Source organism: Gloeothece verrucosa PCC 7822 (genome assembly GCF_000147335.1).
GTDB lineage: Bacteria > Cyanobacteriota > Cyanobacteriia > Cyanobacteriales > Microcystaceae > Gloeothece > Gloeothece verrucosa.
Genome location: NC_014502.1, coordinates 57672 through 288357, shown reverse-complemented (window position 1 = coordinate 288357; position 230686 = coordinate 57672). Strand labels below are relative to the sequence as shown.

General features: G+C 38.9%; 218 protein-coding genes and 7 pseudogenes (2 of these 225 only partly in view). 141 read left to right on the top strand and 84 right to left on the bottom strand.

The annotated features are described in order from the left end of the window. From CYAN7822_RS33840 to CYAN7822_RS33825, 4 genes are all read left to right on the top strand, one after another. Nucleotides 1–589: the 3' end of a DEAD/DEAH box helicase family protein gene (locus CYAN7822_RS33840; protein ID WP_013325742.1), read on the top strand. Its footprint begins 1298 nt before the window's first position; 589 of the gene's 1887 nt are visible here — the last part of the coding sequence; its start codon lies off the left edge, out of view; the stop codon is at nt 587–589. Further along, nucleotides 589–996 carry a hypothetical protein gene (locus CYAN7822_RS33835; RefSeq protein ID WP_013325741.1) on the top strand — a complete coding sequence of 136 codons (408 nt, stop codon included), beginning with the start codon at nt 589–591 and terminating at the stop codon, nt 994–996. Before CYAN7822_RS33840 ends, CYAN7822_RS33835 begins: the two co-directional genes overlap by 1 nt. A gap of 282 nt (nt 997–1278) precedes the next feature. After that, nucleotides 1279–1578, top strand: a complete 300-nt coding sequence (locus CYAN7822_RS33830; RefSeq protein ID WP_013325740.1) for a hypothetical protein — start codon at nt 1279–1281, stop codon at nt 1576–1578. A 1722-nt stretch (nt 1579–3300) separates the two neighbouring features. Then, nucleotides 3301–7152 carry a hypothetical protein gene (locus CYAN7822_RS33825; RefSeq protein WP_013325739.1) on the top strand — a complete coding sequence of 1284 codons (3852 nt, stop codon included), beginning with the start codon at nt 3301–3303 and terminating at the stop codon, nt 7150–7152. 108 nt (nt 7153–7260) lie between these two features. On the opposite strand, the gene CYAN7822_RS33820 is transcribed toward CYAN7822_RS33825, so the two are convergent. From CYAN7822_RS33820 to CYAN7822_RS40035, 3 genes are all read right to left on the bottom strand, one after another. Further along, nucleotides 7261–7911, bottom strand: coding sequence for a hypothetical protein (locus CYAN7822_RS33820; RefSeq protein ID WP_013325738.1), 651 nt, complete (start codon nt 7909–7911; stop codon nt 7261–7263). Between the two features lie 358 nt (nt 7912–8269). After that, nucleotides 8270–8764: a single-stranded DNA-binding protein gene (locus CYAN7822_RS33815; RefSeq protein ID WP_013325737.1), complete on the bottom strand. Its 495-nt coding sequence runs from the start codon at nt 8762–8764 to the stop codon at nt 8270–8272. A 359-nt stretch (nt 8765–9123) separates the two neighbouring features. Beyond that, nucleotides 9124–9312, bottom strand: a complete 189-nt coding sequence (locus tag CYAN7822_RS40035) for a hypothetical protein (protein ID WP_245602621.1) — start codon at nt 9310–9312, stop codon at nt 9124–9126. Nucleotides 9313–9392: 80 nt separating this feature from the next. Here CYAN7822_RS40035 and CYAN7822_RS33805 point away from each other — a divergent pair, with 80 nt between their 5' ends. From CYAN7822_RS33805 to CYAN7822_RS33795, 3 genes are all read left to right on the top strand, one after another. Beyond that, nucleotides 9393–10835, top strand: coding sequence for an NF041680 family putative transposase (locus CYAN7822_RS33805; protein ID WP_041933402.1), 1443 nt, complete (start codon nt 9393–9395; stop codon nt 10833–10835). 128 nt (nt 10836–10963) lie between these two features. After that, nucleotides 10964–11113: a DUF2281 domain-containing protein gene (locus CYAN7822_RS36630; RefSeq protein ID WP_280990625.1), complete on the top strand. Its 150-nt coding sequence runs from the start codon at nt 10964–10966 to the stop codon at nt 11111–11113. Further along, on the top strand, nt 11113–11502 hold the full coding sequence (locus CYAN7822_RS33795; protein WP_013325736.1) for a type II toxin-antitoxin system VapC family toxin: 390 nt from the start codon (nt 11113–11115) through the stop codon (nt 11500–11502). Before CYAN7822_RS36630 ends, CYAN7822_RS33795 begins: the two co-directional genes overlap by 1 nt. Nucleotides 11503–11530: 28 nt before the next feature. Here CYAN7822_RS33795 and CYAN7822_RS33790 read toward each other — a convergent pair whose 3' ends face one another. The 13 genes from CYAN7822_RS33790 to CYAN7822_RS33730 form a co-directional block, all read right to left on the bottom strand. Then, nucleotides 11531–13060 (bottom strand): ATP-binding protein, encoded by a 1530-nt coding sequence (locus CYAN7822_RS33790; RefSeq protein ID WP_013325735.1) that lies wholly within the window; start codon nt 13058–13060, stop codon nt 11531–11533. Between the two features lie 82 nt (nt 13061–13142). Then, entirely contained in the window at nt 13143–14537 is a 1395-nt protein-coding gene (locus CYAN7822_RS33785; RefSeq protein ID WP_013325734.1) for a hypothetical protein, read from the bottom strand. 3 nt (nt 14538–14540) lie between these two features. After that, nucleotides 14541–14846, bottom strand: coding sequence for a hypothetical protein (locus CYAN7822_RS33780; RefSeq protein WP_013325733.1), 306 nt, complete (start codon nt 14844–14846; stop codon nt 14541–14543). A gap of 4 nt (nt 14847–14850) precedes the next feature. Continuing rightward, nucleotides 14851–16752: a type IV secretory system conjugative DNA transfer family protein gene (locus tag CYAN7822_RS33775; RefSeq protein ID WP_013325732.1), complete on the bottom strand. Its 1902-nt coding sequence runs from the start codon at nt 16750–16752 to the stop codon at nt 14851–14853. Beyond that, complete coding sequence (locus CYAN7822_RS33770; protein WP_013325731.1) at nt 16753–17835, bottom strand: hypothetical protein; 1083 nt, start codon at nt 17833–17835, stop codon at nt 16753–16755. After that, the gene (locus tag CYAN7822_RS33765) at nt 17835–18527 is read right to left on the bottom strand and encodes a hypothetical protein (protein ID WP_013325730.1); all 693 of its coding nucleotides are present in this window, start codon (nt 18525–18527) and stop codon (nt 17835–17837) included. Before CYAN7822_RS33765 ends, CYAN7822_RS33770 begins: the two co-directional genes overlap by 1 nt. A gap of 3 nt (nt 18528–18530) precedes the next feature. Next, a complete protein-coding gene (locus CYAN7822_RS40030; RefSeq protein WP_013325729.1) occupies nt 18531–20234 on the bottom strand; it encodes a TrbI/VirB10 family protein in 1704 nt (567 codons plus the stop codon). Continuing rightward, on the bottom strand, nt 20234–21019 hold the full coding sequence (locus CYAN7822_RS33755) for a hypothetical protein (RefSeq protein ID WP_013325728.1): 786 nt from the start codon (nt 21017–21019) through the stop codon (nt 20234–20236). The genes CYAN7822_RS40030 and CYAN7822_RS33755 overlap by 1 nt, the downstream gene beginning before the upstream one ends. Before the next feature lie 23 nt (nt 21020–21042). Further along, nucleotides 21043–22248, bottom strand: coding sequence for a hypothetical protein (locus CYAN7822_RS33750; RefSeq protein ID WP_013325727.1), 1206 nt, complete (start codon nt 22246–22248; stop codon nt 21043–21045). A 43-nt stretch (nt 22249–22291) separates the two neighbouring features. Continuing rightward, a complete protein-coding gene (locus CYAN7822_RS33745) occupies nt 22292–23005 on the bottom strand; it encodes a hypothetical protein (RefSeq protein WP_013325726.1) in 714 nt (237 codons plus the stop codon). Between the two features lie 26 nt (nt 23006–23031). Next, the gene (locus CYAN7822_RS33740; RefSeq protein WP_013325725.1) at nt 23032–25752 is read right to left on the bottom strand and encodes a hypothetical protein; all 2721 of its coding nucleotides are present in this window, start codon (nt 25750–25752) and stop codon (nt 23032–23034) included. Beyond that, the gene (locus CYAN7822_RS33735; protein ID WP_013325724.1) at nt 25745–26044 is read right to left on the bottom strand and encodes a hypothetical protein; all 300 of its coding nucleotides are present in this window, start codon (nt 26042–26044) and stop codon (nt 25745–25747) included. The genes CYAN7822_RS33740 and CYAN7822_RS33735 overlap by 8 nt, the downstream gene beginning before the upstream one ends. A 23-nt stretch (nt 26045–26067) precedes the next feature. After that, on the bottom strand, nt 26068–26682 hold the full coding sequence (locus CYAN7822_RS33730) for a hypothetical protein (protein WP_013325723.1): 615 nt from the start codon (nt 26680–26682) through the stop codon (nt 26068–26070). A gap of 329 nt (nt 26683–27011) precedes the next feature. Between CYAN7822_RS33730 and CYAN7822_RS33725 the strand changes: the two genes are divergently transcribed. Both CYAN7822_RS33725 and CYAN7822_RS33720 read left to right on the top strand, forming a co-directional pair. Continuing rightward, nucleotides 27012–27248: a hypothetical protein gene (locus tag CYAN7822_RS33725; RefSeq protein WP_013325722.1), complete on the top strand. Its 237-nt coding sequence runs from the start codon at nt 27012–27014 to the stop codon at nt 27246–27248. A gap of 253 nt (nt 27249–27501) precedes the next feature. Next, nucleotides 27502–28116 carry a response regulator transcription factor gene (locus CYAN7822_RS33720; RefSeq protein ID WP_013325721.1) on the top strand — a complete coding sequence of 205 codons (615 nt, stop codon included), beginning with the start codon at nt 27502–27504 and terminating at the stop codon, nt 28114–28116. 151 nt (nt 28117–28267) lie between these two features. Here the strand turns inward: CYAN7822_RS33720 and CYAN7822_RS33715 are convergent, their stop codons facing one another. The 3 genes from CYAN7822_RS33715 to CYAN7822_RS33705 form a co-directional block, all read right to left on the bottom strand. Then, entirely contained in the window at nt 28268–28672 is a 405-nt protein-coding gene (locus tag CYAN7822_RS33715) for a hypothetical protein (RefSeq protein WP_013325720.1), read from the bottom strand. Nucleotides 28673–28739: 67 nt separating this feature from the next. After that, nucleotides 28740–29618 carry a relaxase/mobilization nuclease domain-containing protein gene (locus CYAN7822_RS33710; RefSeq protein ID WP_013325719.1) on the bottom strand — a complete coding sequence of 293 codons (879 nt, stop codon included), beginning with the start codon at nt 29616–29618 and terminating at the stop codon, nt 28740–28742. Continuing rightward, on the bottom strand, nt 29599–29952 hold the full coding sequence (locus CYAN7822_RS33705; RefSeq protein WP_013325718.1) for a MobC family plasmid mobilization relaxosome protein: 354 nt from the start codon (nt 29950–29952) through the stop codon (nt 29599–29601). The genes CYAN7822_RS33710 and CYAN7822_RS33705 overlap by 20 nt, the downstream gene beginning before the upstream one ends. Before the next feature lie 772 nt (nt 29953–30724). Here CYAN7822_RS33705 and CYAN7822_RS33700 point away from each other — a divergent pair. The 7 genes from CYAN7822_RS33700 to CYAN7822_RS33665 all read left to right on the top strand — a co-directional run bounded on the left by CYAN7822_RS33700 (nt 30725) and on the right by CYAN7822_RS33665 (nt 35917). Next, nucleotides 30725–31843, top strand: a complete 1119-nt coding sequence (locus CYAN7822_RS33700; protein WP_013325717.1) for a ParM/StbA family protein — start codon at nt 30725–30727, stop codon at nt 31841–31843. A 25-nt stretch (nt 31844–31868) separates the two neighbouring features. Continuing rightward, nucleotides 31869–32303, top strand: coding sequence for a hypothetical protein (locus CYAN7822_RS33695; RefSeq protein ID WP_041934405.1), 435 nt, complete (start codon nt 31869–31871; stop codon nt 32301–32303). Further along, the gene (locus CYAN7822_RS33690) at nt 32281–32901 is read left to right on the top strand and encodes a hypothetical protein (protein WP_013325715.1); all 621 of its coding nucleotides are present in this window, start codon (nt 32281–32283) and stop codon (nt 32899–32901) included. Before CYAN7822_RS33695 ends, CYAN7822_RS33690 begins: the two co-directional genes overlap by 23 nt. Before the next feature lie 10 nt (nt 32902–32911). Beyond that, nucleotides 32912–34072 carry a hypothetical protein gene (locus tag CYAN7822_RS33685; protein ID WP_013325714.1) on the top strand — a complete coding sequence of 387 codons (1161 nt, stop codon included), beginning with the start codon at nt 32912–32914 and terminating at the stop codon, nt 34070–34072. Nucleotides 34073–34081: 9 nt separating this feature from the next. Then, on the top strand, nt 34082–34801 hold the full coding sequence (locus CYAN7822_RS33680; protein WP_013325713.1) for a DUF6753 family protein: 720 nt from the start codon (nt 34082–34084) through the stop codon (nt 34799–34801). Nucleotides 34802–35193: 392 nt separating this feature from the next. Beyond that, nucleotides 35194–35580 carry a hypothetical protein gene (locus CYAN7822_RS33670; protein WP_013325711.1) on the top strand — a complete coding sequence of 129 codons (387 nt, stop codon included), beginning with the start codon at nt 35194–35196 and terminating at the stop codon, nt 35578–35580. Between the two features lie 103 nt (nt 35581–35683). After that, nucleotides 35684–35917, top strand: coding sequence for a hypothetical protein (locus tag CYAN7822_RS33665; protein WP_013325710.1), 234 nt, complete (start codon nt 35684–35686; stop codon nt 35915–35917). Nucleotides 35918–36057: 140 nt separating this feature from the next. On the opposite strand, the gene CYAN7822_RS33660 is transcribed toward CYAN7822_RS33665, so the two are convergent. Beyond that, nucleotides 36058–36390: a hypothetical protein gene (locus CYAN7822_RS33660; RefSeq protein WP_013325709.1), complete on the bottom strand. Its 333-nt coding sequence runs from the start codon at nt 36388–36390 to the stop codon at nt 36058–36060. 226 nt (nt 36391–36616) lie between these two features. Between CYAN7822_RS33660 and CYAN7822_RS33655 the strand changes: the two genes are divergently transcribed. Then, on the top strand, nt 36617–37570 hold the full coding sequence (locus tag CYAN7822_RS33655) for a DUF308 domain-containing protein (RefSeq protein WP_013325708.1): 954 nt from the start codon (nt 36617–36619) through the stop codon (nt 37568–37570). A gap of 105 nt (nt 37571–37675) precedes the next feature. On the opposite strand, the gene CYAN7822_RS33650 is transcribed toward CYAN7822_RS33655, so the two are convergent. Beyond that, a complete protein-coding gene (locus tag CYAN7822_RS33650) occupies nt 37676–43918 on the bottom strand; it encodes a hypothetical protein (RefSeq protein WP_013325707.1) in 6243 nt (2080 codons plus the stop codon). Between the two features lie 34 nt (nt 43919–43952). Here CYAN7822_RS33650 and CYAN7822_RS33645 point away from each other — a divergent pair, with 34 nt between their 5' ends. After that, nucleotides 43953–44303 (top strand): hypothetical protein, encoded by a 351-nt coding sequence (locus tag CYAN7822_RS33645; protein WP_013325706.1) that lies wholly within the window; start codon nt 43953–43955, stop codon nt 44301–44303. Between the two features lie 207 nt (nt 44304–44510). Here CYAN7822_RS33645 and CYAN7822_RS33640 read toward each other — a convergent pair whose 3' ends face one another. The 8 genes from CYAN7822_RS33640 to CYAN7822_RS33605 form a co-directional block, all read right to left on the bottom strand. Then, nucleotides 44511–44825, bottom strand: a complete 315-nt coding sequence (locus CYAN7822_RS33640; protein ID WP_013325705.1) for a hypothetical protein — start codon at nt 44823–44825, stop codon at nt 44511–44513. A gap of 132 nt (nt 44826–44957) precedes the next feature. Beyond that, nucleotides 44958–45416, bottom strand: coding sequence for a hypothetical protein (locus tag CYAN7822_RS33635; RefSeq protein WP_013325704.1), 459 nt, complete (start codon nt 45414–45416; stop codon nt 44958–44960). 94 nt (nt 45417–45510) lie between these two features. After that, nucleotides 45511–45924, bottom strand: a complete 414-nt coding sequence (gene ssb / locus CYAN7822_RS33630) for a single-stranded DNA-binding protein (RefSeq protein ID WP_013325703.1) — start codon at nt 45922–45924, stop codon at nt 45511–45513. 110 nt (nt 45925–46034) lie between these two features. After that, on the bottom strand, nt 46035–46511 hold the full coding sequence (locus tag CYAN7822_RS33625; protein WP_013325702.1) for a hypothetical protein: 477 nt from the start codon (nt 46509–46511) through the stop codon (nt 46035–46037). Nucleotides 46512–46668: 157 nt separating this feature from the next. Beyond that, complete coding sequence (locus CYAN7822_RS33620) at nt 46669–46935, bottom strand: hypothetical protein (RefSeq protein ID WP_013325645.1); 267 nt, start codon at nt 46933–46935, stop codon at nt 46669–46671. A gap of 130 nt (nt 46936–47065) precedes the next feature. Further along, nucleotides 47066–47254: a hypothetical protein gene (locus tag CYAN7822_RS33615; protein ID WP_013325701.1), complete on the bottom strand. Its 189-nt coding sequence runs from the start codon at nt 47252–47254 to the stop codon at nt 47066–47068. A 45-nt stretch (nt 47255–47299) separates the two neighbouring features. Next, nucleotides 47300–47794, bottom strand: coding sequence for a hypothetical protein (locus tag CYAN7822_RS33610; RefSeq protein ID WP_013325700.1), 495 nt, complete (start codon nt 47792–47794; stop codon nt 47300–47302). A 97-nt stretch (nt 47795–47891) separates the two neighbouring features. Continuing rightward, complete coding sequence (locus CYAN7822_RS33605) at nt 47892–48353, bottom strand: hypothetical protein (protein WP_013325699.1); 462 nt, start codon at nt 48351–48353, stop codon at nt 47892–47894. 237 nt (nt 48354–48590) lie between these two features. Between CYAN7822_RS33605 and CYAN7822_RS37320 the strand changes: the two genes are divergently transcribed. The 5 genes from CYAN7822_RS37320 to CYAN7822_RS37275 all read left to right on the top strand — a co-directional run bounded on the left by CYAN7822_RS37320 (nt 48591) and on the right by CYAN7822_RS37275 (nt 60709). Continuing rightward, nucleotides 48591–49372 (top strand): IS5 family transposase gene (locus CYAN7822_RS37320; protein WP_173362888.1). Its coding sequence is split into 2 segments (ribosomal slippage): nt 48591–48918 and nt 48918–49372, totalling 783 coding nucleotides; the frame shifts between segments, so codons are not numbered across the junction. Between the two features lie 126 nt (nt 49373–49498). Beyond that, nucleotides 49499–57607 carry a CARDB domain-containing protein gene (locus CYAN7822_RS38360; protein ID WP_245602873.1) on the top strand — a complete coding sequence of 2703 codons (8109 nt, stop codon included), beginning with the start codon at nt 49499–49501 and terminating at the stop codon, nt 57605–57607. A 94-nt stretch (nt 57608–57701) separates the two neighbouring features. After that, on the top strand, nt 57702–58412 hold the full coding sequence (locus CYAN7822_RS33585) for a PEP-CTERM sorting domain-containing protein (RefSeq protein WP_013325698.1): 711 nt from the start codon (nt 57702–57704) through the stop codon (nt 58410–58412). A 658-nt stretch (nt 58413–59070) separates the two neighbouring features. Then, nucleotides 59071–59316 (top strand): hypothetical protein, encoded by a 246-nt coding sequence (locus tag CYAN7822_RS33575; protein WP_041934402.1) that lies wholly within the window; start codon nt 59071–59073, stop codon nt 59314–59316. A gap of 328 nt (nt 59317–59644) precedes the next feature. After that, nucleotides 59645–60709, top strand: coding sequence for an RNB domain-containing ribonuclease (locus CYAN7822_RS37275; protein ID WP_013325697.1), 1065 nt, complete (start codon nt 59645–59647; stop codon nt 60707–60709). Between the two features lie 494 nt (nt 60710–61203). Here the strand turns inward: CYAN7822_RS37275 and CYAN7822_RS33565 are convergent, their stop codons facing one another. Together CYAN7822_RS33565 and CYAN7822_RS33560 are read right to left on the bottom strand one after the other, a co-directional pair. Next, complete coding sequence (locus tag CYAN7822_RS33565; RefSeq protein WP_013325696.1) at nt 61204–61716, bottom strand: carboxysome distribution maintenance protein McdB; 513 nt, start codon at nt 61714–61716, stop codon at nt 61204–61206. 2 nt (nt 61717–61718) lie between these two features. Continuing rightward, nucleotides 61719–62492: a ParA family protein gene (locus CYAN7822_RS33560; protein ID WP_013325695.1), complete on the bottom strand. Its 774-nt coding sequence runs from the start codon at nt 62490–62492 to the stop codon at nt 61719–61721. Between the two features lie 204 nt (nt 62493–62696). Between CYAN7822_RS33560 and CYAN7822_RS33555 the strand changes: the two genes are divergently transcribed. From CYAN7822_RS33555 to CYAN7822_RS33535, 6 genes are all read left to right on the top strand, one after another. Then, complete coding sequence (locus CYAN7822_RS33555) at nt 62697–63605, top strand: bifunctional DNA primase/polymerase (protein WP_013325694.1); 909 nt, start codon at nt 62697–62699, stop codon at nt 63603–63605. Between the two features lie 29 nt (nt 63606–63634). Continuing rightward, entirely contained in the window at nt 63635–63886 is a 252-nt protein-coding gene (locus tag CYAN7822_RS33550; protein WP_157872063.1) for a hypothetical protein, read from the top strand. Nucleotides 63887–64170: 284 nt separating this feature from the next. Next, complete coding sequence (locus tag CYAN7822_RS33545) at nt 64171–65214, top strand: DNA methyltransferase family protein (protein WP_013325692.1); 1044 nt, start codon at nt 64171–64173, stop codon at nt 65212–65214. A 74-nt stretch (nt 65215–65288) separates the two neighbouring features. Then, the gene (locus tag CYAN7822_RS40025; RefSeq protein WP_245602858.1) at nt 65289–65555 is read left to right on the top strand and encodes an ArdC-like ssDNA-binding domain-containing protein; all 267 of its coding nucleotides are present in this window, start codon (nt 65289–65291) and stop codon (nt 65553–65555) included. Beyond that, complete coding sequence (locus CYAN7822_RS40020; RefSeq protein WP_342635728.1) at nt 65556–66182, top strand: zincin-like metallopeptidase domain-containing protein; 627 nt, start codon at nt 65556–65558, stop codon at nt 66180–66182. After that, nucleotides 66169–66357 (top strand): GIY-YIG nuclease family protein, encoded by a 189-nt coding sequence (locus CYAN7822_RS33535; protein WP_013325691.1) that lies wholly within the window; start codon nt 66169–66171, stop codon nt 66355–66357. The genes CYAN7822_RS40020 and CYAN7822_RS33535 overlap by 14 nt, the downstream gene beginning before the upstream one ends. A 706-nt stretch (nt 66358–67063) precedes the next feature. On the opposite strand, the gene CYAN7822_RS33530 is transcribed toward CYAN7822_RS33535, so the two are convergent. Continuing rightward, on the bottom strand, nt 67064–67747 hold the full coding sequence (locus tag CYAN7822_RS33530; RefSeq protein ID WP_013325690.1) for a hypothetical protein: 684 nt from the start codon (nt 67745–67747) through the stop codon (nt 67064–67066). Between the two features lie 129 nt (nt 67748–67876). Between CYAN7822_RS33530 and CYAN7822_RS35210 the strand changes: the two genes are divergently transcribed. From CYAN7822_RS35210 to CYAN7822_RS38355, 7 genes are all read left to right on the top strand, one after another. Beyond that, nucleotides 67877–68341 carry a LexA family protein gene (locus CYAN7822_RS35210; RefSeq protein WP_013325689.1) on the top strand — a complete coding sequence of 155 codons (465 nt, stop codon included), beginning with the start codon at nt 67877–67879 and terminating at the stop codon, nt 68339–68341. Nucleotides 68342–68396: 55 nt separating this feature from the next. After that, complete coding sequence (locus CYAN7822_RS33520) at nt 68397–68606, top strand: hypothetical protein (RefSeq protein WP_013325688.1); 210 nt, start codon at nt 68397–68399, stop codon at nt 68604–68606. A gap of 193 nt (nt 68607–68799) precedes the next feature. Beyond that, nucleotides 68800–69222 carry a hypothetical protein gene (locus tag CYAN7822_RS33515; protein ID WP_013325687.1) on the top strand — a complete coding sequence of 141 codons (423 nt, stop codon included), beginning with the start codon at nt 68800–68802 and terminating at the stop codon, nt 69220–69222. 45 nt (nt 69223–69267) lie between these two features. Beyond that, nucleotides 69268–69492, top strand: a complete 225-nt coding sequence (locus CYAN7822_RS33510; RefSeq protein WP_013325686.1) for a hypothetical protein — start codon at nt 69268–69270, stop codon at nt 69490–69492. Then, entirely contained in the window at nt 69489–69770 is a 282-nt protein-coding gene (locus tag CYAN7822_RS33505) for a type II toxin-antitoxin system RelE/ParE family toxin (RefSeq protein ID WP_013325685.1), read from the top strand. The genes CYAN7822_RS33510 and CYAN7822_RS33505 overlap by 4 nt, the downstream gene beginning before the upstream one ends. Nucleotides 69771–70202: 432 nt before the next feature. After that, entirely contained in the window at nt 70203–70496 is a 294-nt protein-coding gene (locus tag CYAN7822_RS33500; protein WP_013325684.1) for a hypothetical protein, read from the top strand. A 429-nt stretch (nt 70497–70925) separates the two neighbouring features. After that, the gene (locus CYAN7822_RS38355) at nt 70926–71087 is read left to right on the top strand and encodes a hypothetical protein (RefSeq protein WP_013325683.1); all 162 of its coding nucleotides are present in this window, start codon (nt 70926–70928) and stop codon (nt 71085–71087) included. 63 nt (nt 71088–71150) lie between these two features. Here CYAN7822_RS38355 and CYAN7822_RS33495 read toward each other — a convergent pair whose 3' ends face one another. Then, entirely contained in the window at nt 71151–71894 is a 744-nt protein-coding gene (locus tag CYAN7822_RS33495; RefSeq protein WP_013325682.1) for a PEP-CTERM sorting domain-containing protein, read from the bottom strand. Between the two features lie 156 nt (nt 71895–72050). Between CYAN7822_RS33495 and CYAN7822_RS33490 the strand changes: the two genes are divergently transcribed. After that, nucleotides 72051–72779 (top strand): HAD family hydrolase, encoded by a 729-nt coding sequence (locus tag CYAN7822_RS33490; protein WP_013325681.1) that lies wholly within the window; start codon nt 72051–72053, stop codon nt 72777–72779. Here CYAN7822_RS33490 and CYAN7822_RS36625 read toward each other — a convergent pair. Together CYAN7822_RS36625 and CYAN7822_RS36620 are read right to left on the bottom strand one after the other, a co-directional pair. Beyond that, nucleotides 72721–72933, bottom strand: a complete 213-nt coding sequence (locus tag CYAN7822_RS36625) for a transposase (protein WP_425365362.1) — start codon at nt 72931–72933, stop codon at nt 72721–72723. The genes CYAN7822_RS33490 and CYAN7822_RS36625 overlap by 59 nt on opposite strands. A 63-nt stretch (nt 72934–72996) precedes the next feature. Then, nucleotides 72997–74085: an ISAs1 family transposase gene (locus CYAN7822_RS36620; RefSeq protein WP_013325680.1), complete on the bottom strand. Its 1089-nt coding sequence runs from the start codon at nt 74083–74085 to the stop codon at nt 72997–72999. A gap of 79 nt (nt 74086–74164) precedes the next feature. Between CYAN7822_RS36620 and CYAN7822_RS40680 the strand changes: the two are divergent. Further along, nucleotides 74165–79501 (top strand): annotated as a pseudogene (locus CYAN7822_RS40680) (peptidoglycan DD-metalloendopeptidase family protein); the annotation flags it as partial. Between the two features lie 516 nt (nt 79502–80017). After that, nucleotides 80018–83365: a beta strand repeat-containing protein gene (locus tag CYAN7822_RS40675; RefSeq protein WP_425365361.1), complete on the top strand. Its 3348-nt coding sequence runs from the start codon at nt 80018–80020 to the stop codon at nt 83363–83365. Between the two features lie 44 nt (nt 83366–83409). Here CYAN7822_RS40675 and CYAN7822_RS33465 read toward each other — a convergent pair whose 3' ends face one another. Then, nucleotides 83410–83634, bottom strand: a complete 225-nt coding sequence (locus CYAN7822_RS33465) for a hypothetical protein (protein WP_041934399.1) — start codon at nt 83632–83634, stop codon at nt 83410–83412. Nucleotides 83635–84812: 1178 nt separating this feature from the next. Between CYAN7822_RS33465 and CYAN7822_RS33460 the strand changes: the two genes are divergently transcribed. Both CYAN7822_RS33460 and CYAN7822_RS33455 read left to right on the top strand, forming a co-directional pair. Further along, a complete protein-coding gene (locus CYAN7822_RS33460; RefSeq protein WP_013325679.1) occupies nt 84813–85154 on the top strand; it encodes a DUF6883 domain-containing protein in 342 nt (113 codons plus the stop codon). Then, entirely contained in the window at nt 85147–85395 is a 249-nt protein-coding gene (locus CYAN7822_RS33455) for a DUF4926 domain-containing protein (RefSeq protein WP_013325678.1), read from the top strand. Before CYAN7822_RS33460 ends, CYAN7822_RS33455 begins: the two co-directional genes overlap by 8 nt. A gap of 164 nt (nt 85396–85559) precedes the next feature. On the opposite strand, the gene CYAN7822_RS35200 is transcribed toward CYAN7822_RS33455, so the two are convergent. Together CYAN7822_RS35200 and CYAN7822_RS37265 are read right to left on the bottom strand one after the other, a co-directional pair. Next, nucleotides 85560–87797: an AAA family ATPase gene (locus tag CYAN7822_RS35200; protein WP_013325677.1), complete on the bottom strand. Its 2238-nt coding sequence runs from the start codon at nt 87795–87797 to the stop codon at nt 85560–85562. Between the two features lie 158 nt (nt 87798–87955). Continuing rightward, a complete protein-coding gene (locus CYAN7822_RS37265; protein WP_013325676.1) occupies nt 87956–88732 on the bottom strand; it encodes a hypothetical protein in 777 nt (258 codons plus the stop codon). Between the two features lie 100 nt (nt 88733–88832). Here CYAN7822_RS37265 and CYAN7822_RS38350 point away from each other — a divergent pair, with 100 nt between their 5' ends. Then, the gene (locus CYAN7822_RS38350; RefSeq protein WP_157872062.1) at nt 88833–88970 is read left to right on the top strand and encodes a hypothetical protein; all 138 of its coding nucleotides are present in this window, start codon (nt 88833–88835) and stop codon (nt 88968–88970) included. 111 nt (nt 88971–89081) lie between these two features. On the opposite strand, the gene CYAN7822_RS35405 is transcribed toward CYAN7822_RS38350, so the two are convergent. Beyond that, nucleotides 89082–89450, bottom strand: coding sequence for a helix-turn-helix domain-containing protein (locus tag CYAN7822_RS35405; RefSeq protein ID WP_013325675.1), 369 nt, complete (start codon nt 89448–89450; stop codon nt 89082–89084). A 269-nt stretch (nt 89451–89719) separates the two neighbouring features. Between CYAN7822_RS35405 and CYAN7822_RS33435 the strand changes: the two genes are divergently transcribed. From CYAN7822_RS33435 to CYAN7822_RS33330, 25 genes are all read left to right on the top strand, one after another. Further along, complete coding sequence (locus CYAN7822_RS33435) at nt 89720–90214, top strand: hypothetical protein (RefSeq protein ID WP_013325674.1); 495 nt, start codon at nt 89720–89722, stop codon at nt 90212–90214. Nucleotides 90215–90265: 51 nt separating this feature from the next. Next, entirely contained in the window at nt 90266–90547 is a 282-nt protein-coding gene (locus tag CYAN7822_RS33430; RefSeq protein ID WP_041934398.1) for a hypothetical protein, read from the top strand. Next, complete coding sequence (locus tag CYAN7822_RS33425) at nt 90544–90894, top strand: hypothetical protein (RefSeq protein WP_013325672.1); 351 nt, start codon at nt 90544–90546, stop codon at nt 90892–90894. Before CYAN7822_RS33430 ends, CYAN7822_RS33425 begins: the two co-directional genes overlap by 4 nt. Before the next feature lie 4 nt (nt 90895–90898). Beyond that, a complete protein-coding gene (locus tag CYAN7822_RS33420; protein ID WP_013325671.1) occupies nt 90899–91624 on the top strand; it encodes a hypothetical protein in 726 nt (241 codons plus the stop codon). A 63-nt stretch (nt 91625–91687) separates the two neighbouring features. Continuing rightward, nucleotides 91688–92299, top strand: coding sequence for a hypothetical protein (locus tag CYAN7822_RS35195; protein WP_013325670.1), 612 nt, complete (start codon nt 91688–91690; stop codon nt 92297–92299). 56 nt (nt 92300–92355) lie between these two features. Beyond that, nucleotides 92356–92658, top strand: a complete 303-nt coding sequence (locus CYAN7822_RS33410) for a hypothetical protein (RefSeq protein WP_013325669.1) — start codon at nt 92356–92358, stop codon at nt 92656–92658. Between the two features lie 27 nt (nt 92659–92685). Continuing rightward, the gene (locus CYAN7822_RS33405) at nt 92686–93564 is read left to right on the top strand and encodes a 3'-5' exonuclease (protein WP_013325668.1); all 879 of its coding nucleotides are present in this window, start codon (nt 92686–92688) and stop codon (nt 93562–93564) included. A gap of 12 nt (nt 93565–93576) precedes the next feature. After that, complete coding sequence (locus tag CYAN7822_RS38345) at nt 93577–93723, top strand: hypothetical protein (protein WP_013325667.1); 147 nt, start codon at nt 93577–93579, stop codon at nt 93721–93723. 169 nt (nt 93724–93892) lie between these two features. Further along, nucleotides 93893–94528, top strand: coding sequence for a hypothetical protein (locus CYAN7822_RS33400; RefSeq protein ID WP_013325539.1), 636 nt, complete (start codon nt 93893–93895; stop codon nt 94526–94528). A gap of 74 nt (nt 94529–94602) precedes the next feature. Next, nucleotides 94603–94800: a hypothetical protein gene (locus CYAN7822_RS33395; RefSeq protein WP_013325666.1), complete on the top strand. Its 198-nt coding sequence runs from the start codon at nt 94603–94605 to the stop codon at nt 94798–94800. An 81-nt stretch (nt 94801–94881) separates the two neighbouring features. Further along, nucleotides 94882–95571, top strand: coding sequence for a hypothetical protein (locus CYAN7822_RS33390; RefSeq protein WP_013325665.1), 690 nt, complete (start codon nt 94882–94884; stop codon nt 95569–95571). Between the two features lie 32 nt (nt 95572–95603). Then, complete coding sequence (locus CYAN7822_RS33385) at nt 95604–96035, top strand: hypothetical protein (RefSeq protein ID WP_013325664.1); 432 nt, start codon at nt 95604–95606, stop codon at nt 96033–96035. 111 nt (nt 96036–96146) lie between these two features. Further along, nucleotides 96147–97094 carry a hypothetical protein gene (locus tag CYAN7822_RS39275; protein WP_013325663.1) on the top strand — a complete coding sequence of 316 codons (948 nt, stop codon included), beginning with the start codon at nt 96147–96149 and terminating at the stop codon, nt 97092–97094. Further along, nucleotides 97060–97140: a hypothetical protein gene (locus CYAN7822_RS40700; RefSeq protein ID WP_483466314.1), complete on the top strand. Its 81-nt coding sequence runs from the start codon at nt 97060–97062 to the stop codon at nt 97138–97140. The genes CYAN7822_RS39275 and CYAN7822_RS40700 overlap by 35 nt, the downstream gene beginning before the upstream one ends. A gap of 150 nt (nt 97141–97290) precedes the next feature. After that, nucleotides 97291–97548, top strand: coding sequence for a hypothetical protein (locus tag CYAN7822_RS33375; protein ID WP_013325662.1), 258 nt, complete (start codon nt 97291–97293; stop codon nt 97546–97548). 123 nt (nt 97549–97671) lie between these two features. Continuing rightward, nucleotides 97672–100419, top strand: a complete 2748-nt coding sequence (locus tag CYAN7822_RS33370) for a DEAD/DEAH box helicase (RefSeq protein ID WP_013325661.1) — start codon at nt 97672–97674, stop codon at nt 100417–100419. Nucleotides 100420–100533: 114 nt separating this feature from the next. Further along, complete coding sequence (locus CYAN7822_RS33365; RefSeq protein ID WP_013325660.1) at nt 100534–100848, top strand: hypothetical protein; 315 nt, start codon at nt 100534–100536, stop codon at nt 100846–100848. Next, nucleotides 100845–101207 (top strand): hypothetical protein, encoded by a 363-nt coding sequence (locus CYAN7822_RS33360; RefSeq protein WP_013325659.1) that lies wholly within the window; start codon nt 100845–100847, stop codon nt 101205–101207. Before CYAN7822_RS33365 ends, CYAN7822_RS33360 begins: the two co-directional genes overlap by 4 nt. Before the next feature lie 8 nt (nt 101208–101215). Continuing rightward, nucleotides 101216–102055 (top strand): Rpn family recombination-promoting nuclease/putative transposase, encoded by an 840-nt coding sequence (locus tag CYAN7822_RS33355; protein WP_013325658.1) that lies wholly within the window; start codon nt 101216–101218, stop codon nt 102053–102055. Between the two features lie 117 nt (nt 102056–102172). Beyond that, entirely contained in the window at nt 102173–102925 is a 753-nt protein-coding gene (locus CYAN7822_RS33350) for a hypothetical protein (protein ID WP_013325657.1), read from the top strand. A gap of 165 nt (nt 102926–103090) precedes the next feature. Continuing rightward, nucleotides 103091–103279, top strand: a complete 189-nt coding sequence (locus CYAN7822_RS33345) for a hypothetical protein (RefSeq protein WP_013325656.1) — start codon at nt 103091–103093, stop codon at nt 103277–103279. Nucleotides 103280–103398: 119 nt separating this feature from the next. Beyond that, a complete protein-coding gene (locus tag CYAN7822_RS38335; protein WP_157872061.1) occupies nt 103399–103542 on the top strand; it encodes a hypothetical protein in 144 nt (47 codons plus the stop codon). 332 nt (nt 103543–103874) lie between these two features. Beyond that, nucleotides 103875–104300 carry a hypothetical protein gene (locus CYAN7822_RS33340; RefSeq protein WP_013325655.1) on the top strand — a complete coding sequence of 142 codons (426 nt, stop codon included), beginning with the start codon at nt 103875–103877 and terminating at the stop codon, nt 104298–104300. A 99-nt stretch (nt 104301–104399) separates the two neighbouring features. Next, nucleotides 104400–104582, top strand: coding sequence for a hypothetical protein (locus tag CYAN7822_RS33335; RefSeq protein WP_013325654.1), 183 nt, complete (start codon nt 104400–104402; stop codon nt 104580–104582). Between the two features lie 140 nt (nt 104583–104722). Next, complete coding sequence (locus tag CYAN7822_RS33330; protein WP_013325653.1) at nt 104723–104926, top strand: hypothetical protein; 204 nt, start codon at nt 104723–104725, stop codon at nt 104924–104926. 371 nt (nt 104927–105297) lie between these two features. On the opposite strand, the gene CYAN7822_RS33325 is transcribed toward CYAN7822_RS33330, so the two are convergent. Next, on the bottom strand, nt 105298–105615 hold the full coding sequence (locus CYAN7822_RS33325) for a ribbon-helix-helix domain-containing protein (protein ID WP_013325652.1): 318 nt from the start codon (nt 105613–105615) through the stop codon (nt 105298–105300). Nucleotides 105616–105735: 120 nt separating this feature from the next. On the opposite strand from CYAN7822_RS33325, the gene CYAN7822_RS33320 reads away from it, so the two are divergent. After that, a complete protein-coding gene (locus tag CYAN7822_RS33320) occupies nt 105736–107058 on the top strand; it encodes a coiled-coil domain-containing protein (RefSeq protein ID WP_013325651.1) in 1323 nt (440 codons plus the stop codon). A 110-nt stretch (nt 107059–107168) separates the two neighbouring features. Here CYAN7822_RS33320 and CYAN7822_RS33315 read toward each other — a convergent pair whose 3' ends face one another. Genes CYAN7822_RS33315 through CYAN7822_RS33305 form a run of 3 tightly spaced genes read right to left on the bottom strand, consistent with a single transcriptional unit; the run spans nt 107169 to nt 108322 of the window. Continuing rightward, nucleotides 107169–107399: a type II toxin-antitoxin system HicB family antitoxin gene (locus tag CYAN7822_RS33315; RefSeq protein ID WP_013325650.1), complete on the bottom strand. Its 231-nt coding sequence runs from the start codon at nt 107397–107399 to the stop codon at nt 107169–107171. Then, nucleotides 107396–107644 carry a type II toxin-antitoxin system HicA family toxin gene (locus tag CYAN7822_RS33310; RefSeq protein ID WP_013325649.1) on the bottom strand — a complete coding sequence of 83 codons (249 nt, stop codon included), beginning with the start codon at nt 107642–107644 and terminating at the stop codon, nt 107396–107398. Before CYAN7822_RS33310 ends, CYAN7822_RS33315 begins: the two co-directional genes overlap by 4 nt. Nucleotides 107645–107668: 24 nt before the next feature. Beyond that, on the bottom strand, nt 107669–108322 hold the full coding sequence (locus CYAN7822_RS33305; protein WP_013325648.1) for a hypothetical protein: 654 nt from the start codon (nt 108320–108322) through the stop codon (nt 107669–107671). 129 nt (nt 108323–108451) lie between these two features. Between CYAN7822_RS33305 and CYAN7822_RS39985 the strand changes: the two genes are divergently transcribed. From CYAN7822_RS39985 to CYAN7822_RS33265, 10 genes are all read left to right on the top strand, one after another. Then, on the top strand, nt 108452–108619 hold the full coding sequence (locus CYAN7822_RS39985) for a hypothetical protein (protein WP_245602857.1): 168 nt from the start codon (nt 108452–108454) through the stop codon (nt 108617–108619). A 38-nt stretch (nt 108620–108657) separates the two neighbouring features. Continuing rightward, entirely contained in the window at nt 108658–108975 is a 318-nt protein-coding gene (locus tag CYAN7822_RS39980; RefSeq protein ID WP_041934395.1) for a hypothetical protein, read from the top strand. A gap of 95 nt (nt 108976–109070) precedes the next feature. Next, nucleotides 109071–109565, top strand: a complete 495-nt coding sequence (locus tag CYAN7822_RS33295; protein ID WP_013325647.1) for an SH2 domain-containing protein — start codon at nt 109071–109073, stop codon at nt 109563–109565. Nucleotides 109566–109624: 59 nt separating this feature from the next. Continuing rightward, nucleotides 109625–109801, top strand: a complete 177-nt coding sequence (locus tag CYAN7822_RS38825) for a hypothetical protein (RefSeq protein ID WP_013325646.1) — start codon at nt 109625–109627, stop codon at nt 109799–109801. A 130-nt stretch (nt 109802–109931) separates the two neighbouring features. Beyond that, nucleotides 109932–110198, top strand: a complete 267-nt coding sequence (locus tag CYAN7822_RS33290; RefSeq protein WP_013325645.1) for a hypothetical protein — start codon at nt 109932–109934, stop codon at nt 110196–110198. Between the two features lie 157 nt (nt 110199–110355). Next, a complete protein-coding gene (locus tag CYAN7822_RS33285) occupies nt 110356–110832 on the top strand; it encodes a hypothetical protein (RefSeq protein ID WP_013325644.1) in 477 nt (158 codons plus the stop codon). Nucleotides 110833–110942: 110 nt separating this feature from the next. Next, complete coding sequence (gene ssb / locus CYAN7822_RS33280) at nt 110943–111356, top strand: single-stranded DNA-binding protein (RefSeq protein ID WP_013325643.1); 414 nt, start codon at nt 110943–110945, stop codon at nt 111354–111356. A 94-nt stretch (nt 111357–111450) separates the two neighbouring features. Beyond that, nucleotides 111451–111909 (top strand): hypothetical protein, encoded by a 459-nt coding sequence (locus CYAN7822_RS33275; protein ID WP_013325642.1) that lies wholly within the window; start codon nt 111451–111453, stop codon nt 111907–111909. Between the two features lie 109 nt (nt 111910–112018). Next, on the top strand, nt 112019–112342 hold the full coding sequence (locus CYAN7822_RS33270; protein WP_013325641.1) for a hypothetical protein: 324 nt from the start codon (nt 112019–112021) through the stop codon (nt 112340–112342). Nucleotides 112343–112539: 197 nt separating this feature from the next. Next, nucleotides 112540–112806, top strand: a complete 267-nt coding sequence (locus CYAN7822_RS33265; RefSeq protein WP_013325640.1) for a hypothetical protein — start codon at nt 112540–112542, stop codon at nt 112804–112806. A 228-nt stretch (nt 112807–113034) separates the two neighbouring features. Here the strand turns inward: CYAN7822_RS33265 and CYAN7822_RS33260 are convergent, their stop codons facing one another. Continuing rightward, nucleotides 113035–113388, bottom strand: a complete 354-nt coding sequence (locus CYAN7822_RS33260; protein WP_013325639.1) for a hypothetical protein — start codon at nt 113386–113388, stop codon at nt 113035–113037. Between the two features lie 40 nt (nt 113389–113428). On the opposite strand from CYAN7822_RS33260, the gene CYAN7822_RS33255 reads away from it, so the two are divergent. Together CYAN7822_RS33255 and CYAN7822_RS33245 are read left to right on the top strand one after the other, a co-directional pair. Beyond that, the gene (locus CYAN7822_RS33255) at nt 113429–120775 is read left to right on the top strand and encodes a ribonuclease H family protein (RefSeq protein WP_013325638.1); all 7347 of its coding nucleotides are present in this window, start codon (nt 113429–113431) and stop codon (nt 120773–120775) included. 21 nt (nt 120776–120796) lie between these two features. Then, on the top strand, nt 120797–121219 hold the full coding sequence (locus CYAN7822_RS33245; protein WP_013325637.1) for a hypothetical protein: 423 nt from the start codon (nt 120797–120799) through the stop codon (nt 121217–121219). A gap of 92 nt (nt 121220–121311) precedes the next feature. On the opposite strand, the gene CYAN7822_RS33240 is transcribed toward CYAN7822_RS33245, so the two are convergent. The 10 genes from CYAN7822_RS33240 to CYAN7822_RS33195 form a co-directional block, all read right to left on the bottom strand. Continuing rightward, nucleotides 121312–121740 carry an Imm30 family immunity protein gene (locus CYAN7822_RS33240; RefSeq protein ID WP_013325636.1) on the bottom strand — a complete coding sequence of 143 codons (429 nt, stop codon included), beginning with the start codon at nt 121738–121740 and terminating at the stop codon, nt 121312–121314. A 14-nt stretch (nt 121741–121754) separates the two neighbouring features. After that, nucleotides 121755–122027, bottom strand: coding sequence for a hypothetical protein (locus tag CYAN7822_RS33235; RefSeq protein ID WP_041934394.1), 273 nt, complete (start codon nt 122025–122027; stop codon nt 121755–121757). 344 nt (nt 122028–122371) lie between these two features. After that, nucleotides 122372–123376, bottom strand: coding sequence for a hypothetical protein (locus tag CYAN7822_RS33230; RefSeq protein ID WP_013325635.1), 1005 nt, complete (start codon nt 123374–123376; stop codon nt 122372–122374). Nucleotides 123377–123437: 61 nt separating this feature from the next. Then, nucleotides 123438–123668: a hypothetical protein gene (locus CYAN7822_RS33225; protein ID WP_013325634.1), complete on the bottom strand. Its 231-nt coding sequence runs from the start codon at nt 123666–123668 to the stop codon at nt 123438–123440. A 284-nt stretch (nt 123669–123952) separates the two neighbouring features. Next, the gene (locus CYAN7822_RS37255; RefSeq protein WP_013325632.1) at nt 123953–124153 is read right to left on the bottom strand and encodes a hypothetical protein; all 201 of its coding nucleotides are present in this window, start codon (nt 124151–124153) and stop codon (nt 123953–123955) included. A 133-nt stretch (nt 124154–124286) separates the two neighbouring features. Continuing rightward, a complete protein-coding gene (locus CYAN7822_RS33215) occupies nt 124287–124523 on the bottom strand; it encodes a hypothetical protein (RefSeq protein WP_013325631.1) in 237 nt (78 codons plus the stop codon). Nucleotides 124524–124559: 36 nt separating this feature from the next. After that, nucleotides 124560–125270 carry a DUF6753 family protein gene (locus CYAN7822_RS33210; RefSeq protein WP_013325630.1) on the bottom strand — a complete coding sequence of 237 codons (711 nt, stop codon included), beginning with the start codon at nt 125268–125270 and terminating at the stop codon, nt 124560–124562. Nucleotides 125271–125279: 9 nt separating this feature from the next. Further along, nucleotides 125280–126401 carry a P-loop NTPase family protein gene (locus tag CYAN7822_RS33205; RefSeq protein WP_013325629.1) on the bottom strand — a complete coding sequence of 374 codons (1122 nt, stop codon included), beginning with the start codon at nt 126399–126401 and terminating at the stop codon, nt 125280–125282. Nucleotides 126402–126453: 52 nt separating this feature from the next. Next, a complete protein-coding gene (locus CYAN7822_RS33200) occupies nt 126454–126891 on the bottom strand; it encodes a hypothetical protein (protein WP_157872060.1) in 438 nt (145 codons plus the stop codon). Nucleotides 126892–126924: 33 nt separating this feature from the next. Further along, nucleotides 126925–127923 (bottom strand): ParM/StbA family protein, encoded by a 999-nt coding sequence (locus CYAN7822_RS33195; RefSeq protein ID WP_245602855.1) that lies wholly within the window; start codon nt 127921–127923, stop codon nt 126925–126927. 715 nt (nt 127924–128638) lie between these two features. On the opposite strand from CYAN7822_RS33195, the gene CYAN7822_RS33190 reads away from it, so the two are divergent. The 6 genes from CYAN7822_RS33190 (at nt 128639) to CYAN7822_RS33165 (ending at nt 132873) form a co-directional block, all read left to right on the top strand. After that, complete coding sequence (locus CYAN7822_RS33190) at nt 128639–129016, top strand: GUN4 domain-containing protein (protein WP_083786964.1); 378 nt, start codon at nt 128639–128641, stop codon at nt 129014–129016. A gap of 314 nt (nt 129017–129330) precedes the next feature. After that, nucleotides 129331–129684, top strand: a complete 354-nt coding sequence (locus tag CYAN7822_RS33185) for a MobC family plasmid mobilization relaxosome protein (protein ID WP_013325626.1) — start codon at nt 129331–129333, stop codon at nt 129682–129684. Then, nucleotides 129665–130588 carry a relaxase/mobilization nuclease domain-containing protein gene (locus CYAN7822_RS33180; protein WP_013325625.1) on the top strand — a complete coding sequence of 308 codons (924 nt, stop codon included), beginning with the start codon at nt 129665–129667 and terminating at the stop codon, nt 130586–130588. Before CYAN7822_RS33185 ends, CYAN7822_RS33180 begins: the two co-directional genes overlap by 20 nt. Before the next feature lie 80 nt (nt 130589–130668). Further along, nucleotides 130669–131043 (top strand): hypothetical protein, encoded by a 375-nt coding sequence (locus tag CYAN7822_RS33175; protein WP_013325624.1) that lies wholly within the window; start codon nt 130669–130671, stop codon nt 131041–131043. A gap of 345 nt (nt 131044–131388) precedes the next feature. Beyond that, on the top strand, nt 131389–132228 hold the full coding sequence (locus CYAN7822_RS33170; RefSeq protein WP_157872059.1) for a hypothetical protein: 840 nt from the start codon (nt 131389–131391) through the stop codon (nt 132226–132228). A gap of 90 nt (nt 132229–132318) precedes the next feature. After that, nucleotides 132319–132873: a hypothetical protein gene (locus tag CYAN7822_RS33165; protein WP_157872058.1), complete on the top strand. Its 555-nt coding sequence runs from the start codon at nt 132319–132321 to the stop codon at nt 132871–132873. 59 nt (nt 132874–132932) lie between these two features. Here CYAN7822_RS33165 and CYAN7822_RS39270 read toward each other — a convergent pair whose 3' ends face one another. Both CYAN7822_RS39270 and CYAN7822_RS33155 read right to left on the bottom strand, forming a co-directional pair. Continuing rightward, entirely contained in the window at nt 132933–133145 is a 213-nt protein-coding gene (locus CYAN7822_RS39270; RefSeq protein ID WP_041934390.1) for a hypothetical protein, read from the bottom strand. Nucleotides 133146–133438: 293 nt separating this feature from the next. Then, nucleotides 133439–133855 (bottom strand): hypothetical protein, encoded by a 417-nt coding sequence (locus CYAN7822_RS33155; protein ID WP_041934389.1) that lies wholly within the window; start codon nt 133853–133855, stop codon nt 133439–133441. Nucleotides 133856–134198: 343 nt separating this feature from the next. On the opposite strand from CYAN7822_RS33155, the gene CYAN7822_RS38330 reads away from it, so the two are divergent. The 7 genes from CYAN7822_RS38330 (at nt 134199) to CYAN7822_RS33120 (ending at nt 145917) form a co-directional block, all read left to right on the top strand. After that, nucleotides 134199–134354 (top strand): hypothetical protein, encoded by a 156-nt coding sequence (locus tag CYAN7822_RS38330; RefSeq protein ID WP_013325623.1) that lies wholly within the window; start codon nt 134199–134201, stop codon nt 134352–134354. 103 nt (nt 134355–134457) lie between these two features. Continuing rightward, nucleotides 134458–135297 carry a response regulator gene (locus CYAN7822_RS33150; RefSeq protein ID WP_013325622.1) on the top strand — a complete coding sequence of 280 codons (840 nt, stop codon included), beginning with the start codon at nt 134458–134460 and terminating at the stop codon, nt 135295–135297. 106 nt (nt 135298–135403) lie between these two features. Beyond that, entirely contained in the window at nt 135404–137269 is a 1866-nt protein-coding gene (locus CYAN7822_RS33145) for an OmpH family outer membrane protein (RefSeq protein WP_013325621.1), read from the top strand. 65 nt (nt 137270–137334) lie between these two features. Then, a complete protein-coding gene (locus tag CYAN7822_RS33140) occupies nt 137335–138300 on the top strand; it encodes a tyrosine-type recombinase/integrase (RefSeq protein WP_013325620.1) in 966 nt (321 codons plus the stop codon). Next, nucleotides 138300–139475 (top strand): crossover junction endodeoxyribonuclease RuvC, encoded by a 1176-nt coding sequence (locus CYAN7822_RS37245; protein WP_013325619.1) that lies wholly within the window; start codon nt 138300–138302, stop codon nt 139473–139475. Before CYAN7822_RS33140 ends, CYAN7822_RS37245 begins: the two co-directional genes overlap by 1 nt. A gap of 575 nt (nt 139476–140050) precedes the next feature. Continuing rightward, entirely contained in the window at nt 140051–140377 is a 327-nt protein-coding gene (locus CYAN7822_RS33125) for a hypothetical protein (RefSeq protein WP_013325617.1), read from the top strand. 1673 nt (nt 140378–142050) lie between these two features. After that, entirely contained in the window at nt 142051–145917 is a 3867-nt protein-coding gene (locus CYAN7822_RS33120) for a hypothetical protein (protein WP_013325615.1), read from the top strand. Between the two features lie 223 nt (nt 145918–146140). On the opposite strand, the gene CYAN7822_RS33115 is transcribed toward CYAN7822_RS33120, so the two are convergent. The 4 genes and pseudogenes from CYAN7822_RS33115 to CYAN7822_RS33105 form a co-directional block, all read right to left on the bottom strand. Next, nucleotides 146141–147037 carry a 3'-5' exonuclease gene (locus CYAN7822_RS33115; RefSeq protein WP_013325614.1) on the bottom strand — a complete coding sequence of 299 codons (897 nt, stop codon included), beginning with the start codon at nt 147035–147037 and terminating at the stop codon, nt 146141–146143. 36 nt (nt 147038–147073) lie between these two features. Further along, nucleotides 147074–147223, bottom strand: a pseudogene (locus tag CYAN7822_RS40670) (UvrD-helicase domain-containing protein); the annotation flags it as partial. Nucleotides 147224–147247: 24 nt separating this feature from the next. Then, the gene (locus tag CYAN7822_RS33110) at nt 147248–148045 is read right to left on the bottom strand and encodes a DEAD/DEAH box-containing ATP-dependent helicase (protein ID WP_013325613.1); all 798 of its coding nucleotides are present in this window, start codon (nt 148043–148045) and stop codon (nt 147248–147250) included. 200 nt (nt 148046–148245) lie between these two features. Next, complete coding sequence (locus tag CYAN7822_RS33105; RefSeq protein WP_245602868.1) at nt 148246–148662, bottom strand: single-stranded DNA-binding protein; 417 nt, start codon at nt 148660–148662, stop codon at nt 148246–148248. Nucleotides 148663–148801: 139 nt separating this feature from the next. Here CYAN7822_RS33105 and CYAN7822_RS38480 point away from each other — a divergent pair, with 139 nt between their 5' ends. Beyond that, nucleotides 148802–148966 (top strand): hypothetical protein, encoded by a 165-nt coding sequence (locus CYAN7822_RS38480; protein ID WP_162052194.1) that lies wholly within the window; start codon nt 148802–148804, stop codon nt 148964–148966. A gap of 105 nt (nt 148967–149071) precedes the next feature. Here the strand turns inward: CYAN7822_RS38480 and CYAN7822_RS35190 are convergent, their stop codons facing one another. Beyond that, complete coding sequence (locus CYAN7822_RS35190; RefSeq protein WP_013325610.1) at nt 149072–151009, bottom strand: DNA cytosine methyltransferase; 1938 nt, start codon at nt 151007–151009, stop codon at nt 149072–149074. A gap of 120 nt (nt 151010–151129) precedes the next feature. Here CYAN7822_RS35190 and CYAN7822_RS33095 point away from each other — a divergent pair, with 120 nt between their 5' ends. Continuing rightward, the gene (locus tag CYAN7822_RS33095) at nt 151130–151354 is read left to right on the top strand and encodes a hypothetical protein (protein WP_013325609.1); all 225 of its coding nucleotides are present in this window, start codon (nt 151130–151132) and stop codon (nt 151352–151354) included. A gap of 45 nt (nt 151355–151399) precedes the next feature. Beyond that, nucleotides 151400–151957: a DUF2839 family protein gene (locus CYAN7822_RS33090; RefSeq protein ID WP_013325608.1), complete on the top strand. Its 558-nt coding sequence runs from the start codon at nt 151400–151402 to the stop codon at nt 151955–151957. Nucleotides 151958–151967: 10 nt separating this feature from the next. Here CYAN7822_RS33090 and CYAN7822_RS33085 read toward each other — a convergent pair whose 3' ends face one another. Then, on the bottom strand, nt 151968–152399 hold the full coding sequence (locus CYAN7822_RS33085; RefSeq protein ID WP_013325607.1) for a hypothetical protein: 432 nt from the start codon (nt 152397–152399) through the stop codon (nt 151968–151970). Between the two features lie 253 nt (nt 152400–152652). On the opposite strand from CYAN7822_RS33085, the gene CYAN7822_RS33080 reads away from it, so the two are divergent. From CYAN7822_RS33080 to CYAN7822_RS33070, 3 genes are all read left to right on the top strand, one after another. Next, the gene (locus CYAN7822_RS33080) at nt 152653–153609 is read left to right on the top strand and encodes a tetratricopeptide repeat protein (protein WP_013325606.1); all 957 of its coding nucleotides are present in this window, start codon (nt 152653–152655) and stop codon (nt 153607–153609) included. A gap of 331 nt (nt 153610–153940) precedes the next feature. Beyond that, a complete protein-coding gene (locus tag CYAN7822_RS33075) occupies nt 153941–154168 on the top strand; it encodes a type II toxin-antitoxin system Phd/YefM family antitoxin (RefSeq protein WP_013325605.1) in 228 nt (75 codons plus the stop codon). Further along, the gene (locus CYAN7822_RS33070) at nt 154168–154557 is read left to right on the top strand and encodes a type II toxin-antitoxin system VapC family toxin (protein ID WP_013325604.1); all 390 of its coding nucleotides are present in this window, start codon (nt 154168–154170) and stop codon (nt 154555–154557) included. The genes CYAN7822_RS33075 and CYAN7822_RS33070 overlap by 1 nt, the downstream gene beginning before the upstream one ends. A 43-nt stretch (nt 154558–154600) precedes the next feature. Here CYAN7822_RS33070 and CYAN7822_RS33065 read toward each other — a convergent pair whose 3' ends face one another. From CYAN7822_RS33065 to CYAN7822_RS40665, 3 genes are read right to left on the bottom strand one after another with little or no spacing between them, the layout of a single operon-like run. Then, nucleotides 154601–155254 carry a cupin domain-containing protein gene (locus tag CYAN7822_RS33065; protein WP_013325603.1) on the bottom strand — a complete coding sequence of 218 codons (654 nt, stop codon included), beginning with the start codon at nt 155252–155254 and terminating at the stop codon, nt 154601–154603. A 46-nt stretch (nt 155255–155300) separates the two neighbouring features. Beyond that, nucleotides 155301–155876, bottom strand: a complete 576-nt coding sequence (locus CYAN7822_RS40315) for a tetratricopeptide repeat protein (protein ID WP_041934426.1) — start codon at nt 155874–155876, stop codon at nt 155301–155303. A gap of 6 nt (nt 155877–155882) precedes the next feature. Beyond that, a complete protein-coding gene (locus tag CYAN7822_RS40665) occupies nt 155883–156704 on the bottom strand; it encodes a tetratricopeptide repeat protein (protein ID WP_049802849.1) in 822 nt (273 codons plus the stop codon). Between the two features lie 171 nt (nt 156705–156875). Here CYAN7822_RS40665 and CYAN7822_RS33050 point away from each other — a divergent pair, with 171 nt between their 5' ends. Then, on the top strand, nt 156876–157709 hold the full coding sequence (locus tag CYAN7822_RS33050; protein ID WP_013325602.1) for a hypothetical protein: 834 nt from the start codon (nt 156876–156878) through the stop codon (nt 157707–157709). Between the two features lie 130 nt (nt 157710–157839). Then, a protein-coding gene (locus tag CYAN7822_RS37225) for an IS630 family transposase (protein ID WP_157872057.1) occupies nt 157840–158713 on the top strand; the annotation gives its coding sequence in 2 pieces (ribosomal slippage) (nt 157840–158172 and nt 158174–158713; 873 coding nt in all). Nucleotides 158714–158813: 100 nt separating this feature from the next. Here CYAN7822_RS37225 and CYAN7822_RS33035 read toward each other — a convergent pair. Both CYAN7822_RS33035 and CYAN7822_RS33030 read right to left on the bottom strand, forming a co-directional pair. Further along, entirely contained in the window at nt 158814–159431 is a 618-nt protein-coding gene (locus CYAN7822_RS33035; RefSeq protein ID WP_013325601.1) for a response regulator transcription factor, read from the bottom strand. Between the two features lie 232 nt (nt 159432–159663). Then, entirely contained in the window at nt 159664–159897 is a 234-nt protein-coding gene (locus CYAN7822_RS33030; protein WP_013325600.1) for a hypothetical protein, read from the bottom strand. Between the two features lie 550 nt (nt 159898–160447). On the opposite strand from CYAN7822_RS33030, the gene CYAN7822_RS33025 reads away from it, so the two are divergent. The 15 genes and pseudogenes from CYAN7822_RS33025 to CYAN7822_RS32960 all read left to right on the top strand — a co-directional run bounded on the left by CYAN7822_RS33025 (nt 160448) and on the right by CYAN7822_RS32960 (nt 177708). Beyond that, a complete protein-coding gene (locus CYAN7822_RS33025) occupies nt 160448–161041 on the top strand; it encodes a hypothetical protein (protein WP_013325599.1) in 594 nt (197 codons plus the stop codon). A gap of 73 nt (nt 161042–161114) precedes the next feature. Then, entirely contained in the window at nt 161115–161327 is a 213-nt protein-coding gene (locus CYAN7822_RS37220; RefSeq protein WP_013325598.1) for a hypothetical protein, read from the top strand. Between the two features lie 284 nt (nt 161328–161611). After that, a complete protein-coding gene (locus tag CYAN7822_RS33015) occupies nt 161612–164332 on the top strand; it encodes a DEAD/DEAH box helicase family protein (RefSeq protein ID WP_013325596.1) in 2721 nt (906 codons plus the stop codon). 19 nt (nt 164333–164351) lie between these two features. Next, a complete protein-coding gene (locus tag CYAN7822_RS33010) occupies nt 164352–165065 on the top strand; it encodes a hypothetical protein (protein WP_013325595.1) in 714 nt (237 codons plus the stop codon). Beyond that, the gene (locus CYAN7822_RS33005; RefSeq protein WP_245602867.1) at nt 165025–166326 is read left to right on the top strand and encodes a hypothetical protein; all 1302 of its coding nucleotides are present in this window, start codon (nt 165025–165027) and stop codon (nt 166324–166326) included. The genes CYAN7822_RS33010 and CYAN7822_RS33005 overlap by 41 nt, the downstream gene beginning before the upstream one ends. 24 nt (nt 166327–166350) lie before the next feature. After that, on the top strand, nt 166351–167139 hold the full coding sequence (locus CYAN7822_RS33000) for a hypothetical protein (protein WP_013325593.1): 789 nt from the start codon (nt 166351–166353) through the stop codon (nt 167137–167139). A 10-nt stretch (nt 167140–167149) separates the two neighbouring features. Next, complete coding sequence (locus tag CYAN7822_RS39970) at nt 167150–168646, top strand: TrbI/VirB10 family protein (RefSeq protein ID WP_041934386.1); 1497 nt, start codon at nt 167150–167152, stop codon at nt 168644–168646. Nucleotides 168647–168780: 134 nt separating this feature from the next. Continuing rightward, nucleotides 168781–170305: pseudogene (locus CYAN7822_RS32990) on the top strand (IS5 family transposase). A 50-nt stretch (nt 170306–170355) separates the two neighbouring features. Next, nucleotides 170356–170514 carry a TrbI/VirB10 family protein gene (locus CYAN7822_RS38320; protein WP_245602866.1) on the top strand — a complete coding sequence of 53 codons (159 nt, stop codon included), beginning with the start codon at nt 170356–170358 and terminating at the stop codon, nt 170512–170514. A 3-nt stretch (nt 170515–170517) separates the two neighbouring features. Then, the gene (locus CYAN7822_RS32985) at nt 170518–171201 is read left to right on the top strand and encodes a hypothetical protein (protein WP_013325591.1); all 684 of its coding nucleotides are present in this window, start codon (nt 170518–170520) and stop codon (nt 171199–171201) included. Next, nucleotides 171201–172271 carry a hypothetical protein gene (locus CYAN7822_RS32980; protein WP_013325590.1) on the top strand — a complete coding sequence of 357 codons (1071 nt, stop codon included), beginning with the start codon at nt 171201–171203 and terminating at the stop codon, nt 172269–172271. The genes CYAN7822_RS32985 and CYAN7822_RS32980 overlap by 1 nt, the downstream gene beginning before the upstream one ends. A gap of 4 nt (nt 172272–172275) precedes the next feature. Further along, the gene (locus CYAN7822_RS32975; protein ID WP_013325589.1) at nt 172276–174198 is read left to right on the top strand and encodes a type IV secretory system conjugative DNA transfer family protein; all 1923 of its coding nucleotides are present in this window, start codon (nt 172276–172278) and stop codon (nt 174196–174198) included. Between the two features lie 18 nt (nt 174199–174216). After that, a complete protein-coding gene (locus tag CYAN7822_RS32970) occupies nt 174217–174519 on the top strand; it encodes a hypothetical protein (RefSeq protein ID WP_013325588.1) in 303 nt (100 codons plus the stop codon). 42 nt (nt 174520–174561) lie between these two features. Next, nucleotides 174562–176022, top strand: coding sequence for a hypothetical protein (locus tag CYAN7822_RS32965; protein WP_245602865.1), 1461 nt, complete (start codon nt 174562–174564; stop codon nt 176020–176022). A 156-nt stretch (nt 176023–176178) separates the two neighbouring features. Continuing rightward, on the top strand, nt 176179–177708 hold the full coding sequence (locus CYAN7822_RS32960) for an ATP-binding protein (RefSeq protein ID WP_013325586.1): 1530 nt from the start codon (nt 176179–176181) through the stop codon (nt 177706–177708). Here the strand turns inward: CYAN7822_RS32960 and CYAN7822_RS32955 are convergent. The 4 genes from CYAN7822_RS32955 to CYAN7822_RS32940 form a co-directional block, all read right to left on the bottom strand. Beyond that, a complete protein-coding gene (locus CYAN7822_RS32955) occupies nt 177705–177920 on the bottom strand; it encodes a hypothetical protein (protein WP_013325585.1) in 216 nt (71 codons plus the stop codon). The genes CYAN7822_RS32960 and CYAN7822_RS32955 overlap by 4 nt on opposite strands. 147 nt (nt 177921–178067) lie before the next feature. Further along, on the bottom strand, nt 178068–178370 hold the full coding sequence (locus tag CYAN7822_RS32950) for a type II toxin-antitoxin system RelE family toxin (protein ID WP_013325584.1): 303 nt from the start codon (nt 178368–178370) through the stop codon (nt 178068–178070). After that, nucleotides 178354–179040, bottom strand: a complete 687-nt coding sequence (locus CYAN7822_RS32945; protein ID WP_013325583.1) for a hypothetical protein — start codon at nt 179038–179040, stop codon at nt 178354–178356. Before CYAN7822_RS32945 ends, CYAN7822_RS32950 begins: the two co-directional genes overlap by 17 nt. A gap of 502 nt (nt 179041–179542) precedes the next feature. After that, the gene (locus tag CYAN7822_RS32940; RefSeq protein WP_013325582.1) at nt 179543–179932 is read right to left on the bottom strand and encodes a CU044_2847 family protein; all 390 of its coding nucleotides are present in this window, start codon (nt 179930–179932) and stop codon (nt 179543–179545) included. Between the two features lie 67 nt (nt 179933–179999). Here CYAN7822_RS32940 and CYAN7822_RS32935 point away from each other — a divergent pair, with 67 nt between their 5' ends. From CYAN7822_RS32935 to CYAN7822_RS32925, 3 genes are all read left to right on the top strand, one after another. After that, a complete protein-coding gene (locus CYAN7822_RS32935; protein ID WP_049802848.1) occupies nt 180000–182582 on the top strand; it encodes an nSTAND1 domain-containing NTPase in 2583 nt (860 codons plus the stop codon). Further along, a complete protein-coding gene (locus tag CYAN7822_RS32930) occupies nt 182567–183589 on the top strand; it encodes an ABC transporter substrate-binding protein (RefSeq protein WP_083786963.1) in 1023 nt (340 codons plus the stop codon). The genes CYAN7822_RS32935 and CYAN7822_RS32930 overlap by 16 nt, the downstream gene beginning before the upstream one ends. A 203-nt stretch (nt 183590–183792) precedes the next feature. Beyond that, nucleotides 183793–184008 (top strand): hypothetical protein, encoded by a 216-nt coding sequence (locus CYAN7822_RS32925; RefSeq protein WP_041934384.1) that lies wholly within the window; start codon nt 183793–183795, stop codon nt 184006–184008. Here CYAN7822_RS32925 and CYAN7822_RS40660 read toward each other — a convergent pair. From CYAN7822_RS40660 to CYAN7822_RS40650, 3 genes are read right to left on the bottom strand one after another with little or no spacing between them, the layout of a single operon-like run. Next, nucleotides 183980–184327: a hypothetical protein gene (locus CYAN7822_RS40660; protein ID WP_425365360.1), complete on the bottom strand. Its 348-nt coding sequence runs from the start codon at nt 184325–184327 to the stop codon at nt 183980–183982. The genes CYAN7822_RS32925 and CYAN7822_RS40660 overlap by 29 nt on opposite strands. Continuing rightward, nucleotides 184328–184936, bottom strand: coding sequence for a hypothetical protein (locus CYAN7822_RS40655; RefSeq protein ID WP_425365359.1), 609 nt, complete (start codon nt 184934–184936; stop codon nt 184328–184330). Continuing rightward, complete coding sequence (locus CYAN7822_RS40650) at nt 184923–185222, bottom strand: transposase (protein WP_425365358.1); 300 nt, start codon at nt 185220–185222, stop codon at nt 184923–184925. Before CYAN7822_RS40650 ends, CYAN7822_RS40655 begins: the two co-directional genes overlap by 14 nt. Before the next feature lie 93 nt (nt 185223–185315). On the opposite strand from CYAN7822_RS40650, the gene CYAN7822_RS32915 reads away from it, so the two are divergent. The 5 genes and pseudogenes from CYAN7822_RS32915 to CYAN7822_RS32890 all read left to right on the top strand — a co-directional run bounded on the left by CYAN7822_RS32915 (nt 185316) and on the right by CYAN7822_RS32890 (nt 210070). Further along, complete coding sequence (locus CYAN7822_RS32915; RefSeq protein ID WP_173362940.1) at nt 185316–186533, top strand: ISL3 family transposase; 1218 nt, start codon at nt 185316–185318, stop codon at nt 186531–186533. Between the two features lie 454 nt (nt 186534–186987). Further along, nucleotides 186988–204816 (top strand): CARDB domain-containing protein, encoded by a 17829-nt coding sequence (locus tag CYAN7822_RS32910; RefSeq protein ID WP_162052193.1) that lies wholly within the window; start codon nt 186988–186990, stop codon nt 204814–204816. Nucleotides 204817–204910: 94 nt separating this feature from the next. Further along, entirely contained in the window at nt 204911–205621 is a 711-nt protein-coding gene (locus CYAN7822_RS32905) for a PEP-CTERM sorting domain-containing protein (RefSeq protein ID WP_013325579.1), read from the top strand. Nucleotides 205622–206432: 811 nt separating this feature from the next. Next, nucleotides 206433–207051, top strand: a pseudogene (locus CYAN7822_RS32895) (tyrosine-type recombinase/integrase). A 51-nt stretch (nt 207052–207102) separates the two neighbouring features. Further along, nucleotides 207103–210070: pseudogene (locus tag CYAN7822_RS32890) on the top strand (Tn3 family transposase). Nucleotides 210071–210074: 4 nt separating this feature from the next. Here CYAN7822_RS32890 and CYAN7822_RS32885 read toward each other — a convergent pair. Further along, on the bottom strand, nt 210075–210290 hold the full coding sequence (locus CYAN7822_RS32885) for a hypothetical protein (RefSeq protein ID WP_013325578.1): 216 nt from the start codon (nt 210288–210290) through the stop codon (nt 210075–210077). A 129-nt stretch (nt 210291–210419) separates the two neighbouring features. Further along, nucleotides 210420–210818, bottom strand: a complete 399-nt coding sequence (locus CYAN7822_RS40645; RefSeq protein WP_013325577.1) for an IS5/IS1182 family transposase — start codon at nt 210816–210818, stop codon at nt 210420–210422. 43 nt (nt 210819–210861) lie between these two features. On the opposite strand from CYAN7822_RS40645, the gene CYAN7822_RS40310 reads away from it, so the two are divergent. Then, complete coding sequence (locus tag CYAN7822_RS40310; protein ID WP_280990657.1) at nt 210862–210987, top strand: hypothetical protein; 126 nt, start codon at nt 210862–210864, stop codon at nt 210985–210987. 81 nt (nt 210988–211068) lie between these two features. Here the strand turns inward: CYAN7822_RS40310 and CYAN7822_RS37210 are convergent, their stop codons facing one another. From CYAN7822_RS37210 to CYAN7822_RS32865, 3 genes are all read right to left on the bottom strand, one after another. Continuing rightward, nucleotides 211069–211251: a hypothetical protein gene (locus CYAN7822_RS37210; RefSeq protein ID WP_049802847.1), complete on the bottom strand. Its 183-nt coding sequence runs from the start codon at nt 211249–211251 to the stop codon at nt 211069–211071. Nucleotides 211252–211394: 143 nt separating this feature from the next. Beyond that, nucleotides 211395–211907, bottom strand: coding sequence for a carboxysome distribution maintenance protein McdB (locus CYAN7822_RS32870; protein ID WP_013325576.1), 513 nt, complete (start codon nt 211905–211907; stop codon nt 211395–211397). A 2-nt stretch (nt 211908–211909) separates the two neighbouring features. Then, nucleotides 211910–212683 (bottom strand): ParA family protein, encoded by a 774-nt coding sequence (locus CYAN7822_RS32865; RefSeq protein ID WP_013325575.1) that lies wholly within the window; start codon nt 212681–212683, stop codon nt 211910–211912. Between the two features lie 204 nt (nt 212684–212887). Here CYAN7822_RS32865 and CYAN7822_RS32860 point away from each other — a divergent pair, with 204 nt between their 5' ends. The 10 genes and pseudogenes from CYAN7822_RS32860 to CYAN7822_RS32815 all read left to right on the top strand — a co-directional run bounded on the left by CYAN7822_RS32860 (nt 212888) and on the right by CYAN7822_RS32815 (nt 221527). Next, entirely contained in the window at nt 212888–213796 is a 909-nt protein-coding gene (locus CYAN7822_RS32860; RefSeq protein ID WP_013325574.1) for a bifunctional DNA primase/polymerase, read from the top strand. A 564-nt stretch (nt 213797–214360) separates the two neighbouring features. Further along, nucleotides 214361–215404 (top strand): DNA methyltransferase family protein, encoded by a 1044-nt coding sequence (locus CYAN7822_RS32855; protein WP_013325573.1) that lies wholly within the window; start codon nt 214361–214363, stop codon nt 215402–215404. Nucleotides 215405–215478: 74 nt separating this feature from the next. Then, a complete protein-coding gene (locus tag CYAN7822_RS32850; RefSeq protein WP_013325572.1) occupies nt 215479–216372 on the top strand; it encodes an ArdC family protein in 894 nt (297 codons plus the stop codon). A 21-nt stretch (nt 216373–216393) separates the two neighbouring features. Then, nucleotides 216394–217191, top strand: a complete 798-nt coding sequence (locus CYAN7822_RS35180; protein ID WP_013325571.1) for a hypothetical protein — start codon at nt 216394–216396, stop codon at nt 217189–217191. An 82-nt stretch (nt 217192–217273) separates the two neighbouring features. Further along, the gene (locus tag CYAN7822_RS35175) at nt 217274–217732 is read left to right on the top strand and encodes a LexA family protein (protein WP_013325570.1); all 459 of its coding nucleotides are present in this window, start codon (nt 217274–217276) and stop codon (nt 217730–217732) included. A gap of 143 nt (nt 217733–217875) precedes the next feature. Continuing rightward, nucleotides 217876–218037 (top strand): hypothetical protein, encoded by a 162-nt coding sequence (locus CYAN7822_RS40425; protein ID WP_342635722.1) that lies wholly within the window; start codon nt 217876–217878, stop codon nt 218035–218037. Nucleotides 218038–218053: 16 nt separating this feature from the next. Then, complete coding sequence (locus CYAN7822_RS32835) at nt 218054–218545, top strand: class I SAM-dependent methyltransferase (RefSeq protein WP_342635727.1); 492 nt, start codon at nt 218054–218056, stop codon at nt 218543–218545. A gap of 118 nt (nt 218546–218663) precedes the next feature. Beyond that, nucleotides 218664–219444, top strand: a pseudogene (locus CYAN7822_RS37200) (IS5 family transposase); the annotation flags it as partial. Nucleotides 219445–219457: 13 nt separating this feature from the next. Then, the gene (locus CYAN7822_RS40305; RefSeq protein ID WP_083786962.1) at nt 219458–219658 is read left to right on the top strand and encodes an HNH endonuclease; all 201 of its coding nucleotides are present in this window, start codon (nt 219458–219460) and stop codon (nt 219656–219658) included. A 396-nt stretch (nt 219659–220054) separates the two neighbouring features. Beyond that, complete coding sequence (locus CYAN7822_RS32815; RefSeq protein ID WP_013325569.1) at nt 220055–221527, top strand: NAD(P)/FAD-dependent oxidoreductase; 1473 nt, start codon at nt 220055–220057, stop codon at nt 221525–221527. A 323-nt stretch (nt 221528–221850) separates the two neighbouring features. On the opposite strand, the gene CYAN7822_RS39965 is transcribed toward CYAN7822_RS32815, so the two are convergent. Then, a complete protein-coding gene (locus tag CYAN7822_RS39965) occupies nt 221851–222153 on the bottom strand; it encodes a hypothetical protein (protein WP_245602864.1) in 303 nt (100 codons plus the stop codon). A 125-nt stretch (nt 222154–222278) separates the two neighbouring features. Continuing rightward, nucleotides 222279–222674 carry a hypothetical protein gene (locus CYAN7822_RS39960; protein WP_245602863.1) on the bottom strand — a complete coding sequence of 132 codons (396 nt, stop codon included), beginning with the start codon at nt 222672–222674 and terminating at the stop codon, nt 222279–222281. 106 nt (nt 222675–222780) lie between these two features. Between CYAN7822_RS39960 and CYAN7822_RS38310 the strand changes: the two are divergent. From CYAN7822_RS38310 to CYAN7822_RS32785, 6 genes and pseudogenes are all read left to right on the top strand, one after another. Beyond that, nucleotides 222781–222960, top strand: a pseudogene (locus tag CYAN7822_RS38310) (hypothetical protein); the annotation flags it as partial. Beyond that, nucleotides 222960–223877: a glycosyltransferase family 2 protein gene (locus tag CYAN7822_RS32805; RefSeq protein WP_013325568.1), complete on the top strand. Its 918-nt coding sequence runs from the start codon at nt 222960–222962 to the stop codon at nt 223875–223877. The pseudogene CYAN7822_RS38310 and the gene CYAN7822_RS32805, both read left to right, overlap by 1 nt. A gap of 328 nt (nt 223878–224205) precedes the next feature. Further along, entirely contained in the window at nt 224206–225132 is a 927-nt protein-coding gene (locus CYAN7822_RS32800; protein WP_013325567.1) for a glycosyltransferase family 2 protein, read from the top strand. Nucleotides 225133–225140: 8 nt separating this feature from the next. Continuing rightward, a complete protein-coding gene (locus tag CYAN7822_RS32795) occupies nt 225141–226970 on the top strand; it encodes an aminotransferase class I/II-fold pyridoxal phosphate-dependent enzyme (RefSeq protein ID WP_013325566.1) in 1830 nt (609 codons plus the stop codon). A gap of 71 nt (nt 226971–227041) precedes the next feature. Further along, nucleotides 227042–227737: a class I SAM-dependent methyltransferase gene (locus CYAN7822_RS32790; RefSeq protein ID WP_013325565.1), complete on the top strand. Its 696-nt coding sequence runs from the start codon at nt 227042–227044 to the stop codon at nt 227735–227737. Between the two features lie 23 nt (nt 227738–227760). Continuing rightward, nucleotides 227761–228603, top strand: coding sequence for a LicD family protein (locus CYAN7822_RS32785; protein ID WP_013325564.1), 843 nt, complete (start codon nt 227761–227763; stop codon nt 228601–228603). 13 nt (nt 228604–228616) lie between these two features. On the opposite strand, the gene CYAN7822_RS32780 is transcribed toward CYAN7822_RS32785, so the two are convergent. The 3 genes from CYAN7822_RS32780 to CYAN7822_RS32770 form a co-directional block, all read right to left on the bottom strand. Further along, nucleotides 228617–229411 (bottom strand): sulfotransferase family protein, encoded by a 795-nt coding sequence (locus CYAN7822_RS32780; RefSeq protein WP_013325563.1) that lies wholly within the window; start codon nt 229409–229411, stop codon nt 228617–228619. Nucleotides 229412–229509: 98 nt separating this feature from the next. Then, nucleotides 229510–230340 carry a glycosyltransferase family 2 protein gene (locus CYAN7822_RS32775; RefSeq protein WP_013325562.1) on the bottom strand — a complete coding sequence of 277 codons (831 nt, stop codon included), beginning with the start codon at nt 230338–230340 and terminating at the stop codon, nt 229510–229512. 112 nt (nt 230341–230452) lie between these two features. Then, a protein-coding gene (locus CYAN7822_RS32770) for a glycosyltransferase family 2 protein (protein ID WP_013325561.1) crosses the window boundary here: on the bottom strand, nt 230453–230686 show its 3' portion. It continues 699 nt past the right edge of the window; only the last 234 of its 933 coding nucleotides appear in the window; its start codon lies off the right edge, out of view — the gene reads right to left on this strand; the stop codon is at nt 230453–230455.

The following is a 230686-nucleotide window of genomic DNA, read 5'->3' as shown; positions in this document are numbered from 1 at the left end:
CTTTGAGTTTCCTTCTATCAACGGGTCACAAGCGATTATAGATGAGGAGGAATGGGATGAACCCGTTTTTGGAGAATTGCTCAGTGAAGAGGAAGAAACCCATTTGCGCTACATTCGTCAACAAATGAAAACCAAATATAGAAAACAACAAAATCCAGGACGAGTTATCAAGCTTTTTTATGATAAATTCGGTTATTTAGCACCGGATGAATGGTTTGTTGGGGCAATTTTTGGAATGATTGATGTTGAAGCCCATACCAAAATTTATCTAAATTTTTTACATCGCATACGTCCTGATGCCTCGTTTTCCTGGTTCAAGTATATGATGGAGTTGGAGTTTGGAAAAGCTGGCTCCAAATATCGTACCCGAAAAGGCAACAGCTATACGGTTCCTACTTTTAATATGCAACCAACAAGTTGTTGGGAAGCATTAGGTATAGAAGAAGATGCCTCAGCAGAAACTATTAAAAGTGCTTATCAAAAATTATTGGGTCAGCATGATACAGATATTGGCGGTGAAGAAGCGGAGGGGATGATACGTTGGTTTAATTACTCATTTATTCAAGCTCAAAACAAGAACAAAGAATAATGGAAGAATTATTAAAACAGGCTTTAAAAAGTCGCGAGGCTGAACTATTTTTTCAGTTAATGGAACGGTTTCCCCACTCACTGCTCGAGGCTGAAGTTGATTTACTCTCTTTAAAAGAAAAGGCACGATATGAAGAATTAATAGCCTTATGGCATAAGCGTGAAAATTTTGATTTTTGGGACAAAATAAATTTATTACCCACAGGAGTAATGAGTTTAGATCCTTCGATTCCTCAATTAGCGCTAATACCATATTCTGAGTTTTCTGTGGGAGACGTGGTAACGATGAAAGCCAATGGAAAAAAAGCGACAGTGGTACAAGTCAACGGGCGAGGCGTAAAAGTGCGTTTTTCGGAAACCGAACAGCTAGAATGGTATTTTGCCGTTCAGTTTTTGTCAGGTAATTAGCTTTTTTGGAAAAATCTTTTTTAACTTTTATATTTTTAAATAACCTAAAATTTAGGGGGGGGGGGGGTAAAGGTTTGAGTAATGGATTAAAAGCCTATATTTTTGCCATTTGATGCCTTAATTATCTCTGACGGTTAAATTTATTGGCTTGAAAAATTTTTGAGAATTAATTAATTATCCATAGTCCAATAGATCGGTGATTATAATTGTTTTTAGAACTCGATTTCATTCGACAAAAAATTTTTTGTCGAATGAAAGCTTAACACTACCGTCACATTTTACATGATTGGAATATCATTGTCTTCTTGTATCAACGATATTTTATTTGGCGAGGTTTTAGAAGAAGATGTAGATTACATTATCACTTCCTCGGTTTTTAACAATGAACAGGAATTAGAAGACTTAATTACCAAAAATATAGAGGACGGAATCTGGAAAAAGGAATTTCGTGAACCTATTCGTGCTTTGCTATCCCGATTAGAAATTCGGCAACCCCGTCGAGACAAGGGAAATTCTTATTTTCCTTTGTTGATTAGAAGTTGTTGGGTTTCATCAGAAGACGAAATTATCTGGAATGATTAACGTCCTTAGCTACAAGAATTTAATTTATGGAAGAAAAAAGTTAATAATTTTTAGCTATATGTAAGGGGGTGTAATAAAACTTAATAATTCCGTACAGTGAGATTTTGTCGCTCTTAAAAAATATCTACCCAAGGGGTAATTTATTTTCTTTATATAGAGTTAATTTAATATTAATAATAGCCGTTTTACCCAGACGGGAATCGACGCAAAAAAATTAGAATCCCCGACAAATTATTGAGACTTAAAAGTTAAATGGGCAAATTTAAAAAAAATCTTGTGGATAGGAGGAGGCGAATTTTTAAATTATTGATTGCACAAGCAGCTTTCGGAGCGGTTCTTAAACAATAAAAACCGGACTCTGTGCCGCAAGTATTACTTGATAACAATTTCCCTGACCGATAAATAATTATTCGGTTTACTTTACCCATTGCTAATCTTATGATTTATAAAATTTTTGTTCGACAAATTAACGACATTGGACAGTGGCTTTTTTTGTCCCCCCTGTGGTACGATAGTTCTAAAAAGATCAACGCGCCCCGCAACAGGTATCTCAGACCTGAAGCAGGACGACTACCCACTTACTGTAAAGGCAGCAAGGAGGCAATCATTAATTATGACAGTCTTGTTTCTATTAATTACATATAAAATAGAGAAACCGCCGCCCGATGCGCGACAGCTTCGCGCCACTGCGCTCTGCGCCACTACGTGAGCGTGACCACGCAGTGCAGCTTCGCTGTCGCCGGCTTCGTCGAAACATTTTAGGCAAGATTTTAAAACCTTTGAAATTAACAGAGTCAACTTATTCTTTGCCAGCCAACCCGAAAGAATAATGATTTGACGTGACTGTATGCAACAATTCTTAATCCCTATTCCCCTACGTGGAAATAAGGAGTAAGATAGATCCAAAACGTGCATAATTCGAGGTCGTACTTTATGCCAATACTGAGAACCCCTGAACTGAACCCCCAAACGCTAAACAACCGTCCCTCTGGTTGGCTTCCGGAAACGGACGGCTTTAGCTCCTATTTGGACGGGTTTCTACCTCAAGTTCTCTTCTTCAAACCCTTATCACTGGAGGCAGGACAATGAAAGAGTAATTTTTAAATTTTTCATATAACGATATTCTAACAGCTATCCCGTGACTTGTACAGATAGCTGACAGGGAATCTTTGTAAAAATTTTTGAAAATACCTCTTTCGACTCCTATTAATACCCCTTCATTGGTATAACCAACAAATAACTAGGAGAAATAAGCAAAGTCTAACGTTTACCAGTTCTATCTCAATTTATCGATGATTAATGATTGTTCTTTTTAATAAAGAGCGATCTCACTCAGGGAAAAGACAAGACTCATCAAAAAACTGATGCGAGGTCAACGGTTACTCATTGATGAGTGCAGTTGACGAGCAGTCAATTTACGGTTATCAATCAAAGCATTGTTAACCGACAGAGTAACACGGGTCAAATCTCGGATATATCCAATTGGAAACCGAAAAAATGCTGGAGATTCCCCAAAAAAGACAGTGAAGTTAGTACAAATAAGCGATCGCTATAAATAGTGCCGTCTTCGGTATATGTATAGTGATCGCCTCCCCTCCTCTATCTTTAAAGAGGCATCACCAGCCTCTAATTACATAACAATTCGATCATAATCACGCTTGCAGCTAACTTCACCGGCGAATCTCCACCAACTTGTCACTAAATGTTGTTGGAGTAAATATAATGTCGCATCAAACAATCAAACTCAACGCTTTAAACAAAACACTCAACGGGCGCGAAGCCTTCGACTGGTGTATAAGCCGCGTCTATTCACACAATCAAACCATCTGGCTTAAGTTCAGCCACAATCAATTTTTAGTCGGTAAAAAAGATGATGTAAATTTATGTCCGGATTTTTGGTTAACGTCAGGCAGTGGAACTAACCGCAAGCGAACCGGGAAAATAGCCAACATCTACGAGTATTTAAGAGAGCGATCCCAAACACTCGAGGGCGGAGTATTTTACTTACCCGGAAAACCGGGCGATTACCCCCTTAAAGAGTTTTGCCAGGCTTCTTCCGACATTGGTGCAGAATTAGACTGGGGAACTCATGATGAGCAATGGGAACAGATCAATCGCTTTGTGAGTTTGAGCGGCTTATATCCTGACAGTGCCATCAACTCAGGCGGCAAATCAGTCCATCCCCATTGGCGCGGCAACTCTGACTTTCCCATGAACCAGTGGATCTATCTGCGGCGACTATTAGCGATCATCGTGCTAGGAGATCCTGCCGTTTGTAACCCACATCAACCCATGCGGTTGGCCGGATTCCTGCGGAAGGAAAAGAATAAGGAACAGGTTCTAGAGTATTGGGGCGACCATCAATACAGTTACGATGAATTTATCGATGGGTTCAAACGAGCCTATAATAAGCTCGATTTAACCTTCCCTGTGACGATAACCGATGACTGGTGGAGAACAACCCTAAGACCTATCTTAACTAGCACTTTAAATGCACCTGAAAAATACTCCCGGCTGCGTCATGTACTTGTAGATGGATTGGACGGTTATGAAAAACAACTTCTTGAGGAACACCGGCAACAACAACAAAGACTGCAACTTAAACAATTATCCAAAAAACATTACGACACGACTAATAATCTAATCGAACTGGTAAAGGAAGCTGAAGCCAGGTTAGGAAGCGATGGGTTCAACTGGAGTGGTCATCGCTGGAAATGGTCTGGGATAACTCGCGCTAGGGGTTGCTGTCCCTGGCATGAATCGAAGTCGGGGACGGCCGGCTGGATAGCGCCCCGTCGCGGTGAGGGGGGTTGGGGTTACGCTTGTCCCTCTTGCACCGATAACCGTCAAATAGGAGCATTCGCTTATTGGTGGTATCTTCAACATGGTCTTAATGCCGCTTATCCTTCAGGGAGGAAATGGGTAGAAGCGGCTACTGAATTTTGTAGTTATGCTGGTATTACTGTCCCAGAAACCCAATGGGGGATTAATGAGCAGGGATTGCCGGAACCGGTCACAGACAGTGGAGCGGCGGCACTGTTTCGTGCCCAAAAGAATGTTGCTCAAAGGCAGAAACAGTCATTCTTTGAGCATATAGCCCAAAAAGTCCTAAAAGTTTCCCGACACTGGCGCAAAGGATTCGGCGCATCAGTTGTCGAGCAAAAAGCTGCCGCCATTAAAGATCAACCGCCCTCAATTATCAAGTACACGGACAATATGCCTCTGCCTACCCCCAACGACTACCAAGGGAAAGCCGCCCCGCGTATCCTGTTTGAAACTTGTTACAAGAATAAAATTACCCCAGTTTATCTAGAACTAAAAAGATTGGGTTGGAGAGGTGCTTGGGATAGAAGTTATACTGGCAGTGGCAAATCCTATCGCATTACTGAAATTGCCCAAGATGTGATTTACCTCGATGTGAATTATAAGAATCCATCGATCGATAAAATTAAGGACCAGTTTGTCATCATGCCCACCCGTCACGATGGTATGTTATTAACTCTTGAGGGACGGTTAGTGAGAGCAAAAACTGAAGAGGAAAAAACAAGCGCTGCACTCAAGAGTAACTGTATCAATGCCGATTTGCTCAATACCATTCATCAACTCGGTTACGATATCGAGGGAAGTGGTGGGGAAGGACATCCCCCCAATCCGATCTGTGCTATGTGTCCTTTTTGGAATCAGCGAGTTAAAGTAGGTGACAAATATATTCCCCTGTGTCGTACCGAGAGGGGAGACGGTTACGGTTTCTTGTATGAACGCATGGAAGCTATGGCATCAAGTGCCGCAGGAACTAATGCTGCGGCTTATCCCGATCAGTTGCCCGTTCCCCAGGAGCCATCCTTTGATGAGGAGGGCAATGAAATCCCACTTGATGGTCTTGATTTGAGAAAGAAAATCTTAGCTTGGGAGGAAGCTTCCTTACTGGTTACCGGAGTCAGAGAAATTAGTGCCAAGCTTACTGATTATGACCGAGCTATTGCTACAATCGTCTCCCTAATTCCTGAACTCTCACACCTGGCTCATCAATTAAATCCTATTCGAGAATTGATCGAAGGGGGATACAAATTAGGTGTTGAGATGGCGCAAAAATTGGACGAAAAAAACTATGTTCCTGGGCAAAAAAAATCTAATAAATATTACGGCTTGAGTCAAGGGGATCTTTTAGAATTGATTGGCCAATGTCCCCAAGAAATTTTGGGTACCGACTTCATAGAAAAAATAGAATCTGCCCTCTCATTTCATAATATTCTTGTTAAGCCGGATTCCGTTAGAGCGCTTGAGAACGGCGGTAAATGGTCATCTCATGCAGAAAAGTTATGGGCGGCGGCGGCCCGAACCGCGATGCAAAGAGAAGCTAACGCACTTTCCTATCAGAATGTCAAAAATTTACCTTCTAACTGGTTGTTACATTTTCTTTTGATTTGGGCAAAACTTGAGCCGGGCATTTTTAAGTTAGAAAAGAACGGTCATTTAACGATTTCTATCCCCGACGCTCGTCACCAAAAGTTAGCGAATGCCGCAGGATTTAACCTGTTTCTTGATGCCACCGGTGACAAAAAACAAACTTGCCTGACTTTGGGGCTAGATCCCAATACAATTATAGAGGTCGAAGAAATTGCCCCAATGTTCGATAATTTGACCGTTTACAATATTAACCTGCCCGGCATGAAATCTAACAACTGGTCTAATACTTGCACTGAAGAATTACAGGAATTCCTAAAGCAGACAATTAATCAATACGGCGAAGATAATGTAGGCATTATTGGGCAAAAATGTCATGCTGACTCTTTAGGGTATAAGCATTGGTTCGGAAAGGATGAACGCGGCACTAACCATTTTAAAGGCTTGAAAGTTTTAATCTGCTTGGGAACTCCTTGGGACAACTGGGGATCAGTACGAGATCGATATTGGTTGCTTAATGGTCATTTGGATGGACTGCAAGAATATTATCAAGCCCAAGTTAAAGAGAAGTTCAGGCAGACTGCCGGGCGGCAACGGGTTCACCTGCAACCGGATAGAGAATTCATCATCATCTTTGTCGGTACAGAACAAGACTTAAGTTATTTAGGAGATACGGGCGCTCTTGTTATCAATCAAGATATGCTGGAATTTTGCCCGACTGCCGCACCACTACGCCAACAACAGAAATTTAAGTTGCTGACATTTGCGAAACAATTAATGATCACTGGACAGAAAATTACCCAAGAGCTTTTAGCGGCTGGTTTGGGGGTTACTCAAAGTTGTGTCAGCAAGCTTTTTAAAGGTGAAACACTATCTTGGAAAGACTTTCAGAAATTATTCCAAGACGTATTCAATGATCCTGTAGGAACTGGAATAATTTCTCTCAACCAAATTACCGATTCTTTTTTGCGTACCTGGCTTGGGTTAGCCGAGACCTACCCCATAGAAATGGGGCGGGAGTTTGTTGCTGCCATAAAAGTTTTGGGGATTAATAACTTTTTGAGAGAACTAAAGCAGGAAGATGCCGCCACACAGGCGGGCATATTAAGTCTAATTACTCCCTTGGTTGAGGGGGGATGGGAAATGGCACAACAATTTTTAGAGGCTTAATTTTCGGTTTTTCGCTTAAAATCCCAGGCTACCTCGTTATGTATAGGTTTTAAATTTGTTCTAGCTTAAATTTTAATTTAATAAAGCTAGAACTATAATTAATAATACCTACTCTAGGCATTCTCTCAAAAGCCTCGCCACTTCTTGAAGCTTAGTTTTAGTTTTTAAAAGCTTATTCCGTCGCTGTATGCCTTCACGCGCGAGTAGGTTTCGGGGATCATCATCGCCACTTAAATGAATAACTTTGACTTTAAAGGAGCGATCGGCAGGTTCAAAAATATTTTGTTTGGCGGTTAGTTTATTATAGCCGTAAGTGCCCCAAGGTCTTCTAACACTATATACATGAACCTCGCATTCAGGGGGAGCTATGTATTCATCTTGGTAAGAATTAAAATGCTCACTCAAATCGATGGTTAGATCCATTATTTCATTATAAAGTGATAGCAACCCTAAACTTTCTACAGTCTGAGGACAGCCACGCTGCATCAACATTGCGAGTGCTAAACGCCTTCTAGTAGTTCTGATAATTTCTCGCTCGGAGTTCCAACGGGCTGCTGCTCGTTCTGCCCATTCCTGCCACTGTTGTTGTTCTTCGGGGGTTCTGCCTATCCTGCGGATCAACTCGAACTCGTCATCGGGCCCCAACCCTCTCGCCGCGCGGCAGGTTAGATAATTGTCACAATCGGCGGGGTCAATTCCCACCACCTGCATCATGCCGGCGCAGTCAAAGCCTAGGGCACATTCCTTCTGTTTAACCATTAAGTAATCTCCTGTTGAGCGTGTATGAGTGTTTAAGGTTTTGTTCTAGCTATTTTATAATTTTTATAAAGCTAGAACGATGAGAATAATAAAGATAAGATAAAGATGCCTCAGAAGTAGCGACGATGCCTGTCATTTGGGGGAAAAAATAAAACTTAAAATAAGGATAACTGTACGATTGTAGTTTTAGATTGCGCTGAAGGTAGCGATTCGGAACGCCATTTGATCGAGTTAGACATGATTATTTTAGCGTCACTTTATTTAAGTATATATGAAATTCTCAAAAGTCAACATAGAAAAATAATCAGAGTTTGGAGGAACTCTACAGGAGATCTATTTAAGTAATTTAGATAATAAATTAGTCTAATTGCTCCTTAATCTCTCCATGTAAGGGTCTAATTCCCGACTTTTCCCTAAAAGTTATCAGCTTTAAATATTTAACTTTCCCGTCTGTCGCTTTCGTAGCACAGGAAAACCAAATAGCCGCACCTTTCACATCGTCAACCGAGGAACGGCGGCGCTCAAAGACTTTTGAACGGTACTGTACAACCGTGACCCCTTCGCCATCGGAAGATATGACCTTTGCTCCGATGCTGTCCCAAGCGAAATGCTTATACTCGCTTAAGGTAGCTTTGAAATTCGGCTCGAACTCTTCATAATTACTGGTAGCTTCTTTTTGGAGAAGCTGTCTTAGTAGCTGATTATTTTCTTGTAGGAGTTCATTCTGCTGACTGAGCAAGTTTTTTACATCTCTTAACAAAACCCACAAATTCTGTGTTCCTTTGTCCTTTGAAACAACGGGATTGAGCAATGTTTCAATAGCTGAATTTTTAGTATCAGTCTCAGTAGTCATAATCATTTTAAAATTAATCTCAATATTTTTGGACTTTGGACAAAGGAGAAAATTAATTAGCGTAAAAAATACGCTAATTAAAAAGTTTTTTTTGAGAAGCGGCAAAAAAATCAATCATCTTTTAATTCTTCTGTACAATAGGAAGAGTCGGTTTCTACTTCTCCTCCAAAATAAATATCCAAGTAGCTTTCACAGAAGAGAATTAATAACCCTTTCTAACTCATCAATAAGATCTCTTCTTGTTAATTTCTCTATTGCATCAATATGAGCTTCACTGCCAGCTTTACCTAAATATACATCTAAGCGTTTTTTTTTGGCTGTCAGTGGCTCGTGTAAAGATAGGTTCGGCGGCTTGTAGTTTATAATACCAATAGATTTTTTGATGAAAGGGTAACTTGGTAACGAATAATATGACAATTAGGGGGAGCGACTTCTCCTTCGTTTTGAATCTTCTGAATTTTTTGCTTAAATTTGCGGATTAGGTTTTTAATTTGTCTAGCTCTTCGGGTCGGGTCTTGATTGGTTTTCAGACAATTTTGGGAATCCATTTGACATCTTGAGAAACTATTGACCTCCCTTTATATTAGCGTATATATTACGCTAATATTTGAAAAAGTTAGTAATGACCATGAAAAATCAAGAAACTGAAAAGGCAATTAAAGAGTTTCGTCGTTGGAGGGAAAATCTTTTTAATGGGCTTAAAGCCAGAAAAGAGTCTCTCATAGAGTTGATAGATGCACTCTCCAGTAATCAACAAGCAACATCAGTAGTGGAATTATCTCTTAATCCCTTGTTTAGACGAAATTATAACAGTTTATATAAAGGAATTCAAGAATTTTTTCCTTATCAAACTGAGGATACTGAGGATGAATACTTAAAACAAATTAAAGATTTACTCAAGGCAGTTTCTCTTACTATACCATTATCTCAATCCCGACATTTTAACTTATTTGCAATAGATACAACTCCTTATCAACGACCGTATTCACCGGTATTAGCTGATAAAAAATTTATCCATTATCCTAATCCTATTAAAGGAAATAAACCCATAAATATTGGACATACTTACTCAGTTATCTGCGCTTTACCTGACCCAACAATAACAGGTAATAAGCCTTGGGCAGTTCCTTTATCAGGAGAAAGAGTACCGAGTAACGATAAAGCAGCGAATGTGGGCAATAAACAACTTAAAGAAATTTTTGAAAGCTCTTCGTTTTCAAGACAAGAGTTATCAGTTTTAGTCGCTGATAATTTTTATAGTCAACGAGATTTTATCGGCGAACAAGTCAATTATAAAAACTTAGTTACTATTACGCGAGTCAGAAGTAATCGGGTTTTTTATAGACAATTTATTGAGAAAATAACTACTCAAAAAAAGTCGGGACATCCCCGTTGGTACGGGGATAAATTTGACCTAAAAGATGAGAACACTTGGACTCAACCCAATGAAGTTACTCAATGCGTCTTTACTACTAAAACAGGTCGTCAACTGACCACTACAATTTCCGCATGGAAACAGATGTTAATGAGAGGAAATAAAAATTATAAAATGAACAGTTATCCTTTTACTTTACTACAAATTCTCATCACTGATGAAGTTAATAATGCTGTTTGGCAGCCTATGTGGCTTATAGTCATCGGTTCTCGCCGTGAAGAGTTAAGTCTGATTGATTGCTATCAATCTTACCGACAACGTTATGATATTGAACATTTTTTCAGATTTAGTAAACAGAAATTATTAATGACAGCCTATTCTACTCCCGATGTAAGGCACGAAGAAAACTGGTTCAAATTAACACTATTGGCTTATGTAAATTTATGGGCGGCTAGAAAATTAGCTGTTGTTTTGCCCCGCCCTTGGGAACAGTATTTAAAAACCAATGAATTAATTAAAATTTCTCCTAGTTTAGTTCAAAGAGATTTTGAGCGAATAATTTCAACATTGGGCACATTTGCCTCTTCTCCCAAACGTCGGGGTTATTCCTCTGGACGTATTAAAGGTTATAAACAAGTCCCACGAACTCGCCATCAAGTTATCAAAAAAAGACAAAAAAATAAACTGAACAAGTAAAAGCGGACTTTCAAATCGCCAAGTAAGCTGTTCTTTTTCCGATTACTCAGCAATTTTTACCGGCTGAGGTAGAGGGAATATTGTCAATTTTATATTAGCGTAATATTTACGCTAATTATTTTTTTCTTTTGTCCAAAGTCCAAAATCAACCTATGGCCAAGTTAGTCTCCCTCGTATCCGTTGCTGAACGTTCTCCTCTTTTCGGTAGCGACAAGGGTTTAATTTTTTTATCCGACGATTTTGATGAACCATTAGATGATTTCAAGGATTATACCTAATGAGATTATTGATAGACACTCATGCTTTCCTGTGGTTCTTTAGCGGCGACCCTAAATTAAGTAACACCGCTCGAATTTTAATGGAGGATATTAAATGTCAAAAGTTAATAAGCATAGCTACTGTCTGGGAAATTGCCATTAAACAGAGCAAAAATAAATTAACTTTAGCTTTACCTATAGAAGATTATATACAACAAAAGGTAAAACTCGAAGATTTTGAACTCTGGCCAATCAGCTTAAGTCATCTGTTTGTTATTTCCACTCTGCCGTTTCATCATAATGACCCGTTTGACCGGCTTCTCATCGCACAGACAATAGTTGAAGGTGTTTCTATTTTAAGTCGAGACTTAGCCTTTGATAGCTATAATATTCAACGGATTTGGAATTAAAAGAAAATTTAATGTCAATTTGAAATCTTTAATTTTCCTCATCACCCCACAAATCCCAGTTTTCGGGAGCGAACACGGAAGTATCAGGACTAGATGCCGCTTGTGAAATATTTTTGGCTCGATTTTCCATCGCCAAAACCCTTTCAGTATCCCTTACATATAAAGGCGTAATTTGACGACGAACTCGAACAAAATCGTTGAATTCCAAGGTAATAGGATTGTTATTATAAAACCTATCTTTAGCCGCCATTTCCACAATTAACCTTATTTCGGCCCCAGTGCAGTAATTGGTTTCTGAGAGAAGTAAACGCCACTCCCTTTCCCCCAATGGTCCATCACCTACCCTGTATCGCTCATCAAAACGTCCGGCATGAAGCTGAAAAATCTCTTTACGCTCAATAGCTTGAGGGAAACCAACATAGTAAATCTTATCAAACCGACCAGCCCGTGTTAATTCTGGCGGCAGTGCATCTAATCTATTGAGAGTGGCGATAACAAACACCTTACTCTGCTTCTCCTGTAACCAGGTTAGCAATACGCCCAAAACTTCCCCCTTCGTGCCGCTTGCTGTAAGTGCCGCTTCAGGGTCAAAAAATTTATCGAACTCATCAAAGTAACATACAGCCGGCGCAGCCGCTTCTATACGTTGTAATAGACGTTTAAGATAAGCAGAACCCTTGGATTTAACTAAATCCACCCCGACATTAATTAAAGGAAACCCTAGCCTTTTTGCAACAACTTTAGCGGCAAAAGTTTTTCCCGTCCCTGGAGGGCCTGCGAGTAACCACCCCTTGGGAAAAGGCAATCCATACTCCCTTGCAAGGGCGGAGTAGTCTAAAGCTACTTGTTCAATACCCAGTTTCAACCTATCCAAGCCGCCAAAATCGTTGAGGTCTGGAGTAGGTAGGAATTCTAAGCCTAGCCCGAGGAGTCGCCGTTTTTTATATTGATACAAACCGTCGGCAAAATTTTCTTCAAAAAGTGCCAACTGACAACCCACCTCGATTTCTGCGGCTGATAACCCTGAAACTGAGTTGAGGAGGTGATCGTTTATTTCCAAGGATATGCCGCTACTCTTATTGCAGTCCTCTAGTATCTGTTGAATCTCGTAAACAGTAGGTAAGGGATAAATTACGGAAGGTAACAAAGAATTGAGATGCGTTGGTAACTCTAACTCCTCAATATCAAGCAAAATTAGATATTTGTTCTCAGACAGCTTGAAATTTTCCAAGGTATCCATTAACAAGGTTGTTAATGTTTCCCTTTCGGTTTGAATTTCATCATGTAATAATGTTCCTATATTTTCCAGACAGAATATCCCATCTGTAAAGTGGTTCTGTAAGCTTCCAAATAATTCTTGTACATGGGTTAGCTCGATGGTAAAATTCTTGAGATCTGTTAACTCTTTAGTGGCTAAATTCCAGTAATAAACAGGAATATTTAAATTCCTCGATAACTGTTGTAAAAATTTATGTTTAACTTGGGTTCTTTCCAGAGCCGGAAAACTTAAGTAAGCTCCTTTGAAGCATTTTAAATTTTTTATTAGTTCTTTTTCCATCCTGTACTCCTCATCAAATGTTAATCAAATTGGCAGTAAAAGACTATTATTAATCAAGCTGTCAAAAGAAAATGGGTGAATTTTAAGGACCCCTTCTTCTAACTGTAGAGGTATTACGAACTTGTTCAATCTGACGATTAAGCTCTATTGCCGATTGAGTTTTAATTTTTAAAACATTCTCTAAATGCTCTAGGTCTTGTTTGGTCATTAGATTAACTACACCTTGGGCAGTTCTTTGAAAAATTATCTTGTGCTGATTTAATTCATCTTTTTTCAAAATAACCACCTCTCCATTAGAAGCTGAACGAATCAAATACCTATTATTTTCATCGCTTTCTTGCCTCGATTTAGCACTGGTTTGCTTAGATAATGACACCAATTGCTCAACAATATTGAGAGTTCGTATCTCTCTTGAAGTCGCTAACTTATCAACAGTCATGAAGTCTTCAGTTAGTTGACCGGATTTTAACGATTGTTTGAGGTCTTTTAAAGCATCTAAATCTTTGTCTTTTAGATGGGATTGAGTCACCATAGCAGCACCAAGACTGTTGGTTTTGAATCTTAAGAGTTCATTTCCTTGATTGTCCTCCAGCTTAAACTCGTTGCCTTCTCGGTAAACTGAATAACCGTTGGCTTGGTATAGTTTATCGTTAGGGGCAGCTTCAGACTGCCAAAGCTGTGTTATTGTATAAGCCGCCGATTGTTGAGATCGCCTTGTTCTCCACAAATCCCACAGTGCCCCAGGTCTTTGAGCCGCTTTTTGCCACCATTGATAGTCACGAGGTTTTTGATTTCTCTCCTTTAACATCTCCTTGAATGAGGAGTGTATTTCATTTTTGATATCGGCTTTTATGTCTGTACGGAAAGCCTCGTAATCGTTAATCAATTGAGTGATTATATCTGGCGCGGAATTTAGGTTTTGTTGAGGTCTATCTTCTTTGGCTTTAGAAAAAGCAGGCTTTCTTGTTTCTTCTAAAAGTGTTGAAAAATTTTGATTAACTTCAACTTTGCCCTGCTCATCTGTTTTAAATAAGGTTGTGGACTTTTGTCCTAAAATTCCCAAAACTTCAAGATTTTCCAGACCTTTAATAATTTGCCCGGGTTGCGCGAGTTGATGTGCCATTTCCAATCGAATATTTAGAACCGCATCTAATTTATCAACATTTTTACCTTTAATAAGATTACCGTTCTGCCAAATTTCAATTAGAGGTATTAAATTACTTTCTTGTAGTTTTTCTTCATGACCTTGGCTATTTCCTCGCTCATCAGGAGAAGGAAAGGGGGTATTTTCGGAATCTTTTTGAGATTTTTGAGAAGAGTTTTCTTTCTTGGGAGGTTCATCATGATTTTCGGGTTTTTTTTCCTGGTTTTTTTCGTCTAATTTAAGCCCTTCCATTTTTAAGAAAGTTTGTGCAAAAGCTATTAACGCGCTTTGCATTTGACCAACATGGCTTTCACTAACTGGTGTAACCGTCATAAATTATCCTCCAATTAAATCTAAAATACCTCGATTTTTTAAATTTTGAAGTCGATCAAAAAGAACTGTTTCATTTGTGCCGGGTTTGTCCAAAAAATAAGCCAAAAGTCCATTGACATACACGGCTATAAATTCGAGGGTAGAATTGGTCGAGCGCTCTAATTCAAAACTTCCTAATGGAGTATAGCCACCCATAATACCAAACTGATCAAAAAATTCAAGAGTTTCAATCTCTAAATCGGCGGGCAATGGGTCTAATTTTTTTTGTTTGGCCGATTGTAATTCCTGCTTAATTTTTTCTGAGATCATAAGTTTAACAAGTGATATCGTGGATAGAATTAATGTTGCTATCTGATGATTGACTGTTGGTTGTAGGAACAGTCGCTGATAATTGTTGTTGATTTCTTTTTGGATTTTGTTGTTGGCCTCGGACGTTATTATGAGAATTCTCTGGCGGCAGAGGAAATAGTTCATCAACTAAAGCTAATCGTTCCTCAAACTGAGATCGCCGCATCTCATCAGTAACGTGATTAGCTCTAGTTTCTCTGAGATACTTAAGGATGAAGGGCCAACGACTCTCTGACCATTCCATCTCCGCCCTTTCACATCGGGCAACATGAATTTTTTGTAGGATCGGCACATAATTATCGCCACCCCTGCGGTAAGCAGGATTAATAACTATAGCCTTACCAGTGGGCAATTTAAGGAACTGCGCGGGTTCAAACAAGGGACGTTTCTGACGATTATCGGAAGTAGAACGGCTACCACCCCCCCCATGTTTGCCGGTATTTTTTGAGCGGCTTTTTGAATCAAACTTAACCTCAACCTCTCCCAAGAATTCGGAAAAATATTTGGCTGACTCAACGTCTTGGGGATTAAATAAATATTTGGTGGCCGTGCCGCCAAAAATGATTCTAGCCAGTTCTTTGCCGTATATTCTCTCTAGCTGACCCAGATTTTGAGCGCCGATTACACCGCAGAAACCGTCCTCACGAGCCTCATTGAACCAATTTTGAAGCTGAGGGAGGTAAATTGTCGGCAATTCATCCAAGAACACGCACAGAGGGTCGCGTCGAGGTTCAACACGGCTAACATTCTGAGACACTACCATGTGTAAGGTAGCCGCTAGTAATGGACCGACAATATCGCGGTTGTTCCTATCTAAGCCAAAGATAACCAGGGTTTTACCATCCAAGTCCAGGGGTAATGTTGACTCACCACAGAACGAACCGATGAAGTCTTTCTTGAGGAATTTTTGAAACGTCCGTTGTGCAGTACCGACGATAGACGACTCAGTTTCGGGTGAGCCGCTAACACTGATAACCTGCGCTAGTGGGCGCATCGTCCAGATGGGGAATAATGATTGCTGTTGAGCGTATAATAACCGCTTACCTAGTTCGGGCAACGATAAGATCGCCGAAGCGGTCATCAAATCAGCATATTCTTTACCTTTAAATGCGGCAACGGCTTTAGCGAGTAAGAAAATCCCCTCAACCAACGTAGCACCCGCATCCTCGAAAAATTTATCACCCGATGCGTGACCATTACTGATATCACAATTTTTGGTGATAGTTTGTGCCAACTGTCCGGCAGCTACAGCATCCTCAGCATCCTTTAAGAAGTCTAAAATATTACAAGAATCCGATTCAGGGAATCCCGGGGCAAAAATCCTGATTTTATAGCCTCTTTTGAGCGCATAAGCCACAGCCCGACAAGTTTGTGCAGGGTACTTGAAATCATAGATAATGGTGGGAAATCCTTGGTCTAGTGCAGATCTAATGAGAGGGTCTATTACTGAAAACGTTTTCCCCGTTCCTGCGCCCCCTAAAACCGAAATACCTCTTTGAATATCGGGAACATAAAAGGTATTAGGGGATGGCTTTCTCTTTAAAAATTGCTTTCGATTATCGAGAACCCATTGTTGTTGTAACTTTAAAAGAACCTCGTCCGGCATTCCCAAGTATAATGCAGCCGAGTTCCTTTTAGGATTTTCTATCTGCAAAGCGGCACGGCGCGCGGCAAAACGTTTCTCTTTACCACTACCCCAATAGCTAGTAGCAAGCTTACCCTTTTTATTACTATCATCAAGCAATGAGAGTAATCCGAATGCGGCAACCGACCCCAGTAAAGCTAATCCTGACGGGGTGTTGAGGAAATTAGTTATGGATGAAGTTGGTATAGGGGGGGTGCTTGATTGACCGATATAATAAGACATCTACAAACCAACGAAGATAGAATCACCAGTAGAAAGAGTTTGAAACGGTATGGGGCCTATAAAATAGGGTGTTGCCCCACACCAAACCTTTTTTCTAAAAAACAACACAGTATCGACCTTATCTGTGGATTCATCAACATTCCAGACGACTACCTTAAATGAGTTGCCATAGGGGTGTCTGCCGGTGGGTTCATCACCACCGTTGACCGATTTCAAGCAGCCGTTACCGCCGCTTACTTTTTGCTCCTTGCCGCTTATCCACTGCCCTCCAGCAACTACAGGATTAGCGGCTAATTCTATGTGGGCACAGTTTTTGGTACAGTTTTTGTTAAAACCTGATTGATAGCTACCAGAAACACTGCGGTTAGTGGGATGTTCCGATTTACCCAACACTAAGTCAACAACAGCAAATCCTTCATCCATGTTAAGGAAATTAAGGGGAAACTCAACCAAAGCAGGAACCTCATTAACCTTCAAACTTTGCCAATTACTGAACTGAAGGAAAGGAGTATTAGTTAAGCCAGGAATTGACAATAAATTGTATAAGGATAAGTCAAAGTTCTTAAAGGAAAGCTGATTTAACTCTGGGTATTGTTTGACTAAATCTTTAAGAAGAGTATTCTGTACCTTATTGATTTTATATCCTTTGGACTTCAAAAGATTTTGAAAAAGGGGAATAGCCTTCAAGGGATAATTGCCTAATCCTTTAACATTATTTAACACTTGCCCTAAATTCGCTTTAAAGAAATAGCCAAACTGGTCAAGAGAATAATTTTCTGGAGAGCTATTAATTGAAGTAATGATCTTATTTAAAGTCAAAGAACCGAAGCCTAAATCTTCCAAAGTTAAGAACGTCTCTAATCGCTGACCAGATGGGAGGGTAAATTTTTTGCCATCAGGTAAAATGAATGAAACTCCCTCATTAAGGGGTGGTAAAGATTCAAATGTAACGGGTGGATATTCATCAGACATTCCAGGCTTAATCATTAGCATCATGAAACTAAGCACCCAAAATAATCCCCATCCTAGTCCCCAAAAATAGGGGAGTTTGAGTTGGCGGAGCCAAAGGGGTTTGATTAGCATTATTGTCCTAACTCCTGTAAACGAGCGACTACTTTTTCTGAAAGACCGGACTTACTGGCTGCATCTTCCACAGATAAACCAAGAGATAAGTAGGTGAGAAAATTGTGGACTTCTTTATCTAAGGGAGAACCTTCAGTTAAGAATTTTTGTTGTTTGGCTACTAATACTCCCTGTCGAAATATTTGAAGTATTTGGTGATTGTTGACGGTGACCGATTCATCATTTTCCACCGCCGTAATTTCAAAGACTAAATAGCTAGGCTTAGTAGATTTAACAATCTTAAAAAGATAAACGCTTCCCTTCCCCTCAGTTGATTGAGTAATAACGGTTAGCAAGCTTCTTGGCGATGGGGGAAGTCCTGGTATTTTTAAATCGTTTATCCTCTTGAGGTGGAGAACTTTAATATCACCTTTTTGTTGTTGACAATTATCCTGTAAACCCTGGAGACAGCCATCAGCAAATAATACAACAAATGAGGGATTATCTAACCATGCTTGTTTGATAGATTCAGAAGATGATAGAAAGCTTATGGTAACTCCATGACCATTGGATAGATATATCGTCTCCGGCTCCCTTTGTCGGGTTTGTCCATCAGAATTACCAAAAGGGAGGAGTCGGACAATATTAGTCTGCGATAAGACAGGTAAAGCAAATAATCCCACAACTAAGCCGCTTAATACAAATGACTTCATCGTTTATAACTCCAGTGATTTGTTAACGATAATTTGTACCTTTGTTCCTTGCTTGAGATACCAAAGTCTTTCCCTTCCCTCCAAATCGTCAATTTCTTTTTTGTTACGTTCGAGCAACTGTTCGCTTAAAGGTTTGAATCCGCCTTCAAGGACAGCACCCATCAAGTTAGGGTCATTGTAAGTAGAAGAACTTTCAAAGCTACCATACCCACTGCTAGTTGATGTGGAAGAGGGACGGTTGACAATTTCCCCGACTTTCCCCAATGCACCGACGACGAACCCAATTGCATCCTGTCTAGCTAACTCTCCCCCGGCACCATTCCTTAATTTGGCAATCAACGGTTTACCTCCAGATGCCCTCAACCCAAATACATTTGGCGCTAACTCTATTTCTTGACCATTAATTCGTATAGCGACAGGGTTTCCTTGGACCATACCGCTATCATGTACTCCTTTAACTTCAAAAACGATTTCGGTGCCGGGTGGGAGAACTTCAACCCCGTTGCGATCTCGTACCGGTTCGGTAATGGTGACCACGAAAGGCTCGGACTGCTGAGTCCCCTGCGCCCAGACAATCGATGTAGCAATTTCTCCGGGTATTTTTGTTCCCACAGGGATGAGGCGGCCCGATTGTACTGAGTCTCCCAATAATTGCATCTCTTCTGTATCCCCCGTAGATGAGGTTAGGATAACAGGCGTTTTATCATTACTTATTGATCCATTATCAGCCTCATTACTAGATGACATATCCAAGACTTTACCCTGTGAATCATCCTCAGATGGTTCGGTATTTTGTGCATTAAAAGGTACGGATGCGGCGCTATAAGAACCGAGTAGGGCTAATTGTTGCCATTGTTTGATAGGATCAATCGAATTAGTAGCCGCAGGCAATGCACGTAAATTAGAGCTATGACTCAATGTAGTTGAGTTACCTATTGATTGTTGTCTTATCGGTATTGAGAAATTATTGGGTTGTAATTTGATGCGCCTTTGAGGTACCCGACTAACATAGCCTCCAGGGGCATAACTTATTTTTCCTCTATAAAGTGTGTTAGAAGGAGGAATAGTTCTAGTTGTAGATGTAGGTAATGGTGTATCAGTGGCTCTTGCTTCCAGTTGTACAGTTGATGGATTATTAGCCGCTCTGACTGGGGTGCGGAACTCGTTCCGCACTGGATGTGGAAGAGGTTCATTAGAATGATATTTATCGGCAGCTTCTCTCATTTGTTTTAGTTGTTGTGATTGTGACGATAATGCCGCCTCAGCCTTATAGATGGCGATTTGCTCCTCGGGGGTGGGGGTTTTTGTCTTTTTTTTAGATTGAGCGTCCGCTTGTTGAGGAGATGTCCCCTTTTCTGAACGAAAAGATGGGGCATTTGACAGAAATAATCCAATAAAGATTACACCGCATCCACAAATTAGGGCTATTAACCCAAGTTTCATGTAAGGGTTTTTGGAGATAGAAGGTAACTTTTTTGTTTTGGCTTTTTGTTGATTTTCTCCGGTTTCTTGTTCAACAGATAAGGTTGATTCTTCTTCAAAATTGGGGAAAAATTGTTCTTGTTGTGAGTCATTTTCTATTCCTATTAAACTGTTAACTTTTTCGCAAGTCCAACCCGATAAGCAAGGGGTTAATTCATCATTATCTGTCTCCACTTCATCTGTTGAACTCTTTTGGATGGAGGGATTATCTATTGTATTGACCATTATTGAAGCTCCTGCTGTTTAAAATCTGTAATCGCATAAATCTCTAACCCCCCTTGGCGCATATTAATCACTTGTTGGGCTAGGGATAATGAAAGATTATCAGGGGGTAAAAAGCTGTAATTAGGAGGAACGACAGCCCTTACGTAAATTTCTTTATTAAAGGGCAGGAATTCGCCCATCTTCTCTCCATTCTTAATCATCATCAGATTGGAAAGGATGACCACTTTCCATTTACCCGGTGCGACTAACTGAGGCGAAGAGATGTAAACGGGGATAAAAGCCATCTGAGTATCTGAAGTAAACACAGATTTTGGGACTAACTCGGCTAATAATTTCAGAAATTCCTCCCGAAAATGCAATTCAAAAGCGAAACTCGCTTCCCAGGCGGCTGTCGTAATCTTGCGCTCAGAAGGTTGGCCGGGGATTTTAATAGAAACGCCTGCATCTTTCTGATAATTTCCTTGTGCTTTTGGGTCAGTTGTCGGAAGAGTTCCCGTCCAAGTGAATGTTAAAGATAGAATATCTCGAACAAATTTCTGGATAGATTCATCGGTTCTATCGTTGTTGCCTATTCCCTTAACCGTTATCGATTCGCCGTTAGATAATTGAACTAAAGTGGGAGGGGGTTTGGTGGCTAACTTGAGATAATTAAAAAACAGGATAACCTGAAAGAATACGTTTAACAAAACACCTCCTAAGCAAATTAGAACTAAGGAGCCATAAGAATCTCTTAGACTTAAATTATCCGAAACTTTTTTGAATTTTCCACTAATTCCTAATGACATTGATTTCACTCCTTCTATTAGATTTATCTGCCGGGGGGTAAGGTATTTTGAGGAGTAACATTAATGGTACGCTCGGGTAATGAACCAGTACGTACAGAACGGTTTTTTGACATTGGCATTACGGTAACACTAGGTCGTGATGATCTTCGACGTTCAAGGCTTGAGGCGGCATTCCTACCCCAAGACATGGCATTTCTCACCATTCCCATGCCTGTTGCTCCAGATTTTGAAGCCCCGGTCATTATTGCACCCCCCATCTTCGCGCCCGCCATACCCCCCACCGCACCGGTTATGGTTGCTAAACTACTAAAGGTGGCCATTCCCCCACCTGCGGCTAGAGCAACTGCTAATATAGGACTCATCACCCCAACCGCGATACTGAAGATGAGTTTGTTGGTAGACGGAGAACTCGTTTGCAGTACGGCGATTAAAGCAATTAATATATTGAAGCAAAGTTTGCACAAGCCCACAGAGTAGAATGCTATTAACCAAGCATATAGACTTTTTTGGGCAACGGGTAATAAGGTTCCCCCTACCGCTAACGGTCCCAACAACCCCGTCAATACCCACGTCACCTCGACTATCCATTGGAAAGCTATAGAACAAGCCAGCATCCAGCCGATGACGATAGTTTCTAATTCCGAAGCTATGATTGCTCCCAAATCTTCGATCCAATTACTATCAGGAGTCGAGGGTAATTGCTGGTTCGCCATTTGTTGGGCTGTCTCTTTAATGGCATCAATACACTGTTGTTTGAGTACGGGGTCGGATATGGGGGCACATTTTTGTTGAATTTGTTGGCTTGTCCATATATCTAAAGAAATCTCCCCACTGGCCTGTGCATATGCGTAACTTAATTGAGCGTTAGTTTTTGTCAATACTTGTTGATTAATTCCGTTTAAGATATTTCTGTACTGTATTGTCGCTTCGCCCAACCAAGAACCCCCATTCCCCAGTAACGCCACGACGATAAATAACCAGACTATACGTTCGTAAGGAGGCAAGGCTAATTCATCAGCTAATAACTCCTTGACTAAGAATAAAATCGTGATAGCTATGGTAAAAACGGCAATAAATGCGCCAAAATCCGCCAATATATGATATATATCGCTAGTCAATAGGTCTATCCACAGTTTGTCCATCGCTTTTGACACAAGTTCCTGGGCCTGTTGCGCCTCTTTTAGGAATTCTTGTGGTGTGATTTCTGTCGATTGCATCAGGATAAACATGACTGCATACCTCAAGTCAATTAATAATGGTTAAATTGGCAACTTATTTGGGGGAATAATCCAAACCTGCCGAAGCAAATCCCCCGATTTGTAATAATGAGTTAGCCGCCCCCGCCGAATTGGCTTGTTGCCTGAGATTCTGGCTATCTATGCTAGAAGAGATATTGGCGAGATTCAAATTGGCCATATCCTGTTTAGTGCTTGCATCTACCGTCTGTGAAGTCAGTACAGCCAGAGATGAAGCGATCTGAGCATTCTGTAGAGCCATATCTTTCAGCACTTCCTGGGTAACAGTGCGGCTTTGTGCGTCCTGCCCCGATGAGATCGCCTGTTGTGTTGTCGCCTCAACAAAATTTAACTTGTCTATGAGTTCCTGTTGACCCTCTTTACTTAAAGTCTCCTGTGCTAGGGCGCGAGTTGCTTCTCTATCCTCATTGTTAGCGGCTAAGGGGCCTTGCTCGATAATACCTCCATCTGTGGAGAATGTTTCTTCGATAAAGTTACGGATATCTTGGGGGTCAGGTAATCCCAATTCTCCGATGATGTTTTCATCTAAATTAATGTTTAATTGGGATTGTAACCAAGCTTCCATTCTCTGTTCAAATCCATTAGCCACTGCTAACCACTCGGATTTAATATCAATAAACTGCCCGATGAGATCTTCTAAGATGTTATCGGATGCGATCACACTACGAACCTGAAAAGCTAGAAGTCCTACGGCACTGATGAATCCTATGAAAATTCCTTTTTTGCTCATTGATAATGCTCCGTTATAAAATAAATTTAGGAGGCGGGTTGGTAAAGTTTTGATAATTCATAGATGGCTCTAACTTCATCGCCGCTATATTGAGTGAAAATTTTGCGTCTTAATTCGGATTCTTTGGGATTATTGGCGATCAACCCCATCAATTCCGGAGCCGCATAATGTCGCACACGAGCTAAAAATCCCTGATCATCTAGCAGCCAATTAGAATACCAATGGTAAGAATTGGGTTTAAATCCTTCCAAGGCATTATCAGCAATCAACCAGTCTGGGTAACGAAAAACGTCGCAGTAATCGGTGATCGATTGGGATTCAATACGCCCTATCAATCTCGTTGTCATGTTGGCGAGGATCTTGTCGGCACCGGCGGACTTGGCTATTGACAAGGGTTCCTGGGAATTGAGAATGACCCTTATTCCCGACTTGGCACCATTGGCACATAAACGCCCAACATTTAAGCTAATCGGGTCAAACTCAAATAAAATCGGGGCTTCATCGAGGAAAAAGATACTTTCACTAAAAGTTAGAGAGCGGCGTAAAGCCCCTAGATACGCCAGAGAAGCAATAACAGCAGCATCAAGGTTAGATTTAAGATTCCGCAGTGCGATGACTAACATCTGGGTATCACTATTAAAAGTGGTAGGTTTACTGAGAATTTCCCCCAATCGACTTTTTAACCATTCATCGAGCTTCAATTTGCAGAATTTTAACGCTTTAACGGTCGAAGTGTCGGGGTCTATCAATTTCAAACGTTCCAAGGAAAGAAACTGCTTGAAATCGATAAGTGTGGGCATCTGTTGCCATTCAATTGACCCAAAACCTTTACGGAAGGCAATGGCAAATCTATTCTTAATGTCGTCGTTGTTGTAAAATTCCTCTAGAGCCAGAGTTAGAAGGGATTTGACGCTATCGGGATTAATATCGAAATATTGATTGTCAATCCCGAGAATCATCATTTTCAGGATCTCTTGTAGAGATTCCTTAAAATCGGCAAGTTTCTCTTTTTTCACCTTTGGCGATGCTCCCCGTAAATTGGGGGGTTCTAGGGCGTTAATACCCTCCTCTAAATCCCCAGTATCAACGTATTTGCAAAAAGAGGGTAACTGCTTGCAGAGGTCGTTAAAGGTACCGGTACCATCGGCTCTAGGGAAATCAAGGGCCGTGATGGGCAAACCTTTTACTATTCCCATTGTTAGCATATCGGCAACGAGGGCCGATTTGCCCGAACGGGTACGTCCGAAAATCATTAGATTGCGATGTTGATCGTAAATATCAAGATAGATAGGAGTACCCCCTTCACTTGCTATAAGCTCGAATCCTCGTCTATCTAAGGAATAATTACATACCAGTGGCAACTGCCCGGGAATTTCAGTTGATAGATAGTTCTGGCGGCGATTGAAAGGAGATGATAGCATTCTCCGCCAGATTAAAGTGGGGAATGTTTCGAGCCAGATAGACCAGGCGTACTCCGTCTCGCGCACCACCCAACCCTGCTGTTGGAATAGAGAACAGAAATCGTCACAGGCTCGATTTAATTCTTTTGTATTATCACGGTGGATGAGGAAGACAATTGATGCCCATATTGGCTTGGCTCCTTCGTATAAGGCGGCTTCAGCCTCAATTGTCTTGTTTATCCTCAGTTCTGCGCCTACATCGGTGTGGTTTTTCGTTGCTGCTTGTGTCGCCGCTACCTGTGCCTGTTTGGTGAGAGAGTTCATCTTATCTTTTAACAGGCGCTCGTTACCACTTTGTAGTTGTACGAAAATCTCGGTATCCCAAACGTTGGGTTTGCTCATCACCTCCCAGACTGACTTTAGCTGTGCAATACCATCAATCCACCCATCCGGTTTATCGGCCCATAAACACACACCTGTATATTTTCCGTTATTTTTTACGCAATCTCGACAAGCGAAGGGTACCTCCTTGTTAAGTAACAACGACAGTGGATGTATCCTGCTGTTTATCTCTTCATTGAACTCCTCCTTCTCCACGATGACTTTTTGAGATAATGACCGAGGTGCAGACTTATTAAAGCGTCCCCAATCAATCTCCCATAACTCCTCTACCGACAGGGGTCTAACCTCTAAGTACATCTGCTCTGACAGCAGGTTAAGGAATCTGGCGAACCCCCTATGATAAGCGTCGAGTAATATTTGTTGGACGGCTGTGGTTTTGAGTTCACGCTCTGCACCGGTGAACTTGTGCCACCCCTTCTCTAAAGCGATGAGAATGTTGTCAAAAAAGTCTGTATTGCTTCTGTTAACTCCCTCCTCTACTGTATAGGTATAATAAATCCTTAAAAAGTTGCGCTTACGGATACCCGAGACGGTTAACTGCCTTACCCGTTTCCTTGCCCCCCCGAGCAATAGTTGTAAAACGGGTGAATCAGTTTTCCTTTGCAGTTCGGCTAATTCTTGCTGACGAGGATTATCGTCAACGAAGATGCCGAAGTGGAAAGTCAGTGTTTCTCCTTTGGGTAAATCCTTAATTCCGGAACTTATACGGGATAAGAAACCGAGTAATTGTTCGGGTTCACCAACCGGTGAAATCCCGCATACATCAACACCACCCACGATTTTGTAACTTTCCTTATTTTTCTTCTTCTGCACAGCAGCGCCTACATTTTTACCTCCTTCTCGATACTCAACGTAAGTAAGCAAGTCAAAATTGTCCTCAAACGGCTTGAGTTTTTCTTTTTTCCCTCCTGGTAATCTAATAGTTTTGGTTCCGATTTTAGTCATGGTCAAATAGCAGTGGAGTATAGGTGGTAATGGCGCGAGTCCATAAGGGTGCATTCAAAAGACGGGAGAAGAACCGATGATATCCGTTGGCGGTAAGTAACCAGAATGTCCCAATACCCCAAGCGGCTATTAATATCGTCCAAATCCATGACAGTTGTAATAACTGTTTACCGATGTAGTAGGAAACACCAGCAATAATCATCCAACTTACTGCCTGATCTCCCGGCATAAATAGGATAGAAGGCGTTTTGTCTAAGGTTTTATTTACCCTAATGAAATCGCTGTCATTCATCTTCGTGAGTTCCTTATTTCAACTTAAATTAGTTGAACGGCAAAATCTCCGGCGGTAACCGCGAATAGCACGATCAATGGGGTTTTTGCCGCCTGCTTCCAATCTTCATCTTCCCGTGCCGCCTGAATCACTTTAGCGATGGACCAAGCGATATAAAGAAGCATAAGAATTTGCAGAACCGCAAAGCCAAAATTCAAAATCGGAACCGCACCGGAAGCATTGGCATTTGTATTTAAAAAATCTGTCGCTTTTTGCTTAATGTTGTTGAAGAAAAAGCCGTTAATGCCACCATTATTGGCCGTTTGTGCGAAAGTCGGTAGGGCTAATTTATCCAGAAAAAGGATTAAAAACGATAGCAACCAAACGACGGGGATAAATCCGTATTTATCTAACGTCTTTTGTAAAAGAGCTATGCGTCGGGTGGGGTGATCGCCAATGTAAACGGCAAACAGTGCCAATAGCACCCAAATGCTAAACCCCAATAATCCTATTGCTCCTACCGTTCCTGAGCGAATTAATGAGCCGCCTATATTGAGAATCAAGGCACACCAAGAAAGGAGGAACCATTCTTTGAGGGATATCTGTTTAATCTTTTCAGTAATCCCTCTTCGTGGTTTTGTTTTAACTGATAGCGTCATCTGCAACTCCTCAAAAATTCCATAGCAATAAAGATACTTTTTGTTTTTTAAGAGCGGTAGGTACTTTTGGTAAGGTGTCGACATTAAGTTTTGTTAATAAATAAAAGTTAAAAAAAACTATCTGAAATGCTTATCTAAACTGGATGGGAAAAAATTCAAAAAAAGCCATTAAAAAAAAATAAAGGGAGTTTTGACGAGAAATAAAGGGTTTCAGGCTTCAGAGGGGAGGGGTACTTTTGATAGGGGGGGAAAATCTTAATTTTCTTTTTGGATTTTATTTAGCTTCATATATGGTAGTATTAGCAGCTATTAAAAATTGAGTTTGAACAATGAACAAACACAAGGAAGAAATTGATAGAATCGACTCTTTTTTACAATGGAGCATCTTTGGAGTCTGCTTGTTTTTAGCAGTGGGAATATTGCTGGCAGGTGGGCTAACATCATCTGTTATAATCTTGAGCTTGCTTTTAGGGGCCCAAGCTATAATTATTTGTCCCCTATTTGGGTTTCCTGTTTGGAGCAAAATTGGTTTTAGTATTTTTACTTATTTAATGATTTTTGCTTAAATTTCTAACTGTTGGCAGATTTTCTTCGGTCTTATTTTTAGTTGAGTGGCGGCAAAACTTTTGAGTTTACTGATAATTGGCCCGGTTCCCTTATCGCTGTTCGGCTTTTCCTCGATTTCTTTTTCTCTCTTTGTATTAGTTTCTAGTTCTTTTAAGTTTTTTAAAATTTATTACTAAATACAGATGTTTTTGTGCTTTGTCTTAGATAGTCTCTAAAATTATTTAAATAAGATAAAACCCTTAAGTAAAAGAAATGGATCTCCTCATTGAAACACAAAATGTCCCCAATTTCCGGTCTCAGTGGAGTTTAATCATTTTCTCGAACAATTTCTGCTTAAAACGAGGAATTCAAGAGATTTTAAGCACATCGAATAAATATAAAATAATTTCAATTATTTCATCAGTCGATCAAATCTGTCCCACTTTAGAAAAAGTTAAACCCGATTTTTTTCTGATTTCCCATCCAGAACAAACAACAATCGCATCTTGGATTAAGGAAGTTTATCCATCAGTATTTGTCCTGACGTGGGATAGCACCAATGGTGGCGATGCTTGTATATTTTCCTCATTACCATTAATTCAACAATTAGACAAGATAGTTCTCTCTCAATCTGTAGGTGAGCTACCTGTTAGCATACGAAGATTAGATATATATTATGAACTGGTCAAAAAAACTTTCATTTCTTCCCAAGAACAAAAGATGTTGCATTATTTGTCTTACGGATACAGTTATACCGAGATTGCTGAAGCTCTTGACATTTCCCTAAATACTTTAAAAAATTATATGACCGATTTAAGGGAAAAATTAAATGCTAAAGATAAAACTCATTTAGTGGTCATAGCGTTAAGAACTGGATTAGTGGTTTGAAATTTTTCGAGTAGAAATAGAGGTTAAACTTAGATCTTATCCCATTATGCACAAGTCCTTAAAAACCTAATTTTTAAGGATAAAACCCGATAAAATTCGTTAGAGTTTAGGGAAAAGTCGGATTTTTAACACCCGACTTTTATCCCTTAGCTCAAAAGTGTAAGGGAATTCCTGCCGGCTTCTTTAAAAATGTGTTGAGTTGATTTTGCAGTCCTTCCTGAGCCAAGTAAGTTAATAAGTTGATGGCTTGAATATTTCGCTTTTCAGCCAAGTATGAAGTTAAGACTAACCAGTCTTTATAAGATATTGTTTGGAGATTTTTAACGGATTTATTAGCGGAGAAAATGTTACAGGTTTCAATTTGTCCGGAAAAGCCCTTATTCTTTAGCCGCTTAGTTTTCCCGGGCGGGAATGTTCTCCACCATTCAAGGCTTTTCCCTAAAATCTTTAAAGCGGCTTCTAAATCCACAAGAAAATTTTCGCCTTGAGCAATAATTTCTAGCTCTTGATTATTGATGATTTTTACGGTTAAGGTGTTGGGAGTGGAATTTAGCATGAGTTAATCTCCTCACTACAAAAATTTCGGAAAATTTATTGAATCGAGTTAAAATCCAAAAATCAATTCACCTTCTTAAGGTTCGAGTAGGGCGTGGCTTTTGAAGGATTTCATGAGTTTCTTGTTCATTTTCTTTTTGAGAAAGTTTGAGCGACTCAATAAGGGCAAGATCTGAAAAAGGATTAAAGGTTAACTGATGTGTTCGTTGGCTTTTATAGGTTAGCCCGGGGAGTGTGTAGTCTTTTCCCAATTGAGTGCCGCTAAACTTGAATTTCCCAATTTGGTAACGTACACCCTGTACTGTATTGGTACGCTTAGTTTTTCGGATTTCGAGTTTAATGCCCTGTTCAAGTAGCATTTTAGCCAGTTCAATCAAAGAATAACAATGGGGATAAATGCTGTCAATTGTGGTTTTTAAGAGATAATGAGCGCGTTGCTCATGTTTTTCTTCAGGATGATAATCATTTAACTTTGCCCCTTCGGTTTCTCTAAATTTATATCGTTTCGGTTGGGGGGGTTTAAGACCATATTTCTCCTCTAAATGCCGTACAGCCTTCTGCCCTTGCAAATAATCCCAAGAGTCCCTCACACAAGTGCCATTTGTTCTGACTCTAGCGGCTACAATATGGATGTGATCGTGATTCTTTTCATTGTGTTGGACGACGAGATACGGGACGTTGGTGAACTTCTGATGCCTCATGAAATCCGATGCTATAGCCTTCCACGAAGCCGGGTCGAGTTTCTCCCCTTCGGCCAGAGAAAGCATAGCGTGATAGACTGGCCGTCTAACCCTTGGATTACGTTGGCAGTATGAATCGAATTGTGTTGCCAGTTCAGCCGGAGATGTAATTCCCACGTTAGTGTCGATGATAACGCGACCCGTTCTCCCCAGAACGTAAGCCAGACAGCCATAGAAATTGGTTCCCTTAATCTGTTTTGCTATCATGGATCAGTTGAGAGCGAACTTGATTGATTTGAGTTGACAAATTGGCGATCTGTTCTTTAAGGTCAAATAAAAACTCGTAAGGGATAGAAGTATTAACTTTTTGATGATAATTGAGGACTTTGGCGATTTGATTGATGTTATTGCTGATTCTTCCCAGTTTGAGATAAGTCCTAAGATTGACATCAGGAATTTCCAGAATCGAAAAGTTTCTGTAAATAACAGAACGGAATATGGCACTCAATGACATCCCTAAACCCAACGCCATTCGGTCAGCTTTAGCTTTTTCCTGTTTGGTTAAGCGAAGTTGAAATTTTTCGTCTCGAAGTTCTGTCATGATGTTAAAACTCTTTAATTAGTTCTTGATTGTGGTTATTAGGAAATGAAACTATTGCCCCAAAGTGCGGAGATACGAGCAATTACACTTATTCTTGTCAGAATCGAGGGGAAGAAGGGTTCTTTTAACCAATGATCAATGAAAAGTCTAACCCTCGACTATCTGGCTGTACAAGATAGTAAGAGTGTTATTGGGAATTTTGAGTAAATACTATTGAGTGTCTATCAATAGTCGGGTGGTGATCTGTCAGAATTGATAGATGGGTTGATAAAAATTGTCTGATGGTGGTGTCGATTTAAATATCTTGCCATAGCACATTAACTATGGCAAGACCTTGGACAAATTATTTTTCAGTGAATTGTTGAGCGAAGGATACTAATTTATTTTTAGTTGTCCGGGATCTAGTTTGATAAACCTTAAGAAAAGATAAACTCGTAGATGCCTTTAATTGGGGGTGCAGGGGGTGTCCCCCTGCCAAGCCTGCCGTCTTAGGAGAAGGAGCGATCGCCAATTTGTCATGACATAGGCATGGCTTGCTAAGTTGTATTGTTGAGTGCTACATTCTGTAGTTATCCCGTGATGGTTGAGTTCGCTCTTTGAGCTATTTCCGAGCCAAAATCGCTTTTGGGTCATGTGGTATATATGGAGAATACATCGAGACGACTTTTTTGGGCTAAAAACCTGGAGAGGTAATGGCCGGAATCAATGTCCGAAACGACGTATTTACGTGTTTCGGAAAAGTCAAAAATCAGTGTTTTTTGAGGATGTCAATATGACGGGTAAAAAAAAGTCGGGAACTTCTTCCCGGCAAAGCTTGATAATGGCAATAGACGGCGGAGGATCTTCTACGAAGATCATCGGCGGATTGAATTTCGTCCTTAGATCGGTTATTGCGATGGAGCCGGAGATGATTCAAGTTCCTCGTGAGTTGTTAAGTGAGTACGACGCGGGGGTATTACCGAAGGATTGCGCCTGGGTGGGACTGGGCGGAAAATATTTGGCAGTGGGATACCTGGCCAGATGTCAGGCGACGGTTACGCCAATGCTGTCACAGCCGAAGATGTCCCTGGCCATTCCCAAGATAGCGGCAGCCGTGTGGGTACTCAAAGAAATGTTCAATCTTCCCTCACAGTTGAGATTGTCGCTGGCGACGGTGTTACCGCCGGGCGAGTACAAAGATAAAGACAATTTGGAAAGTGCCTTGAAGGAAGCGTTGAAAGTTTTTGAAACGCCCACTGGGAAGATGAGGGTAAATTTGGTCGAATTTGATTGCAAGCCGGAGGGGGGCGGCTTGTTCATGTACCATAAGGCCAAGCGGGGTAAAGAGAACATATATAATACCAATGTGGCCGTAGTGATGCTCGGCTATCGCAATATCAGCACATTGGTCTTCAATCGGGGTAAGAAAGGCGAATATCTAACAACCGACCTCGGCTTTGCCAAATTCATACGGGGTGTCATCAAAGAGACGGCAGGGTACAACGATCAATCTCTAACTCCGGCGCTCGCGCTGTACGGAGACGGGAGAAGCGATGAACCCCTAACTAAAGTGCTGCGATATCGAGATAAAGCCGATAAAGAAGATGAATTGATCCGACTCAAGAAAGCGATCGTTGCGGTTCGTCGGCAATACGAGATCCAAGTGGCGAACTGGTTAACGGATGTATTGCCCCCCGATGTGGGTGAGGTGCTGTTGTGTGGGGGAACGGCAGATTATCTCAAAAAGATGTTATTTGAATTGTTCAGTGACAAGGATATTTACTTACACGCCAAGCTTACCATGCCCGATGATATTCAAGAATGGGGAATGGGAAACAGATGGGCAGATATCTGGTGTATCTGGGATTATTTCTGCGGTGTCGTTCCTTCGACCCCATCTGTTGTCGCTTAAGAAGAAGTGAGATGGTGTCGGAGCGATGGATGAGCTTTCAAAAACACGGAGACGGGAGACGATGGAATTGCGAATACAGCGCGAGAGGAGCAGTCCCGATTATGAGTTGCTCAGATTCGTCAAGGATTATCCCCTGGCGACCACTAAAGAAATGGTGATCGAGGCGCTGAGGGCATTCTGGTTACCCCTCGCCTGTCAAAAATCGGGAAGGTACGACCGAGAACAGATAAGGGAACTGGGAAGGCAAGCCATTTCTTGTTTACAGGGGCAAATTGAGCATCTTATAAAGGTATTAGAGCTATCAGACCTTAAAGACAACCGAAAGAGCGATCTCGCTTCATTAACTCGAGCCGGAGCCGCAACTCAGTTATCTTTAAACTCTTCGGTACCCCTGCCACCCACACAATCATTTAATAGGACGAATACGGGAACCGATTATGACACCGACCAATTCGATTAATACGTTATTCCGACAGGGGGACCCGATAGAGTTATCGATAACGTTAACCGGGAAAGTGGGGCAACCTAATGGCGATTTACTCAAATTTATTCGGACTAATCCTTACGTTAGCGAATCTAACTTAATTTGGGATGCGGTTCGTGCTTTCTGGTTAGTTAAAGCCTTGAGAGAAGCAAGTCATTATACACAGTCCGAATTGATTGGTTACAAAACTAAATGTTTAAGACGTTTGATCAAACAGGAGATTTTAATGAGCGCCGAATCCGGAGTTGAAGAGAAACTTTTAGAACAGGTAATTCAAAAGGAAAGGGACAAAGTCAATAAACGGGCATCTGAATCGATAATTACCCTCACGTTCAAGGACGATAAAAAAGATGAAAGGCATCTAATAGGTTTCTTCAAAAAAAATAATCTCCTGTGGGGAAAGGGACGGCAATTGATTGCTCTTTCGATCAGGGCGTTCTGGCTACCTCTGGCTTGTGAGAGCAGCGACCAATATACCCCCGAAGAATTAAATTATCTGGCTCGTGCGTCCTACTTCGAGCTAAAGAACCAGATGAATCTGATCAAAGAAAAATTCAACATCAAAGATAACTAATGGAGGAAATATGAATCAATTACATTTCATCATCGGAGAGAAGGGTGGCGTTGGAAAATCAATGTGGTGCATGGCACTACTCGAATATTTAATCTTGACGATGGTTAAATATATATTCTATGATGCTGATCGCACCTCGCCAGATGTGGGGTTGGTCTTTGAACCCGAAAAATATGACGAGATAATTGCCCATGCCGGTAGGGCTAAAGGAGTCTCGACTCCCACAGGGCAAACGCAAGACTTGAAGAAGCCTACAACGGGGGATTATAATTATGCGGCTGACAATGTCGCCGTAGCAACACTTGAACCCAATATGAGCGAATCGCCCCCTGGTATTCTGGCTCATATATATTTCAGTGAAGATGAAGAGGATGTCTTTAAGGTTGACCGTATATTGGAGGAGGCTGTATCGGGAAATCTAGTGGTCGTCAATTTGCCGGCCCAGGTTGAGGTGATCATTACCCGATGGCTAAAACAGAGGGATATTTTAGAATCCTTAGAAGGTGATTCCTCAACAAAAATGTACTTCTGGTTTGTCACAGATGGAACCATTGAATCTTTGGATTTACTGGAACATTCAATTAATACCTTCACCAAACCGATCTCTCATATCCTCGTCTGTAACTTGGGATTGAATAAACGAGCCAGAGAGGGTCTAGCCCTTCATGGGGTCGCCAAACGGATCAAGGAATTAAAGATCCCCGTCATCGATATGCCTGAGTTGATTTTCTCTAAGCCGGAGATGCGTTGTTTTAAGGAGAGTCGCCTTAGATTAGCCGAGCTTGCCGACAGGACTAAAAGGCATCCTCAGTTCGCCCTTCTTGACCGAATTCTGGTCAAACAACGGGCTAAAACTTTTTTGGATAAGTGCTTTGATGCTATTTCTAGCACAGAAGTGTTCGCTCCTATTTTAGCAATGATGGAACTTGAGAAGGAAAAAGCCGCCTCCGCTAAGAAGCACAGGAGAACAAAAAACAAAGCTCTCCCCGATACGGTTGCAGAATCTAGCACAATTCCCGATGTACATTCTGCCAATGAAGTTAATGGTCATACGGTAACCGAGTCTAATAAGGAGAATGGAATACGCTCCCTTTTGGTGAGTGCTGAACCCGTCCCTCTCTCAGCACAGCAGTTGATGGAGGAGGTAAAAATTAGCAACGACGATTTTTAGGGAGGAACGATGACAGCGATAGCAATCAAACCGAACACCTTTCCCACTGATGAGCAATTCGAGGAGTTGTGGGAGGAACTAGATGGCGAAACTAAAAGTCTTTTGGTCCAGGTGCTTGATGATAAGGATACAATATTCAGGGCTAAAGTATTAAATCTTGTCGTCAAACATGGACTTAATGCCAATGACCCATTATTCCTGGTGTTGATAGCCGTTGGCTCTTTGCAAGTGATGCTCGAAGAAGCACCAGCCGCATTAGAACTAACCATCGAGGACATGAGGAAACACCAACAGAAAACCTCAGTTGATGCGGTAGCTTCTACTCAAAAATTGATAGCGGCTTCGGTGAAAGAGTTAATAGGGAAGACCGAAGCATTGCAGTTGAAACGCCCGTCGAAGGTACTGATACCGGGGCTTGCTCTATTCGCGGCGGTATTCGGTTTCGGTTTTATTAGTGGAATAGGAGCTACAGTGAGCGTAAATCAATTGGCTTCGTCAGGAGTGAAAATCGCAACCCTTGATGAAGCGATAACACTAGCCTGGGCACAGTCAAAGGACGGTAAATTCGCCCGTCAACTCTACGAGTGGAATAAGGCTTATCTCGATAGCGGGCGCTGCATGGCCGAGATGGACAAGTTGGGAGTCAAATTATCCCTAGGCGGAAGTCAAATAAAATCAGGATTCTGCGCTTTATGGGTTGTTCCACCCGGACAAAGAAAATATCAATAGGAGTTAAGGAATTTTCATGATCGATCAGTTGCCAAATCTAGATATTTGGCTATCCCGCAATTTTCCCTCTTATGCCTTAGACCAATTATTGACCCCTTCAATTTTTACTTTAATAATTTTGATTATTGTAATAATTGTCAATAATAATTGGGATTTTCAAGTCAAAAATTATCACTCCCCCAACTTGGGCGAAATTTTTCTTCTGTTTGGACTTGGGGTGATCGGAGTTTTTTTAATTAATTTTAGGTGGGGTGGCTAGTCTGGGTTTTAGTTAGAGCCAAACTTTAACCCAATTAATTCTCACGCTTTTTTCAACTTTCTCAAAATTATTTCCTAGCTTTTTATTGAATGGCTTTGAAAAAAACCAAAAACTTGAAATGAGGACATATAAAATGGAAAAACCCGAAATCGAATTAACGGATTCTCTACTTGATAGATCAATTCGTCCATTTAATTACGACGAATTACCTTGGTATTCCCAATTGTTATTGAGAATTTTATTCGTCATGTTCATGGATCAACTTGCAAAGAACCTTGAAAGGGAGATAAAAAATGAAAAAAAAAAATTAAAAGAGCCAATAAGGCCGACCTCAATTAATAAAAAAGGCTTAGTTATCCTTTCGCAGAGGAATTGGATATTACAAGCTCTGTTGATTAGTTCACTATTTATTATCCCTCATGGTTTGACAGTTTTGTCTCCTTCAACCTTTAAGGTTTATTGGAAACCTAATTACAAGGTTTGGGATTGGAATATTGGAGATAATAAACCGTCTAATTGATTTAATAAAATCTTGTAGGGGTTAGGCTGCACCAGCCCTTACAAGAATTAAAAGAGAAAAGAGTTGATTTTAAATTTTTTCAAGAACAATGGGATTTTGAGTGATGATTTCAAAATTACTGATATTTTCTTTGGCGACTCTAGTCATTCTAATTTTGCTCAAGTGGTTAGTGGGAAGACTAAAATATTTTTATCAACAATATCTTATAAAGACTGTTGAAGACGAAGATATTTTAATTTATTTTTGGGCAGCAGTAGGGGTTATAAGCTGTTACAGTTTACTGAATTTTGGGGTTTATAAAATTATTTTAATCGTTGGTGATCAAATTAGCTATTGACACTCAGGCGTAAAAAAAAAGGCTTCCTGACTAATTGTTTATACTAAATTGGGCACCTCAGAGAGTGCCCTCTTCTAGATTCAAGTTAATTTGTAAAAATCCGGCTGCCTTGAGCCTTTGGCTATATTCAGGCAATATTATTAGCTGCCACTATCTTCTAGTGACTGACGATTATTTTGACGTTCTGTACGGTCATTTTGTCGGTCTAGTTGACGGTTATCTTGACGTTCTGTACGGTCATTTTGCCGGTCTAGTTGACGGTTATCTTGACGTTCTGTACGGTCATTTTGTCGGTCTAGTTGACGATTATTTCGGCGTTCTGTACGATCATTTTGTTTTTCTAACGGATTGTTTTGGAATTGTGAATAGTCGGTTTGAGCTTTGACAAGCTTGGGACTTAATGAAAAAGTTAGAATTGGGAAAAGCACCAACGCGACTAAAGATTTGATTGTGGGGTTTAACAGGTTTTTCATAAGTTTTAAGTGCTGAGTTTTAAGGATAGTTTAATCATCAACATTTGGGCGAAAAAATTTATCTGCCCTAATATAGATTTTGAAAATTTTTTTTTTAGATGACTTCAAGATGACTTGCTTAAGTTTAATCAAGTAAAATTTTTACAGATAATTACTTTTAAAAAAAAAGATTTTGCCTTACCCCGTTGTACTAATTCCCAAATCGATCACACTCTTCCATTCATCAATGAAAGTGCGATTACCCACATACTCGTTGCCACAACGACAACAATTAATCCAATTACCTCGCTGCACTCAATCACCTTGGTTGTGGGGCGGCGTTGGAGCATTAATAGGATTCCTTGCTTTCATTTTAATCAAGGCTCAATGGAATCCGAGCAGCTTGTTTTTGGTGATGTTTGGGATAATAGGGGTGATATTGGGACTGTGGGCATTAAAGAAGTGGTTGAAACAATATTATAGAGAGCTTGAGTTTGATTACTCCTTAAAAATGGAGAAATGGCAGAAAACTCAGAGGTTGATGCAACGGTATCACCAACGTAAGAGTTGGGTTAACCCCAAACTACGAGCCGCACAATTAAGGGAGTTGCTACAGGGTAAGGTTTTACAGCCAACGGGAAAGTCCCTTGCTCAACAGGGGGTCAGCGAGAAATACTTCTTTGAGATATTAAAGGGATATTTTAAGGATTTGGTGAGCTATGGGGGTGAGTTTCCTATTCCAGGCAGTCAGTTGAAATACAGTCACGACATTGTGTATATTGATCCTACTACAGGGTTACATATCGATATAGAAATTGATGAACCCTACGAGGGAAAAAGTAAGCGACCCCATCATTGCATCGATGACGAGAAGGATAAACGTAGAAATCAGTATTTTTTAGAAAACAACTGGATAATTATTCGCTTCGCCGAGGAGCAAGTGGTTCGCCATCCCCATTCTTGCTGTAAGTTAATAGCCCAAACTCTTGTTGATCTTACTGCTAAATTGGCTTACTTGAAGGGCTTCTCCGATATTGATGAGTTGCCTAAAATCGAGTGTTGGACGGTTACGGATGCCCGTCGGATGGCAGCATGGAAACTGAGGGAGATATATCTCGAAGAGATGGGGGTTTATAAGCAAATGTCTGATCAATCGGGCAAAAAAAAGAAAAAGCGATGGAACAATAAGAAGAAGGGCTAGGGTAGCGATCGCTTGTTATTTTCAAAATAAAAAGAAGTTGTAAAAGAAAAATAAAGTCGATAAATAGAGAAATTTATTAACTTTATTTTTCTAGATTGGGTTTGATTACCTCCCCCTAAGTCTGTGCCCATTGCCATTATTTAAGGTAGCCAATTGTTCTTTTTGACACTCCTGCTGATGAGCTTTGAGTAGGGTTTCCTTGATGATACTGATCACTTTTGGATTGGCTATTCGGTGGACATCAGCCGCACTTAAACCATTGCCAAGGTGAGGTAAATGTTGTGCTTTCCACTGAATATCGCCCGTATTTGGGTTACGGCTGCCTGTCGCGATCATTTTCTCTAATCGGGTTTGCTTATCCCACAAGGTTAATTGTTTTCCATCGAAGGTGATGAGCGTTTCTGTGCCCTCATAACGAGCTATATTCAAGGAGTCATCGTAAGAAAACCCTGAAGCTTGGGTGACGTTCTTAGCTTCAAGTAAAGCCATCAATACGGGAGCTACCTTTTCGGTTCTTTGTTGTTGAATAGAGATATTCTCTGGCATAAAACTTTTGTCCAATAATATTTTAATTAAATCAACGGCTTTTGGTTCAGAATGGGTGGTTGGTCGTTCTACAGATGTGATAGTCGTTTCTTGTTCTTCTGGAGAAGTGATCGCTGTTGATGGTTTCTCAGTAGGCTCAGTTATATAAACTGGAACATCTGGTGATGATGGGGTTACGGAGGTAATAAGTGATATTTCATGGTTTGGCTGTTGTGTAGATGAGGGAGTAACTATAGCTTGATCTATTGATGTGGAAGCTTTTACTTTTTTAGAGGGTTCTACTGCTTCTGGTTGAACAACACAAGAAGATTTTATTGATGAGGGTGATGACTGTTCATTGGTTGATTCATCTAACGTAATTGTTTTAGCTGCATCAGAGTCGGTATAAAGAGTAATTTTTTTGATAGGTGTTGTAGAGGGTTCATCAATAGTCGCTTTGTGTTTGTCGGTAGATACCTCCATATATCCCCCGGCATTGGGCTTAAGCTCGTAACCCAAATCTTTTAAATAAGCTTGTACTAATTGATCAGTACCATCCGCATTTCCCACTACGAAACCCGCCCCGGCGGCGATGGCCTTTTCTAATAGCGGCTTATATTGTTCCTCAAACGTTTGCTGTACTTGTTCTGGGGTAATTGTGCCCTGCCCCGTTCTACGGGGCAGGTTACCGGACACCATAATAATATCTTCAGCCGTATATGACCCGGTATTAGCCCGAGCGCATAAATTCCAGGCAGCTTGATAATCTTTTGTGGATGTATCCATCGTCTTATCGACGGGAAACCCAATAAATTGAGTAGCGATCGCAGCCATCGCCCGATCCTTAACTCGGTTTCTCTCAACCGCGTCCGAAGAACCTGGAGGCACTAAAATTCCCGGATGATCGGGTTTTTTCAATCTGCCCCGTTCGTCAAAGAAGGTCGCCTTCTGTGTGATCGCTATCTCATACCCCTTAATTAATGCTCGAATGAAAGCACTGTCGCGCCCAATGCCTTCCCAGAAAGCATTATTGGCACCGGTTGTATGGGAGCATTTCTCTAAATACTCCACTCCTCCACGTTTAAAGAGTGCTAGAGTAAGTTTGGGATACTGAGTCAATTTAGCCGCTATTATTTCACCCATGAGTGCTTCTTTTTGTTCATGAGTATCGAGAGAACGGGCATAATATTTGTAGGCATCCTCAGTGCTGACAAAGGGTACACCTGCGGCTTTATGACTAAAGTATTTCTCGGCTTTGTAATAGTCGTAATCGGGATGGTTTTTATTGATAGCCGGCCTATCAGGATTATCCCGAAAGCTAACGGGATAATGAGCTAAAATATTCCCTTTGTAGTGTGCGGCTTCTGTTGGGTTAGTCAATGCAGCCAGTAGGGGGTCAGATGAATCAGATGAAATAATAATTGGTTCGGCTGGTGATGCCCCTCGGAGGGAGGATTTATCATTTAGCTCTTGGTTTTTCGTTTGTTGTTGTTCATCATTTAATAAAATGGGTAACTGACGCGCTTGTACGACGGGCGGTTCAATATTTAAATAAGATTGAAGTTCTTCCCTTAGAGAAAATAATTTTTGGACTTCCTGACTGAAGGGAAGAATCTCTTCTCTTCGCTTTTTGTATTCAGTTTGATTCAATACGTTCCCAAATTTATCTTCTAAATTTCTGCGTATAGCGGGGGGGAAATCTCCCTCTAGCATGGCGAAGGTAATTAGAGAGCGCAGTTTATCCTCGTCATCAAATCTGATAGCATTGGGAATATTATTTGCCGTTAAATATTTCTCTAAAGCACCGGCTTTGCGAACATCAACGGTTATCTTGAAGGTGGGAAACTCTTTAATATTCCCATTGGGCAATTGCCATTTTTCATCATTTAATGATAGTAATGTTGGGTGTGTTGATAAAGAATTGAGAAAATAAGCCGCGTCTTTGGGGAGCTTAAGATGCGGCTCATCAGGTACCAACTGTGTAGTTTTTGTCCATTCTCCAAGTTCAGGATATTTTATTGTTTCTGGATTAATGTGTATTAATCCTAAAGTAAGCCTTGAGGTAATAGCCGCATCAAATGTTAACCCATCTAGTGGCAGTTTAGTATTCAAGAGTGCTTGCCGTCCGGGGTTCTGCTGTTTATGATTGCCGATAACTCCGATAATTTGAGGCTTTCCATCAATTATTGTCTCAACACCTAACTCTTCTTTGCCGTTGGATGCCTTGATGCTTAATTTTACCGGTTCGTCAATAAATGACTGTGCTTTAAAATCATCATGTCCCCTGAAGGATATTTTGTTTATCCTTAGTTTCTCACCGCTATCAAGAGTAGCGATCGCATAGCGTCCTTGATCACTGCCATAGGTAGTAATAAAAGCCTTAACTGATTGGGTTTTAGCTATTTGGCTTATCGAAGCCGGGTCAACAATACCAAAAGTTTTATCGCCGAATGAAACAACATACTCTGTCGAAGGAGTAAAGCGACGTAGGGTAAAGGTTTGATTTTCTCCTTTAAAAACTTCTCCGGCTGCGGCATATTTGTTGATCTGACCGAAGATTATCTGTCCCCCTCCATCGAGGAACGGTTTAAGTTTATCTCGTATTGATGGAGTCATGATATCAAGTCCGGCTGTAGCCGGGTTCTCTCCTCCTATCGTACCTGTAGCGTATGTCCCCAAGGGAAGTTGTGCCCCCTTAGAAGAGGATAACCCGAATGAGTGCCACCGCTCCAAATCCGGGTTGTACACCTCCCATAGCCGTTTAATTTGTTCTCCTTCAGGAGCATTGAGCGCAATGGGCGATATTCTTAACTGAACATCTCCTTCTTTGTACAGTTGGGGAGGAACTTGGTTGTATTCTTTTAAGTTATCCACATTGAACTCAGTGAATTGAAGGGTTTTACTGCGTTCGACGATCTCCGGTGTGAAAGCGGCAAATAAGAAGTGTTGGGTCGTATTAGTGGTGGACTTAGGATCTTTATTTTCCCGCGTGGCCAGATATCCCGTCGCTCCAAAATATTGCTGTATCCCTTCGGGGGCTAATGATTCCTTCCACGTTCTCGCCCCGTTGAAGGCTTGGTCGAATAACAATTTAATTTCGTCATCGGATAGGGCTTGTCCGAGTTTAGCTCTACCTGAGAGAGTTTGATGGGGTTTGATCTTATATTTCTCCCTATCCGACTCTTTAACAGTGCCGAGAGCGATCGTTTCTCCATTAATTGTAGTTTGAGCCAACAATTGATGCGTTTTTTGGGTCTTCGGGTCATCATTAAGCCGGAACGTTACTGTTAATTCATATTCTTTTAAAGCCTGAAAATGGGAAATTGTGTCGAATTTGATTATGTTGGTGAGAAGAATTTGATCACCCATTATAGTAGTAAAATTCAGAACCGGCCCGGGTTCAGTGTCTTTCTCTTTCTTTAACGTTTGTGCTGCATTCCACAGTTGGTCGAATTGGTTTTTCTTTTCGGTGACTTCCAAAAGCTGCTGTTCGCTGAAGTCACTGGGGAAAAAGTGGCGAAATTGATGTAACGGACGGCTTTCAAGAGCTTGGGACTGATATGCCGCATTAGTTAAGTGCGCCATTAACTCCACCGGTGTGACTCCAGTTGCTTTTAGAGTGCGATTGCCTACATATAATCCCTGTTGTTTCTTATCGGTAATCGTCGTAAGCTTGCGTGAGAGTGCTAGTTTGTCTTGTTGAATTCGGTCTATACTGGGGGCGCGGGCGGATTTAAACATATCAACCGCAATCTGATTATTATATTGCGCTTCAATCAGCAATTCATCGTAGATTTGCTCCTGTAGGTCGAATATTTTAGTCGCACTCTCTAGATTTATAGGTTCTGTGGCAATTTCCGAAATTTGGTAAATTTGCTGAGTATATTCAGAAGGAATGGGACGAGGATGATTCTTTTTTTTCTCAGCAGTAATAAGTTTATTAGCCGTGTTGGCTAAGTGGGTAGCATATTCAATTTGTTGTGAGGGTTTTCCGTAATCTCTCAAAATTTGAAGCTCGTTTTTGAAAGATTGAACCGTCGTCACCTGATTGTTGATCACGCCCACCGGGGAATTAGCCATGAACAATGCTACTCGTTCAAATGACCACCCCGGGTCAAATGATAATTTATCTTCCTTCTTGATGGGGGTATCTGGGGACTGAGCGTGTAAAAGGGCAGCAAGAGCTAAATTGGGATAGTTTTCTTTTTTTTCGAAGCCGTAGGTGTCCCCATCAAAATCCATCCCGTCAGCTTCATTATCGGTTTCATACGGCAAAGGGGTTATTTTTATACCAACTAAAGAGAGCGGTTCGATCTTCTCATTGATAGAATCAATTAATGAAACTCTTTGCTTTCCCGATGAATCTTTTAATTGCTTGGCAGTGGGTAATTGGTCGAGGATTGGTTGCAGTTGGGCTTGCTTGTCGGGATAGGTAGCGATTGCGCTATTTATTTCATCGCTTAATTGTCGGTGTAAGCGCGACCAGGATACTTCATTTATTACCAGAACACCTTGAAGGGGTTGTCCATCAGGGGCTAAGGCTTCTTCTACCGGTATATTTCTGGAGACTCTCAAGCCATTCTTTCCAATCATGGGCGATCTGAAGCCTATGACGGACTGTTCGGGGTCGAAGCCCGACCAGTAAAGTTCTCCTAGGTTTAAATCCTTTGAAGGAATAACCACAGCCCGCTTAAACTTGACTAATTTGCCCGTTGCCGATTCCTTCCATTGTTTAGCCTGGAACTGTTCAAGCTTTTTCTTGTAAAATTCAGTTTCCCTTAATTGCCCATGTTCATCGCTCTGTATTAATTCAGCAATTAAGTCTTTAAATTGAAAGGAGTCAAATTCGTTGTCGGTATCGTCGCTTAGTGTCGCTTTAATGTATAGTTTTTCAAGTTTTCGAGGATCTAATAGAGAAGCTTGGAGTTCTTCTAATGTACTTTCAAGTAAAGGCGTAACATCTTTAAGAGCCTCTGTGTAGTATTGAACCGGTTGAGAGGCAGAAATTAATGAACCTCGTTCTCCAGATTCCCTAGAGCGATCTTTTTCAGTAATAACAATTTCTGTAGTAATTAATCCAGGCTTGATATGCCCTTTAGCCGTTCCCTTAAACGATGATATGGGAAGTACAAGGTCTATATTGGGAATATTTGCAGGATCTGAAAATTTAAGAGTACGGAAATGCTTATGCTCATCCCCATCTAACCATCGGGGAGTAAGTGTACCTTTAGCGATATATTTATCTTTGAGTAACCCGATTCTAAATTGGATTGCTTTATTGTCCGTCCCAAAGACTTCGTTGGCCAAAGCCGGTGACATTTTGCCATGACAGTCACCCGTCAGTTTCTTTGCATCAAGATCATCAAGAATACCCCCATTTTCCCCGGTTTCATCATCGACGATTAGAATAGTGGCTTTATGAGTTTGATTTAATTTTTGGTCAGATGTTAACAATGAGGCATAAGCCCCCCTGTTCTTGAGGTCGGGGTTTTCTACCTCCACTCCGGCTAGAATATGATTGATAATAGGTTCATACTCGGCTGGTGCATAAAAAAAGCGAGTGCCGTTAGCTAAAATAAGTTTGTGTCCTTCTGGATGGTTAGCTAAAATATTTTCGGCAAGGGCTATTCGATTTGGGTCATCAGTTTGGAGATAAAAATCATCTAAATGTCCTACACTGAGGGGAATATCAGGACAAAATGACTCTAATAAACTATTTTCAAGCTTCTCTACCCAATAGGGTTGTTCACTACGTTGATTTGGGAATGGGTTGGCTATATATTCCCCTGATATTAAGTCGATGTGTTTGATATGTAGTGTCATAATTTAACTAAAAAAATATTTTGAGGAGAAAAGTATGGCGAGAAATCCTAATCACACATTGGATGATTACGAAAAGCCGTTTTACGATGAAGATGAAAATCTTCTCCCTGAATGGGAATTTCCCTATGTTTTATGGAGTGACAATTATAATTATTATCCCGATGGAAAACCCCGTCCCGAATATGAAAAAAGGGTCTGGGATTCTGATAGAAATAGCACCGGTGTTGCTTATGCTCTAACCGGTAAAGAAGAAGAAGTTAAACGTTGGCGTGAAACTGAGGAACGTTGGCAAAAGCAATTTGGAAGTAGTTATACTGAGCGAGTCCGAGAAGGTCATCGTCGAGAACGAGAAGCACGACGTAAACGCTTGGGATTGCGAGATTAACACTCAAAAAATTTTTATTTGGCCATTATTTGGGGGGCAATAATGGTCGATTTTTATGATCTTATCGATGGTGTTTGGCAATTTTTGGGGTGGTGGGGAAAGCCAAACAGGGGATCGTGTTGATAAATTTTAGTTTAATCAGACAATGACTTGTTTGTCAAGGAAAAAAAATGATCGCTACTCCCATGTAGCGATGTCGTAATTACTTTAAAAAGGCATATTATCCTCAAGGGGAGGATAGTTACCGTAAATTTGAGTTGAGGACTGAACTTTTAAATATTTAACGTTTTCCTCATCTTTGGCTATAAATTCTTCAGCCTCTTGTTGAGAGGCATCTTTTTTGATTGATGATATGGGATCTCCACAGGGAGAACATAAGACAAGATATTTATTGCTCCCAGGATAATCTTCTTCCCAATCCTGTCCGTCTTGCCAATAATGCTGATTTGGCATGAGGGGAATTGTTATGTTAAAGGTTTCGGTGATGGCTTTGCGGTCATTATCAAAAAATTGTACTTTCATTGTTTCTTCTTGGGTTAATTTTCATCTTTTCTCGGCAGCGCCGAATTGAGTTAACCGATCTTTAATAAAAACTAATGGAAAGGTAATTCCTCGAAAAAAATAACCAGCCCTAGGAGGACTGGCTTTATTTATTTAGAACGGGATGCTATCTAAATCTTTATCATCATCGGGAGCGGGTTTTTGATGACCATTATTATTAGCGTTAACTGCTACTAATTCACGTTGCGGTTCAACAGTTGTAATAGGTTCAGAAATTAATGTGGGTTCAGAAATTAGACCCAAATCCGACATATCCTCGAAATCTCCCTTAATAGCAATGGCTCTTTCAACTTTTAACATCATTTTTGGATTTAGCTCATCGGAGTTCTTGAATAAATTAAATTTTCCTGATACCATTACCATTCCATCGATACCAACATTATCGATGGTTAATGCGGCATTTCCCCAAGCTTGGAAGGCAATTGGGCATTCCATCCACTCTTTGTTATCATAATATTGAAATTTTCCCGTTCCATGAAGAGTAATTTTTCCTTCTTCATTGTAGGTGGAATTAAGGGAATCGATAGTTAGAGTGACTTGCCAGTTATTCATGATATTTACTTTCTATTAATTATTCGCAGATGATCGCCGAATGGCGATCATTTAATCACCCCTAGGACGTGCGGACATCCTAGAGGTTATTAAATCAATTATTGTTTGGATTGACTTTGGCTTTGGTTTTTACAGGGGTGGGAATGGGAATATTACTATTAGCATTATTTGGAGGAGCAACGGGAGTATCATTTTTAGCTCCTGCCAATAATTCTAAATTATTGACACGAACAACTGGTTTATACCTGTAATTTCCTTGCTCATCATTCCAACAATTAATGATCACTTCACCCTGTACTCCGATGAGTCCGCCTTTACGGACATAGTTAGCGGCTACTTCGGCAGTTTTATCCCAAAACTCCAAGCTAAACCAATCAGGTTCATCATCCTTGCCGCGTTTGACGGCAATGTCTAGTTTGGTGACGCAAGCCCCCGAATGAAAATATTTAATTTCGGGGTCTTTGCTGGCACGACCTACTAGAGAAATAAAATTGATGGAAGTAGTCATAGCTTTAACTCTCCTAAATTTTTCAGGATTTTTCGGCAGCGCCGTATTCTTAAACTTAATTAGATACAGTTATAAACCATTAATTATTAATGGCTGATCACTGATAATTTTTAACGGTTAAAAACTCGGAGGAGTTCTTCTTTTTTACCTTTCCTGTAGGATTTCCCTAAACGTTCATAAATGAACGCTTGTAAATTATGTTCCTTGATGTATTCCTTAAGGTATTTAAGAGTAACATTAGGGGATAATTGAGGTTGAGCGAGTTGTGCCGCATCCGTTACCAATGTAGGGTTAATAATGGTTGCTCTTGAGTTATGACGACGTACTTTAGCTGGTGCTAAGTAGGCAATTGTTTGAGCAGCAGGAGGGATAATAACATTATTAACGATGACTTCAGTAGTATTATGTTTTCGTTTTCTTGCTGGAGGCAGCAAAGGGATAATAGGTTGAGTAGATTTAGTATGTTCGTTTTTTGATTTTTTAGTAACTTCAGAGGGAAATGAGGTTGGCTGTGGTCTATATTGAAAGCAGCAAACAAAGATGAATGCCGTTAATGAAATAAGGATTGGGAAGATTAAGTTTGACATAGTTTTCTTTTTAAATGTGTCGGTTAATAAAAGCTTTATGTAGCGAATATTTTTTTCGCTTGGTTACGCCAACGGCGATTGTTTGAGAATTTATAAAGACAAAAAAATTGCCGAAAAAATCCAATTCGGCAAGAGTTATAAAAAAAACTAACGAACTTTATTCTCTTTTTAACTTTTGTTGTAATTTTTGAGTTTGTTGCTCATAATAGGTTAGATGTTCTTCATCAAGTAAATTAAGTTCATTCGCTAACTTCAAATCAATCTCACTTAAAATCTCGCTAAATTCTTTATTGGCTTCAGCGATTTCTAGAATTTGTATTAAACGCTCTCCTTGTTGCTCAGAAAGTTCTGGTAGCTTCCCTAGTCGATAATATTCTTCAGCTAATTTTTCCAAATATTCAGAAATCCCCGGGTTAATGTTCATTTAATTGCCCTCGCTTCTTATTAACTACATTTATTTATGCCAACGGCACTTAAAGGAATAGAAAGACCAAAAAGATAGGCGATTGAGGTTAATTATAGAAACTTATCTTTTCCTATTTGTGAAAATATTTCTAATTCCCTAACGCTACTAATTTTCCCAATTTCTGCAAAGTTCTAACAATTATTAGGGGCATCGGTTTAGTATGATGGTAATCTCCTTTCTCATCAAAATATCCATACAGCCGCATAATGCTGTGTTGGATTTGGCAGCTAACATCGCTTATTAATTTCTTAAGAGTTTTTTCCGTTTTATTCATCATGAAAAAATTAGCTCTCAGACTTTGCTGAGAGCATTATATGTTATCTTAAATAGTGATGGATATTACTTTCTCGCTACGGATCACCGATTTTAATATTGACCATAAAGTCGGCGATTCCGTATCGCTTACTAAGCAAGCACAGGCTTTATCGATACCCAATTTTGACCACATTGGTTTTAAGTGGCTAAGTTTGCTAACCTTATCTTCAACAGCCGATGGATTAGCTGTTATGTCGATAGCGATCGTATAGCCACAGATATTGACGATACTATCGATCCCGAATATTTTATCGAGTATTACTGTGGGAGGTATTTGCTCCCAGTCGATGATATTATTCAATTGTTGGGTATTAGGATTTTTGATAATTATCCTAAACTCTTTATGAAGATGAGGTATTGCTGATTTTACCCTTTGTTTCCCTACAGATGAGGAGAGGGCTATATTTATTAGTTCTTTTGATGTTGGTAATTTGAAGGTTTTGATTTTCTGGCAATTATGAACTAGGCGTTGGAATGTTTGTTCGGCGGCAAATCCATTCATAATCATCACTCCTTAAATTCTTCACTCTCTTGCCTCCGAAGGAGCAAAAAAAGACCCTGCTAATACAGCAGAGTCTTTATTTAAATGAAGATGAAGATTAACGGGCAGCAGGAATAAGGGAGGCTAAGAATTCTACTAATTGGTTTTTACGAGTTTTTACTGTTTTGGGAAGTTCGATATTATTTTTAGCTGCTAACTTGATTAACTGGGCTTTGGTTAATTTCGATAATTCTGAGGTTGTTAGGTTTACTTGTTCTTCTATTGTAGAGAGAGGGGAAGAGGAAGTTTCCGTAGTTTCTAAATTAAAAGAAGCTAATGCCTCTTCTTTAAGTTTATTAAACTCTTCGATTGGCATTATCATAGTATCATCATCAGTTAATTCAGGTTCAGCCAACGAAAGTAAATTTTGTGCTAGTAAGGGTAACTTGGTAAATTTTAGAATTCTATTAGTTCCTTCAGCTTCGGTGTAAAATTTTGCTCCTTGAGTTCTCAATGAGGGTGCTAATTCTAAAAAAGAAGCGAATCCTAAAGAGTAAGTAGCTACTATTGGAGATGCCATAGTTATTACCTTAAATATTTTACATAATATTTTGGCAACGCCAAAAAGCTATACAGATTAATTATCGGAATTCTTAATTTTAAAGAAGTGCATACGTCGATTATTTGTTGACCCACCCCAAAATTGACTATTTAGAGGGTGTTTATAAAGTAAATCTAAAGACAAGAAAAAAATAGGCCAAAAACGATTAATCTAATCTGGGTAATTGTTCGCAATCAAAAGTGAGGAGCGATCTGCTTGTATCCAAGTGATTTATCTGATGCCGAATGGGAATTGCTTGCCCCACTTATTCCAGCCGCTAAATCCGGGGGACATCCGCGTACTACAGATATTAGACAAGTCTGTAATGCGATATATTATCATTTGAAGACCGGATGCCAATGGAGATATTTACCCAAAAATTTTCCTCCTCCCTCCACAGTCTATAGTTATTATCGCAAATGGGTCAAAAAGGGGGTTTGGGAAAAAATCAATCACACCCTCCGGCAGATGGTTCGTCAACAGGTAGGGAAATCTCCGCAAAGTAGTGTAATCATAGCAGACAGCCAATCGGTGGAAACAACCGAAAAAAGGGGGATGTGTATGGCTTTGACGGTGGAAAAAAAGTCAAAGGCCGAAAAAGGCAATTATTAGTTGATAGTTTAGGATTAATCTTGAAAGTAATTGTAGCTGAAGCTCATGGTCAAGAAAGAGTCTTAGCGGCGACGGCGGTAATGGAACTATTAGAAGAAAATCCCAAACTGCTTGAAAAAGTGGCTTTAATGTGGGTAGATGCTGGTTATAGTGGTGATAAATTTGCTCTGGCTATTTGGTTGATGATTCAAGCAAGAGTAGAAGTAATAAAGCGTTCAGACAAAAAATTTAAAGTTTTACCGAAAAGATGGATTGTGGAACGAACGTTCGGCTGGTTTAACTGGTATCGTCGTTTGAGTAAAGATTATGAAAAATTATCAGAAATGAGTGAAGCCGCTATTTATGCAGTTATGACAAGGATAATGTTGCGTCGCCTCGTTTCTTAAGATTGACTTTATAAATAGCCTCTTAGTGGCAATTATTACTTTTTTGTTCGTACCGATGCCGGTAATCAAGTTTATGAAAATGTTTATGAGTTTAATAACACGGCGTATGACACCACCCCGACTCAAATTAGTTTAACGCCGCCACCAGATTTAGAAGTTGAGTTAGTAGATGCACCAACCACAGCGACAGCAGGACGAAATTTAACCATTACTTATCAAGTTACTAACTTTGGGTCAACTTCTACCCCTAATTCCTCTTGGATAGATAGCATTTATTTATCGAGTGATAATCAGTTAAATATTAATACAGATTTGCGATTAGGAACGGTCACCCGTAATGGAATATTATCACCAGATGGGTCTTATACCAATTCTGGGACGTTTACCCTTCCTAATACTATCAGTGGGACATATTACGCTTTTGTGGTTACCGATAGCAATGATGTCGTATTTGAACTGGATAATAACAATAATGTCGGGTTTGATGCTACTCCCATAAATATCACAGTTGTGAGTGCTGATCTAGTTGTTAGTGCTACTACTTTACCGACAGCACAAGCGGGTAAATCTCTTCGCGTCGAATGGACAGTCACGAATCAGGGGATAGGAGATAGTGCTGTTACCAGTTGGAATGACCGAATAATTGCATCAATTGATAATATTGTTGGAAATGGGGATGATGTTGTTCTCGGAAATTATACAAGGACGGGACTTTTAAGCGCAGGAGGGTCATATTCTCGCAGTGAGATAGTAGCAATTCCCTTCAACTTATCGGGACAATATCAGGTATTCATCGTCACTGATAGTAATAATAATGTTTATGAACAGAATAATGAAGGCAATAATACAGCAGTTCAAACCGTAACCATAACCCGACAAACTCCAGATTTACAAGTTACTCAACTTAATGCACCCACCTCTGCACTATCAGGACAACCCTTTACCGTTAATTGGACAGTGCAAAATACAGGGGGAGGTCTTACTAATACTGATTACTGGTATGATGACGTTTACTTATCCACTGATGCCTTAATAAGTAATGATGATCTTTTACTAGAACGAGTGTATCACTCAGGCGCGTTAGAAGCATCACAACAATACAGCGTCAATCGTACTTTTACTTTACCCGCGAATTTAGAAGGTCAATTCTTTACTCTCGTTCGCACAGATAGTACCTATCGAGTTATTGAAGATATCGAGACAAATAATGATCGCGCTATAACCGGCACAGGAGAAGGAGGTAATATTCCTCCTACTACTATTACTCTAAGTCCGGTTGCTGATTTAGTGGTGGATAATGTGGATGCACCCACGACGGGTATTAGTGGACAATTATTAACCCTGAGTTGGACAGTCAGCAATACAGGGACAGCCGCTACAGGGACACGGGGATGGTATGATGCGGTGTATCTGTCCCGTGACCAAATCTTTGACCGCAACAGTGACCTTTATGTAGGTTATGTCAGTGCTAATGAAAACTTAGCGGTTGGGAATAGCTATACTCGTACTCAATCATTCCGTTTAACTCAAGGGTTATCAGGGCCTTATTATGCTTTTGTCGTTACAGATAGCGGGAATAATATTAATGAACGAGGAGGAGAAGCAAATAATATTAACTATGACCTTAATTCAGTTGAACTAAGTTTACCTCAGCCGGCTGATTTAGTGGTAGGAACCATTACTTTACCAGAGACGGGAATAGCCGGACAAAATGGAACCATTACCTATACAGTAACCAATTCAGGGGTTAATCCCGTTGTCGGAAGTTGGACGGATACCATTTATTTATCTAAAGACACCACTTGGGATATTAATGATACCTATTTTGGACAGGTTATTAATACAAATACGGTGGCGAGTGGGGGAAGTTATAGCAAGACGGTAACTGCACCTTTACCAGGGGTAGAAACGGGAGATTATCATGTTATTTTACGGAGTGATATTCGCAATCAAATTGTTGAGTCTAATGAGGAAAATAATCTCAAAGCGTCTCTGGATGACTTTAATATTGATGTTGAAGAATTAACATTAGGTGAATCCAGTAGCGGCACTTTAGGACAAGGACAAGGGGTTTATTATCGGGTTGATGTAGCGGCGGGAGAAACCCTTAAAGTTAAGTTAGATAGTGCTTCAGAAACGGCAGTTAATGAATTATATATCCGTTATGGAGAAGTCCCCACCCGCGCTAAATTTGATCGGGGATTTTCCGAACCTTTAGCCGCAGACCAAGAAATTCTTATTCCCGCCACCAGTAGCGGAACCTATTATATTTTGGCTTATGGAAATCAAGTTAGTGGCAGTCCTAATTATCAAATTGAAGCCGATTTAGTTCAATTTTCTATTTCAGATATCAGCACCAAACAAGGCAGTAATAAAGGTAAAGCTACCCTAGTGATTGATGGGGCTAAATTCTCTACTAATGATGAGATTAATTTAGTTGCTGCGGATGGAACATTGCGTCAAGCATCACGGGTTTGGTGGAAAGATAGCACCGAATTATGGGCAACTTTTGACTTACAAGGATTAGAGACGGGACTATATGATGTACAGGTCAAAAATGCTACTCAAACAGCCAGTTTAGAAGATGCTTTTACTGTTACTAATGGTGCTGTTGGGAATTTAGAAGTTAATGTTAGTGCCCCGAGTTCTTTACGTCCAGGTCAAGGGGGAATTGTTACGGTTAATTATGTGAATAGTGGAGAAACGGATATTGTTGCTCCTTTACTCACTTTAGTTGCTGAGAATGCTAATTTAAAATTACCCCAACAAAGCGCGGCAAGTGGGTCTAGTTTACAATTTTTAGGTATTAGTTCAACAGGCCCAGCAGGGATAGTAGCACCAGGACAACGAGGCAGTTTTTCAGTACAATTTACCCCAACAGTAAGTAGTGGCAGTCTTAATTTTAGTGTTTCTCAAGCGTCAAATGAGCAGATAATTGATTGGGCAAGTTTAAAAGATCAATCTAAACCTGATAAGGTTTCTAATGAAGCTTGGGAGGTCATCTGGCAAAACTTTGTCAATTCTGTAGGAAATAAAGCGGGGACTTATCAAGATATTTTGGCGGATAATGCCACTCATTTGAGTCAATTAGGAGAATATATATCCGATGCTGTACGTTTATTAGGGTTTGAATTCCAACAAATTAGTAATACTTTAGTAGGAAATAATCAAGGGAATGCAATTGATGACCGCTTCAAAGCAGGAACTTTTGGAAAGAATGGCGTTAGTGAGTGGGATATTACAGCGACTCCTGATAGTAGCGGAGATGTGACTTTATCCTTTGGGAATTCTCGGCGTTTATTTACTAAGCAAACTGATGGGACATATAAAGGTCAATTGGGTGATAATGCAACCCTAACTGAAGAGGGAGGAATTTATCAGTTAAGAGAAGAAAACGGAACGTTAATTAGTTTTCGTCTTGATGGCAAATTTGATTATATTGAGGATACTAATCAAAGTCGGATTACGGGTAGTTATACAGATGGAAAATTAAGCCGCTTAGATTATACAAACGGTGATTTCTTAACTTTTTCCTATAATCCTCAAGGTTTAGTTAGCCAAACTGTTGACCAAGATGGGCGAATAACGGGTTACCAATATGACACAACAGGACAGTATTTACTCAGCATCACAACACCAGATGGAACAACAACTTATACTTATGAAACTAATTTAAATTCAGCCAGTTTACACGCGATAAAATCGATTACTTATCCCGATAATACGAGTATTTCCTATGAGTATGACAATCAAGGAAGATTGATTAAACAAAGTTTAAATGGCAATGCTCAAGCAATTACTTATAGTTACGATTCAGCCGGAGGAGTTACTATTACTGATGCTTCGGGTGCGATTAGTAAGTTGTTATATAATGACCGAGGAACACTAGGAAGAAGTGAAGATCCCCTACAAAGATTAACTCAGTATCAATATGATATTAATGGGAATTTAGTTAAGTTAATTAATCCTGATAATACTGTCTCAAGTTACACTTATGACAAAGCGGGTAATATTACCTCTTCAGTAAACGCCCTCGGACAACAGATTAAATATTCCTATGAAACGACTTACAATCAACTGTCTAAGGTTGAAGATTCACGCGGTAATCCCCTCAGTTATAGTTATGATAATCGAGGAAATTTACAACAAGTAACCTATGCAGATGGCAGTAAAGAAACCTTTACTTATAATGCGACTGGAGATGTAACCGTTTCAGTTAATCGTCGGAATCAAACTATTAATTATACCTACAACTCCCAAGGATTATTAACCCGTAAAGATTATACCGACGGAACATCCGCGACTTACACTTATGATACTCGCGGTAATCTTTTATCGGCGACGGATTCAGATAGTAGTGTTAGTTATACTTATGATGAATTAGACCGTCTAACTCGAGTCAGTTATGGGGCCGATCGCTTCTTACAATTTAGTTATGATAGTGCTGGCCGTCGTTCTCAAATGATCGATCAAGATGGGTTTACTACTAATTATAACTATGACGAATTAGGGCAGTTAAAGAGCCTTACAGACGGCACAGGAGCGAATATTATCACTTATAGTTATGATTTAGTCGGTCGTCTGAGTCGTGAAGAGAATGGGAATGGAACTTACACAACTTATAGTTATGATTTAGCGGGACAGTTGTTAAGTCTGGTGAATTATGATGCTGATGAAACCGTTAATTCTTACTTTAATTATACCTATGATTTAGCGGGTCGTCGTACCAGTCTGGCTACACTGGAGGGTATTACCAGTTATGGGTATGATTCCATCGGACAGTTAACGTCTGTAACCTTACCTAATGGTCGTTTAATTCAGTATCAATATGATGTCGCAGGTAACAGAATTAAGGTAACTGATAGCGGTTTAGAAACGGGTTACAGTACCAATAATCTTAATCAATATACGAGTGTAGGAGGCGCGGCTTATAGTTATGATGCTGATGGGAATTTAATTTCTAAAACTGAGGGGGGTAATACTTGGACTTATGTTTATGATAGTGAAAATCGTCTTGTGGGTGCGACAACTCCTGACGGAATTTGGAGTTATGAATATGATGCGTTAGGAAATCGGGTTGCTAGTATTCATAATGGTGAACGCACTGAGTATTTACTCGATCCCACTGGGTTAGGTGATGTGGTTGGGGAATATGCGGGGACAGGGAATATAATTGCTCGTTATACTCATGGTTTGGGTTTGGTGAGTCGGGTTGATGGGACGAATGCGGCGAGTTATTATGATGCAGATGCGATTGGGTCTATTGTTGGGTTAACGGGTTCTGAGGGGAGTTATGTTAATCAGTACAGTTATTTACCGTTTGGGGAAAGTTTAAATAAGGTTGAGGCGGTTGCTAACCCGTTTGAGTATGTGGGCCAATGGGGGGTGATGCGGGAAGGTAATAGTCTCGATTTTATGCGAGCGAGATACTACACACCTACAGAGGGGAGATTTATTAATCCTGATCCTATAGGAATGATTGGAGGAATTAATTTATATAGTTATACTCAAAATCAACCCCAACAATTTATTGATCCTTTGGGTTTGAGGACATTTTCGGTGGGAGGAAGCGTTACAGGAGGAAACTATGGAATTGGTGGTACGTTTGGAATATCGCTAGTTTGGGATGGATCAAGTTTTATTCCAAATGTTCAGTGGACGGCGGGAGGAGGACTTTACGCTGGTGCAGGATTATCTGGAGGAATAAATTTTGGGGGAACTAATGCTGCTAATGCTAAACAATTAACAGGTAAGAGTGATCAATTTGGTTGGAGTGGTGGATTAGGAATAGTTGCAGGAAATGACGTTGTTTTGGGGAACGGATATCAAGGCGGATTTACAAACGTTGGCGTAGGATTTGGAACGCCGATTGAAGCACATTGGTTTAAAACTTATACTTGGGAGGATTTAAGTGACATTAATTGGAAGGATTTTATTGACACAATTGACGATTTTGGTGACATAATTAAAGATTTTGTTATTCCCATCATCCGCTCCTCCGATCCCAACGACATCATAGGCCCCGCCGGCTTCGGTTCAGAAAACTGGATCTCTGCATCCTCAACCCTCCCCTACACCATCCGCTACGAAAACCAAGCCACTGCCACCGCACCCGCGCAACAAGTCACCATTACCCATCCCTTAGACGCAGACCTCGATTATCGCACCTTCCGTCTAGGAGACTTTGGTTGGGGAGATTTAATCTTCGATGTACCTGATAACGTCTCCTTCTATAACCAGCGCCTAGACTTAACCGAAACTTACGGCTTTTTCGTCGATGTCGCCGCCGGAATTGATATCCTCAAAGGACAAGCATTCTGGACAATTACCACCATAGACCCCGAAACCGGCGAAATTCCCACAAATCCAACTATCGGCTTCCTACCCCCCGACACAGAAAGTGGCATCGGAGACGGATTTGTCAACTATACCATCCGTCCCAAACGCAACGTCACCACAGGCACAGTCATCGATGCAGAAGCGACAATCATCTTTGACATTAACGAACCCATCAACACCCCACCCATCTTTAACACCCTCGATGCTGGTAAACCCACAAGCACCCTTAACCCTCTTCCCACTTCCGTTGCACCTGGAGAATTCCTGGTTAGTTGGAGTGGTGGGGATGATAATAACGGTTCTGGAATAGCTTACTATACCGTTTATGTCTCCGATAACGGAAGTGCTTTTACCCCTTGGTTAACTCAAACCACCCTAACAGAAGCTTCCTATATTGGTGAAGCCGGCCATACATACGCTTTCAAAGTCATTGCAAGTGACAACGCCGGTAACACTCAAGAAATTCCCACAAACGCTGGCGCAACTACCCAAGTCCTAGAGACAGAAATTAATGCTATTCCTATCCTCGCCGCTAATAACGGTCTTACCTTAAACGAAGCAAGCACAAGTTTAATTACCCTAACCCAGTTACGAGTTACCGACACTGATAATAGTCCCACCGAACTCACCTACACTATAACCGGATTACCCACTCAGGGAATCATTTTACTCAACGGAACCCCACTAACCCTCAATAGCACTTTTACCCAAGCAGATATTAATAATAACCTCCTCAGTTATGCTCACAATGGCAGCGAAACGACTAACGACAGCTTCAGCTTTACCGTTTCCGATGCCGCAGGAGGAACCATCTCCACCACAAGCTTTAACATCACCGTTAACCCCATTAACGATGCACCTCTTGTTAATCAAACTATTCCCAACTTCACTCTAACCGAAGAACAACCGTTTAACTTTACCCTAGCCGCTAATACTTTTAGCGATATCGATTTAGGAGATACCCTCACTTATAGCACTAATAATTTACCTAATTGGTTAAACTTTAATGCCGCCACACAAACCTTTAGTGGAACACCAACCCTTAATGATTCTGGCATTTATTTATTAACAGTTATCGCCACTGATAGCCAAGGAGCTAGTGTTAATAATAGCTTTGAGATTACCGTTTTAAATTTGCTCAAAGGAGGAGCTAATAATGATACACTTAGCGGCACATCTAACGATGATGTTTTGGATGGGGGACTGGGGATTGATAGATTAATTGGAAAAGCCGGTAATGACCTCTACATCGTTGATAGTAACCGAGATGTAGTCATTGAAAATGCCTCCGAAGGTCAAGATAAAATACAATCTTCAGTGAGTTATACTCTCCCCGCGAATGTGGAGGACTTGATTTTAACGGGGACAGCAAATATTAATGGAACCGGCAATGAACTCGATAATACTATTACGGGAAATAGCGGCAATAATTTACTCAAAGGATTAGCCGGCAATGATAGTTTAATAGGAGGAAATGGCAAGGATACTTTAGTAGGAGGAGCCGGCAATGATACCCTCACTGGCGGCGAAGGAGATGATCAATTCTTATTTGGAAGTGGAGCGGTTTTTGCCTCAAGTGCTTTCGGTGTAGATACTATAACCGATTTTACCAAAGGCAGCGATAAAATTGTGTTAAGTAAGTTGTCATTTGCCGCTTTATCAAGTCCTGTGAATAGCAATTTGAAAGCTGAGAAACTAGCTATTATTAATGTTAATGTAGCTGAAGAAACTGGCGTAAGTTCAACTCAGTCTGCTAAAATAATTTACAATTTATCTAGTGGCAATTTATTGTATAATCAAAATGGAAATGCTACGGGATTAGGAAGCGGCGGTGTGTTGGCTACTTTAACGACAATTCCTGAATTGGATAATAATGACTTTTTAATAACTACCTAACACCGTTTTGCTGATGAAGTCGCAAGGGAATAAACAGCTTGTAATTAATTCCCTTGTTCCCTGTTAAATACAATTTTTAAGGAGCTAGAAAATTATGTTAAAACTAACTTTGTTAACTTTAAGTTCAGTAGCGGCTTTAGTTTTTGGTGATGTACTCAAAGTCAGTGCGGCTGTTTTAAATAGTAGTTTTGAAAGCGGAAACTTCCAATCTTGGTCAACAGCCGGTCAAGTAACAGTAGAAGATGCTAATTTTGGCGTAACTCCTCAAGATGGGACTTATCAAGCGGTGTTAGAAACTCTACAGGATACAACCGAAGTAGGGGGTTCAGATTTAGAAAACTTTTTGGGACTCACTGTCGGAAGTTTAACTGACTTAGGAGTGACAGAAGGTTCTGCTATTAAACAAACTGTTACTCTTAAGGCGGGAGATATAATTAGCTTTTCTTGGAACTTTTTAACGGATCAAGACCCTAGTGAAAATAATTATAATGATTTAGGGTTTTTTGTTTTAAATGGATTCACTCTTCTCGCTGATACAACTGAAGTGACTAACCTCAGTTTGTTTACTCGATTAAGTCGAGAAACAGGCTATAAAACAGCTTCTATTACAGTACAAGCAGCAGGAATTTATCTATTAGGATTTGGAGTGGTAGATGTGGATAAAACAGACAGTGGAGATACGGCGGTTAATTCGGCTTTATTAATAGATAACATCAGTGTTACTTCTGTTCCTGAACCTTTGACCTTGTTAGGAGTAGCTACTGCGGCTTTATTGGGTACGGTTTTTAAACGTAACTTATCGTAACCTGAGTGAGATATAAGTGGCTTAGACTTGATGTTTTTTTTGTAAGTTTCGGGACTGTAAACTTTTATTGATAACTCTTGATTTTTTCAAAAAAAGCCACTTTTATTCGAGTTAGACACAAGAATAATGAGCGCACGAAAATCATTTTTATATCCTAATTATTAGGTTAAATAAAAATAGTTGTAAATTCTAAAGTCATAAATAATCCTTGATTTTGTTTATATGGCCCTATTTAAGTACCTGGACATAAATAAAGTTTGCTATGTTAACTTTATTTATGTCCAAAAATTTTAGCTGCTATAAGTTGTTCCAAGCCGCATCTTGAATATTTCCTCACCTTGGAAACAGAACAAAAATACTATTTTAAGGAGAAATGAATAAGCCGCGTTCACTGTGTTAATTTTCAAAAATTTTAAACCAAGAACAGTTAGCTGAGAAAAGAACTGAGGTCCTTCACCTACTGCAAGAAATTTTAAAAGCGGCTCCCAAAAAAGGATGGCCTTATGATGCACAAAGATTGATTAACCGTCTCTAAGGAGATTGTCAAGGCGCTGCCTTGAATGACCGGAGAGGAAGAGGAGATCGCTTTACCAATCCCCCTAAAACTATTCGGTTAACTCCAAAGAATTAAATTAGTAAACTTCAATCCCTAAAAACCATGTTTGACTTTAACCCTTTTTTAACTACCAAGCCCGAAGATTTAAACTATTGTTTTCTTGAGAAACATCATTATGCTGCGATTGAAGGAATTAAAACTAATTGCCAAACACAACAGGAAACGCCAGAAAAAATGTATTGGATTTGTGAAATAGTTAATGACAAACCCGCTTTGATGGTTTTAAACGGAAGCACGCTTCGGGGAAGCTTGGTATCTAGAAGATCTAATCAACGGGAGACTATTTAATCCTGAAATAGTCGGCGAATTTTTCTCTATAAATGATGGAACGCCTGGGAAATGGAACGGGTTAAAAGTTCCCCGGGAATCGATCAAAGAAGTTGTTAGAAAATTGGCAGAAATCTATAAAACTAAAATCCACTTTAAACGAGATATTGGCATCAATCCCGATGGGAATTGTTAATTTTTATTAACTCCAAAAAGGAGGCAAATTTAAAAAAGTTTCGATAAAATTAACAACAAGGAGGCGGGGGATTGAAGAGAAGGGGCAGTGCTTACCTGCCCTCTCTTAAATAACTGGATTAATTTTATAACTTAATTATACCGCGCAGTGAACATGAGACAATTCAGCCACCAAGTAATCGCCGAGTTAGAAACCTTAAAAGCTCCTTCAGTAAGTAAACGGGAACAGGTGTTAGGCTTTACCATAGATAGTGAAACATCTCTAGACTTAGACGATGCTATCTGGATAGAACCGATAAGAAACGGGGCGATAATTTGGGTTCATATTACGGATGTTACATCTATGGTTCCCTTTGGTGGTGCTATTGAGAAAGCCGCCATTGAGCGAGTTGAAACCCATTATCTACCACGTAAAGTAGACCCGATGTTACCCTCAGATTTAGCCACCAATAAACTTAGTCTATTGGAAAATAAGCTAAGACCAACAGTGACGATCAAGGTAACATTAGACAGTAATGCCAAAATAGTAAACACCGAAGTTTCCTTAACTCAGTTAACGAGTCTCAAGAAATTCTCATACACTGAGGCTGAGGCAATCCTCAATGAACCCTCTAATCCCTTCTACTGCCAGATTAGATATTGTGAGATGTGGGCACAGAAACTATACTGGAGACGCACTAATATTGGGGCTATTGGTGGAACATCGATATCAGGGTTATTCCTTGATGAGGAGGGGCGGCCATGCGAACTGAGGCAATATAAATCTCAACAACTCATCCAAGAATTTATGATTTTGGCCAATACCGCAATCGCCAATGCGGCCGCACAAAAACAGAGAGTATTAGAGTTACCATTACCTGGTCTTGATGAAACTAATACTGATGAACCCTTTTTCCCCTCTACTCAAGAATTAGACATCACGCAAGAAACAGTAAATAATACAACCCCTGAACCCATTGAAGATATCCCAGACATCCCAGGTGCTGACAACCCCATCTTATACCTTAATAATCAGTCGGCCATTCTGAAAATTCAACCTCCTACCTATCAATTTCGTGCGGTAAATGGGGGATGGGAATGTACTTCTAAAATGGTGTATCAAGATGAAACCATTACAGCCACAGAAGTTAAAACGAATAAAAAGGAAGATATTGGGGCGGCAGCCCTCTCTATATTGAAAAAACTCCATCAAATAGGTGCTTTTGCTGCCTCTATTTAAATCAATTTTAACTTAAAAATTTGTCTCTCCCAATAAGTTCTGCGTTGGGAAAACGGGAATGTTATTTGGAGAGATTTTGGGTTAAAGGGTAAAGGTAAAAACTCTCATAATATGGGAGCATCGCCTTAAAACTTAAATATTGTAATCTTTCCAGGGACTACTTAAATCGAGGTTAGCCTCTGGAAAGATTATATGATGAGAAACTTTATTTACTAAGGTGGTAAGGTTTCCTTTTTTTAGGTTATGTTCGGGAAAGTCTCGGTTTTATGAGGCTCTTTGAGCGAGTAAAATCATGGCTTTTTATCCTACATTTGCCGTAATTTTTTCGGGTTCTAAGGGAGAATGACGTAATAACATTAATTGATGTTCTTGTAAGGTTTCGATACCTACACCCTACACCCGATTTCAACCCTAAAATCAGTTGGTGCAAGATATGAGTTAACTCGTATCTCCCCTGACCTAAATTTGAGTAATACCGAGTTGAAGGAAAACATTTAGCTTTTAATTAGCTTTTTCAAGTTTTCTAATTGAGTTATCTGCCTTCTTAAAGTTCCTGCTTCTTTGCGTTTACTATATCTAGCTTTGGATTCTTTAATAATCTTTTTCTTCAAATCCTCTTTACTGGAAATAATAACCCAAGCGGCTTCTAAAAAAGTTTCAACAGTAATTTTGTTGGCTTGGCAGAACGCTGAAATTTCATCATCGATTGTTTCATCCAAAATAATGCCGCTTCTACGGCGAGTTTTGCCGTATGTTTCTAATTTTTGTTTGAGTTTAGTAATTGTAAGTTCATCCGACTCTACCTTCCCAGATTGAATGTTATTATCAGTTAAAAATTGGTTTGTAATCTCTGTATTATCTGTAGCCTCGGTAGTGTCCGTAGTTTCTGCGGACTCTTCGATAGTCTCAACAATGGGAGTAACAGCAGGTAATAGAGGATCAAACCTCTCTACGGTAGGTCGGTTTCTCTTTTGTTGTAATTTAGCCAATAAATTATTTTCTGACATCGTTAATTAATTAAACCTTTAATTAAGTCCACCAAAACATCAAAGGGATATTCCAAATCCCCAAAACCCATCTCGCTCAACAATTTGCCCTGATTGATAGCTTGCTTGTATCTCTCACTTTCCCTGATAGACGGGAGAATAAACTCTCGTCCTACCTCTTCCCCCATAGCGGTAACAGACAACTGACTCTCCTTAGATTGGGTTAATCCTATCCAGCGATCTCGGAAAGGTAGTACACCGAGCAGTTCAGCTTCAGAGACTTTAAGCTCATCGCGCATGGATTTCCACAAGTCGATAGACCTTACCAACGATCCATAGCCCTTTACGGTAGCTTCAGCCGGTATCAGCAAATAATCAGCAGCACCAACGATAGATAGACAGATCTGTGAGCGCTGTGGGGGAGCATCGATGAGACAAACCTTAAAGGTATCTTTGAGGACTTCCAAACGACGCTTGAGTAGAATAGCGGCAGCCCCACTACTGGCGAGGTATTCATTAGCAGCATCGAGGGCATCATCAGACGGAATGATATAGAGATTATCTTTTCCGTCAACGGGATAGATAGCCTCAGATAGTTCTACGGCTTTCTTGAGAAATTCTAATAAAGTCGGCTGCTGATCAACTTTGGCCTCTAAATAGGTAGTGAGATTATGCTGCGGGTCAGCATCCACAACTAAGGTTGGCCAACCTTCTTTTGCTAAGCGCTTACCCAAAAACAGGGCACAAGTGGTTTTACCCTGCCCACCACTGAGGGACACAATTGCTAAAGTAAGCATTTGTTGTAATGATGAATTACTTAAATATACTTTAGCCTAATTGTGTACTTAAGTAAACCAATAATTAAATAAAAGCTAAATTTAGTAAATTAACAAAAGTTAAATTTAGCAATTTAACTTTTTAGTAATTATTACCTAAGCATGATCAATCAATGACCTTGGAGTAGCTTCGCTATTCCTTTGAAACTAATTTCGATGTGTTTAATGTATGCTGTAACCATTCCTGAACCTCAATCGTTCATCCACTATCTTTCCATCCTCCCTCCTCATTGGCCTCTCATTCCCGTAAACCGCAACAAACAACCCATAGGACACCAATGGCAAAATCATCCCGTCACCCGTGACAACTTAATCAAAAATTTTAATCAAAGGGGTTATATAATCGTCCTCAACAAATATCATCAACCCTATCCCATCCGTCCCCCTGGTGTGGGTATCTTATTAGGGCAAAATTCAAAGGAATTTCTAATCGCCCTGGACGTTGATGGATACTCGGCGAGAGCCTATCTCCAAGAACTAATACCTCATCTACCTCGAACAGTAGCATTCACCTCTGGTCGTCCTGGGCGTTGTCAGTATTTATTTAAGCTGCCTCCTGGTCATAGTATCAAACCATTCAAGAGGATAACAGGACCAGGAGAAGCCTTAGAGATTCGTGCAACCGGTCAGCAATCGGTTTTGCCGCCATCCCCGCATCCAGTAACTGGCCAGTATTTTTGGCTCGGGGGTTGTCGTCCTGATGAAATTGAGGTGGCGATCATACCAGAACAAATAATAGATCTTGCCCAATCCCCGAAACGGACAAAAAAGATTCAGCCCATTACAAAAGCTCCCTTGATAAGGGAAGTACGACATGATAGAGCAACCACCATAGAAGCGGCTAAGTCGGCACTATCATTAATTCATCCCAATTTTGCTGATGACTATGATAGTTGGATTCGCATCGGCATGAGTCTTCATTTTATATCGTTTTCTCTGCTAGATGACTGGGATAGATGGAGCCAATTATCAGCTAAATATCAACCCGGCGAATGTTACTATAAATGGGCATCATTCAAGGGTTCAGGGGTAAGTGATCGTACACTTTGGTATTACGTAAAACTCTCCAAATGAATAACATGGATAAAAAAAGAAAACCCAAAATGATTAATTTCAATCTCCAAAAAGAAACTGATGAACAAAAAATTCTCAAATTTTTTGCCAATCGATTAATACAAGTTGCCAATGATCCTCAAGTAATTTGGGAAATTACCAAAAATGACAACAACCCTATAAAACTGGATGAGCAGGAATTAAAACAAGTTCTAGAATTATTGAAAGAAAAACTAAAAAATCAAGAATTATCTCCTCAAATATATGATCAAATAATAGCGGCGATTGAGAGGAATCCTTGAAGCCGCGTTGCGGCTCCTGATGTGCAATTTATTTATAAAAAAAGTCAGCACATCAAATGATTTTCGACTCTAACCTCAGCCGATTTCTATTTTACCTATCCTCCCGTTCCTTTTAAAGCCATCAGTTAAACGAAAAAAACTGATGGCTATTTTTATATAACACTCCAAATTTTTGGGGTCAGAATTTAAGGATTTCTTGATTAATCTCATAATCTCCGAACATTTGAGTTATCTAATATAGCTCAAATGATTTTTGCCTTCTATCTAGAATAACAGAATCAATTATGTATCAACTATCGCTCTTTGATTTAATTCCCGATTCCAATTATAAACCCTCAAGCACTGTCAATGTCCCAAAAATCAATAAATTAAGGAAATTAGCTGATAATCTACAGCGTAAAATTGATGACAAATTAAACCCTGCAATCGCATCTCAACGAGTAACCCGACGCAGGGCTAATATAGTAGCATCAATGAGACAGGATGGGTTAAAACTTCAGGGTATCCAAGGTTATCTATATGCTATTGCTGATGATTTAGAAGAAGGCATATTACCCAACATTTTAAGTAATATTAGCACCATCGCTCAAGTAGAGGTTTTATGGTCATTCGGGAATGAAAAATGGAATCAAAAAAATCTTGAGAATGTTTTCTCGGATGATTGGTACATAGATTATCGCCGACGATTGATACAAGCCAATATTACCAATATCAATCAATTAAATAGTGCGATTGCAGCATTAAAGGAATTATCGCCATCGGTTAAAGAAGACCCTATAGCCGTACAAATCAGGCAACTTGAACATAGCCTAATAGGGTATGATATTCCTGGTTATTTCCCGACTCCTGATAATATTTGTAAGCAAATGGTACAGTTAGCTTGTCTTGAACCCCAAATGAAAGTATGGGAACCTGGGGCTGGTAATGGACAAATTGTTGAAACAATAAAAGAATCTGTTGATGTCGATTTAACTGTATCCGAAATTAACCCAACCCTTAGACAAATACTAACATTAAAAGGGTTCAATGTAATTGCGGCTGATTGCTTTACGGTTAAAGAAAAATTTAACCGTATTTTGATGAATCCGCCTTTCTCAGGGGAAGAAATAAAACATATTTATCACGCCTATTCCTGTTTAAAAGATGACGGACGACTAATAAGCATTGTACCAGAATCAATAACATTTCGTAAAAACAAAATATATCAAGAGTTCAGAGAGTGGCTTGATGATAAATGTGTTTTCAATGAGGCTTTGCCAAAGGGAAGTTTTCTTAATAGTAGCAGGTCAACTGGAGTAAGTACAAGAATTTTAGTGATTCAAAAGTAATTTAACTTTTGAATCAGGCTTAATTTATTAATCCTCACCTTCGAGGATAAATTTTGTTATTTGATGGAGGTAACATGGTTACAGCAACGGCTACAGATAAAAACCAATTAATAACCGATAAGCTCATTACTTTAATTGAAAAGGGAGTCACCCCCTGGTCACAGCCTTGGTATAGCAGTCCGTTTCAGAACTTTTTGACTAAGCATATCTATCGCGGGATTAATCCTATTTTATGCCAAATCGATTTAGTCATCAACAACTGGGAATATCCATTTTTTATTACTTTTCAACAAGCTAAAGAACTCAACTGGCTAATTAAAAAAGGTAGTAAGGCAACTTAGATTAAATGGGGTGGCACTTATGCCAAAGAAGTAGAAGATCCCGACACGAGAGAGACAAAAAAAGAATACAGAAATAGTTGTCGATGGTTTTCAGTTTTCAATGTCGCTTGTCTTGATGATACCAAAAGCGATCGCAAGATAACTGAATACCTTAAACTGTTAACTCCAGTTAAAGCTAACGACTTTAATCCCATTCCACAAGTTGAGAGTTTCATCAGCACCCTTGAAATAGAAACAGTATTCGGGGGACCTGTAGCTTGTTATGTTCCCACCCTAGATACTATCAGATTACCTAATTGTTCTGACTTTTTATCGACAGAGGGATTTTATTCGACCTATTTACATGAAATAGTCCACAGTACGGGTCATCACTCTAGATGCGATCGACATCTTAATAATAACAAAGGTTCATCAGACTATGCTTTTGAAGAGTTAATCGCTGACTTAGGTAGTGCTTTTTTATGCAATCATTTTGCTATTAATTATAGCCTGGAAGCCCATGCTTCTTATTTAGATTCCTGGCTTTCTGTTTTAAGAGGCGACAAAACGGCATTTCTCAAGGCAGCACAGAAAGCTAATCAAGCTTTTAATTATCTAGTAGGAGATACAGTTTATGATGAACAATAAGGTCTATCTACTGCATTATAAATCTCCCATTGGTAATTTATCAAATCCCAAAGGACAAGCACAACATTATCTAGGATTCACGACAGACCTAGAAACTCGATTAACCGACCATCAATTAGGGAAAGGAGCTAAGATTACGGCTGCATTCGCTTTAAAAAAATACCGTTTAATTTAGTACGACTTTGGGACGGGGATAGGTCTATTGAATATTATTTAAAGCGCAATCACAATCGTCGATATCTCTGTCCAGTCTGCTACAAAAATGCTCACAGAAGAGGTAACAGGAAAGGTAAGACTCCTTTGGATAATCAATTATTCCCTATTTCTATTAGTTAGCCAAATAATAGCGTAGTGAGTGCCGTTCGCATAAAGAAAGTGTAGTTAGTTTAAAACAGATGTCATTTACCTATTACCCCAAAATTTGAGGCTGCTTTCCTATTTCATTATCTAGAAAGCCAAGGAAACATTAATCAATTAACGTTACCAGATTCCGATTTTACCTACAAGCGATCGCGTTTAAACCAATTCATTAATGTAATTAACGAGGCAATACCCCTTATAAATTCCGCAAATATTTTCCACGTTCATTTATGGGGTATTAGCTGGACTTTACCTTTGATTTATTTATTAATCTTATGCGAACACGAAGTGTCGCTGCGCGTTCGCTATAATATCAAAGTAACCACTGATTCTAGTAGCAGCTTAACACCCTTTTATAAAGCTAAAACTTCGCAAGATGCACTAAATAGAGGTGCATTATCGACAGATTGGCCGATAAATGTAGCACTACAGCCAACAAAATTAGCCACTTTGAGACAGTCTTCACTTTATCTAAAATTATCATCGTTATCTCCTTCAAAGCAGCTAAATTTGTTTAAGTTTTACCAATATTCATCGTCATAAATATTTTCTCGTTTAATCGCTTCATGACTAAGAGGCGGCCCTGGGTGAACTTGACCGGCAGCCCATTCCCGCAAAGCTCTTGACCATTCTTCGTGTGTGGCCGTTTCGTAAAATTTAGGTTCTAGGTCTAATTTCTCTAAATCAGCCAAAATAACTACTGTATTAGCCAAATCAATTAAATTCTTGATAATGGATAACTCTAATTTAGTTGTTCTTGAGCTATTGTTTGAAAAAGCTATTTTCCAGGTATTTTTTATAGTTTTAAGGCGATGGGAATTGAAAAAAATCTCGAATCTGGAAGAATTTCCGACGACTCTTTTACTAAGTTGCCAAAGAAGGCGAAAAATTAATTTAGATGAGGGATCAACATTACTTTTTTTAAGCTTTTCCAAATATTCAAGAATTTCATGGCTAAACCTCGCCATATTTCTTTTGTTAAAAAACTCAAACTCTATCCAATATTTTTCGACAAATTCTTTAAATTTTATCAAGAAGACATTGATGAAATTTAAATCTCTAACTTGCTCGGCGTTAGCTTTAATTCCCTCAAATAAAATGATTTCTATGACTGTATAATCATCACGAAGGTTCAAATAATATTTGCTCCAGTTAATTTCGTCGCTTAACGGATTATAACGGACATGGTAATTTTTTGAAGTCATTTTTAAGCTCTCTACTTTTTTAAAGCTTTTTGATGTAACTGTTGAGTTTGTAATCATTATTCTATTTATTATAAACCTAGAAATGATGATCCTCAAATTTCAATTTAATTATAAAATTAAGCAAAATTTATGAAAAAGAAATTATATCCACAGCAGAACGAAGTTTATCAATTTTTGATTGAATATATCGATAAATATCAGCATTCTCCCAGTCGCCAGGAGATAGCACAAAAATTTCAAAAGCACGTCTCTACCATCAAAGAACATTTGAGGGTTCTGAAGCAAAAAGGCTATATTGACTGGGAACAAGGTGGGAAAAGAAATATTATCATTGTTGGGCAACCTCAAAAGAAATGCCCTCCCATTCCTAACAATTTTTGGACAAATGTTGATGAGAAAGATTATCAGCTATACTTTTTTATTAGGAATTACATAAGTCAACATCAACAATCACCAACGATTAAAGAAATGATGGAAGGGCTAGGGTTAAAATCCACCAGCACAATCGAAGGTAGTTTAAAGCGATTGAGAGAAAAAGGTTACATTGACTGGCTTGATAATAAGCGACGTTCTTTGAGAATTTTAGAAAAATAAAAGCCTTGCAAATTTGTTACTTTTTTGTTTCTTTTTTAACACGGAGAATGAAGCCATGACTACAACAGATGCAATTTTTAAACAGCTATTGATTGAGGCAGCCGGACAAAAACAGTTACTTTCTTTTAACCAAAAGCTGGTGGGGATGCTGGCTCTTAAGATTAAAACTGAGATGCCACATTTAACTGATGAAGAGTGTGGTCAAGAAGCCAAACAAACTTTGTTAAAACTCCTAAAAGAGGTTGAGGCAGACTTAAAGACTTAACAAGATTTATTTATGGGTTCAGCCGATTTTCATTTTCTAGAAACTCTCAGGCGTTGTAACTGCTGCCCGCTCAATATTAAAATGTATGGGGGAAGTAGTAACTACTCCCCTTATCCCAGTTAAAAATGACACCATTCTTGTTCTAAAGCATTTACAATAAATAAGCAACTCCATTTTTTGAAAAAGCTTTTTAATGACCAACACTCCCATAAGAATAATCCGCAAACAGTCGAATGCCACTAACTCCACACCCGCCCCAACCGACACATCATCTCTTACTGGTTTTAGTACAGAGCTTGAACCCCCAACAGGTAGCGATAGCACTCCAGAAATAGATACAGATGAGCTAGACCTCTCTCAAATCAAACTCCCTCCAGATTTTATTGCCAAACTAGAAGTTGAAACAGCAGCTAACTTGGTTGCACCACCGGCATCCGTACCAATTGCTGTTGCTAAAGGAGGAGGCAACCCGTTAAATGAAATTAAAGCGGATTTTTTACTTGATGAATATCAAGAATTTAGTGACGAAGAATTCTGGGACGTTGATAGCGATTTGAAGTTCGATCTCAAAGATTTATCGTCGGATTACGTAGATTTTCTGCTCAGTTATGAATAATTAAGGCTAGAATATTTGTTTTATTATTTAACAGGAGTTTTAATAATGATTAGCTCACTTTTTCAAGATATTATCGAATCAATTGAAAATCTTTCTATTGAAGACCAAGATTATTTGTTTGATTTAATCTACAAAAGAAGGATTGAGAAACGCCGGGCTGAAATCGCTAAAAATGGGGAAGAACTTTTAAATTCTCTGCAAAATGGGACAGCTAAAAAAGGGACTGCTCAAGAGATAAAAGCTTATTTGTTAGAGGATGAAGAAGAATGAAATTAGTAATTGATAATAAGTTTAAAAGAGCTTTTAAACGATTAATTAAAAAAAATCCTCAACTACAAACAAAAATCTTAAGCATACTAGATTTACTAGAAGTAGATCCCTTTACGTCTTCTTTAAAATCTCATAAGTTAACAGGGGAGTTAGATGGGTATTGGTCATGTTCTGTCAGTTATGATTGTCGGATTATTTTTAAGTTATCTCAAGATCCTGAATCTGAAGAAGTTTTAATCTTGCTTGTTGATATTGGAACTCATGATGAGGTTTACTAATTATTCTCTTTTTTTATTTAATAGGATTTTTGATTATGAGTAGTGAATAGGTCGTTATCTAATAATTATTGATATTGTTGACATTAACAACCCTTTCCTTACCCCTCCCCCCAAGCCGCCAAGGAAGTGTTGAGTGACCTCATATCTTGCAGGTAGAGAATTTTGAGATTTTAACCCAAACTTTTCAGGAGAGCCGGGAATATTTGACAAGTACGTACACCCTTCCCCATTGGGGTGCTACTACCAATAGAACTTTTTTGGGATTTGTTGCCAATAAACCTTATGAACTTTAGTTTTACTGGTAAACTTGAGAAAACGTAACAAATTGTTAAGAAAAGTTCTACTCAAAAAAATTTACGGTAAACGGCTTTGAGTCTCACGTTGACTCTTAAAGCCTATTGGCTACCCAAAAGTCCGTCAAAATAAACAACCATGAAAAATCAAGATTTAAAAGAAAGAACCCAAAAAATAATAGAATCTCTCCCACTAGAAAAGCAACTTGGACTTGAATCGGCAACCCGAGTTCTGATTGGTCTTGAACGTGAGGAACTAGAAGCGACCATCATCCACCTTATGGCTCGTGAAGAGGCTTACAGACAGAGGATTTCACAACTAAAGGCCAAATTAGCCCAGAACCCAATAACGAGAGAAAGTTTGGCCAAGGAAGATACGGAAATGATGAAGAAGAGAGAAACAATCCCGAATACTGAGCGATTCTCGCTTTGAGTGAGAAATTAGGGTGTGTTGAGTTGGTGATTATCAATATATTCTTTTAAAAGTTTGAGCCAAGGGGAGAAGCCCCCTTGGTTCGGTTTCTGTATAATTCGTTCAAAATATAAGTAGTTTGCTTTATTAATTCCCATATAATACCGATTAATCGATTTTAAATCTCTCCAAAGGCTTAATGCTGAGGTTGGTCAGGCAGCAAGTTCAAATGTATTATTAAAGACGGGGGCGCGTATTGGCGCGTGTTGCTGACTTAAAATCTTGACGGAGCATTTATAGAAAACAATCATCTAACTGGCTTTCTTTGGGTAAATTTACGGAATTAATGAGTCAACAATTGTAGATCAATTCAGTAGAAAGCACGATTTTCTCAGTAATTATTCTCGCTACCCTAAAAATAGATCCAAGACCGACACGGAGAAAATAATCATGAAAGCTCCCGCACTAACATTATTCGTTCAATCGAGCCTTTCTTTAATTGGATTTATGTTTCTGTTCAGTCTATTGGGGGCATTCATGAATCCCCAACAACCCTCGATCAAAACTTCTTTATCGTCGTCCCCCACGACGGTGTTAGCTCAACATTTATAATATTGGTATCATCCGCGTAAAATCTATTTAATGAGTGTCTCGTCTAATTTTTGCTCATTTACATTATTTTAAGGCTTTTTGAGAGCGCAGCCGCTTAAACCAAACACCCAAAGAAACAGCCGTGCAGACACCCGCTAAGGTCAGTGGTTCAGGTACTACCGCCAATTGGGCCGTAAAATTCGTGTAATAAACCGAGGTAGTTCCCTCATAACCGGAGTCTGTGCCGAAGTACAACCACGCACTGCCGGTATTATCAGTGCGAAATGTGAAAAGTCCTCCGACGTTACTGCGCTCGATTAAAGCGTAGTCAAACTTCCCATCATCAGGCTTGGCAACGTCTCCAAGGACAACAGCATCTCGACCCCCCTGAGCTTGATTTCCCTTATCCACATTCAGGAGTAAAAAATTACTCGAAGGAGCTAACATAGCGATTGGTTCGGTGGTGGTTGCACCCGCTTTAAGATAAACACTATTAGCCGGGCTGCCACCTATGCCAATACTCCCATCCGGCGCGTCACTGGCCAGTTCAACATTAAAAGTAACCTGATAGGTGGTAGAGGGAGTTAAACCGCTCACTTGGTTACGGAAATACATGAACAGGTCATCACTATGATTGTTACCTGTGATCCATAAAGCTTGATTATTTACTAGGGGACTTGGAAGCGGACGCAAGCTAAAATTCAACTCATAAAAAGTTTCTTCGCCACTTGGATAATCCGCGAAACCTCCTTGCCAACCCGCAGCGCCTTCGGCAAAATTCCAAGAAAAGACGACTGAAGAAGTTTGATTAAAAAACGACGAACTCATAGAGCCAGATCAAATATAACTATTAATAATTGCTAGTTTAACAGCAAGCTCGTCAAAAAAATTTCGCTCCTTCGGATGAGGCGGACATAAATTTTTTAGGGATTAAATATATTGAGGCGGCTACACCCTTCAATTTCGGTTTGGGAGAAAAAACTGATGAGCATTAAAGGCGTGCTTTTAGATGTAGATGGGACACTGGTAGACAGCAATGATGCACACGCCAAAGCTTGGGTTGAAGCATTTAAAAAGTTTGCTTACGATATAAGCTTTGAGGAGGTTAGACCTTTAATCGGGATGGGTGGCGACAAAGTAATTTCTCAACTTGTGCCAGGGTTAACCGACTCAGAGGGCGTAGGCAAAGAGATATCTTCTTTCCGCCAGCAGTTGATCGTTAACCAATACGGAAAGAAATTAAGTCCTACACCAGGGGCACGTCAACTCTTATTAAAAATGCTATCACTCGGACTTAAATTAATCGTTGCCAGTTCAGCCAAAAATGAGGAACTTTCAGTATTATTAAAATCAGCCGGCATTGAAGATCTCTTACCCGAAGCGACGACATCGAGTGATGTTGATAATTCTAAACCTGAGCCTGATATCGTACAAGCGGCAAGAGATAAAATTAATCTGCCACAGTCGCAAGTTATAATGTTAGGGGACACACCTTATGATATCGAAGCCGCATCAAGAGCCGGTGTTAGTATTATCGCTTTACGTTGTGGAGGATTCAGTGACTCCCAACTTGAAGGCGCTGTAGCTATTTATGATGACCCGGCTCAGTTATTGGAACAATATGAAACATCAGAGACTGTTTGTAAAGAAAATATTAAGCAGTCTGGGGCAATTTTTCCTGAGCTAATCGTTTTAACATCAAATGAACCATAGCTATATAAATAAAACATTCACTGGTTTCAGGAAATTTTTCGTAATCTACCACTAAGCGGCGTTTTTTGAGCAACCATGCAAACGTTCTTTCAACTACCCATCTTCTAGCTAATAATTGAAATCCTTTGCCTTCTCTTTTCATGACTTCAACAATTGCGTTTGATAAGTTTTCTACTCCTTTTTGAAACCTAGTTCCTTGATAACCTTGATCACAGGGCTATTTCATTCTAAAAAGTGCCAAAATATGCTTCAGTCCATAACCACAATATCTCTGTGCTTTGGCCATGTTAGTAAATCCGGCTCCTCGGTAGAGATTGATGGCCAAATTTCTGGTAATTGCCCATAAAGAAGGAAGAAAACCACTTCGGGTTCGAGAACGATCTTCTCCAAAAGTAACATCTCTGATATAATGAACACGATTTTCTACTCCCCAATATCCTCTAATTCTTTCGGCAAATTGAGAAGCTGATTCTCGTAAATCTGAAATATAATAACAAGTCTCTCTTTCTATTTTATTCCTGAGTTTTCTTTCTCTTTGAATTTTAATAATTGTACTGGCATTTGTCCAATTTGAGGCAATATGTTTCCCGACTTTACTAATTTCTACTGTCCGTTTTTCAGTTCGTCCATGCCCCTTATTAACTTGTGTGAAAGTTTCAGTAGGTAAAAATTGAGCTTGAATTCCATCATAAAGAGTAGGCTGGTTTCCTTTGACTGCTGCAATATAATGGTTTCCGGTTTTGACAATGGTTTCAACAGTTTTTTTTTGAGTATTCATCGAATCAAAAGCAAAAACCATCCCAAATAAGGCTAAATCTTTAATTAATTCTGGTAAGGCGGTAATTTCATTACTGCCAAATTCTACCTGTAATGGGGGCAAAATTAAGCCCTTTTCTACTACATAAGCAGTTACTAAGATGACCGCAGGGTGAGGTTCGCTCGTCGGATTATTTTCTTGTACTATATAAGAGCCTTTGAGAGTTTTCCCATCCAAGCTCACGGTCTCTCCAGGTTCAGGAATTACTCCAAAGAACTGACTTAATCTAGTTGCATAGTCAACATAGTCGACCTTTAGAAGCACACGGCGAATGGTACTATATGAAGGAAGACTCTCAACTTCAAAGAGTTGCCTTAATTCTTGGCTGTAAGACTTCAGCCAGTCTCCTATCGCTTCAAAACCTTGATTTCCTGCCGCTATAGCTAAGGTGAACAGAGCCAGGCACAATGATAAGGAGTGTCTCTTACCTTGCCCACGCCGCTCATCAGGCATTCCCTCAAACGCTTGAAGAATAGCTATTTCAGACATTTATTTTCTTTGTTCTTATTTTACCATACATATCCTACCATCTAGAATGAAATAGCCCTGCCCCTCTACCCCTTCTGTTATATCGACTTTTAATACTCCTGGTAGTGCCAGAAGAGTAACAGGAATTGGAAACTACGCTTATGTAGCCGATGGTTCTTTAGGGCTTCAAATTATTGATATTTCTAATCCTCTCACACCAACTCTATCGGGAAGTTATGATACTTCAGGTTTTGCTCATGGGCTAACCGTTGTTGATAATTATGTTTATGTGGCTGATTCGGGAGCCGGATTACAAATTATCGATATCAGCAACCCTAATGCACCATTTCTTAAGGGAACTGTTGATACGTTTGGCAGTGCGCGAGAAGTAAAAATTTTGGGAAATTATGCCTATGTTGCTGATGAGAATGCAGGATTGGCAATTATTGATATTTCTAATAAAACAACTCCCCGTCTAGTAGGAACTTATAATACTCCTGGTAGTGCTTTTGATTTAGAAATTGTCGGTAACTTAGCTTATATTGCTGATGAAACAGCAGGACTACAAATTATTGATATTTCTAATAAAACTGCCCCAACCCTTGTAGGAAGTTACGATACATCGGGAGATACTCAAGAAATAACAGTCGTAGGAGACTATGCTTTTTTAGCGGATGGAAAATCGGGAGTACAAATTATTAATATTTCTAATCCAACAGCCCCAATACTAGAAGCTAGTTACAAGACTCCTAACTCTTCTAACTCTATAAAAGTCGTAGGAAATTTAGTTTATATTGCGAATGATGGGCAAGGATTACAAATTTTTGATGTCAGTGAGTTTGTTGGTTCTGCCCCAAAAGATATTATTTTAAGTAATAATGCTGTAGCTGAAAATCAACCAATAGGAACGGTAGTTGGTTCATTTAATCCTGATGGGGATAATGTCTTTACCTATAGCCTTGTTACAGGCACAGGAGCCGAAGATAATGCCCTATTTACTATTCAAGGAAATCAACTTAAAACAAATAGCATCTTTGATTATGAACAGAAAAAAAGTTATAGCATTCGGGTTAAAACTACCGACAGTAAAGGGTTATCTTATGAAAAACAACTGACTATCAAAATTGATGATATTGGTGGAATTACTTTTAAGGGAACTTATAATACTCCTGGGTCGGCTCAAAAACTAAAAATTAATGGGAATTATGCTTACGTTGGTGATTGGCAATCGGGATTACAAGTTATCGATATTAGTAACCCTAACAATCCTATTCTTAAAGCCAATCTTGATACTTCTGGAGAGTCAAAAGGAGTAGCTATTGCCGGCAAATATGCTTATGTAGCCGATGGAAAATCGGGACTACAAATCATCGATATTAGTAATCCTCTTTCCCCTATTCTGTTAGGAACTTATGATACACCTGATGCCGCTTTAGATGTTAAAGTGGTTGGAAATTTAGCTTATGTCGCTGATAATGGGTCAGGATTACAAATCATTGATATATCTAATCCGAGTTCTCCCTTTTTAGTGGGGAGTTATGACACTCCGGGTTGGAGTCTTGGAGTAACAATATTAGGAAATGTGGCTTATATTGCGGATTGGAGCGTTGGGCTACAAATTCTCGATATTACTAAGCCTAGCGCTCCCATTTTAAAGAAAACTTTTAATAATTATACTCATCATATTAGAAGCCTAACTATAGATGGCAATAACGCTTATGTTGCTAATTGGGATTTTGGAGTCCAAATTCTTGATATTACCAATCCTTTTTCACCAGTTCTTAAAGCCAACTATGGGACTCCCAGTTATGTTGATGAGTTAGCGGTAAAGGATAATTATCTTTATGTTACCGATAGAGAAAGCGGATTACAAATTCTTGATATTTCTAATCCTTCCTCTCCTGTTCTTAAGGCAATTTATGATACACCTGGATGGGCTTTTGGGGTCAGTGTGAGTAATAATAAGATTTACGTTGCTGATGATCAGTCTGGACTACAAATATTAGAACTTAATCCCAATGAATGGAGTAATCAAACCCCAACAGATATAACTCTCAGCAATAATAGCATCGCGGAAAATCAAGCGGTAGGTACGATTATCGGCACATTTAATACTACTGATACTGACCCTAATTATACCTTTGGTTATAGCTTAGTTCCAGGTGTCGGAGATACAGATAATGCCAGCTTTGCTGTTGACGGAAATCAACTTAAAACGAATAAAATCTTAGATTACGAAAGCAAAACAAGTTACAGCATTCGAGTTAGAACTACTAGACAAGGAGGGTTATCTTATGAAGAACAATTTTCGATTAATTTAACTAATTTATCAGACCTTTCTCTTAAAGGAAGTTATGATACTCCGGGTCATGCTTGGGATGTCAAAGTGGTGGGCAATTTGGCTTATATTGCTGATCATACTTCTGGATTACAAATTCTTGATATCACTAATCCGGCTTCTCCCACTCTCAAAGGAACTTATGATACTCCTCATTTAGCTAACGAAATCGCGATCTCAGATAATTATGCTTATGTTGCCGATTGGGATTCAGGATTACACATTATTGATATCACTAATTCTGCTGCTCCCACTCTCAAAGGAACTTATAAAACTCCCGGGGCGGCTTTGGCAATCACCGTAGTCGGTCAGATTGCTTATGTTGGTTCTCATTCGTCAGGGCTAGAAATTCTTGATATTAGCAATAAAACTGCCCCGGTTAAGATAGGAACTTACACGGTTTCTAACACTAAAGCTGTAACAGTAGTTAATAATTTAGCTTATCTGGTTAATGATGGGTTAGGGTTACACATTGTTGATATCACTAATCCGACTTCTCCCGTTTTGAAAGGAACTTATAACGCTCCGAGTTATGCTAAAGGGTTGCAAGTCATCGGTAACTACGCTTATGTTGTAGACCAATTTTTCGGATTACAAATTATTGATGTTACTAATCCAGCTTCTCCGGTATTAGTTGGAAGTTATGATACTCCGGGTTATGCAAACGGCATACAAGTAGTGGGAAATTTAGCCTTTATTGCTGATGATTGGTCAGGGTTACAAGTTATTGATATTTCTAATCAAACTGCACCCACTCTTAAGGCTACTTATGATACGCCTTATACGGCTCAATCAGTATCAGTGGTAGGTTCAAATGCTTATGTGGCTGATGCTTGGTCAGGATTACAAATTATCGATGTTAGTTCGGTTATTAATTCTTCTCAACTCAAAACTGTTGTTGGTAATAATTCAGTAACAACAACTCCATCTGTTGCCACTACTAGCGGCATTAATCAGACTAACATTAATTCAAATGATGCCATAACTTCTAGCCTTCAAACCACTACTTTGCCTAATAATGCTTCTAATGCTTCTATCGTACCTACAAATGCTTCAGTAACATCTGCAACTACAACAGCTACAAGCCCTTCTGGCGACTATCAAATTGATTCTTTACTATATGAGAATAAAGATCAATGGAAATTAACTTGGGGTAATAAAAAGCTAACTTACAGTTTTTACTCAGAAGAAATCTTTGATCATGCTTATTATGACAGTGAAATACCCGGAAAAGTGAGTGAACAGGTCAAAAATAATGTTAGAAAGATTTTCAACTGGTTAGAAAATGTCATTGATATCGATTTTGTAGAAGTCACTGAAACTCCAAATAATTATGGACGTATCCGTTTTATGAACTCAATATCTGGGCGGCCAGATCTTAGCCCAAGTTGGGCGGGTTATGCTTCTAAACCATTTTCTGATTATTTAATTGACAACCGTGCCGGTGACGTTTTTCTTAATCCCGTTTTTTATCCTTTAGAAGGAGCGAATAATTTTGAGAATTCTCAAATAGTTGTTGGAAATGGTCTTTATGGTGTTTTAATTCATGAACTTGGACACGCTTTAGGATTAAAACATCCTCATGAAGGAAATGTTACTTTATCTCCTGATAAAATTCATAGTGATAATACACTGATGGCAAGTTATGGAGGAAGTTTATCACCCGCAACTTTCATGAGCTATGATCTCAAAACCCTACAATATCTCTACGGAGCTAAACAATACAACGAAACCAACACCACCTATCAATTTTCGGCTAGGACTGATAAATTCTCAGTTAATGGACAAACCTTTTTAGAAAGCCCCTATCAACTTAAACAACTACTTTGGGATAGCGGCGGCTCAGATACTTTTGATTTTTCTAACTTAACTCCTAATACTTCAGGCTATCATTTAGACTTAACTCCAGGGGGAATATTAACCCCTCAAAGCGACTACAAGGCTGCCACTTATACGGTTAATGGAATCACTTATTATACCTCAAATTATGGAACAGTCATTGCTTACAATGTTTTAATCGAAAATGTCATTAACTCTAGCAGCAATGATGAAATTTTTGCCAATAGTGCCGCCAATACATTTAAAGGTTATAGTCCCACTCGTCAAACCGGAAATGATATCTACTGGAATACTGATAGTAATGACACCTTAGATTTATCAGCTTATTATAGCTCTGACGTGACTCAAACCAAAAACGGAAACGATTTACTGATAAAATTAGCTCAAAATGGAACAATTACCGTTAAAAATTATTATCAAGGTAATCCTATTAATCTTCTCCTAAACACCTTACCTAAGCCAAGCTTATCTATTAACGATGTCACCGTTGTAGAAGGAAATAATGGCATTACTAAAGCTATATTTACCGTTAGTTTATCAAGTCCTAGCACCTCTTTAGTTACAGTTGATTTTAATATTGCCGATGGCACAGCACTTGCCGGCTTAGATTATGTTGCTAAACCTGGAACCTTAACTTTTAATCCAGGGGTATCTAGTCAAACTATAACTGCATACGTTTATGGGGATAAACTTACTGAAGAAAATGAAACCTTTTTTATTAACTTAACTAATCCTACTAACGCAACTATTAGTGATAGTCAAGGAATTGGGATTATTAATAATGATAATGATTCATCTAAAACAGGAGGATTATTGGTTTCCCCCATCGGTGGAATTCCCTATGTTGATTGGACGATTGTCAATTACGTTGACCTCGATTCAAGTTCAGGAATTATCGATTATCGTGGCGGAAAATATACGGGTGATGGACATAATGGAATAGATTACGGAATAGCTGGTAGCTTTGCAGGTATGGATAAAGGCATTTCCGTTAATGCAGCAGCAGCCGGCACAGTGATTTTTGTACATGATGGGGAGTATGATCGCTATTTTGGAGATAATACAGGGCCATTGGATAAATCTAATAGCATTGTCATTGATCATGGTAATAATATCAGAACTGCCTATGGACACCTTAAGAAAGACTCTATTACTGTAAAGGTCGGCGATACAGTAGTGGCAGGTCAGCCGATGGGGCAGGTTGGCAGTTCGGGTTATTCAACCGGACCTCATCTTCACTTTGTCGTCTATGAAAATGGCCAGCCTGTAGAAACATATTTAAATCCTGAACGTTGGTGGGCTACTTCAGTACCTTATGCCGATGACGTTTTTGGCTCTTTGGCTCAAGGTATTACAAATTATGTTCCCACTCAAGCAGAATTTTATAATCGTCCAACAGATCACAAAGTTTTCTTTCAAAATGAGGGTGCAGGGCAAAAAGCCTACTTTTGGTCAAATCTTTTTGGCACCGACACCGGCGACAATCTCGATTTTTACTTCTACCGACCAAACGGGAATTTATATTCACAAATACATTGGGATGCAACAAAATACTCTTTCGGATGGAGAATGGCGGGAATAAACTTACCTAATGTGCCAGATCTTGGGGAGTGGCAAATAGATCTCCGCTTGAATGGAACAACCTTGGCCAAAGATTCCTTTACTGTTGTCGAGACCAATGATTCTCTTCCTGTTATTACTCTTGCTGTTAATCCTTCCTCTGTAACAGAAGACGGGACAACTAACCTAGTCTATACTTTCAGCCGCACAGGTTTAATGACTAATTCCCTTACGGTTAATTATACAGTTGGAGGAATTGCAGTCTTTAATAGTGATTATACTTCCTCTGGTGTGGCAAGTTTTGGGGTTGGTTTAGGAACAGTTACGTTTGCTCCTGGTGCATCTACGGCTACAGTCATTATAGACCCAATTCCAGATCAAGCGATTGAAACTAACGAAACAGTTGCTTTAACTCTAAGTAGTTCAGTTAACTATCTAATTGGGACAACCACAGCAGTAATAGGGACAATTAATAATGATGATAATGCCCTTCCTAGCATAACCCTTGCTGTTAATCCTACCTCAGTCAATGAAGACGGAACTACTAATTTAATTTATACCTTTACTCGTACAGGTTCAACCGCCAATGCTTTAACAGTTAACTTTGGTGTGGGAGGTACTGCTACCTGGAACAGTGATTATACTTCCTCCGGTGCGGCGAGTTTTACCTCTACTAGCGGAACAGTCACTTTTGCCGCTAATTCATCCACAGCTACGGTAACCATAGATCCCACCTCTGATACAACCATTGAAACCAATGAAACCGTTGCCTTAACCCTCAGTAGTTCAGCTAATTATACTGTAGGAACAACAAGCGCAGTGACAGGAACCATTCTTAATGATGATAATCCCCTTCCTAGCATAACCCTTGCTGTTAATCCTACCTCAGTCAATGAAGACGGAACGACTAATTTAATTTATACCTTTACTCGTACAGGTTCAACCGCCAATGCTTTAACAGTTAACTTTGGTGTAGGAGGTAGTGCTACCTTTAACAGTGATTATACTTCCTCCGGTGCGGCGAGTTTTACCTCTACTAGCGGAACAGTCACTTTTGCCGCCAATTCATCTACAGCTACGCTAACCATAGATCCCACCTCTGATACAACCATTGAAACCAATGAAACCGTTGCTTTAACCCTCAGTAGTTCAGCTAATTATACTGTAGGAACAACAAGCGCAGTAACAGGAACAATTATTAATGATGATGTTAGTCTTCCTACCATTACTCTTGCTGTTAGTCCAAGTTCAGTCAATGAAGACGGAACGACTAATTTAATTTATACCTTTACTCGTACAGGTTCAACCGAAGGCGCTTTAAGCGTTAACTTTGGTGTGGGAGGTAGTGCTACCTTTAACAGTGATTATACTTCCTCCGGTGCGGCGAGTTTTACCTCTACTAGCGGAACAGTCACTTTTGCCGCCAATTCATCTACAGCTACGCTAACCATAGATCCCACCTCTGATACAACCATTGAAAGCGATGAAACCGTTGCTTTAACCCTCAGTAGTTCAGCCAATTATACTGTAGGAACAACAAGCGCAGTAACAGGAACAATTATTAATGATGATGTTCTTCCCACTATTACCCTTGCCGTTAGTCCTACCTCAGTCAATGAAGACGGAACTACTAACTTAATTTATACCTTTACCCGTACAGGTTCAACCGAAGGCGCTTTAAGCGTTAACTTTGGTGTGGGAGGTAGTGCTACCTTTAACAATGATTATACTTCCTCCGGTGCGGCGAGTTTTTCAGCTACGACAGGAAGTATTACCTTTGCGGCTAATAATAATCAAGCATCCCTAACTCTTAATCCCACAGGTGATACTACTGTTGAATCCCATGAAACGGTTAGCATTACTCTTTTAGATAACACAGCCTATATTAAAGGTACAACGGCGGCGGTTATCGCTACCATTAACAATGATGATGGAGACAATAACAATAACGAACTTATCGGCGGGCCCGGGGCCGACGATCTTGACGGCCAATTGGGAAATGATACGATGATTGGTGGCGATGGTAATGATACTTATACCGTCGATAGTAGCGGCGATTTGATTGTTGAAAATCCTAACGCCGGCACCGATACCGTTAAAACTTACCTTAGCTATATCCTAGGAGAAAATCTTGAATATTTAACCTTACTTGGCATAAGCAACCTTAACGCAACCGGTAACAATCTTAATAACAGCTTGACTGGCAATAATGGTAATAATATTCTGACGGATTTTCAAGGAAACGATACCCTCGATGGAAAAGGAGGAGACGATACCTTAATCGGTGGTGTTGGAAATGATGTTTACATAGTTGATAGCATTCAGGATATCATTACTGAAAATACCGATGAAGGGACTGATAGTGTTAACGCTTCGGTTAGCTATACAATAAGTGCTAATCTCGAAAAATTAACTTTAACCGGTACCGGCAACATTGACGGGGTAGGTAATAATCTTAATAATACTATCACGGGCAATAGTGGTAATAACACTCTAATAGGTTATGAAGGTAATGATAGCCTTGATGGGAAGGGGGGCAATGATACGTTAATCGGCGGCTTAGGGAATGATGTTTACACCGTTGATAGTATCGATGATGCCATTACCGAAAACTTGGCCGAAGGGACTGACAGTGTTAACACTTCGGTTAGCTATACCTTAAGTGCTAATCTCGAAAAATTAACTTTAACCGGTACCGGCAACCTTGAAGGTATAGGAAATAGTCTTGATAATACTCTCACCGGCAATAGTGGTAATAATACTTTAAAGGGAAATGAAGGCAATGATAGCCTTGATGGGAAAGCGGGTAGCGATACTCTTGTTGGCGGAAGCGGAAATGATGTTTACACCGTCGATCATATCAATGATGTCATTACTGAAAATCTGGCCGAAGGAACTGATAGCGTTAACGCTTCGGTTAGCTTTACCCTTGGGGATAATTTAGAAAATCTTACCCTCACGGGTAGTAGTAATCTCACAGGAACCGGCAACAGTAGTAATAATACTTTGACTGGTAACACAGGAGCTAATATTTTATCGGCAGGAGGCGGTAATGATAGTGTTAATGGCGGTAATGGTGACGACACCCTCTACGGAGGGGACGGAAATGATACGATGATTGGTGGTGCGGGTAATGATGTTTTCGACGGGGGAAACGGTGATGATAGACTTACCGGTGGGGCAGGTTCTGATTCGTTCACAGGCGGCGGCGGCGTTAATACATTCGTGATTAATCCTTTAACTGATTCCTTATTAGCTAATTTTGACCGTATCGGCGATCTTAAGATTGGTGTAGACTTGATTGATGGTTCTGGTGCTGTAGGAGCCGCATCAGTGATGAAGTTAGGAGAAGTCACCCAATTAAGTGAAGCCGCCATCGCATCGGTATTTAATTCCACTAACTTCGTTAAAAACGGAGCCGCTATTTTTACTTTTGTCGAAGGAACCACCACGCGCACTTTCCTGGCTCTTAATAATGGTACAGCCGGCTTTAGTGCCAGCACTGATGCAATTATTGAGATTACAGGTTACACCGGTGACTTAACTAATTTAGCTATTATTTAGCTACAGTCTGAACTTCTTTGACTATTTGAACAATATAAAGTTTTTTAAACTTTGTCGGACTTTTCTAGAGCTAACTCCCAAGAAATTTCCGCGACAAGTCTCTTAAATTCAGCTTTGGTCAACCAATATCTGCTATAAATATCGGCTCTCAATAGCAATTGAGCAAAAACCGATTTTTGTTGTAAACAGTCCTTGATCGCCATTCTGGCTTCTTGATGACGTTCAGCTTTCAACTGAGCTATTTTTTGTTGCCGAGTTAATTTGTCCATAATCAAAAAACAACAATTAACTTAGACTTGACAATTATAACAATTATTTCTGATTTCAGGACAGTTATTGCTCCTATTGACATCAAACAACTCAAAAATTTAACTCACCCCCCAAACGAGTCAAAAGTGTTGACAAAGCCTGTAACCCTTTTCAGCTAAGTGTTATACAATTTCAACACAGGAGCTTGTTAAACTGTTGTTGAAGACTTGTTGAAAAGGTGTTTATGAATTGTTGAATAAGCTGTAAAGGATGTATATCAGGACTTATAGCCATTCTTTAACCCCTTTGCGATACACCCTGTAGAGGGGGGGGTTCGCCGATCTATTCACAAAACTTAACAATTAAGTTAATGATAATATCTCTCATTTGTACATTGTAAAATTATTGTCCAATTTTGTAGAATTGTTGTCTGCTTCCCAATACTTAAAAATGGTCAGTAAGCTTATTGCTTCTGGCACGTGAGCAATTTGACCCAAAAGTGGCTCTGACAAAAAGTCTTTGCTTTCAAAGTTTTTTCTCGTTTTGTACAATTAGTGTCCAAGAAAGTTAAAAATGTCCGCGCTGCGCTGCAAAGTCTGTCGTCAAGACATTACTGCGCGAACGCGCAGCGACACGAAGGGTTCGCAGAGGCGGCTACCCTTTGTTTGACTCTTGAAGTGCAACTCAATTCTTGATTAATCGAGCCATAACATTTCTATTTCAGTGATAATCGTCTTTCAATTTCATCTTTTTAAATTTTTATGCCTGTAGCTTGCTTTGCGCTTTGCGCTGCTTCAGTCACCAAAAAAAGCGATCGCTCTCGCTTCTGTGATAATTAAAAGAAAAAAGGACAGCATTTAATACAAAAATTTTGCCGGCTTGAAAAATATTGGACATCATTTATTACAAAAGCCGGGTGTGCCGATTTGGGGGCTATCCAATCGCTCAACTCCTTGATTGAACAGGACTTGAGACTATTCAAGCCGCGTAAAAATCTGGACATTAATTCTACAAAAACTGGACAACAATTTTACAATGTACATCATTTAAGCGAAGACAGCACCTAAAAATAGTAATGCGGAAATATTAGATTAGAGCCCGAAATTAGGAATAACTGGCTAAGGTGGGATTTATGATTAATGATCCGCCTAAATTAATGATTGGAGAGATTAGAATTAAGCCAAAGGGGTGATTAAAGATGAAATTACCGCAACCTGTTATCATTCCTGATGATAAACTCACTAAATACTTGCTAATCTATCGAGAACAAGACGACAAATCCAAATTTCTCTCACAAGCGGGTTTTACTCACGCGAACCCTGAGACATTAAAAAATAGCCTTCTCGAACTGGTTTCAACTACAGAAGCCATAGAAGATATAACCAACGAATACGGGACATTTTATCGGGTAGAAGGTGAAATCATCGGAATTAGTTCTAAAAAATTAGCCGTCATAACCATCTGGTTAAAACGTAAAATTGATAATCAAATTCAATTTATTACACTAAAACCGAAAAAGGAGAAAAGACCTAATGCTTGAACTTTACCAGCGTGTTTCATTAAACCGAGACTTTCCCGAACATAACCTAAAAAAAGGCGATATTGCCACCTTAGTTGATCTTGTCCCCCATCCTACCGATGGCGAAGATGGTTATGTTTTAGAAGTATTTAATGCCATTGGAGAATCTATTAACGTGATTATTGTTCCCTTATCTACTGTTAAACCCTTAAAACCAGATGAAATTTTGTCTGTTCGTTCCTTAATTGAAGTGAAATCCTGAAAGGATTTAACTTTAATTGTTGAATTTTTAAGCAGCCCCCTTTGAGCTTGTTATAATTTGACATAACCAGCCTACATACTTTAGCTACCACAGCTATGCGCTCGATAACAGTGGTCTTTAAAACGGATTTTTTAGTTGTTGTTGATGCCGTAGTTAGACAAAGTTTAAGAGGCTGAATTATCTTTAATTACTGTTGCCCGTAGATAACGCTCATAAACCCAAGTATTAGCGGCATCATTAAGTAGATAAACCCACTCAAAAACTTTAAACGCTCGATTAACAATTGTCCTTCCTTTTTGTGTTAAATCGTAAGTCGGAATAAAACAATCTACTTTTTGACCAATTTCAAATAGGGGAACCGGTTGAGATTGTTTGGTTTCTACCATCTGATTATCATTTAAATTAGATGAATCCGTTACTTCAACGTCATCTAATTGAGCCTCAACGCCGCATAAACTAGCCGCATCCGATGCCACATTACCATTATTAGTTGTGCCAGCGCTGCTGGTAATATGTGGTTCTGAGTGTTCAACAGAGATCGCCTCATGATCACAGAGGCATTCAGTAAAGGGCGGAGTATCCGGTACCGGAGGAGTACCACCACCATCATCATCATCCCCAGTAGTCGGCAAACAATACAGCCAACGCCTGGGGTTAAGTTGAGAACGCTGTTTAGTAATTAGTTGCCGGTCTTCTAAGCGATCTAGGACTGTGTACAATGACCGTCCAATATTAAGATAGGAGTCGATTTCGCTGTAATCTAACCCATGCGGCGCAAACCTCCCCAGTAAATCCAGCACACGCTGTCCCTGTGTCCGCTTCTCGCCGTTTTCATCTCCAAACTCGCCAACGTACTCGAAAATAGTAGAAGATGCCCACAAATCTTTAGGATTGAGCTTGAGAATATGGCAAACGGCTTGACCTTCACGCGGCTTAACTTTTAACCAGCGACGAGGATCTTGTTCGTCGTCAGGGTTGACGGCCTTCAGTTGCCATACGCCCCAAGTAGCGGCTACAATTCTTGCACTTCCTGAGACTTGGTTGATTCCCTTGGCATCAGGACATTTGTTCTCATGATGTATTAATATCCCTGATGCGCCATAGCTACCGATTAAGTTTTTAAGACGGTAAATACTTCGGGCAAACTCAGGGTCTTTCTCACTGACTCCTAAATTATCGGTAATGCTGGTTAATGAGTCAATGATTACCAACACCGGTTGATGTTCTCCCAGTGCTTTGTCTAGGGGTGAGAGGTCGTTGATGTCCAGCTTGGTTATGATTCTTAGATCATTACGGTTAGCCAGCAAATCAAAGCCTTTTGCCCTTAGCCGCCTCTTGGTTGAATTACCAGACTCATCCGAGGTGACTAGCACAACTTTACCTTTGACTCCTGGTTGCTCCCCCAGAACTCGTTCACCTGTTAACACGCCGTAGGCTATGTCAGTCGCCAAGAGAGTTTTACCGGTTTTGGCTAGAGCGGCTAATAACACCGTTTCCCCTACAGGCAAAATACCAGGAACGAGCCACTGCAAGCCCACTGTACCACTATTTAAAAACTCGTCGAAACTAAAATCTGATTGAGCCATTGTTTCTAACTCTTTTTCAGTCTGTTGGACTAAATAATTTAAATCAGCTTTAGACAAGCGGTAATGGCTAGAAATGTGACTTTTCAGTAACATTTTCTCATACGGGTCTAGAGTTTGGACGTAAGCCAAAATCTCCAGTCGCAGCCGCGCTTTTTGGGTTTCTCCTCGAAGTTCCTTTTTAGCGGCTTGGACAAAGTTGTTCTCCCATTGATAGGGATTGATCTTTAGTTCCGAGCGTAGGTGTTCTAGCTTGGCGTTCTGTTGAAGTTCAGTTAAATCAGGGATTTTGAGGATTTGCTTTATTTGAGCAATCGCTCGATTTAATAAAGATTTATCGTCTGAAGCAACATTAAGAGCATTCGCTTGATTGATGATTAATTCCTGGATTTGAGCGGGGGAATACTCAGGATCTTCTAACCATTCGCTTATTTTATAGCTTAAAGATTGTAATTCCCGCTTCTCCCAATGCTTTCTGACTATATTCTTAGCATAGACATCAATATTAGCGGCTGACACCGTTCGCTCAATTAGAGTGCCTAAGCGCGAAAGACCCCCTATTTGCTCTAACACGCCCTTTTCTTCTAACCGATGCTGCATCGTCATCAAATCGGTGGGCAGTTCAGAGCGATACAGTTCTAGGGCGGTTTCGTATATTGTGGCGTGGGAGCGAACGTAGAAATGCTCAGGGGCAAGGATGTCAGCCACGCGGCTTATCGCTCGGGGATCGAAGAGAATGCCGCCTAATATTAGCTCCTCGGCTTCAGGGTTTGCGAGTAATTTATATTCTATTGGTTTATCAATCGTTGTTGTGGTCATAATCCTCCAGTTTTTGTCTATTGGTGGAGTTCCCGTAAAACAGTGGCAAAATCTGAAGGAGTGAGAGACAATAAAATTAGTACGATATTGAGAGGCATGGGAAAGCCTCTGGGAAAATCAGTTTTTGCCACCAGGGGAACCCCGGCTATTTTCTGTGTTTAATCGTTGGGATTGTTGAATTCCCCCAAAAGCATTTGCCTAGTTCCTTTTTTAGCCGAATGTTGCCTATCGAGCCAAGGAATAAGGTCACGCGGAAGTTTTTTAGCTTTAACTAAAGCTGGTTCGATTAACCATTGCTCGTCACTAACGCCTATGGTCGCTAACCAGTGATAACAAGCTTTTGTGTTGTTTCCAAAACCGTATCGACGAGCTAAGTAGGTTATGCCTACGCCATCATATCTGGTGATAGCTCTACCGTATTCATCAACTGGTACTAAGGTTTCGACTCTTTCGGTTTTAGTTACGATCGCATCCGGCTTACCCAAGATTAAAGCAACCATTTCACTTCCATGTAAAGTCGCTATGGCTTGAGTAGTCATGAGTAGCCGCTCTTGGATTCTAGCCAGTTCCACTTCTAGCTTAAGTTTCTCTATTTCTTTGGCTTGGGCGGGAATAATTTCAACGGCCTGTTTGGCAATCCGTTCGCACTCTAAAAAATAACGACGGATTTCTTTCCCTTTTTGTGTTCCTGCCATCATCCCGAATGATTTAAAACAATCGATACTAAGTTTGATCGATTCGCTAGGACGACCGCCAGATGGAGTTTTCACCCATTCGGTTAAATAATCAATTCCTTTTTCAAAGTTATTAAGTAACTTGTTTTTTGCTTTTTGCTTAGTGCTGTAAGCAATCCAATTCCAAGCTTGCTCAAAATCTACAGGAAACGGATCATTTGATTGGATTAGCGTTAAGGCTGTCTGTTGAGAAAATAGCATATCTTCCTTCTACTATAAAGAAATGATTTGGCCCATAGTTTTTGCTCGTCTTGAGCGCAAGGTCTTCTGTTTAAGTTTTATTAAGTCATGAATTTTCGGATTGTTTGATAGAGGTGATCGCTTTTGGAGTAAAAAGAATGCCACCTTTGGCGCAGTTCTCTGGTTTGAGTTAGAGCGAGAATTTGATATTGAACTTGAAGCGGCTGGAGTTCTCCATTTATGGCATTACGCGAATTAAGCTGCGGAAGTACAATAGTAATGTTTATAATTAGATATTTTTTCGGCTTGGTAGCCTCTGTGTGCAAAATGCAGCTTATAAGCAATTGCTAGAAGGGAGTGCCAGCTTTTTTTATTTGTCTTTGTCTAGAAGTGCTGTAACCGCTTTTTGAGAGGCAACTACATTTACAGAAGAGTCAGTAAGTTTCTTTGCCTGAGTATTATCTTTATCAGACGATGAAGCTTCTTCTAAGCTAAAGAAGCTAGATGTGGTTGAAACCTGTGGTTTATCTTCAGAATCAGGAATAAACACAATTAACTCTCCAACTTGGCATTCAAGAATTTTACAAAGCTTATCTAAAGTTTCAAAAGGGATGGCTTTGGCCTTGCCGTATTCCATCTTCTGTACATTGGCTAAAGACATTTCTAAGAGTCTAGCCAACTTATTTTGAGAGAGTTGCCTACTCTGTCTAATTTCTTTAAGTCGAATTTCCACGCTCATACTCTCAATTCACCAACCAATATTTTAACCTACTATTAGTAGTCTATCTATTAAGACGAGTTATCTAAAGAGCGCCAATAGATAAATAACTATCATTTAGCTAACTATTGATTAACCTACTAATAGTTGGTATATTAAGAGTGAGAGTTGTCAGAAGGCTTTTGCCTTACATGGGAATTTCTCATTACCAACCAATAAATATAGGAGAACGGGTCATTAATCCCACTTAAGCCCGCTCTCCTTTTTCTAAAATTCTGTTGAGATTAATTATGACATATACTTTACCGGCTCAAAACAGATCCGATCAAAGTGTTAGCTTGTTGAAAGTTGATCCTTTGCATAAAGAAAGCAACGAATTTACCTACGAAACGCAAACGGTTCAAGTCGCAGGTATCCCCCGCATCGAGTACCGGACACAGCCTCAAGAAAAGACACAAATCTGCATCGGCTTCACCCCGGCTTTCCACGATGGCGACTATGGGTACTCCCAACCTAAATTTGTTTGGGGACAGGAAGTAGCGATCGCTTCTGAATACGAAAAAGCGATCGCTGCTGGAACGACCTCTGAATTAAATTTATACCGTATCAAAGCAATACAACTGGTTGAGCCAACCATCAAAGTCAGAGGTAATGAGCGTTTAAGTGACGAACCCTACTGGCTCTACGGAATTGTAGATCGCCACTGCAAGCATGAACTACGCTGGTTCACGGAAGAGGAATTGCTGCACCAAAGCGATTTAGAAGCTGAAATCGAACCATTTTAGAAATACCTGGGGGAGAGGGGACAGTTCTCCCCTCTTTCACCAACCAATGTTTTGAATAATACCATTATCGCTACGCAGCAGGAATCCGATGAAAAAAAGTTTTTTGCCATGCAAGAGGTAGAACAAACAAGTTTATTCAACGTAATAGCCAAATACTATTTATTGGTCAGTGCAGATAATCGTTACTGGGACGGAAACAACTGGACATCTCAGAAGTACAAAGCCAGACATTACCCAACCTTAACGGCAGCCCAATCCGCACAGCGCCAATTACGGCGACTCAACCGTATTTTTCTTAAATCCCCCACAACAACAATTGAGGCAGTATTATGACTGGCATTTCACCAATTCCTGAACAATACTCGGTTTTGGTCATCGAACCTGAATTAAATTTCATCAAAGGCAACAAAAACGGCTTACTCGATTTACTGATGGTCATCGCCTCGGCTTTATCCGATGGAGGGGCAACCGGAGAATTTTTAGCTCCTAATGGAGATGCCTTTGATGTGTCGGTGCGGTGGTGTTCGACTTTTGAACAATTAGAAGGCAACGCAGGAACTCCCTCAATTCTCGAACAGAACCAAGATTTAGAAGCAATTCTAAGACGATTAATCAACAAATATTCTTTGAGCGAGATTTTCTCTTACTGCTGCACCTTACCGACTACAGGAGAACTTTAGAGCAATGAAAAAGGATAAACCCCCATACATCCATCCAGACGGGTCTATATTGCCCTCAGTCAATCAAATCCTAGACACGACTACTGAAACCCCATCCAAAACTTTTACGCCGTCAGAAGAGAAGAAAAGGCAAGAACGTATGTACCGAGGGAGTTGCTGTCATGCGGCGATTGCCGATCTACTAAGTGGGACTACACCAACCATTGATGAGATTATCTTACCCTGGTGGGGCAGTATATGCGGCTTTGTTGGTGGAGTGGTTCAATCAGAGGCAAAAATATTGCTAAGTGAGCAGCCGCTTATTCATCCTGTATTACGGTACGGTGGAACTCCTGATTTAGTTTTGTCGTGGGATGGGAAAACTACGGCTTTAATCGATCTTAAATCAACAGAAGGAACCTGGAGCTACGATCCTGAAACAAAAAACCGCAGCTATACCCCATATTGGAACGAATACCGAAAATTAGAGCCATCAGAAATTCCCCCACGCTTTTTGACTTGGGATAACGCCAATCCTTATCTTAAACGTGCTTTTCTTCAAGCAACTTTTTATAAGATGCTGACCGAATATCACGATATATCTATTTCTGAGATTTGGATCGTGGTGCTGACTAAAGCTCAGTACCAGATTATTCATCTGCCATCTAATTTGTGGAATGAGTGTTATGGAGAAGCGATCGCAAGGCTTAAAAAGTTTAATACTCAACAACTTGAAAATATTGTGGCTTGAAATGAATGCCACTACACACGCGCCATCGCCCATTGTTTCATACAACTAGAGATTTAACCAATTATGAACAGTATCACTTTACCCTCTTCAATCCGTGACGAATTCACCCTCTTCCCAGATGGCAGTACAAGAACCTCGAGCCGGGGGGCTGCTAGATTAGCCGGAGTTGATGAAAAATCTTTGACAAAACTGGGTCAAAAGCTTATTGAACAAGGGTTTGTTCCTCGTTCATTTTTTCAAGCTGGAATTCCTTTAAAAGCGATTCACATCATAATTCAACATTATGCTTTTGAAGCTGGCTCAAAATGTACACAAAAAGCTTTTAACAATTATTATCAACTAAATAACTTGCCTATTCCCCATCAAAAATTTGCTTCAAATAAAGTTACCAGAGTTGAAGATTTTTATAGGAATAGTTGGGCAGCAAAACTTAATGGACAAATAGAAGTTTCTACGCCGGCTGGAAAAATTGACATATTAACTTCATCTGAGGTCATAGAAGTAAAAAATTTAAAAAATTGGCAAGCTGCTCTCGGTCAGGTTTTAGTCTACAGCGACTACTTTCCTAGTCATAGTAGGAGGATTATTTTAATGGAAAATCCTTCTCCTGAAGGAAAGCGGCTTATAGAAAATCATTGTAGAAAGCTAAATATTATCGTGACCTTCGCTCGATGATGAAGCAGTTTTTAAAATCAAGAAGACCCCAAAGCAAATTTCAATAAAATTTCCCCATGAACCTTGACGAATTCAACGAAGAATACTATCCTTTTTATATAGAAGTTGGTTACACGATTACAGATATTCCCCCCGTAACCGACACAGAACTTGAGCAATTATATACTGACCTAGAAGCTGGACTAGAAGCGGCGGTTAAAAGAGGTTTTTCTGAAGGAAAGGTTAAATATTTTCTTCTTCTTTCCGGCTACGGTTCAAGAATTGCTACCGTCCCAATAGAAACCGATGATTTTGAACAAGAAGTGCCCCAAGAAATTTTTGAGATAGTGAAAAACTATCAGCCACCAGTATTTGAATAAACTTTTGCCAAATAAGGATTACAGACGATGATAGAAGTGGAAACGTGCCTCATAATTGATAGCGAAACTGACGGGGATAAAGACCATCCCAAAGTTCTCGAAGTCGGGGCGGTTCTTTACTCGGTAACGGGGCAATGTATGCTCAGTTGTGGCTCCTCGTTAATAGCGACAGATGCAGATAGCAACCAAGCGTATTGGATTAACAAAATTGTACCAGAAGCGACTCAACTTTGCCCACAGCAGCAACAATATTTTCTCAATTGGTTACAGGCGGCTTACTCGTGTGCTGATGTAATAGTTGCTCATAATGCTAATTTTGATAAAGAAGTAATTAAAAAGTCGACATGGGCACAGAAGTGGGATAAAATTTGGCTATGTACTTATAAAGATTTTGAACTATTTCCTAAACAATATAACGGCAAAAGAGACTTAATTAGTCTCTCCCAATTCTACGGGATTGGAATCAGTTGCACTCACCGAGCCATTGACGACTGTCTATTACTTAAAGAAGTCTTCAACCGAGTCCCAAATTTATCTGAACAGTTTCGGATCGCTCAACTGCCATTAGTCGAAGCCATCGCCCCGAAAAAAATTAATGGGTTAGACAATGAAGCTGTTTTAAGTCGTGGTTTTAGATGGGACCCAGATTGCGCCGCCTTGGTGAAAAAGGATCGGGGTGAAACCTTTGATTTCCCGGTCATCCCCTATTCATCAGACAGAAAGAAGTTTAAAGCGCTGGTCAGTTTCGACAACAGACAAAAAGCATCAGACTGGGGCTTCAGTTGGAAACCTGAAACAAAAACATGGTGGCGGTTGCTGAACCCATACATGATAGATTTTTTCCCCTTCCCCGTTGCCGAACTGCATCCTGACCCCGAAGCCCAAGACCATTTAATCAATGCGTGACGAGTGTAGCCCATGAAACCATACCAGCAACCATCGAGCAATCTGCCCCTCGGTCGGAAATTAAAGAAGAAGCTGCCAGTTAAAGCTATTCGTCCTTTTGGTCAATTACTTGAAGAAAATCTACAACTGTCTCTTCAATTAGAGCAAGAACGTTCTTGAAAAAATTGTCACTCTAATCCGCTTCTTATCAGTCAGTTACAGGCGGAAAATTCAAGACTCAAAAATGAATTATCCTCGTTAGTTTTGGGAAAACTAAACCCCTATCAATGACGATTAACTTCCCTAATTTTTGCCTTAATAAACCTTTTCAATAACTAGAGAGAATCCCATGAGTGTCTTACAAAAATCTATCGAACTAACCGAAGAAAATAATCAAGAGATTCTGTCTCATATTGCTAATCTCAAAAAGCAACTGACTGACTTAGAGCAGGAATTCCGAATTAGAGAACAACTTGCTCAAGGACAGAAAACCGCAGAAAGAGAGGCGCAATCATTATTGAACCAAATCCGAAAATTGTTTAAAGATCTCTGCCCCGTTTTTGACCCTGACAGTTTACAAAACTTGGCAACTGAAATACAAGAGATTGCCACTGAGGTAATCAATAATCATTCTGAGTATGCCCAATCTGGCCGGTTCTTAAATCCACAAGGAGAGGACACTGAACCTACAACTGATGCTCAAAATATTCCTTTAATGGTAGAAGCTTTACCACCCCACGACGACGATAGTACAAAGTTAACTCCGACTCAAATACAGACAATTCTACAAAGTGAACCCGAAACCACCGTGAACTTTATCAAGCAACAACTTGAGATTTCAGGGAAAGCCAAGCAGTTGCCGACCATCGCTCAAAAGATCTCAGAAATTGGTCTAACCCACAAACGACTCAGAAACTTGATACAAGCCGCCTTCCTTACAGCTTCACCCCCCATGTTAACAGGTAACGGTGTAGTGGCGGCTTAAAATTTGTCGAGAGAAGAGAGAGATATTTTCTCTCTCTTCTCGGGAAAATCCATAAATTGTAGGAGAATTAAATAATGTTAGGAAGAAAAGTTAAAGCTAAAACTATTCCGTTAAAACTTCTTGTAAAAATTGCTCGACTTGAAAAAGAAGTAAAAACGTTAAAAAATGAATTAGAGCTAGAACATTCTCAACCGATTCCTTTTCAGGCTCGAAATCGGTTAACGGAACTTAGGGAAGAAAACGAAACATTAAAGAGACGAATTAAAGATTAATTCGTTTCAACAAATATTGGTAGTTAACGGTTAACCGTTATCCGTTATCAGTTATCAATTATCAATCCCAAATTTCCGCTCATGAAAACTTTAATTTATTCCAGCTTTCCCCTTAACTGCATTCCCGACTCGAACGGACGAATTTCTACTCGGCATATTAACGGACAAAGAATTCAACTGAGTTATTGTTCCGGTTGGGGTGATTTTCCCCATTTAGAAATCAGTTTAATTGGCTGCTGGTCGTCCTGGGATAATTCAATAAGGCTGTATCCTGAAAGGGCTTTCTCTCAATTCCAAAAAGTCATTAATTCTTCTGAGCTAATTGTTGGGTTTAATTCTCTGCGCTTTGATGATAACTTATGTTATGCTAACGGGATTGAAATAAAAACTAATTACGATTTACTCACCGAAGTTTGGGCAGCCGCAGGGATGCCAAGGGAGTACACATGGGGCGTTACCCGCAAAGGATATAACTTAAAAAATTTGGTGGCTGCTAACACTAACATCAAACTTTTAGAGAAAAAAGAATTAGCTCCTATTTTCTGGCAGAGAGGGCAACAGTGGGCGGTGGCTGATTATTTAGTCAACGAGATTTTAGCTTTAAAACAAATTTGGATTCATCGGGATAATTTAATCGATCCCATTGAGAAAACTGTTGGACTTCATTTAAGAGGATATAACGCTCCACTAGGTACAGAATCGAGAACGATTATTTCTCCTATTTCTGAGACGGAGATTGAACTCCAAGAGCTTGATGAAATCCCTCTTTAAAAATAAAAAGAGAACTTTAAGAGGATTTAACCATGAGTAATAACCCAGAAATTAACCCCGTTGGACTAGATATTTACTTTCCTTTTTTAGACTTAATGAAGGCCGCTAATTTAGTCGAGCGTTACGGACAAATAGTTATGTCGGGTTATTCAGATAACTACACGAATATTGTCCTACAGCTAAAAGATAGCTCAAAAAAAGAAGAAATTAAAAACCGTTTATTAACTTCGGCGCTCGCCGTTTTTAACTTTCCTCATGGTAGAGAAGATAAACTAAAACTTTACCAGCTACAAACAGGAATTGATCTAATTCCTTTGTTAGAGAAACTCGAACAGGTTCAAACTTTCGAGGAACTAAAAACAATTACGGAAGAGTATCCCTCCGAGCATATTGATGAGTGCTGGATGATATTTGATGACAATACTCTTAAAAAATTAAATTCTTTAGCTCAATACCTTTTTTGAGAAAATTATATTCGCTTGTATGCCCATTCCCTGGAGTTTCGCTTTCTCCTAGCCTACTTTTTCTTTTAAAATTCAAATAAGCAGCCTTAAGCTACCCGATCATTAATCAATATGAACAGCACCATTCCCGCCTTAGCTAAAGCCCAATACCGAGAAATTAGCAATCTCTATCAAAAAACCCCCCTTTACCAACAATTACTCCAGAAATACAATTACCAAAAAGTTAGAGGTTACACTCCCATAAAGTCAGTTTGTTTGGCCAATACGTTTTTAACAGGTGGCAGTGATAAGATTCTTCCGAATAGCTTTTACGAATCTGATATTTTACACGATCCTATTTGGTTGACTGCTGTAGCTGGAGCTTTTGACTTTATTAAAGAAAAGGCTCCCTTTTACTGGGTGAATAAAGATTTAATTAAGTCTCTACTCTCCACCGAACTTCCCTCATCCGTTGGAGAACTTAAAATCCCTTTTAGCCGCGCGATGTTCGTCCTACCAGAGAATTTAATTCTCACTCCTGATCGACTGCCCCTGGAGTGGCTTTATTTTCGCTATTTGCCGGCTGGTTTCCAACAGCCGTCTATTGAAATAATAGATTCAATGGGGCAAGTTCAATCAATTCCTGGTACTACATTAACCGTTGATAAAATTGTTTGGACAACTTCGGTTAAAGGTTTGATTTATAAAGGAATACAGGAGATTACAGAAGGAGAAATCACACGAGGCGAACTCACTATTGTCGAATACCACGATTATCTTAATATTCCCCGATCCGACAAAGAAACCGAGCAACGCTTTTGCTCTATGATTGATGATTTAATCATAAAAATTCTTCTTTATCTACAAATACGGGGTGATAAGATTGATTTATCCGAAGAAAGAGCTTATAGTCCTAAAAATACGAAAAATATCCCCTTAACACCCTCTTGGATTGGCAAAAATTATCAAGCCGCTACTCCGTCAAGTCTTAAGATTTCCCCTTCAAACCATGCCTCTCCTCGCCCTCATTGCGCGAAGAGGCCACATGAAAAAGGTTGCTGTCGGGCAATGCAGAACTGAGCGTAAATGGGTGTGGATCGAACCAACATTAGTTAACTGGTCTTGAACAATTAAATTCTCTAGCCCAATACATGAGGAATTTATCTCACAGTTTTTTGGAGGGAATGACTCTTTAACCGTCTGGGTGATTCGTTTTAATTTTACCCCTAATGCTCTCATCCAATTTTAAATGAAGTTTATTAAATGGAGAATTATCATGACTACACAACTTTTAGAAAACGGACGAGTTGCTGTTACCGAAACCTTTAAGGCAGAGTTACCCCTAATGTCCGCGCAGTTTCATTGGCAAGATGGTAAAGATTGCTCAGATTATGACCCCGATTTTAGTAATCATTTGATGCTATGTAGCGCAGCTTGTGACCTGATCGTAGGGGCGGGTTTCAAACCCGCCCGTACTAAAGATGCCTCTCAAGAAGAAATCAATCAATTCATTGAAGAAGTTTTAAATTTTTAATAAACATGATTGTTAAATCCCATTGCCTCAATTCCCGTCCCTTTTTCCTAATGCTAACTGGTCAATCTAATTATCTCTTAAAACCAGCCTAACAACCCTACACTTCGGCTAAAATATACAATTATGGACTCACCAATAGATCAAGCCGCCTTAAGAAAAGCCCTTAACGCCACTCCTCCCACTTACCCAGAATGGTTAGATGTGGGAAAACTCGTCTATTCTAATCAACATAAATGTCATGGTACAGTAATTGGGTTTTTAGACAGAATAGTCAACATACAAATTAACGGCAAAACTTATCAGGTACAATTAAACTCTTTAAGTGCCCCGACAATCGAGATAACGAACACAGTCGACTTGAGCATCATCGCTCATCCAACCTATCGTGCGATCGCGTCAGAGTGGTCAACAGATTTGAGTGGAGTGAAGATAATCCCCGGAAATGAAGCTGACACTTCACCAATTCCTGATAATTTGCACCCATCTACCAAGAGGGCACTTCTGGCCACAGGAATCCAACAATTTTATTCGCACCAACTATCAGCCTGGAAACAATTAACCACTGGTTTATCCATCACCCTCACCACGCCGACAGCATCGGGGAAAACGATGGCTTTTACCCCGTATAGCTTTGAGTTAGCTCTATCACAACACAAAACCACTTTATTAATTTATCCATTAAAAGCATTAGCCGCCGATCAATATGAAAAACTGATCCGTCTAAATGAAGCCCTACCAGCAAGTCAGCAGTTAGCGATCGCACGATGCACGGGAGACATACCTCTAGAAGTTCGTAAACAATACTTCTGCCAAGGAAAATGCCCTGACATTATATTGATGTCGCCGGATGTCCTTCATTATCAATTATGGAATACCAGCAATCCCAAAATGTACAATTGGCAGGAGTTTTTAAACAGACTCTCGTTGGTCGTCATCGATGAGGCTCATAGTTATATAGGCTCTTTTGGCATACACTTCGCTAATGTCACGAGAAGGCTGAGGCTGGCTTGCGATAATACAGGCAATCCTACTTCATTACAATGGGTAATTTCCACTGCGACGATTTCTAATCCTCTTGAGTTAGCTTCTACGTTGACGGGGTTGCCTAAGAAAGAAATTACATTAATCGATCGCAGTGGTGCATTAACCCATGAAAAAACGTTACTGGTATTAAAACCTCAAGCCGCCCCCAATTTCACCGCAGCCACGATGATCCGCTTTTTATGGGGTTATGGGTTGTCAGGATTGGTTTTTGTTAATTCACGAGCAACAGCTAAAAGTTTATTTTCACACTTGCGCTATCAGATGGGGGGATATTGCAGCGAGATCGAGCTTTTTTACGGTTCGCTGACGGCAGCTAAACGAACGGAATTAATCGGTAAATTAAGTCAAAAAAGAATTAAAATTCTTATAACTACGACCGCGCTGGAGGCTGGGGTCGATTTACCCAGTTTAGATTTCGTTATCATACGCGGAGCCACATCACTAAATAGCCTGTGGCAGAGGGCAGGGAGGACGGGACGCTCTGCACCAGGATTAATTGTATTTATTCCAGATGGCTCCAATCACATAGATTATTATTATTCGAGCAATCCCGATCGCCTATTTGCCCCAGTCGAGAAGATTAAACTTCAGCCAAACTATCCACCGGTATTAGCCAATCATTTATTATGTGCGGCAACTGAAGGGGGGATTCCTTCACAAAACATTTCTAATTATTTCGGTGAAACCTCAGCAGCCATTAGTGCCGAATTAATCAAACAGCAACAATTGTTTTGGGGACCCAATCAGGTTTTAGTTAAGAAAGGTTTTCCCCATAAAAATGTTTCTTTAAGGGGAATAATTGACGAAACGGTCAACCTCATCGATTCGGATACGGGGGAGGTATTTGAGGAGATGGCTTTAAATTTCGCACATCGGGAATGTCACACTGATGCTATCTACATCACCAGTGAGGAAGGAGAAACCGTCATCCGACGATGTGAGAAATTAGATAGTGATTTATTACGGGCTATTCTCAAGAAAGTTGACTTACCGAATAACCGTACTCAACCGATTGTCGAGTTTGAAATATTAACACAATTCCAATTAGACTCACCTAAAATTATTTCCACTGCAATCGTTAAAGGAAATCTTCGGGCTACTTTATGGTGGGGTACTATTTCCGAGCAAGTACATGGATATCGGGAATTCGAGTTAATTTATGCGCCGGTGTGTACCAATCCTAGCTGTACCGATTTTAAACAGCCTCAAAAGGATTTAAAAAAATGCCGTCGCTGCTACCGAAAATTATCCGAGCGGCTAACTCAAAAATTAATCGGCGAGAACCGTTTTGAGCCATTAATTACATCATATTTAGCACCGATTTTAAGATTAGAAGCTAATTATGCTCTTACCTCAAAAATTTTCGATGAAGCCGAATCTCTAAAGAAGCAACTACTTCATGAGTTTGGAGATGCTCAGGCTATACCAGGATTATTGAATTCAATTAATGAAGTCAATCCCGTCCAAGTCGCACTCCATTCGCTGGCTCATTTCTTAGAGAAATCGGTTCCACTATTGTTCTTGGCATCTGAATTTGATGTTAGCTCAGTGGTCGTTGAACGACAATTAGAGCCTGAGAAAAAAAGTAATGCCCATCCAATAATTGCTTATATGTTCGATAGTAACCATGAAGGTAATGGCACAACTGAAGCCATTTTTACCGATTGGGATAACTGTATCACTAAAGCTTACGAATTAGCCAGTGGTTGTGATTGTAATGATAGTGGTTGTCCAAAATGTCTGACATCTCATAGCTGCCCCGAACTAAATGTTGGTTTGCACAAACCTTTGGGTCTTTGGTTTTTAGAACGATTACTTAAGAAATAGCGAATGTTTCCCCTGCGCTCAAAAAAGCAAAAAATAATTAGTAATAAATATAAATTCGCTAATTTCAATAATTTGGTAAACTAAAATAAATTAGAGTTTTGGAGTAAAACAACTATGAATCAGTCCACCAAAAAACACGCACGACGCGGAAGAATTTTTCCCGAAATCCAATGGACACCAGAAGAAAAGGCTAGAAGAAAAGCCGAAAGGGAAGCTTTCCACCAACGTTGTCAAGTAATATTTGATGAAGTCCATACAAAATTAATTGAAGATCATTACGGTTCGTATATCGCCATTGAACCATTAAGTGGAGAATATTTTATTGATTCAGATAAAGAAATCGCTCATCAAAAAGCACGTCAGGTACATCCCAATTCAGTTCATTGTGTTTTTTGTTTAAACGAAACAGGAGCTTGTGGTAATATATGATTCAAGGTCAATTTGGAGAACGAGGAGAACTTTTTTTTCCGATTGATTTGATCACCGGCGAAGGAGAATATTTGCCTGTAGATGCAATGTTAGATACGGGTTTTACTGAGTATCTAGCTATCAATAAACAGGATATAGAAGAACTAGCATGGCCATACTTCGACCAAGAAGAACTGTTAACTGCCCAAGGATTAGCAAACTTCGATATCTACAGGGGAAAAATTGTAATTTCGGAGCAAGAGCTTGAAATTCCCGTATTTGCCGGTGACGCTCTTGAAGAGGTTTTACTTGGATCAAAATGGCTCAAGCTATTCAATCTGATCGCCAAATACCGAGAAGGAGTATTAAAATTAGAATAAAAAAACAAGTGAAAACCGATAGTATTTTTTATCAAATATTCTTAAATTTTCCCAAAAGCTTCTTCGATTTAATTGGAGAAGGAGAAACCGAGGTTGATAATTATCAATTTACTTCACAAGAAATCAAGCAATTATCTTTCCGCCTGGATGGGTTATTTATGCCGACAATAGAAGAAACGGCAAAACCTTTGTATCTAGTCGAGGTTCAATTTCAGCCCGATCCGGATTTATATTATCGTTTATTTTCGGAATTTTTTCTGTTTCTCAAACAATATAAACCTCCCTATTCTTGGCAGATTGTGGTAATTTATCCGACCCGTTCGGTCGAACGAGAACAATCTATCCATTTCAGGGATTTTCTTAGCCTCTCCAGCATCAGGAGAATTTATTTAGATAAATTAGAAGAAGCCGCTAATAGTTCTCTGGGTATTAACGTAATCAAATTAGTAGTAGAATCGGAACAGCAAGCCGTCGCCAAAGCTCAAGCCTTAATCGAACTTTCCAAAAATCAATTAAGCGATGAAACAATCCAGAAAAGCTTAATTGATTTAATTGAAAGTATTATTGTCTATAAATTTCCATTAAAAACTAGGGAGGAAATAGAAGCGATGTTTAACCTCAGTGACTTAAAACAAACTCGTGTTTATCAAGAAGCTCTAACTGAAGGACGGCAACAAGAGGGCTTCAATTTAGTTTTACGGCAACTCAACCGCCGCGTTGGTCAAATATCGCCAATAGAAATTGAACAAATTCAGGCGCTATCAATTGAACAATTAGAAAACTTGGGAGAAGCTTTATTGGATTTTAGTAGTGTAGAAGATTTAAGGCGTTGGCTGGAGGAAAATTAAGCTACAATATTTGCACAAATAGCTAACATTATTTTAAAAGCTCGATTAAAATATTGTAGTATTAACAATAGCGAACACTCTCGTGTCGCTGCGCGTGCGCGGTTTGGTTTTCTATCCATGAGCGAAAAACCCCACAACGACCCCATAATATATAGAGCTTACGGAACCGTCAGGGGAACTTACAAACCCTCCAAAACTGACCCCACAACGGGGACTCTTACTACAGATGACGGTGTAAAATTTCCGGCCATTGTAAGCTATGAAGTCGCTACCTTGTTGGAACATCAACCACAACAGTTTTTTGGACTTGCTTTGTGGAAGTGTTATTTTAAGACTCGTCCCGCCTCGCTGGAATTAAAAAAAGTCGAAACTTCTAATGTAGAGAATCCGAGGCAGCACAGTTTTAGGGCTGATAAATTTCAGGTTGATGGTAGACTTGTCAAAGTCAATAAAGAGAGCGTTACTGTAGAGATTAAATCAAATACCCGTGAATCTGAATCATTTACTCTCACTTTAAAAGGAACTTTTTCGGGAGATAAAGCCTGGCCGTTTTGGCGGTTCAAGCTATTAAGAGAAAGTAAGAGCTACGTGATACAATCAGCGACTAAACTGCCCTTACCCCGAATCGAGAAAGCACCACCAGCACCACCACCGCCCAAAAAAGAGAAAAAAGCCGCGCCAGTTTCACCACCGCCGCCGCAACAGAAGAAAAAGAAAAAAGAGCATTTAAACACCCCTGTTTCTCCTCCTTCTCTCTTTAAAAAGAAAGTTAAAATTTCAACCCCTCCTGAGTCTCCCCCCACACCACCGCCGACTGAAGCTGAACCTAAAAAGAGAGTGTTTAATCTGGTCGACAAATTAAATAAATAAAGTTACTTAATAGGGATAGTAGGCAGCGATTGCTACTCATTGGTATTGTCCCCAAAATGTCTCCCCTATTGAATTTATTGCTTATTAACGATTTATTTGGGCAAAAAAGCTCAATTTGTCGCGCTTTCGCGCCTAATTGTTGACCTTTTACTAATTTATTAACTGATGCAATCAGATCAATGCTTAACATTAACACAACCATTAAATTCTGCCTTGATGTCCTGTTTGCCCATCTCCGTAAAAGAAACAAAAAAAGAAGAAGAGGAAAACGACATTAATTTAAAACTATCTCAATGGGAACAACATAATTATGAGCTTTGGGATTATCAGCATCTAGCCTACTCAGAATATTAAAGGTATAACTTCACAGGATTTCTGAGACAACGCTTCTATTCTTGTTGTGTTAACTTTAAAAAATTTAAAGTTAACACAAGATTTTCAAAAACTTATCCCAATTCTGAGTAAACTTAATCATGAAACCGCCCCAAAATTTAGAAAAATTAATTTCTCATCTCAAGCATTATAAGAAGATTTATCCATCGGTTTATCCCCCAGGAAAATCTTTAATTCGTTTCCATCTTAAAAAGATAGAAAAACAAATTCAAGAATATTCTTGATTTAATTAATTTGCCGTTGAAAAATACAACCGTCGAATAGCCACTGCTCAAGTATTCGGCAAGCCTATAGAATTTAACCCGATCAATTATCCTGGGGTTAGTGTGGTTGACTTATGCCACCAGACACTTAGTTGGGATTTTGTAGCGAGAAAATTAAGCCGCTATGATCTCGAAACAGTCACTCTGGAGATGGGGTTAAGAAAGGAACCTCGTCTTGAAATCAAATCATGGGAATATTACTAGAAACTGAAATCGGGCTGAAACAATCTAATCCAACTGCATTGGCTTCGCAATTACTTAAAATTTGTCAAGTCTAAAAAAATCCAAAAAATATGAGTGTTAAAGTGACATTAATAGAAGAAATTAAAGTCAACAGACAATGGTTTTGTTATGGTGTTCCTACTCTTAAACGATATCCTTTATTATTTAAACTTTTAGGAGTTAGGGATAATCTAACTCCTTTTAAGACAGAAAAAGGCATACCTTCAGATTTATCGGAAGTAGGAAAATTACTCTTGAAATTTCATCAAGACCAAGAAGTAGGTTACAGCTACAACTGGTTAAATTTTGATGAGATTAAAGAACTTTACCAACTTCTTCAGCAAGAACTTTTGAAAAATCGTCATGATCTAATGCTCCCTCAATCCGAAGAAGATTTAGGGTTTGATTATTTGTTCGGCAATGGAATGGATTTCTTGCCTACAGAAATTTTACCAGAAGTAGAGGATGTTCGTTTTGTCTATTGGTTCAGCAAATAAGCAGCGATAAATCAACAACCCAACGTTTACCTTTTTTCGGTATAGCGTTGGGGAAACAAATAACTATTCATTAATAGCACTTTTTTACTCATAATAATTATGCCATACATAATCATTCAAAAAACTGCACAAGAGGGTTATTATTATTTAGATAACAATAATAAATTCTCACCGTTTGCCGAGGAAGCCAGACAATTTGAGATCATAGAAGATGGGAGCATCCCATTTTTGCACTTTAACTGTTGTCAGGAAACTGAAATCCTTGTGGGAGATGGCTTTTAGCTACTCTTTTACAAAAATGGGATGCTCCCAACGGGAAAGGTTGAGCGGCTTGATGAGTGGAACGATAGATAGCGGCTGCTACTCTTGTCAATGAATATTTCAGGCTCAATATACTTAAATAAATTAGGGAAATAACCGAAATGTTGCTTAAATCTCTTAAGGATGAAGAAGTTTGGTACAACGAGGGGGATATAGCCGAATATATAGCCGCAGCCGACTTACTAGGGTTTGAGTACGACTATTGTGAAACCGATAAAAACATTGAGTTTGCGGCTTGGTATCCTGACGAACCAGGAAAATCGGCACTATTTAGGCTAGGCAGGAAGATTGATGCAAGCGACTAACTAGAATTTTCTTAGGGTCAGCTTGAAAATTTAAGTCTCTCTTTGTAATTAAATTGAGCTTTTTAGGCTTTGCCTAAACTTAGAGCCAAGAACGTTTTGACGATTGGAGCCGCCTCCAGGAGACAATTAGCGAGGGGGTAGTGAGCTAAAAAACCCGCGACGACAGGAGCGACGATTGAAACCTTGCTCAAACGGTTGAAGCGTTCTTAAATAGGTTATCCGCTCCAGGGCAAACGCATCTAATTTTTGAAAAGCATTCTGAGTAAAGGTTTCAGCGTTTTCATAAAATTTTTCATGAATTGATGAAATGCTTGCCGGCTATGAGTTCTAGAATTTAGATGCGTTTGCCCTGGCTTGTAGGGCTAGAAAATTTATTTTTTCATAAATAAGCGATCGCATAATTGAACTAACTGATCTGTCTCAAGATCAAGGCAATGAGCCAGCTTTACCAATTTACTATTTTTAGGCCGTTCCCCTTTGGTGATCGCTTTGAGAAATTCAACCGCTTGTGCTTCACCTGCATTGGTCGGAAATTCCCCATCGACTTTAGCTGTAGAGATTGATCTCTCTAAAAGGAAGTTGGCCAAATTAGCCATACTACGACCTTGATGGTCTGCCCATATTCTAAGGTCATCATACAGATGTTCTGGCAAACTCAAGTTTAATCGCTTACTCGTCACGTTAGTCATTAATAAACCTCATTTCTAGCGTACTACTTAGCCCTAATTCTTAACTAAATGTACTCAATAAGTGCTTTATATACTTAATTTGTGCTATAAAGGAGATAGCTTTTGTGGAGTGTCAGGATTATGGACAGTACACCCATCAATTACCAGACCCATTTCGGCAATGCTGAACTAGGATTTCAGGCTAAGGAAACCCTTACTCAATTCCTGTCGTTTGCCGGACGAACATTGGAACAATTGGTTGAACTTGGGGCACAATTGACCTGTATTCGCCATAAATGCACTGAAACGCTTAATATTAAAGAAGGCAAGAAAGCATTCAAAGAGTGGCTCAACAGTGAGGAATTCGGCGGCTCACGTTATCTCGCCGAGTCGGCTATGCGGCTTAGTGAGTGGTTTAATGGGTTATCACATGACTTACAACAGTTAGTTATCAGCAAGGCAAATCACTGGTCAATCGCGGCTTTAAAACAATTACCATCATTGACTAATGATATTGTGACTCAGTTAATTCAGACAGGGCAGCAAACGGCAGCGAGTATTCAAGCAGTTATAAAGAAACCGTCGAAAAAACCCAAAATTAATCCCCTCATTGATATTAATGATTTAGAGCCTGGAGAAACCTTAATTTTTAGTCCTCCGGAACGTACAGGTGATGAAGATTTAGATAATCTTATCGGTTGCCAGGTAGAATTAATAGAAATTCTCAATCCCGATAGCAATCGCCCAACATTACAGATCCGTCATCTTGACGAGCCAGATCAAATATTAGTCTGCCGTCCTAACGAAGTCAGAAAATCCTCTCCATCCTCGACTAATCAATTGGAGGCAGAATTAGCTCAGTTAAAAGAAATTTTAGCCGCACAGTCCGATGAGATTCAGCAGCTAAAAGAAGAACGCGATTATTACAGCAAACAGTTAAAGAATATCGAATCACAACAACAAGAACAAACCAAGGAAAATCAATGGAAAGAAGAACGCAATCGCTTACTAGAGGAAAACCAAGAATTAAAAGAAAAGTTAAGTCAGTTAGAGGAAAAGATTGATTCTAATTCCGAACAACTACAGCCGGGAAATATGACTTTAGAAATCGACGATAAGGACTTATTAATCCATGAACTAACCGAACAACTTAAAGCCTATCAAAAACTTGAATTACCACTGACCGACGAGCAATTATTTGTCGGTGCTAGGGTCAAAGTGATCACCTGTGATCAAGGGTGGGCTGGATATACGGGTATCGTTAAAGAAAGATTAAACAATAATGGTTGGTGGTTGGAATTAGATGGAATAGACAGCGCTGTCCGTCAATTATACAAGGCTGGACAGTTGACTTGGAATTTACAATTACCAACATTTCCTACTGAACAATTAAAATTCACTTCTTACTATGTAAATCAAGAGAACTCATCGAATAAAGTCCTTGCTTCTTTTAGGGATTCATAACTTTAGGAGTTAGGAAAAAACTTTACGAATTAGTCAAGAAATTTCGAGCAAAAGCTATTATAAGCTGAAATTACTTAAGATACTCAAAAATTAGCAAATTTTCTAACTATCTAAGCAACTTTCAACGGCTTTGTAGGCAACATTCTCGGTTCTGGCAAAGGTTTATTCTCGGCTGTCAGCATTTCAACAAAAGCCTCAATAACTTCCTGACCATTTTTGGCGGCTTCCTCGTAAGTTCTACCATGAGTATGAAACTCTTGCCAAGGAAACTCAGGCAAATGAACTAAGAAAAGTTGATCCTCTTGTGACCATTGAATTACCATACTATAGTGATAACTCATGTTTCACCGTCCTCCGAGTCTTCCTGCTTTAGTTTCTTAATCAATTCTAGCTTTTTCAACACTTTTTGAATATTCTTTTCTAAGTATAGCGGAGCATCATCCCCGTCTTGTCCAGGGATTGTTAAGGGTTCTTCAGGTAGCAAAGGATGTTTCCAAAATGTATGACTTCCTTTACCTCGTCCTGGTTGAAGGATATAGCCAACTTTTGCCACCATTGCTTTTAACTCTCTTATTTTCTTTGGCACTATCTCTTTTTGCCACTTAACTCCTCATTTATTATAATCATTAAACAAAGAGTTACGAGAGATTTGCTCGAAAATTTCCCCAACCGAATCGGTTAAACCTTGCCAAGCTTTAATTTCTTCAATTAATTTTTTCAAGTCTCTATGTTCCCAATAATGACTCTCATCCACGACTTCCTCTAAAATTCCCAGTTTTTGAACTTCATCTAATAATAAAATAATTGAAGTATGCGCCCTTAAGAAATTAAGAATACCTCCTGACTCTTGTAAGGCGGCATATTGAGTTTTACAAAAACTTTGAGCTTCCCAGACTTGAGAACCGGGATATCGACAAAGAAAAATTTTTAAGCTTTCGCATCCTTCGGCAACATGGGCTGTCCAACCAATGAAGGCGGTTGGAGAGATTTTTTGAATTTCTCCTTCTGTAATAAGTATTTTAGCCGCACTAATCTTAAGGAAAAATAAAGGATCTGTCGCATCAGTATTATCAAGTTGGGTTTGATTTAATTCTCTGATCGGATTTACCTGTACCCAAGGGAGAGTCAAAGCAACTTGATGTAATTTATCTATTAATTTATAAGCCTTCATGTGAGAATCTGTCTCAGTTTTAAACTTGTAGTGAATGGTTAACCCCATAAATTTTTTTAGCTCAATAAAAACTTGGGTAATTATCTCCTTCATTCTAACAAATTTTCAGGGAGCTATACTCCTAAATTAGGAGCTTACAAGATTCAATTAGTGCTTGAAATTAATCCTATAACTTTTTTGGCGTTGCCAAAATAGAGATGAAAATCATTTTAGGTGACGAATATGACATCTCCAGTAATAGCTACATACTCTTTAGAATTTTCCTTATTTTTAGAATTAGCACCCTCATTAAGAACCCAAGGGGCTAAATTCTACACCGAAGCCGAAGGAATTAATAGAATTTTAAAATTTACCAAGTTACCTTACAAGCTCAAGATTTACTCCCTTTAGCTGAACCTGAATTAATAGATAATGATGATACAACAATAATGGCGATTGAAGAGTTTAATAAATTTAAAGAAGAGGCATTATCTGAAGTCAATTCAGAGACTACGGAAACTTCTTCTTCCCCTCTCTCTAGAATAGAAGAATTTGTTACTCTGATAGAGACAGTAGAGGAAACCTTAACGCCTGTAATTGAAGAAGAACAAATATATCTATCAGCAGAGGAACTTACCAAGAATTACACAAAAGCTCAATTGATCGAGTTAGCAGCTAACAATAATATAAAACTTCCCAAGACAGGAAAAATTTGCAAAAACCAATTAGTAGAATTTTTAGCCGCCCTTATTCCTGCTGCCCATTAATCTTCCAGAACCATTGATTAAAGACCCTGCACTAACAGCAGGGTTTTTTTTGCTCCTTCGGAGGAAATTGATGAAGAATTGACGGGAGCAATAGAATGAATGGATTTGCCGCCGAACAAACATTCCAACGCCTAGTTCACAATTGCCACAAAATCAAAACCTTCAAATTACCCACCTCGAAAGAATTAATAAATATAGCTATTTCCACAAATATTGGCAAACGAAGAATAATATCAGCAGTTCCTTATCTACATAAAGAGTTTGGTATTATTGTCAGAAATCCCAAAACCGAACAATTAAATAATATCATCGACTGGGAGCAAATACCTTCCACTGTAATACTTGACTTAATCTTTGGAATTGATGCCATTGTCAATATATGCGGCTATGTAGTTGCCGTTGATGTTACGGCCAATCCCGAATCTGTTAAAGATAAGGTCGCTAAACTTAGCCGCTTAAAACCGATGTGGTCAAAATTGGGTATCGATCAAGCCTGTGCTTGCTTAGTAACCGATACGGAGTCACCGAATTTATGGTTAATATTAAAATCGGTGATCCGTAGCCAACAAGTAATATCAATTAGTATTTAGGATATCATAAAAAACTCTCAGTAACCACTGATAGTTTATTTTTCCACAGGAGATAAAAAATGCCAGAAAAACTTAAGAAATTAGTCAGTGACATCAGTTGCCAAATCCAACACAGCATTATGCGGCTGTATGGATATTTTGATGAGAAAGGAGATTACCATCATACTAAACCGATGCCCCTAATAATTGTTAGAACTTTGCAGAAATTGGGAAAATTAGTAGCGTTAGGGAATTAGAAATAATTTCACAAATAGGAAAAGATAAGTTTCTATAATTAACCTCAATCGCCTATCTTTTTGGTCTTTCTATTCCTTTAAGTGCCGTTGGCATAAATAAATGTAGTTAATAAGAAGCGAGGGCAATTAAATGAACATTAACCCGGGAATTTCTGAATATTTGGAAAAATTAGCTGAAGAATATTATCGACTAGGGAAGCTACCAGAACTTTCTGAGCAACAAGGAGAGCGTTTAATACAAATTCTAGAAATCGCTGAAGCCAATAAAGAATTTAGCGAGATTTTAAGTGAGATTGATTTGAAGTTAGCGAATGAACTTAATTTACTTGATGAAGAACATCTAACCTATTATGAGCAACAAACTCAAAAATTACAACAAAAGTTAAAAAGAGAATAAAGTTCGTTACTTTTTTTTATAACTCTTGCCGAATTGGATTTTCTCGGCATTTTTTTTGTCTTTATAAATTCTCAAACAATCGCCGTTGGCGTAACCAAGCGAAAAAAATATTCGCTAAATAAAGCTTTTATTAACCGACACATTTAAAAAGAAAACTATGTCAAACTTAATCTTCCCAATCATTATTTCATTAACGGCATTCATCTTTGTTTGCTGCTTTCAATATAGACCACAGCCAACCTCATTTCCCTCTAAAGTTACTAAAAAATCAAAAAACGAACATACTAAATCAACTCAACCTATTATCCCTTTGCTGCCTCCAGCAAGAAAACGAAAACATAATACTACTGAAGTCATCGTTAATAATGTTATTATCCCTCCTGCTGCTCAAACAATTGCCTACTTAGCACCAGCTAAAGTACGTCGTCATAACTCAAGAGCAACCATTATTAACCCTACATTGGTAACGGATGCGGCACAACTCGCTCAACCTCAATTATCCCCTAATGTTACTCTTAAATACCTTAAGGAATACATCAAGGAACATAATTTACAAGCGTTCATTTATGAACGTTTAGGGAAATCCTACAGTAAAGGGAAAAAAGAAGAACTCCTCCGAGTTTTAAACCGTTAAAAATTATCAGTTATCAGCCATTAATAATTAATGGTTTATAACTGTATCTAATTAAGTTTAAGAATACGGCGCTGCCGAAAAATCCTGAAAAATTTAGGAGAATTAAAGCTATGACTACTTCTATCAATTTTATCTCTCTAGTAGGTCGTGCCAGCAAAGACCCCGAAATTAAATATTTTCACTCGGGGGCTTGCGTTACCAAACTAGATATTGCCGTAAAACGAGGCAAGGATGATGAACCCGATTGGTTCTCCCTTGAATTTTGGGATAAAACTGCCGAAGTAGCCGCTAACTATGTCCGTAAAGGCGGACTCATCGGAGTACAGGGTGAAGTGATCATTAATTTTTGGAATGATGAGCAAGGAAATTACAGGTATAAACCAGTTGTTCGTGTCAATAATTTAGAATTATTAGCATCGGCTAAACAAGATACCCCCGTTGCTCCTCCAAATAATGCTAATAGTAATATTCCGATTCCAACTCCTGTAAAAACCAAAGCAAAAATCAATCCAAATAATAATTGATTTAATCACTTCTAGGATGTCCGCACGTCCTAGGGGTGATTAAATGAGCGCCATTCGGCGAGAATTGGTGAATAATTAATAGAAAGTAAATATCATGAATAACTGGCAAATAACCCTAAGTTTAGTTGAAATTCATTCCTCGTTTAATGAGGAAGGAAAAATCACTCTGTCAGGAACAGGTAAATTTCAATATTATGATAACAAAGAATGGATGGAATGCCCAATCTCCTTCAAAGCATGGGGGAATGCCGCATTAATCATCGATAAGGTTGGTATCGATGGGATGGTGATGGTATCAGGAAAATTTAATTTATTCAAGAACTCCGATGAGCTAAATCCAAGAATGATGTTAAATGTTGAAAGAGCCATTCCTATTAAGGTAGATTTCGAGGATGTGTCGAATTTGGAGCTAATTTCTGAACCCACATTAATTGCTGAACCTATTACAACTGTTGAACCGCAACGTGAATTGGTAGCAGTTAACGCTAATAATAATGGTCATCAAAAACCCGCTCCCGATGATGATAAAGATTTAGATAGCATCCCGTTTTAAATAAATAAATCCAGTCCTCCTATGGACTGGTAATTTTTTTTTGAAGAATTCCCTTTACATTAGTTTTTATTAAAGATCGGTTAACTCAATTCGGCGCTGCCGAGAAAAGATGAAAATTAACCCAAGAAAAAACCTGATGACTAAAGCGAATTACGATGATCTAATCGTCCTCGAAACTTTCATTGATTACATTAGCTGGAGTTGGAATAGCAGCCAAGGCGTATTGGAGGGGCAAGTATCCCTGGAAATCTTCAAAAAATACGGGAAAAACTTTACTCAAAACAATGAGGAAATAAAATGGGCAGCGTCAAAAAGAGATAGAATAATCATATATACAGCTAATTACAAAATAATTAATTATGAAAATCGAGTAATTATATCTCTTCTAAGTATCAACGAAATTTTTAGAGGAGATCAAATTTTACTATTTTAAATTAATAAAACAAAAGTTACTAATAATTTTAGTGGCTTTTGTTTTTAGTTAAATTAGGTAATATCTCTGGCTCTTTCGGAGAAATTGCTCAATAAAAGTGATTACAAAAAAAGAAAACGCTTATTTTTTTGATAACTGATAAAAAAATATGGCTTCGCCAAAAAATTATGAATAAATAATAATTAGCTCTAGAAACTATGAAAAGTAAATTATTAAATAATCATCGTACAGCCGTCACAGAAACTTTTTCAATAACAATCCCAGTAATGCCAAATCAGCATTATTGGCTTGACGGCTCAGATTGGGAAGAAGATTATCCTGGGAGCATCGATTATTTGATGCTATGCTCTCCCTGTGGCGATCCTCTTTATGATTTGAGAAAAAATGCGTCTCAAGAAGAAGCTGAAGCATTTATCAGAAAAGATCGAGAAATTGCGTCCTATTTAACAATTAAGACTCAATAAAACAATATGCCTTTTTTAATCTTACGTGATCGCTACAGTTAAAGGTAGCGATTATTTTTTTCTTGACAACGGAACCTTTTTCTGAATATAGTGAAATTTAGCACCATCGAATTCATGTTTGGCTTTCCGCACCACCCTATTGCCAAACGCCACCCATCTGTAACTTAAAAATTGACCATTATCGCCCCTAGAATAATGGTCAAATAAAAGTAAAAAATTTGGCCACAATTACTCAGGGAAACCTAAGCGTTTGCGTCTTTCTGCTCGCTCAGTGCGCTCACTTTCTCGTATTCGCTCGGTATAGCTAATCCCAAATTGTTCTTGCCAATATTCTTCGGTTTCACGCCATTCTTTAACTTCATCTTCTTTACCCGTTAGAGCGTGAGCCACCCCGGCACTATCGAAATCAGAATCCCAGACTCTTCTTTCATACTCCCGACGGGGTTTGCCATCAGGATAATAAAAAAACTTTGAAACACCCCAAGTGACAAAGGGATATTCCCATTCGGGAAGAAGATTTTCATCTTCATCGTAAAACTGTTTTTCGTAATCATCTAATCTGTGATTGGGATTTCTACCCATATCTTTCTCCTCAAAATAAATATAATTTTTTAATTAAATTATGACGCTACAGATCAAACACATCGACTTAATATCCGGCGAATACATTGCCAACCCATTCCAAAATCAACGCCGTGAACAACCTTATTGGGTAGAGAAGCTTGAAAATACTTTATTAGAATCATTCTGTCCCGATATCCCCTTAAGTGTCGGTCATTTAGACGAATTTTATATCCAATCTAATGATCCAGATAAGATAGCCCTTGCTGAAAATATTCTCAAGAATCATCCCGAAGGACACAAACTTATCTTAGCAAATGGAGATCGCTTCTTTTATGCGCCAGCCGAATATGAACCTATTATCAACGAGATTCTGGGAGGATTGGATGTAGAAAAACCCGACCTAAAGAATAGGGGTGCTTATTCATCACTGTTAACATCAGACCAAAAATCTAATACATCACGGACTGCTACCATTCTAATAGTTGACGATGAAACTGGTGAAAACGGAGGCTTTTTGGATGAGCAGGATGCTTGGAGATTGACGGGTGATTGTCATGGAAAAATGTCACCCCTCTTTGCCACTGATGTATTTGGAGCAATGGATAGAGCGATTCAATTTAGAATAGGGTTGAAAGAAGATAAATTTATTGGTAAAGGAACTTTAACCCCCAGATGGCTTGATGAAGATGAACATGAACATTTCCGAACTCTCAAATTTACTGACCCCAGTAACGTACCTCAAATAGACCTTGTGCTTCCCCTGTCTTCATTTAAAGGAACGGCCAAGGGAAATATCAAACCTGGTTTAATTACCACAGAAATTGTAATTACAGAGAAAGATCGTTCTAAAGGAAAGAGAGAAAGAGGCTCACTAATTTCAGCATCGCAACCCGTACAGTATTACACCGAAGCCCTCAAAGATACTACACCCTTGCTTAAAGAACGTTTAGATGAACTTCTTGCTTCTTTAAAAGATCCTCGTCTTCTTGAAGAATTATATACTCAAGCCCAAATAGGTGATGAAGGGGACTCCGAACTTGACTCCGAACAATTTCAGGATTTAATAGCCGAATTAATCAAAAACGATGAACATGGACAATTAAGGGAAACCGAGTTTTTTAAGAAGAAGTTGGAACAATTTCAATCCAAACAGTGGACTGAATCAGCAATAGGAAAATTTGTTAAGTTTAACCGGGCTGTTGTTATTCCTTCTAAAGACTTAGGACTGGGTGAACTTTATTGGAATAATTATAAGCCCGACGAATCAATCATAGGGTTTCGCTCTCCTATGATTGGTAAAAATGGATTGAGAATATCGACGAATATTCCCGTAGAGGAAGGATTAGCCCCCGATGGAACTCCTCTAGTTGGTGTTCTGGTAATCAACGATATCTCCTGGTCCAGGCTGCATCAACAACTAAACAATGAATTGAAAGAGGCGCTCACCACCCATCCCGACTCTCAAATCCAACTCCAGCATATTCTCGAACAGTTACCCACTGCCCAACAATTAAAGGATTCATCGGGAAGGGAAAGAGTTACATTAATTGATAGAATCAATGAAAAAATTCAACCTTTTATCGATACTGGTCTAGAATTAACCCCATTACCCTATGAAACCGACAATGAAGCAGACGGGATGGATTTTGACGGGGACACCTACGGCTTTGAACTGATACATAATTATCCCCATCTAGCTCAAGCAGCAAGACTTCACGCACTCAATCCAGATATCCCGATTAAAAAGGAAGATAAATTATCATTCGACCCCAATTGGTCATTTGAACGGGTAGCGTTATTTATGGCCAACTCACCAGTCGGGGTGATCAACAATCAGGTGACGACTGTTCAATCTTTCAAAAATGAACTCCAGAGTATAAAGGACTACGGCAAACCGCAAAGGCAGATAGAATATGCCCAAAAACTAGCTCAGAGCGCCAATAAACAAATCTCCTGCGAGAGTAGGAAAAAGAACCCGCGTCCCATTCCCGAAGTATATAGACAACAAATTTACGAAATTGCCAAAATCGCCACTGAACCGATCACGGTTGAGAGTGCCGCTAAAATATTTGACCTAACTGAGCAAATCTATGATGAATTGCTCATTGAAGCGCAATATAACAATCAGATAGCCGTCGATATGTTCAAGAGCGCTCGTGCCCCCTCTCTAGATAGAATACGACAGGATAAAGGTGCATTATCGAGAAAACTAGAAACGATAACCGACAAGAAACAGCAGGGGTTGTATGTGGGCGATCGCACCCTGAAGGCAACCGGTGTAACACCCGTAGAGTTGATGGCGCATTTAACAAATGCCTCCTACCAATCTCAATCCCTTGAAAGCCGTCCGTTACACCAATTTCGTGCTTTCTTTCCGGATGACTTCAGTGAGCAACAGCTATTGGAGGTAACGGAGAAGAAAAATGAATTCGACCAACTGTGGAACTTAGCACAAACGTTGAGGAGGGAGAAGGATTCAGAACCGGGTCCCGTATTAAACTTTACTACAGAAAAAGGTGAAAGGGTTAGACTAACCAATATCGTCCCTTTCGACACGATTTCCCATTTTGCCCCTTTAAAAGAGCATCTCTTAAATGTATCTTTCAAACTCAATGATGACCCTTATACCCAGAAAACTCATCAATTGCTGGCGACGACAACTATTAACGGAGAAACTATTACCCTAGGGACGCTTAAAGAGTCAGATAGGGAGAAATTACGAATTAAACCCAATACGACAATAAAAGGTACAGGTAAACTGGGACAAGCACTATCTGAAGATGAAATCAAACTCTTATTTAATCAAGCCTTTGATGGGGCTAGGGCATGGAAGGAGTCATTACCAACTGAGCAGGTAGGGCAATACTTGGCAGCTACGGCAGAGATGGCCTGTAAGGAAGTTAAGGATGTGCCTAACCCTCCCAATACGACTCAGAATTTCCTATTCTCCACCTTTGCAAAAGAGATAGCCGAACAAAGTAAAACCTTCCAATTGGATGAGTTCTTAGTGGAGGGTTTATCTCAATACAATAAAGTGCCCCCCGAATTGTTAAATAGCGATGTGCAATTGAGAGTATCTCCCCAGACTGTAACCGATAAAGATAAGCAACGGATACGCAGAGGATGGGAAGTCTATAACCCAACTGATGAGCAATGGTACTCATTCGGATTATCTTCGGAAAAGGGGGCACAGCTTCCCTTGGGGACAACTGTAAAGGGAACCCTTACGGGAAACAACCCGACGACGGCCACACTTGATCTTACCACCCCATCAATACGAAATAAACTCAAGCCCTTCCTAGATGGAGGAGGACAAATAGTCTTCGGACAGATTGACAAGTATGCCGCAGCCGGCGTTGTCTTTAACGGTGAGAATAAAACCTTTACCCTCAGACGTTTCACTCCTTCGGTCGAGTACGTCGTCACACTGGGCGATAAAACGCTCGGTATTGTTGACCCGGCATCATGGGATAAGATAGGCAAAACAAATTCACATAACGCCACCATTACGACTTATGGGAGTCAGAAGGGACGATACGCGATCGCCACGACTGACAACGGGGATAAAATCAAAATCAATAAAATAGCCTTCAGGGGACACGATGACTTTAAGGAGCAGTCATTCGTCAACCACCAGGTTAAATTAAGCATTAAGACATCTAATAGTAAAGAGGAATTAGGGGTTGAGACGATAATTGACGGTTTACCTCAAATTATCGGAGTAATAGGCAATCATCGGGATCAGAAACCCGGACGACTTGCACTCATCAATAGCAAACTGCCCCTGGATGGATTGACAATTGAAGCCGCCATCACATCTCGGTTGACCCTAGGATTGGTACAGATCAAGCCCTTGACTATACAATACCCGAAAACTGGAGAATGGGTTAAGACCGCACAATCATTGCCGGACGAGCAAAAACCCTCATTAAATAAAAATGCTGCCTATTTCCTCAACCAACTGTCCACACATCCCACATTATTATCATCAAATGAGGAGAAATGGCTATTTCCCAATGGAAAAGAGGTTAATTTACCAACGTTTAAGATAACCGTCGATATCCGTAAAGCGGGTGCTGTTGAGAAATATCTAACCGATAATAAAATTCCTTTTGCCATTACTTCATCATCATCTGAAAAAAAGCGATCGCTGATTTCCTTAGCTATGGTTGAAGGCGATTTACCCCCAAATATTTGGAATAATTTAGAGGAGAAATTTGGCAAGGTATTGAATGGAGATGAATATCAACAGAAATTAACTGAGATACTCCCCTTCAGTAACAAAGTTCGCCGAATATTTAGAAAGAGGGAAGAACTTAAGCCCTACCTGAAAATAAATCCGTTGTCGGCGATCACTACGGGTCAACCTGGGAAGATCGAGCAATTAAGTGAGGATAATAAAGATATGAATCAAGCTCTTAACTCTAATAATGAACGAGAAGCTGCTGAAAAAGAATTAAAAGATCAATCGCCGAATGAACCTTCGGCTGATTCTAATTCCCCACCCACCGATGATAATATAAATAAAGAAAAACCTTCTCTCAATTTACTCGCTCAAGTTCTCATCAGTTCTGACTCAAAAGACCCCGTTTTGGCGGCATTAACTAACCCGACTGAAGCCGCACATTATAAAGGCAACATTAAATCCCATTACCCCGTCAGTTTTAGGGATAATCCCCAAAGGGAAGCCATCGGTAAGAATCATCACGGGTTAGACAATTATAAAGCCGAAAAATACTTCAGTGACAAGGCAGCCGGCGTTCCCTTCATATCTGCTGAGGATGCTTATAAACACTATGCTAAATCCCTCAATAGCCAATCTGAGAAAGAGGCATTATTGACAGAGATAATAGCGGCTAAATTGACGCAGTATCCCAAACTTACGGTAGAAATTCATAAACGGGGTGGGGTGGAATATCTAGAACGAGGTGTCTATCAAACCATTGGGAATAATAAGGAATGGGAGGGTACAGGACGTGAAAATGGCTTTATACGCGCATTGATAGGAGGGTATGAAAAAGCGATCGCACTCAAGGAAACCTTTTTCGATGAACGAGGACAATTGAAGAAACCGGATAACCCAGGCATTTTAGTACCCCTCGGGAAAAATGATTCTGTTGAGAAGAACCGAATTAAAGATAGGGAGATGGCGGCAATAGCCACTCAGTTTATAGGCTTCCCCGTCGATAAGACGATGGATACATCCACAAAAGATTATCAGGCAGCCTGGAATCTATTTGACAGGGCGAATACGGGGAAATATACATCTGACGATCTCATCATGGTATCCGGCAACGTACCGAGGAATAATAAAAAGGAAATCATTACCCTCGAACAAATACAATCGACCTTTGACGACAAATATAAACCATTGTTAGATAAAGCAATCGCTGCGGGTTCGGGGTTCGTTGTTGGTGATGCGTCAGGTACGGATCAACTCATACAAGCTTATTTAACCGAGAAGGGCTACCTTCTCAAGCCGAATGAAAGAGGGTACATGGAAGCCGTCTTACCTTTACAACAGAAAGCGGCTATTGATGAACCCTCACCGGCGTTGGTGGATTATATAGAGTTAATGCCGATTTTAGGAGCTAACGAACAAGAGAAATACCGGGCATCTTTGATGGATAGTGTTAAAGATTATCAAGGTATCGTCACTCAATATTATGCCCTACACGATTATTTACAAATGAAGGCAGATAAAATATTTTCAATTGACCCAGATTTAGCCCCAATTCTTGAACAACAATCAATCTTACTGCAAAAATTCACATCGGACGAGTCGGACATTTATCCGAATTTTTCCAAGCTTTTTACCGAAGACGGTAAAGATTTTGACCCCCTTAGAGATAAGATAGATTCGTTATCTAAGCAATTAAATGAGAATATAAAAGAGGAAATTAAAAGCTATAGTGAAGAAGCCTTAACCGATTTGAAAGCTGCCGCTTTTAACTTCTTTAAAGTTCCTCCCCAGTTAGATAAGGTCAACGATATCTATGAACATATCTTACAACAAACTGCACCGGAAATACAGGATTATTGGAAGAAGAAAGAGGTTGAACCGAATATTGAGAATAATACGGTTACAGTTGAAGCCACTCCTACTAAAAAAATAACTCTTCATACGGATGGGTCAAGTTTGGGAAATCTCGGTCCCGGAGGATGGGCTTATGTTATCTCTGATAGTGAAGGTCAACAATTAGCTAATAATGGCGCAGTTCCCAATACGACCAATAACAGGATGGAGTTAACCGCAGTCATTGAAGGGATTAAAGCGGTTAAAGAGAACTATAAAGATATATCGGATATCCATATTGTCAGCGATTCCCAGTATGTTTTAAAGTCAATAAATGGAGAATGGCAGAAGAAGAAAAATCAAGATCTATGGGAGCAATTTGATAAAATTAGCCAAAACATTAATCTAACCACAGAATGGGTTAAGGGTCATGATGGTCATGAATTTAATGAATTATGCGACGGGTTAGCTCATAGTGCGGCTAATGATTTACAGAAAACCCAACGTCAAACAGAGTCAAATAAAGATATTACGGTTGAGGCACAGAGGGTTACTGAACCTAACAAGGACACACCAGATAAGTTAACCGAAAAAGTAGAGGTTGATGTCTCATCTAATGGTCACAAAAAGCCAACCTATAGTGATGATGAAGCTGTAGTCATTTCAGAATCCCCCAAAATTACACCATCTAATGTGGAGAAGGAGACTCCAGAAATTACATCTACCCCTGAAGCTGTTGTACAACCATTAATACCAGAAGTAGCACCGCCAACTGAGGTAACAGCCGCATCACCCAATAAGGCAACAGAACATCAAACCTTACCTACGGCGGAAGATTTGATAGATATTCATCTAGACAAACAATATATGCCCGAAAACATTTCTATTCAACAAGTGAGAACCTCTCAGGTTGCCCCCGTATTGATGGCTTTATTAAAAGCCAAGAAAATGACCGATTCCCCCGAATACTCCTACAACCCGGAAACCAACATTGCTCAATTCGTGGGGGACAAGAATACCATTTCCTTTGACGGGACTTATTTGAAGATGACAGATAACGCAACCGGTAATGAAAGGATGGTTGCCTCAAGAACACAAAACGATATTACGGGAGATATGAACTGGATAGCGCAACCCTTACCCCATAAGGGTGAAGGGTTAACTGAAACTCATGTGAAACGCTACAACAACCCAGATACTATTGCCCTCATTAAAACTGTTATCTTTGAAGCCCATCAACAGCAGCAGCGAGAGCAACTTCAAGTTCAGAATGAACCACAAGAACAATTAGTATATGCCAATAGTAACGGAAATGGTCATGTCCGTAGGGGGGAGAAGGTAAATACTTTATTTGACTTAAAAACGTTAATCGCTTTCCAACAACAATAACTTATCTTGGAGCCTGACATTATGACAGTAAACGCAGAAATACAACAACAAAGAACCAGCCAAATAGCACCAAATTTAATGGCATTATTGAAGGCTAAAAAAATCTCAAAATCTCCTGACTATTCTTACGATGCCCTACCGAATATAACAATTTTAACTGATGAAGAACACCTTATTACCTTCGACGGTTTTTATCTCAAACTGTTGGATAGACAAACTGGTAAGGAGAAGATGATAGCGACGGGAACTCGTAATCAAGAGACGGGGGACATTGATTGGAAAGCTCACTCAGTCAGTCTTGGCTTGAGCTTAGAAGATGTTGAAAAATACGACAATCCGTCTTTAATAGTACAGATTAAACAAACTATCCTTGAAGCTTACCAACAAGAGCAAAAAATAAGTCTAGATAGAATTAATGCTCTAACAAAAGGTGATTTAAATTAACGCGACTTAGACAAAAAAATATCAAGAAAAGAGACCAAAGCCTTGTCCAGTTTTCCTTTTTCCTTTTAGCTTAAGCGAGATTATACAAGAATTTAGGTTAACATGACCTCTGAGGGTGAACTGAGATGATTTTTAACGTTTTCTAGTAAAAGTTGATACAAAAAATGAGGTGTTTTTTGATTAGCTAATTCTAGACTATTTTGATAAAGTTTACAAGCAGATTCATCATTAATAATTCGATAGTGAATTGTTTTTGTCCATTCTGGTGCAGTGATCATTAATTGAGGGATCACCTCAATAAAAGCTTGTATTTGTTTTTGGGGAGCAAAATCTTCTAAGAAATGCACCAAACTAAACATCATTTCAGGATGTTCACAGTTATCATCTAAGATGAGATGTAAGTTTTTTAAATTGTCATCATTAGTGTGTTTTGCCATTTTTTCTAATGTTTCCTCAAATAAATTAATTTCTTGAGGTGTTTTCATTAAACGATTTTCTTGTAAGATTTTTATTAAATTCATGGGGTTGTTGCTCCTTAATCAAAAAAGGTTAACCAAGTGGTTTTATTAAGTTCAATGAGTTCTTGTAAACGCTTTCTAATATCGGCATTATATAATTTTTGACGTAGATAAATAGAGCGAATATCCCAGACTTCTTGCGCTAAGGTCTGTCGAGGGGAAAGGGTTAAGTCGGGACTTTTACCATAAGATAACGTTTGACGATGACGACCTCCTTTTCCGGGGGATAAATGTTCCATCATGATAGCAATTCCTTGAAGAGTTGTGTAATCTTTGATTTTCGCTTTCATGTAAGCGTTGGATGGTACATGATGAGGCGTTAAGTTATCTCCTCTACGACCGAATTTTAACAAGTCGCCGTATGTCCCGACTTTTCCTTCTCCTGTAAGTAGTTTAAATTGAGTGATCTTGTCTCCTTATGGTTATTTTAGGGGATAGGTTTATGATACAGGGCAAACGCATCTAATTTTTGAAAGTAGGACGGGATAACTCGCGCCGGAGCGCGAAGGGAGCGAGGCGAAGCAACCGCGCAGCGACACGGCGGGGAGTGCTGATCATTTGTACTGAAAAGACAAAGTCTTTACTATGTTCAAAACAAATAGCGATACCGAAGGGGCGCTGCGCGTTCACCACCTTATTTTTTCTTTTTATTCCACCGTTTTGTGTTTTTATTTCTCGATTGATAGGTCATTTGCTTAAAAACCCCCATCTCTTCCAGATATATCTCCCTCACTTTCCATGATGCCATGCGTCTAGCATCCGTAGCCGTCCAACAGTTAATAGGGAGCAACTCATCAATATCATCAAACGCCTTCAAGTAACTTTTATTAGCAGTGATATCAGCAATAGTCTGAGCAATACATTTACAGCACTGATGAGGATGGCGGACTATTTGCTCCTCAGCAAAACGAATGATTATCCAATTGTTCTTTAAGAAATAGTCGTTTCTACGTTTATCCTTCTCGTCATCTATGCAATGATGAGGTCGCTTACTCTTTCCCTCATAGGGTTCATCAATCTCTATATCGATATGTAATCCTGTAGTAGGGTCAATATAGACAATATCGTGACTATATTTAAACTGACTATTGTCCAGGGGAAACTCACCCCCAAAACTAACCTTATTCCCAAAATAGCTTACTAACACCTCAAAAAACTGTTTTTCGCTGACCCCCTGTTGAGCAAGGGACTTTCCCGTTGGCTGTAACACCTTACCCTGTAGCAACTCCCTTAATTGTGCGGCTCGAACTTTGGGGTTAACGTTACTCTTGCGTTGGTGATACCGTTGCATCAACCTCTGAGTTTTCTGCCATTTCTCCATTTTTAAGGTGTAATCAATCTCTTGCTGCCTATAATACTGCCTCATCCATTTCTTTAATATCCACAGTCCTACTACTACCCCGGCTATCCCAAGCATCACTAAGATAAAACTGATAAGGCTCCATTGCGCCTTGATTAAAATGAAGATTATTAGCCCCAATATCGCCCCCATAACACCCCATAACCAAGGCGAATTGATGAAACGGGGTAAAACGACGGGTTGCTGTCTTTTTGGCTTAGAGTAATTGGGTAATCTGACTTTTTGGGATTCTAGATATAGAGCGATCGCACTGGGAATAATGACAACCGGATAATGCAAACGATTATAATTCCTTTAAACTTCTGAAATTGTAAGATTTAATTGGTGGCAATAAATGTTATTAGCTAATTTTATCACCAACTATTAAAATAATTTTATAAACCCCAAAATTCAGTAAACTGTAACAGCTTATAACCCCTACTGCTGCCCAAAAATAAATTGAAATATCTTCGTCTTCAACAGCCTTTATGAGATATTGTTGATAAAAATATTTTAGTCTTCCCGCTAACCACTTGAGCAAATTATAAATGATTAGAGTCGCCAAAGAAAATATCAGTAATTTTGCAATCATCACTCAAAATCCCATTGTTGTTGAAAAAATTTAAAATCAACTCTTTTCTATTTTAATTCTTGTAAGGGCTGGTGCAGCCTAACCCCTACAAGATTTTATTTAATCAATTAGACGGTTTATTATCTCCAATATTCCAATCCCAAACCTTGTAATACGGTTTCCAATAAACCTTAAAGGTTGAAGGAGACCGGATCGCCAAACCATGTGGGATAATAAATAGTGAACTAATTAACAGAGCTTGTAATATCCAATTCCTCGGCGAAAGGATAACTAAGCCTTTTTCATTAATTGAGATCGGCCTTATTGACTTTTCGTTTTTTTTCATTTTCGCTCTCCCTTTGAATGTTCCTTGCAAGTTGATCAAAGAACATTACAAATAAAATTTCCAAAAACAATTTAGAATACCAAGGTAAATCGTCGTAATTAAACGGACGAATTGAGCTATCAATTGAAGAATCCGTTAATTCGATTTCGGGTTTTTTCATCTTCTTTGTCCTCATTTAATATTTTTAGTTTTTTTCAAAGCCAATCAATAAAAAGCTAGGGAATTATTTTGAGAAAGTAAAAAAAAACCGACGGATTAATTAGGTAAAAGTTTGGCTCTAACTGAAACCCAGACTAGCCACCCCACCTAAAATTAATTAATAAAACTCCGATCACCCCAAGCCCAAATAGAAGAAAAAATTCGCTGGCTGAAGGTTGCTCAATTTTTCCCTTAAAGTTATTTTCGTTTAAAATCATTAAAATGACGAAAAAAATTAGAAGAAAAATCGAGGGAGTTAACAACTGATCTAAAGCATTAGAGGGAAAATAGTAGGATAGCCAGTTATCAAGATTTCGTAACTGATTAATCATCTTTTTTGGTCTTGAATGCGAAGAAATTTTAAAGCATTAATATTTTCTTTGGCCGGGTGGCACTACCCACAAAGCGCAGAACCCTGATTGTACTTGAGTTCCGCCTAGGGTTAACTTGACTCCCAACTTATCCATGTCAGCAATACATTTACCACTATCAAGGTAAGCTTTATTCCACTCGTATAAGTTCTTAGCCGCCCTACCATCCCTTGAGAGTGCCCAGGCTAAGGCAACAGCCTCATCAAAAGTAGCTATCTTGTATCCCGATGATGCCAGTTGATTAAAGGTAACTGAAGCACAAATACCACTGATCGCTCCTAGGCTAAATACCGCCGTGAATAACGCCAACCCCGGTATCAATACCTTAGACGGGCGTTTCATCTGTATCGCTTCCGTCTTACCTATCAGTTCTCTAACCGAAGCCGCCACTAACTTTTGAGTTTGTGCGATCGCATCAATACTCGCTTTGTGGGACGATTTTTTCATCTCCTCGATTGTTATCTCAAGCGCTGCCGGGGCTTCTTCGAGCATCACCTGTAGAGCGCCAACGGCGATGAGTACCAGGAATAATGGGTCATTGCCATTTAACCCATGCTTGACGACAAGATTCAATACTTTAGCCCTAAATATCACGTCTTTGTCATCTAGCACCTGGACTAATAAACTCTTAGTCTCAGCATCCAGACTGTCCCACAATTCCTCCAATTCGAGGTCTGTAACTTCAGGTTTGATGGTAGAAGCTGTCATTTATCCTCCTCAAAATTCACTGACGTTTATATTCATCTCGTTTAGTAACTGTTCTGCCGATTTTTTGAGAGGTTCAGCCGTCGCCCGGGGGCTATCGCTATTACCATTACCATTCGTCCCGTTTGCTGAATGTACATCGGAAGTTGTCGTAGATTGTGTAACCGTATCGGAGGAGGCTTTCTTTTTTGCTCTCCCTTTCTTAAGAGCGGAGGCGGCTTTTTCTTTCTCAAGTTCCATCTCGGCTAAAATCGGAGCAAACACGCCGGTGATAGAAATAGCATCAAAGCACTTATCTAGGAAAGTTTTAGCCCGTTGTTTAACCAAAACTCTGTCAAGAAGAGGGAACTGAGGATGCCTTTTAGTCCTATCGGCCAGCTCGGATAATTTAAGACGGCTCTCTTTAAACAATTGCATCTCCGGCTTGGAGAAAATCAACTCAGGCAGATCGATGACGGGAATATTCATTTCATTAATGCGTTTTGCCACCCCATGATGGGCTACACTCTCTCTGGCTCGTCTATGCAATCCCAAGTTACAGACGACGATATGGTTTATTTGTTGAGCGAAGATCTTAATTGAGTGCGAGAGCAACTCTAGTGATTCAGGAGAACCGTCAGTCACGAACCAAAAGTACATTTTTGTGGATTCATCGCTCTCAATTGACTCAAGGATACGCTGCTGATCGAACCAGCGATCAAGGATCACTTCAACTTGTGCCGGTAAATTGACGATGACGATATTACCTTCAAGTGCTTGGTCACATAGCCGGTCAGCTTTAAAGATGTCCTCCTCATCCTCACTGAAATATATGTGAGAGTAAGTAAAGGACTCTTCTCCCCCCGGCGGAGGGGCTACCGTAACTATTTGACTGGCAGTCGGATAGTCCTCCTTCACCGTTGCCTCATCGGATGGGGCTGAATAAGTCCCTCTCCCCCCATTGGCAATAATCTTGTCGTACTTGGAGGGTTCATAGACTAACCCGACATCCGGGGAAGTGCGATCAGCATCGTAGAAGATATAGTCGATCGCCTCCTTGCTTAAATATTCAAGTAACGCCCGACAGTACATTGATTTGCCAACGCCGCCCTTCTCGCCAGTTATAAAATGTAATTGACCTATTAATTGACTCATTGTTATCTCCTGTGTTGATTGATTGATTTTTTAATTAATTTAAACAATTGCCTTACCACAATCCCTGCTGTTCATAGACCATTCCGCTATTGGAAAAATTGAGGTTTTCATCGCTGAATGCCTCTTCTTTTTTTTCTGTGTGGCTTCCATCTATTACTGAATTAACAGTCTGTATAGGAAGTTGATAATTGAGAGGAAACCCCACTGTGTCCCCGAGACATTCACTCATCTCCGAAGAAAGAAAATGCAATTGTTTGAGCAAGCTGTAAATTGACGCTAGAAGGATTTCTCGCCGTTGGCTCTCGCTGTAACGATCGCTATCGCGGATGGCAATCGGTAGATAGAAAGCCGTGACGGCTTCCCAAACCTGCTCTTTAGCTGTCCGGTGCGGATGAGTCTTGAGCATTCTAATCAAATCGTAATTCGGCTTGGATTCGACCGAGAAAAACCCCACGTCCAATCTTTCTTTTTGATTGTTTTGTTCATTCATAAAGCCATTCATTTAATGCCTGTATAATTTGAATTACGCCGCGACTTTCGTTTTATTTAAGCTGTTGACCGTTGGCAAGAAATAATCCCAGATGCACCACACATCAGCCCATCGGTTTTCCATATTCAACGATTTAATGTCGTCGGGTAAATTAACGTTGGCATGGAGGTAAACCTTTTGAGCGCCGAAGAATTCAACCATCTCCCTCCTCAGATAATCGGCTGTCCCCCCGCAGAGAACGACCTCATCTAAATTTTTGGGTAACACCTCCGATAACCACTTGAATAGATCGGTGGTATATTTTTGGTGCTGTATGGCGATCGCTTCTTTGAGTGTTTCCAGTTCTTCCTCTTCATCATCGGAGAGTAGTATTTTTTTTAACACCGAGTCGGTTTGTTGGATACGCCATTGGGCGACGGGTTCGCTTAAACGTTCGAGGGTTTGTCCAGACGTACTGCGGATTATGCCCTTAAGCATCGAAGCGAATCCTAGATCGCTAGTGGTGAAATCGGCTATATTACCCCGGTTGAACACTAGGGCACTAGCATTACGATACCCAAGCGGAAGCACTGACATGATTCCCTGATTGATATTAGACGCTCCCCGTTTCCCCTTATGGTGCATGAATATTCCCGCACCCTCCGGTTTGCAGTCGAATAGACTTAATTCGACCTGCATCTCGCCCCCTGGGGTCATGTATGACGATAATGATTCCCTCAACCTCTCCTCTAAAGTTTGCTTGTTTGAGTATTCACCAGGGGGCAACAGGGCAACCAACGCCAATCTAATTTGATTGGGGAGTTTAAACTGTTCCTTCAATACCCATACGGCAGCCGCTACTTTCTCGACGGCGCTCAATAACTTCAACTGTGACAGCATCGGGTTGGCCGTCGTCAACAGTTGGGCCAGATAACCCACCGCCGTGTATCGATCATCTATTGCCACCCACGCCCTATCTTTGGGGAGGGCGCTCGTCAACGAATTATTTTCCCTCAATAACTGTTTGGGTAACTCGCTGACGTAGGGTTCCATCACGAAACATGAACGTTGCTTAAATGAACGACCCCCTATTATCTTCGTACTCGACCCTCCAAAATCGATCGCCATCACCAATAACGGTTTTCTTTTTTCCATTTAAAACCCTCGCTTTTACACATTAATCTTCTCTTAATCTATAGTATTTTTGTACTGTTTGGGGGGTCAACGAGAAAGCGTCATTTGGGGCGAAAACCGGGAGCGGTATCCACCTTTTAAACGTCTAAAATTCGCTTCAAATTCACGGCTTCCCTAAATTTGAGCCACACTGTATACGTATAGCACACGCCTCAAATTCACTCCTGCCCTCGATATCGGGTGATCGATAACTCAACAATAAACGAAATTATTACACGATGTAGCACAACAATAATACACTTAGCGAGCCATGCCTATGTCATGACAAAAACAGTACACGCCTCATCAATAAGCACGGCAGGCTCGGCAGGGGGGAACCCCTGCACCCCCTTGAAAATAAGCATCACGGTTTTAGATTTTCTTAAGGTTTTCAAAAATAGATCACGGACAACAGAAAGCATAAAGAAGCTTACCAGCAGTTTTTCTTATCATTAACCACTGAACTCAAAGCCATCGTACAACTCAGATGTAAAGAGTTAGCGCAGACTGAATCAGAACGCCTACAACTAGAAAAAGAAGTAGGGGATGATGAACTATTGCTGAGTACCCTTAAAAACCAGCAACAGCAGATGATATCCACCCTTACGTCGAAAGAACCCTTGAACGTTGGTTAAGAGTCTCGGACATCAAAAATCTACCCTTTGAGCTATTACAAGAAATAGACAAAATGTGGTCAGACTCGAGCGATGGTCATTTTGGGTTCTCCACTCAAGCTAAAATTTACCAGGAATTAGGGGGAAGCAATGACTTTAATTGGAATACTTGGCTATCCTTCTGTGATCGCGTGGGCTGGAGATTTGATGAAGATTGGCACGATTATGACGAACTTTCCTGCTCATCATTACGAGCAGGAAAGTTACCCTTATTAACGATTGTCGATGGTAAGCCAAGATTTACGGTATTTTGCTGGTCACGCTTAGTAACCTTCGCTCAAAAAATAACTGAAAAATAATTTGTCAAAGGTATTGCCATAGTTAATGTGCTATGGCAAGATAATTAAATCGACACCACCATCCGACAATTTTAAATATCTCTTCTATCAATCCAGAGCGCACCACCCCCGACAATTGATAGGCAGTCAATAGTATTTATTAATAATCCAATAGCCTTCAACTATCTTGTAGCAGCCTTCCTAGCGATGGTACATTTTTCCATTACCTATTTATCAATTTTAAGGATATGAGGGAACTAAAAAAAGCATCAATAATTATTTTCCCCAAAAAGAAATGAAAACATTCTTTTAAAGAGTAGAAAGGACTTATGTTTATGACCTCACAACGACTTTGTAAGTTTCAACTGCGCCTGACCCAACTTGAAAAAGTTAAAGCCGAACAGTTAGCTGACGACTTAGGAATAACTTTAAGCGATGTATTCCGTTCCGTTATCTATAAAAAATTCTTGGTCTTCCATATTCCCGATGTCAATATTAGGACTTATTTAAAACTCGGAAAAATCAGCAATAACATCAACCAAATTACCAAAGTCCTCAATACCCATAACAAATTTAATGCCAATGTTCCCTACGATGTGATCTTTGAACTTAAGGAGCAACTCGCCAACGTATCAACTCAAATAGACCAAATCCGCGAACAGATGGACTATGATTGCCAAGCAGATTAAAGGAACCAATTTCTATGGGTGTCTGGCTTACGTTCTGGGTAGAACCGGTCACGTTGTCATTGACAGCAATGTTAACGTCACATCACCTGCTGAACTAGCGACGCATTTTGAGGTATGTTGCCATCGTAATCCGAGGGTGACGCGGCCAGTCTATCACGCTATGCTCTCCCTGGTCAAAGGTGAGAAACTCGACCCCCTTACCTGGAAGTCCGTAGCATCGGATTTCATGAGACATCAGAAGTTTCATAACGTCCCGTATCTCGTCGTCCAGCACAATGAGAAAGATCATGACCACATCCACATCGTAGCGGCTAGGGTAAGGTCGAATGGCACTTGCGTATCTGACTCCTGGGATTATATTGAGGGGCAAAAAGCTGTAAGACATCTAGAGGAAAAATACGGTCTTCAAACCCCTGTACCTAAAAGATATAAACTTCGGGATACCGAAGGGGTGAAGCTGGACGACTATTCCCCACCGGATAAGGAGAAGGATAAGCAACACGCCTACAATTTACTGAAAACGACCATCGACAGCGTGTATCCCCACTCATCGTCATTGGTAGATCTAGCCACAATGTTAAGACAGCAGGATATTGAATTGGGAATAAGGAAAACCCAACGGACTAATACAGTTCAAGGTGTACGTTACCAAATCGGGAAATTTAATTTTAGCGGCACTCAACTGGGAAAAGACTATACACTACCTGGATTGACCTATAAAAGCCGACGTTCCCATCAATTAACCTTCAATCCCACTACGGATTTAGCGTTAATTGAGTCTCTAAAGAATTTACAGTTTGCTCATCAACTTGAACAAATTCAGATTCAACAAGAGGTACAAATTGAACTTGAAGCCGACGAATTTATTGAAATCCGCTTAAGACCTCGAAGTAGGGGAAGATAGCTTATCTAAGCTACCTTTTCCCTAAAGACTGAAGAATATTTCTAATCATATAAATTCAGCAAATTTTTGGCAAGCTCATCATGGTTAATTTCACTCCAAACACCTCTACTCTGAATATCGGCGATAACCAAACTCTTACCCTTATTAATGAGCAAAACGAAAGATATATAGATTTAGGGGAAACTTTATCGAGTTATGGCAAAAACTTGGAATGGTGGCAAACCCTAACCCCTGAAAAAGTTAAACGCCTTAAGAGTCATGGTTTCTCGGGGAAAACTCAGCCAATCTCGATTATTTTACCGAATACAAAGGTAGAAACGTTGCCATTGATCACCTATTCAGATTGGGTAGCTATAAATTCCTATTTTGCCTATCTGCGAAATGTTCAAGCTCTTAATTCATTCTCTTATATAACAAAAGATTGGATGAAACTTAAACTTAGCAAATCCTCCTAAGATCGGGAAATTATTATCTATCAATTGTAATTGACAGGATTTACTAATCACTTTCGCTCTTCTTTTAGTTTGTTTATCGGTTTCGCTAACCCCACCTAAATCAAAGATTTTAGGTGGGGACTGCGCGAAACAATTTTGTTCAATAATTAACTTGATTGGCTCTAAGCTAGCATTCTCCTCCTGAATTGAGACTAAGGAAAAGAAAAATGGTATAAACTAAATCATAACTCTTGCATTCTGCCTATTTTTCTATTACTATTGAGTTAATTGCGCGAGTCTGCGATTTAGCTCACGGTGACAGAAAAGAAAATAGGACAATCTAGAAAAAAAACGAGTTGGTTACTCTTGTCTAAGCATATTAGGGCACTTTTCAAGCACAAAATCGCTCTTCACACTACCGAGCAAGGGTTTGCTATGGTTATCGCCCTCGGTTTGGGAGTGGCCATTCTGTTCATTGCTTTAGCCGCTTTAATCGCTTCAGAGACTCATCAAAAAATCGTAAACTCGGAAATTCAAACAAAAAAAATAGAAGATGCTTTAGATTCTGGCTTAGCACATTTTGGCAGTTTTATGGCTAAAAATGGCCCTTTACTCGACATCAATCGTGAAAGTTGGACATCTCATATTAACAGCGATACCCCATCAGACTTGAAGCTGCAAAAATTGCTGAGAATTTGTAAAACGGATCAAGAATGGAATCATCAAAAAGAATTGATTGATTTATTTGCATCGGGTGGATTCCAAATGTTAGAGTCTTCCAATAAGGAGCCATACAGTTTTGCTGTTCCTGAGTTTGATTTCAATGCCGACAAAAATATCTTAAAGGTAGTATTACTGGCTCAAAATTCTGATGGTTCGGCTGTATCTCAATTAAATCTCCAGTTTCAGGTAAATACGCTGCCGCTTAAAATACCTGTGCTATGGGTACAGAAAGGATGGGAGGGAACAGGATATTTAACTTTTGAGGGCAATGTATGGGCAAGTAATTGTTCTTTTCCTATTGATAAAGTTCGACTGAAAGAAGATACTTATCAAGCTAAGTATGTCGCCCTAGAACCTCCTCCTTTACCTAACCTTGAGGAGATCTCTAGCCGCATTCCCACTTCTCAGCAAAAATTGATTCTAAAAGATAGCAGTGTTAATAGTCTGTTAAGTTTGCCAAGAGTTAAAGATAAGCCAAGTTGAGAGGCTTCTAATGCTATAGAAACTCTTCCTGTCTATGAATATGTTGTTAGTTCTATGGCCCTGAAAAATAAATCTTTAAAGATTAATACTATGTACAATGGAAAACACGTTAAAGTTGTGCTTTATTTACTCGGTTCCATAGAATCCGGTACGGAAATTCAACATCTTTGCGGCACTAATCCTGAGTGTAATCCTGAAGACTTGGTAATTGTTGGCTACGGGGGAGATGGGAAGGATACATTAGGAGAATGGGACCTCATTAATCCTCAAATTTGTCTTACTGGGAGTGATAATATCGAAGCCTTAATTGTAGCGCCTGGTTATCAATTGGGACTTAGGAAAAAAAGTGCTGCGGTTGATGCGTTTTATTTTATCGGTTCAGCGTTTGTAGGTAATTTAGCCACAAGCGGCTTTTGTGGAGAGAATAATGCAAATGTTTTATTTACAAAACCGGTTGAGAGCAACAAATTACCTGAAGATTTTCAATTACAAAATTTCTATCCTCAAATCACTAAAGTTTTATCTTATTCCTCTACTTCCTCGGACTTTTCTTTGAAAAAATCTGAAATTGAATCAGGCCAGATGGGTCTGGAATCTAAACCTGCACCACCTGATTCTGAAGAAAATTTTGATTTATCACCTTAAATGTTTTCTTGACTAATTTCTTAAAGTTTTATCAATATTTAGATTTTCAATTAAACCGTTTAATGAGTTTTTTTGCGGGTTACTCCTCCTAAAATAAAAGCGGTTAACCCTATTAATAAAGAAGGTTCAGGAATCGGAGTCGGAGTAGATTGACTGGCTACATATTTTACGCTTATATCTGTTATTTTTCCCCATCCAGGTTCTGGAGTAACCTCTCCATAGCCATAAGTAAGGCCTGCTATGTTTCCTTCTCCAAAAGAGGCAACGAACAAAGCCGTTGAATTTCCCCCATTGTCATAAATACTTTTTGCCCCAGAAGGAAGAGAAGCAATAGAGGCTGGAGTAGTGGGAAAAGCAGGCTTAACAAAAAACGGTGCTTCGGTTTCAAATATCGTTCCAGCCGCATTATTTGTATTTAAATAAAAAGTTTTATTGGTAAAATTTTCGGTTCTACCGACTGAAGTATGCTAACTAACACAACCTAATCAATATAGAATAAAGATTTCGGCTAGTTACTAATAGTTTCTAACTAAAATCATTCGTTTACATGGCTTACAGAGATGAATTAGCATACTTGAGTCTGAAGAACCAAATTTTCTTCTAGGTTCCAGCCAAAAAGCGCATTAAAAACAGGAAAAGCTGTGTCTCCCGTAGCACCACCTATCAACCCACCTCCAGTGGCGACATAATTTTTGATGATATTTTGAGTTTCTAAAGATAAAGCGGGTAAAATAGAATATACTTGATCAGGAATAAAAATTAACTGATTTTTGGTGGCATTCTGCCATGCACTCGGCTCAAAACTTGTAAATATATTCACTTGATGCCCAAAAGATTTAAGAATATTTATCAAATTTTTAGTGGTATTTTGAGCGATGTAATAAGGATTATTAAATAGGGCAATGGTTGCGGCTTGAACCGGACTATTACTCCCTAATCCTATCCCTAGGGAAATTACGGACAACAATAATAATTTTTTCATCGGAATTTTTCTAATTTTCTTGAGTTTTATTTAAAATTCTATCTTCTGCGGCTCGTTTAGTCAACCTTGGCTAGTGAGTAATACCCAATCTGGTTCACATACCGCCGTGAGTGTAGAAACGTTGTATGCAAAATCTTTACAGAGGTTAATGAAAACAATAAGTAAGTTTTAACAATCGGATGAATCCCGGATTAAGCGATTCATCCCTTCCCCCTCGTTTATGCGAGGGGTCAGGACAAGCCGACGGTGAAGAGGGGGTATTATTGTCGAAAATTCACTCCTTGGGCTTTTCGCGGATTAAGCTAACCAGTTAGAACAACGTGTTCAGGAAATTCAAGAGCGAATGCTCTCTCAAGAACGATTAGCTTTTTTAGGAAAATTAAGTCCGGCTATGAGCCATGAAATTTTAAATAATTTTGAAATCATTTTACAAGAAATTACCATTACCCTAGAGATGGTGGAATCAAAAATCTATCAGAGATTCCCGCCAATACATTAACTCTTAAAAATCCTTTAAACTCTTATCTGTTGCCCTCTTCTTCTGTTGCCTCTTTTGGGGGGCTATTTTACACTTAATATAGAAAATAGCAAAGGAGAAAATCATGAGAAAAATTTTAGTGATAGAAGATGACTTACGATTCCAACGAATTTGCCGACGTGGATGCCATCTTGAACTGGAACAAGGATTATTCTCTTTCGAGTTTACACCATCGACTGAACAAGGTCTTGAAGCCATTAAAAACGATACAGAAAAAGAAATAGTATTAATTCTTCTTGATTTAAAAATGGAGCCGGCTCAAATTAATGGGCTACAATTTTTAACTGAGGTTTCCAACCACAACATCAATTGCCCCATTATCTGCTACACGGCCTATCCGGAAAAAATAGTGAATCTTAGTTCACAAAATTTAAATCGAGTTGTTTGTGTGTTACCGAAAGGTCAGAATCAATATCAGTTTAAAGTGTTAAGAGATTTAATGGTCTTTTTACTTTCTGAAACGGTTTCCCAATCAGCTATCACTGAGGCAGATAAAGAGTTACTAGATTACCCTCAAGTAAGAGAAGCCATTAAGCGTTTTTCTGAGCGCAAAAAATTAAAATTAATTAAAGAATTAGTGGCCGACTTGAGTTATCCTTATATGAAGGAGTTTTATCGAGAAGTTCCCTCTAGGGCTAAAGCTTTAATCGATTCTGTACAACAACAACGTCAAAAAATTTTACGAAAATGGGTACTTGAAAAACTTGAAGAAAAACTTCTGCCTTCAGAAATTCCCACTGATGAGTTGGTGATTTATCGGATTGAAGAAAGTATTCGACGTTCTACTGAAAAAGGAAAGTATTATTATCTCAAATGGTTTGATAAAAATACTAAAAAAGATCAGAGTAAATATATTCCACGAAGTATTGCTGATACTCTTCCTCCCGAATTTCGTTCCCCTTAATTGTTTCTTTTCACTGGCAAGGAGAATGAGATATATTTTTTTCTATCGCAATTTTTTTAGAGATTGAGGTATAATATACCTCAAATAACACTTGATAATATTTATTATGATAGCACAATACCAACAAGACTCAACCCACGTTTCCGATTGTAAAGCGACCTCTAGAGATGAATTTTCCCAACAAACCGTAAGAGCAATAGTAGAAGAACTCATTTTTAACCGAGAGAGCCAAAAAATCTTTAAACTAATTACCGAATCAACTCAATATTTAGCCAAAATATTGCCGAATTTTGCCGAATTAGGTCAAGCTAAAGCCGAATTATTGCAGAAATGTGACGAGATAGCCGCTAATAATTTTAAAGACGAATATAAAGAAGGAATGAAGTTGGAGGAATTCTCCAACGCTCTATATAAAGCTCTGCTCCAATCCCAATTCCCTGGCTCAAACGTAGAAGAGTTACTCAATATCGGATTCGTTGTACTAGCATGGTGGCAAGCCTCGTCCTCTTATGCTGCCGCCGTTGCACTGCAAGCTAAGTTAGAGTTATTGGAAGTGGGGCAGCAACTTGGGCATTATAGGGTTGGCCAACGTCGGGTTAGTGCTGGCAAGAAAGATGATGTTTTTATCTTGACGTTGGAGTTGACCGATAAGCCACTATTTCACACAGACTGGCGACTAATCGAGCATCGATTTAAAAGTCTGTTAGAAAAAGGGATAATTGATGCAACCCCCGACTTGCTTGAACTTCAACTAGAATGTCAACAACTGGCAGCATCTAGAGGACGGCCAATTGTTGACACCGGTGGTGTTGAAGTTCTCCTGAGCGATTTCGAGGAGGTTGTCAGTGGTTGGTATTCACCTGAAATCGCCTTTTATTTCTCCATAGATTTCACATCGAATTTGATCGAATTAAACAGCCTATCTCTTGAGAAGTTGGTTGAACTCGAAAAAGTTGTTGACGCTGCCCTGCCCAATTGTAATCTTCCCTCGGTAGGAGGAGCAACCGAAGAATTGGAGACTAAACTGAGATCGCCGTTTGACTGGCCAAAATCTTTGATCAATACCTTCAAGAAGCCCTTTGAAAACTTGGTTAAAAAACAACCTGTTATCAATAATTTGGGTGCTTTAACACTCATCAAATGGAAATCGCACCTATTAAAAGTCATCCCTGACAAGCCAAAGGGGGAATATTTACCCATTCGACTCAATGATATTAAGCAGTGGAATAAAGTACAGAAGATTTTGAACCTTGATGATGGGCAAAAGGAAGAGTTACGGACAAAAGTGTTGAGATTAGCCGCACACAAGCAAGAACAGTTTAATAAATTTGGAGAAGGATTGGGTCGTCCTTTAGGTAAAATCGACGGCAAGTTCGTACCCGCCCCCTGGATTAGCGATTTAATTGAGGTATTGGGAGAAGATGGCTACGCAACAGATGTTTTAAGCCTAATCCGCTCTGAATTGAATATTTACGTCGAAGAATACGATTTTCAGCTAGTAGAAAGCCTATATAAACTTCCTTGGGATGCGATCGCTGTCTTAAAATCGGCTGTAGATGAGCTTGCCATTTTAAATGAGCGTCCCCTAGACCCCATTACCAATAAAAATCGTCCTTGGAAGGATGATTTGTACCAAGCGATCACGGACTTCGGTAAAGATCCTACTAAACTCTTGAAGAAGGAGGTTATGAAATACTCGGCTTTTGAAGTAGAGAATCTGGTGAGGGATAAGACAGCACCAATACAAGAAAAACTTATGGAAACTCAACAACGTTTGGATGAAGAAATACAATATAAAGGAACATTGCAAGATCGGGTGTCTTCCTTAGAGGAACAGTTAACGGTAGAGCGACAATCACGTCAAGCCGATCTACAAACAATGCGTCAAGAGTTTGAAACCCAAATCGCACATTTGATGCAGCAATTTCTGATGCAGCCGCCAATTAACACTAACAGTCTCATCAAAAAATAATTTTCCTGTGGGTAATGGTTAATCTACAATGGTTACGGAAACCCGCGTTATCGTAACCTAACCCAGTGAAACCCTCAGTCCTCGTCCATCAAAATGAATTTGCCCTAATTCCCACCGAGCCGGATGTCCTGGCCCAACTGCTGGCCGGCAAGCGATCACGTAATACCCAAAACGCTTACGCTCTTGATTTACGGGATTTTTTCTATTACGTGGCCGGGGTGGACTCTCCGACACCGGTGATAGTTAAGGAGTTTTTGGAGTTAGATCAATTTGCTGCCCTGTCCTTGGTGTTGAAATACAAAGCGCACTTGAGCAATGAAAGGAAGTTAAAGGAAGCAACCGTCAATCGCCGGTTAGCGGCTATAAAATCTTTGGTAAGATTGGGCAATCAGTTGGGGCAGTGTCGTTTTACTTTAGCCGAGGTAAAAGGGGATAAAATTGTAAGATATAGAGACACCACCGGTATCAGCAAGGAAGCTTACCGTAAAATGTTGGCCATTCCCGCTCTCGATACCTTAAAAGGGAAACGGGACTATGCGATTCTCAGACTGTTGTGGGACAATGCCCTCAGACGGGGGGAAATTGAGCAGGCTGATATTAAAGATTTAGACTTAGATGGACGTTCTCTCCTAATTTTAGGAAAAGGTAAGGGACAGCAGAAGCAGTCGATAACCCTATCGCGCCCGACGGTTGAAGCAATAACACAGTGGTTACACGCCAGGAGGGAACTCGACATCAATCAACCCCTATTCATTGCCCTGGACAGGTCAAGTTACGGGCACCGGTTGACGGGGACGGCCATCTATAAAATAGTAGAATCAATTGCTACAGGGGCCGGCATTACCAAGAAGCTGTCACCCCATCGCATTCGTCACAGTAGTGTTACAGCAGCCCTCGATGCAACTGGGGGAGATGTGAGAAAAGTGCAAAAACTTAGCCGCCATGCCGACCTTAACACTCTTATGATCTATGACGATAATCGACTAGACGTGCAGGGCGAGATTTCCGATTTATTATCTGGGTTGGTTTGATGCGGCTGGCTTTAACTCAAATCCGTACTGATGGCGGCACTTTCGCCAGGGCTTCTCTATCTGAGGCGACAATTATAGAGTATGCAGAAGCCTTACAGAATGGTTGCATCTTCCCACCCCTTACCGTCTTTCTAGAACCTGCAACAGGAAACTATTGGTTAGCCGATGGTCATCACCGCTATCATGCTTTCTCCCGTATTGGATTTAAAGAAATAGAAGTTGACCTTAAAGTAGGAACACTCAGAGAAGCTATTTTGTACGCCGTTGGTGCAAACGCCTCTCATGGATTGAGGAGATCTCCGGCGGATAAACGTCACGCTGTAATGATGTTATTACAAGATGCAGAGTGGAATAAATACAGCGATCGCTCGATAGCAATTTTAACGAGAACGAGTCATCCTTTCGTCGCCAAAATTCGTAACAATTTGACTGGTAACGTTTCAAGTAAGCGTCTGTATCATAATAGATACGGGGATTTGGGCTACATGGAAACGGAGAAGATAGGCAAATCTCACAACTTTTCGGACAAACCCAAAACCTTAAAAATTCAACCGGCCATTTTTCAATATTTAGAGCAACTTCAACAACAATGGGGTGAGACTTCTTTGGAAGATGTTTTAATTAAAGTATTAAATATCCCTTCATCCCCTAGTGTCAATAAGAGTCCCATTGTTCCTACAACTAATAAACGCACATTGGGAATAGACCCGGCCCTGGGGACATTAAGATGGGCAGTATTAGAACCCGACGATGATTATGACCTACCCCGCCTCCTTGATTACGGTACAATCACAACAACCCCAAAACGTCCCACATCTCAACGATTGTCAGAATTGGAACAAGACTTGGTGGAAATTTTAAAGGAGTTCGCACCAAGCGATGTAGCCATAGAAATTCCTTACCTTAATACTGAGTCCGAACAGAACCCTAAAAATATTCAAAATGCTTTAGAAGCGATCGGGGTAGTAGATTTAGTTTGTTTCCGAGAAAGACAGATCTCACCGGTGCGTCTCTATGCCGGACAATGGAAATCCCATATCTGTGATTACCGGGCTGATACAGAAGAAATTACCGATACCATTGCAGGACTTTTCAATCTGCAAGTTAGACCAACTGAGCGGCTAGATGCTATCGCTATTGCTTATGCGGCTATTTGTGGTGTGGGAAAAGAGTAAAAAATATTTATTAATTTTGCTGCTGTTGACGACAAGAAATGTAGGAAGATAATAAAGTTGTATAATACATAATAAAATCATACAATTTATAATAAAGTTGTATAATTATGGTTGGTCTAGAAGTTTAACCATAATAGGGACTCATGGCTAGAAGTAAGCGAGAGTGGACACCAGCAATCAAGCTTTGAAGACGATGATATAATCCCTCAGCTAAATTATACAACTTTATTATTTGAAAAAAGTAGGAATCTGAATTAGCCTGTTTGTCCAACCTCCGAAATTATACAACTTTATTTTTTTGAGAGTCTACTTGACACAACGAGAAATTAGGATATTTTTAAGACAAAATTATACGACTTTATTATGAGTCTACAAGAAAAATATTTTTATTTATATTCTCGTTTTTTTGATAAACCTGAAAACTTCGCCTTGGAAAATAAGTATAATATAAATTTAATCCCCGGGGTTTTTCCGGGGAAAACTAAAAATAAGAGTGATAAATATTTTTGTAAATTTGGCTAAAAAGTTTTTCGATTGAGTAACCCTGATGGCATTACATGGGAGAATAATCAAGAATGCTGATTGGAATATCATTGTCTTCTTGCATCAACGACATTGTTTTTGGAGAAGTTTTAGAAGAAGATGTAAATTACATCATCACTTCCTCGGTTTTTAAGAATGAACAGGAATTAGAAGACTTAATTACCAAAAATATTAATGACGGAATCTGGAAAAAGGAATTTCGTGAACCTATTCGAGCTTTGCTATCCCGATTAGAAATTCGGCAGCCCCGTCGAGACAAAGGAAATTCTTATTTTCCCTTGTTGATTAGAAGTTGTTGGGTTTCGTCAGAAGACGACATTATCTGGAATGAAGAATGTCCTCCTACAAAAAAAACTTAATCTCTAATACGGGAAAAAAAGCTAATAGCTTTTTAGCTATATGTATGGGTTTGTAATAAAACTTAATAATTCCGTACAGTGAGATTTTGTCGCTCTTAAAAAATATCTACCAAAGGGTTAATTTATTTTCTTTATATAGCGTTAATCTAATATTAATAATAGTCGCTTCCCCCAGACTTAAATCGACGCAAAAAATCAGAAGCCTCGACAAACTCGACAAATAATTGGGACTTAAAAGTTAAATGGGCATTTAAAAAAAATCTTGAGAATAGGAGAAGACGAATTTTGAAATTATTTATGGGACAGGCAGCTTTCTGGAGCGATTCTTAAACAACAAAAGCCGGACTATGTGCCGCTTTTATTACCCATAAATAACTATGCGGTTTACTTTACCGTACTCATCTTTTACTAATAAGGATTGCTGGTTTTATGATTTTAAAAATTTTTGTTCGACAAATTAACGACATTGGACAGTGGCTTTTTTTACTTTCTCTGTGGTACGATAGTTCTAAAAATCTCAACGCGCCCCACCACTGGTTCGCACACCGGTGGCAGGACGACTACCACTTACTGTAACTAGCAGCAAGGAGGCAATCATTCATTATGACAGTGTTCTTTCTATTAATTACATATAAAATAGAGAAACCCCCGCCCGATGGGTGATCGCGCAGCACCGCGAAGCGGTCGCCGGATTCGTCGAAACATTTTAGGCAAGATTTTAAAACTTTTCAAATTAACAGAGTCAACTTATTCCTTGCCAGCCAACCCGAAAGAATAACGATTTGACATGACTGTATGCAACAATTCTTAATCCCTATTCCCCTCTGCGGAAATAAGGAGTAAGATAGATACAAAACGTGCATAATTCAAGGTCGTACTTTATGCCAATACTGAGAATCTCTGAACTGAACCCCCAAACGCTAAAAAACCGTCCCTCTGGTTGGCTGCCGGACTTGGACGGAGTTCTAGCTTTATTTTTCCTGGGGCTTCTACCTCAAGTTCTTTTCCTCAAAACCCTTATCAATGGAGGCAGGACACTGAAAGAGTAATTTTTAAAATTTTCATATAACGATATTCTAACAGCTATCCCGTGACTTGTACAGATAGTTGGCACGGAATCTTTTTTGAAAATTTTGGAAAATACTTTTTTGAACTCCTATAAATCTCCCTTCAGGGGTATAACCAACAAATAACTAGGAGAAATAAGCAAACTCTAACGTTTACCACTTATAGCTCCATTTATCTCCCTTAATGGTTGTTCTTTTTAATAAAGAGCGATCTCAGGGGGGGGAAATACAAGACTCATCAAAAAACTGATGTGAGGTCAACGGTTACTCATTGATGAGTGCAGTTGACGAGCAGTCAATTTACGGTTATCAATCAAAGCATTGTTAACCGACAGAGTAACACTGGTCAAATCTCGGATAGATCCAATTGGAAACCGAAAAAATGCTGGAGATTCCCCAAAAAAGACAGTGAAGTTAGTCCAAATAAGCGATCGCTATAAATAGTGCCGTCTTCGGTATATGTATAGTGATCGCCTCCCCTCCTCTATCTTTAAAGAGGCATCACCAGCCTCTAAAGACTTAACAATTCGATCATAATCACGTTTGCATTAACTTCACCGGAGAATCTCCACCAACTTGTCACTAAATGTTGTTGGAGTAAATATAATGTCGCATCAAACAATCAAACTCAACGCTTTAAACAAAACACTCAACGGGCGCGAAGCCTTCGACTGGTGTATAAGCCGCGTCTATTCACACAATCAAACCATCTGGCTTAAGTTCAGCCACAATCAATTTTTAGTCGGTAAAAAAGATGATGTAAATTTATGTCCGGATTTTTGGTTAACGTCAGGCAGTGGAACTAACCGCAAGCGAACCGGGAAAATAGCCAACATCTACGAGTATTTAAGAGAGCGATCCCAAACACTCGAGGGCGGAGTATTTTACTTACCCGGAAAACCGGGCGATTACCCCCTTAAAGAGTTTTGCCAGGCTTCTTCCGACATTGGTGCAGAATTAGACTGGGGAACTCATGATGAGCAATGGGAACAGATCAATCGCTTTGTGAGTTTGAGCGGCTTATATCCTGACAGTGCCATCAACTCAGGCGGCAAATCAGTCCATCCCCATTGGCGCGGCAACTCTGACTTTCCCATGAACCAGTGGATCTATCTGCGGCGACTATTAGCGATCATCGTGCTAGGAGATCCTGCCGTTTGTAACCCACATCAACCCATGCGGTTGGCCGGATTCCTGCGGAAGGAAAAGAATAAGGAACAGGTTCTAGAGTATTGGGGCGACCATCAATACAGTTACGATGAATTTATCGATGGGTTCAAACGAGCCTATAATAAGCTCGATTTAACCTTCCCTGTGACGATAACCGATGACTGGTGGAGAACAACCCTAAGACCTATCTTAACTAGCACTTTAAATGCACCTGAAAAATACTCCCGGCTGCGTCATGTACTTGTAGATGGATTGGACGGTTATGAAAAACAACTTCTTGAGGAACACCGGCAACAACAACAAAGACTGCAACTTAAACAATTATCCAAAAAACATTACGACACGACTAATAATCTAATCGAACTGGTAAAGGAAGCTGAAGCCAGGTTAGGAAGCGATGGGTTCAACTGGAGTGGTCATCGCTGGAAATGGTCTGGGATAACTCGCGCTAGGGGTTGCTGTCCCTGGCATGAATCGAAGTCGGGGACGGCCGGCTGGATAGCGCCCCGTCGCGGTGAGGGGGGTTGGGGTTACGCTTGTCCCTCTTGCACCGATAACCGTCAAATAGGAGCATTCGCTTATTGGTGGTATCTTCAACATGGTCTTAATGCCGCTTATCCTTCAGGGAGGAAATGGGTAGAAGCGGCTACTGAATTTTGTAGTTATGCTGGTATTACTGTCCCAGAAACCCAATGGGGGATTAATGAGCAGGGATTGCCGGAACCGGTCACAGACAGTGGAGCGGCGGCACTGTTTCGTGCCCAAAAGAATGTTGCTCAAAGGCAGAAACAGTCATTCTTTGAGCATATAGCCCAAAAAGTCCTAAAAGTTTCCCGACACTGGCGCAAAGGATTCGGCGCATCAGTTGTCGAGCAAAAAGCTGCCGCCATTAAAGATCAACCGCCCTCAATTATCAAGTACACGGACAATATGCCTCTGCCTACCCCCAACGACTACCAAGGGAAAGCCGCCCCGCGTATCCTGTTTGAAACTTGTTACAAGAATAAAATTACCCCAGTTTATCTAGAACTAAAAAGATTGGGTTGGAGAGGTGCTTGGGATAGAAGTTATACTGGCAGTGGCAAATCCTATCGCATTACTGAAATTGCCCAAGATGTGATTTACCTCGATGTGAATTATAAGAATCCATCGATCGATAAAATTAAGGACCAGTTTGTCATCATGCCCACCCGTCACGATGGTATGTTATTAACTCTTGAGGGACGGTTAGTGAGAGCAAAAACTGAAGAGGAAAAAACAAGCGCTGCACTCAAGAGTAACTGTATCAATGCCGATTTGCTCAATACCATTCATCAACTCGGTTACGATATCGAGGGAAGTGGTGGGGAAGGACATCCCCCCAATCCGATCTGTGCTATGTGTCCTTTTTGGAATCAGCGAGTTAAAGTAGGTGACAAATATATTCCCCTGTGTCGTACCGAGAGGGGAGACGGTTACGGTTTCTTGTATGAACGCATGGAAGCTATGGCATCAAGTGCCGCAGGAACTAATGCTGCGGCTTATCCCGATCAGTTGCCCGTTCCCCAGGAGCCATCCTTTGATGAGGAGGGCAATGAAATCCCACTTGATGGTCTTGATTTGAGAAAGAAAATCTTAGCTTGGGAGGAAGCTTCCTTACTGGTTACCGGAGTCAGAGAAATTAGTGCCAAGCTTACTGATTATGACCGAGCTATTGCTACAATCGTCTCCCTAATTCCTGAACTCTCACACCTGGCTCATCAATTAAATCCTATTCGAGAATTGATCGAAGGGGGATACAAATTAGGTGTTGAGATGGCGCAAAAATTGGACGAAAAAAACTATGTTCCTGGGCAAAAAAAATCTAATAAATATTACGGCTTGAGTCAAGGGGATCTTTTAGAATTGATTGGCCAATGTCCCCAAGAAATTTTGGGTACCGACTTCATAGAAAAAATAGAATCTGCCCTCTCATTTCATAATATTCTTGTTAAGCCGGATTCCGTTAGAGCGCTTGAGAACGGCGGTAAATGGTCATCTCATGCAGAAAAGTTATGGGCGGCGGCGGCCCGAACCGCGATGCAAAGAGAAGCTAACGCACTTTCCTATCAGAATGTCAAAAATTTACCTTCTAACTGGTTGTTACATTTTCTTTTGATTTGGGCAAAACTTGAGCCGGGCATTTTTAAGTTAGAAAAGAACGGTCATTTAACGATTTCTATCCCCGACGCTCGTCACCAAAAGTTAGCGAATGCCGCAGGATTTAACCTGTTTCTTGATGCCACCGGTGACAAAAAACAAACTTGCCTGACTTTGGGGCTAGATCCCAATACAATTATAGAGGTCGAAGAAATTGCCCCAATGTTCGATAATTTGACCGTTTACAATATTAACCTGCCCGGCATGAAATCTAACAACTGGTCTAATACTTGCACTGAAGAATTACAGGAATTCCTAAAGCAGACAATTAATCAATACGGCGAAGATAATGTAGGCATTATTGGGCAAAAATGTCATGCTGACTCTTTAGGGTATAAGCATTGGTTCGGAAAGGATGAACGCGGCACTAACCATTTTAAAGGCTTGAAAGTTTTAATCTGCTTGGGAACTCCTTGGGACAACTGGGGATCAGTACGAGATCGATATTGGTTACTTAATGGACATTTGGATGGACTGCAAGAATATTATCAAGCCCAAGTTCGAGAGAAGTTCTTGCAGACTGCCGGGCGGCAACGGGTTCACCTGCAACCGGATAGAGAATTCATCATCATCTTTGTCGGTACAGAACAAGACTTAAGTTATTTAGGAGATACGGGCGCTCTTGTTATCAATCAAGATATGCTGGAATTTTGCCCGACTGCCGCACCACTACGCCAACAACAGAAATTTAAGTTGCTGACATTTGCGAAACAATTAATGATCACTGGACAGAAAATTACCCAAGAGCTTTTAGCGGCTGGTTTGGGGGTTACTCAAAGTTGTGTCAGCAAGCTTTTTAAAGGTGAAACACTATCTTGGAAAGACTTTCAAAAATTATTCCAAGACGTATTCAATGATCCAGTAGGTACTGGAATAATTTCTGTCAACCAAATTACCGATTCTTTTTGGCGTACCTGGCTTGGGTTAGCCGAGACCTACCCCATAGAAATGGGGCGGGAGTTTGTTGCTGCCATAAAAGTTTTGGGGATTAATGAGTTTTTGAGAGAACTAAAGCAGGAAGATGCCTCAACACAGGCGGGCATATTAAGTCTAATTACTCCCTTGGTTGAGGGGGGATGGGAAATGACACAGCAATTTTTGGAGACGGAAGGGGGAATAACCTAACTCAAGCGTGCAGCACACTTGAGTTTCTGGGCATTATTTAAGCCTTTTTCTGTCGAGAAGAATTTTCCCAATTCTTGTCAAACAATTCGTTAATGGCTTGATCTAAGGAAAAATTCTGTTGAATTAGCTAAAATTTTCAATTTGTAGTTCTTGGAGCATAATTTATTAACTTTATTCAAGAAAACTTTTCTCGCACTTACCAATCAAAATTAATCCAGGAATCTTAAAATAAACTCAATTGTACAACCGTGTCTTTAGGCTTTTCATCGCACTGTTGTGACTCAATTTTTGTATCAATCAGGAATTCAGGAGATTGAGTTGCTTTATCCCTTGAGTCTGTTTCTGGCAGAACGGGAAAGCTAATAATTTCTTCTGGGGGTTTATCCAATACTTCTAAGGGTACACCAGGAGAATAAACAACACTATCATTTTTCCCGAATGGGACTAAATATAGTTCTTTTTTTGCCCTGGTAATAGCAACATATAAAAGATTATATTCTTGCTCAATCTGCCAAGACTTTTTAGCCTTATCAACGTAGGGCAAACAGTCTGCTTTTAAAATAAAGCAACGATCACTCTCATCGCCCTTGGCTCGATGAATTGACGAAAATACTATTTGTTTACGCGAATCATCATTGAATAAATTTAATAGTTTTTGAGCGAACAGATCGAAGGAGTGACAACTGCCTCCCAACTCATTATAGCAGTAACTAATAGACCAGTAACGATCTTGTAGAGCCTCGGCCTTTTGTTTCTGGTTAGTCTCCGCTAACTGTAAGATTTCAGCCGCCACTAACTGATTGAACCGTTCCCACCAGACATCAGGCCAGTCAGTGGGTTCATCTAAATAGTTCCTCGCAAAGCTTACCAAACTCTTACCTATATCTCGACCTCTAATCGTCGCAGAATACCCCGCACGTAATGCCGCTAAACACCAACTGAATAGAGGGGCATTGAACCGACAAATTAATAAATCTCCGCCTTGTAAATTGGCTAAAACTGTTTGGTGATTGACAACGGCCACTGTGCCCTCAATTTGATGAGGATCGGCTTCGATATCGGGGACGACTTTCTGCGCTAATCTAATGATTGATTTCCCGCATCTGTGAGAGATAAGCAACGGTAACTCATCACAGCTAAATTCTCCTTTGATGTATTCCCAGGCATTAGGATCTGCCCCTTGAAACCCCTGTATCGATTGTCGTCTGTCTCCACAAAAGATTGCTCTAGCTCCCTGTCTTTGATAACTTGATACTAAAGCCGCTTGCGCTCTATTAAGGTCTTGACTTTCATCGACTAAAACGTAATTATAACGGGACGGAGTTAGCTCTCATTTGTGACACAACCAAAGGCAATCGTTAAAGCTTAACCGCGCCTGTTCACTCGCTATTTTTTCGGCTAATTCAAGGCAATAAGGAACGAGGAATATAGCCCAATATTGACAACGTTCATCTAGAGCTTTGGCTGCATCTTTATCTTCATCTGTTGCCTCTTCTGTTAACCTCGATATCCATCCACTAAATTTTAAACAGAAGTGATCGGCCATAGAGGCGATCGCCTGTGGGGTTGGCTCAGTTAAAGTAATCTGTGTAAACCCGAATAACTCATCTATAAAGGCGAGGTATCGGCGGAGAATTAATTTTTGTAGGTGATCGCCCTCATCAAAGAATGGTGGCATGACGGGAAACTCTTCGGCTGATACGGAGCGATCGCCCGCGATCATCAACTGGATATATCTTTGCTGCGCCCCTAAGAGCAGCTTGTCGTAAGCTGTTTTGGCTATCTCGAAGGATTTGCGTTCATCAATTGTGGCAGCCCCTCGGAAAAGTTGCTGCAAAAGTCCTAAAGCCGCACCATGTAACGTGGATATTGATACCCTATTCTTTGGCAATCTACCTTTAGTCGTTAAACGCTCGACGATGTGTCGATTAAATGCCAAAACTTTAATTTTTGCAGAAGTGGGAAGAGTGCCGCCTATTCCTTCTAATAAAGTTGTCTTTCCGCTTCCAGCACAGGCACCAATGAGTCCGTTTTTTGAACTAGATAGCGACCATTCTAGAACCTTTTTCTGATACGGATTCCAACTAAAATTTTTACACTGTTTGCGCCATAATACTGAACTGGACATAAATACTATTGGGGGAACTTTGTTTAATTATACCCATAAAAATCAAAGTATCTCTAAAATTTTACAAAGAAGAGTCACTAAAATTTACACAGAATCAAAGGTTCGTATTTTGTAAGCTAATTTAATCCAACTGCTCCTTAATCTCTTCGTGTAGGGGTCTAATTCCAGACTTTTCCTTAAACGTGATTAATTTAAGATACTTAACGTTTCCATCTGCTGCTTTCGTTGCACAGGAAAACCTTCCTAGCCGCACCTTTTACGTCATCGACTGAGGAGCGTCTGCGTTCAAAGACTTTTGAACGGTACTGTACAACCGTGACCCCTTCGCCATCGGAAGATATGACCTTTGCTCCGATGCTGTCCCAAGCGAAATGCTTATACTCGCTTAAGGTAGCTTTGAAATTCGGCTCGAACTCTTCATAATTACTGGTAGCTTCTTTTTGGAGAAGCTGTCTTAGTAGCTGATTATTTTCTTGTAGGAGTTCATTCTGCTGACTGAGCAAGTTTTTTACATCTCTTAACAAAACCCACAAATTCTGTGTTCCTTTGTCCTTTGAAACAACGGGATTGAGCAATGTTTCAATAGCTGAATTTTTAGTATCAGTCTCAGTAGTCATAATCATTTTAAAATTAATCTCAATATTTAGTATAGCCGAGAAATAAAAAGGAGCTAATTTTATTATTATAATGTTATAAAATACTAAATTTTATTGAAAAAATAGTAAAATACTTAAAAAAGTAAAAATGAATAAAATTTTGCTGATAACTTCAATATCTTTCAGTTTATTGACTTCGCCAGCATGGGCAAAGAACATCGATAAAGCTCAACAAGAGGCTTGGTACGATAAAGCTTTTTTATTAGTGCTTTTGGGTTTAGTTATGATTAGTGTTATCCTCTGGCTTTTTGGAGTGACTTATTGATTTTTTAAATATTAAAATAGTCTTGAATACCGAGAAGCAGACAAAAATTTCAATATTTTCGCCCTTGTGCTTGTGTCCCCATTCTTATTAGCTCTTGTCGTGAGATTATTCCTTTAAAACACTTTTCTTCCCTTCCAGGGAATCCATGATCGCTACTGTTTTAGCATCATCTAATAAATTAACATTTTTCTCAATTAAGTTGAGTATTTGTTCTTCTAGGTCTGACAATATAACTCTGGGTTCAGCCCCAAGCTCGGCTATAAATGCCTTGCTACTGTCTTCTAACTCATGTTGGCTTAATCTATAGAGGCGATCACTGATAATTTTGGCTTTCTCTCTGAGTTCGGGGGTGTAGGGAAGTTCCTCTAAATTTTCTTCTTTGGCTAAGTAAATCCCATCAGCCAATTGAATATCGGCGCTAAAATTGTTAATCGCCACTATCACGCCCCAGTGACCCCCTTTGCCTTTGAGGTCGGGATTGCCTTTGACCAAAATCTTGCAAACGTCTCCCTCATTGTAGGGAAAAGGGGCAAGTGACTTTTCGCGGACACGCTGCTTTAAGGCTTCTAACGCTTCAGTGACTATACGCCCCGACGGGACTTTTCCTTGCGCCCTACTGACTGCATCATTCCAAACAGAACGCTGTTCTGTTGCATTTAATTTGGTTAATGGCCTAACTTGTCGCTCTGAGGAGGGCAAAATGTGAACCAATGGTTCACATTCAGATTTAAGATTGTCGACAACGTTAGCTGCTTCAATTAAATAGTAAGGCTGGCGACGAGTAAAACCGAAACGTTCTTGAGTGTATTCTTCAAAAGAATTAAATCTAGCACGATAAAGCCGTAAAGCCCGTATTTTCCTCAAAGCACTTCCCGCCTCATAAAAAGAACGTTCCACAACTCTCTCTAATCGTAAAAGCTCCTTTTCCTCATCCGCACTTAAATACTCATCACTAACGATTTCTAGAGAATTTGGTTCATTAACAGGGGGGTCAGACATGGGTAATTTCTCCTTTTCCAAATAAGGAATTAAAGCGGTCAATAATTGTTGGGCGACGAGAGGGCAAACCCCATTGCCAAGTATTGTGGTAGCAATGCTCATTGCTGTGGGAAGCTCGTACCAGTCGGGAACAGACATGATACGGGCTAAGAAACGCGGAGTAGGACGCAGAATTTTTCCTTTAACGTAGAGGTTGATCGGGTCTAGGCGATTTCCTCCCTTCCCGTCAGAACCCAATCCAGCTTTAATCGTCCAGGCAGGTTGATTGGCAGTCCGCAGGTGTAGAGGACGATCATTTCTGGCCCCGGAGCGTTCGATCAAATAGGCAGTATCCGCCTCGTTTTTAAACTCTTGGACCACATCAAAAGGTAAGCGCTGCCATTGCCATGCTGCCAGAGTAGATTCTGGTAGGTCATCAATTAAATCAACAGTAGCCTCAAACCAGGTAATTGAAAGTTTTTTAGGTAATGTTAATTCTAGGGGTATTAAATTATTTGTGGCGACTAAGAAAAAACGTTTACGACATTGAGGAACACCGAAGTCAGCAGCATCCAAAATTAATTCTCGGTACTGGTATCCCAATTTCTCTAACGTTTCTTTAATCGTTTGGAATGATAGGCTTTTGGCGTAAGGAACAACATTCTCCAGTGTGAAAACCTGGGGTTTTAAAGTTTCTATGGCTCTACGAGTAGTGAGCGCTAGTTCTAAGTCGTTATCAGTTTCCCCCCTTTGTGGGTTGGACAAAGAGAATTTTTGACAGGGCGGTGAGCAGTGGAGAAAGTCAGGGGGTACTAGAGAACTAAAATCAACATCTTGAACTGGCTTTTTAATTAAATGCCGCCCTAAATTCTTTTCATAACACTCAGCAATGGCTGAACTTAAAGAGGGGCTATTTGGATCGAATTCAACGCCCCATACAGGTTTTATTCCCGCTAACATTGCACCGACATCGAACAATCCACCACCACTGAACAATGTCCCAATGGTAGGGGTATTATCCTTGTCAACTATGGGTTTGTATTGCCCAAACTTCCGAGTTGCCATTAGCTTTAAGAGCTTATTCCATTTACCTTGTTTCCATTATAGGCTTATAAAATGGAAATTGCCCGAGTTTTTAACAGTGCGATAGGTTTAAGAGTAGAGGCAACTTGAGAGAGAGTGACTATGACAAAAACCAAACGGCAGATGCACGAAAGATCTTTAGCTAACCTTGAATTGGGAGGACGCAAGCCGGATTATGAAGAGGCCAAGAAAAAACGTAATATAACCCTGACTGATACGGGTTGGGATAATTTGCTCGTTATTGCTCACAAAAATCATTGTCGAAGCGTTTCTGAATTGATGGAAAAAATTGGCAGACAGGAGATCAAATTAAGTGAGCCATGCTAATTGATGAAAAGCTAATGTATTGTAAATTTTTCAAGAGGAACATCTATGGGAGAAGCGAAAAGAAGGAAAAAAAACTTAGGGGATGATTATGGTCAAAAAAAATTTTCCCGACTTCATTCTTACCAATGGGAAAAACATTTACTTAAGTTTTTCAGCGAATATGAATCTCAGTCCCAGGAATTTGAAACTAAATTTATTTCTTTAAATGATGACGAAAAAAACCTCGCTTATTTTCAAGAGTATCAAAAATGGATAGAGAGTTATCTAAGTTTTTATCATCCTGAAGATAGAGAAAAGTTAGGGGTCATTATTTTAGGAAAATTTTATGACGAACTTGAGCGAATACAGCTATTAAGGGATCACGATAACCGAATCACTCAAGTCGCCGAGTGGGTTATGCAAGTGGTACTGGTTTGTTTTTATTTTAAAAAATATTTATCACCTCGAATGAGGGAAGAATATATAGAACCTCTGCAACCTTTTTATGAAGATTTGATCTTGAATATGACTTTTGATGAGAACTTAAAATCAGGCCCCAACCCGATTACACTTAAAAAATTATTTGAGGAAATTTTAGAAATTCCCTCCCCAACGGAATTATAACCGGCGATCGCTAATCTAAATCCACAGACGGAAGAGTTCGTTTCTGAGAAATACTTCTCCATTGTTGTTGAGCTTGTTCTTTCTTGTCGAATAAATAATCGCGGAGCATTTGTTGTCGTAGTATAAAAGGTAAATTGGGATTCAAATTAAGATAATAATCACTTCCTTGAAATATTGGCTCAACATCGGCTAAATTTCCCGAGAACCGGCAAATTATCAAAGTGACCTCAACAGAATTAGTCTCTTGAGTCCGGTTAGGTTGCGCTGATTCATTTAAAGGTAGGGGTTTTGAAACAATTAATTCAGTCGGAGGTACAGGAGCATTACAATAAGCTTGTACAGACCCTGTGTTTTTTACTTTAACCATTTCTCGATTAATTAAAGGGGAAACCAAGCGGCTTTCCTCTTTAACTTGGGATCTTGTATCACCAGCATCTCCCATCACTTGTGATCGACAAAATTATCTTGATTAAATCCGTTTTCTATTACTTTTTTTAATCAATGGTCAGCGTTCATCATCGAGGGTGCGCCAGCTATCCTAATCTTCATTCAATACGATTTTTCTTTGTTTTTAAATATGTATCGTATTAATACTGAGCTAAAACCCTAATTAATTGGGAATACTAACACTAGCACGGTTGAATGACAAATTTATAGATAAAACCTGGTCGTAGTCAAAGGTATAGCGATTTTTCATGGACTTAAATTTTATTTTAATTAGTTTTTTCTGGCTCCATTTTTCAATATTTTGTCATGAAATGGGGCATCTCTTAGCCGCTAAGACGGTTGGCTTTAATCCTTATTTTGTTCGAGTGGGAACCGGACCCAAAATTTTACAACTAAAATTATTTAAATCTATATTCGAGTTGAGAACTTACCCGTCTTCGGGAATAACCTATATATCTAACTTATCTTTAGATAGACTTAAGCCAAAATTACTACTAATGTATTTGGGAGGACCGAGCGTTAACTGTTTTTTTTTGCTGATCCTTAATAAGATTTGCCATTCCCGGCTTTTTAATCTAGATATTAGTTGGTATATAATTATTCAAGGATTAGCTTTTTTTGAGTTTCTGCTCCTAGTAACTAATCTTATCCCACTAGAAAGCGTTCTTTATGGTAGAAGTTGTCCCAACGATGGGAAGCAAATCTTTAATGCTTTAACTAAAAATAAACAACAATTAATGCAGATTCTTCTAGGTTTAGCTAGGTACGAAGCAAGTCAAAGCACTACAGTCACTCCTTGGTTCAATAAAGATTTAAACAAATTACAAATTTTATTTCAAGCCCAAACTGAGTTCCAACAAAAAAACTTTGAGCAAGCGGTTAACTTACTAGAGCAACTTTTAAAGGCTCCAGAACTCGCCAACAGAGAGAGAATTTATCTTATCGATCTTCTCGCTTCTATCGTCATTAACTATGGAGAAAAAAAATATCTAAGCAAGGCGGAGCGATGGTCGGCAGAAGCTTTATCGTTAGATAACGACATCAAAACTCTTCAAGGGACTAGAGGTTCGATTTTAATTGAATTAGGAAAATACCAAGAGGGGAAAGAGATGTTACTTCCCTTAACCGAAAGAGAAAACGATGCCGTTGATCGATTTATTAGCTGTTGTTATTTAGCTAAAGCCGATTATTTTTTTAGGCAATGAAGGACAAGTTAGCTTTTGGCTTAAAAAAGCTGAACAATTAAGGATTTCTAGTCCTACTCATAATCAAATTTTATTGAGAATTAAACGAGAAATTAATAAAATTTAAACTTGAGCCGAGCAAAAAAGGGCAAGAGCTTCAGACATTTTTGCCATCGACTCATACAAGCATCGCAAGGGAGCGCTGTCTTTCTTTTCTTTCTTTAGGTTGTTGCTAGACTACCTCCGCTATAATTAGGTAAAGGCTATGCCCTCCGTAATTGAAGTTGCGTTCTGTGCGCTTTGAGCGATGGTCATTAATATTCACATAATTCCGGGAGCGAGAAATTAACCGATGAAAACAATCGATATTAACCAAGCTATTTTAGAATTGTCGGAGTTAATTGAAATAGTCGGACAGGGGGAAGAAATTATTATTACCAAAAATAATCAACCTATGGCCAAGTTAGTCTCTCTTGAATCGGTTGCCATACGTTCTCCTCTTTTTGGAAGCGATAAAGGCTTAATTTCTTTGTCCGATGATTTTGATGAACCCCTAGATGATTTTAAAGACTATACCTAATGAGATTATTGATAGACACTCATGCGTTTTTATGGTTCTTTAATGGCGACCCTAAATTAAGTAATACTGCCCGAATTTTGATGGAAGATGTTAAATGCAAAAAATTAATCAGTTTCGCTACAGTCTGGGAAATGGCGATTAAACAGAGTAAAAATAAGTTAACATTAGCTTTACCTCTAGAAGATTACATACAACAAAAGGTTAAACTGGAAGACTTTGAACTCTTGCCAATCAGCTTGAGTCATCTGTCCGTTATTTCCACTCTCCCCTTCCATCATAATGACCCCTTTGACCGACTCCTGATCGCACAGGCAATAGTTGAAGATGTTTCTATTTTAAGTCGAGATTTAGCCTTTGATAGCTATAATATTCAACGGATTTGGGATTAAAAATAACTTGTCAATTAATACTAAATTTTTTCGGTTTTGATGATTAACCCAAATGCCCAGTTTTCAGATACAGTAAAGATCCCTGTTCCGTAAACCGACTAGGGACGACCCCTGGAGGATTCCTGATCCAACATCCTTGTGGATAAGTCCCCAATTCATCCGAAAACTCACCTTGTAAGACAAAAATCTCCTCTCCCTCCAAATGAGCATAATTTTTTACCTGTGTCCCTCGTTCCCATTTAACTAATGCAACATTCTCAGTCTCATAGGTATGCAGGGGGATTATTTGTTCACCCTCATTTAATCCCTGTTTCCAAGGTTGATTATTAGTATCAATGACAACACGGGTTTGGTCCAGGGGTGACATTTGCCACAGCTTCACCAGTATTACTGCACCCTCATTACTGAATGGTGTATGCCTTGAGCTTACAGGATTTCTAACATAGGTTCCGGCTGTATAATCTCCCATTTCGTCCGAAAAAACGCCTTCTAATACAAGAAACTCCTCACCACCCCCATGTGTGTGTGCAGAGAAAGAACTCCCAGGAGCATAACGAACTATAGATGTGGCCCTGGCAACTTCTTCTCCGTCTCTTTCGAGCATTCTACGTTGTACCCCCGGCATGGGCGAATCTATCCAGGGGAGTTCTTGAGTCTGTTGAACTGCACGTTGGCTAAAATCGGCGTTAATTTTCATAGTGTTTTGATAATTAAAAAACGATCGCACGATTCATTTAACAAACTTAAAATTGTTTAAGGAACTCTAAAGTTCTTTGATAATACTCCATTTTGCCAGAGGCTTGAAACAATTGGGCGGCTTTCTGCAAATCGGAACGAGCAAGCTCTTTGTTTCTTGTTTGAATATAAAGTAAAGCTCGGTTAGCGTAAGCTTCAGCATAAGTCGGGTCTAGTTCAATAGCTTTATTTAAATCATTGAGTGCCAATTCATAATTTTTAAAGTGAATGTAGAGAATGCCCCGGTTGCCGTAAGCTTGAACTAACTTGGGGTCAAATTCAATGGCTTTGGTGTAATCAACCAGAGCCAAATCAAATTGTTGAAGTAAAATGTGTATAGTTCCTCGGTTGTGATAATCTTCAGAAGAAGTCGGGTCTATCTCAATAGCTTTGTCATAATCGTTTAACGATAATTTGTACTCTTTTAAATCTTTGTAAAGAAAAGCTCGGCTGCTGTAAGCCAGGAAAAAATTCGGGTCGATTTCAATAGCTTTATTTAAATCGGCGAGTGCTTTTTCCCAATCTTTTAACTCTTGGTAAGCCAGTCCACGATAGTAGTAAGCTTGTTCAGAACTTGGGTTAATTTTAATTCATTTGTTATAATTTTCTAAGGCTAAATCGTATTTTTTTAAGTCCGAATAGATATTGGCTTTATAAATGTAAGCCATAGCTAATTGAGGATTTAGCTCAATAGCTTTATTTAAATCGGCGAGTGCTTTCTCCCAATTTTTTAACTCTTGGTAAACAAGTCCACGATTGTAGTAAGCCTCGACATATTGGGGATTAATTTTAATCGCTTCATTGTAGTCATTTAAAGCACTTTGAAAATTCTTAAGGGCTTGCTCGATCGTCCCTCGATTATTGTAGGCAAAGACTAACTGAGGATCGATCTCAATAGCTCTCTGGAAATCGGCGAGTGCGCTCGTCGATGCTTTCAACTCTCTGTAAACAATTCCCCGGCTGTTATAAGCAACTGCCATAGAAGGATTGATTTCAATCGCACGGTTTAAATCCGTTAAGGCTAAATCGTATTTTTTTAACTCAATGTTCACTAAGCCTCGATTGTAGTAAATTCCTTCTAAGCGAGGGTTGATGTCAATGGCTTTGTTGTAATCGGCAAGGGCTAATTCATACTCTTTAAGATGCGAGTAGAGCAAACCTCGATTGGCATAAGCTTCAGCTAAGTTGGGGGCTAATCGAATAACTTCGGTATAATCGGATATGGCTCCAAGTTGATCCCCCCGATCATCCTTATCGCTCGCTCGCTCAAATAATTTCTTAATTGTAGCCGGTAAAGCTTGACTCAGCAATAATTCTTGATTTCTTTGAACAGGTAAAGCTTTTAGGGGGAGATTCCCTAAACCCACAAGAATTATTAATAAACTTACCGATTTTTGAGTTATCTGTCTCATTTAATTTATCTTATTGATATCGATCAATAGTTAAAATCGAGTTAGGTGTAATTAACTTTAATTCTAGATAGTACAGCAAAAATTACTCTTACTGTTCAGCTAGTTTTTAAAGATTAATTAACTGTCATTTACGTGATAAACTGAGATAAATGGCATCCTTTTTAATTATTTATGTTTCCTCCCACTGCTTCTGATTCATTAATTGAAATTACTCAAGCTCCAATTGCTGACTCTGGTATTAAAGAGTCCACAGACCCCTCAACTGATGAAGAATTACAGAAACAACAGCATTCATATTTTCAGGCCATAGGCTGCTTGTACGGCAAAGTTACCCGCTCTGGTGAGGGACAGTTTTTTATCCAGTTAGGACGACAACAATATAAGCTCTACACTTTGCGCCACAGATACCGAGCATGGCTCACGCAATGGGAAAAAACGCCCGATGCTTCTTTGTATTTAAAGGTTTATCCGAAGTTTCTAGCCATTCCCCGTCAACCGGTGATTATCTCGTTTCAGGTGGTCGCCTGGGGTACGGAACCTTTTCCCGCACCCGAAGAAGAAGCAGGAATATTTACAATCAAGGGAATCTGGCAGTTTTTGCCGCAGTACAAGGTTCCTTGTTTGTCTGTCTACAGAAACCGTGACGCAGTAGATCCAACCGAGAAATTTAAAGCCGTTCATCTACCGGTGCTGATGCGACGGGAAGATGAAGAGGTACGACCTTTTAAGTTTAATCCTAGAATCCCAAAAGACCAATTACCGAAAAAATGGTTTATTCAAGGAAAATTTAGGTTCATCCCATCTAAAGAATGTTTTGGGTGGGTTGAGGATGACGAACCTCCGACTCAGAAATTGCCGAAATATAAGAAGCCGGTTAAAGCGGAACCCACCCCAGGGGACAAGCCAAACAATAGAACCCCAAAACCCTTTGTTCCCGTTAACGATATTAAGCCAAACAGGGAGCCAAAAACTCGTCCTGTACTCGCTGTTAAACAATCAGGTTGAGAAGGGTTGGAGATGCGCTCACCTGAAATTATTGATAAAAAAAAATAATTCCCCCTTAATTTATAGCAACCGCCAAGGCGGTTAGGACTATATATGATATGATGACAAGGAAAAAGCCATTAATAAGCTAATGCCCAAACCATACAGTTACGATTTACGCCAAAAAGTAATTCAAGCCATAGAGTTAGATGGCATGAAAAAGAGTGAAGCGGCTGAAATTTTTCAAATCAGTCGAAACACAATCAACTTATGGTTACAAAGGAAAGCCCAAACCGGAGATTACAAAGCTTTACCATTACAACCGCCCGGCAATGGTCATAAAATTGTTGACTGGAAAAAATTTGTGGAATTTGTTGAAATTAATGGCGATAAAACTCAAGCTGAAATGGCGAAACTATGGCCAGGCGAAATGAGTGACCGTACAATATCAAGAGCCTTAAAAAAAATAGGATTTACTCGCTCTCAAAACTTACGGTTATCGGGAAAGAAATGAAATAAAAAGAGAAGAATTTCAAAAAGAGATAGCCATATATAAACCTGAACAAAGAGTTTATATAGATGAAGCTGGGATGGATAATAGAGAGGATTATGGTTATGGCTATAATGAAAAAGGAAAACGTTTTCATGCCCTTAAAAATGGGAAGAGAGAAGGCCGTGTTAATATGATAGCGGCCCCTTGTAATGGAAAGTTATTCGCTACCTTTACTGTTGAGGGAGCGACAAATCGAACTGTGTTTGAAACCTGGCTACAGAATTGTTTGATACCATCCTTAAAACCTGGACAAATAGTAATAGCGGATAATGCTACTTTTCATAAAGGTGGATGTATTAAAGAATTAATCGAAGCAGCCGGTTGTCACTTAAAATATTTGCCATCTTATTCACCTGACCTTAATAAAATTGAGCAATGCTGGTCATGGTTAAAAAGTCGAATTCGTAAACTAATTACTCAATTTGACTGTCTTCGAGATGCTATGGAAGATGTGCTTGCCAAAGCGTCTTAACCGCCTTGGCGGTTGCTATATTACTAATAAAGATAAAAATTTATTTATTAATAATGTTTTCGGAGGAGTTAGGGAATTTTAGATAACTAAGATGTTTCACTCAAGAAACCAATCCCGTTCTAAAAGCAATCGCCAGCAAATGGGTTTTATCTCTGGCATTAAGTTTCTCACGGAGATCTTTCATATAAGTTTTTAAAGTGCTGTGAGTTAGATCGAGACGGGAAGCGATTTCATTGTAATTAAATCCATAGGAGAGGAACTGTAGCATCTTTTTTTCTTGTGGAGTAACCGTTGTTTTTTTGACAAGCTCGTAGTAGATTTTCTCACATTGGATATTAAACATAACAGTACCAAATGTTTTTAAAGGAACAATTCGGTCTAATTGTTCAGCAAGGGGGGCAGTGGAGAAACAGCTTGCATCCCCTCCCGATAAACAATTCCAGAGAATGATAAATAGGGTTGGATATCTTCGCTTGAGATCGTTCGCTATTTCCACTTGATCCCGATGCCAGATGAGGAGGAAATCCGGCTCGACTTGTTCCAACATAGTTTCAAGTTCCTTAAAAATTGAAAAACTTCCGATGATTTGAAATTTTCGATTGGCTTTTAAATCTCTGTAAATACTTTTTAGAAAAGAAGTATCTTCCGAAAAAACCATTAAATTCCAATTTTCCTTATAAATCGGTGTGTTTAATCCTCGGAATAAATTTTCATCCATCTTTTTGACTTGTTAAATTTGTTTAAAATTATTTTAAATACTAATTATAGTACAGAGGTTAAGAATCTTGAACAAAGTAATAAATTTTAAAGGATTTTCCCCGAAATTTGCTAAAAGGAAAAAAACGGAGAAAATCGAAAAAAGCGGCTTTCTGAGATCGATTAGTGTTAGTCAGGACATAAAGATAGTAAATAATTCTCTATTTTAAAGAGTCACTGGGAAAAGCAGGACTTTAGGAAAACAAAATTAAATAGATAACGACACTAACACCAATTTTGCTCCAGATTCCTAATTGAAATTTAGGACAAATAATAATACTCTCAATCAGCAAAAGCAAGCTCAACATTATAGAGGATGTTGTTAGTTCAGCCGCTAAAAATGTCCCGACAGCTAGAAAAATGCAGACTCCACAGATCGCCCACTGCAAAATTAACTCGACAGAATCTAACTCTTGTTTTTTGTTCATGATTTAATTGAGTTTTTCAATAGACCTAATCCATAACACATTTTTTAAATTTTGTCAGTGATCCAAATCACAGCTAAACTCGTCGCTGCAACCATGAAGTTTTGTAAAGTAAAGAACTGTAAAGAAATTAAAGAATTTCTCTCATTAAATACAAATATACTAAAAAAAGACGAAAACATGGTTTTAATGTACTATTAAAAGAGGAATTTTAGTATTGGCATAACATTTAAGTATATCATAGATTTTGTGTTTTTGTCGGTGATTTGAATCACAACACAAATTTAAGATTTTCTTCCCCTCCACTTTCGGTAGGAGTCCAAAATAGACTCAAACCCCTATAATCTCGTCGTCATAAAAATTAACATTTTTAGTCAATATTTTACGCATATATCTATGACTGTTTTTCTGTAACTGTTTTAGCTGATGAGCTTAAGAAATTTTCGTTACAGAACTTTACCTTATTGCAACCATACAACGACCAAAGGTAGATTATCAACTTATTGAAGTAGGAACTATCGTTATCACTATGAATTTTTTGAGGAGTTAGTGAATGACGATATCAACAACAACAAGCCGGACGAGAGGAATTCCCGAAAAAATCAAGGACGTTTCCCTCAAGCAGTGGTTTTTCCTGTCGTGGTGCAGCCTCATCTTAAACATAGGGGGGTCATTAATCCGAAGTGGTTCTATAAGCGCGGTAGGCTTATTGGGATTCAGTATGTGGGTACTGTTGGCACTATTCGCGGTATACATCGGCGACCATCCCACCCGACGCATTGCTCTTTTACAGAGGGTGCTGCATAAGTACAAATTCTTCCCGTTGGTTTGGCTGCTGACATTCGGAGTATTATTCTTCGATAAATTGGCACTACCCAGTGCGGCTGCCGATGGCTTCTTCTTCGCCAACATCAAAAAGAAGGCGACGGAGTTCTTAAATACCAATTCCAATGCTTCTTCTGCCACCCCGATCCTCAATTTCGGGTTTGCCGTCCTCCAGGTGATCATGCTCATCTATATCGGCTGGAGTATCGTCAAGGTTATCCAAGCGGCCAGAGAGGATGAAGACTGGAAGGCAGCCGCCAAAACCCCCTTAATCGTCCTATTCGCCTGTACAGCCGGTGATTTCGCTGTCGGTTTAGTCTAATCAAAAAGTTATGAGCGGCTACCCACAGTCTGTAAAATTTCAATCAATTTAAGTTTAATCAGGAATGATAACCATGTGCAACGATATTCTTCATCAATATGCCAATAGGGAGATCGACCCCCTCCGGGGTATAGGTAAATCAACTTTCCACAACTTGGTAGGAGACAAAGGACTATCGCCTTATTCAATTCCTCTCTTACTTCCCTCAAATGTCCCATTACTCATCAATTCATCTAACCCTTTAAGCGTTCACAAAGTCAATACAGGAGGATTAAATGTTCAATGACGAGTTGATCAGGGTAAATAAGACCCTGGACAAGACACCGATGATCTTGTTCATGCCGGGAGATCAGGCAGTCCCCTGGATGATTATAGCCGGTGCATCCTATTACATCGGGAAGCAGATTCTACAACTGTCCTGGGTTTGGACAATTCTAATAGCTGCCTGGGGAATTGGAACCTTCTGGTTGCTAACGGCGAAGGGATATCACGTCTTCTTCTCCCGGTTGTTGAATGCACCCTTATGGACTCGCGCTATCACCAAATACACTCCACTGCTTATTAAAGACCATGACTAAGATTGGCATTAAAACTATTAGATTACCGGGAGGGAAGAAGCAGAGACTAAAACCCTTTGAAGATAACTTTGACCTGATCACTTACGTTGAATACTGTGAGGGAGGTAAGAATACCGGAGCAACCGTTCTCAAGAAGAAAAACAAGGAAAGTTACAAGATAGTCGGTGGTGTTGATGTACGCGGGATTTCACCCCTCGGTGAACCCGACCAATTAATGGGTTTTTTATCGGGCATAAGTTCTGGGATAAAAGACCTACCAAAAGGAGAGACGCTTACACTGCATTTCGGCATCTTCGTCGACGACACGACTCGTCAGCGTGAATTGCTCGAACTGCAAAAGAAAACCGACTCACCCGTCCTACAATTATTGCTCGGTGGTGCGAGGAAAAGGACGAGAGGGTTAACTCTGTGTGGAATCCGTAAGCAGAACTTCAGCAGAATATATTACACATATACGGTAGAGGAGGGAGTAAATAGAGCAAATACCGATGTTTTCGAGAACATCCTCATCGCCCTAGAGAATGGGTGGCATAAATTCACCGGTGCCGACAAGGAACTCAAAACCACAGCCGTACAACAAATTTTATTGGATGGTTATCATCGGGGCTTTAACAGATTTATCAATCTGCTGTCTGAGCAGATGTACTTAGTGGTTAGACCCCTGACGGTAGAACAGTTGTGGGAGATAGATTGGGGACGCTTTAATAATACCCCGGCACGTCCCCTATCTCAAAAAGTCGTCGTAGAGAAGGAGGAATTTACCGAAGAGATAAATAGCAGGATACATCCATTGTCGTTGTTATTAAATAAGGAGGTCCCGTTCGCCTATCGAGATTGCGTAAAAAGTAATGGCAAGTTTACAGGAGTATGCCTATGGGCAGATAAACCGGATGGTTGGATAGATGGTGTCGCACAACTTAAATCAGTATGGGAGGTGATGTCCAGACCGAATGTTTACGATACCGAGATTTTCGTACAGTTACAATCGGGGAACGAGCGCTTGCTTAAGGATAAGATGAATTCTCTCACCAAACAGGCGCAGGTGGCAGCGACCCACGCATCCAGCAAGAACAATACGGATGTGGGAGCAGAATTGAGGATATCCAAGACGATTGAAGTGGAAGCAGCCTTAATCGAGGGTGAAAAACCTATATGGTCAAGTATCGTCTTCCTCATCCACCGTAATAGTAAAAAAGAATTAAATCGAGCCTGTGACGATTTCTGTTCTCTATTCCAACAGCAGAGTTGGGTGGTGCGTGAGACGGAGTACGCCTGGTCTATCTGGCTCGAAACATTCCCCACTTTAACCTGGAAAAAACTATTAACATCCCCATTTAACCGAAGGATAAGCTACCTATCCTACGAAATCCCGGGTCAATTACCGCTAGTAAGCAATTCTTCATTAGATAAAGGAGGTTTTGAATTCATAGCTTCTGAGGGGGGTACGCCCATCTGCCTCAACCTCTACGAATCCCATCGAAATATATTGCTTTTCGGACGACAGCGAACCGGTAAGTCTTCTGTGGTCAGCGATATGCTCATACAGGGGTTAGTTAGGGGTTTGCCCATCACGGCGTTGGATTTTCCCAGACCGGATGGAACCGGGACTTTTAATGACTTATGCAGACAGTTACCCACATTCTGCAAATACGTGGATACGGGGGACTTAGAGGAAGGCATCAACGCCCTCGAACCCCCAAACCTACAAGGTTTGGCTCCCAAGGAGAAAAAAGACAGATTTTCCGATTTCAAGGAATCCCTACGGGAGATCCTGAAGATGATGATATTGGGCATTGATAATCAATACTTCGATATCAATCCAGATATGGTCAACAGTTTACTCACTCTGGCTCTAGAGGAATTTTACACCAATCCCGATATCAAGGCACGATTTGCGCTCGCCTTTCGTAAAGGTTTTGGGACACAAGAGTGGAAAGGGATGCCCACATTAATTGATTTTAAACAGTTTCTTTCATTAGAACGTTTAAGGTTGATAGATCCAGATACAACGACTGTTAAAGCGTTAAAGTTCTGCAAATTGCGACTAGACGAGTGGTTGAGGAGTAGGTTGGGGGAGATTTTAAGCAAACCCACGACCTTTAACAGCGATACCCAGATGTTAGTCATCGCACTAAGAAACCTTAAAAGTAACTTAGATGCTGCCGTCATTGCATCACTGGCTTATTTAGGAGCTTTACGTCGCTCTCTGACTTTCAATGAAAGTATATTTTTCCTCGATGAAGCCCCTATCTTATTCGAGTTCGGCCCCATCAGTATCAACGTGGGACGCTTATGTGCCAATGGTGCGAAATCGGGAATAAGGGTAATCCTCAATTCCCAGGAACCTTTATCTATCGCTAAATCTGCCGGTGCTGATAAAATCCTCGCCAATATGACCACGAAACTGATAGGACGCATTGAATCCCAGTCAATCGTCGATTACTGCAATGTCTTTCGTTACCCGGAATGGTTGATAAGCGACAATGCGCTCTTAGGATTCAAACCCAATTCTATCAATTGGTATTCCAACTGGCTATTGGATGACCAGGGCTTTAGGGCCAGAGTAAGACATTACCCGTCACCGGAATTGTTGGGATTGATAGCAAATAACCCAAGGGAATCCCAATTGAGGAAGAAATACCTAGAACAGTTTGATGGTGATGTCGTCAGAGCCATATTTGAACTCGCAAAACTTTACCAGCCAGCAGCCTAAATTATCAAGGAGAAAAGTAATGATAAAAAGAGTAATACTCATAGGATTCATCAGTGCCATAGGACTTCTAGCTTTTCAGGTTCGTAGTGTGATCGCATCCGATAACATCTTAGAAGATCTCATCGGACAGTTTATTGATCTTAAATCCGAGTGGTTAGCAGTGGCTAATGGATTTGAACAGAGAATGGAAGCTTGGTTACAATCCCAATTAAACATTAATTTAGATGAAAATATCATTGGAGAATTGGGATTACCTGACCCCCAAGATCTCCGTAACTTTATCGAAGAAACATTCTCCACAGATGGAGGTATTATCGAGCAAGGCCCTTTAGCCGCTAACAATGAGGATAGAGAAGCAACTCGCGCCCTAGCACAGGAGACTTTAAGTAAAGAGGGTCAACAGGAACTCATAGACAAGTTAAATTTTGTTGAGGCGACAACACAACAGGCGATCTCATCGGGGCAGGACGCACAAAGCCGCACTGTTACCCAGGAAGTGCTAAAAGATATGGCTCTACAGAATGCTCAAATCGCTTCATCTCTGGCTGTACTGACTTCACAGACGGTAGATGCAAGCACTAAACAGGATATGGCCAATTTGAATCTCGCCAATATCTCTTCTAGCATAGATAGCCAAAATCTCAGGGAACAAGCCAATTCGGCGGGGGCGGCTAACTCATTGTTACAGATCGGTGGGTTCGCCTCTGCCGGTTTGGATTATTCCAAGAAATAAAAAATCGGCGATCGCACAGGGAAACTCGATCAAAGGGGCAGTCATGTTTATTTTAATGCAATCATCGGAAATCACACCGCAGGAATTTTTAAAGGAGGCTCAGAAAGCTCAAGAACTCGTCTCTATTGCGATGGACAAGCTGTGGATAGACGTAATCACCAGCGACCTGTATAAGATTATCGCCGACCTCGGTTCATTCTTTGCAGTGTGTACGATCGCCCTGAGTGTGGTCATCATGGTCAAGGAATTACTGGCCGATGAGTTGGCGCTTCCCCCCTACGAGAAATTGCTCTGGTTGTTCATCGTCGTGGTCTTGTTAGGTAATGGTGGTGTTTGGTTGGGACAGGCGACACTCCAATACCGCAATCTCTTAAATGGGATAAACCAACAAGTATTGACCAAAACGGCTGCCAATTTAGATAAAGCTTACGCTCAAGCTTCCGGGGAGTTGACCATCGATATCTGGACATCCCAACAGATACAGCAGAAATGCTCCACCATGACCGACCCCGACCTCAAGCAGCAGTGTATCGACGCTATTAAGAAAAACGCCCAAGAGATGGCCAATCAACAATTACCCCAAAATCCCTCACAGGATTTCTTTGACAGTCTGGGAAAGGCTATAGCCTCTCAATTGGAAACCATAGTCATCGGCTGGATGCTGGCTTGCAGTATAGCATTTCAATGGATAGTCGAGGTCACTTGGGTACTGACGGGATTATTGGGTCCGATGGCCGTCGGGGGAACACTGTTACCCGTTGCTCAAAAGTCCCTTTTTACTTGGTTGATCGCATTCTATTCAGTGGGCTTGTGTAAGTTGTGTTTTAACATCTTAATCGCTCTAATCGCGGTATTACAAACTTCTTCTCCTTCTGCCAACAAGCTCATCTTCAGTATAGCCGTTGGTGTGTTGAGTCCTATATTAGCAGTTGCTTTAGCCGCAGGAGGAGGAATGGCTACCTTTAGTTCCCTAGCGACGATCACCGGTGCGGTGGCTGGTATGGCGGGAGCGAAGATGGGGGGTGCGATGATGACCGGGGCTAAATCATCTGGGGCGACGGGAATGGGATTTGTACTGAGTGCGATGTCTGCCGGTAATAGAGCCGCATCCTTTGTTAGACACAGGAGATCGTCCGGCAATAGCTCAACAGTTACGGTCATTCCTTCTACTTCCCACCGGATAAGTGAAGCTTCCTCTGGCGTGAGAACGATAGACGTTACTTCCACAAGGAACGCTCTACCACCTGCCTCTAAATCTTAATAATTAATAGCAGGAGTGCAACAGATGACATTAGGAATCACGGGAAAATTCAAGAAAGTTTCGGAGAATTTAAGCTTAAGAGATTCATTCGGATCATTAGTTTTAATCTGCTTAGGAGGTGTGGGATTGACAGTATTCTTTCAGGTTATACTATTCTTTAACTATGTCAAACTGGCCACTAAACCACCCCCAACTTTAGTTCAATTAAGCAGTGGCGAATCGATAACCGTTAAGGGAATAGGGAACAAGGATCGAACCGACGAATCGATCCAGAAATTCGTTAGAGATATCTTAAGTTTGACATTCACCTGGACGGGACACCTCCCCACGACTGACGCGGGTGCTGAGGGAAATTACCAAAAAGATACGGGCGTTTCCATTACTATTCCCGGTTCGACCAAAGCCGATAGTAAGATTACCACAGCCGCCTATCAAGCGAGTTTTGCCTTTGAATTAAATTTCAGACTGGAGTTCCTGAAATTATTAGCCGGATTAGTCCCCGAATCGGTTTTTACATCGGATACCCAGATGGCTTTCATTCCCGTTTATATAGAGAAACCCCAACAGGTTGCACCGGGTAAATGGAAAGTCGTCGTCATCTCCAATCTGATGATGGTCAAAAATGGTCAACCGATGGGTGAATTGATCCGTTTCAATAAAGAAATTTACGTATCTGCAATAGTCCCCCCCAATTACGATTTCTTACCCCCGGAAACTAAATCTAAATCCCTAGCCGCTCAAGTGATGAACATGAGACAGTCTGGATTGGAAATATACGCGATCGCCGATTACAAACAACAAGATTTACAGTAGGATTAAAATCATGGTCAACACAATAGAAAGCCCTTCTGTTAAAGAGAATTCAATCGATGACCCTTGGACGAATAATGAAGAAATAAATCCCTCTTCAGAATCCAATTGGAATTGTGAATCCATTAACAATTTATTAGAATTACCCAACGATGATAAACAACAACTTTCCAATAATATTGAAGAAGAATCAACCCTATTTGCTGAACAGGAAGAACAAGGCAGTGAACAAGAAACCCAAGCCAAAAAGGGTAAATCTTTCTCTAAGAATCCTTACGTTAAATTAGGATTGATAGGTTTGATATGCGGCAGTGGTGTCATAGTAGCGGGGATATTCCTAACCAATGCCCCCTCCTACAGAAGTGCAACTGCAACCAAAGAAAAGCAGGAATCAACTAAAGAGAAGGACAAAACTTTATCACCGGAGGAACAGATAGCGCTATATAAGGCGGAGGCGGCATTATCTTCCCAATCTCAGCAGTTAAAGAAGATGGGAGAAGCCGCCGACTTGAACCAACCCCTCCCACAACCTGTTATGCAGTCAGCATCAAACTCCGAAACTGGGGAGATCCCGAAGGTGAGTGTAAGCCAACCGAGTTCCCCATCTAATACATCAACTGAAGTTTCATACAGACGACAGACACCCCCATCAATTAATTCAGTTCCCAGGACTAGAGGACAGATAAGTTATTCTCCGGCTGGTAATATTAGTCGCCGTTATAACGATCGCCCTATTACTCTTAGAAATTCCTCAATCGCGATCAAACAGCAGCCCACTACAGTTATCAATAATCCTACTGAATCAGTCAATCCCCTAGAATTGTGGCAGAAGTTAGCCGGTTTGGGTTCCTATACTGCCTCATCCAAATCTAATAATGATGAGGGTAACACGGAGGTTGATAATTCATCAGGAGATAAAGTCTTAGATATGTCCGATGCCCAAGAGGTTGATGATACCAATAATAAACAATCTCAGAAATCATCAAGAACACCGGTAATTTTAACCTCTTCAAAGGGGAATAGTGAGGAAATGGAATTACTGGGGGACTCGCCTACTCAAAGTTCGATCATCCCTGTGGGAACTACTGTTAAAGGCGAGATGGCCACGTCAATTATATGGGCGCAGGGAATGAAACACTCAGACCCATTCGTCGTAACTTTATCTCAATCGATAAGCGATCCTAACGGCGTTGAAGTATTACCCAAGGGGACAGAGATAATTTTTGAGGTTCATCAAATTCATGATAGCGGTATGGTTACTGGGGATGCGATCGCCATAAGAGTTAACGGGAAAGACATAGAGTTACCCGAAGGCGTATTCGCCTTACGTGCCCCTGGAGGGAAACCGTTAATTGCTAAGTTGAGGAATGATGCCTCACGAGATATAGCCAAACGGGATGCGATGGGTTTCGTCGTCGGTGCATTGGGAAAACTTGGGGAAATCGTTAACCGTCCCACCTCAACGTCATCATCGAGTGGTGTCGGTGGTTTTTCTCAATCTTCTACTTAGGGTTTGCTGAAAAAGCTGGAAAACCTTAATAAAAAAGAGCTACAGGCGGATGGGAAAGGAAAAAAAGATCAGTTGAAGAAGCTAAAACCTTATAAAATTGGTAAAAACCCCTTGCACTTCTTGTTTTAGAACAAATGTATCGCAAGTCACCCCAGTCCTCAATCACCCCAGACAACTTTAATTTGCCTTTTGAGGGAAAATTATCCCCAAATAATCGTTGGGTAATAATGGCAGAATTAATACCTTGGGCGGAATTTGAAGAAGAATATGGAAAAATTTTTTCACAAACAACTGGTGCGCCAGCTAAACCTTTTCGGATGGCATTGGGCGCATTAATTATTAAAGAGAAATTAGGAACAAGTGATAGGGAAACTCTAGAACAAATTAAAGAGAACCCTTACTTACAATACTTTATCGGTCTATCATCTTATAGTAATGAAGAACCATTTGAATCATCAATGATGGTTCATTTTAGGCAAAGAATAGATTCAAAAATTGTTAATAAAATTAATCAAAAAATAGTAAAAAATTTAAGAGAAATAAATCAAGAAGAAGAAAATAATAAAAAAAAAGCCGAAGAAAGAGAAGTCGAAAAAATTCTCAATAAAGGAAAGTTAATCTTAGATGCTACTTGTGCCCCTGGAGATATAAAATATCCAAATGATCTAAGCTTATTAAACCAAGCTAGACAGCAAACTGAAAAAATTTTAGACTGTCTCTATAAAAGTGTGAAAATAAGTCTAAAAAAACCAAGAACTTATCGGAAGAGCGGCAGAAAAGATTATTTAAAGGTAGTTAAAAAGCGTCGTCCATCTGAAAAAGAAAGAAGAGAAGCTATTAGGAAGCAGCTACAATATGTGAAAAGAAATCTTTCTCACATAGACAAGTTAATAGAGGCTGGAGCGGAGTTAAGCCGTCTCCGGTCAACAAAATATAAAATGTTGTTGGTAGTAGTAGAAGTTTATCGTCAACAATTATGGATGTATCAAAATTTTTCTTCGAGAATTGATGATAGAATTGTTAGTCTAACACAACCACATATTCGCCCTATTGTTAGAGGAAAAGCTGGAAAACCTGTAGAGTTTGGAGCTAAAATTTCAGTAAGTTGCTTTGAAAACTATGTTTTTTTAGACCATTTAAGCTGGGACAATTTTAATGAATCAGGAGATTTAAAGTTTCAAGTTGAAAGGTATAAGGAATTTACAGGATATTACCCCGAATCCATTCATGTCGATAAAATTTATCGAACGAGAGCAAACAGAGAATGGTGCAAGGTAAGAGGAATAAGAATCAGTGGACCCCCTTTAGGAAGACCCCCTAAAAATGTTATTCAACAGGATAAAAAACAAGCTATTGATGATGAGCGTTTCCGCAATGCTATTGAAGGAAAATTCGGACAAGCTAAACGAAGATTTAGCCTCAATTTGGTGATGACTAAACTCCCTGAAACATCAGAAACATCTATTGCTATTACTTTTTTAGTTGTCAATCTTTCCACACTGCTACGGCAGTTTTTATCAATTTTTTTGTGGTTATTTTTCAAGAGTAAAACATTTGAACTGAAACAACAATTTTGATTAAAAAAAATGTACTTTAAAATATTTAAAATATGTAAAACTTATCAATTGCTCCAAAAATTATAGGCTTTTAGCCGCATAAATTTTTGAGTCACTTTTTCAGCAAACCCTACTTATGATAGCCCTAATTACATGGGTGCTGTGTTGGAGGGCGGCTTTGAACCCCTCAGCGATCAGATCAAAAAAAGAAATGACTCAGAAATTGATGAGTTACGGGATAGGGAACGTCTCTGGTATCTCAATCCGGGGACGAAAGTACAGATACAGGTTAATCGATCGTTGGAGCTATAGGGAATGAGGACATTTGTATTAAGCAGTTTAATTATGGGATTAGTTGCCCTACCCGTCTTGTCTTTTCCGGATATTGTACGACAGATAAGGATAGGGGATAACAACGGACAGACTCGGCAAATTAAACCAGAAACCATTTATTTATCCAATGGTCACGGTGTAACCATTAGTTTTTTAGCAACTGATGAAACTATCTCTCAGGCGTGGTTAGATAATCCCTCCTTTGTCGTTCTAACTGCCGATGGATGTTTAAAAGGATTACAGGATAACTGTACAGATGGTGGAGATGTTAAGGTTCTCCATTTAAAGAAAATAAACGATTTAAAGATACCAGGACTCCCCCAAACGGCTCAAAGTTTGCTGACCGTTATTACTCAATCGAATGAAGGTAAAGGTAGCGTTTACCTCTTCAAAATCGTTAAGTCAACCACACCCAGTTATTTAGTTTTTGAAATAACTGAAGTGGAAAATAATCAACCCGTTAACAATCATGAAATAGTCCAGACATTCCGACAGGGAGTGTTAGCCGCTAAACAACAAAATTTATTACAGGATGGTTCCCCCTTGGATAAGAAAGTTAACAATTTTATTTCCTATCTATCAAAGGGATTGTCAGTAGAAGAATCTGCCAATAAAGCTGGAGTTTCTAATGATGTTGTTAATCGTTTACAGGAGTTAGGACAATAATGCTCCAAAAACTCCCTTTACTTCAAAAATTAAAACTCCCCTATTTCTTCTTTCTCGGATGGGGAATATTCTGGATACTTAGCTTTATATTATTGCTGAGTAAGCCGGGAATATCTTCAGATAATCAAATCGTTACCTTTGAATCTTTACCTTCATTAGCGGAAGGAGGGTCATTTGATTTACCCGATAATAAAAAGTTCAATTGGAAGGAGGGGCAGCGATTGGAAAATTTGTTAACTTTAGAAGATTTAGAGTTGACAAACATCACTTTGAATGATATTTTAAATAAAAGTGATAACACAAATGCTAATTACACCCTTAACCAATTTGGCTATTTCCAGAAAGCCAACTTCGGGAACTTGTTAAATAATGTCAAAGGGCTAAGGGATTATCGGGTCAAACAGATTCCCTTCGTCCAAAACTTCCTCAAGTCTAAAGGGTATAATCTTAGTAAAGTTCAAAATGCTCTTCTCAAAAATTTAGTCAAGAAATACCCAGAGTTAAATAAGCTTACCTTCAAGAATTTCGACTTATCTAAATACAATTTATCCTCAATACCAGGGTTAGCTGATACACCCTTAAAACAATTTAGCTACTGGCAAAGTTTAAAGGTTAGTGAAGTTCCAGCTTTAGTAAAATACCCCCTTAATTCTCTAGGTATTGGTGGAGGGTTCGCTCTTGTTGACTTGGTGTTGGGTAAGTCGGAACATCCCACTAACCGCAGTATTTCTGGTGGCTACAATGTTGGTTTCAATAAAAATTGCTCTCATAACTGTGCCCAGATCGAATTGACGGGAAATTTTCTAGTAGACGGCAAACAGTGGATAAGCGGCAAGTATCAAGAAGTCGATGGGGGTAGCGGTTGTCTTGCCGGAAAGGAACCTACAGGCAGACATCCCTACGGACCGAATTTTAAGGTAGTTGTTTGGAATACCAACGAGGCCACTGATATGGTAGAAACAGCTTTATTCTTCCGGTTTTGTAGTCTCTGTGGTTGTTCCCCTTATTTGGTGGGACCAGTTCCTTTTAAGTCTTATCACGTAGGTGAAGAAATATTCGTTGGATTATAAAGCTATGTCATATTACATTGGTCAATCAAACACCCCTAATATTAACCTACCCACCTCATCAATAACTAACTTCCTCAATACCCCATCTGGGTTAGCACTCCTAGGGTCAGTTGCCGCATTCGGCTTACTATCATTAATAGATAATGGTGGTAGTAAGAAAGCCAAACTCGCTACTTCTTATTGGGGAGGTGGAGGTGAAAAACGTAAAGCCGCTCAAAGGGCAAGGAAGCAAATAGATGATCCTAAGAGAAACTCGGCTGCTCTATACTTGGGAATGCCGGATAGGGTTCTCCAAAAGTTACAGGAGCGATGGGTTATCGATAAAAGAGAAGTTTTCTGCCAACGATTTCCCTCCCCCGACACTTTCTACGTTCCCGATGTACAGAGAGGGGTGGCAGTCTTGGGAGGCGCAGGAAGCGGTAAGACCTTCTCAGTAATAGATCCTCTCATCAGAGCCGCCTTAGATCAGGGATTTCCCACCATAATCTATGATTTCAAATATCCTGCACAAACCAGTCGGGCTGTGGCTTACGCCTTAAAACGAGGCTATAAGATTAGGGTATTTGCGCCAGGTTTCTCCGAGTCTGATAGTTGTAATATCTTAGACTTCTTGAAAGATGCTGAGGATGCAGTGGCCGCAGGGCAACTGGCCCACACGATCACTAAAAACTGTGATCTCGGTAGTGGCGGCAAAGGCGATAAATTCTTTGAGGATGCGGGTGCTACTTTGGTTGAGGGGGTCTTCCTACTCACCAAGGCTGTTGCTCAAATGCGAGGTCGTCAATACGCTGATTTAATGACTGCTAGTGCTATATTATCTTTACCCAAGTTAGGTTTGAGATTACTACACGCACAACAGCAAAATAAGTTTCCGGTGTGGACTATGCGACCATTAGACCAGATCATGAGTGTCAGTGGTTCATCCGAGACGGAAAGTAGTATCGTGGGTACGGCACAAAGAACCTTTCAAAAATTCCTTAAAAAAGACTATATTGGTGCTTTCTGTGGTAAGTCTACATTACCTTTGGACTTAGATGGTAAGACTTTAATAGTCTTTGGGCTGGATAGGAACAATAGGGATATTGTCGGGCCGTTATTGGCAGCCACGTTACACATGGTTGTCTCTAGGAATATAAGCCGCGTTGAACCCAGAAAAGACCCTCTATGTGTCTTTTTAGACGAACTACCGACAATTTACCTCCCTCAACTGCAAAATTGGCTAAATGAGGCCCGTGAGGACGGTTTCTGTGGTGTTATCGCTGCTCAAAACCTGGGTCAATTAGAGCGTATCTATGGGAAAGAACTGGCACGAATTATATTCGGCGGTACAGCCTGTAAATTCCTCTTTAATCCCCAAGATCCCGAATCAGCTAAGTATTTCTCCGATTTCTTGGGAGAAGTAGAGGTCAAATATGACTCTAAATCTCGTTCTAAAAATACAGGGAAACACGGTGGAGGTGGCAGTCGGTCAACGTCAGATAATCGTCAAAAAAGACCATTATTTGAACCGGCACAATTTTTAAAACTTCCCACTGGTAAGGCTGTAATCATCAATCCTGCATATAGTCGGGGTGAGGAGGAGTATGTTCCCATTAAGCAAAAGATTAAGGTGGCCAGGTGCGAAATTCAGGAAATGGAATGGTCTTGCGCCAGGTGGCCTAAAATTCGGAATGCCCTTAAGCGCGATCGAATTTCTGATGTAACTGACGATATCCGCAGGAAACAGTTTGAAGAACGGTTAGCGCTTGTCAATGAGTTATTTCCGGAGCCTGAGCAGCCCAATAATAATAATGGTAAAGGAGGAAATCAAGGAGGTGCTAAAAAGCAAAGTCAAAATCAAAAACAAGCGTTAAATAATGTAAACAATGGTCATAACAAAAAACTGTTGGATACGATGGAAAAATTAAATCAAGTAATTGCTGATTAACTTTTGAGGAATTAAATTATGAAGATTACCGAAAAAATTAAAGAAACCTTAAAATCCGCTAAAGAAGAAAAGTTGGAGCCTTTTCCCGCCGATCTAGAAATTGAAACGGTTGAGTTTTTTGACCAGTTAGGCGTAATTGGTGGTCATACTCCATTGGGGTTTTTTGAATTAAACCGTTATGACGATCATGTTTTTGAATATATAGCTGTCTACGTTAATGGAACTCTTGCTTATTTTCTAGAAAAACCCGGAAAAAATGAAAAGGTTCTTTTTAATCGTGTTCAAAATTTGAAAAGTATTTTAAACCCAATAGGGAGGTAATTTATGTCCGTAACCCCAGTTAGTGAAAACCACGTTAGCCAGATGCAAGGCGCGTTAATTGCTTTTGCTCAGTCTTTTTTGCAAATGCAAGCCTTAAAAGCAGAAGAGGAAAAAAAACAAGAAAAGGAAAAAAAAGACGAGATTGAACCACAGCAAAGTCAAGAACAAAGTAGCTCAAAAATGACAGGTAAGAACGAAACTAATGGAAAAAGTGATCAAGTAGCGATAGAAAATAATGAATTGAACGGAAAGAAAGAAGTAAAATTAGAAAATAAACCAAAAGATAGTGTTAATACTGAAGAAAAAGAAAAAGACCAAGCCAGCGAAGTCATACCTTTCATTCAAATTTGGCAACATGAAACATTAATTAAAGGGAAAACTGATAAGGGAAAGGAAATTAATAATTTAGACGTTGCTTTAAACAGTAAATTAGAGGTAGCGTATCAATTAGCCCAACCAGGACAACAAATTAAAGGCTTGGAAAACGTTGAGGTTAAATTTCAAAAAGAAGACAAAACCTTAACTTTTTTTAAAACAGATAATGAGGGCAAAGTCGAGATTAATGCTAATTTTTCAAGTTCTCAACAACAAGTAAAATCTCAACAACAGAAAGAAAGCCCTGGATTTTCTAAAGCATTAGAAACTAAAGCAGAAGGAAATCCAGACATTCTTAGCCAATTGATTAACGATTTCCAAGTTTTCCGCGAAGAAATGAAAACCGAAATCCGAGCGGGATTCAAAGATGAAGTTCAGCAAGCGGTTGACGAGGCGTTAAAAGAACGGCTGAAGAATCTGCGCGATTACAAATGGTGGCAGAAGGCATCTCAAGGGACTGGGCGTATTTGGGATCTATGGCGTACAAAAAGGCAGGAGCAGTCAGCCGCTTCTACCGTTCTTCAATTGTGGAAAAAGCACACGGTGAGAGGTGATCGTCAATACAAAGGCAATGATTATACAATATTGCGTAAAGGCGATTTGTTTAAGCTTCAGGACAATGAAGGGCAGGAATTGTTAAGATTTAAAACTAACAGTTTTGGTGGTGTAATGCTCATTGATTCTAATCTCGATGAAAATCATCTCAACGCCATAAAAATTTTGAAAAATGCCTTAAAGACAGGTGATGTAACTGACAGCTTTGCCACAGAAGATCGATTATTATCTGTCAAAGAAGCCAGAAGCACCCGGCTCATGGACGAGTTTGTAATTTTGGCTAAACAGTCGACAGAAAATTTTGTAAAAATAGTAGATAAAGAGGAAAAATATTTGGTCAAAGCAACGCCTAAAGGACAAATTGGCATAATGCGTTTAAATGCGGCTGAAAATACCTATGAGACTATATTTCAGCGAAGTTTCACTCATGGAAATTTCAATCACATGACTACTAAAGATTTGGATTATATCGAGAATATGCTCGATATGACCAAGAAATCACAACGAGAAATAGAGCGGCAAGTGGAACAAAGACGCAATGAAGCTCCTGCTAGAAGAGGGCGAGGTCGTTAACAATTAACCAATTTTTATTGGCAGTAATAAGATTTGATTACAGTTCTATAAAAGTTAGCGATCGCTTGTTAATCAAACAAGTTTAAATCAACTTGTTATCGCTTAATTTTCCCATGCCTTTACTGCCAATTTCATTAATTTAGTTGAGGACTTAAAATGCAAAAAGAAATCATAAATAATTTAAGATGCTTCAGGGGAGCTTACTTAAGTTTCCCCGCACTGGAGAGGAGCAAGGTAAAACAGGAATTTTTACAACAATTATCCTCTGATTTAAAGATTCCTGTTTATTACTGGAATCTGGCAACTAAAGACTTAACTGATAATGGCGATTATAAACAGGAACTAACCACATTACAAGACTTGTTTGAGAGCTTACAAAATAATTTCACTGAGGGGATATTTTGTCTCGAAAATATAGGGGCTTTACTTCACGATGAAATAAAAACTAAAAGGGAGGTATTAACGACTTTTCTTCTTGATACCTTGGATAACTTTAAGTTATTTGAAAAAAAATATTTAATATTGTTGGATGTTGAAGAACTTGAGTTACCCACACACCTTAATTCACTGTTACCATCTGTTATTTATCCTTTACCTACTATCTCCCAAATTCAAGACATATTACAAAACTTTTTTAAGAGAAATGGGATTACTCTAGAAATAAGCGATCGCCTAATCAACTCAGTCTCAGGTCTATCAGCCGCAGAGATAGAGGTTGGTTGTCAACTGGCCTTAAGTTCTCCCGACTTTGGCGATGGGCTATACCAATATAAAATAAAACGTTTACAAGGATTGGGGTTAGAATTCTTACCCCTTCCTGATGTTAGCGACTTTGGCGGCTTGGATAGGCTAAAACTTGGTATAGAACAGGTTGCTTTAGACTATTCATATAAAGCCAGGGAATATAACTTACCATTACCTAAAGGCTGGTTATTAGCAGGTCCACCAGGAACCGGGAAAACTTTTGCGGCTAAGGTTGTTGCTAGAAGACTTGGTTTTCCATTAATCAGTGTAGGGGTTGACCTAGTTAAATCCAAGGGGGCAGCATATCTAAAACGAATTCTCCAGAGAATCGAAGCGGCAGCCCCCGCAGTCTGCTATTTTGATGAGTTTGATAAGTTTTTTGACCCTGAAGCCGCTTTAACGGGGTCAGGTTCAACTAAGGAAGTGTTGGGTGTTCTCTTGACCTGGCTTCAGGAGAAACAGACTAAAGTTTTTGCGATCGCAACATTGAACCGTTTGGATGCCTTACCCCCAGAACTCACCAGAGCAGGACGGTTTGATAAAATATTTTACGTTGGGTTTCCTCAAGCTATTGAACGTAAGCAGATATTTCAGCTTCATGCAGGACGGTTTGATGAACGCTACTTGGTGGCAGATGGTCCGTTAACGGAAAGGGAGTGGAGATTGCTCTTGTCGGAGTCGCAGTATTGCACGGGGGCAGAGATACGGGCGATCGTGGAAATGGCGGCAAAGAACCGATTTTACAACAATAGCCCGATCAACCTAGAACTAAACGATTTAATAGCGATGCGGCGCGTGTTAACGCCATTGTACGTGAGAGACACAGAAAGAGTTCTTGCTATGGAAAATAGGGCGCGTTTCGTGGCAGAATCGGCATCAAGCCCCGATAATTCGGTATTTGCGCCGAAGAATTGGGACTTATGGGGGGATGAGGAGAATTAAAAATTTTCCTCCTTTTCTAAAGCTTGAATTTTTTCATAAAGACTATCGACGGTTTCTCCTTCAAACAGTTGCTCTTTAAGTTGTAAATAATCATCTCTGTCTAAATTACAAATAGCTAAAAATCGCATGACTTTAGAAGCGTCTAGATGTTTACTTAAAACTTGAAAGGCTTCTTGAATAATTTCTCGGTCTGTATCTAGGTTAATTTTCATTGTCTAACTCCTTTGTTAACAATTAAACCTCATTTAAGACTAATATTATTTATCTTTGATGTTTAAGCCATATTTTAATAGCTGAATAATAAAATTTTCTAATATTTTTTAGAAAAAATACGATAGTAAATATAAATTAATTTTCTTTTAATCTCCGTAAATTTCTCGCCGATGTCCAATTCCTCCAATATATACTATTTTTTCGAGATCATCGACTTCATAAAGTATTCTGTAATCACCTACCCTTATACGCATCGGTGGCTGAAAAGCTTTAAGTTTTTTACACCCCGGAGGACGAGGGTCATATTGTAGTTTATCAATAGCTTCTTTTATTCTCTTCTGAATATCAGAAGGCAGTCCTTTAAAATCTTTGGCTGCCTTTTTATCGAGTTCAATTCTATAAGTCTGACTTAACTCTTCTTCTTGAGATGATTCAAAATCCGAGTTCACTTTTGAGGTCGTCCCAGTTGATTGTTCCTTCTCTTGCCGATCTTTCTTTGGCTTCACAAAATTCTCTCCAGTCTTCCTCGATCTCTTTTTCTTCTTCTATCTGTTTTAGTATAGAACGTAAAAGTCCATCATAAGAAGACAGGTACTCATCTATAAGTCGCAATGGAGATTTCCTTAATCTAAATGATTCAATAAACAAATCAACGAACATTTTGATAGACTTAAACGGTTGTAGAGTTGGGGCATTTTTTTGAGTTGTCTTGTTAGCTTTGCTAATTCTTTTCTCAACTATCTTAACAAATTTGTGTTTTAATTCTAGGGTCGGGGGCAAATAAATCCAATAATTTTTGACAATATCAGTTAGAGCAATACACAATTCAATGCTTGTGGTAAAATCAATATGTTGGGGATAAGTTGACTGAAAAACTTTAGCTAAAATAACTGTCTTGTTAAGTTTTGATATAAGTTCTCCTAACCTTTCTCCTATTTGAGCATAACTGATCCCTTCTCGATCAGCTAATTCACGGTAATATTCCTGACGTTGGGCTTGAAAATTTCCCTCTTGTGTATTTTTGAGACAATTTTCTAAATGTTGTTTAGCTTGGCATAAAGTCTTTTCGTCAATGCTATTAATTACAAATTTGGGTTTTAATTTAAGGGAAGAAAGCATTTTAGGTACGACGCTCGGCTGATTGTAAAATAATAACGTATTGTTTACCTGACTTTAGAGTTGGGCTATTGTGGGTAAATTGATAGCACTTAATACACTAATTTTAACGAACAAAGGATACATAGCTTACCTTGATCATAAATTGTATTATTTCGGGCTACATCAATTATGGCACAACACTTGTCTTAATTTTGGCACTCGACTTACTTTTTTAAGGAAAATTTGGGTCAAATTCGGACTGAAAAGCTTATATAATACTAATTTAAAAGGCATTAAGTCTATAAGCTACGCCTAAACTCTCATAAATAAAGAACTCTGACGAGAGCGATGACGAATAGCAATTAATGAACTATAACGGGAATAAAAAATTATCTTTAGTAAGATTTAACCCCAAAAGTCGCCATCAATAAAAGTATTCATTATGGACCTGAGTCCATCGGAACGCTCAAAGTTATTTTAAACCCTCAATGCGAGCGCCGCTTACCAACCCTCAAATCAATAACTAAGGCTGAGTATCTTTCTTCGGAAATGAACACTCAACAGTAATCTTGAGGTGACTGTCAGCAGAACCCTCAGTTAAATAGGGTATCCCTGCCTTACCTGCTACTTTAATACCAAATTCCAATGTAACCTTATCTATAGAGCCAGCAGCAATTCCTTTAAAAGCATTGAGACTATAAGTTGTATAAGCCTTAATGGTATGCTCAATAGCCTTCATACTACCTGCGATCGCAGTCTTACCACCTAACCCTTTTCCTTTACCCAGACTGTCCCTGGTCAATTCTTCTTCCTCCTGTTCTTGTTCGACGACAGGAGTAACATCAACGTTATCGTCGGCTTCTATATAGACTACGGTATCATCGTCAAGCTGTATGGGCGTAAGTTGAACCATCTATCACTTTATTGGCACTTCAGGAATTAGCAATTAATATAGCAAATATAATACCCAAAATTATGTTATGAGTCGAGATGCACTTGTTGTAGGAATAAATAACTACACCTACGATGGGTTACACAATCTAGAAGCACCGGCAAGAGATGCCGAAGCGATCGCATCTCTACTGGCCAAGCATGGGGATTTTAATGTCTGGAGATTACCCGAAGCCATTAATAAAGAGGATAATTCGCTTTATGTGGGCAAGAAGGGTAAAGTTACCCTCAAACAACTTAAAAAAGAATTAATCAAACTATTTAAGCCAGATGGCCATAACATACCCGATACGGCTTTATTTTACTTTTCAGGTCACGGATTGAGAGAAACGGAAGGTATTCCCGAAGGTTTCTTAGCCACTAGCGATGTAAATCCTGATTTAGAAGTTTACGGTCTATCACTACAGTGGTTGAGACGATTATTACAAGAAAGTCCGATTAAGCAACAGATTGTATGGTTAGATTGCTGCCACAGTGGAGAATTACTTAACTTTACCGAAGCTAACCCTGGTGAAACGGGGCAGGTACGAGATCGCTGCTTCATAGCCGCCTCACGCGAATTCGAGCAAGCTTGGGAAGATTTAGGCGATTCCTATAGCGTACTGACTAAAATATTGTTGAAAGGACTTAACCCCAATCGTTGTAAGAATAGATGGGTAGATAATTATGGTTTAGTTGATTATTTGAATCAAAACATTAACAATGCTACACAGCGTCCCATTTTTACCAACTTCGGTCAACCCATCAACTTAACCCGTACATGGGAAGTGACAGAAGAGAAAGTAACAGTAACAGTTGAGAATGCTATATGTCCTTATAAAGGATTAAGATATTTTGATTGTAACGATGAAGACCCGAAATACTTTCACGGACGTGAAGAGTTAACCGACCAACTAATTGATAAAGTTCGTACCAGCAACTTTGTTGCTATCTTGGGTGCTTCAGGCAGTGGAAAATCTTCAGTATTGAGGGCAGGATTACTACATCAATTAAAGCTAGGTCGTAAGTTAGCGGGTTCAGAGAATTGGCAGTATTTAATTATGCTTCCAGGCGATCGCCCGTTACAGAATCTAGCTCAAGCATTTATCGACCCCACCTTGACTCAACCCGATAAAGCGGAACAATTGGGGAAAGCCGAAGGTTTATTAAAAGAGGGTGCTGATGGATTGAGGCGATTAATTCAATCAAGTGATACCCCCAAAACACTATTAGTTATTGACCAGTTTGAGGAAGTTTTTACCCTTTGCTCTGATTTTAATGAAAGAGAAGAGTTTTTTAAATGTATTTTAGGTGCTATTGAACAACTTCCCGATAAATTATGTATTGTCCTAACAATGAGGGCTGACTTTTTTGGTAAGTGTGTAGAACAAAAATATAATGGACTGGCAAACAAAATACAGGAGCATTTGATTTCAGTAACACCGATGGAACAAGAACAGTTGAGGAATGTGATCGCTCGTCCTGCTGCTCAAGTTAATTTAGCCGTTGAAGATGAATTAATTGAACAGATTTTAGAGGATGTAGAGGGTTCACCAGGGGGTTTGCCTTTATTAGAATATACTTTAACCGAACTATGGAAACAGAGAACGAATAATACTCTAAAATTGGCAACTTATATAAAATTAGAGAGGATAGGAGGCACACTCGATCAACGAGCTACCGAAGTTTATAATCGGTTAGATCCTGATGAACAAGAAACGGCAAAGCATATATTCTTGAGTTTAACTCAACTGGGAGAAGGAACAGAAGATACCCGTAAACGAATCTTCAAACAAGATTTAATTACAACTAAACATTCATCTGTGTTGATTGATAAAATAGTTCACAAATTAGCTGATGAAAAGTTGATTGTCACTTCTGAGCAACTTGAAAAACGATCGGCTAATGCTAGAGTTGCTGTAGTTGACGTGGCTCATGAAGCTTTAATAAGACATTGGGAACTTTTAAAACAATGGCTTAATGAAAATCAAGAAAAGTTATTGCAGCAGAGAAAGATTGAAAATAATGCACAATATTGGCATAAGGAGGGAAGAAAAAATAAAGATTTACTACGAGGGAGCCGATGGAAAGAAGCCAAAAAATTTCTTCAAAAACACAAAAATAATTTTGATTTAAATGAAATAACACAGCAGTTTATTAAAGCTAGTAAAAGCGAACAAAAAAAACGTTTAGTTCTTGGTAGCGTTGTTTTAATGATTGTTTTTTTATCTTCAATTGGTGCTATTAATCTACAAAAATTATTACAGTTTTATCAAGAGAAAACTTACTGCCCTTACAGAGAAAACAAAGCGAGAAACTGCTTTAGATTAATTATTACTAGCGGAGATAAAGAAGAACGTTTATTTAGTTCTACCAGTAATTATTTTCTTGAAGAAGGAACTAAATACTTTAAAAAATTTACTCAAACAAATAATCCAGAACAAAAAGAGCAAAACTATAACCAAGCTGTCCTATCATTTCAACAGGCTATAGAAAGCGATCCGGCTGACCCAGTTCCTCAAATTTATCTAAACAATGCTAAAGCTAGATGGCGAGGGAATCCTTTAAAATTAGCGGTTGTTGTTCCAATTGATTCTATGAAGAGGCAGCAAAAAATATTTTACAAGGTGTAGCTGATGCTCAAGATGAATTTAACAATGAAAGAAGAAAAAATCAAAATCATTCTTTACTAGAAATCGTAATTGCCAACGATAGTAATGAAGGACTATTAGCCAAAAATGTGGCAAAAAAGTTAGCCGATGACATAAGTATTTTGGGAATAATTGGACATCATGTAAGTGAAAGCTCTCAAGTGGCACTAGATATTTACAAAAAAGTGAATTTACCTGTAGTTTCTTCTACCAGTTCTAGTAGCAAATTAAAAAGTGACAATTTTTTCCGTACTGTTAGTTCTACCCAAAAAGCGTCCGATTTATATTTTAAGTATGTCACACAAGTTTTAAAATTAAAATTAAAGGATGTGGCTATTTTTTACACACAAGGGAGTGCTTATAGCAAAAGCATAGGAGATACTTTTATAAAAGCTTTTAACGAAGATCCTCAAAAAGTTAAAACATTTACTTTAGGAAGTATTTATGAGTCTGAGTCCCTCCTAAATATCAAAAATACAATTGAAGAGATTATCGGCAAAAAGTATAAGGCAGTATTATTACTTTCTAGTGCAAAAACAAATTCAGGGACAATAGCATTTGCCAAAGAAAACAATAAACTACCAACCGCAAGGTTGCAATTATTAGGTAGTATGGCTTTAGCGGAAGCAGCAACCTTAAGAAAAGGAGGAAAGGATATTGAAGGAATGATTTTAGCTAGTCCTTGTGTGAATCAAGAGTCTGCTTATATGAAAGAAGCTGCTAAAAGATGGCAGGAAGAAGTCTATTGGCGTGTGGCGACTAGCTATGATGCAGCACAAGCTTTAATTGAGGCTATTCGTTTATCCAAAGAGCCAACGAGACAAGAAATTTTCAATAAATTGCAAAATCTTACACTTCCTCCTGCTAAAACTTCGGGTTTGGGGCTTCAATGGTCGAAAGAGGATTTAAATTATAATACTAATTCTCAACGTCCTTATTGTTTATTTAAAATTGAAAACAATAAATTTATAGAAATTCCTTCTGAATGATTTTAATTATTCATTTATCCGACATTCCGCACTTCAAAATGTAACTGTTGGCGAAAGTAATCAACAAACACTTCAAAGATAATACTCTTTCGTGAAATAGTACATTTTTTCTCAATTTAAAAATCCAACAATTATTTTTCCTTTCCAAGTAATACATGGAGAAGCGTGCTAAACTGATTCCATGTATTACTTAGAAGAGTCTGATGAAACTTAAAAGAGATATTCAAGGAAAATTCACCTTGAAAAATGAAGATTACCGTCAAGTCCGCTCTTTAAGGTTAACTGATAAGACTTGGAAAGCATTGGGTATAGCTTCTGAGTGTCTTGGCTTAATTAGGGCGGATTTACTGGAAAATTTAGTTACTCAATATCATGGGAATTTTCCTGACCCTATTTACGGAGTCCTTTTGGGCATATAGCCACTTTTTTATCCCAATCTATTTTAAAGTTTTCTGCCGCAAAAAAGGGATGGTTTCTCGCTTGCCAAGACGGATCTTCTCTGACAGGCCCTATTATTTCAACCCCATAGTTTTGGGTTGAAGAAACTATTAAGTCGCCCGTCGTGTAGCCAAGATCCATTAAATATTCTTTGGGAAGCAAAGATTTTTTTTCTAGTATTTGATGAATCGGAATAACTACTGCTTCATCTGTAACTGTAGCTAAAGTGGTTTCAATGTGATTAATAAAGTGAGGAGAATCTTCATCACAAATTTCGGTAAGATGAGCTTTATAACCCACCTAATTGACACTTCTTTTAGAACTGTAGTGAGCTTCTATATCATAAGGAGAATGAATAGCTAAAGTCGAAGGAGGCATATCTTTTGGAGGTCTCCATTTTACTACCCCCTCGGACGGGGCATAAAATTGTTGAATCCATACTTGTCTTAGGATTTCTACGGCAGGAAGCGAAGATAACCATTGTGGAGCTAATGGTGAATCTATTGTTTCTAGTAAGTAAAACCCATCTTTTCCTATTTGATTGCCCAATGCCTCTCGTTCACAATCGAGTTTCGGCAAACGGGAATTTTCAATTCGTCTTCCATAACGGTCGTACCAATCTTTTAAGATGTTTTTTTTTAACCAATCAGGGGCAGCCACTGATAAACTATTGAGTGCTGCACGGAGGGTCTCCTCCAAAGTTTCTAGGCGGTTAAGTGGACGAATAGCTGCTAAAATGTGGGTGGAGTCTGTTCTTTGTTTTTTCGGTTTTTTCAGTTTTTTCAGTAATCCCATCTCGACTAATTTTTCGAGAATTTTATTTAATAATAGTTCCTCTTTTCCTCCTTCAATTAAACGTTTACGGAACTCGCTTAAAACCGAAAAATCAAACCCTTTATCTTCGTGCATGCAGAGAAAGGGCATACTTCCAATCAATACGACCTCGAACGGCTTCTGCGGCTTGACGGTCTGAGAGATTTTCCATGTACTGCATTATGCAAATTAAAGCCAGTCGCCAAGGACATCGAGCGGGTTGACCTTTAACTGAGAATAAATGATCAAAATCTTCATCAAGATAGATACTGCCCAAGGTATCTCGAATTTGTAAGTAAATATTGCCTTTTGGGAAAGCAGCGCGGGCTACTTTTGCTGTTTGAGATGGGACTGGTGAAATGGGTTCGGGATGCAAAGACATTTGTGTATTGTTGTCGCGTTTTTATGGTTCTTCCGTACTTAGTGTGCTAAAATGAGTAAAAGAAATTAAAATGTGTAGCGCAAAATAGTAAGTATGAAAAGGTTGATGACCAAATTACTAAATTTACCAGGAGTGATAGTAGAAGATATTCAAGAAGCAGAAGATATATTAATTTTATCAGTAAGAACCGCAACAAAAACGGCAAAATGTCCTCATTGTGGAAAAATTAGTCATCGCCTTCATCAAAACAAAAAATATTTAGTTAAAGATTTACCAATAGGAAATAAAGAAGTAATATTAAGAGTAAATCGTCGTAGATTCAAATGTGATAATTGTAAAAAGCTAAAGAGTGAAACTTTAGATTTTGTAGAAACCAAGAAAAATTTTACTTATAGATATGCTGAAAATATTACCAAACAAGTTATCCATAGTGATATTAATAATGTTGCTAAAAATAATAAATTAACCGGCGAACAAGTTGAGACAATGCTAATGAGCGTTGCCCTTAATATGCTCCCTATTAATCTTGATAATTTGCAGAGATTAGGGATAGATGAAATAAGTTTAGTTAAAGGTCAAGGAAAATTTATAGTAGTCCTAGTTGATTTAGATACGCATAAATTATTAGGATTAGTTTCAAAACGAACACAATCAGAAATTAAAAAAGTAATGCTAAAATTTGGGGAAAAAGTTTTAGCACAAATTAAAGAAGTAAGTATAGATATGACCGGTAATTATAAATCATTAGTCAAAAAAATTTGCCCAAATGCTGAGATAACTATAGATAGATTTCATGTTATGAAAATGGTTCAAGAGGAATTAAATCAAGCCAGAATTGACCAAAAAAAAGTAGCTGAATCCTTAAATATTAAAAAGAGAGCTTCTTTATTTAACAGTTTAAAAGGGGGTAAATATATATTATTAAAAACCCAAAAAGACTTATCTAATCAACAAACTGAAAAGCTAAAGGAAATTAAAGAAGCCTCTCCCCATGTAGCCATTATGCACGAGTTAAAAGAAGAATTTCGTCTAATATTTGAGAACAGGAAAAGTTTAGGAGAAGGAACATTAAAATTAATTGATTGGTTGAAAAGAGCTACTCCTTTTTATAGAAAAAGTGTAAAAACAATAAAACGGTGGTTTGGAGAAATTGTTGGATATTTTGAACAAAAAACAACTTCAGCTATCGTTGAAGGAATTAATAATAAATTAAAATTATTAAAGCGCTGTGGATTTGGGTTTAGAAATTTTAATAATTTTGAAATACGAGCTTTACTTTTTTGGCATTATCCTAATAGTTTAGCCCACTAAGTACGGAAGAACCTTACATCGTTCAGATTAACGGATGAGCAACCCGTTTTCCCTTGGTCTTTATATTTACTTTATAAATACGCTCTCATGAAACACTTTGCATATCATATATTATTGAATTTAAACATTAAAATTTTTATAAAATACACAGCAGTTAATTTAAAAAATGTTACAAAAATATCATCAATTTAAAGATCATATAAAGCTTTTATCTTCCTATTGACAGATGCGAGAATTTACGGAAAGATAGGTTAAGAGTTTTATTAATCTGTGTTTAGCTCTATTAAACTTACTGGGTTTTAGCTCAATCAAAAACTAAATAGATTTCTCTTGAAAAAGTTTTTAAAAATTTCAAGGCATAAAATGTTGTGTGACTAAGGTCGCGCAACAGAATTTGGGCGAAATAGTTGAGTAATTTATTTTAGAATAAACTTTTTAAGGAGTGATAATGTCCATGACCGAAAAAAATAATAATTATTCCGGTATTTCATTCAACGATACCACCCTTGGAAATGGCGCATTTTCTTGGACTCAATCAGGATTGACACTATCAGTCTCAGCGTCCCCAGAAGGATTTTTTACTAATATTACTTCCGGTATGTTTGCAGGATTGTGGCTTTCAAGCAATCATACTGAGTCTGGTATTTATACTTTGACATTTTCTCAACCTGTAAATGCAGTAGAAATTGAGTTTGAAGCTTTAAGTTCAACAGGAGGAACTCCTGCTGAAACAATTAGCAATTTTACTGTTTCTTCAGGTTCTCCAATAATCAATTATTCAAATTCAAGGGGTCTTATCTTTAAGGGACAAAGTATCACCACAAATGTAAATAATGGACAAGGTGTTATTAGCATAACAAGCCCATCCCCTTTTACATCTGTGTCTTTTTTACATAATCAAAATAGTCGCCAAAATGGTTTTATAATTGAACGGGTAAGCATACCTAAATCTTCTCCTATTGATCCATTACAAGTTGATCGAGAATTTACTTTTAATTCAACAACTAACCGCTATGAATTAAGCGGAAATATTCAAATTGGACTCAAGGGTGATCCTTTTCAACCTTTAGTTACCCTTCAAGGTTCTATGTGGTATGATAATAATAGTAAAATCATCCACGCTGAAGGAATAATTACCTCAAATATTGGAAGTGCTACAATTCCACTGTTCGAGGGGAATTTTGAAATAAACATTGGCCAAGCATCGACTAATTTACTTAAGGATATTTCCCAAAATTTAACCAATAAATTCAAACTGGGTGGACTAGAAATTAACTTCGATAAATTAGCTTTTGTAAATAACCAAATTGAACTACAAGGTTCGATAAAAATCCCTGCTCAATTGGGGGGTGGTGTAGTCAAACTTACCGATGATGATAAATTAACGATCAGTAGTAATGGAGTAGCAATAACTGGAGGAAGTTTAAAACTACCAGGAAAAAATAAATTTGTTCTTCTAGACTTATTAGAAATTGAAACAAAAAATACAGAAATAGCTTTTGATTTCGCTAATAAAAAAGCGACTTTACAAGGAAAATTTTTAATTCCTACCTTAAATAATACTGAAATCGATCTGAGCAAAGGAAAAAATAATGGAGTTACAATTAAAGAGACTGAATCAGGGTTAGATTTTGAATGGCAAGGAACAATAGATATTCCCGAAATAACTCTTTTTGAACAGATAAAAGAATTAAAAAATTTAAAATTTAAAAATATTTTTATTGAAGTTGACAGTGTTAAAAAAGATATCTCAGCAACAGCTCAATTTACCACTCCTCAAAGTTCATTTGACTTGAATTTAGAATTTCAAGGAGGAAAACTTAAAAATTTTAGTGGAACAAGTCCTAAAGGTACTGATTTTACTTGGATAGGAATAGACGTAGACCTTCAAGAATTCGATTTTTTAGCAGATCGTGATGTTTCTAATACAAATATTTGGGAACCTGAGCTTAAAGCTAAAGGCTTACTTAAATTACCTCAACTCTTGTCGGGGTTAGAAATTGCTGTTCAAAATAATGATAGATTAGTCCTAAACAATCAAGAGATTTATTTAGATGGGGTTAATTTAAAATTACCAGGTAATCAAGAATTTGTTGCACTTAATTTACTTAAAATTAAAACAAAAAATGCTCGACTAGATGTTGATTCAAAACAAAAAGGAGTGAAACTTCAGGGAGATTTTCTAGTATCTCTATTTGGAACAGAATTAGACCTCGATTTAACAGGAAAAAGATATATTGCGGCCAAGCAAAGTAGTTCTGAGCTTCTCTTTGCCATGGCGGTAGATATTTCTGTTGATGAAGTACCTATTTTTGGTCTGTGGAAACTTAAAGACGTTAAAATTGACGTGAAGAAATCCTTTGAAGATTCTTTTGGAAGTGCTTCAGGAATAGCTAAATTAATAACTCCTAACAGTTCAGTTGATTTAGAGTTAAGCTTCCAAGAAGGACAGTTAGCTAAATTTGTGGCCGATATGCCAGGAGGAATACATTTTACTTGGTTGGGGGTTGAAGTCAACCTCAGTAAGCTGACATTCATTCCTGATATTAATCTTGAAAACGAAGATTTATGGGAGCCACAGATTGAGTTTCAAGAGGGATCTATTGTTTTACCTAGCCAACTTTCAGGTTTACAGATAGACCTTACAGGTAATGATAAATTTATTCTTAATGAAGATAGTTTTGATTTAAATGGTGCAAGCCTAAAATTGCAAGGTAAACGAACGTTTACACTTTTTAATGCTTTGGAAATTCAAACAAAAGATGTTGAGTTTGTATATGACAGAGATAATAAGGAAGCTAAACTACAAGGATTATTTACACTACCTTCTTTCAATAACTTCCAATTCGATCTAACGGGCAAAAATCACATTACGTTGAGAGACAATAATGGATTACAATTAGCCATGGCTGCTGATGTAGAGATCGATGAACTGCCTATCTACGGTGATTGGAAACTGAGAGATATCACAATTGATGTGAAAAAAACTTTTGAGGATGATGTCAGATTTGTCAGTAAAGCTAAATTAATAACAAGTAGTGAAACTATTAATTTAGATTTAACTTTTGCTAACGGTAGATTAGATAAAGCTACTGCTAAATCAGGCGTAGGAAATGACTTTTCTTTTTTAGGAATGACTTTCGATTTACGCAATTTAACGTTTTTGGCGGATATTAACCGCGAAAATGATGATAATTGGGAACCTGAATTTGCAGTTCAAGGGGTTCTTAAGTTACCTTCATTGCTCAGTGGAGCTACTGTAGAAATTATCAATTCTAATTGGCTGATCATTAACGAGAATGGTTTCGATATTACAGGGGGAAAAATTACACTCCCAGATTTTACATTTAATCTAGCTGGAGGTTTTAAAGTTAATGCACAAGGCTTAAATTTAGAATATTCTAGCAATCCGAATAAATTTTTTAAAATTCAAGGAAAAGTCTCAATTCCTACTTTGTACAATGCTGTTGCCAATTTCGCTGGCAATAATTATATTAAAATCGATGAGAACGGTAATGTAGATGCGGTTGGCTTTGTCTCAGCAGAAAATATTGTAATTGTTCCCAAAGTCTGGGAAATCCAAGATGCAAAAGTTACTTTTGGTGCTGGAGGCGATATTACAGGAGAAGGAACGATTCTAATTCCGACGGGAATTGAAGTAGCAGCCGGAATAGGCTTTGTAAATAATGAACTAAACTATATTAAATTAGCGGCTAATAATCTTAACAAACCGATCGCTACAACTGGTTTATTTCTACAAAAGATTGGCGGACAAGTTAACAATATCGCCACTTCTGCTTCCCTACCTGCTCAATTTGATGGAGAACTCGGTTTGACGGCAGGTGTTAAAATTCAGGTGTCACTGCCTAGCTGGGCAGGTGGAGGTTTTTCTGGCTCTTTGGTTGAGTTAGACCTTAATGGTAGTCTAAATAAAGACCGAATTAAAGCTGATGGTAGTCTTAAAATTTTAGGCGGTATTCTTCAAGGGAACGGTGAAGCTGAACTCAATTGGAATGAAGGATTTTTGAGGGCACAAGCTAACTTCCAAGTGTTGGGTGGCTTAATTTCTACCAATAGTTATTTCCAAGCTACTTCAAACTTAGATATTAGGATGTCCGGAGAAGCAAAAGTTATTTTGCCTAATATTTTCCCTTGGTATGCTGATTTTCTCAATAATCTTGAACTGGCATCGGCTAATTTTTTGGTAGAGTTTAGTAACGATAATAATTATGGTAATGATTTTGTGGCAGCTTGGGGTAAAGTTCCAGTTCTAGAACAAGCTGGCTTTAAAGTTTTCTTAAATGGTGATTGGGAATTCATCAATGCTCAGGGAATTGAGGCACTGCCTAAAACGCCACAACAGACAACACCGCAAGTAGCCACAGCAGCTAATGATGATACGCCTATTATCGTTACTGTTGCGGATAGTGGAACTTCCAATACTATAACTACTCCAATTATTAATGATACTAAATTTAAAGGTGACGAAACAATAAATTTTGCTTTAACCGACCTTGCAGGTGGTACAACAATAGGCTCACAAAGCACGGATACTATAACTATAAACAGTGAAGATCTGCCTCAACATGGAACTTTAGCGTTTAAAAACTCTCAATTTAGTGTTGATAAAAATGGGACTCCTATTATTGCAGTTACCGTTGTTCGGACTGATGGAAGCGATGGTGAAGTTAGCGTAACTTTAATACCGAGTGACGGAACAGCTATTGGTCCAAATGACTATAACAGCGATCCGATCTCTCTAATTTTTGCTGATGGAGAAACAGCTAAAACAGTGACCATACCTCTCATTGATAATGGAGAATTTGAGGGGAGCAAAACCATCAATTTAGCATTAAGTAACCCGACGGGTGATGCCAATGTCGGTACTCAAAATACAGCTACACTAGCTATTATTAATAATCCCACTTGGATTCCCATTTATAATAATAATTTTGAAACATCAGCAGGGGAAGAATGGTCAGATTCAACCCTTGGGATAACTCCAGTAGGCGAAAGAAAATTTTTAGGGCAATTTGGCAACGGGACAGTTAGTTTAAGTCTTAATGATGACAATCTTATTAATAGTATCGTTTCTTTAGAATTAGATTTATTTATTATTAATAGTTGGGATGGAAACCATTTAGGATACGGTACTGATTTCTTTAACTTGAGTATAGAGAATGGTGAGACTCTTCTTAATACAACATTTTCTAATACTGAAGAACTTTCTCAATCTTACCCGGACGCTTGGGGGACAGGGGATTATCCATCAGGGACAGGGGCAATAGAAATTGACACCCTTAACTCTTCTGAAGACGGCAGTGCCGTTTACCATTTAGTTTATACTTTTCCCTACTCACAAAGATATTTAACGCTTGATTTTAGTGGTTTAAATTTGGAAGACATTAATAATGAAAGTTGGGGATTGGATAATGTATCTCTTAAAGTTTTAAATACTCAGTATTTATATCCAAATCCTAATATTAATCTTACTATTTCCGATATTTCTACTCCTAATAATATCCTTTTAGCTTATGGAGAATCTTTTGAGACTGAGTGGAAAGTGACAAATACTGGCAGTGATGCTACATCAACTTTCTGGTATGACGGTGTCGCAATTTCGAGGGATGCAATTTTTGATGAATCTGATGTCTTGCTGGGAGATGGATGGAGTGGAGCCTATGATTTATCTTTACAAGCCGGAGAAAGTTATACGGTTAGAAGAGAAGTTAATGTAAATAACTATGTTAGTTATTTTGGTGAAGGACAGCAGTATCTTTTATTCATCACAGATGCTTACAAAAATCAAAGGGAAACAGATGAAACAGATAATGTCGTTGCTGTACCGGCTTATTTGATACTTTCAGATCCAAATTTAGAAGTCACAAATGCGGGAATTCCAACAACAATTACTGCTGGCGAGATGGTAGAAATATCTTGGGCTGTCACCAATAAAGGAAGCCAAGGAGTTTCGCTTATTGGTGAGGGATTAGAAGTACAAGATGCTATATTTTTATCAAATGACGAGTTTCTCGATGAAACCGATATCTTTTTAAATGCTAAGTTAACTCCTTCGGATATTAATGTTTTAATCCCGGGTCAAAGTTATACTAACAACATCAATATTACTCTACCTGAGGGAAATTCTGGTAACCGCTACTTGTTATTTGTAACAGACTTTTCAAATAAAATAAAAGAAAGCGAAGAAAATAATGTTAAAGCATTTCCTTTTCAATTAATAACTCCTAATCCTAATTTAATAATTACCGAGGCGACAGCACCAGCTACAGCAACGCAGGGTGAATATATTTATGTTAGTTGGACAGTCGAAAATCAAGGCACAGCAGGAACGGTAAGTTATGATTGGTATGATAATATTTATTTTTCTAAAGATGAAAATTTAGATGACGAAGATATTTTAGTAAATGAGTCATATGTTTTTGCTGAAGATTATGATTATGATTATGAAGATAGTTTTTATCCGGCTTTACCTCTTTTTCCTAACTATTATTATACATCTTCGGGTTATGTACCTATTCCATTAGAAGTAGGCGGCAGCGGATATTTAATTTTTAAAACTGATGCCTATAACTATGAAAATGAAACGGACGAAGATGATAATATTTACTCTATAGCCATTAATATCCAAGTACCTAATTTAACAATTTCCAACCCAACTCCTCCCCCCTCAGCCGCCATTTTGGGACAGACAATTGCTGTTTCATGGCAGGTGAATAACACAGGAACAGTGTCTGCTGCGGCTGACTGGTACGATAGTGTTTATATCTCTGACGATCAAATTCTTGATAGTAGCGATACTTATGTTACAGACGTTTGGACAGGTTCTAATACTCCATTAGGAGCAGGTGCTAGTTATATCATCAATCAAAACATTTTTCTGCCTCAAACAAGTTCCGGTAATCGTTATTTACTGTTTGTTGCTGACAATTACAATTATCAAGGAGAAACGAACGAGTCAGATAATGTTATTGCTACTCCTATTTCTTTAAGTGCCCCAGATTTAGTAATCTCTTCAGTAACTGCCCCATCAACTGGAATTGTTAATGGAACAATTAATATTTCTTGGACTGTTAATAATTCAGGTCAAGTTCAAGCCCTCACTGATTGGACTGATTATGTTTATCTTTCTAGCGATAATATAATAGACTCCTCCGATAGATTAATTAGTTATCAATATATCTATACACAAACTCCCTTAGCAGCCGGTGGAAGTTATTCAATTAACCAAACTGTAACTTTACCCGGAGTCGCTGCTGGTAACTATTATTTGCTATTTAAAGCAGATGGCTCAAACGCTCAGGGAGAAATCAACGAAAACAACAATGTTAGTGCTGTTCCCATTACATTAAAAGCTCCCGATTTAATAGTACAGAGTGCAACCGCACCGACTAGCAGCATAGCTAACGATAGTATTTTAGTTTCTTGGACGGTAACAAATCAGGGGTTAGTCGATGCACCGGCAGATTGGTCAGACTACATTTATTTCTCAACAGACAACGTTTTAGGTAACGATATTTATATCACCGATCAATATATTTCTACACAAACCCCTCTTCCAGCCGGTAGCAGTTATACCATTGACCGCAGCATTACCCTTCCCAATCGTCCAGCAGGAGATTACTATTTATTATTTGTGGCAGATGGGTATAATGCTCAAAGTGAAACTAACGAGGGGAATAACTTCCGTGCTGTTCCAATCAAAATCAGCGTACCTGATTTAATTCTCTCAAAGGCTACTGCTCCGACATCAGGAAATTTGGGAGAATCGATCAATGTTTCTTGGACTGTTCTTAATCCAAGTACAGTTACAGCATCGGCAGATTGGACAGACCGAGTTTATATTTCTACTGATGCTATTTGGGATAGTTTTGATACTCAAATTACCTCTGAATCAATTACCTCTCAAACTCCTTTAATTAGCGGTAATAGCTACACAATTAATAAAAATATCACTTTACCCAATCAAGCACCTGTAGGCAGTGGTTATTTACTTTTTAGGACTGATGCTAATTTAGCACAAGGTGAAACTGACGAAACCAATAACGTTAAAGCAATACCCTTTACTGTTAACGCGCCTAATTTAGGAGTTAGTAGCGCAACGACTCCAGAGTCCACCTCTGTGGGGGCTAATATTAATGTGTCTTGGACAGTGACCAATTCAGGAACTATTGCGGCTAATGCTGATTGGTACGATTCAATTTATATATCTAATGATCAGATCTTTGATGACTACGATCAATATATTACAAGCCGTTGGGCAGGAAGTAATACGCCTGTAGTGGCTGGCGGTAGTTATACAGCTACGCAAAACATTACTATTCCAACTACCACGACAGGAAATCGTTATTTATTATTTGTAGCCGATAAATATCCTTACAGCTATTACTATTACTATTACTACGATAATTTACAAGGAGAAACCAGCGAAACTGATAACGTTTATGCTGTGCCTATTAATATATCTAGCTCAGATTTAATCGTTGAATCTGCTACTGCTCCTAATTCGGCAATTTTAGGCAATACAGTCCAATTAACTTGGACGGTGAAAAACCAAGGCACAGGAGAAGCACCCCAAGATTGGTATGACTACGTTTATATTTCCAGTAACCAAACTTTCGACAGTTCAGATATTTTAGTCACTTCTGAATTAATTTCTACTCAGACTCCTCTGTTATCTGGGGCAAATTACACGATCACTAAAAACGTTGTTCTGCCTAGCACAGCAATAGGCGATCACTATTTACTGTTTGTCACAGATAGGTTAAGCAATCAAGGCGAAACCAACGAAAATAACAATACTTTGGCCTTACCTATTAGCCTATCTGCCCCTAATTTAACCGTTTCTGGGGCTACTGCTCCGACTGCTGCCACCTCAGGAAGTACAATAGCTGTCTCTTGGACGGTTAATAATTCAGGAACAAGCACGGCTAATACAGATTGGTTCGATTATATTTATGTTTCTAGCGATACTAATTTAGATAGTTCTGATACTTTTGTTACTTCAGAATCCATTACCACTCAAACACCTCTAGCGGATGGAGGAAGCTATACCATTAGTCGTAATATAACTTTGCCAAATACGGGGATAGGCAACCGTTATTTACTGTTTGTGGCTGATGGTTCCAATAATCAGGGGGAAACCAATGAAGGGGATAATGTTCGAGCAGTTCCTATCCAATTAACTTTACCCGATTTAGTTGTTACAGCAACCGCTCCTAATACAGCAAGTCTAAACGGTACAATCGCCGTTTCTTGGACAGTTACCAATCAGGGGAGTATAGAAGCGGCAACAGATTGGTCAGATCGGGTTTATTTATCCAATGATGTCGCTTTTGATGCTAATGTAGATACTCTAATCACCACAGAGTCCATTGCTACTCAAACCCCTCTGGCGGCTGGAAATAGCTACACCATCAATCGTAATATAACCATTACTAATACAGGAATCGGCAATCGCTATCTCATCTTTGTTGCTGATCATTTCAATAACCAAGGGGAAACTAATGAAGTTAACAACACAGTCGTTGTTCCTATTACTATAACCGCTCCCGATCTTATTGTTGAAGCGGCTACTTCTCCAGAAAAGGGAATTTTAGGAGAAACTATTGAAGTCTCTTGGACGGTTAAAAATCAAGGTGCAATAGACGCGCCGGCAGATTGGTCCGACTCGGTTTATTTATCTAATGATCAAATTTTAGATGCAACAGATGTTACTCTGACGACTGAAGGAATTACTACTCAAACGCCTTTGGCGGCTAATGCTAGTTACACCATTACTAAAAATTTAACATTACCTAATACTGGCTTAGGTACTCGCTATTTACTCTTCGCTACGGATAGGTCTAATAATCAAGGAGAAACCGACGAAACTAACAATATTCGTGTTGTTCCTATTACTCTTGAAGCTCCCGATTTAGTTGTTTCTGCGGCTACAAATCCTACTACGGTTAATTTAGGGCAAAATTTTGATGTTACTTGGACAGTTACTAATCAAAGCACTACCCAAGCACCTAAAGATTGGTCGGATTTAATTTATATTTCCAATGATTCAATTTTAGATAATTCTGATACGTTAATTAGAACAGAAGCGATCACAACACAAACACCTTTAGCTGCGGGTGGAAATTATACCGTTACTCGCAATATTAATTTACCCAATACTGCCACCGGCAATCGTTATTTATTATTTGTCGCCGATGGGAATAACAATCAACCTGAAACCGATAATACTAATAACATTCAATCGGTTGCTATTACGGTTAATGCACCGGATTTAATTGTTAATAATATTACCGCTCCCGTTGAAGTCATTTCAGGGCAATCTGTTGAGATTTCTTGGACAGTCAAAAATCAAGGAACTGCTGATACGGTTGGAAATTGGACCGACAGGGTTTATTTAGACCTTGATACGACTTCGGGATTAGATCAATTATTAGGGTCTTATGAATATGATCGATCTTTAGCGGTTGGAAATTCAATCACGCGATCGCAATTAATCAATATTCCCATAACCCTCAGTGGGAATTATCGCGTTGTTGTCATCACGGATTCCAATCGACAAATATTAGAAGGAACACAAAACGAGTCTAATAACACAACAATTGATGATGTTCCTATTCAAATTAAACAAGCACCTTTACCTAATTTACAAGTTAGTAATGTCACTGCTCCTTTAACCGCTTTTTCGAGTCAAGATACCGTTATTACATGGACTGTTACTAATACCGGAAATGGAGCAACCAGCACTCCGATTTGGAACGATGGAATTTATTTGTCCTTAGATAAGACTATTGACAATACAGATATTTTCTTAGCAAGCCAGATTAATTCTAGTTATCTCAATGCGGGAGAAAGTTATACCAGTAGTCGCACAGTGAGCTTACCACAAGGTATTGACGCTAATTATTACTTCCTCGTTAAAACAGATATTAACAATAATGTCTTTGAATTCAACAATGAAGGAGATAATTTTGGAATTAGTAATGCAACGGAGATTAATTTAACGCCCCCTCCAGATTTACGAGTTACAACAGTTAATGCGCCAAATGGAGCTTTTTCTGGGCAACCAATGACCCTCAGTTGGACGGTTACCAACATGGGAGAAGAACGTACCTTAGAAACCGCTTGGGCAGATCGCATTTTCATGTCTGTCGATAACGTTTTGGATAGTAGCGATCGCAATTTAGGGACAATTAATCACACTGGGGTACTTAACACCGGAGAAAACTACACTGCCTCAACAACAGTTAATTTACCCATTGGAGTTGAGGGGAATTTTTTCTTCTTCGTGCGAACTGATATTAATAATCAAGTTTATGAGCATATTTATGAAAATAATAATGCTAGTTACGATACAACATCAACAAAGATTACTCTCACCCCACCTCCAGATTTAGAAGTTGAATCGATTACTGTAGCTAATAATGCTCGTTCCGGTGGCAATTTAAGTATTAATTACCGTGTCACTAATTTTGGGGCAACAGAAACACCTGCATCAACCTCTTCTTGGACAGATACTTTCTATCTTTCAACAGACAATGAATTAAATACTGCCACAGATATTCGCCTTGGTAGTGTTAACCGCTATGGTATTCTTAATGCCGGTGACAGCTATGATGGTGTAGCCAACTTTGCCCTCAGCAATACTTTAACGGGTACTTATTATATTTTTGCGGTAACAGACGACGGCGATCGCGTTTTTGAACTGGATAATAATAATAATATTCTGGGTGGCCTCAATCAAGTTCAAATTGTCTCTCAATCGGCTGACTTAGTTGTTAGTAGTGCGACTATTCCTAGTACAGGAGAAGCCGGTAAAACTATTAAAGTACAATGGACGGTAAAAAACCAGGGAATAGGAGATACAATTGTTAACAGTTGGATTGATCGCATTGTTGCTTCGACAAATAGCATTTTAGGGGATGGGGATGATATTAATCTTGCTAGTTTTAATAGAACAGGAATTTTAAATCCTAATGGGACTTACAGTCGAAATGAAAGCATTACTTTACCTTTCACTTTAGAAGGCAATTATCAGCTATTTGTCGTCACAGATGGGGCAAATAATGTTTATGAAACGAGTGACGAAAATAATAACGCTTTCAACGCTTTAGCTTTAACTATTACTCGACAAACTCCGGATTTACAAGTTACTCAAATTACCGCCCCAACTACAGGTGAATCGGGAACATCAATTACCATTAATTGGACAGTGGCTAATTTAGGAGTTGCTCGAACTAATAGTAATGCCTGGTACGATGAAGTTTATCTATCCTTAGATGGGACGAGCAGTAGTAATGATATTCGCTTAGGGTCTGTTTATCATTCAGGTTTGTTAGAACCTGCTAGCAATTATACCGCATCCGGAACATTTAAGATTCCTGTGGATCTCAACGGAAATTATTCTGTCTTAGTTCGCACAGACCAAGATAATAATGTTATTGAGGGAGCATTAGAAAATAATAATGATAAAGCCAGCAGTAACACAATAACTATTAGTTTAAGTCCGGTTACAGATTTAACCGTTCAATCAGTGGATGCACCAGAACAAGCAATAGCCGGTCAACCCCTGAGTTTGACTTGGACGGTTGTTAATAATGGGGTAAATACAGGACAAAACTGGTATGATGCTGTTTATTTATCCCGTGACCAAATATTTGATCGCAACAGTGATGTTTATTTAGGGTATCGCAATCAGACAGGGGGACTCGATAGCGGGGATAGTTACACCATTACTCAAAACTTTAATCTTCCCCGTGGATTAGCAGGACTTTATTATGTTTTCATGGTCACAGATGGCGGAAATAGTGTTTATGAAAGGACTGGAGAATCAAACAACACTAATTATGATGGGCTTTCGACAGAAATTATTTTACCTTCTCCTGCCGATCTCGTTGTGGGAACAATCACCATTCCTTCTAACGGTATTCCTGGACAAAGTGCCACGATTAGTTATAGCGTAGTCAATCAAGGGGCTAATGAGGCGATCGGGACTTGGGAAGATACAGTGTATATTTCCCAGGATGCTCAATGGGATGTCAATGATGTTTTCTTTGGGCGTGTTTCTCACACAGGCCCAGTGAGTGCAGGGGGAAGCTACAACAAAACAGTAACAGCAACTTTACCCGGAGTAGCTACAGGAGATTACTATGTCATCGTTCGGAGTGATATTCGCAACAATTTACCTGAAACTAGCGAGACAAATAATATTGGAGCTTCTTTAGAGAAGTTTACTCTCGATGTTGAGAGCTTAAACTTAGGAACACCGGATACCGGAGTTTTAGGACAAAAACAGTCAGTTTATTATCGAGTGGATGTACCGGCTGGCGAGACATTATTATTGGAGTTGGACAGTGAAGCCTTAAATGGTTTCAATGAGTTATATGTAAGTTTTGAAAAAATTCCCGACCGTACAACTTTTGATTTTGCCTCAATTGAGCCTTTTAACCCAGATCCTCGCATTGTCATTCCGACTACTGAAGCAGGGACTTATTATATTCGTGCTTTTGGAAACCAAGTATCTAATAGCTCTCCTAATTTCAATATCAAAGCTGAATTGGTAGAATTTTCAGTATTTGATACTAGCTACGGACAAGGAGGCAATGTTGGTAATTTAACCCTAAAAATTAATGGTGCTAAATTTGATCGCTCTGTCGTTGCTCGTTTAGTTGATGAGGTTCAGGGAGAACGAGAAGCGGTCAATATATTTTATGAAGATTCTACAGAACTATATGCCACCTTTGATCTTAAAGGATTAGCACCTGGATTCTATGATGTGATCTTTGAAAATAGTGAAGGGACTGAAATTATTGTCAATGATGGACTTGAAGTTGTGGCAGGGGGTGGCAGTCAAATAATACCTCAAGTGGATGCTCCTGACTCAGTAGCTCGTAATCGCACCTATCCTTTTACCGTGACCTGGGGTAATACTGGTCTTAATGATGGCGTTATTCCTGTTCTTTTGGTGGAAAATACTGTTCCATTTGGTTTTAGTCCTGGAGACACATCAGCCGGTTCATCTTATACTTTCTTGGGACAAAATACTAATGGAGGTCCCCCAGGAATTTTACGGCCTGGACAGAGCGAAACTCGCACTTTTTTCAGTTACAGTAATAATCAACCGGGTAATTATAGTGTTAGTGTTAATCGCATTTATAAAAATTTAGAAGCTTTCTTCGACTGGAATTCGTTAAGAGAATCTTTGACTCCAGCAGGGATGACAGATGAAGAATTTGAGCCAATTTTTAATCAGCTTATTGCTCAAGTAGGAACAACTAATGGAGATTATCTACGGATGCTCTCTGAAAACTCAATTTTACTGCCGGAAGAATTGGGAAGTTCAGATGATGTTGGTGCTTTGTTGGCACTCGAACTGAAAAAAGCTCGAGCGGCTGTTAGCACTTCTATTAGTGGTATTTTAATTGCTAAAGACCTTAACGTCGATCTTTCAGGACGTACCGTTATAGTTACCAATACTGAAACTTCTGAGCAGTTTGAGACAATTACCCTTAATGACGGTTCATTTACCTTAGTCAATTTATCTCCTGGAACTTATACTTATCAAGTTGGCTCTGGGGCTTTTGAGTCAGCACCGCCAACTACTACAATTACCTCGGGTGAGGTGATCTCAGGATTATCCCTGGAGATTGGTAACGGAGCAACGATTATGGGTGAGGTAGAAAATGAAAATAATCAGCCGATTTCTAAAGCGTTAATTGGTGTTTATCAAAATGATGAACTTATTGCAGCAACTCAAGCTGATAGTGATGGTAATTTCAAATTTACCGGACTGGAAGCAGGAACTTATATTGTCAGAACTTATTTACCTGATAGTTTAGAAAGCTTTACTAATGAAGTTACTGTTGCGGCTAATGAAACTCTGACATTTAATTTATCCAACACTGAAACTTTTTCTGTGATGCTCTCAAGAACCCCAAATAATGTTGAGCCTTTGGCTTTTGAGGTTGAAGAAAGTTCTTTAAGGGTAGCTAATGCTGAAATTCCCGATCGTGATCCTTTGATTGGAGAGATTGAGGGAAGGATTCGACAGGCTCTTAGTAACGCTCCTATTGCTGAATCCATTTTCAAAGAGGCTGTTAATAATGCTATTAGCAGGGCTGGAGAAGTTACGCCAGAATCACTCGATTCTATTGTTAACAGTGCCACTAATCTATATTTTGATCTTTTAGAGGGCAAGATTGCACATAATCTTATACTTGCGGCTGTTGCTTTAGTTGGTGGTAATGGAGGTGCTGATTTCAAAGCGGTTCAGGAGCTTTACACCAAATATTTTAATTCTACCAGTCCCAACGATATCATTGCTTTTAAAGATGGAAGCGTGGTGTCTAATTATTTTAAAAATAATGCGGTCATCAAAGATAATATTGATACTATTACCAATCAAGTTTCCACGGCTATAAAAGATCTATACGTCTCTAGAATCTTTGACAAAAATCATTCAGAAATAACCCAGCTTTTTTCGCTCAATTCTAATTTGCCGAATTCAACTTCTCTCACTATTCCTGCTCAAGATTTATTAAATACTCAAGGAGCCGAACAAAGCTCGGGAAAATGGGATTTTAAAGAAGGTTTAGCCCTTGCCCTTGCCGGTTCTAACAATAACGGTGACATTAGCAAACCTGGAAGTCCTCTAGCACGTATTCCTGATTTTCGCCAAGTTAAAGTCTCGGCTAAAGTTACTATTCCTGCAAGTTCTAATCAAGCTCAACTGACTTTTGACATTAATGTAACTATTGGGGATACAGTTGATTTTGATCGAGATGATATCTATGGAGAAAAACTTGAGCAAGTAAAATTTCTTGAACAAAATGGTCGCGCTTTTAGTGTTCCTTTTACAAGTGAATTCAAAGTAGATCTTAAATCTTCTGACTTTTCCGTTAATCTTAAGGATGATCCTGATGATAAAAAGGATGATCCTGATGATAAAGATGATAAAAAGGATAACTCTAAGAATAGGCGTGAGGATAAAGATGATAGAGACGAGATTAATCGTCCGACTTCTGTAGATCCAAACGATATAATCGGACCTCAAGGTTTTGGTGAACAACGTTGGATTACTGCTAGTTATCCACTCGCTTACACCATTCGCTTCGAGAATGACCCAATTTTTGCCACTGCACCAGCCCAAACAGTACGCATTACTCAACAACTGGATAATGACCTAGATTTCCGTTCATTTAGAGTTGGAGATTTTGGATTTGGTGAAATATTTGTTGATGTTCCAGATAACCGCGCTTTCTACCAAACTCGCCTCGATCTTGTCGAAAGTCTAGGAATTTTCGTCGATGTCTCTACAGGAATTAACATAGAAACGGGCGAAATTTTTTGGGAATTTACATCAATCGATCCAACAACCGGAGAACCCCCCATCGAAGCGTTGAAGGGCTTTTTGCCTCCTAATCTCAGTTCTCCGCAAGGGGAAGGGTTTGTTAATTATACAATTCGTCCTAAACGTAACGTCACCACAGGTACAGTCATCGACGCACAAGCAACAATTATTTTTGACATTAACGAACCCATCAGCACTCCACCCATCTTTAACACCCTCGATGCGGGTAAACCTTCTAGCACCCTTAACCCTCTTCCCACTTCCGTTGCACCTGGAGAATTCGTGGTTAGTTGGAGTGGCGGGGATGATAATAACGGTTCAGGAATAGCTTACTATACGGTTTACGTCTCCGATAACGGAAGCGCGTTTACCCCTTGGTTAACTCAAACTACCCTAACAGAAGCTTCCTATATTGGCGAAGTCGGCCATACATACGCCTTCAAAGTCGTTGCAACAGACAACGCCGGTAATACTCAAGAAATTCCCCCTAACCCTGGCGCAACTACCCAAATTTTAGAGACAGTCACTAATATTGCTCCTATCCTCGCCGCTAATAACGGACTTACCTTAAATGAAGCCAGCACAGGTTTAATTACCCTAACCCAGTTACAAGTTACCGATACTGATAATAGTCCCACCGAACTCACCTACACTATAACCGGATTACCGACTCAGGGAATCATTTTACTCAACGGAACTCAACTCGGCCTCAATAGCACCTTTACTCAAGCAGATATCAACAATAACCTCCTCAGTTATGCTCACAATGGCAGCGAAACCACTAACGACAGCTTCAGCTTTACCGTTTCTGATGGCGCAGGAGGAACCATCTCCACCACAAGCTTTAACATCACCGTTAACCCCGTTAACGATGCACCTTTTGTTAATCAAACTATTCCCAACTTCACTCTAACCGAAGAACAACCGTTTAACTTTACCCTAGCCGCTAATACTTTTAGCGATATCGATTTAAGAGATACCCTAACTTATAGCACTAATAATTTACCCAATTGGTTAAACTTTAATGCCGCCACACAAACCTTTAGTGGAACACCAACCCTTAATGATTCTGGCATTTATTCATTAACGGTTATCGCCACTGATAGCCAAGGAGCTAGTGTTAATAATAGCTTTCAAATTACGGTTTTAAATTTGCTCAAAGGAGGAGCTAATAATGATACACTTAGCGGCACATCTAACGATGATGTTCTCGATGGTGGACTGGGAGGTGATAGATTAATTGGAAAAGCTGGTAATGACCTTTACATTGTTGATAGTAACCGAGATGTCGTCATTGAAAATGCCTCCGAAGGTCAAGATAAAATACAATCTTCAGTGAGTTACACTCTTCCCGCGAATGTGGAGGACTTGATTTTAACGGGGACAGCAAATATTAATGGAACCGGCAATGAACTCGATAATACTATTACGGGAAATAGCGGCAATAATTTACTCAAAGGATTAGCCGGTAATGATAGTTTAATAGGAGGCAATGGCAATGATACTTTAGTAGGAGGAGCCGGCAATGATACTCTCACAGGTGGAGAAGGAAATGATCAATTCCTATTTGGAAGCGGAGCGGTTTTTGCTGAGAGTGCTTTTGGTGTGGATACTATAACCGATTTTACCAAAGGCAGCGATAAGATTGTCTTAAGTAAGTTGTCCTTTGTGGCTTTATTAAGTCCTGTGAATAGCAATTTGCTAACTGAGGAACTGGCGATTATCAATGTTAATGTAGCTGAAGAAACTGCCGTAAGCTCAACTCAGTCTGCTAAAATAATTTACAACTCATCCACTGGTAATTTATTGTATAATCAAAATGGAAATGTGAGCGGATTGGGAAGTGGCGGTTTGTTAGCTACCTTAACGACAATTCCTCAATTGGATAATAATGACTTTTTAATAACTACCTAAAATCGTTTTGCCGATTAATTCGACAGGGAATAAACAGCTTGTAATTAATTCCCTTCTTTCCTGTTAAATACAATTTTTAAGGAGCTAGAAAATTATGTTAAAACTAACTTTGTTAACTTTAAGTTCAGTAGCGGCTTTAGTTTTTGGTGATGTACTCAAAGTCAGTGCGGCTGTTTTAAATAGTAGTTTTGAAAGCGGAAACTTCCAATCTTGGTCAACAGCCGGTCAAGTAACAGTAGAAGATGCTAATTTTGGCGTAACTCCTCAAGATGGGACTTATCAAGCGGTGTTAGAAACCCTACAGGATACAACCGGAGTAGGGGGTTCAGATTTAGAAAACTTTTTGGGACTCACTGTCGGAAGTTTAACTGACTTAGGAGTGACAGAAGGTTCTGCCATTAAGCAAACTGTTACTCTTAAGGCGGGAGATATAATTAGCTTCTCTTGGAACTTTTTAACGGATCAAGACCCTAGTGAAAATAGTTATAATGATTTAGGGTTTTTTGTTTTAAATGGATTCACTCCTCTCGCTGATACAACTGAAGCGGCTAACCTCAGTTTATTTACTCGATTAAGTCGAGAAACAGGCTATAAAACAGCTTCTATTACAGTACAAGCAGCAGGAATTTATCTATTAGGATTTGGAGTGGTAGATGTGGATAAAACAGACAGTGGAGATACGGCGGTTAATTCGGCTTTATTAATAGATAACATCAGTGTTACTTCTGTTCCTGAACCTTTGACCTTGTTAGGAGTAGCTACTGCGGCTTTATTGGGTACGGTTTTTAAACGTAACTTATCGTAACCTGAGTGAGATATAAGTGGCTTAGACTTGATGTTTTTTTTGTAAGTTTCGGGACTGTAAACTTTTATTGATAACTCTTGATTTTTTCAAAAAAAGCCACTTTTATTCGAGTTAGACACAAGAATAATGAGCGCACGAAAATCATTTTTATATCCTAATTATTAGGTTAAATAAAAATAGTTGTAAATTCTAAAGTCATAAATAATCCTTGATTTTGTTTATATGGCCCTATTTAAGTACCTGGACATAAATAAAGTTTGCTATGTTAACTTTATTTATGTCCAAAAATTTTAGCTGCTATAAGTTGTTCCAAGCCGCATCTTGAATATTTCCTCACCTTGGAAACAGAACAAAAATACTATTTTAAGGAGAAATGAATAAGCCGCGTTCACTGTGTTAATTTTCAAAAATTTTAAACCAAGAACAGTTAGCTGAGAAAAGAACTGAGGTCCTTCACCTACTGCAAGAAATTTTAAAAGCGGCTCCCAAAAAAGGATGGCCTTATGATGCACAAAGATTGATTAACCGTCTCTAAGGAGATTGTCAAGGCGCTGCCTTGAATGACCGGAGAGGAAGAGGAGATCGCTTTACCAATCCCCCTAAAACGGGGTATGGACAGGATACGTGCAAAATAGGACACGATGTAAAGTTTTGTAAATAGCCATGTATATACCAAGTCTTGAGGAAAAATGCTCAGTGGGGTGAATAGGGTCTTACACCATGTATATACAGAGAGGTCAACTTTGCCTAGTTCGTATCCTTTTAGGCAAAGTAAGATAGAAGTAGAAACATTGTCATGAGGCTTTGACTTATGTTGAGTTCAGGGTCCCAACTTCCGTTTTCGGCAAAGTTTTCTTTTCACTCTCCCCCTGCCAAACATTCATCACAACGAGAGCGAGAATATTTGCGTCCATCAGAAGTCGAAGCAATGCTCATTGCTGCTCGAAAAGTTGGGAGGCATGGAGTTCGAGATGAGCGCCATTATACTTCTAATGTTTCGGCACGGACTGCGAACAGCCGAGTTAATCTCTCTTAAATGGTCACAAATTGATTTATCAGGAGGTTATATCGAAATTCATCGGGTTAAGCACGGTCATGATACCATTCATCCTTTACGTTCTCCTGAATTGAGAGCGTTACGTCAAATTCAACGGGATTACCCTCTAACTCAGTATGTGTTCGTTTCCGAGCGCAAAGCGCCTCTGTCCACCAGAACGATTCGTCATCTTGTCGCCAGAGCCGGAGAATTAGCGGGAATACCCGAACCCGTTCATCCTCATCAACTACGGCACGCCTGTGGTTACTACTTGGCCTCACAAGGTCATGATACCAGAGCTATTCAAGACTATTTAGGACACAAAAATATTCACCATACAGTTCGTTACACTCAAATGTCCCCTCAAAGATTTGAATCTTTTTGGACAGACTAACCTCAATTTATAGGATAATAGCCATTCTTATCCCTTATTCCTACTTTCAAAGTGACTTCAATAGAAAGAACAGCTTACCCAAGATTTAAACGTTATTATACTAAGTGCGAACTCAAACAAATTTATACTCCAACCTTTGAAGAAAAGAATTTTGGATTAACTCATACAAGCGGAGAAACGAATTATTTCAACTTTATAGTTTTATTAAAACTTTTTCAAAGATTGGGCTATTTTCCAGAACTGAATGATGTCCCTAGTCAAATTACTGAGCATTTAAGAAAAGAATTGTCCCTTGAGCAAAAAGTAAAAATTGGATATGAAACCCCTCGAACTTTGTATCGACACCGACGTTTAATTCGTTCTTATCTTGAAGTTATTCCTTACAGTCAAGAAGCGAGTTTTTTAGTTAGACAAACGGTCATTCAATCGGCTTATATCAGGGATAACCCAGCCGATTTGATTAATATAGCCATTGAAGAGTTAATCAAAAATCGTTACGAATTACCATCTTACCGAGAATTAGATAGAACAATTAATCACTTGAGAACCCAAGTTAATCAACAATTATTTGAAACAACAATTCAGCAATTAACCCCAGAAATGATAGAGGCTCTCAATGGACTATTAAAAAATCATCCTTCAGAAAAAACTACTCCTTTTAACCAATTGAAGCAATTACCATTACGTCCATCTCGTAATCACCGATTGGGATTTATTAGTTCATTTAAAATGGTTGATGTCTTTAGGAGAAACAGCTTCTTATTTACAACATATTACCAGTAGCAAAAAAGAACACTTTGCAGCCGAAGCTAGAGTATTAGATGCTGCTTCAGTCAAAGAGATGAAAAAAGCTAAACGCCTAACTCTTGTTTTGTGTTTAATTAATGAATCTCAAACCCATACTCGTGACCATCTAGTCGAAATGTTTCTTAAAAGAATAGGAACTATTCACAAAAAAGCTCAAGAAAAACTTGAGCAGTTAAAACAAAACCAAGGCGAAACTAGCGACCAACTTATTTCAACTTTTCAAGAAATTTTACAAGTGTTTTCTGAACAAGAAAAATCTTTTAAGCCTAAAAAAATGTTTAAAGCCGTTCAATCGACCCTGACGGCATCAGGGGGAATTGAAGAATTATTAAGTCAATGTGAGGCGGTGACAGCTTATAAAGGAAATAATTATTATCCGCTTCTTTGGCGATTTTACAAAAGTCATCGTTCAGTTTTTCTTCGCTTAATTAACGTCCTAGAACTGCAATCAACCACTACCGATAAACGATTGCTCAATGCTCTAAATTTTTTATTAGAGAATGGTCATAAACGAGGAGAATGGATAACGGAAGAAGTTGATTTATCTTTTGCTTCAAGAGAATGGCAGAAGTTAGTAAAGATGACTAAAAGTTCAACCCCCAAACTGGCCCGTCGTCACTTTGAAGTGTGCGTTTTTTCCTACTTAGCGGCGGAACTCAAATCAGGAGACATTTGTGTAAAAGGGAGTTCGAGTTATGCAGATTGGAGAAAACAATTACTCTCCTGGGATGAGTGTCAATCAATCATCCCTCAATATTGTTGTAACCTACTCTTACCTGAAAATGCTGAAGACTTTGTAAATTCTCTAAAAAATTTGCTTATTGAAACAGCGACTAAAATTGATGACTCTTATCCTTCCAATGAACAAGTCATTATTAATGAAAATGGAGAACCGATTTTAAAGAAATTTACAGCTAGTCCCAAAAGTGAAACTTTAAAAAACTTAGAATCACTTATTATTGAGAGAATTCCCAATCGAAATCTAATTGATATTTTATATAATGTAGATTACTGGACAAATTTTACGCGACATTTTGGGCCGTTAAGTGGTAGTGACCCGAAACTAGAAAATCCAACAGAACGTTACTTACTGACCACTTTTACCTATGGGTGTAATTTAGGCGCAACTCAAGCCGCACGGCACATGAGAGGAATAGTTAGTGCTAAAATATTGATGAATCTTAATCGTCGTCATGTCAGTATTGAGCAATTAAATAAAGCGATTACCGATATTATTAACCGCTACAATGTTTTAGATTTACCGAGCCTATGGGGACAAGGTGATTCAGCAGCAGCCGATGGAACAAAATATGATGTGAGAGAGCAAAATTTGTTATCGGAATATCACATTCGATATGGCGGTTATGGGGGAATTGCTTATCATCATGTAGCTGATAAATATATTGCTTTATTTAGTCATTTTATTCCCTGTGGAACTTGGGAGGCGGTCTATATTATTGAGGGACTCCTGCAAAATCAATCCTTACTTCAACCTAATACCATTCATGCTGATACTCAAGGCCAGTCTACTCCGGTGTTTGCTTTATCTTATTTATTAGGAATTAAATTAATGCCGAGGATTCGTAACTGGAAAGACTTAATTTTTTACCGTCCTGATAAAGAGGCAGTATATCAGCACATTGATTCTTTATTTAAAGATGTTGTTAATTGGGAGTTAATTAAGACTCATTGGCCAGATTTAATGCAAGTAGTTTTGTCGATTCATACTGGCAAAATTCAGAGTGCATCTATTTTACGTAAATTAGGAAACTACAGTCGCAAAAATCGGTTATACAAAGCTTTCAGAGAGTTAGGAAGGGTAATCCGTACTCTTTTTTTGTTAGAATATATTTCTGATACCCAATTGAGACGACAGATTACAGCAGCGACCAATAAAGTTGAAGCTTATCATGGTTTTTCTAAATGGTTTTTCTTTGGGGGTGATAGTGTGATTAATACTAATGATAGAGAGGAGATGGAAAAGCGAATTAAATATAATGACTTAGTGTCTAATGCAGTCATTTTTCAGAACGTAGTAGATCTAACTGAAATTTTACAGCAACTTAAACGAGAAGGATATTTGTTAAATCGGGAAGATGTTTCCGCTTTAAGTCCTTATTTAACCAGTCATATTAAGCGTTTTGGAGATTATTTTCTCGATTTAACACAAATTCCTCCAAGCCTAAATGAAAATATGAGCTTAACTTTTTAAGAAGTTAATACAAATCTCCACCTCTAGCAAAAATTTCAATAACTTCGGTTCTGGTAATCTGATTTTTAGAGGCAATTTCTGCTAAAAGATTCCAGGCTGTATCAGTTAATCTCATACTTCTAAGACGCTTGGTTTCTTCTGCATAATCAGGAGTAAACTTCCCATCAAGGTCATGTAGTCTTCTGGGTGATTTTTGTCGGGTTCCTGAATATTGACTCATCTTCGATTAAATTTCAATTTTTTCTTTTAGTATATACATGGCAGAGGGCAGTATATACATGGTTAATTATAAAACTTTACATCGTGTCCTATTTTGCACGTATCCTGTCCATACCCCAAAACTATTCGGTTAACTCCTAAGAATCAAATTAGGGCGTGTCTGCAAACTCATTTTATAGCCAGAGAAGTATAGAAGTGATCTGCGAAGCAGACCCGCGTAGCGGTGCGCCAACATAGCCAAATAGTTGTGGGCATATTTTTCATATCTTGTCGCTATACGACGAAATTGTTTGAGTCGGTTAATCAGTCTTTCTACACGATTGCGCTCACGATACAGACCTTGATTAAAGCGTTCTCGCCTTTTTTGATTACTTTTACGAGGAATAATGGGAGTAATTTTCTTGTTCCGTAATTTATTTCTGATAGCTTCAGTAGATCGAAAAGTCGGTTCCAGAGAGGGAAATTTTTGAAGAACGATCGCCAATTGAAGGAGAAAAAGCGCAAAAAACTTGCCAAAGCATAAGTTCATCTTATATACTAGAAGGCTGACCTTAAAAGGAATATAAATAACTTTGACCGATTTACTAACGAAATTAGCTTTAACCTCTCAAGAAACCTTAAAAGATACTATTGATTGTTTATCAACTTATATTTCTTTAGAAAATCAAGGGGAGCATCCCATTTTTATAAAAGTGTAACTAAAAGCCAGTACCCGCAAAGGTTTCAGTCCCCTGAAAACAGTAAAAGTGCTTTCAATGGGATGCTCCCCAAGTAAATCATTAACGCGCATCCCTCAGTAAATAAATTTTATCATTATTAAGGGTAAATTTTCCTTGATAAACTTTAAGTCTATCTTCTTCAATAATCTGTTCAGGATGATTTAAAATTAATTCAAGAATTGAAATCCGAATTTTGCGCTTAATGAGTTCTTCTTGTGCCTGTTGACTTAAAATAAATTTCACCTTGACACAGATTCTTCAATTATAACTAGATTAGTCTATAGACTTTTATCACATTATACTACCTCCTCTAGGATTTTCTCTGCTTCCTTAACCCGTATCTCCCCTGACCTAAATTTGGGTAATACCGAGTTTAAGGAAAACATTTAGTTTTTAATTAGCTTTTTCAAGTTTTCTAATTGGGTTATCTGCCTTCTTAAAGTCCCTGCTTCTTTACGCTTATTGTACCTAGCTTTGGATTCCTTAATAACTTTCTTCTTTAAGTCCTCTTTACTGGAAATAAGACCCCAAGCGGCTTCTAAAAAAGTTTCAACAGTAATTTTGTTGGCTTGGCAGAAAGCCGAAATTTCATCATCGATTGTTTCATCCAAAATAATGCCACTTCTACGGCGAGTTTTGCCGTATGTTTCTAACTTTTGTTTTAAAAAGGCAATGGTAATTTCGTCGGAATCTCCCAGTCGGGATTGAATGTTATTATCAGTTTCTAATTGCTCTGTAATTTCTGTATTATCTGTAGCCTCGGGAGTGTCCGTAGTTTCTGCGGACTCTTCGATAGTCTCAACAATGGGAGTAACAGCAGGTAATAGAGGATCAAACCTCTCTACGGTAGGTCGGTTTCTCTTTTGTTGTAATTTAGCCAATAAATTATTTTCTGACATCGTTAATTAATTAAAGCTTTAATTAGGTCCACCAAAACATCAAAGGGATATTCCAAATCCCCAAAACCCATTTCACTCAGGAGTTTACCTTGGTTAATAGCTTGCTTGTACCTCTCACTTTCCCTGATAGAGGGGAGGATAAACTTTTGCCCCACCTCTTCCCCCATAGCGGTAACAGACAACTGACTCTCCTTAGATTGGGTTAACCCAATCCAGCGATCGCGGAAAGGTAGTACACCAAGCAGTTCTGCCTCAGACACCTTAAGCTCATCACGCATGGATTTCCACAAATCTATCGACCGTACCAATGAGCCATAACCCTTTACGGTAGCTTCAGCCGGTATTAATAGATAATCGGCAGCCCCGACAATAGATAGACAAATTTGCGATCGCTGAGGGGGAGCATCGATTATACAAACTTTAAAGGTATCTTTTAAAACTTCCAGACGACGCTTGAGTAAAATAGCGGCAGCCCCACTACTGGCGAGGTATTCATTGGCCGCGTCGAGGGCATCATCAGACGGAATGATATAGAGATTATCTTTTGCGTCAACGGGATAGATAGCCTCAGATAGTTCTACGGCTTTCTTGAGAAATTCTAGTAAAGTCGGCTGCTGATCGACTTTGGCCTCTAAATAAGTAGTGAGGTTGTGTTGAGGGTCAGCATCCACAACCAAGGTCGGCCATCCTTCCTTGGCCAACCGCTTCCCCAAAAACAGGGCACAAGTAGTTTTACCCTGTCCCCCACTGAGGGACACGATCGCTAAAATAAGCATTTGTTGTAATAATGAATTGCTTAAATATACTTTAGCCTAATTGTGTATTTAAATAAAGCAATAATTAAATAAAAGCTAAATTTAGTAAATTAACAAAAGTTAAATTTAGCAATTTAACTTTTTAGTAATTATTACCTAAGCATGATCAATCAATGACCTTGGAGTAGCTTCGCTATTCCTTTGAAACTAATTTCGATGTGTTTAATGTATGCTGTAACCATTCCTGAACCTCAATCGTTCATCCACTATCTTTCCATCCTCCCTCCTCATTGGCCTCTCATTCCCGTAAACCGCAACAAACAACCCATAGGACACCAATGGCAAAATCATCCCTTCACCCGTGATCAATTAATAACGAACCTAACCGGACGCGGCTACCTAGTCGTTCTCAACAAATACTATCAACGCTATCCGATTCGGCCTCCAGGTATTGGGATCTTACTGGGGCACAATTCAAAAGAATTCCTTGTAGCCCTGGACGTTGATGGTTATTCGGCTCAATCTTTTATCCAAGAACTATTGCCACGCTTACCCCCAACAATAGCATTCACCTCTGGTCGTCCTGGGCGTTGTCAGTATTTATTTAAGCTGCCTCCTGGTCATAGTATCAAACCATTCAAGAGGATAACAGGACCAGGAGAAGCCTTAGAGATTCGTGCAACCGGTCAGCAATCGGTTTTGCCGCCATCCCCGCATCCAGTAACTGGCCAGTATTTTTGGCTCGGTGGTTGTCGTCCTGATGAAATGGAGGTGGCGATCATACCAGAACAAATAATAGATCTTGCCCAATCCCCGAAACGGACAAAAAAGATTCAGCCGATTACAAAAGCTCCCTTGATAAGGGAAGTACGACATGATAGAGCAACCACCATAGAAGCGGCTAAGTCGGCACTATCATTAATTCATGCCAATTTTGCTGATGACTATGATAGTTGGATTCGCATCGGCATGAGTCTTCATTTTATATCGTTTTCTCTGCTAGATGACTGGGATAGATGGAGCCAATTATCAGCTAAATATCAACCCGGCGAATGTTACTATAAATGGGCATCATTCAAGGGTTCAGGGGTAAGTGATCGTACACTTTGGTATTACGTAAAACTCTCCAGATGAATAACGTGGATAAAAAAAGAAAACCCAAAATCATTAATTTCAATCTCAAAAAGAAACTGATGAAAAAAAATTTTTCAAATTTTTTGCCAATCGATTAATACAAGTTGCCAATGATCCTCAACTGATTTGGGAAATTCCCAAAAACCCCAACAACCCTGTAAAACTGGATAATCACGAATTACAACAAGTTCTAGCACTATTGGAAGAAAAAGTAAAAAATCAAGATTTATCTCCTCAAATATACAATCAAATAATAGCTGCGATTGAAAGAAACCCTTGAAGCCGCGCTGCGGCTCCTGATGTGCAATTTATTTATAAAAAAAGTCAGCACATCAAATGATTTTCGACTCTAACCTCAGCCGATTTCTATTTTACATATCCTCCCGTTCCTTTTAAAGCCATCAGTTAAACGAAAAAAACTGATGGCTATTCTTATATAACACCCCAAATTTTTGGGGTCAGCATTTAAGGATTTCTTGATTAATCTCATAATCTCCGAACATTTGAGTTATCTAATATAGCTCAAATGATTTTTGCCTTCTATCTAGAATAACAGAATCAATTATGTATCAACTATCGCTCTTTGATTTAATTCCCGATTCCAATTATAAACCCTCAAGCACTGTCAATGTCCCAAAAATCAATAAATTAAGGAAATTAGCTGATAATCTACAGCGTAAAATTGATGACAAATTAAACCCTGCAATCGCATCTCAACGAGTAACCCGACGTAGGGCTAATATAGTAGCATCAATGCGACAGGATGCGTTAAAACTTCAGGGCATACAAAGTTATCTTTATGCTATTGCTGATGCTCTCTTAAAAGGAAAGCTACCACAAATTTTAAGTAGCATCAATACTGTTGCTCAAGTCGAAGTTTTATGGTCATTCGGTAACGAAAAATGGAATCACAAAAATCTTGAGGAAGTTTTTTGTGATGAATGGTATGCCGATTATCGTAAGCGATTAATACAGGCTAATATTACCAATATTAATCAATTAAACAGTGCAATCGCAGCCATCAAAGAATTATCGCCACCGGTTAAAGAAGACCCTATAGCCGTACAAATCAGGCAACTTGAACATAGCCTAATTGGGTATGATATTCCTGGTTATTTCCCGACTCCTGATAATATTTGTAAGCAAATGGTACAGTTAGCTTGTCTTGAACCCCAAATGAAAGTATGGGAACCTGGGGCTGGTAATGGACAAATTGTTGAAACAATAAAAGAATCTGTTGATGTCGATTTAACTGTATCCGAAATTAACCCAACCCTTAGACAAATACTAACATTAAAAGGGTTCAATGTAATTGCTGCTGATTGCTTTACGGTTAAAGAAAAATTTAACCGTATTTTGATGAATCCGCCTTTCTCAGGGGAAGAAATAAAACATATTTATCACGCCTATTCCTGTTTAAAAGATGACGGACGACTAATAAGCATTGTACCAGAATCAATAACATTTCGTAAAAACAAAATATATCAAGAGTTCAGAGAGTGGCTTGATGATAAATGTGTTTTCAATGAGGCTTTGCCAAAAGGAAGTTTTCTTAATAGTAGCAGGTCAACTGGAGTAAGTACAAGAATTTTAGTGATTCAAAAGTAATTTAACTTTTGAATCAGGCTTAATTTATTAATCCTCACATTCGAGGATAAATTTTGTTATTTGATGGAGGTAACATGGTTACAGCAACGGCTACAGATAAAAACCAATTAATAACCGATAAGCTCATTACTTTAATTGAAAAGGGAGTCACCCCCTGGTCACAGCCTTGGTATAGCAGTCCGTTTCAGAACTTTTTGACCAAGCATATCTATCGCGGGATTAATCCTATTTTATGCCAAATCGATTTAGTCATCAACAACTGGGAATATCCATTTTTTATTACTTTTCAACAAGCTAAAGAACTTAACTGGCTAATTAAAAAAGGTAGTAAGGCAACTTGGATTAAATGGGGTGGCACTTATGCCAAAGAAGTAGAAGATCCCGACAGGAGAGAGACAAAAAAAGAATACAGAAATAGTTGTCGATGGTTTTCCGTCTTTAATATAGCTTGCTTGGATGATACCAAAAGCGATCGCCAAATAACCGAATACCTTAAACCTTTAACTCCACCATTACCCAATAACTTCAATCCACTTCCCAAAGTTGAGAATTTTATCGGCACTCTCGAAATAGAAACAGTATTCGGTGGGCCTGTAGCTTGCTATATTCCCACCCTAGATACTATCAAATTGCCAAAGCGTTCTGATTTTATTTCAGCCGAAGGATTTTATTCAACTTACTTACATGAAATCGTCCACAGTACGGGACATAAATCTAGATGCGCTCGACCTCTTAATCATCGTAAAGGTTCAACAGATTACGCCTTTGAGGAGTTAATCGCTGATTTAGGCAGTGCTTTCTTATGCAATCATTTCGGAATTAATTATAGCTTAGAAATCCACGCCTCTTATTTAGATTCTTGGCTTTCTGTTCTACAAAACGATAAAACAGCATTTCTCAAGGCAGCACAGAAAGCTAATCAAGCTTTCCAATATTTAGTAGGAGAGACGATTTATTATGAACAATAAAGTCTATCTACGGCGACCAGCTTGTTCCTAGCTTCACCGAAAAATTTTCAAAACTTAACTTTTATTTCACCCCATCGCTACATAAGGAAGTTACAAATATGGCAAAGGAGTGCAACTTATCAATTTACAACAGAAGACTACACCGTTACTTTTTACATTCACTGGGACGGATACCCCGAAGGCGCAGCCAATTACTTTTTACAAATGCTTTTGTTAGATCATGAAAGAGGCTCTTTAGCCGATAGATTTTTAAGAGCTAATCCTGATGCAGAAATTACGGGCACTCACGATCATCATGGAGATACAGAATACCGTTATACGATTATATGTAATCAAACAGTCATTTTGAAAGCCGAATCAATTGACGGATTCGACCAGGAAGAAAAAGCCATCACAACTACAATTTATCAAGGCGATTTGGCTAACTTCATCAATCCCTATTACTCAACTAATTTGCTGATGCAGGTAATCGATGACACTCCCTATCAATGTCTGCTCGACAGCTTAATTAAATCCTTAGAATCGATTCAAACCGTATGTAGCAAAAAAGAGCTAGGACAACTTACTTATCCGGACAAACAGGCGTTGACCATAGCTCAAAAAATGATGAGTCTTAATAACAAATTTGGTTGGGAGTCCTCTTGGAGCCAAAAAGTCATTGTTTCTATAGAAACCCTAATTCAAGAAGGGATGGATTATTTGCACAGTCGGACAGATTGTCTTGAGATAGCACTCTTATTCACATTACTTGAGGGCATTTTTGTAGAAGTGCGTCTTCATAAGGCAGAAATTCAACCTCTCATCTTCAGTGAAACCTAAAAAGAGATCGAAGCTATAGGGGAAGTAACAATTATTTCCCCCGACTTCAATTTTAGTATTAGTACAATTTTTTTAAAGAAAAATGAAAAACAAATTATATCCACAGCAAAACGAAGTTTATCAATTTTTGGTCGAATACATCGATAAACATCAGCATTCTCCCAGTCGCCAGGAAATAGCACAAAAATTAAATTTGCACGTCTCTACCATCAAAGCACATTTGAAAGTTCTTAAACAGAAAGACTATATCGACTGGGAACAAGGCGGCAAAAGAAATATTATCATCCTTGGGCAACCTTCAAAATGTCCTCCGATTCCTAATAATTTTTGGAAGAATGTTGATGAGAAAGATTATGAGCTATACTTTTTTATTAGGAACTACATAAGTGAACACCAACAATCACCAACTATCAAAGAATTAATGGAAGGATTAGAAATCAAATCGAGCAATACTATACAAAAGCAATTACGACGGCTCAAAGAAAGCGGCTATATCGATTGGCTAGATAATAAACGGCGTTCTATTACAGTTTTAAAATAAATAGAATTTGAACGGATTCGTTGCACTTTTATTTCGCCAACAGGAGGATTAAGTAGAAAAAGTAATAACTTTTGCTTAATTACGAATAGTTAAGGCTAAAATAATTGTGGCAATCCAAAGTAATGATCAATGCGAAAGTAGTCATGAGTATTACACCTCAGCAAGTCGAAGCCGGACAGGCTATTTATACCAAAAGGACTCTTGCTGCCTATGACGAACGGAGTGCTTGGCTTGTCGAATCAGTTCATTTGGAAATGTCCTACCCGCCGACTGCTGGAACATTACAACAAACATCTGAGTGCTAATCATCTAGACGTTGGAGTGGGCACGGGATATTTCCTGGCTCGATGTCAGTTCCCTTGTGCCGAGCCACGCATAGCCTTGATGGACCTCAACGAGAATAGTTTGGAGTTCGCTCAAAGGCGAATTGCGCGATATAAACCTGAAATTTATCGACGCAATGTTTTAGAGCCGATTCATATAAATGCCGAAAAGTTTGATTCGGTGGCCATCAATTATTTACTTCATTGCCTTCCGGGTTCTATCGAATCGAAATCGGTAGTATTGGCTCACCTCAAAGCTTTGATGAATCCTAATGCGGTTATTTACGGTTCAACTATCTTATCTGATGATGTAGCGCGATCTCGGTTGGCAAAGTGGTTAATGGATACATACAATAAGAGAGGTATTTTTTCCAATCAAAATGACGACCTTGAGGGTTTCCAAGAGGTGTTAGCCAAGCATTTTGGAGATATATCCCTAGAAGTTGTCGGCTGTGTTACCCTGTTTTCTGGGCGATTATCAAGCCTTTAGTGCTGCCCAACTCTCTGAAGAAACAACATCTAGCTCAGTTACAGCACCGGCATCTGTGCCAATTGCTGTGGTTCAAGGAGGGGGCAACCCGTTAAATGAGATCAAAGCTGATTTTTTACTGGATGGGTTTCAAGAATTTGGCGACGAGGAATGGGAAAAGTTAAAAACTCTTTTACCACGTCAAAAAGCGAAGACAGGAAGGCCAGGAGACGATCACAGAGAAATAATCAATGGAATACTTTGGATTTTAAGGACAGGTGCGCCTTGGCGTGATTTACCACCTTGCTATGGAATTCACAGCACCGTATCAAGCCGCTTTTATCGATGGCGAAAAGCAGGGGTTTGGGACGAAATTTTGGCAAAACTTCAAACGATAGCCGACATTGAAGGCAAAATTGATTGGGAAGTTCACATGGGCGACAGTACGGTAGTTCGGGCACATCAGCACGCTGCTGGAGCTATTCATGGGGCAAGAAAAACAGGCTTTAGGACGTAGCAAAGGAGGTTTTTCCACAAAAATACACATTCGGTCCGAAGGATACGGAAAACCGATGGTTTTTGTTTTAACAGCCGGGGAACCACATGACACTGTTGGTTTTGATGACTTGCTCAAAGGGGGAAAAGTAAAAAGAATTGGGCGAGGGCGACCTAAAAGTCGATTCAGATACTTTCTTGGCGATAAAGGTTACAGTAGTCAAGCTATCCGAGAAAAATTACGCCACAAGAAGATAAATCCCATCATACCACGTAAAAGCAACGAAAAAAAGCGACAACGCTTTAATAGAGGTCTGTATCGTGAGCGGAATCGAGTCGAAAGGCTGATCAACCGGCTCAAAAAATTTCGCAGAGTGGCGACAAGATATGAAAAATATGCACACAACTATTTGGCTATGTTGACGCACCGCTTCGCGGATCTGCGGAGCAGATCGCTTCTATACTTCTCTGGCTGTAAAAGAAGTTTGCAGACACGCCCTAGAGAAACACCATATCGAAAGGAAGTCAAAAGGAGGCAGTAACGCCGACAAGAATCTCTTGTTGGTACACCTACACTGTCACGACCAATTACACCGCGTAGAGTTGATGGCACAAGAAAAGGTGCTAGTCGTACACTGAGGAGCGTGGTGAAGGGAAACTTTCACGCCACGTTCTGGAGGGAAGTAGGGATAGGCGACTATCTCTACTCACCTAACAATTTACAATGCTCAAGCCGTCTTAGTGTCGCGCTCGTTTATACGCTTTTAGTCTTACTGATGGGGAGTTTTTGGGTTTTTTCTTTACTCGCCGGGGTAATTGTGGTAATATTGGTTCTCCTTATCTTAAATTTCGCTGTTTACCAATTTTTTCAAGAAAAACGTGGATTTTTGTTTACTATTCGAATCTTGCCCTGGCATTGGTTATATTATTTATACAGTGGATTGGCTTTCGCTATCGGGACTGGACAATACTGGTTAAGGCGTATCGTTGAAATAAAACATCATTTTTAGACTCTTATCTCAATAAATAAAATTAATGCTGACGAAAAATTCTGATAATTTGAGTTCTGATGATTCTGATTTTCCTTCAACTATCGTTATTGGTGGAGGTCCTGCTGGATTAACTGCGGCTTATTATTTAGCTCAACATGATTTACGCTCCATTGTTTTAGAAAAAGGGGATCGAGTTGGAGGAATTTCGCGCACAGAAACTTACAAGGGTTATCGTTTTGATATTGGAGGACACCGCTTTTTTACTAAAGTTCCTCAAATACAGCATTTATGGTATGAGATATTAGGGGATGAGTTTATTAAAGTTCCGCGTCTATCTCGTATTTATTATAAAGGTAAATATTTTAATTATCCTTTAGACCCCCTAAATGCTGTGTGGAATTTAGGAATTTTACAAAGTTTACTGATTATTTATAGTTATTTGAAAGTTAAAGTTTTTCCTTTACCCCTAGAAGAAAATTTTGAAGAATGGGTTACTAATCGTTTTGGTGAACGTTTGTATAAAACTTTTTTTAAAAGTTATACGGAGAAAGTCTGGGGAATTCCCTGTACTCAAATCCGGGCAGATTGGGCTGCACAACGTATTAAAGGATTATCTCTAAAAAAAGCGATTATCAGTGCTGTTTTCGGGACTAATGATACTAAAACTTTGATTAAAGAATTTGATTACCCTTTGTTGGGTCCGGGCATGATGTGGGAACGGTTTCAAGAAAAATTAGAACATCAGGGTTGTCCAATATGGCTGGATACAGAAGTGGTTAAAGTCAAACGACAAGAGCAAAAAATTATCGGAATTCTCGTCAAAAAAGACGGCAAAATTTTTGAGATAAACGGCGCTCAATTTATTAATACTATGCCGATTACGACTTTAATGAACAGTTTAGATCCTTTACCTCCCGAAGCGGTTTTAAAAGCGGCTGATCGCCTTAAATATCGAGATTTTTTAATCGTTCCTCTTGTAATTGCTCAAGAACATCTTTTTCCGGACAATTGGATTTATATCCATAGTCCAGAATTGAAAGTAGGACGAATTCAAAATTTTAAAAATTGGAGTCCAAAAATGGTTCCCGATTTTTCTAAAACCTGTTTGGGAATGGAATATTTTTGTAGCGAGGGAGATCAACTGTGGGAAATGGACGATCAAAATTTAATTCAACTTGCTAGTGAAGAACTCGTCAATCTCAGATTGATAGATAGTCTTAAAAAAGTAGAAGATGGAACAGTTATTCGCCAAAAGAAAGCTTATCCAGTTTATGATGCGGAGTACCAGCAACATCTAAAAATTATTCAATCCTATATAAATACTTTAGAAAATTTACAATCGGTAGGACGTAACGGAATGCACCGTTACAATAATCAAGATCATTCAATGCTATCAGCACTCTTAGCGGCAGAGAATATTATGGGAGCGAATCATAATTTATGGAAAGTTAATACAGAACGCTCTTATCATGAAGAATTCATGACTAAATCTAAACAAGAAGATAACAGTATTTAAATTGAGCTTTGTTAACAAGGTTTTTGTTGATTGTTTAATGAGTTAATTAATAAAGCAATTAAAGAAATTAACCAGACTAACATTTGAAAAATAAGCCAATAAGGGGCAAGCATATTTTGAACGCGAAGAGGAATCCATAAAGTCAATCCCAGTAAAAAGATAATAATTATGTTATGCCATCTAGGGTATTCAAAAACCACTTTTAATAGAGCTAATAGCAAAAACACTAGCATTAAATCATCATAAGAACGATGATAAGTGAAAATTCGACTAATAACAGATGCACAGGCGACAAGTATTAATAAAGGAGCCTGTTTTAGTTTCTAAAAAATTACAGCCATTAAACCTGATAAAATAATAGCAATTTGATTTTTAATTCTTAAATTAATCAAAAAATTAATATTGCTCACTCCATCATTAGCCACATACTTTATTTGACTTATAAAACGATATATAATGGTATTTAAGCTAAGATAAATTAATGAAGAAATATAAAATATTCCGAAAATAATGTAAAACAAGGCAACAAATACTGTTTTAATTTTACGATTAATTGCTAAACTTAAAATATAAGAAGCGGAAATAGTAGGTTTAGCTAAAGACATTCCCATCAATAATCCAGCCAAAATATTTTTTTAGCCTGAAGTAAGTAATAAACGGCAATTAAAAGACCATTAATAATAATACCATACTGACCAGTATTCAAAGTAGTACAATTACTACTTATTGCTAAAGAAGCTACTACGAAAAACTAAGCCGCCAGTTGACCAAAAGGTAATCCTAATTGATAGGCAAAACGGCTGAGAAGTCCTAAAAATAAAAAATTTAACAAGACATGATAGGCCCGAATTAACCCCCAAGAAATATTAGGGAATACAAAAAATCCCGTAAAAAAAGCCCAGGGCGGATAGCCTCCTGAACGAATTCTTCCTAAAATAGGATTGATATCCGCCCTATCCATTCCATAAGGGTAAGTATTTAAATATATATACTGTTGTTCTTTCCAGCGTTCTAGCAAATCCCTTGCGCCCCTTGGACTTCCATCAAAGGCTAGATTATAAAACCCTTTGCTTAAATAAGTTATTGCCAGAAAGGTAAGCAACAAAGTTAGAATCAATAAAATCGGCTGTTTTTTTCCAAGACTCATTTTATTTTTAATGTAAATAATTAAAAAGTGTTACAGGTTGTTGATATCTATCTTGTGTTTTAGATTTTATAATATTATAATAATATTATAAAAAAACATTAGATGCAACGGAATGCACTGTTATAATAACCAAGATCATTCCATGTTATCCGCATTATTAGCTGCTGAGAGTATTATGGGTGCTAATCATGATTTGTGGCAAGTGAATACAGAACTGTTTTATTATAAAGATTTTGTAACAGATGATAAGAAGTCTCTTTCTCAAGTTGGTGTGGGGATATATTAATGAGTCTGTCTCCATTTATGTCAATTGTTATTCCCACCTATAATCGTTGTGAAGCATTGAAAACCTGTCTGGACTCCATTGCTTGTCTTAAGTATCCAAGAGAGCGCTTTGAAATAATTATTGTTGATGATGGGAGTAAAGACCCCTTAGATAATTTAGTCAATCCTTACCGTGAGCAACTGCATATTAAATTAATTCGACAAACTAACGCAGGACCTGCCCAAGCACGGAACACGGGAGCAAATGCAGCATCTGGAGAGTATTTAGCCTTTACGGATGATGACTGCATTCTAGATGAAAACTGGCTTTGTGCTCTTGAAAATGGTTTTTCTAAAACTCCAAACGCCCTTTTAGGAGGAAAAACCCTCAACACCTTAGTGGACAACCCTTATTCAACAGCGAGTCAATTATTCATTGATTATCTTTATGATTATTACAACACAAAAGGCACTCAAGCCACCTTTTTTGCCTCTAATAATTTTGCCATATATCGGAAATTATTTGATCAAGTTGGGCAATTTGATATTAGCTTTTCTTTAGCAGCAGGAGAAGACCGAGAATTTTGTGATCGTTGGTTATCGTCTGGCTATTCATTATGTTATATTCCTAATGCAATTATCTATCATTCTCATCACCTAAGTTTAGGTAAATTTTGGCGACAACATTATAATTATGGTTGTGGTGCCTATTGTTTTCATCAACTTCGTTCCCAAGGAAATAAAACATCCCTAAAATTTCAACCATTAACCTTTTATTGGAAGCTAATTACTTATCCTTTGACCACACAATCTAGTCCTTTCCCATCCCTATTTCTTTGTAGCTTATTATTGCTCTCACAATTGGCTAATATTTTCGGATTTTTTACAACAAAAATTTTCCAACCTGAGATCAGGAAGCCTGTCAGTAAAACCATTTGAGATAACCAAATACTGGCTACGGTAGTCATAACCAATAAATAGAGACAAACGGTGCTAAGACGACTTGACCATTGCAAGTTTAAATCGTTGACAAAATTGCGCTCACGGTGAATCAATTCTGTCTAGGTAAATGCTTTCCCTCCTTTATCGACGGGAATAATCACGGAAATGGTTTGGGGTGTTAAGTTTTTATTAATTATAGATTAATTGTTAACCTTTTTCTTCCATATTTGTCAAAAAAAACAGTATTACTGTAAAATTAAGTTAAGGGATTGAAATTAAGAATCACATCCTTCAAATTTAGATTAAAAGTAAAATTTTCAAGAGAATGGAAAACTCCCTAGTTTCAGTTATCATTCCTTCGTACAACAGCAGTAAAACTATTGTCAAGTGTTTGACAGCCCTTGAAGCCCAAGTTGATTGCCATCGTTTTGAAATTATTGTTGTGGATAGCTCTAATGATGCCACAGAAATGCTGATTGAGGAAAGATTTCCCAATATCAAGCTTTATCATTTTGACCAAAAAATGTACCCAGGGGATGCCCGCAATTATGGAGTAATCAATTCTCAAGGAAATATTCTCATATTTCTAGATGCAGATTGTTTCGTTAAACCAACATGGCTTAAGCAAATTATAGAAGCCCATGGGCAAACGGATCATCCCGTCGTTGGCGGGGCGATCGCCAATGGCAATCCAGAAAGCTATGTAGGTTGGGGTTACTATTTCTCAGGATTTAGTCAATGGATGCCTCAATCACATTCATTTGCTCGCACTGATATTCCTACGGGCTGTCTATCCTGTAAACGATGGGCATTTGAAAAGTATGGACCCTTTTTAGAAGGTGGTTTATGTGAAGATACCCTATTTACTTGGAAATTAGCTGATGCTGGTTATCAAGCCTTATTTGTTCCTAAGATTCAGGTGTTTCACATTAACATTAAGGATTTCGGGGATTTAATAAAACGCAAATTCAAGCATGGACAAAACTTTGCTCAACTCAGAGTGTTAGAAAAAAATTTTTCCCCGATCAAGCAAATAATATACGCAGGGGGATCATTTCTTCTTCCCTTTTTAATTACCTATCGTCGTAGCAAGGATGTTATTAAATCAGGGACATATATATATCAATTTATACTCACATTGCCAGTAACATTGGTGGGAATTTTATGCTGGTCTTTAGGAGAATTTTTTGGGTACGCTGGCATAGGTAAACCCTTGGAGTCATCAGAGTTAATTATCAGACATAAATATTAATAATTATTATGAAACTAGAAAACAAAAATAGATTTAAAGTTATTATTCTTGCAGCAGGTTATGGTAGAAGAATGCGTCCCTTAACCTATCACACCCATAAAACTTTATTAAAAATAGCAGATAAAACCGTTATTCAAAGAATTATTAATTCATTATTAGAATTTAAAATAACTGACATCAATATTGTTACTGGTTATCAAGATGCTGAACTAAAATTATATTTAAAACAAACCTATCCTCACTTAGATTTCAACTATATTTATAATCCTAAATACGCAGAAACGAATAATATTTATTCCTTGGCACTCGCTTTTGAAAATTTAAAAATTGATCGAGATATTATCTTGATTGAAGCTGATCTTATTTTTGATTCATCTATTTTAAAGCATTTACTACAATCACCTCACAGTAATGTTGCTTTGGTTGATTATTATCGTCTTGGTATGGATGGTACGGTGGTGACAATTTCCACAGAAAAAATAATTACGAATGTTATTCCTCCTCATTTACAAGGTAGTGATTTTGATTTTAGGGATAAATATAAGACTTTAAATGTATATAAATTTTCTCAAGAATTTTGTGCAAATAACTTTAGCAAATTACTTGTTTTTTATGCTAAAACTTTAGACAATAATTGTTATTATGAAATTATTTTAGGGTTAATTATTTATCTCGGTAAAGTAGAAGTTTATGCAGAGTTAATTCAAGGTAAATGGGCAGAAATTGACGATCCTAACGATTTAAGAATCGCAGAGTTTGTCTTTAATGAAAGTATTCAACAGCAAATATTAGACGCTTCTTTTGGGGGTTTTTGGAATTACGATATCTTAGATTTTTGTTTTCTTCGTAATATGTATTTTCCCAGTAACTCTTTGATTTCAGAAATTAAAAATAATTTAACTGTATTGCTACAAAGTTACAGTTCGACTCAAAAGATGATTGATGAAAAACTGAGCAGTTATTTATATTGTGAATCAGATTATGTCATTACTCTAAATGGTGCTTCTCAAATTTATCCTATTTTAGAGGAATATTTAAAAGAAAGTAAGGTTTTATTGCCTTGTCCTACCTTTGGTGAATACCCTCGTATTTTCAAGAATTGTTTGACTTATTCTGATCAAGTAGGAATAGATACCAATGAAATTTTAGACAAAATCAATGATTGTAACTCGGTGGTTATAGTTAATCCCAATAACCCTACTGGGTCAGTTATTTCAACGGAATTTATTTATAATTTAGCCCTCACTAATCCAAGTAAATTAATTATCGTTGATGAGTCTTTTATTAATTTTTCTGAAGAAAAAAGTATTTTAGAATTATTAAAAATTAACCCCCTTAATAATGTTATCTTATTGGTTAGTTTAAGTAAGATATTGGGGATTCCAGGAGTTCGTTTAGGCTATATCTATTGTTGTAATTTTGAATTAAATAACTATATTCGTCATCGAATCTCTATTTGGAATCTAAATTCTATCGCTGAATTTTTCTTAGAAATTATCCTCAAGCATCGTGATATGATCCAAGAATCTTATCAAAAAACTAAGAGGGATCGTCACGATTTTGCAGAGCAACTAATCCGGTTACCTTTAGTGAATCAAGTTTATCCTAGTGGGGCTAACTTTTTGTTAGTAGAATTAGATTGTGAAACAACCTTTATGGCATACTTAAAAGAACAATTATTAAAAAAATATAGAATTTACATCAAAGATGTCTCTAATCGTTTTACAACCTCTTATTCTTACTTAAGGTTAGCGGTAAGAAATGAAGAAGATAATCATAAGTTTAGTGACAGTTATTTGACAGTTATCAAAGATTATAATATTTTTAAAGAAACGTAGAACAAGCTTCTAGCTTATCATGGGAATCTTGTTTGTAGCACTATTCATCCAACTCTAAAGTAGAGGTAATCATGAGTAATCAATGGAAAATCATTTGGAATAAACGTCAAATATCTCATCAATATGATTCAATTTTAGAGTCTTTGATGCGAGCTAATGGATATGATAGTAAATTTTCCATGATTAGTGAAGAGGAATGGAAAAATTATATTTTTAAACAAGGGAAAAAACTCAATATCAGTCCCAATGATTCAATTTTTGAGGTCGGTTGTGGTTCAGGTGCTTTCCTTTATCCATTTTATCAACAAGGACATAAAATTGCTGGTATAGATTATTCTGAACCTTTAATTAAATTAGCATCAGAAACAATGTTAAATGGAGATTTTCAAGTTAAAGAAGCTATTAATTTAAATACAGAAAATCAATGCGATATTGTTGTTTCCAGTGGCGTATTTATCTATTTTCCTACTTACGAATATGGGGCTGAAGTTCTCAAAAAAATGCAAAAACTTGCTCGTAAAAGTATCGGTATTTTTGATGTTTCTGATCTGGACAAAAAAGAACAAGCATTAGCTAAAAGAAAATCTATCTTAGGAGAAAAAGAATATGAAAAAAAATATCGAGGCTTAGAGCATTTGTTTTATAGCAAAGATTGGTTTTATCAGCAATTAGCAAGTGAATCTGTAAAAGTAATTATCGAAGATCAAAAGATAGCTGAATATGATCATGCTGATTACCGTTTTAATATCTATATTCATAAAATTTAATTGATTATACTGGGAAAAAATTAATGCAATTTTGTACAAAAAATACATTACAATGCGAGCTTAATGGTTCTAACTCTAATTTTAGATATACAGAAAAGGGTCATAATATTCCTGTTTGCTGTGCTACTCATTTAGTTGAACTCTTATTTTTTGTTACTCATCTTTTAGAGGAACATAACATTCCTTACTTTATCTACTGGGGAACTCTTTTAGGAAGCATTAGACATAGTGGTTTAATTCCTTGGGATTATGATGTAGATATTGGAATTTTGAAGGATGATTTCGAGCGTGTTCAAGTTTTAAAACCAATCATTAAAAAAAATGGTTTTTGGTTTTCTAATTTTGCGTTTGAAGGTGAAGGTTGTACTATTTTTTATAGTAGAATAAATCATTTACACTTGGATATAGAAGTATGGGAAGCAGATGAAACATATATCAAATGGTCTGATTACAAACTACTAAAATCAGAAGTTTTTCCATTAATTAAATACCCTTTCTATCACAAGCATTTATTAGGGCCAAATAAAATTGACTCTTTATTAGATTATTATGGTTCAGATTGTTTAGAATACAGTTATAAAAACTATGATAAATCAAATGTTGCTCGAAAGATTAGAATGACCGATTTTCGTCCAGCATTAATTAATTTTAAACAAAATTTTGAATCCGATGAAAAAATCACTTTCGCTGATAAATTATCTCAAGAAGTAACTGTGTTAAAAGCCAATTTAACTTATGTAATAAAGAAAGATGACATTCTCGGAAAGATAATTATATTAGGAAGAATCATATTACCTTTCCCTTTGCGAGATTTTTTATGGCGAATGATTGGTATAAAAATATATCGTTTCTTTGGTTTATCCTAACCTATCTAAATGTTTATTTTTTTTGTAAATTATTTTCAATCTTTTGTCGTAACGCTTGTTTTGCTTGAGAGTAACCAAGGTGTTCAAAATCTTTCTGATAACGTTGATATACTAAATCGACTAATTCTTGAGTGTAATACTTGCTAAAGCTTGTTTTTTGTGTACTGTTTAGATGAGCTAAGTTCACATCAAAATTATAGGTCTTAGCAAGTTTTTCCCAGTCTTGTTGAAGCGTTTCCATCCGTCCAATAAAATCGGGTAATAACTTACCATAAGAAGATAGTATAGCATATTGAGATTTAAAATGATTATCAGCAAGATAGTCTGGTATTTTAACGATGATTTGCACAAATTCTGCAAAGCTAATATCATGAGGTATATAATAAGGATAATACCCTAACTTTGTGTCGAAATAAGGCACTGAATATCTTTGTTTAACATCAAGTACCTTGTCTCTATAACATGAAACCAATCTATCATAAGGGTTCCGTACAAAAGAGAAAATAGTATATTCAGGGTATTCATTCTTTTTGGGTCTTCCTAATTTAGATTGTAAAAACTGATCGAGATGAATATCTTCCTCTTGTTGAACTTTAATACCGTAACTACGAGCAATTGTAGTTTTAATCGAGGTACAAGCAACCTTTTGAACAACAAGATAAATCAATTTTCTATCTGTAAAAACGTATCTTGTTTGCGGAACTAACTCGCCATAACGCCATAGTCTAGAAGCTATGAAGCTTCCTTGTTGACAATACTTTAAAGTACGATTAATTAATTTTTTAGAGGTTGATATTACTGGTTTCAATTAATTATCTCCTGTAATATTTAACTGTTCTTAAGAAATTCAAGGAATCAATGTTAGGTAAAGTCATTAAATAAGAATAATCTCTTTATAAATATTGATTATTTAACCAGAAACAAAGCTATTTTTTCCACAACTAATTGAAACCAATGAAACAAAGAGTTGGGTAGCATTCTATAACCTAACTGACGACTATAGAACAATAATAGATGAGCAAATTTTTGTTTTCCTTTAATCTGACGGCGATTTAAAGCATTACGATAAGCACGGCGATAGTTTTCGTCTCCGATTCTCTGTTTTTCCAATTCATGAGATTGTGAATTTTCTAAATAGCGATATTTATATAATACTCGATCAATAAAAATAACGGAACTAACTTCTTCGAGTTTAAATACCAAATCTCGATCTTCCGCATACAACATACTTTGGTCAAGTCCTTTGGTTTTTCCATATATTGTGCGTCTAAAGGTCTTAAGATGAGAAATAAAACCACGAAATAAACTCGTTTCTTTTGAAGGTATTTTATGGGAATAACCTGTGCTTATTTTGAGGGTTAAATCTTCGTTATAAACATCATATTTGCTATAAACAAGACCAGCTTCAGGACTATTATTATAGGTTTTTAAGACAAATTCTGTAGCTTCTGCTTCAAGAGCATCATCTGGATCTAAAATACCGACTATATCAGTTTTAGCGTTTTCTATTAAAGTGATCAAAGTTGCGATATAACCCAGATTTTGCTCATGTTGAAGTAATGTAATTTTGTCCGATAAAAAAGGAGCTATTATTTCTAAGGAGTTATCTGTACTTTTATCATCCGCGATTAAACATAACCACTGGTTATTGGTTTGTGCGAGTAAGGAATTCAGACAATCTTGAATATATTTTCCGTTATTGTAGTTAGCGACTAAATAAGTTATTTGATGAGACATATACAGCAGTGAATATTTGAGAAATTAACCTTTTTTATCAATTTTAGCCTTTGTGGGGCAATTCCTCAAGGTGATTGAAAAAAATTAAATTTTAATCTATTTACAGTATATATTAACTGTTCCTTTGAATTAAATTAACGGTTAAATTTTTCCAGTAACTCATCAAAGCATTTTTTAGTAAAAGCCATCGTCGAAATAATTTAGGGTTTTGACATAGATAGATTTCTTTAATTAACAAAAACCAGAGTTCTAAATGACTTACTTTTTGTGATTTAAAATAGACTTTTAACCAGTTTAAAAAGACAAGCCTAGTTTGACTATATAATTCTATATTTTTAGTGATATC

Coding starts and splice junctions, on each gene's coding strand:
- CYAN7822_RS33835 (WP_013325741.1), top strand. CDS start 589: ATGGAAGAATTATTAAAACAGGCTTTAAAAAGTCGCGAGGCTGAACTA.
- CYAN7822_RS33830 (WP_013325740.1), top strand. CDS start 1,279: ATGATTGGAATATCATTGTCTTCTTGTATCAACGATATTTTATTTGGC.
- CYAN7822_RS33825 (WP_013325739.1), top strand. CDS start 3,301: ATGTCGCATCAAACAATCAAACTCAACGCTTTAAACAAAACACTCAAC.
- CYAN7822_RS33820 (WP_013325738.1), bottom strand. CDS start 7,911: ATGGTTAAACAGAAGGAATGTGCCCTAGGCTTTGACTGCGCCGGCATG.
- CYAN7822_RS33815 (WP_013325737.1), bottom strand. CDS start 8,764: ATGACTACTGAGACTGATACTAAAAATTCAGCTATTGAAACATTGCTC.
- CYAN7822_RS40035 (WP_245602621.1), bottom strand. CDS start 9,312: ATGGATTCCCAAAATTGTCTGAAAACCAATCAAGACCCGACCCGAAGA.
- CYAN7822_RS33805 (WP_041933402.1), top strand. CDS start 9,393: ATGAAAAATCAAGAAACTGAAAAGGCAATTAAAGAGTTTCGTCGTTGG.
- CYAN7822_RS33795 (WP_013325736.1), top strand. CDS start 11,113: ATGAGATTATTGATAGACACTCATGCTTTCCTGTGGTTCTTTAGCGGC.
- CYAN7822_RS33790 (WP_013325735.1), bottom strand. CDS start 13,060: ATGGAAAAAGAACTAATAAAAAATTTAAAATGCTTCAAAGGAGCTTAC.
- CYAN7822_RS33785 (WP_013325734.1), bottom strand. CDS start 14,537: ATGACGGTTACACCAGTTAGTGAAAGCCATGTTGGTCAAATGCAAAGC.
- CYAN7822_RS33780 (WP_013325733.1), bottom strand. CDS start 14,846: ATGATCTCAGAAAAAATTAAGCAGGAATTACAATCGGCCAAACAAAAA.
- CYAN7822_RS33775 (WP_013325732.1), bottom strand. CDS start 16,752: ATGTCTTATTATATCGGTCAATCAAGCACCCCCCCTATACCAACTTCA.
- CYAN7822_RS33770 (WP_013325731.1), bottom strand. CDS start 17,835: ATGCTAATCAAACCCCTTTGGCTCCGCCAACTCAAACTCCCCTATTTT.
- CYAN7822_RS33765 (WP_013325730.1), bottom strand. CDS start 18,527: ATGAAGTCATTTGTATTAAGCGGCTTAGTTGTGGGATTATTTGCTTTA.
- CYAN7822_RS40030 (WP_013325729.1), bottom strand. CDS start 20,234: ATGGTCAATACAATAGATAATCCCTCCATCCAAAAGAGTTCAACAGAT.
- CYAN7822_RS33755 (WP_013325728.1), bottom strand. CDS start 21,019: ATGTCATTAGGAATTAGTGGAAAATTCAAAAAAGTTTCGGATAATTTA.
- CYAN7822_RS33750 (WP_013325727.1), bottom strand. CDS start 22,248: ATGTTTATCCTGATGCAATCGACAGAAATCACACCACAAGAATTCCTA.
- CYAN7822_RS33745 (WP_013325726.1), bottom strand. CDS start 23,005: ATGAGCAAAAAAGGAATTTTCATAGGATTCATCAGTGCCGTAGGACTT.
- CYAN7822_RS33740 (WP_013325725.1), bottom strand. CDS start 25,752: ATGACTAAAATCGGAACCAAAACTATTAGATTACCAGGAGGGAAAAAA.
- CYAN7822_RS33735 (WP_013325724.1), bottom strand. CDS start 26,044: ATGAATGACAGCGATTTCATTAGGGTAAATAAAACCTTAGACAAAACG.
- CYAN7822_RS33730 (WP_013325723.1), bottom strand. CDS start 26,682: ATGACGCTATCAGTTAAAACAAAACCACGAAGAGGGATTACTGAAAAG.
- CYAN7822_RS33725 (WP_013325722.1), top strand. CDS start 27,012: ATGAACAAACACAAGGAAGAAATTGATAGAATCGACTCTTTTTTACAA.
- CYAN7822_RS33720 (WP_013325721.1), top strand. CDS start 27,502: ATGGATCTCCTCATTGAAACACAAAATGTCCCCAATTTCCGGTCTCAG.
- CYAN7822_RS33715 (WP_013325720.1), bottom strand. CDS start 28,672: ATGCTAAATTCCACTCCCAACACCTTAACCGTAAAAATCATCAATAAT.
- CYAN7822_RS33710 (WP_013325719.1), bottom strand. CDS start 29,618: ATGATAGCAAAACAGATTAAGGGAACCAATTTCTATGGCTGTCTGGCT.
- CYAN7822_RS33705 (WP_013325718.1), bottom strand. CDS start 29,952: ATGACAGAACTTCGAGACGAAAAATTTCAACTTCGCTTAACCAAACAG.
- CYAN7822_RS33700 (WP_013325717.1), top strand. CDS start 30,725: ATGACGGGTAAAAAAAAGTCGGGAACTTCTTCCCGGCAAAGCTTGATA.
- CYAN7822_RS33695 (WP_041934405.1), top strand. CDS start 31,869: ATGGATGAGCTTTCAAAAACACGGAGACGGGAGACGATGGAATTGCGA.
- CYAN7822_RS33690 (WP_013325715.1), top strand. CDS start 32,281: ATGACACCGACCAATTCGATTAATACGTTATTCCGACAGGGGGACCCG.
- CYAN7822_RS33685 (WP_013325714.1), top strand. CDS start 32,912: ATGAATCAATTACATTTCATCATCGGAGAGAAGGGTGGCGTTGGAAAA.
- CYAN7822_RS33680 (WP_013325713.1), top strand. CDS start 34,082: ATGACAGCGATAGCAATCAAACCGAACACCTTTCCCACTGATGAGCAA.
- CYAN7822_RS33670 (WP_013325711.1), top strand. CDS start 35,194: ATGGAAAAACCCGAAATCGAATTAACGGATTCTCTACTTGATAGATCA.
- CYAN7822_RS33665 (WP_013325710.1), top strand. CDS start 35,684: ATGATTTCAAAATTACTGATATTTTCTTTGGCGACTCTAGTCATTCTA.
- CYAN7822_RS33660 (WP_013325709.1), bottom strand. CDS start 36,390: ATGAAAAACCTGTTAAACCCCACAATCAAATCTTTAGTCGCGTTGGTG.
- CYAN7822_RS33655 (WP_013325708.1), top strand. CDS start 36,617: ATGAAAGTGCGATTACCCACATACTCGTTGCCACAACGACAACAATTA.
- CYAN7822_RS33650 (WP_013325707.1), bottom strand. CDS start 43,918: ATGACACTACATATCAAACACATCGACTTAATATCAGGGGAATATATA.
- CYAN7822_RS33645 (WP_013325706.1), top strand. CDS start 43,953: ATGGCGAGAAATCCTAATCACACATTGGATGATTACGAAAAGCCGTTT.
- CYAN7822_RS33640 (WP_013325705.1), bottom strand. CDS start 44,825: ATGAAAGTACAATTTTTTGATAATGACCGCAAAGCCATCACCGAAACC.
- CYAN7822_RS33635 (WP_013325704.1), bottom strand. CDS start 45,416: ATGAATAACTGGCAAGTCACTCTAACTATCGATTCCCTTAATTCCACC.
- ssb (WP_013325703.1), bottom strand. CDS start 45,924: ATGACTACTTCCATCAATTTTATTTCTCTAGTAGGTCGTGCCAGCAAA.
- CYAN7822_RS33625 (WP_013325702.1), bottom strand. CDS start 46,511: ATGTCAAACTTAATCTTCCCAATCCTTATTTCATTAACGGCATTCATC.
- CYAN7822_RS33620 (WP_013325645.1), bottom strand. CDS start 46,935: ATGAACATTAACCCGGGGATTTCTGAATATTTGGAAAAATTAGCTGAA.
- CYAN7822_RS33615 (WP_013325701.1), bottom strand. CDS start 47,254: ATGATGAATAAAACGGAAAAAACTCTTAAGAAATTAATAAGCGATGTT.
- CYAN7822_RS33610 (WP_013325700.1), bottom strand. CDS start 47,794: ATGAATGGATTTGCCGCCGAACAAACATTCCAACGCCTAGTTCATAAT.
- CYAN7822_RS33605 (WP_013325699.1), bottom strand. CDS start 48,353: ATGGCATCTCCAATAGTAGCTACTTACTCTTTAGGATTCGCTTCTTTT.
- CYAN7822_RS33585 (WP_013325698.1), top strand. CDS start 57,702: ATGTTAAAACTAACTTTGTTAACTTTAAGTTCAGTAGCGGCTTTAGTT.
- CYAN7822_RS33575 (WP_041934402.1), top strand. CDS start 59,071: ATGTTTGACTTTAACCCTTTTTTAACTACCAAGCCCGAAGATTTAAAC.
- CYAN7822_RS37275 (WP_013325697.1), top strand. CDS start 59,645: ATGAGACAATTCAGCCACCAAGTAATCGCCGAGTTAGAAACCTTAAAA.
- CYAN7822_RS33565 (WP_013325696.1), bottom strand. CDS start 61,716: ATGTCAGAAAATAATTTATTGGCTAAATTACAACAAAAGAGAAACCGA.
- CYAN7822_RS33560 (WP_013325695.1), bottom strand. CDS start 62,492: ATGCTTACTTTAGCAATTGTGTCCCTCAGTGGTGGGCAGGGTAAAACC.
- CYAN7822_RS33555 (WP_013325694.1), top strand. CDS start 62,697: ATGTATGCTGTAACCATTCCTGAACCTCAATCGTTCATCCACTATCTT.
- CYAN7822_RS33550 (WP_157872063.1), top strand. CDS start 63,635: ATGATTAATTTCAATCTCCAAAAAGAAACTGATGAACAAAAAATTCTC.
- CYAN7822_RS33545 (WP_013325692.1), top strand. CDS start 64,171: ATGTATCAACTATCGCTCTTTGATTTAATTCCCGATTCCAATTATAAA.
- CYAN7822_RS40025 (WP_245602858.1), top strand. CDS start 65,289: ATGGTTACAGCAACGGCTACAGATAAAAACCAATTAATAACCGATAAG.
- CYAN7822_RS33535 (WP_013325691.1), top strand. CDS start 66,169: ATGATGAACAATAAGGTCTATCTACTGCATTATAAATCTCCCATTGGT.
- CYAN7822_RS33530 (WP_013325690.1), bottom strand. CDS start 67,747: ATGACTTCAAAAAATTACCATGTCCGTTATAATCCGTTAAGCGACGAA.
- CYAN7822_RS35210 (WP_013325689.1), top strand. CDS start 67,877: ATGAAAAAGAAATTATATCCACAGCAGAACGAAGTTTATCAATTTTTG.
- CYAN7822_RS33520 (WP_013325688.1), top strand. CDS start 68,397: ATGACTACAACAGATGCAATTTTTAAACAGCTATTGATTGAGGCAGCC.
- CYAN7822_RS33515 (WP_013325687.1), top strand. CDS start 68,800: ATGACCAACACTCCCATAAGAATAATCCGCAAACAGTCGAATGCCACT.
- CYAN7822_RS33510 (WP_013325686.1), top strand. CDS start 69,268: ATGATTAGCTCACTTTTTCAAGATATTATCGAATCAATTGAAAATCTT.
- CYAN7822_RS33505 (WP_013325685.1), top strand. CDS start 69,489: ATGAAATTAGTAATTGATAATAAGTTTAAAAGAGCTTTTAAACGATTA.
- CYAN7822_RS33500 (WP_013325684.1), top strand. CDS start 70,203: ATGAAAAATCAAGATTTAAAAGAAAGAACCCAAAAAATAATAGAATCT.
- CYAN7822_RS38355 (WP_013325683.1), top strand. CDS start 70,926: ATGAAAGCTCCCGCACTAACATTATTCGTTCAATCGAGCCTTTCTTTA.
- CYAN7822_RS33495 (WP_013325682.1), bottom strand. CDS start 71,894: ATGAGTTCGTCGTTTTTTAATCAAACTTCTTCAGTCGTCTTTTCTTGG.
- CYAN7822_RS33490 (WP_013325681.1), top strand. CDS start 72,051: ATGAGCATTAAAGGCGTGCTTTTAGATGTAGATGGGACACTGGTAGAC.
- CYAN7822_RS36620 (WP_013325680.1), bottom strand. CDS start 74,085: ATGTCTGAAATAGCTATTCTTCAAGCGTTTGAGGGAATGCCTGATGAG.
- CYAN7822_RS40675 (WP_425365361.1), top strand. CDS start 80,018: ATGACTAATTCCCTTACGGTTAATTATACAGTTGGAGGAATTGCAGTC.
- CYAN7822_RS33465 (WP_041934399.1), bottom strand. CDS start 83,634: ATGGACAAATTAACTCGGCAACAAAAAATAGCTCAGTTGAAAGCTGAA.
- CYAN7822_RS33460 (WP_013325679.1), top strand. CDS start 84,813: ATGAAATTACCGCAACCTGTTATCATTCCTGATGATAAACTCACTAAA.
- CYAN7822_RS33455 (WP_013325678.1), top strand. CDS start 85,147: ATGCTTGAACTTTACCAGCGTGTTTCATTAAACCGAGACTTTCCCGAA.
- CYAN7822_RS35200 (WP_013325677.1), bottom strand. CDS start 87,797: ATGACCACAACAACGATTGATAAACCAATAGAATATAAATTACTCGCA.
- CYAN7822_RS37265 (WP_013325676.1), bottom strand. CDS start 88,732: ATGCTATTTTCTCAACAGACAGCCTTAACGCTAATCCAATCAAATGAT.
- CYAN7822_RS35405 (WP_013325675.1), bottom strand. CDS start 89,450: ATGAGCGTGGAAATTCGACTTAAAGAAATTAGACAGAGTAGGCAACTC.
- CYAN7822_RS33435 (WP_013325674.1), top strand. CDS start 89,720: ATGACATATACTTTACCGGCTCAAAACAGATCCGATCAAAGTGTTAGC.
- CYAN7822_RS33425 (WP_013325672.1), top strand. CDS start 90,544: ATGACTGGCATTTCACCAATTCCTGAACAATACTCGGTTTTGGTCATC.
- CYAN7822_RS33420 (WP_013325671.1), top strand. CDS start 90,899: ATGAAAAAGGATAAACCCCCATACATCCATCCAGACGGGTCTATATTG.
- CYAN7822_RS35195 (WP_013325670.1), top strand. CDS start 91,688: ATGAACAGTATCACTTTACCCTCTTCAATCCGTGACGAATTCACCCTC.
- CYAN7822_RS33410 (WP_013325669.1), top strand. CDS start 92,356: ATGAACCTTGACGAATTCAACGAAGAATACTATCCTTTTTATATAGAA.
- CYAN7822_RS33405 (WP_013325668.1), top strand. CDS start 92,686: ATGATAGAAGTGGAAACGTGCCTCATAATTGATAGCGAAACTGACGGG.
- CYAN7822_RS38345 (WP_013325667.1), top strand. CDS start 93,577: ATGAAACCATACCAGCAACCATCGAGCAATCTGCCCCTCGGTCGGAAA.
- CYAN7822_RS33400 (WP_013325539.1), top strand. CDS start 93,893: ATGAGTGTCTTACAAAAATCTATCGAACTAACCGAAGAAAATAATCAA.
- CYAN7822_RS33395 (WP_013325666.1), top strand. CDS start 94,603: ATGTTAGGAAGAAAAGTTAAAGCTAAAACTATTCCGTTAAAACTTCTT.
- CYAN7822_RS33390 (WP_013325665.1), top strand. CDS start 94,882: ATGAAAACTTTAATTTATTCCAGCTTTCCCCTTAACTGCATTCCCGAC.
- CYAN7822_RS33385 (WP_013325664.1), top strand. CDS start 95,604: ATGAGTAATAACCCAGAAATTAACCCCGTTGGACTAGATATTTACTTT.
- CYAN7822_RS39275 (WP_013325663.1), top strand. CDS start 96,147: ATGAACAGCACCATTCCCGCCTTAGCTAAAGCCCAATACCGAGAAATT.
- CYAN7822_RS40700 (WP_483466314.1), top strand. CDS start 97,060: ATGAAAAAGGTTGCTGTCGGGCAATGCAGAACTGAGCGTAAATGGGTG.
- CYAN7822_RS33375 (WP_013325662.1), top strand. CDS start 97,291: ATGACTACACAACTTTTAGAAAACGGACGAGTTGCTGTTACCGAAACC.
- CYAN7822_RS33370 (WP_013325661.1), top strand. CDS start 97,672: ATGGACTCACCAATAGATCAAGCCGCCTTAAGAAAAGCCCTTAACGCC.
- CYAN7822_RS33365 (WP_013325660.1), top strand. CDS start 100,534: ATGAATCAGTCCACCAAAAAACACGCACGACGCGGAAGAATTTTTCCC.
- CYAN7822_RS33360 (WP_013325659.1), top strand. CDS start 100,845: ATGATTCAAGGTCAATTTGGAGAACGAGGAGAACTTTTTTTTCCGATT.
- CYAN7822_RS33350 (WP_013325657.1), top strand. CDS start 102,173: ATGAGCGAAAAACCCCACAACGACCCCATAATATATAGAGCTTACGGA.
- CYAN7822_RS33345 (WP_013325656.1), top strand. CDS start 103,091: ATGCAATCAGATCAATGCTTAACATTAACACAACCATTAAATTCTGCC.
- CYAN7822_RS38335 (WP_157872061.1), top strand. CDS start 103,399: ATGAAACCGCCCCAAAATTTAGAAAAATTAATTTCTCATCTCAAGCAT.
- CYAN7822_RS33340 (WP_013325655.1), top strand. CDS start 103,875: ATGAGTGTTAAAGTGACATTAATAGAAGAAATTAAAGTCAACAGACAA.
- CYAN7822_RS33335 (WP_013325654.1), top strand. CDS start 104,400: ATGCCATACATAATCATTCAAAAAACTGCACAAGAGGGTTATTATTAT.
- CYAN7822_RS33330 (WP_013325653.1), top strand. CDS start 104,723: ATGTTGCTTAAATCTCTTAAGGATGAAGAAGTTTGGTACAACGAGGGG.
- CYAN7822_RS33325 (WP_013325652.1), bottom strand. CDS start 105,615: ATGACTAACGTGACGAGTAAGCGATTAAACTTGAGTTTGCCAGAACAT.
- CYAN7822_RS33320 (WP_013325651.1), top strand. CDS start 105,736: ATGGACAGTACACCCATCAATTACCAGACCCATTTCGGCAATGCTGAA.
- CYAN7822_RS33315 (WP_013325650.1), bottom strand. CDS start 107,399: ATGAGTTATCACTATAGTATGGTAATTCAATGGTCACAAGAGGATCAA.
- CYAN7822_RS33305 (WP_013325648.1), bottom strand. CDS start 108,322: ATGAAGGAGATAATTACCCAAGTTTTTATTGAGCTAAAAAAATTTATG.
- CYAN7822_RS39985 (WP_245602857.1), top strand. CDS start 108,452: ATGACATCTCCAGTAATAGCTACATACTCTTTAGAATTTTCCTTATTT.
- CYAN7822_RS39980 (WP_041934395.1), top strand. CDS start 108,658: ATGGCGATTGAAGAGTTTAATAAATTTAAAGAAGAGGCATTATCTGAA.
- CYAN7822_RS33295 (WP_013325647.1), top strand. CDS start 109,071: ATGAATGGATTTGCCGCCGAACAAACATTCCAACGCCTAGTTCACAAT.
- CYAN7822_RS38825 (WP_013325646.1), top strand. CDS start 109,625: ATGCCAGAAAAACTTAAGAAATTAGTCAGTGACATCAGTTGCCAAATC.
- CYAN7822_RS33290 (WP_013325645.1), top strand. CDS start 109,932: ATGAACATTAACCCGGGAATTTCTGAATATTTGGAAAAATTAGCTGAA.
- CYAN7822_RS33285 (WP_013325644.1), top strand. CDS start 110,356: ATGTCAAACTTAATCTTCCCAATCATTATTTCATTAACGGCATTCATC.
- ssb (WP_013325643.1), top strand. CDS start 110,943: ATGACTACTTCTATCAATTTTATCTCTCTAGTAGGTCGTGCCAGCAAA.
- CYAN7822_RS33275 (WP_013325642.1), top strand. CDS start 111,451: ATGAATAACTGGCAAATAACCCTAAGTTTAGTTGAAATTCATTCCTCG.
- CYAN7822_RS33270 (WP_013325641.1), top strand. CDS start 112,019: ATGAAAATTAACCCAAGAAAAAACCTGATGACTAAAGCGAATTACGAT.
- CYAN7822_RS33265 (WP_013325640.1), top strand. CDS start 112,540: ATGAAAAGTAAATTATTAAATAATCATCGTACAGCCGTCACAGAAACT.
- CYAN7822_RS33260 (WP_013325639.1), bottom strand. CDS start 113,388: ATGGGTAGAAATCCCAATCACAGATTAGATGATTACGAAAAACAGTTT.
- CYAN7822_RS33255 (WP_013325638.1), top strand. CDS start 113,429: ATGACGCTACAGATCAAACACATCGACTTAATATCCGGCGAATACATT.
- CYAN7822_RS33245 (WP_013325637.1), top strand. CDS start 120,797: ATGACAGTAAACGCAGAAATACAACAACAAAGAACCAGCCAAATAGCA.
- CYAN7822_RS33240 (WP_013325636.1), bottom strand. CDS start 121,740: ATGAATTTAATAAAAATCTTACAAGAAAATCGTTTAATGAAAACACCT.
- CYAN7822_RS33235 (WP_041934394.1), bottom strand. CDS start 122,027: ATGAAAGCGAAAATCAAAGATTACACAACTCTTCAAGGAATTGCTATC.
- CYAN7822_RS33225 (WP_013325634.1), bottom strand. CDS start 123,668: ATGATTGCAAAATTACTGATATTTTCTTTGGCGACTCTAATCATTTAT.
- CYAN7822_RS37255 (WP_013325632.1), bottom strand. CDS start 124,153: ATGAAAAAACCCGAAATCGAATTAACGGATTCTTCAATTGATAGCTCA.
- CYAN7822_RS33215 (WP_013325631.1), bottom strand. CDS start 124,523: ATGATTAATCAGTTACGAAATCTTGATAACTGGCTATCCTACTATTTT.
- CYAN7822_RS33210 (WP_013325630.1), bottom strand. CDS start 125,270: ATGACAGCTTCTACCATCAAACCTGAAGTTACAGACCTCGAATTGGAG.
- CYAN7822_RS33205 (WP_013325629.1), bottom strand. CDS start 126,401: ATGAGTCAATTAATAGGTCAATTACATTTTATAACTGGCGAGAAGGGC.
- CYAN7822_RS33200 (WP_157872060.1), bottom strand. CDS start 126,891: ATGAATGAACAAAACAATCAAAAAGAAAGATTGGACGTGGGGTTTTTC.
- CYAN7822_RS33195 (WP_245602855.1), bottom strand. CDS start 127,923: ATGGAACCCTACGTCAGCGAGTTACCCAAACAGTTATTGAGGGAAAAT.
- CYAN7822_RS33185 (WP_013325626.1), top strand. CDS start 129,331: ATGACCTCACAACGACTTTGTAAGTTTCAACTGCGCCTGACCCAACTT.
- CYAN7822_RS33180 (WP_013325625.1), top strand. CDS start 129,665: ATGATTGCCAAGCAGATTAAAGGAACCAATTTCTATGGGTGTCTGGCT.
- CYAN7822_RS33175 (WP_013325624.1), top strand. CDS start 130,669: ATGGTTAATTTCACTCCAAACACCTCTACTCTGAATATCGGCGATAAC.
- CYAN7822_RS33165 (WP_157872058.1), top strand. CDS start 132,319: ATGTACAATGGAAAACACGTTAAAGTTGTGCTTTATTTACTCGGTTCC.
- CYAN7822_RS33155 (WP_041934389.1), bottom strand. CDS start 133,855: ATGAAAAAATTATTATTGTTGTCCGTAATTTCCCTAGGGATAGGATTA.
- CYAN7822_RS38330 (WP_013325623.1), top strand. CDS start 134,199: ATGCTCTCTCAAGAACGATTAGCTTTTTTAGGAAAATTAAGTCCGGCT.
- CYAN7822_RS33150 (WP_013325622.1), top strand. CDS start 134,458: ATGAGAAAAATTTTAGTGATAGAAGATGACTTACGATTCCAACGAATT.
- CYAN7822_RS33145 (WP_013325621.1), top strand. CDS start 135,404: ATGATAGCACAATACCAACAAGACTCAACCCACGTTTCCGATTGTAAA.
- CYAN7822_RS37245 (WP_013325619.1), top strand. CDS start 138,300: ATGCGGCTGGCTTTAACTCAAATCCGTACTGATGGCGGCACTTTCGCC.
- CYAN7822_RS33125 (WP_013325617.1), top strand. CDS start 140,051: ATGCTGATTGGAATATCATTGTCTTCTTGCATCAACGACATTGTTTTT.
- CYAN7822_RS33120 (WP_013325615.1), top strand. CDS start 142,051: ATGTCGCATCAAACAATCAAACTCAACGCTTTAAACAAAACACTCAAC.
- CYAN7822_RS33110 (WP_013325613.1), bottom strand. CDS start 148,045: ATGTCCAGTTCAGTATTATGGCGCAAACAGTGTAAAAATTTTAGTTGG.
- CYAN7822_RS33105 (WP_245602868.1), bottom strand. CDS start 148,662: ATGACTACTGAGACTGATACTAAAAATTCAGCTATTGAAACATTGCTC.
- CYAN7822_RS35190 (WP_013325610.1), bottom strand. CDS start 151,009: ATGGCAACTCGGAAGTTTGGGCAATACAAACCCATAGTTGACAAGGAT.
- CYAN7822_RS33095 (WP_013325609.1), top strand. CDS start 151,130: ATGACAAAAACCAAACGGCAGATGCACGAAAGATCTTTAGCTAACCTT.
- CYAN7822_RS33090 (WP_013325608.1), top strand. CDS start 151,400: ATGGGAGAAGCGAAAAGAAGGAAAAAAAACTTAGGGGATGATTATGGT.
- CYAN7822_RS33085 (WP_013325607.1), bottom strand. CDS start 152,399: ATGGGAGATGCTGGTGATACAAGATCCCAAGTTAAAGAGGAAAGCCGC.
- CYAN7822_RS33080 (WP_013325606.1), top strand. CDS start 152,653: ATGGACTTAAATTTTATTTTAATTAGTTTTTTCTGGCTCCATTTTTCA.
- CYAN7822_RS33075 (WP_013325605.1), top strand. CDS start 153,941: ATGAAAACAATCGATATTAACCAAGCTATTTTAGAATTGTCGGAGTTA.
- CYAN7822_RS33070 (WP_013325604.1), top strand. CDS start 154,168: ATGAGATTATTGATAGACACTCATGCGTTTTTATGGTTCTTTAATGGC.
- CYAN7822_RS33065 (WP_013325603.1), bottom strand. CDS start 155,254: ATGAAAATTAACGCCGATTTTAGCCAACGTGCAGTTCAACAGACTCAA.
- CYAN7822_RS40665 (WP_049802849.1), bottom strand. CDS start 156,704: ATGAGACAGATAACTCAAAAATCGGTAAGTTTATTAATAATTCTTGTG.
- CYAN7822_RS33050 (WP_013325602.1), top strand. CDS start 156,876: ATGTTTCCTCCCACTGCTTCTGATTCATTAATTGAAATTACTCAAGCT.
- CYAN7822_RS33035 (WP_013325601.1), bottom strand. CDS start 159,431: ATGGATGAAAATTTATTCCGAGGATTAAACACACCGATTTATAAGGAA.
- CYAN7822_RS33030 (WP_013325600.1), bottom strand. CDS start 159,897: ATGAACAAAAAACAAGAGTTAGATTCTGTCGAGTTAATTTTGCAGTGG.
- CYAN7822_RS33025 (WP_013325599.1), top strand. CDS start 160,448: ATGACGATATCAACAACAACAAGCCGGACGAGAGGAATTCCCGAAAAA.
- CYAN7822_RS37220 (WP_013325598.1), top strand. CDS start 161,115: ATGTGCAACGATATTCTTCATCAATATGCCAATAGGGAGATCGACCCC.
- CYAN7822_RS33015 (WP_013325596.1), top strand. CDS start 161,612: ATGACTAAGATTGGCATTAAAACTATTAGATTACCGGGAGGGAAGAAG.
- CYAN7822_RS33010 (WP_013325595.1), top strand. CDS start 164,352: ATGATAAAAAGAGTAATACTCATAGGATTCATCAGTGCCATAGGACTT.
- CYAN7822_RS33000 (WP_013325593.1), top strand. CDS start 166,351: ATGACATTAGGAATCACGGGAAAATTCAAGAAAGTTTCGGAGAATTTA.
- CYAN7822_RS39970 (WP_041934386.1), top strand. CDS start 167,150: ATGGTCAACACAATAGAAAGCCCTTCTGTTAAAGAGAATTCAATCGAT.
- CYAN7822_RS38320 (WP_245602866.1), top strand. CDS start 170,356: ATGGGTGCTGTGTTGGAGGGCGGCTTTGAACCCCTCAGCGATCAGATC.
- CYAN7822_RS32985 (WP_013325591.1), top strand. CDS start 170,518: ATGAGGACATTTGTATTAAGCAGTTTAATTATGGGATTAGTTGCCCTA.
- CYAN7822_RS32980 (WP_013325590.1), top strand. CDS start 171,201: ATGCTCCAAAAACTCCCTTTACTTCAAAAATTAAAACTCCCCTATTTC.
- CYAN7822_RS32975 (WP_013325589.1), top strand. CDS start 172,276: ATGTCATATTACATTGGTCAATCAAACACCCCTAATATTAACCTACCC.
- CYAN7822_RS32970 (WP_013325588.1), top strand. CDS start 174,217: ATGAAGATTACCGAAAAAATTAAAGAAACCTTAAAATCCGCTAAAGAA.
- CYAN7822_RS32965 (WP_245602865.1), top strand. CDS start 174,562: ATGCAAGGCGCGTTAATTGCTTTTGCTCAGTCTTTTTTGCAAATGCAA.
- CYAN7822_RS32960 (WP_013325586.1), top strand. CDS start 176,179: ATGCAAAAAGAAATCATAAATAATTTAAGATGCTTCAGGGGAGCTTAC.
- CYAN7822_RS32955 (WP_013325585.1), bottom strand. CDS start 177,920: ATGAAAATTAACCTAGATACAGACCGAGAAATTATTCAAGAAGCCTTT.
- CYAN7822_RS32945 (WP_013325583.1), bottom strand. CDS start 179,040: ATGCTTTCTTCCCTTAAATTAAAACCCAAATTTGTAATTAATAGCATT.
- CYAN7822_RS32940 (WP_013325582.1), bottom strand. CDS start 179,932: ATGGTTCAACTTACGCCCATACAGCTTGACGATGATACCGTAGTCTAT.
- CYAN7822_RS32935 (WP_049802848.1), top strand. CDS start 180,000: ATGAGTCGAGATGCACTTGTTGTAGGAATAAATAACTACACCTACGAT.
- CYAN7822_RS32925 (WP_041934384.1), top strand. CDS start 183,793: ATGAAACTTAAAAGAGATATTCAAGGAAAATTCACCTTGAAAAATGAA.
- CYAN7822_RS40655 (WP_425365359.1), bottom strand. CDS start 184,936: ATGCACGAAGATAAAGGGTTTGATTTTTCGGTTTTAAGCGAGTTCCGT.
- CYAN7822_RS40650 (WP_425365358.1), bottom strand. CDS start 185,222: ATGTCTTTGCATCCCGAACCCATTTCACCAGTCCCATCTCAAACAGCA.
- CYAN7822_RS32915 (WP_173362940.1), top strand. CDS start 185,316: ATGAAAAGGTTGATGACCAAATTACTAAATTTACCAGGAGTGATAGTA.
- CYAN7822_RS32910 (WP_162052193.1), top strand. CDS start 186,988: ATGACCGAAAAAAATAATAATTATTCCGGTATTTCATTCAACGATACC.
- CYAN7822_RS32905 (WP_013325579.1), top strand. CDS start 204,911: ATGTTAAAACTAACTTTGTTAACTTTAAGTTCAGTAGCGGCTTTAGTT.
- CYAN7822_RS32885 (WP_013325578.1), bottom strand. CDS start 210,290: ATGAGTCAATATTCAGGAACCCGACAAAAATCACCCAGAAGACTACAT.
- CYAN7822_RS40645 (WP_013325577.1), bottom strand. CDS start 210,818: ATGAACTTATGCTTTGGCAAGTTTTTTGCGCTTTTTCTCCTTCAATTG.
- CYAN7822_RS32870 (WP_013325576.1), bottom strand. CDS start 211,907: ATGTCAGAAAATAATTTATTGGCTAAATTACAACAAAAGAGAAACCGA.
- CYAN7822_RS32865 (WP_013325575.1), bottom strand. CDS start 212,683: ATGCTTATTTTAGCGATCGTGTCCCTCAGTGGGGGACAGGGTAAAACT.
- CYAN7822_RS32860 (WP_013325574.1), top strand. CDS start 212,888: ATGTATGCTGTAACCATTCCTGAACCTCAATCGTTCATCCACTATCTT.
- CYAN7822_RS32855 (WP_013325573.1), top strand. CDS start 214,361: ATGTATCAACTATCGCTCTTTGATTTAATTCCCGATTCCAATTATAAA.
- CYAN7822_RS32850 (WP_013325572.1), top strand. CDS start 215,479: ATGGTTACAGCAACGGCTACAGATAAAAACCAATTAATAACCGATAAG.
- CYAN7822_RS35175 (WP_013325570.1), top strand. CDS start 217,274: ATGAAAAACAAATTATATCCACAGCAAAACGAAGTTTATCAATTTTTG.
- CYAN7822_RS40425 (WP_342635722.1), top strand. CDS start 217,876: ATGAGTATTACACCTCAGCAAGTCGAAGCCGGACAGGCTATTTATACC.
- CYAN7822_RS32815 (WP_013325569.1), top strand. CDS start 220,055: ATGCTGACGAAAAATTCTGATAATTTGAGTTCTGATGATTCTGATTTT.
- CYAN7822_RS39960 (WP_245602863.1), bottom strand. CDS start 222,674: ATGAGTCTTGGAAAAAAACAGCCGATTTTATTGATTCTAACTTTGTTG.
- CYAN7822_RS32805 (WP_013325568.1), top strand. CDS start 222,960: ATGAGTCTGTCTCCATTTATGTCAATTGTTATTCCCACCTATAATCGT.
- CYAN7822_RS32800 (WP_013325567.1), top strand. CDS start 224,206: ATGGAAAACTCCCTAGTTTCAGTTATCATTCCTTCGTACAACAGCAGT.
- CYAN7822_RS32795 (WP_013325566.1), top strand. CDS start 225,141: ATGAAACTAGAAAACAAAAATAGATTTAAAGTTATTATTCTTGCAGCA.
- CYAN7822_RS32790 (WP_013325565.1), top strand. CDS start 227,042: ATGAGTAATCAATGGAAAATCATTTGGAATAAACGTCAAATATCTCAT.
- CYAN7822_RS32785 (WP_013325564.1), top strand. CDS start 227,761: ATGCAATTTTGTACAAAAAATACATTACAATGCGAGCTTAATGGTTCT.
- CYAN7822_RS32775 (WP_013325562.1), bottom strand. CDS start 230,340: ATGTCTCATCAAATAACTTATTTAGTCGCTAACTACAATAACGGAAAA.